The sequence below is a fragment of the Halonotius sp. GCM10025705 genome (genome assembly GCF_042662885.1).
Taxonomy (GTDB): domain Archaea; phylum Halobacteriota; class Halobacteria; order Halobacteriales; family Haloferacaceae; genus Halonotius; species Halonotius aquaticus.
This window is the reverse complement of record NZ_JBHSZD010000001.1, coordinates 1282078-1504143: the sequence shown is the minus strand read 5'-3', so window position 1 is coordinate 1504143 and position 222066 is coordinate 1282078. Positions and strand designations below refer to the sequence as shown.

Here is a 222066-nt window from a genome sequence, read left to right as displayed (position 1 = left end):
CCGACCGCGCCGGCAGCCTTCCAGCCGGGGTGGCCGAGTCGTTCGAAGGCCCCGATCGGGTTGCGGTTCGATCGCCGTCCGATGACGAACTCGACGAGCAACACCGGGACGCCGACCCCGACGACCAACAGCAGGTAGACGACGAGAAACGCCGCCCCACCCGACTCACCGGTCAAGAACGGGAATCGCCAGATGTTGCCCAGCCCGACCGCGCTGCCGGCGGCCGCGAGGATGAAGCCGATGCGTGTCGCCCAGGTTGCGCGTTCGTCCATTAGGCGCCTGTTTTGCGAACAGGCAAATAAGGCCGTTTGTTGCCGCCGACAATCGGTTGCGGAACCCTTTTTGCGCCCGTCGGTGTCGGAGATAGCAATGACTGGTGGTCGCCGATGACGATGGACGACCGCATCGATGAGCTGCGGGAGAAGCGTGCGGAGGCCCGCCAAGGCGGCGGTGAAGACCGCATCGCCAAACAGCACGACAAGGGCAAAAAGACCGCCCGCGAGCGGATCGATTATTTCCTTGATGACGGCAGCTTCCATGAGTTCGACCAGTTCCGCACCCACCGAAACCACACCTTCGGGATGGAGGAACAACAGCTCCTCACTGACGGCGTCGTCACCGGCTACGGCGAGGTCAACGGCCGCACCGTCTTCGTTTTCGCGCACGATTTCACCGTCTTCGGTGGCTCACTCGGCGAGGTCTTTGCCGAGAAGATCTGTAAGGTGATGGATAAGGCGATGGAGGTCGGCGCGCCCGTCGTCGGGCTCAACGACTCGGCCGGCGCGAGAATCCAGGAGGGCGTCGGCTCACTCGGCGGCTTCGGCGAGATCTTCCAGCGCAACGTTGACGCCAGCGGCGTCATCCCCCAGATATCAGGCATCTTCGGGCCGTGTGCCGGTGGCGCGGTCTACTCGCCGGCGATTACGGACTTCGTTTTCATGGTCAAAGAAACGAGCCACATGTTCATCACCGGTCCGATGTCGTCGAGACGGTCACCGGCGAGGAGGTCAGCTTCGAGGAACTTGGCGGCGCGGTCACTCATGCCTCGACCTCCGGGTCGGCGCACTTCGCCGAGGCAAGTGAGGAGGAAGCCCTCGACAACATCGCGCGTCTGTTGTCGTACCTGCCGCAGAACAACGTCGAAGATCCACCCCGGATCGATCCGTGGGACGATCCCGACCGCGACACCACGGCGGCCGGCGAGATCGTCCCCGACGCGCCGAAGAAACCCTACGATTCGACCGCGGTCATCGACGAGATCGTCGACGAGGGCTCGTTTTTCGAGGTTCACGAGGACTTTGCGAAGAACCTCGTCGTCGGCTTCGCCCGCCTCGATGGCCGCTCGGTCGGTGTCGTCGCCAACCAACCGCGGGTCAACGCTGGCACCCTCGATATCGAAGCCAGCGAGAAGGGCGCACGATTTGTTCGGTTCTGTGATGCGTTCAACATCCCGATCGTCACCTTCGAGGACGTCCCCGGCTTCATGCCCGGCACCGACCAAGAGCACGGTGGGATCATCCGCCACGGTGCGAAGTTGCTGTATGCCTACGCCGAGGCAACCGTCCCGCTGTTGACCGTCATCACGCGGAAGGCCTACGGCGGTGCCTACTGTGTCATGGCCTCGAAACATATCGGCGGCGACGTGAACTACGCCTGGCCGACCGCCGAGATCGCCGTCATGGGGCCGAAAGGCGCGGTCAACATCCTCTATCGGGAGGAACTCGCCGACGCCGACGATACCGAGGCCCGCCGTCAAGAGCTGATCGACGAATACCGCGAGGAGTTCGCGAATCCCTACACCGCCGCCGACCGCGGCTTCATCGACGACGTGATCGAGCCCGCTGAAACCCGCCAGCGACTGGTCGACGATCTGGAAATGCTGCTCTCGAAACGCGAGGAGAAACCGTCGAAGAAACACGGGAACATTCCGATCTGATGTCGCCGGAAATCGCAATCGACGCCGACGCACTCGACGGGCTTGCCGCCGCCAGCGACGAGGAAGCCGCCGCCATCGTTGCCGCGATCAGTGCCCACATCCAAACCCAGGAAGCCGCCGCGGCCGCTGCCGCCGCAGCCGACGCCGATGGTGAAGACGCAAGCCAGCGGTCATGGCAGTTTGCCGGCCGGCTGTCCGGGCTGGGGGTCACCGCCAACCGCCCCCGTCGTCGACGCCGTCGGACGGCTGGACAGCCGCGGATCGCGCCGATCGATTCTGACGCCGATGCTGTTCAGTTAGCCACTACGTCGCTTCTATCAGCTCCGAGACCGTTACCCCGAGCTATATTACGATAGCCTACGTTCGTCCAGCAATGACAGCGAACCAGCCTGACATCGATGCTGAGGGGGCCTTCGAGTTCGGTGCTGACACGAACGGGGCCAGCGATGCAACCGTTAGCGGTGATGTCGACGACACGATCGCCGACGTGTACACCGCCTCCCAAGATGTCGCCGACGGCGTCGAAGAGATCTCGAACCGAGCCCACAAACAGTCGAACAACATGCGGGAGGTCTCCGCGGAGGTCTCAGATCTCAGCGCGGCCGTCCAGGAGATCGCCTCCTCAGCCGAGGAGGTCGCCTCCGCTGCCGAACAGGCCGACGACCGCGCCCAGGAGGGCGAGGCAGCGACCCAGGAGGTCGTCGAGGCGATGTCCGAGATTCAGGATGCGACCGAGGAGGCTGTCGACGAGATCCGGACGATCCGCGAGGGCGTCGAGGAGATTACCGCACTGGCCGACGTGATCGACGAGATCGCCGACCAGACGAACCTGCTTGCGCTCAACGCCTCGATCGAGGCCGCCCGGGTCGGTGAGGAGGGCGAAGGCTTTGCGGTCGTCGCCGACGAGATCAAATCCCTTGCCCAGGAGTCCCGCGAACAAGCCGAGGATATCGATGCGACCGTCCAGCGAGTCACCGAGGACGCCGCCGGCGCGGTCGACACGCTGGAATCCAGCGTCGACGAGGTCGAAACCGGGATGAGCCGCGCCAACGAGGCGAAATCCAGTCTCGATGAGATCACGGATGCTGTCGGCGAAGTGTCGGCCGGTGTCGACGAGATCGCCGCCGCGACCGACGAGCAGGCCCAAAGTGCAAGCACCGTTGCCTCGATGGTTGATGAAACCGCCAGCAACGCCGACAAGATCGACAGCGAGACCGAGACGATCAGCGACCGGATCGAAGAGCAGATCGCCATGCTCGATCGACTTCGGTAACCTCGCCGGGGTTCCGTCGACGTCGACAGATTTGTTCGACAGATTCGCTGTGTTGCGTTCGATCAGTAGTTTCACCCGCCGGTACCCTGTTTTCCACCAACTACATCGCGTCGGGATCGACCGATAGAATCAGGTAACCCTTCGGTCAATGGGGCGGTAAGAATGTTCAGGAAGGTGCTGGTTGCCAACCGCGGGGAGATCGCGGTTCGGGTGATGCGTGCCTGCGAGGAGTTGGGCGTCCGAACCGTGGCTGTCTACAGCGAGGCCGACAAACACGCCGGCCACGTTCGCTACGCCGACGAGGCCTACAATATCGGCCCGGCCCGCGCCGCTGACTCCTATCTCGACCAGGAAGCTGTGCTTGAGGCGGCCTCGAAAGCCGGCGTTGACGCGATCCACCCCGGCTATGGCTTTCTGGCTGAAAACGCCGAATTCGCCCAAAATGTCGTCGACAGCGGCTTTGTTTGGATCGGCCCGGATCCGGCGGCGATGGAAGCCCTCGGCGAGAAGACAAACGCTCGCACGCTCATGCAGGAAGCCGACGTCCCGGTCGTTCCCGGGACGACGGAGCCGGTCTCGTCGGTCGAGGAGATCACCGCTGTCGCCGACGACTACGGCTATCCCGTTGCGATCAAAGCGGAGGGCGGCGGCGGCGGTCGCGGGCTGAAGGTTGTCCACAGCGAGGATGAGGTCGAAGCCCAATTTGAAACCGCCCAACGAGAGGGCGAAGCTTACTTCGACAACAGCTCCGTCTACGTCGAGAAATATCTCGAAGCGCCCCACCATATCGAAGTCCAGATCCTCGCCGACGAACACGGCAATGTCCGCCATCTCGGCGAACGCGACTGTTCACTCCAGCGTCGCCACCAGAAGGTCATCGAGGAAGCGCCCTCCTCGATTCTCGACGACGACCTCCGCGAAGAGATCGGTGAAGCCGCCAAACGCGGCGTCGACGCCGCCGGCTACACCAACGCCGGCACCGTCGAATTCCTCGTTGAGGACGGCGAGTTCTACTTCATGGAGGTCAACACCCGGATTCAGGTCGAACACACCGTCACCGAAGCGATCACCGGCCTCGATATCGTCAAATGGCAACTCCGCGTCGCCGCCGGCCAAGCGATCGATTTCACGCAGGACGACATCACCTTCGACGGCCACGCCATGGAGTTCCGGATCAACGCCGAGAACGCCGCCGCCGAGTTTGAGCCCGCGACCGGCACCCTTGAGACGTACGATCCCGCCGGCGGCATCGGCGTCCGCATCGACGACGCGGTTCGGCAGGGCGACGCAATCGGCGGCGATTATGACTCGATGATCGCGAAGCTGATCGTCTCAGCGAGCGACCGCGAGGAGTGTCTCACCCGCTCGGAACGCGCCCTTGCCGAATTTGAGATCGAGGGCTTCCACACGATCATCCCCTTCCACCGCCTCATGTTGACCGACGAGGCCTTTTCGAACAGCGAGCATACGACAAAATACCTCGATGAGGAACTGGATCACAGCCGCATCGAGGAAGCGGTCTCCCAGTGGGGCCCACGCAATGTCGGCGACAGCGACGACACCGATGGCGACGACAGCGACGGTGACGAGGAGCCAACCGAACGCGAGTACACCGTCGAGGTCAACGGCAAACGCTTCGATGTCAACCTCGAAGCACACGACACGCCGGCGATCGACGTTGGCTCGGTCGCTGTCGACGACAGCGGGGGATGGATCGCCCGCCGCAAGCCGACAGCGACGACGAGGACGAGGCGGTGAGCGTCGAGGGCGGCGACACCGTCACCGCTGAGATGCAGGGGACAATCCTCTCAGTCGACGTGGCGGCAGGCGATGAGATCGCCGCCGGCGACGTGGTCTGTGTGCTGGAGGCAATGAAGATGGAAAACGACGTGGTGACCGAACGCGGCGGCACCGTCACCGAGATCATGGTTGACGAGGGAGACAGCGTCGATATGGGTGACGTGCTGGTCGTCGTAGAATAGCTCGCTGCTGCGGTCGGCGTTGACGAACTACTTACGCGCTGTCGGGGAGTGGTTCGACGCGGAACACGTAGTCCTCATAGACGGCATCGAGATTAACTGGACTCTCTTCTGCGGTGTGAGTTTCACACAACTCGACTCGGGCCTCGACAGCGCCGTGGCCGCCCTCTGCCTGATAGCGTTCGAGGACGACAAACGCCGCGGGCTCGGCACAGTCACGGCGGTAACACGTCGCCGGCGCGTCGCCGTCCTCGGCGTCGGGTTCGGCCTCATCGCCTCGCTTGCGGGCCTCCTCAGGTCGCGCTCGCGCTGTCGTTTGGCTTCGTCGTCGGCCTGTTTGTCCCGTCCTTGTTTGGTATCTGCCATACAGAGGGGAGGCGTGGCAGCGGCATAACGTTGTGGCTACCCGCTTTGGCTCCCGGTGGCGTCGAGCTGTCGCGTCCGTCGCTCGACGATGAGCAGTGTCGCCAACCCCAGAATAATCAGCGTGTAGGAGCCGGCAGCCATCAGGGCCGCGCCCTCGTCGGCATACTCGCCGGTACGGAAGATGATCGCCTTCCGCACCATGGCGATGACACCGGTGTAGATCACCAGCCGGACGATCCGTCGGGTTTCGCTCTCTTGGGTGTAGGCGACGACTGTCTGGTAGACCTCAACGATGATGAACAGCAGCAACGCGGTATCGATGAAGCCGACGACGACGAGTGGATCGGTGATGCTGCCGTCCAGCGCGCTGTTGAATATCTGGAGGCCCAGATCGAAAACGCCGATCGCAAATAGGATGACAAGCACCACCGCGGCGATCACCTCGACGTAGCGCAGGAGGTGCTCGCTGGTGCTCAACACTCGCTCGTCGAGTGACTCAGCCGGCGGGAGCGGGCCCCCGACCGGCTCTGTCTCCTCGTCGTCCATACCGTCCCATGGTGGTCACGCGGCATTAGTGTCGTCCCTAACGTGGCTTGTCCAGTCCAGCGACGCGACCCTCCAGATGCGACGACCGGTGCCGTCGGTTGCGCTGGCAACGATTTTTCACCCGAGCCGCAAATAGCTCGCCTATGGCCACAATCAAGGACAGCGTCCACGACCACATCGAGATCAGCGGCGTCGCCGAGGCCCTGCTCGATACGCCGACCGTCCAGCGGCTCCGCCACATCAGCCAACTCGGGACGGTGCAAATCGTCTACCCCTCGGCGAACCACACCCGCTTTGAACACAGCCTCGGGGTCTACCATCTCGCCGACCGCGCGCTCGCCGAACTCGGCATCGAGGGTCGAGAGGCCGAACGCATCCGGGCGGCCGCCTTGCTGCACGATGTTGGCCACGGCCCGTTCAGTCACAATATCGAGGAGCTCACCTACCGCAAGACCGGCAAATACCATGACGATGTCGACGAACTCCTCGCGTCGGGCGATGTCGGCGAGATCCTCCGTGAGCATGATCTCGATCCCACCCACATCGCCGGGCTCGTCGCTGGCGACGGCCAGTTTGGCCAACTCGTCTCCGGCGAACTCGATGTCGACCGGATGGACTACCTCGTCCGTGATGCCCACCACACCGGTGTCCCGTACGGCACCATCGACGCCGAGCGACTCCTTCGGGAGGTCACATTCGTTGACAATGAGCTGGTGCTTGCGGAGGGCAACGTCCAGACCGCCGAGAGCCTGCTGCTCGCCCGCGCGCTGATGAACCCGACTGTCTACATGCATCCTGTCGCCCGCATCAGCAAGGCGATGTTGCGTCGGGCCAGCGAGCGACTGTTGGCGACAACCGATATTGACGCCCATGAGCTCCGACGGATGGATGACCACGACCTGCTGGTCGCGCTCCGTACCACGCAAGCGACCGAGGCCTTCGCCGAGCGATACGACGAGCGCCGGCTGTTCAAACGCGCTATCTGGACGGAACTCCAACACGTCCCTGACGATCTGCTCGATCTCGACCACGACGAGCTCCGCGAGTTGGAGGCCACGATCGCCGACCGGGCCGACGTGGCCGAAACGAACGTGATCATCGAGATTCCCGACGAGCCCTCGATGCGGGAGTCCTCGACGCGCGTCGTCGTCAACGGCGAGATCCGGAACCTCGGCGCACAGTCGCCGCTGGTGAACGCGCTCCGAACCGCCCAGCGCGGCCAGTGGCGACTCGGCGTTTACACGACGCCGTCGGCCGCCGAGCGTGTCGGCCGGCTCGCTGCTGCGGAACTTGGCCTCGATATCCCCGGCGGGCTCGTGACTGAATCCCGGCAGGGACTCCACGCAACGCTGGATGAGTTCGAGTAACGGGGCCGACGGCGACGCCGCTGGTAACAATCATACCGGCTCCAGCCCCTACAGTCGGGTGTGACTACATGGGTTGAGACGCCGACCGACGGTCGGGGTCGCGGACCGATCGGGATCGCTCGTGCGTGGGCTGCGGTGCTCCGCAGCCCCCGGCAGTTTTTCACGAACGGTGTCGCCCCCGGTGATCAGGCCCCCGGCCTTGCCTTCGCGGTCGTCATTGCTGTCGTCTATGTGGCCGGGCTGTTAGCCGTCCAACCCGAACTCATCCTCGGCACGTCGGTTGTACCGATTCTCGGCGGTAGCACTGGACTGACGATGTTGTTAGTTCTGCTCGTGACCGCTGTCGTCGCTGCGCCCGCCGGATTGCATCTGATCGCGGCGATCCAGACGGTGTTGTTGATGCTGACAGTCGATGATCGTGCCGGCGTCAGCGAGACGGTACAGGTGGTCGCCTACGCGACTGCACCCTGTGCGCTGGCATGGATTCCGGTGCCGGCGGTGGCGGCGGCCTGTACGCTGTATGGGGTCGGATTGTTGCTCTTTGGGCTCGCAACCGTTCACGAAACGTCGCTCATGCGGGCGATTATAGCCGGCGGGATCCCGGCTGCCCTCGTTTTCGGGGTTGGCTTCCGTGGGTTTTGGCTGTTGGCGTCACTCGTGGGATAGCTGACAGCCGCGTTTCGACAACCGTTAAAGGGAGGCCCCTGGTTCGGGAACAAATGGGTACCTGTATCATCTGTGGCACGCCCGTCGACGGCGGCCACGTTTGTGCGAGTCATCAAGAAGACGTCCTTTTCGAGTTCCGTGGCAACAACGCCGCTCAACTCGTTCCAAGCCGTTTCTATGAGGGAACGGTCGACGGCTACGCCGATTTCGGTGTCTTTGTCGATATCGCTCCCGGCGTGACCGGCCTCCTGCACCGGAGCGAACTTGATCGGCGACTCGATAGCCTTGATTGGGAGCCCGGCGACACCGTCTGTGTCAAGGTGACCAACGTCCGGGATAACGGCAACATCGACCTCGCCAAATCGATCCGCCAGTCCGAACGCGAGTTCCGCGGGAAGATCATCCTCGATGGCGACGGCGAGACGCTTCCGAGCGACGAGGACAACGATGCCGACGCTGACGCCGACGAGGAGACCCCCGACCCGGAGTCGACACCGGCTGAGTCCGCCAGTGACTCAGCCGATACCGACGACGCTGCTATCGACACCGACGACACCGCGATCGACACCGACGCCGACGAGTCAGCACCGACGGAGAACGACCCATCGCCGACCGACGCGACGGCCGATCCGACACCGGCCGAGACCGATGGCGATGCGGCAGCCGTCACTGAATCAACCGGCGACAATGTCGCATCCGAATCCGTTGCCGACACGGCTGGTGACACCACAGACGCTGCTGTCGACGCTGAAGCTGTCACCGATACTGACGCCGACACGAACGGCACGGCGGCCGTCGCTGTCGCCGAGTCTGACGACGCCGACGCCGAAACCGTGGACGCAGACGATGCTGACCCCGCCCCCGACACCGTGAACACTGACGATGCCGACGCTGACAGCGACACAACGGTCGCAGCCCTCACCGATCAGGTCGGCGAGTCGGTTCGCCTCGACGGCGAGATCGTCAGCGTCCGCCAGACCGGCGGCCCAACCATCTTCGAACTCCGCGATGAGACCGGTGTCGTCGACTGTGCGGCCTTCGTTGAGGCTGGCGTTCGCGCCTATCCCGACATTGAGGTCGGCGATGTCGTCCGTCTCGACGGCGAGGTGGAACAACGGCGTGGCGAACTCCAGGTTGAAACCGAAGCACTCGTCGCGTTAGAGGGGTCGGCCCGCGATGCTGTAACCGATCGGCTGGCCGACGCGCTGACCGATCGCGCCCGACCCGATGAGCTCGATCCGATCGGCGATCACAACACTGTCGCCGAGATGGCCGAGTCGCTGCTGGATGTCGCCGAGGCGATCCGGCGAGCGATCTTGGAATCGCGGCCGGTTGTCATCCGCCACCCCGCGACCGCCGCAGGCTACGTTGCCGGGGCGGCCATCGAGCGCGCTGTGTTGCCCCTCGTTCGGGAGGAACACGCCCGCTCGGACGCCGAGTACCACTACATCGTCCGCCGGCCGCTGGAGAACGCGGTCTACGACATGGACGATGCGACCAACGACGCCACCCAGATGCTGCAGGATCGGGATCGACACGACGAGAAGCTACCCCTGTTCTGCTTCGTCGGCGCGGGCTCGACGGCTGACTCCGTCGACGGGCTTGGGCTGCTCGGTGTCTACGGTGCCGAACGGATCGTCCTCGATGCTATCGCCGCCGACCCCGAGATCAGCGACGTGGCCGAGCAGGTTGTCACCGGCGACGCCGCCGACCTCTCGATCGGCGCGTTGACGGCGACGCTTGCGGCCGCGCTTAACCCCGAGGTGCGCGAGGAGATGCAGCACCTCCCTGCGGTCAGCTACTGGGAGAACACGCCCGTAGCGTACACCGAGGCCGCCGAACAGGCCGGCTACGATGCCGAACAGGTGCGACACCTTCGGGAAGCCATCGCGCTTGAGGCCTACTACCAGTCCTACCAGGACAAACGTGAGTTGATTACGGATCTCCTGTTCGACGATGCCGGCGGGCTTGCGGGCCACATCGCCGAGCAGTTCCGACAGAAACTCGACGATGAGCTGGCAACCGCTCAAGCCAACCTCGACCGCCGAGAGCACGATGATGTTGGTGTTGCGGTACTCGATACCGACCAGTTCACCCACCGCTTTGATTTCCCACCGACGACGCTGCTGCTTGATGAGCTGCATTACGTCGAACGCGACGAGGGTGCGTTCCTCACCATCGGCGTTGGGATGGATGAACTGTATCTTCGGAGCAGCCAGTCTCTCGATGTTCGTGCGATCGCCGAGGCGGCGGCCGAGGCCGCGCCTGAAGCCGACGTGACCGCTCGCGGCATCCGCGAGGGGCGCATCGAGTTCCTTTCGGGCCGACGCGAGGCTGCCCGTGAGGCCGTTATCGACGCGGCTGTCGACCGCTTCGAGTAACTGTCACGTCTCGGTGTTTTCGACACCGGGTTCAACAGCGGTGTGTCACAGTGTCGCAAACGTATCGTGCCGCTGGTAAGTACATGAAACGTTTTATACCGTCATATCCATAGTTGTAGATAAGGTACCGGTGTCGTATCGGCTGCGGTGATCGCACCCCTCAACCACCATGTTCAGCACCAACGAGCGCGGTCAGGTCGGGATAGGAACCCTTATCGTTTTCATAGCCATGGTGCTCGTTGCCGCGATCGCCTCCGGTGTGCTGATTACGACCGCTGGACAACTGCAGTCTCAAGCCTCCCAGACCGGCGAGGAAACGACCTCACAGGTCAGTGATGTACTCCGGATTACGGACATAATTGGATCCGTCAACTCAACCGGTAATAATACCGAGATTGAAACACTCAAGGTGAAAATTCGGTTAGCTTCTGGCGCTGACTCCGTCGAAATGAATGAAAGTTCCTATACGATTGCAACCATGGGTGACAGAAATTCTGCTACGGTCGTCTCTGGGAACGAAACTACGACCGGACTCAGTTACAATCAATCACAAGGGTTGGACGATGGTGAGACTACACTAACTGAACAAAATCAAGTTATCATAGCTGTGTTTAAATTACATAAAATCAGCGACATTGATACTCTCGCCGCTGACGACCGTGTTTCGATCAGTATCGAAGCCCCCGCCGGCGGTCGAACTGTCACCGAAAAGCAGGCACCTGGACAGCTTGAAGACGGCAGCTCCTACGTCCTCAGGTAACTGGCTCGCGGTGGTATTGGTCGTTGCTGCTGTCAGCTTCGCGTAGACTACGATTTCTACCGGTTCACTTCTTGATTTCGATGGTGAGGTACAGTCTCACACCAGCGGTATCTTTTTGAGCTCTGACTATAATATATTATCATGAATGTTTCTCAGACCACACAGCAGGTTCGGGGAACCGTCGTGACCGAGTTAAACCGGCACAGCGCGATGACACTCCGGTCTGAGGACGATCGCACGTATCAGATCGTCGACTGCGCGTCACCAGGGCTTGCCGACGAGCTCGCCGCACTAACGGTCGGCGACACTGTTTCGGTCACCCTCACCGAGGCCGCCTGCCGTGGCAACGGATGGCGGGTAACCGCCGTTGACACCGACTGTGCGGTCGTTGACGCATCGCTTGTCGCCTGAGCTCGTCGACGCAGCTGACGTCCACCCCACCCCTGGCGACGCATACCGGAACGACACCCCTTTTTCCCGTCGTCGTGAGAGGTCGGTATGAACGCCAAGCGGGAGCTCTCTAGTATTGATCTCGCCGCCCTCGTCACCGAGATGGGCCGCTACGAGGGCGCGAAGGTCGACAAGGCGTATCTCTACGGCGACGATCTGCTCCGGCTCAAATGCCGGGATTTCGACCGCGGTCGCGTCGAGTTGCTGCTTGAGGTCGGCGAGGTCAAACGCGCGCACATGGCCGCCCCCGAGCACGTTGCTGACGCCCCCGGCCGGCCGCCCAACTTCGCGAAGATGCTGCGCAACCGTCTCGGCGGCGCGGATTTCGCCGGCGTCTCCCAGTATGAGTTCGATCGGATCCTCGTCTTCGAGTTTGAACGCCCCGACGCCAATACGACCCTTGTGGTCGAGCTGTTCGCCGAAGGTAACATCGCCGCCCTCGATGAAACCGGCGAGGTCATCCAGAGCCTCCAGACCGTCCGGCTGAAATCTCGCACGATCGCTCCCGGCAGCCAGTATGAGTACCCTGACTCCCGGATCGATCCGCTTTCGATCGGCTACGATACCTTTGTCCGAGAGATGGAGGACTCCACCAGCGACGTGGTGCGCACCATCGCTACCCAACTCAATCTCGGCGGCCTCTACGCTGAGGAGGTCTGCACGCGGGCTGGCGTCCCGAAAGAGACCACAATCGACGAGGCCGACGAAGATGACTACCGAGCCCTCTACGACGCCCTCAACGAGTTGGCTACCCGCGTCGATACCGGCGATTTCGAGCCGCGAATCTACCTCGATGACGACCGCGTTGTCGACGTGACACCGTTCCCGTTGGCCGAACGCGAAGCTGAGGGGCTTGACGAAGCCCACTACGACGATTTCACCACCGCCGTCGACGACTACTTTCACCGGTTTGATCGCTCCGACGACGACACCGATAGCTCCGAGCCACACGACGGCAAGCCGGATTTCGAGGCCGAGATCGCCAAACAACAGCGCATCATCGACCAACAGGAGGGTGCTATCGAGGGCTTCGAGCAGCAGGCCGCCGCCGAACGCGCCAAAGCCGAAGCCCTCTACGAGCAGTACGACCGCGTTGATGAGATCCTCACAACGATCCAGGATGCCCGCGAGGATGGCGTCCCGTGGGACGAGATCGATACCACCCTCCAAGAGGCCGCCGACTCCGGCCTGCCGGCTGCTGAGGCCGTCGTTGAGGTCGATGGCTCCGAAGGAACGGTCACGGTCGATCTTGGTGAGACACAGACGACCTTAGACGCGACTGTTGGCGTCGAAAAGAACGCCGACCACCTGTATCAGGAAGCCAAACGCATCGAGGACAAAAAGGAGGGCGCGAAAGCCGCGATCGAAAACACCCGCGAGGAACTTGCGGCGATTAAAGCGCGCCGCGATGCGTGGGAGGCCGACGATGCTGACAGCGACGATGACGATAGCGAGGGTGACGACAGTGATGCCGACGCCGATGAGTTCGCCGAGACCGACTGGCTCACGCGGTCGTCGATCCCAATTAAACGCGATGAGGGCTGGTACGAACGGTTCCGCTGGTTCCATACGACCGACGACTTCCTCGTTATCGGCGGCCGCAATGCCGATCAAAACGAGGCTCTCGTGAAGAAATATATGAGCAGCGGCGACCGCTTCTTCCACGCCCAAGCTCACGGCGGCCCGGTGACGATCCTGAAGGCAACCGGCCCGAGCGAACCCGCCAAAGCGGTCGATTTCCCCGAGACAACCCTCCGACAGGCCGCACAGTTCGCTGTGTCGCACTCGTCGGTCTGGAAGGCTGGTCAACACGCCGGCGACGTGTACATGGTCGAGCCTGACCAAGTGTCCAAAACGCCGGAGAGCGGCGAATATATCGAAAAGGGAAGCTTCGTGATCCGGGGCGACCGCACCTACTTCACCGATCTCGCTGTCGACCTCGCTGTTGGGATTCAGTGTGAGCCACAAACGCGTGTCGTCGGCGGGCCGACCGCCGCTGTCGCCGACAACGCCGCGACACACCTCGAACTGCAACCCGGCAAATACGCCCAAAACGACATGGCGAAACGCTGTTATCGCTCGCTCAAGGGTCGCTTCGCCGACGAAAGCTTCGTCCGCTCGGTTGCCAGCCCGGATCTGATTCAGGAACACCTGCCCGCCGGCGGCAGCGAAATCGTCGACTGATCGCTCTCGATGGAGTTGTCGTCGCCGCGACGCGCAGGTATAACTGCCCGGAGCGTCTGGGCTGAGGTGATGCTCAATGAGGCCCTCCGCGTCCCCTACCGCGCTGTCGACGCAACAGGGACGCTGCTTGTCGGGGCGGTGCTGACAGGACTCACCGTTGTTGCCGCCGCCGGCTGGTTCGCGTTGCTGGCGGTCGAGCCTCTGATCGGTGCCGCGGTGACGCCGCTCATCTTTCTGTTGAGTCTGGTGGTGCGGGGGTATCTGGTTCGTGTTGTCGCCGCCGGGATCAGCGAGCGTTCCGACGCGCCTTCCTTTGTCCGGTGGGGGTCGCTGCTCCGTACTGGGACACAATCAACGTTTGTCTCGGCGATCTACGCGCTCCCGGCGGCGGTGTGTGTCGGCCTTGCTGGGGGAGCGGCCGCAGCCACGATCATCGACCCACCCGGCTTCGAGGGGATGCCGCAGGTGCTTGCGGCGGTCGCAATGCTGATCGGTGGGTTTGGGCTTCTCATCTATGGGCTCGTCTATCTGTATCTTCGCCCAGCCGCACGGGCTGTCTTGGCGGCGACCGGGTCGCTGTGGGCGGCCGTCAACCCCCGCCGCGTGGTCGGCGTTTCGCTGTCGGGATCTTATCTCGCCGGCTGGCTGATCGCGATGGGATTGTTGACCGTCGGCCCGCTGTTGGTGACGCCGTTGGTCGTGGTCTCGGTGCTCGCCGGACTGTATGATATCGCGTTAGCTGCCATCGGTGGCCTGCTCACCCTGCTTGTCACGGTGGTGCTGTTGTTTTCGTTGCGGATGTCGGCAGCGTGGGCGACAGGACGGGGGCTGCCGACGCGTTGCGACCCGACACTGGCATCGGATTCGTTGCTGACGCGTTGCCGGATTCACCCACGGTCGTCGATACCGGGCTCCCGGATCGTCCGACCGAGGCGCCGCCGTCGGTACAGGTTGGGCGTGAGGTTGACGCCGGCACGGGCGGTGTCACCCAGCACACCGACGGCGGTGCTGACCAGTCGATCGAGTTCGGGATGCCGGAGTCGACGACACCGCCGACGGCCGCGGGCGACGACGATCCCGAGGATTTCGACTGGGACGTTGCTGAGCGGGAGTAGTCGCCGCGGCTCAGGAAAACTGGGCGGCGATATCGGCTTCGGTGATGATGCCGACGGTCGCGCCACCCTGGGTGACCATCACGGCTTTGTAGTGCTCCAAGAGATTCCGGATCTCGTCGACGGTGGCGTCCTCGCTGACCGTCGGGAACGATTCGCTCATGACCTCGCTGACCGGGTAGTCGCTGACGTCCTCGCCGGCTTGGATCACGTCGTGTTGGCTGATCGAGCCGACCGGGACGCCGTTCTGCAACACCGGGAGTTGGGAGTAGGCTTCGGACTCCATCGTCTCGACGGCGTCGCCGACAGCGTCGTCAGGGGCAACGCTGATAACGGTCTTGTTCATCAGATCAGCAGCGCGAACGACCTCGCCTTCGGCCTCGTCTAAGGCGTTGACGATCCGGCGAAGCGTCGAGAGCCGTGGGTCGACATCGCCGCCCTCGATGCGGGCGATCAGCGGCTGTGAGACGCCGGCGGCCTCGGCGAGTGCACTCTGGGTGAGTTCCAAGGCGGTGCGGCGTTCCTTGAGATCCTGTGGCGTCGGCAGATCCATACAGGCCTATTACCCCAAGTTATTGAAAAGCTTTCGTCGGCACCGCTGGGTGGCGACAGTTACGCCGCGGCCTCTGGGTCGTCTTCGTCCTCGTCGATCACGTCGATGACCGTCAGCGGCACGTCTCGCAGCGCGCCGCCGACCTCGCTTTTGGCGATCCGGGAGGCGTGTTCGACGCTGTCGGCGTTGAAGACATCGATCTCAAGCAGCAGGCCGACGAGTGCGGTGTCGGCGGCGATAAACGCCGAGTCGAAGGGCTCGCCGCAGGCCGGACAGCCGGTGACGCCGACCTCGACGTCGACGTACTCCTTGTCGGCCTCGTTGAGCCGCTTGCCGGCGGAGCTCACGGCGACGCCGATGGCGTCGTCGACATCCTCAACATCACGAACCAACCAAGCCGCTTCCATGGCGACGAGATAGTTGCTCATATACGTTCCTTGGGCCGGAGGGTTTCGTGTCTTGTGATTCGTTCCTGCAGGAGAGCAGGGTCTACTGGTCGGCTATATCGAGGCTCACACACTGGTTTGGATAGGCGCAAGAGCCTCGTTGGTTTCCCATAAGTTACGACAATCAGGCCGGTTTGTCACACGGTTTACGTCGGATGAGCGGCCGTTCGCCGGTCACGCGGCTCCGTTCGCGGCGACAACCCAAAACCGCACGACAGCGCCGATGTTGGCGCAGACCTCGCCTCCAAACACTTATATACCGCTACTGGCCAGGGGTGAGTACGGACATGATCGAAACGGTTTCGCGGTTCACTGCGTTCGCGCTGTATCAGCTCACGGTGCTGCTCGGGATCGTCCTGCTGCCGGTCGCGTTGGCGACCCGTCGCCTTGGCGTCCAGCCGCCGGTTGCCTCACTTCTCGACCGTCTGGAAGCCACCTACGAGTCGATCTAATTTGTTCGGCCGCAGCCGTTAGCGTTCATTCTGCCAGTAGTCGACGGCAGCGTCCTGCTCGAAATAGCCTTCGAGATCGCGTTCTTCGCGGCCACCGGGTGGGGAGCCCACGTAGACGCCGAATTTCTCCGAATCGGGATAGACAGTCACGTCCGGCTCGGTCATCGTTGAGACCGCCAGATACCGGAGCGGCTCGTCGGTGTCGTTGATGACGCGATGGCCGCCCTCGGCGTTGGCTGGGAACGTGAGATAGTCGCCCTCGCTGATGGCGGCTTTCTCACCGTCACACCGCACCGTTCCCCCGCCCGACAGCACGAAGATGGCCTCCTCGTTGGCCGTGTGATAGTGGTATGGCCACGACCGGCTGCCGGCCGGCAGTTCATAGAGGCTACAGCCGAGTTGGTCGCCGCCGGCGGCCTCGCCGAGGTGTTTGCGCTTGAAGTTGGTCTCGCCGTTTTCAGTCGTCGACCACTCCATGTCGTCGGCGTTAACGCGTCGCATAGGCTGCGTTGTGCCGGCGGTGTCATGGGCTCGCTGGGTTGCGGCGAGGGTTGCCGAATGGTTGCATTTATCCGCTCGCCGACCGAATAGGTAGTAATGCGAACTCCGACAAGCGGTTTTGCTGATGAGTTGGGTCAGCTTGATGGTGACAACAGCAACGTCTTCGGCCCGGAACTCGGCGAGTTCAGCGGTGAGGGCAACCAGCATGCGGGCGACGCTGACGACGCCGGGATGAAAACAGGGACGACGACGGTCGGTCTCAAAACTGACGAAGGCGTCGTGCTCGCCACAGACATGCGTGCGAGCCTGGGCAACATGGTCTCCAGCAAGGATGTCCAGAAGGTCGAGGAGATCCACCCGACGGGCGCGCTCACGATCGCGGGCTCGGTCTCAGCGGCCCAGAACCTGATCAGCTCGCTGCAGGCCGAGGTGCGACTCTATGAGGCCCGCCGCGGCGAGGATATGAGCATGCAGGCGCTGTCGACGCTGACCGGGAACTTCCTCCGCTCGGGGGCGTTCCTCATCGTGAGCCCGATCCTCGGCGGCGTCGACGACGAGGGTAGCCACATCTACTCCATCGACGCACTCGGCGGGACGACCGAAGAGGAGTACACGGTCACCGGCTCCGGCAGCCAGTTCGCCCTCGGTGTGCTCGAACAGCACTACGAGGACGACCTCTCCTTGGACGAGGCCGAAACGGTCGCCGCTCGCGCGATCAAGAGCGCGGTCGAGCGCGATCTGGCCTCCGGCAACGGGATCAATGTTGCCGTCGTCACCGAGGACGGCGTCGATGTCAGCAAGTACAAAGACATCGACCAGTTGCTGTAAGCGACACCCGCGATCAGGTTTCTGCTGACGAGTTTTCCACACGATCCAGTGCTATCGGTTTCGGTTGCACCTGCGCCCAACGCAACCGTGTGTTTTAGTGATCTGAGTCGTCAGCCTCTCCCAATGGCTGTCTTCGACCGATTGCGGGAGGCTGGGGCAGGCGTCTTCACGCGAGCTCCCCACCAGCGGATGTCACGTGCGCTCGCCAAGACGCTTGGCTACCGTGCGTTGATGATCGTGATCACCGTCACCGTCGCCTTCTGGTTCACCGGCGACACCCGGCAGGCCCTTAGTATCGGCCTCGTTGCCAACGTCGTGAAAACGGGGACATACTACGGCTATGAACGGCTCTGGGATCGGATCTCGTGGGGAGTTCACCACGGAAACAGTGAATGAGCGCCTGTCAGGGAACCACTGGTGAACCCCCGACAGCACGCCGGATCGCTCTGTTCACGCCGCTGGGTGTGGCAGGCTCACTGCGATTGTGTTGCCGTCTTCGTCTGTCTCAACGAACTGAACGGTACCACCTGATCGAGAGATGATCAGCTTCACGAGCCAGAGCCCGAGTCCACTTCCGTGATAGAGCGGACTTCGATTCTCCGGATGTTGTATCACATCACGTTCCATCTCGGAGATTCGCGGCCCGTTGTCGGCGACCGTTATCTGCACTTGGTCGCTGGATTGTTCGACTGTCACCGCAACGCTTGGCTCGTCGCCGTCGTTGTGAATAATCGCGTTCGTGATGAGTTCCTCCAGCGCGTAGACAAACTTATCACCTACCTGTAACCGAACTGTGCTCTCACAATCGATGCGTATCGTCGCCTCCGGATGGGTCGACTGGAGGGTTGACTGCACCTCATGCAGTATCGTCTGGAGGTCGATCTCAGATTGGGTCGGCGGCTCACGCAGTAGCTGGGTGATCTCCCGCTGTTTTTCGGTTGTTGCGAGCAGTTTATCACACATCTTTTGAATCTTCCCGGCGAGCCACGCGACATCCCCTGATCCCGTTTCCTGAATCGTATCAGCAGAGCCGCGGATGACGTTCATATCGTTGCGAAGGTTGTGCCGGAGGACGCGGTCGAATAGCGCCAACTGTTGTTGGCGTTCCTTGCGGGCGGTGATCTCTCGGCTGTTGATCAGATAGCCGCTGACACCAGGGGTTTCGGTATGGGCTCGTCCGCTGGCCTCCATCCACCGCCATGAGCCATCGGCGTGTCGCGCGCGATACTCGATCGACTCAAGGCTTGCTTGGTCGGTTGTTACCCACGACGTGAACGCTGTTTTCACCCCGTCTCTGTCGTCAGGATGGATGTATTCCCAGGCGAACTCGCCGATCGTGTCAGCCGGTGAGTGCCCCAAGATCCGTTCGATCGAGGGGCTCTGATACTGAAACCGGCCCTCGGAGTCGACGACAGAGATGATATCGTTTGTCTCCTCGATCAGTGCTTGGAAGCGGTGCTCTCGTTGTCGCTGCTCGGTGATATCACGGAGCGTCCCAACCGAGCCCACAAACTCCTCGCCGTCGTAAGGCAGCACCGCCATCTGATCCTCACACAGGATCGTGTCGCCGTCTGCCCGCTGTATCGGAACCTCGAATGTCACCGTCTCCGGCCCCTCACTGGAGAGCAGTCGCCCGAGATGTTGTTCCGCTCGCTCAATTGCCTCCGCGTCTTTCAGCAATGAGGGGGTGCTTCCGATGATCGTCTCTCGATCGTAGCCGACCAACGCAACGAACTCATCGTTGACAAACGTGAATCGTCCCTCGGCATCGAGGACATAGATCCCGTCGGTCAGTGCCTCGATGATCGTCTCGTTCTTTTCGAGTTCGGCTTTCCGTTCGACGCTGTCGGTGACATCATGGAATTTTGAGAAAATCGACTGAACAGTCCCATCCTGGTTAGTCACAGCCCGGTTGTGCCATTTGTAGATGCGCACCTCGCCGTCTTTGTGGACGTTTTTGTTCACGACGTGGACGCCGCCGTCGGCGGTGAGTAAGTTCCCAACAGCCGCGCCAACGTGTGCTTGATCCTCTGGGGCGACAATGCGCTCCCATGATTCGCCTGTGAGCTCTGCTTCGGTGTAGCCGAGCATCGCTTCGGCTCGTTTGTTGATGCGTTCAAACCGAAACGACTCGTCCCACTGGACGGCACCGAGCGGTGATTCCTCGAAAAAGTGTTTGAGCGTCTGTTCCTGTTGGGCCGCAACCCGCTGTGCCCGGTCGGCTGCAACCGCGTTTTCGATCCGGTTCAACAGCACGCTCGTCGGCGGCTGCTCGCCGCTGGTATCGACATACTCTGTGCCCCCGGCAGCGAGCAGCTCCTGGACGACTGATTCGCTTGGCTCCGACACGACACCGATCACCGGAAGCGTCGAATGCTGCGTGCGAACGCGTTCGATAAACGTTGTCGCCGCGTCCTCCGGGAGCGGCGCTCCAACGAGAACACAGTCAGGCCGGTTGTCGGTAAGCGTCGCCAGTGCTGCGTCGGCGTCTGCGGCTGTTTCGACGCGACCGGCCGCTTCACCGTCTTCGACCGATGCGATGACCGCTCGCTGCACACCCACAGCGAGCAGAGCGATCGGCGCATCGGCCGGGGTTGTCATACCTCAGTCTGGTGTTCCATCGATAAAACAATTCGTACGGCACCGCAGCGGCGTTGTGTTACCAGTCGCGAAAGTCGCCGTCGATCAGCGTCTCGGATTGCTGTTGGATATATGTTCGCTGCATCCCATGGATCGCCTCCTCGAACCCCTCGCCGTCGTTGAGTCGCTGTCGCACCTGCTTTCGCTTCCAGCCGGCGGGCGTCAGTTCGTTGTCGACGCGCCACATCAGCGGTTGGAGGTAGGCATCGACCGCCTCATCGGTGAGGCCGACCGCGCGCAGCCCCTCGGCGGCGTGATCTAAGAGATCAGTGATCGCGGCGGTGCTGTCACTCGTCTCGGTGCCATCGGCGAGGATCCATTCGATATCGGCCTCAAGCCCGTTGCGCATCGCGGCGTAGAAATTGTCGCGGGCGGCGTCCCACGGGAGGTCGCCGACCGGGTGTTCGGTGCGGGTAAGGCCCTCCATCGCGCCGGCAAAGGCGACTGTCAGAGCCATCGAGTCCCGGACGGTTGGTTGGGCGGGTAGGGGGCGGAACTCGATTCTGGCGTTGGCCGCCGATCGGGAGGGGCCGCCGAACACCGGTCGCACCCACCGCCAGAAGGTGCCGTGCTTGCGGCGGAGCGTGGCAAAGTTGTCGTGGAAGCGGTCGCTGCGGTCGACATCCATCGGGACGATCACCTCGTCGTCGACGACGCGGCGAATCGCTGCCTCAGGGTGTCGATATCCTCGGGGAAGGCCACCTTATCGGTCTCGGTGGCGGTGTTGAGCACCGACTCGAAAACGGCGATCCGATTTTCGTGCCAGCCCTCAGCGAGGACTGTCTCGGGGTCGACACCGTCCTCGTAGAGATCCGGCGGGAAGAACGGCGCGTTGACGCCGAGGGCGAGCAGCGGCCCGGCGAGCCGGAGCGCGTAGGTGAAACACCGCGGGAGATCCATCGCCTGCTGCATCTGGTAGTGGGGCTGAATGGATGTAATCAGGCTCTCGGGCATCAGCGTCTCGGCGGCGATATCGACGTGGGGGGCCTCGACGCGGAACGTGTCTGCGAGATTCCCGTTGGCCATCGCGTGGTACCGGACGGCGTCGGTCATGTTGGTGGCGATTCGGACGCCGTCGTCGTCGACGCTGTCGGTGAGATACTCCCGGGCGGTTTCGCCGGTCGGTGGGATCGTCCACAGCCCGTCGCTGACCAGCCGCAGGCCCTCGGGGGCCGTACAGTCGAGGGCGGCTGTGAGCTGGCTGCGAACCTCCGATTCGATGGCGCGGACGCCGTCAGCGTTGAACGGTTGGGGGTGGCGGTCATCTCGGCGTTGTGTAAGCCGAGTTCCTTCTCGAAGCCGATCAGCTCCAGCAGGCGGCGCGGCACGCGGGCCAGTCCGTAGGCTCCATCGTCGCCGGGATTCCAGCGGTTTTCCGAGACAGCGTAAAACTCGTATTCGAGGCCGAGAATCGACTGGTGGTTGTCGAAGGTGCCGTCGCTGAGCTCCGACAGCACGAAGTCGGCATCGGTCGCGGCGTCCGTCCGGTACGATTCGGGGTCGACGGCCAGCACGTCGCGGACGGCGGCGGCCAGCGAGGACTCTGTCATCGCACGGGTGTGTGTTTTCAAGCCTCTTGAAGGCATCTAGCTTCGTCGGCGTTGCTGCCGAGGGTTGGGGTGTGTCGTCGGCGGGGTACTGGATCACGATCAGCGGGGATGGTCGTTGGTGGTCGCGTGATCGGTGTCGATACCCGATCAGCGGCGGTCAATCGTTGAATCGTTGCACTCGCTGGCTTGTGGAAACTGCCATGTAGCAGCGGACTAGATACAATATCGCTATCGAGGCGTCGATCCGCCACCGAACTCTGGCTATTTTGGATCGGCCAGTGGTAATGTTACTTCGATCACCTTTCGCTCTGCGTTATTTTCCTTGAGTTTCAGGATTCCTTGATGTCGATTTACGATCGTTTGCACTTCCCACAACCCGATTTTGTCGCCGTGTTTCAGCTGATCAGGTTCATCGCTATTTAGCAGGGGTGCGATCTCGATATCCGGGATCGGTTCGCCGGTATCGATGATCTGAATATTTATCTGTTGATCAGCGACGTTTTCGCTTGCAGACACCGTGATCGCCAAATCCTCGTGCGCATTGTGTCTCACCGCGTTATCAATGAGTTCGTGAAAGGCCTTCTGTAACAGCGGATTCGCATCGATATACAGATTTTCGCTCGCAAGCTCCCAGTTGATGTCTGGATAGTTGGATCTGTATTTTTCCACCTCCGCTTCCAACAGCGTATGCACATTCACTCGGTCTGTGTTCTTCTCATCACCGGTGAGTGATGTGATCTTGTTCACCCAGCTGGTTAGCCGCACCAATTCGGCGATGGCCCGTCGCATCTGGTCGAAGACCTTATTCCCATTCGATCGGGTGTCGATCTGTGAGAATCCGCCGCTCACGATTTGCAGCTTATTGCGGAAATTGTGGCGAATAATCCGATTTAGGAGATAGAAGTGCCGAAGCTTCATCTTGTAATCGTCGATATTCTGGATGACCGCGATAACGTACGACTGATCCTCTACCGAGAGCTCCGACAGGCGCATCTCGATCCACAGTATTTCGCCTGATGGGCGTGTCACGCGCCATTCGAACTGCTGGGGGTGACCCGCTGCTGCCGCACGTATCTGTTTGATGAATTTGGATTTCGACAGCGAATCGGTGCTGACATCGACGATGTCGATTGTCCTGAGTTTCTCCGCTGGATAGCCATACACGTCTTCAGCATACTCGTTCGCATAGCAGATGTCCCCGGTCGTCGAATCATGAACCGTCACACCGACCTCTAAGCTACTGTAGAACTGGTCGGCTTCGTCGTCAAATTCAAATGATGATGAGGTCATCTGCGTCGCTGTTATCGTTTAAATACCGCTGGTCTGTGTAAATAATTAATGATAGCAAAGTGACTATAATCGGCCGCAGTGGCCGTGTAACGCCTGTTAGCACTCGCCGCAATTCTGCATTTCAATCTGCTCAATGCTATCTGTGGCGCACAAGCTTCCGAAACTGACGATGTACCGGCAAAGAATGAAGGCCACAGCACCAGTATGTTCCATCATGTCGAAGCAGATGAACACCGTCGTCGCCGGTGATGAGTCGGAGATTCACGACGAGCCCCATATTCGAGACCGGCGAATCACCGTGAGCCACATTCACGCGCTGGTCGAGGAGCGCGGGCTCGACGCCCAGACGGTTGCCGAGCGGTTCGACCTCACTGCCGCAGCGGTCTACCACGCCCTGGCGTACTATCACGACCATCCCGAAAAGATGCGGGCAGTCGAAGAAACCCGTCGAGAGCGGCACGACGCCGCAGCGGACGACCCGAGAATCGTTACCGGGCCCGAGGATCTGCCGGACTCGTAGGCATGCAGATATCGTTGCTGCTCGACGAGAACATCGCGGCGTCGCTGGCGACCAAACTGGGCAAAGCAGACCACGACGTAGAGCGTGTCGTCGACGTGAGCGAGTTGGGCGAAGGGGTTGACGATACTGCGATTTGTCGGTACGCCGCCGAAGAACACCGGATCATCGTCACCAGCGACGACGATTTTGTCGAGCTACCACTCGACGCACACGCCGGCGTGTTCTACGTCCCACCAGTCACTGCCGGCCTACAAATGCTACCACATCATCCAGCGCGGTATCGTTCTGTGAGGTCTATGCCTTCAAATAACTACGTCAGTCAACATAACCAATACCGTAGATTAAGTGAAAAAGAACGATTGCTTGATTCAGTCGGCAACTCTTTTGAACCAAGATTCTGTATCATCCCAAAAAGAAATAAAATCAGCATTTAATTCGCCGAAGTAGCACATGGGATTCTCTTCTAACCGCTTGTCTATCCCCCAGAGGTAATCACCAACCTCTTCAAGATCTCCTGCCCCCTGGGATCAAATTGTGTCTTGTGAAATTCTACTTTTAGATAAGAGTCAGAAGTGGAGTCATCTACAGTAATAGTAAGACAGCGATAGTTCCCATGAGTAAATTGATTCCGCAGTCCCCATGCAAACGGAAGCTTACGAATGAATGGTGAGTATTTTTCACCACCTCCGGACGAGCCATGGAGAAAGGTGAATTTATTAACATTATTTTCTACGCAAGTATCAATAGTTCGATGGAGTTCTTCAATCAGAGAATAAAGAGATGTCAGATAGTTGTGGATATCTGTGAAAATATTCACTCTTAATGCGTCTGTACCCCAGCTATCGTACTCTTCAAGATAAATATAACCATCAGTATCCATATCACACCACTCACTCAGCTGAGTGAAATTGATATTGACAATTTGTTTTGAGTACTCAAGCCGTGTTGCCTTTTGACCGTCGGGAGGGCTTTGTGCACCGTTACTATGGCCTAAGAGCCGGTCTATTGCGTTGTTGGAAAAATTAGAGTTACTGCCCATCCGACCGTTGGAAAATCAATCGTCTGAAAACATGCGGTGAGAGTCAGTAGATGATTCAGAAGACTCAGATGATTCAGTTTTGACTTGACGCTGATCGTCAGCAATATCGTGCCAAGATCGTGCTACAGACTCAACTGACTGCCCGGTTGCTTTTGCTACATCATCTGCTGTGACGATACGCTGCTTCATATCTGTATCATAGGCTGACACAGGTATAACCCTTATTATTATTATGAGAAAGTAAGCTATTATCTGACAGAAGAAAGTTTTAAAACTCCAAAGCCGCACTCCAAAAACACAAATGAAAATAGCTACCGACCGGGATGAATTCAAAGAGGTTAGCAAGGAGACAGAATGGACAGTCGGGGCAGCTAAAGATGAAATAGAGTTCACAGAAGATGAATTTGAGGAATTAAAAAGAGTCCTCCGGATCAAGAATATGGATGGAGAACGTGAGTCTCCATTGATATTGAATCCATCTGGAGATTCCATAGACGATTTCTTGATTGACTTTTCCCTGCTTCAAAAGATTTTGTATGAGCACCGGCGATATGCCATTGCTGAAGGGTTTTCAGATGCCGAGATGGATGTGCTACGTGCTATTGAATTTCATCCAGCAGACCGTGTAGGAGTTGATGAAATTATGGATCACAAACACGCAAAAGAATATTCTGAATCAACAGTATACAGATACCTTCGCAAACTTAGAGATAAAGATCTAATTGAAAAAGTGAGGTCCGGCCTTTATCGATACGATGGGCCGTAATTGTAGTAAATAAATGACAGAACCCGAAGGTTGAATAGATAGGGAAGCGGTCGAGAGTTAGTTATCGCCCTCTTCAGCGTACATTAGGTTATCGAATGGTATATACCCAATTTGATCACCTGTTGAATCTAAAAGAATAATCCCGGAATCACCTTCTTGGATTGAATCACACTTTTGTGTTTCTTGCGTTGTTCTTCCCGTGCCTGAAACGAAATGGACTATCATACAAATAGAAATTTAATACCAATCCACAAAAGAGCATTTATTTTATGATTTAGCAGTCGTCAGGTGTAATCTTCGTATGTAGCGGCAACACCGGGAGTTCGTCGAAACCCGATTTTCTTTTTTGCTGCTGCTTGTCGCGCATGCTTGCGACAGACAAGAGCAGTCTACTAAGCCGCAACAAAACAAAAATCTGCAGTCTAGCCGATCAGTCAGCCGTCGGCACCGGCTCTTCGAGGTCGATCTCGCCGCTGTCGAGTTCGGCTTCGACCTGGCGGGTCGCCTCGACCATGTTCTCCATCTTGCCGTAGGCGACATCTCGCGGGAGGAGTTTCAGTCCGCAGTCGGGGCTGATCGTGAGCCGTTCCGGCGGCACGACCTTCAGGCCCTGTTTGATGTTCTCTTTGATCTCGTCGACCGGTTCGACCTCGGCGGTGTGCACGTCGACGACGCCGAGTGCGAGATCCGGCACGAACTCCGGCTCGCTGAACACCTCGATCTGCTCGTAGTTGCCGTTGCAGAGTTCGAGGTCAACCTCGTCGACCGGGTAGTCGTTGAGTTCGGGGTAGATCCGCGAGTAGTCGCCGTAACAGACGTGCAGGCCGATGCGCACGTCCTCGTCGATCCCGCTGACGATCCGGTCGAGGGCTTTGCCGACGATGGCGTGGTCATCGGGCGTGGTCGCCAGGGCGGGCTCGTCGATCTGGATGTACTGCGCGCCGGCGTCGACGAGGCGCTCGATCTCGATGTTGACGAGGTCGGCGAGTTCGTAGACGAGTTCCTCCTCGGTGTCGTAGGCCTCGTTGAACGCCCAGTTGCCCAGCGTATAGGGCCCCGTAATCGGCACCTTGACCGGCTTGCTGGCGACATTGTTCGTGAACTCGAACTCATCGACGAGCCACGGTTCGTCGTAGGCGACCTCCGACGAGACGGAGGGTTTGTCGAAGTAGTTGTGCCCCCAGACCTTGACCGGGCCGTTGAACTCGTAGCCGTCGATCCGCTCGGCGAAGTACTCGACCATTTCATTCCTCCTGACCTCGCCGTCGACGACGGTGTCGAGCCCGCAGCGTTCGTGTTCGTGTGTGATGACGCGTGCGGCGTCGTCGTGGGCCTCCTGGAGGTTCTCCTCGTCGAATTTGGAGTCGGGGTCGTCGACGAGGTCGTCAGCGCGGTTCAGCCACTTCGGCTTGGGGTAAGAGCCGACGACGGTCGTCAGTAGGAAGCTGTCGTTGGGGTGGTCGTCGGGACGGAACTGCGCGCGGTTGTCGGCGGGGCGGCTCATGCTGTCACCTCCTCGGCATCAACATTGCCAGCCGCGGCCGCAATCGCCGCCAGCTTGGCGCGGTGTTTGTTCACCGGCAGGTAGAACGGCTCGGTGTTGGTCGACAGATACAGGCGGTCGAACTCCTGGACCGGAATCTGATCTTCGAACCACTCGACGCGCTCTTCGAGCGTGTCGGCGGATTCGACGAGGGTGTTCTGGCCGTCGGCGATGCCGAGGGCGGCGGCGTCCTTCGTGCCGAACTCGGTGATGTTCGACAGCGTCTCCTCGCGGTCGCCCGCGACGAGATCGAAGCCGAGCGCCTCCACGTCGGCGTCCATCAGGTGGGCGTAGGTCGTCTCATCGAGCGCGCCGAAGTAGGTGTGGACGACCACGTCGGCGTCGGTCTCGCTGGCGACGGTGTCGACGGCGTCGGCGAGTCGTTCGACGAGATCCTCGCTCGGCGGGTTCTCGACCAGCGAGGGCTCGTGCAGCGTGAGCGTCTTATGGGCCGGAAACGCCTCAACCTCGCCGGCGAGGAAGTCCGCGATCGCGCCGAAAAAGTCGGCGTCGTCGCCGTAGTGTTCGTCGGAGGCGAGATCGAACAGCGAGTACGGGCCCGGGAGGACGGCCTGCAGCGAGTCGGCCGGATCGTCGATAGTCTCGCTGGCAGCCTCCAGTTCGTCGGCCACATCGCCCGAGAAGTCGAGTTCGCCGCGAACCTGTGGATCACGATAGAAGTTGTTGTTGTCGTAGTAGCGGACGATCCCGTTGGGGTCGACGTTGTCGTGGGTCGTCAGCGGGTGGGCGAGCATGTCGTCCCACCGGAGCTGTCCTTCCGTAACGCGGTCGAGACCAGCGGACTCCTGATCGCTGATTACTTCGCGGCGATACTCGGCGTAGGCACTGGCGACCTCCTCGCCTTCGTCACCGGAGATCAGATCGTGCTTTTGGTGGCCTTTGAGGTCGAGAGCTCCTCTTTAGCCGGGTCAGGAAGGGGAGTAGCCCCGTCGTCGTCGCAACGCGTTCAGTCATCTATCCGAACTTGGTGATTCGGCTGCTTAATATTTACTAATACAGAATATGTTTGAAAGTAATTTTGAGGGCAAATCACTGCGTCAGTCGCAGCACCGACAACACCTCGAACGGGTAGGATTCCTGTGTGATCTCCGTGGTCTCGAAGCCAGCGTCCTCCGCGAGATCGACGACGATCTCATAGCCGGTGAGGCTGCTGACCAAGAGATAGACCGCACCGTCGGTGGTCAACACGCGACCCACGTCGTCGAGAAATGGGACGATCAGCCGGCGGCCATCAGTTCCACCGGAGAGGGCGTGTTCCATCCAGTCGTCCCACTCGTTGTCCGGCTCGGTCGGCAGATACGGCGGATTGAACAGGATCGCATCGAAACTGTCGGCCGCAAACGGAGCGAGCAGATCAGCGCGAACAGTGTCGATCCCGCGCTCGCGGGCCTGCCGACAGGCATAGGGATTCAGGTCGCTGCCGACGACGCGGGCGGTGGTCTCGTCGGCGACCTGTTCGGCGACCCAACCCGAGCCGGTACCGACCTCCAACACATGCTGTGGCGAGTCGAGATCGTCAATCGCTGCCTTCGCCAACAGCGCGGAGTCCTCAGCGGGCTGGTAGACGTGACCATCAACGCCGCGCTGCTCGGCGAGCGACGGGCGGTCGTCGCTGTCGTCTGTCTCGCCGCCGTTGTCGGCGTCACCCATTGTCGGAGTCGTCAAAACCGTGTTTGACTGCGGTCTGTGCGAGGGCGGCGAACTCCGCGGGCGCGACGTTGCCGGCTCGTCGTCCCAACAGTTCTTCGTCGGCCGCGTCGACGACCGCGTCGGCATCGTCCAGCCCGGAGATATGCGCCGTGTTGCGGATCGCGTTGCGGATCGTTTTGCGGCGTTGGGTGAAGATCGCCTTGACGAACCGGAGGAAGAACTCTTCGTCGGCGACGCTGTACTCGGGTTCGCGGGGCGTCAGCCGGACAAGCGCGCTCTGGACAGCGGGCTGAGGGTCGAAGGCGGTGTTCGGGACTGATTCGACGATCTCGCAGTCGGCGTAGTGTTGGGCACTCACCGAGAGCCGGCCGTAGTCGTCCTCGCCGACGCCGGCGACCATGCGCTCGGCGAACTCCTGTTGGAACATCAAGACCAACGGAATATCGAGCGGCAACAGTCGAAAGGCGATCTCGCTGGACGCGCTGTACGGGAGGTTCGACACGCAAGCGGTCACATCCGGCAGCGCAACCTCGAGGGCATCGTCTTCGATGACGGTCAGTCGGTCGTCGTCGGTGGCGTCGGCGAACTCCTCGCGGAGGTGGGCGGCGAACGTCGGATCGCGTTCGATGACTGTCACGCGGTCGGCGACTGCAAGCAGGCGGTCGGTGAGGACGCCCGGCCCGCCGCCGATTTCGAGAATGTGGCTGCGGTCAGCGTCGTCGGGCAGATAGCCGGGGATACGGTCGACGACGCGGTCATCGACGAGAAAGTGCTGGTCGAAATCCGGGTTGCCGCGGTCGCCGGCCCGTCGGATCAACGCGTCGGGATCGCGGCTTCCTGCGGGCGGTTCGGAACGAGTCATGCCACAGCGTTCGCCGCCGTCGGCCTAAACATCCCGTTTTGCTGTCGCTGTGGGGGACGGGGGCGGGAGTGTCGGTGGTGTCGTTGCTGCAGGGCTATCCCTACGCTTCGTCGTTGCGGACGAAGATCTTGTATTTCAGATCCTCATCGCGGAGCTCTTCCATGATCCGCTCGGCGATTACCTCCTTAGGGTTGTGGAGGCCGCCGACGCGGTCGGCGAGATCCTCGAAGCTCTCGAATGGCTGGCGTTTTCGCTTGTCGATGATCTTGTTGCGGAGTTTTTTGCCGATCCCGGGCAACAGATTCAGTTGGTGGAGCCGGAGACTGATCGGCTGGGCGTCGTTGTAGAAGTCGACGAATCGCTGTTCGTCGGCGTCGATGATCGCTTCGACAGCATATTCGAGCTCTGAGACCCCGGAGTTCGAGAGATCGTCGTACTCGATGTCGGTGACGTCCTCGATAACTGCGTCGTCGGCCGCCTCGTCGATTGGAATGCGGTCGACGATGTTGACGTCGGCATCCTCGGTAAGAGTCAACTCCAGCAGATCGAAGGTCTCAGTTTCGAGGGCGTAGGCCAGCGCCGCCTTCTGGTACTGCGGACGGGTGTCGTCGGGCCGGCCGTGGGGGAGGTAATCGACGATCACGGCCTCGCGGCTCGCAGCCTCGGGCTCGCAGCATCGTCCTCGGTGTTGGACATATCAGTCCCTATGCAAACGAGCTATTTAAAAAATCGCCTCGACCGGCCGGCCGCGATACCGTCGACGGGTGTGGGTTAGACGTATTTCGCGACAACATCAAGGATGTCGTCGAGTTCCTCACCGTCGAGGGTAAACCGTTCGTTGGCGTAGATCGCCCGCAGCTCGGTGCGATCCTCGGGCAGCAGGTCGGCGATCCGGTGGGCGATCTCCTCGGAGACCTTATCGAGTTCAAGGAGATCGTCGACGAGTTCGCGGGATTCCTCGGCCTCCAAAACCGCGTGTCGGTTGACGTGCTCGATGGCACGGGCGAGTTCATACCGCAGGTCGCGATCCTCGTCGTCGGCACGCTCGTCTTCGACCTCGTTGAGGAGTGACTTCGCCTCGGAGATGGTGATGTACTCCTCGTCGAGTTTCTCCTTGAAGATCGTCATTCCTCTTGGGCGCGCAGGTGAGCCGGGCGGGCGATGATGGTCTTCTCTTTGCCGCCGTCGGTGATCGACACGGTGTAGGCACTGCCCTGAGTGCCGGTGACCTCACCGGTGTGGCCGTTAAATCGTGGGTGGAACCGACCCTCCGGCACGCTCGGATCCAGCGTCAGGTGGACGCTTTGGCCGACATCGAACGCTTCGATCGCTCGCTGCGGTGGTGAGGTGCCGCTTTCGCGGGGTGGATTTGAGAGTTTACCACGCGTCGTGTTCAGGGGCCCGTTGGAACTTGGCATAGTAGTACCGGCGGTTGTCCGCGTCGGGGTATAAATGGTGCGTTCCGTCGCCCCCACGTGAGGTCGTCACACGGCGTCGCCACGGTGGTGTCACCCGCGGCGCTGCGACCACTACCGGCGCAAAAATTCCGAGAGTCGCTTGCGAATCCCGTCTTGCTCGCCGAGTTTGAGATAGAAGGCGTCGCCGTTGTCCTCGTAGTAGCTGTCGATCCGGCGGTCGATCTCGAAGCCGAGATGCTGATAGAAGCCCAACGCCGACTCGTTGGTCGTGCGGGCGTGACAGGTGATTGTCGTGTGCTCTTCGGCGATCTCCGCGACCAACCGCTCGCCGTACCCTTGTCCACGCGCCTCGGGGGCGACAGCCAAAAAGAGGATGTAGCCGTCGCGTCGCACCGAGCCGAAGGCGACGAGTGTGCCATCCTCGAAGTACAGCAGCGTTGTCGCCCGGCGGTAGGCATCGGTGAAAAAGCCGCGCCGCTGTTTGAGCACACCCTCTTTGCGGTGGATGCGCTCTTTGAGTTGCCACGCGCGGTCGACGTGGTCGGTCTCACCCGGCCCGTCACGCCGCCGTTCGAGATTGACACTCACTACCTGTGGTATGCACCACGAGAGTATTAATTCCACCGTCCCGGCAGCCGATGGAGGTGACTCTCAGCTTGGTGGCGCTTCCCAGATGCGGTGTGGACTGATGAGCCACCAACGCGACGACTGCTTGACGGTGTGAGGACTGCATCGATCTATCATCGACCGGTGGTATTAGGAGGTTCACGTCCGTATGGGAGCTATGCACCACCGCTTGCGTCACGTGGTCGGACTCCTGACTGCCCTCCTTGTGGCCGCCCAATTTCTCATTGGGTCGGCGGCCGCTCACATCGAGTATGTCACACCGGGTGGCGACCCACAGGATGTCGTCACCTTCCTGACCGATGCGTTGACAACGCCGTTTATCATCGCCGTCTTACTCGGCGGCTTTCTCGTCATCGTCGCCGGGCTGGCCGTCTATCTTTACGTCCGGCCGTTTCCGGCTGATATCGCCGCGTTTCGGGCGATCATGGACGACTACGAGGATCTGTTGCCGTGGCTCTTCCGGCTGAGCATGGGGATGCCGATGATCGGGGCGGGTTTCGGCGGCTACTTTTTCAGCCCGGCTGTTGAGTTGCCGTATCCGACCGCCCTCCGGCTGTTCGGGATCAGCGTCGGCTTTCTGCTGTTGTTCGGGCTGGCGACCCGCGTTGTTGCCGTCGGCACCCTCTTGATCTATCTGGCTGTGTTGCCATCGGAGCCGGGACTGCTGTTGGCCTTCGAGTATATCCCTGGCCTCTTGGCGATCGCCTTACTCGGCGGCGGCCGGCCGAGCGCTGACGCGATGATCGCCCGGATGGCCGATGACGACCGCACCGTCTACTCCGATATCGACCCCTTCTACCGGCGGGTTGCGGTGCCGTTCGCCGAGCGGATCGAGCCCTACACCGCGATGGTGCCGACGCTGCTGCGGGGTGGGATCGGTGTCGCCTTTATCTATCTCGGCATCACCCAGAAACTGCTGCGCCCCGGCCAGTCGTTGGCCGTTGTCGCCAAATATGATCTTACGGCTGTCGTCCCGGTCGCCCCCGAACTGTGGGTGATCGGGGCTGGGTTGACCGAAGCCCTCGTCGGGGTGATGTTCCTCCTTGGGGCGTTCACGCGTGGCTTTTCGCTGGTCGCCTTCGGGCTGTTCGTAACGACGCTGTTCGGGCTGCCGGATGATCCGGTCGTCGCCCACATCTCGCTGTTCGGGCTGGTGTCGGCGCTGTTGATCACCGGTAGTGGGCCGTACTCGGTTGATGCGTGGCTCAAATCGAAGTTTGGAGCGGCTGCCGAGGTGGTCGGTCGCGACGACAGTGACCAACGCGAGCCGCCGACAGCAGAGGAACCTGTCGGCGACGATTGAGGTAGGTATTATGCAAACTGCTTGAAGTTGGGTGAGCCGGAGAAGCTTGTTGTTGACGCAGCACGGCTCCGCTGATTGATTGTAAAATCGAGCCTGGGGTTAGAGGAACGCGAAGAGTGCGACCCCACCGAGGATCGACAGCACGAACAGCGCGACGATGATCCCCCAGAGGATCTTCGCACCCTTCCGGCCGCCAAGTTCCACGGCGGCAATCCCGAAGATGCCGACGAGGATAACGGTCCAGACCTCTGGGCGCTTTGCTCTCTGCCTTCGCCTCTGTCGGCCTTAATGTAGAAGTATGCCGGCACAAGGAGACCGACCGGGATGGTCAACAGTCCAACAAGGATCGCCGCAAGCCAGACGATGATCGAGTACTGATCGGTGAGGGAGTCAGTGTCCATACATCCGAACGTGTTTCTGATCGTGAAAAACCCAGTGATCGATCGTCGTTCCGATGTGAGTTCTGTTGTTTTGTGCGTTCACAACCCACATGCATCTACATTTCTGGGCCGATAGCATCGCTGTTTCCGACCCTGACACACGGGCATGGATTTAACAGTCCATCCTCGTAACTGCCAGCTATGACAACCCAGGCAGACGGTGATACCACGCTCGCAGCCTTAGGCATGCTTCCGCCCTCGTCGCAGTGTTTTTCGGGCCGCTGTTGTTCCTGATTCTCGCTGCTGACGACGACGAACTGGTTCGTGAGAACGCAGCAAACGCCCTGAACTTTCAGATCGTACTCTTCATCGCTACGGTGATTGCGGCCATCTTGGTGTTCGCATTCATCGGTATTCTGCTGCTCCCGATTCTCGGCGTGATCGATATCGTCTTTGTGCTCATCGGGACAGTCAAAGCCAGCAACGGTGAGATCTACACCTACCCGTTGACGCCCGATATCGTCTAAACCGCTACACAGCCTGTGGTCGCTCTGTCCCCGCGACGATCAGCCCGAAGGCGATCAGTGTCAACACCGCTGTCAGGAGGATCGCCACGGTGTAGCCATCGGTGGCGGCGATGGTCGCGGTGCCGAGCGGCGGCATCACCAGTGAGCCGACCCCGGCAGCAACGTTGAACACGCCGATGACCGCGGTATCCTTCTCCGGCGGGTAGACCGTGAGCAACACCGGAATGTACAGCGTCGCACAGCCACCCAGCCCGAGGCCGATGAGGCCGACGCTGCCGATCAACAGCACCGGCGACGGCGCGGCCAGCAGCGTGAGCCCGGCGGTGGCACAGCCAAGCGAAAGCAAAAACGCCCGCCGCGATCCCAGTCGGTCGCCGAGGTAGCCGCCGCCGATCCGGGAGATGATGCTCACGCCGCCGATGAGCCCGAACGCTGTCGACGCCGCGGTCTCGCTCAGCCCACGAGACGCAAAGAGGTCGACGGCGAACGCCGCCAGCAGCTGGTACCACGCGAAGGCCAACCCGATGCCAACAAAGAGATACTGGAACTGCCGGGTTCGGGCCAGCCCGCCAACCCAGCCGACCAGATCGCCGACCGTCGTCGACGCCTCCTCGACCCACGGCGGGCGGCGACACAGCAGGCCGGCGGCCAGAAAGGTGAGCGTCGTCACCGACATGATCGCCAGAAACCCCTGTCGGACGCCGAAGTCGGCGATGGCGACCTGCCAGATCGGCGGCAACACGAACAGCCCCAGCCCGTTGCCGACGAAGATCAACCCGGTCGCCGCGCCGCGTCGCCGCTCAAACCACCGAGGGACGACCGAGGCGACAACAACGAACTGCGTGCCGAGGGCTAACCCCAAGACCGCAAAGACGACGAGCAAGCCGAGATACGAATCAAGGACGTACAGCGCGGGCGCGGTCAGCCCGGTTGCTGCCGCCGCGGCCAGCAACACCGCCCGCGCGGGCCACCGCACCGACAGCACGCCGACGATCCCCGAACCGATAAAGAACGTAAACAACATGACCGAAAACACCGTCGACAGCGCGACCGGCGCGATCCCGAAGGCGTTGCTGAAGGGCTCCCGGAAAATACCATACGAGAGCGGCGTCCCGAAGGTGAAGATCATCGCCACCGCGCCGACAGTAGCGACCAGCCAGCTGTAGCGACTATCAGGGCCTGCGTCAAGCGACACACAGACGCTATCCATCGCCGAGCAAAAGGGCCCGCGGTCGCCGTCGAACGGTAGTTCTTTTGCCGAACCGGCCGACCCCTCCTATGACCAGTGTGGGACTGGTGGTCGCCCAATTCAACAGCGCGGTCACCACCGAGATGCAAGCGGCCGCCGAGGACGCCGCCGCCGAGCGTGACGCCGAGCTCAGTGAGGTACTGGAAGTGCCCGGGGCCTACGACGCGCCGCTGGCGGCCGACCGCCTCGCCCGCCGCGACGACATCGACGCAGTCGCCGTCATCGGGGCGATCGTCACCGGCGACACCGACCACGATCAGGTGATCGCCGACGCCGCCGCACAGGGACTGACCGACGTGAGCCTTGACCGGGATACGCCGGTGACCTTCGGCGTCAGCGGCCCGGGGATGAGCGGCGCGGAAGCCCGCGAGCGCGAACAGAAAGGAGCGGAAGCGGTAAACGCCGCCGTGGACATGGTCAAGGTACTACCATGAACATGGAGTTCGCAGACCGCGTTCAGCGGGTTGAACCGAGCGCGACGCTGGCGATCAGCAACCTCTCCAGTGAGCTTGAAGCTGAGGGGATCGACGTCGTCGATCTCTCGGTCGGCGAACCTGACTTCCCGACCCCCGAAAATATCGTCGAGGCCGGCAAGGAAGCGATGGACGCCGGCCACACCGGCTACACGTCCTCGAACGGGATTCTCGAACTCCGAGAAGCCCTCGCCGAGAAACTCACCGGTCAGGGCATTGACGCCGACGCCGACGAGATCATCGTCACCCCCGGCGGAAAACAGGGCCTCTATGAGGCGATCAACACCCTGATCGACGACGGCGACGAGGTCGTTTTGCTCGATCCGGCGTGGGTCTCCTACGAGGCGATGGTGAAACTCTCCGGTGGCTCGCTCAACCGCGTCGACCTCTCGCCGTACGACTTCCAGCTCGAACCCGGCCTCGACGACCTCGCCGACGCCGTCTCCGACGACACCGAGCTTGTCATCGTCAACTCGCCGTCGAATCCAACTGGAGCCGTGTACTCCGACGAAGCCCTCGAAGGCGTCCGCGATCTCGCGGTCGAACACGACTTTGCCGTGATCTCAGATGAGATCTACGAGCGGATCACCTACGGTGTCGAGCCGACCTCGCTGGGCTCTCTTGCGGGGATGGAAGACCGGACGATCACGCTCAACGGCTTCTCGAAGGCGTTCTCGATGACGGGCTGGCGGCTCGGCTACATCCACGCCCCGCAGGATCTCATCGATCAGGCCGGCAAACTTCACTCCCATTCTGTCTCCTGTGCGGTGAACTTCGTCCAACGGGCTGGCCTCGAAGCGCTCTCGGAGCGCACCGATGATTCGGTCGTCGAGATGCGTGAGGCCTTCCGCGAGCGACGCGATATGCTGGCCGACCTCTTCGCCGAGCACGGCGTCGATGTCCCTGTCGGCGACGGCGCGTTCTACATGATGATCCCCGTCGACGACGACGATCAGACGTGGTGTGAGGAGGCGATTCAGGAAGCCCACGTCGCCACCGTTCCGGGCAGTGCCTTCGGCGCGCCCGGCTACGCCCGGATTTCCTACGCTGCCAGTGAAGAGCGACTCCGCGAAGCGGTCGACCGCCTCGTCGAAGGCGGCTTCCTGTAAGCCGGGATCGTATCACGATCACCGCCAGCGGTTGTCGCTTCTTTCTGCTCGCTACGCTTCTCTTCTCGCCTCGAAAAATCAGAAAACGGGAGCCGCGTTACTCGTCGGAGACGACGCTGTAGGAGCCGATCAGGCTCTCGGTGAGGTCGATCCCTTCGACGGTTGCTTTCTCGTCGAAGACCGTGTCGGTGAGTTCGGCGTCCTCGACGTGCGCATCGGGGAAGACGAGCGTGTCCGTTAGCGTCGCGTTCTTGACGGTCGCGCCGTCCATCACGTGCGTTGAGCCGTTGAGATCGCTGTTTTCGACGGTCGCACCCTCGGCGATCTTCGGCTCGCCACCGAGCTTCCAGTCGACGGCATCGAGGTAGGCCGCGGCTTCGCCGATGTCGAACCAGACGTCATCGAAGGTGAACGCGTAGACGGATTGGCGATCCTGGAGCCACTGGAGGAACCAGCCAGGCTCGTCGGGGTTCTCGTCGTTGGCGAGGTAGGTGTCGAACTTCGGCAGCACATCAGCCGGGAAGGCGTAACACGCAATCGAGGCCAGCGTCGTGTTCGGCTCATCGGGCTTCTCCTGGAAGTTGACGACCTCGTCGCCGTCGAGTTCGACGAGCCCGTAGGATTTCGCGCGTTCGCGGTCGCCGACATCGTAGGCGGCCAGTACCGGCGACTCCTTGTCCTCGAAGAAGCCGACGAAGTCCTCGATGTCGAAGCCGACCATGTTGTCGCCGGCGATGATGAGCAGGTCGTCGTCGAGGCCTTCTCGGTCGATGAGCTGGGCGAGCGCGCCGACGACGCCGAACTTCTCGTCTTCGTCGCTGGTGTCCTCGACGGAGAGGACGGGCTTCTCGTAGCCCTGCTCGTCGACGTAGTTCTCGAAGTCCGCGGCGAACCGCTCGTTGGTGCTGATGTAGACGTCCTCGACGTCGTCGTTGTCGTCGAGTTGGGCGAGCGTCTTGTCGATCACCGTCGTGTCGCCGACCGGGAGAAGCATCTTCGGTCGGTTCCGCGTGATCGGCCACATTCGGGTTGCATAGCCACCTGCAAGAACAATTGCATCCATGGACGGACAAGCCACCGCCGATGACTTATACTCTGTTATTGGTATGGTATACCGTCACAACCGGACTTCCCGTCACAGGGACTCGGAGCTGGAATCGAGCCAGTCAGCGACCGGTTTCCGGTTGGTTGTGGCCGCGATCGACCGCAGCGTTGCGGTCGCCTCAGCATCAAACCACAGTCGGCGTCGCCACCACGGCCCTTGCCCGGAATCGTTCGACAGCTCAGTGACGATCCGGTTGGCAGTCGCCCCCGATTCGGGCGTGCTGAGCGGGGTCGCGCGATCAAACAGTCGGGAGCCCTCACCGCCGCGAACCAACACCTTCGCGTCGACCGCGGCGCGCTTGCAGTGGGCGTTGTTGGCGAACGCCGCCTTATCGGCTGGCGACAGCGACTGACAGGCGTCGCTGTCGAGGACACGAGCGACCCGAAATTCGCCGATCAGATACGCGCCCCACTCGGGGGCGACCCACTCGACGGCCGGATCGGTGTCGACCTCGGCGGGCGGGTCGTGGCGCGTCAGCGTCGCATAGAACAACAGCGAATCCCCCGGCCGCAACTCGCTGATCGGGCCGGCCTTGACGGCGTGTTCGTCGCCGTAGGTGTCGGATTCACAGCAGGGATAGCCCGCAAACTCAGGGTCGAGATGCACCGGGGTATCCCGGCTCTCACTCGGCAACTCGAACGGGAGCGGCGCAAGCTCGGCCAGCAGGTCGTCGTAGGTTGGTACCTCAGCCGCAGGGTCGACCGGTTCGCGCTCGGGGATCGGGAGGTAGACAAAGCTTCCATCGGGATAGATCGGCCCTCGCACGCCGGGAAGGTTCGTATTGGCGGCGACGTTGATGGCGAGGGCACGAGCCATGGCTACCTACTCACGCGCTGACGGCGCGTCGGGTGGTGACAACGTCCGCTGGAACTCATCAAAGATCTCGACCTCGTCGTCGATCTCGTGGTCGATCTCGCGGTCGTCCTGTCGGTTCGGGAGTCGGCCGTCATCGATTGGCTCAGCGACCGCTTCCCAGCCGGGTTTGATCTTGACGCTGTTGGCGGGGGAGCCGACGACGACATGGTGGGCTGGCACGTCGCCTTGCACCATCGCACGCGCGCCGACCACCGCGTTCTCGCCGACCCGACAGCCGGCTCGCACCATCGCATCGTAGGTGACGCGGGCGTCGTCGTCGATAATCGTGTGGTAGTTGTCAACATGTGTTTGGTCGACCAGATCGTGGTCGTGGCTGTAGATGTGGACGCCATCGGAGATGGAGACACGGTCGCCGACGGTCAGTTTCCCGCGGTCGTCGAGGTGGACATCGTCGTGGACGACGACGTTGTCACCGATCGAGATGTTGTGGCCGTAGGTGAACGTGATCCCCTTGAAGAAGCGGCAGTTGTCGCCACACTCATCGAAGAGGTGGTCTGCGAGCATCTGGCGGAACTGCAGCGCGAAGGCGACGTTGTCGGCCATCGGCGTCGCGTCGAACTGCCGCCAGAGCCACTGGAGATGTTTTGACTCCTCGAATCGGTCTTCGTCTTTCTCGGCATAGTATTCGGATTCCAGCGTGGCGTTACAGGGGTCATACCCCTGGAGCCGAACCCGGGTTGCTGGCGAGACGTCCTCGCCACGCTGCCATGCCTCGTAGGCCTCCCGATCGCCGAACAGATCGACGAGTACGTCGGTGACGACCTCGCAGGTATCTTCCGGCCCCGAGAGCCGTTCATCCACCGACTCGATAAAGCGATCAACCCCGTCGGCCGCCGCGGCCGGCAGGGAGACGTGTCGCTTGGTCATTGGCGTGCGTTGCCTACGAGTAAATAAATGGATTCGGTTGTGTGGGTGTTACCGGCTCCACCATCCGAGTCACCGAGGGAGACGGCGAATCAGTTTTGTACCTTGCGATACAATACCACACAATGCTCGTCCGTGAGTTGATGACAACTGACCTCGTAACTGCCCCGATCGAGGCCGATATGGACCGTCGCCAAGCGCATGCTTGAGGAGCGGGTCGGGAGTGTCATCATCACGAACGACGGGACGCCAACCGGGATCGTCACCGAATCCGACGCGCTACTGGTCGGTTATGCCGCCGACAAACCCTTTTCGGCGGTGTCGGCACAAGCGGCGATGAGCCACCCGCTTGCCACTATCGAGCCGACGACGACGATCAGAACTGCCACCGACCGGATGGTCGATGATGGGGTGAAGAAGCTCCCCGTCGTCTCGGAGTTGGAGCTTCAGGGGATTCTCACGATGACCGACATTGTTCGCGCCCACAGCGACCTCCTCAAGGAGGTTCGACAGATCGAACGCGGACGGGGCCTCCACGATCCTGACGATTGGCAACTCTCCGAAGAGTAGCCCCAGCAGCCAAAACAGACCGGCTAACTGTCTCGACCGATATCGATTGGATATGTACTCGCACCCCACAATTGAAACACTGCACGTCAACCGCGGAGGCGGTCGATGATATCGCTGCCATCCGTTCTTGGCATCACCGTTGTCGCCCACACGTTGCTTGCGGTCGGTGTGGTCATCCATGGCCGTCGCACCGACACTGATCCCGGCTACTGGCCGCTGGCGACGCTGTTGGTCGGCGTTATCGGTGTCGCCGGCTACCTGTGGCGCCGATAACACACCCACTGCACCCATCTCTCATCTGGCCTCTGAACCCCTCAGCTTCTGCTCGAAATCGCCAGCCAACGAGCCGACGGGCCGACGCAACACCACTTTCACTCCGCCGTCAGACACGCGGCACAGTAGTCGTAACGGTATTACCCTCGGCCCCGTCTTGATTGGGTATGGTCGAAAACGTACTCTGGCCGGCGTATTTTGACGCCGACCTGACGCGATCCGAAGGCCGGCGGGTCGCGACCGATCTCGCGGTCGACGAACCCGCTGTCGACGAGATCGCCACCGCAGTCCAGCAGATCGGCTATGATGCCGTGATCGAACGCGACAAGACGTATCCCCGAGCCGTCGAAACCCGCGGTCGCGTACTTGTCACGGGCGCAGAGGATACGAAAAACGATCTTGTCCAGGCCGTCGGTGCCTATCTCGGCGTCCTCCGGGAGTAAGATGCAGCGGATCGGCACTGTCGACAAAACCGCCCAAGGGCTCGGGATCGTCGCCCTCGATACTGAGGATACGCCCGACATCGGGCTGATGGTAATCGACGAGTCGCTGTCGACGGTCGGCCGGATCGTCGACATCTTTGGCCCGGTTGCCAGCCCGTATGCGGCGATCACACCGACCGATAGCGCGTCGCTGACGGATCTGGTTGGGACGACGCTGTACGCAGAGTAGCACCACCGACCCCGTTTTCTCAGGTCGGGCTGCAAACACAACGGCCAAACCCCCCACCGTCCAAAGGCGACCATGTTCCCCCGGGAGTATCGCGGCGTCGCCGTTGCCGTCGTGTTGTTCCTCCTCGTCCAGCTCGGCGCGCTCGCGTTGGTGGAGACGTTTTTCCAGCAGGGCTATCAGCCGGTCGAGGATCCGAGCGACCCGACCAACAGCCTGTTTTATATCGGGGCGGTGTTGGTCGCGACGGTGTTCTTTCTGGCGGCGTTCAAGTATGATCTCGACTGGGTCGTCCGCGTCGTCATCGTCGCCACCAGCGGGATGCTCTCGTGGTACGTCTTCAGCGCGATTGTCCCGCCCGGAGTCGCCGCAGTTCTCGGTGCCGGCGTCGCCGTCGGACTGTGGGTCTACCCTGAGTGGTACGTCGTCGACACCGCCGGGGTGTTGATGGGCGCGGGCGCGGCAGGCCTGTTCGGTATTACCTTTGGACTCCTGCCGGCGATCGTCCTGCTGTCGGTGCTGGCGGTCTACGATGCGATCAGCGTCTACAAGACCGAACACATGCTGGATCTTGCGGATGGCGTGATGGATCTCAGAATCCCCGTCATCCTCGTGATCCCGCTGTCGTGGTCGTACTCGCTGTTGGACGACGTTGGCGACGACGCGGGCAGCGATAGCGACGACGTTGGCGACGACGCTGGCGAGGATGATGACACCGAGGCTGACGAAGCAGACGACGCCAACGCCGATCCGAGCGTTGACATCGCCCCCGGCGACGACGAACGCGAGGCCTTTTTCATCGGCCTCGGCGACGCCGTGATCCCGGGCGTGATGGTCGCCAGCGCGGCCTTCTTCTCGTCGGCCCCACAGTACGCTGTGCCCATCATTGAACTCAACACGCCCGCGCTGTTCTCGTTGGTCGGCACACTCGCCGGACTGCTCGTGCTCATGTCGATGGTAATGAAAGGGAAACCGCATGCCGGCCTCCCGTTGCTCAACGGCGGCGCGATCGGTGGCTACCTGGTTGGCGCGCTGTGGGTCGGCATCCCGCTTGCTGAAGCGGTCGGGATCACTGGATTCCTCTAACTCGCGGTTAGCACCCCATCAGTCGTCGACGCCTTCTCGCACTTTGACCGCCATCCCGCTGTCGAAATCAGCCATCGCGTCCGCCGAGAGTTCGGCCCGCCCAACCGCCAGCAGGTCGCCGCGCTCGTGGACGACCAACACCTCGTCGCCGGGTCGGATCTCGGGGTCGACTTTGCTGACGAACTTGGCGAAAGCGTTCTTGCCATCCCGCACAAACGGCTCGGAGTCGTCGCCGACGACGACACGGCATCGCGGTCGATCGAAGGCCGCCGCCAGTCGCCGACCGCCGGCGATGCCGAGCGTGAATCGGCCGTCGACACCGTAAGAAACGAGGCGGTTGCCGTCGGCAACAAGTTGCCGCGGACGACCGCTGCTGGAGCGGCGGATCTCGATGGCCTCGCCGGGTGGGAACAGTGCCGCGCCCGCGCCGGCGCCGAACTGGTAGTCGGCAATCGTCCGGAGTTCATCGAGGCCGCGGTCGTGAGTGCTGTCGTCGGGTGTCCCGTCGCTTGGGGGTGTCGCCCCCGGCTGGCTGCCTCATCGCTCATACAGTTGGTGTCTCGTCGGGCGTACAAAAGCGGGGTTGTCTGTGGCGACGATACCGGGTGTAGCTATGAGACGAGTCGCTGCCGAACCCACGCCAACAGCGCGAACAGGACAAGCCCGATGGCGACGCCGGCGAGCGTGCTCTGGAGCAGTGTTCGGCCGAGTGCAAGGCCGATCGCCACGCCGAACGTAAACGGGAGGGCAAGCCCCTCGATCTGGGTGCTTGTGGGCATCTACAGGAGGAACTGCTCTTTGTTGTCGGCGAGATCGGTGAACTCATCTGTCGCGTCGATCAGCTCCTCAGCTGTCGAGGAGCCAAAGGCCATCACCTCAACGCGGACGCCCTCATGACGGAGGTGCGAACAGAGCCGCGAGAAGTCGCCATCGCCGGTACACAGTACGACCGTATCGACGTGGTCGGCCAGCGTGATCGCATCGAGGCTCATCCCGACATCCCAGTCGGCCTTCTTGCTGCCGTCACCGAACGTCTTGATCGCCTTGATCTTGGTCTCGAAGCCGATGTCGACGAGGGCGTCGAAGAAATCCTCCTCGTTGGGTGCGTCCGCCCGGATCACATAGGCGATCGCTCGGGTCAACTCGCGGCCGGCGACCGCCTCGGTCAACAGCCCCTCGTAGTCGATGTTCCGTGAGTAGTCGCTGTGGGCCGTATGATACAGGTTCTGGGAGTCAGCGAGCACGGCAACCCGCTGATCAGGGTGAATGTCGGTCATATCGATCCACGACCGGCCGGCGTGTTGAGCCTGTCGCACCGCTGGTCGGTCGGCTCCCCTCGGCCGCTCTCGGGCTCAGCGATTGAATTTCACGTTCGCGTCGGTGATCGACTCTCGGAGAAACGGGTGTTCAACGGTTTTCTCGATCGACCCGTCTCGTGCGTGCACCGCCAATTCCTTAAAATCAAACTGCTCTTGGGCCTGTTTGCCGTACTCGTAGGCCTGTTTGACCGCGCTTGCGGAGCCGAACACGTAGCGTTCGCCCTCGGGGACGACGAGCCATTTTTTCAACAGCTGGCTGTAGGTGACCCGCAGCGTGCTAAACAGATCGTTCCAGTAGACATCGCCGACGCTTGTCTCTGAGTCCCACCGCAGCGTACAGGGGTGGCGGTCGGCCTCCAACCGATCTGAGGCGGCCGCCATCGCCTCCATCCGCCGGCGGTGAACCGAAAAGATCGTCGCCTCCTCGGGGGTGCGCCGGAACTCACGACAGACGTAGCCCTGCTCGGTCTCAATGACCTCTAAGGGCTGTTTGCAGGGCGGCGCGTCCCCGCCGCCGAGATGCCCAACGGCGGATCGGTTGTTCGACACGGATACAGATAGCTCCGCTGGAACGCATAAATAAGTTCCCAAGAACTGACCGATCGGGCTGCAGTCTGCCGGATCGTCAAAGAAATAGTATTGAGATAATACTCTCCTCGTCTTCCCGACGGCGACTCACCAAGCTTAGAGCTGTGTGCGGACGCGGCTGATCGCCGGCAACGAGACCCCAAGCACGTCGGCGACGGCGTCGGCCGCGCTCAACAGCCAGTCGGCGCGCTCGATCCGTGAATCAAGATCACCGGGGCCGAGGCGATACCGTTCGACGAGCGTCTCGATCGTGGCGCCCTCGCTCCATTCGGCGAGGATACGGGCGGTTTTAACCGCTTCAAGCCATCGCTCGAAGTCCTCGGCGTCGCCCATCGCCGTCGTGAACTCGTCGGCGTGCTGGCGGGCGTACTCGTAGATCGCCGCCCGCTCCTCGTTGCCGAGGTAGGTATCGTGCATATCCGGCGTGTCACAGATGATCTCCAAGGCGGTGAGCGCGGTTGGCTCGGCCATTTCTCCGGCTGTCCGCAGTCCCTCAACGATCCGCACCCCGGTTTCGGGGGTGATGTACTGCGTTGAGACGGTCGCGCCGATCTCAGTTGCCGCCAGCACGCGACTGTCCGCGTTGTCGGTGCCATCAGCCGAGTTGTGGATGACCAGTCCCATCTCGATCAACTCCTCGATGACGGCGGCGACGATGCCAGCGAGGTCGTCGACCGGCGTTTGGTGGGCGTAAAACGTCGCCGCCAGTACATCCAAGATCCCGGATTCGGTCTCCGCGAAGCCGGAGGCGATAATCGACAGCACGTGGGTTCGCAGCGCGGCCTCGCTCGCAGCTTCGATTCGACGGCTTCGGGGTCGGCACCGAGATACCGCTCGGCCAACGCCTCAGGGTCGTCGGTATCGACGAGGATCGCCTCGCCGTAGGGGTCGAGATGCGGTCGACCGGCCCGCCCGCACATCTGGTGGATTTCGAGGACGGGCAGCCACTCCGTTCCCGAGCCGGTGTAGCGTTGCTGGTCGCGGACGACGACCCGGCGGGCAGGGACGTTGACACCGGCGGCCAGCGTCGGCGTCGCACAGATGGCATCCAGCGTCCGCTCCCGGAACGCCGACTCGACAAGCGCACGGTGGCCGCTTCGGAGCCCGGCGTGATGGAAGGCGACGCCATCGCGAACACAGTCGGCGAGTCGCTGGCCGGTGACGGTGCCGTCGAGGGTCTCGATCTCGTCGGCGACGGCCTCGCGGTCGGCCTGCGTGGTGTCGCTGATATCGTCAGCGTCGCCGCGCAGTCGCTCGGCGAGCGATTCGGCTTCCCGCCGGGAGCGGACAAACGCCAGCGACTGGCCGCCGTCGGCGAGGGCGTCGTCGACGAGCCGGGCGGTCGTTTCGGTATCGAGATCCGCATCTGGTGGTAGTTCCGCGGCGTCGATCCCGAGTGGATCGGACGTGTTGTCGTCATATGTGATGGCGTCGCTGTCGGCGACACCGGTACGGAGATCGACGGGTCGCCAGTCGGATTCGACGAGTTCCGCGCCGAGCCAGTCGGCGATCTCGTCGGCGTTGGCGACGGTCGCCGACAGCGCGACCAGTTGGACACCTGGTGTGAGCCGCCGGAGGTGCGCCAGCGTGACCTCAAGTGTCGGCCCGCGATCCGCCTGGCCGAGTAGGTGGACTTCGTCGACGACGACACAGCCGATGTCGTCGACCCACGACGCGCCGTTGCGAATCGCGGAGTCGACCTTCTCGCTTGTGGCGACGACGATATCGTGGTCGGCGAGCTCCGCAGCCGGCGAATCATAATCGCCGGTGGCGATGCCGACATCGACACCCGGTAACTCGCTGAACGTGGCGTGTTTTTCCGTGGCGAGGGCCCGCAGCGGGACGATATACAGCCCTGGCCCGTCGGCGGTCAGCATAGCGAGTTGGGCGATCAGGGTCTTGCCGCTGGCGGTCGGGATCGCCGCGATAACGTTTCCGCCGGCACAGATCCCGGCCTCAACCGTCTCGGCTTGGGGTGGGTACAGCTCTTCGATCCCCTGTCGCTGGAAGTGGGCGACGTGTGGCGTCGCAAGCGGCAACGCATCAACCTGCATCTATCGCTCCCTGCGGCCTACTGGGGTAAAAGGCTATGCGGGCCAACCGGCTCAGGCGCGGCTGATCTGCTCGGTGACAACGCGCACGCCGACATCGACGCCGGTTCGCTCCCGGATACGCTCCCTGAGTGCGGCTGCTGTCGGTGGATTCTCACCGTAGACACGCACTGTCACGGTGTCGGGCTGTTGGGTCAGGAGGTTTGGCTCGTAGGTGAACTCCACAGCAAGCAGGTTCTCGGTTGCATCGTCGGCGATCGTCTCAACCTCGGTTTCGAACTGGGCGTTTTCGCGGGCTGCCAGCGAACTGGTCGCCAAAAACGACGTAAGAATCAGGATCGACACCCCGAATATCAGCAGTCGCCGCCCGGTCAACCGCCGGGCTTCCTTGGCATCGTACCAGTGGGTCGGCTTGTATCGCCGCACCCAGACGGTCGCCACGCCGGCGACGTTGATCGACAACAGATTGACCGACACCAACACGCCCGCGCCGACCGCAAGCGTCGGGTCGACGTAGGCGATCCCAAGGCCGACCGCCGCCGCCGGCGGCATCAACGCGACGGCGATCATGACCCCGACCAACGCCTCGTCGGCCCCGGAAGTAAGCGACAGCGCGCCGGCGATCCCTGCGCCCAGTGCGATCGCCAACGAGAGCAGGCCGGGGTGGGCGCGTTCGGCGACCTGCTGGATGAGGAGCAATTCGAGTTCCGGCGCGAGGACGGCCCGGTAGCCGGCGGCAAACAGCGTCGCACTGACAACTGCGACCGCGAGGCCGATCGCCTGCGAGCGCATCCTCCCAGAACAGCGCGTCGTCGCTGATGACCGTGCCAACACAGGAGGCCATCGCCGGCCCGATCAGCGGCGCGATCACCATCGAGCCGACGACGACCGCCGCGCTGTCCTGCAGGAGGCCGGCGGTGGCGACAATCGCGCTGATCAGCGTCAACGCGATGTAGTTGGTGGTGCTCCGGGAGAGATTTCGCGCCTTCGTCTGGAGTTCCTCTCTGGAGATGCGTTCGTCCTCGGCGACGCCGTTTGTCTCCTCGTCGTCCTCGTCGTCGGCCTGCTGTTGTTCGAAGCGATCGGAGACGATGGTCTCGACATCGGAGACGATCATGTAGCCGTCGCGCTCGACGCCGACATCTCGAAGCTCATCGAGGATCCCCTCGACGCTGTCGACATCGGTCGGGATGTAGACGATGTCGCTGTAATCGCTCCGGGAGGTCTCACTCGTCATCGCGTAATCGATCTCCGCGTCCTCTAAGAGATCGATGACAAGCTGCCGTTTCCCCTCCGGGACGAGTGTTTGGATCAGGCGCATGGCTGATGGCTGGTTGGTGGCGACTCTCTCGATCGACTCGGTGTGAACACTACAGGCCCGTTTCGGAGCCGGGAGTAAAACAGTCGTGGGTGTTGGTGTCGACGCCACCGGCGGCCGGGCTGGCTCTACGTAGCTCGCGGCGCGGTCGTTTGGGAACGTTCTTACAACTGTAGTGCCGTCACTCGGGCATGTCACAATCCGCCTACGCTATTGGCCACCAACAGCCCGACACGGATACGGTCATTTCTGCGATCGCCCTCGCTCGCCTGAAACAGGCGCAGGGCACCGATGTCGTTGCCGCCCGCGCCGGCGAACTCAACCCTGAAACCGAATTCGTCCTTGATCGGTGGGGCGTCGACTCGCCGACGCTGCTGGAGGACGCAACCGACGAGGAACTGCTGCTCGTCGATCACAACGAATACAGCCAAACTGTCGCGGGCGCACGCGAGGCGACGATCACCCAGGTCGTCGACCACCACCGCATCGGCGACGTGACGACCGGCGATCCGATCTCCTTCCGCGCCGAACCGGTCGGCTCGACGGGGACGATCCTCACCGGCCTCTACGATGAGGCCGGCGTCGACATCGACGAAGAAACCGCGGGACTGCTGCTCAGTGGCCTGCTCAGCGACACCGTCGTGCTCCGGTCGCCGACGACGACCGATACCGACCGTGAGGTCGCCGAGCGACTGGCCGACATCGCCGGCGTCGACTACGAGGACTACGGCAAGGAACTGTTGGCCCAAAAGAGCAAACTCGGCGAGAAAAGCCCCCGCGAGATGGTGCTTGGGGACTTCAAGGAGTACGACATCGGCGACGACGTGCTGGGCATCGGTCAGATCGAGACGGTCGAACCCGAAACCGTGCTCGACCAGCGCGATGCGGTCATCGAGGCGATGGACGAGGTTGTCGCCGAGCGCGGCTACGCCGTGTTGCTCGTGCTCGTCACCGACCTGCTCGAAGAGGAGTCAACGGCGTTCATCGCTGGCGACCACACCGAGGCTGTCGGCGACGCTCTCGATGCGACATTCACCGACCGGGAGGCGTTCCTGCCGGGCGTGATGTCCCGCAAAAAACAGGTCGTCCCGCCGGTCGAAGACGCCCTGAAATAGGCCGTGTTTCGACGCGGAGACCAGAGTACTAATCGGCTGTCGTCGCTGAGTTGTGGCCAGTTGTGAGCCAGACCGCACGGCAGCCGACCACCGGGCTGATAGCAGTCTGTGGGGTGCCGACTCCCCCACACCAGCGCACAATGATCCCACTTTATCACGATTTCACTGACGCGACGGTGCTCATCTTCGGCGGCGGCAGCGTCGGCGCACGGAAGGCCAAGCGGTTCGCCGCCGAAGCCGACGTGATCGTTGTCAGCCCAACCTTCGACGATCGCTTCGCGGAGCCCGAATTTCCGCCTGTCGAGCGGGTTCGGGCCGCACCAACGTCGGCGACTGTCGCCGACTGGTTCAGCCGCGTCGACCCCGCGTTGGCTGTTGCAGCCACCGACGACAGCGAGCTCAACGCCGCTGTCGCCGAGACAGCTGCCGACCGCGACGTACTTGTCAACCGCACCGATCGCGCGGGCGAGCGGTCGGTCGGCAGCGTCGTCGTCCCCGCCACCGTCGACGATGGATCGGTCTCGGTGGCCATTTCGACCGGCGGGCAGAGCCCAGCACTCGCTCGCTATCTCCGTGAACAGATCGACAGCGAGATCGACCAGGCAGGGAAGATGGCCGAGCTGACGGGTCGGCTTCGGGCTGAGTTGAAGGAAACTGAGTCCCCCGAGACGCGGCGGGCGATGCTCCGTGCGGTCGTCCGCTCGCCGGCGGTTTGGAAGGCTTTACATACGGGAATCGCCAACGCTGAAGAAGAGGCAGCACGCGTAATGCAGGATCACCGCACAGGGGAGGATACATGATACGCAACGGCGTCATCACCGGCGTCCGCGTCGCCCACGATACGGCGACCGTCGACGAGATCGAGGCCGCCAGCGCGGACGATGTTGCCGACCGGATCGCCGACCTGCTGGCGACGCCGGGCGTCCGGGAAGCGTTCGCTATCCAGACGTGCAACCGCGCGGAGGCCTACGTCGTCACCGACCGTGCCGATCAGGGCCGCGACGCCCTCGCGGAGATCGCCGAGCCAGTTCGCTCCGGGGCGGTCGTCACGATGGCCCACGAGGCGAGCCTGCGCCATCTGATGCGACTGGCCGCCGGGCTCGAATCGCTCGTCCTCGGCGAGGATCAGATCATCGGGCAGCTGAAAGACGCCATCGAGATCGCCCGACGCGCTGAGGGGCTTGGGCCGATGTTAGAGGACGCGCTGATGAAGGCCGTCCACGTCGGCGAGCGCGCCCGCACCGAGACCGCGATCAACGAGGGCGTCGTCTCGCTTGGCTCGGCCGCCGTCACGCTCGCCGACCGCGAGATTGATCTTGACGGCGCGACCGCCCTGATTCTTGGGGCCGGCGAGATGGGGACGATCGCCGCCGAAGCGATCGCCGAAACCGCGGTTGATCGCCTGTTGATCGCCAACCGAACGATCCCGCATGCAACCCACGTCGCCGACACCGTGTCGACCGACGCAAGTGCGATCGGGCTGTCGGCAGCCGGGGCCGCCGCCGACCGAGCCGATGTGGTGATCGCCGCAACCGGGAGCCCAGATCACGTCCTCGCAGCCGAGGAGCTGGCGAGTGCCGGCGAGACACTCTGTATTGACCTCGCCCAACCGCGGGATATCGAGCCCGACGCCGACGCCGAGGCCGGGGTGACGATCCACGATATCGACGCCCTGGAGGCGATCACCGCCGAAACCCACGCTCGCCGAGAGGATGCCGCCGCTGAGGTTGAGACGATGATCGACGAGGAGTTCGACCGCTTGCTCGCGCTATTCAAACGCAAGCGCGCCGACGAGGCGATCAGTACGATGTACGAGAGTGCCGAACGCGTCAAAAACCGGGAGGTCGGCACCGCGATGGCCAAGCTCGATGCCAACGCCGAGCTGACCGAGACCCACCGCGAGGTTATCGAGTCGCTGGCGGACTCGCTGGTCAGCCAACTGCTGGCCGCGCCGACGAAGAGCCTGCGTGAGGCCGCCGCCGAGGACGATTGGACGACGATCCAGACGGCGATGCAGCTGTTCAATCCTGAGTTTGACGGCCCGGTTCCGACAGACGACGCTGTCGACGAGTTGGACGTCGACAATGCTGACACCGAGGCCGATGACAACGACGAGACGCCTGCTGGCAGCGACAGCGATACACAAGCCGGCCCGCCGAAGTCGCCTGCGGGACTCCCTGACGGTGTCGATCCCGAAGAAATCCCTCAGCACGTGCTCGAACAGCTCTCTGATAACTGAGCCTGCGGGGAAGCCAGTATGCAGGCGAACTACGTGTTTCGGGTGACAGTCCAGCTCGATCCATCAGGGGCTCATCTCGATCCTCATCGCTTTGAGACGGTCTGTCGACTCCCGGCTGCGACGCCGGGAACTGATGGCTGGCTGTTTTTCCAGTACAATCTCTGGCGCGGCGATATTGCTGACGCCGAGCATATGCAATCTCTCTTGACGGAGAAACTCGGCGTGGAGGTTGTCGACGCCAGCTTCAGCGAACTTGAAACCGACGCGGCCTACCGGGCCGCACTTGAAAACGAAATCGAGACCGATCTCTCGCGGTTCAATGCCGACTCGGTCGACGCCGTCGTCCACCAACATCTCGGCAGTTCGATCCACGTCCGGGACGCCGAGGCGATCCCCGACACCTAACGAGTGGGGTCGTCGTCTGTCAACTCTTCCGTGCAGTGACCGATCATGCTATCAGAAGCCCGATGGCCTCGTTGCCATCGCCTCTATGATGAGTGTTCGGCCAGTGTCTCCACCAGCACGCGGTTGTAATCGGGGATATCCGCGACGACGCGGCCCCAGACGATGTTGCCGTCCCGAAACGCCGGTTCGTCGACCCAGTTCGCCCCGGCGTTGATGAGGTCGTCTTTGATCCCCTGCGATCCCGTTGCGTCCGAGCCTTCGACGATGCCGGCGGAAATCCCGACCAGTCCGGCGTGACAGATCAGGCCGATGATCTTGCCGGCCTCGTGGGCTTCCCGGACAAGCGCACACACCGACTCATCGCGGCGGATCTTGTCGGGTGTCCAGCCACCAGGTACCAACACCGCATCAACAGCCGTCGGGTCGATGTCCGCGGCGGCGACCTCGGTTTCGGCGGTGAGCCCGCCGCTTTTGCCTGTATACTCGACGCCGGCCTCTGTGCCGACGACATCGATCGCTGCGCCTTCCTCTTGCATGCGCATGTAGACGGCCCAAAATTCGAGGTCTTCGAAGCCCGGCCCGACCAACATGGCGATATGTGTGTCATCAAGTTTCATCTGTGACCACTGTCCCGATATAGCTCCTATCTCGGCATAACCTTTTGTCCCGATCCGATTCCTGGCTCGCCACAACACAAATATAGCTGCCCGCCGTAGCTTTCGGTCGATGGTCACCGACGAGTACGACTTCTGGCTATTCGATCTCGATGGCACGATCATCGACGCGGAGTGGGGGTATATCCGCGATATCTTCGATCGTGTTGGCCAGCGACTCGACCGTCGGTTCACCGATCGGGAAGCCGAGATCCTCTGGCATGGTCTCGGTGGCCCACGAAACGCAACGCTGCAGGAGTTCGGTGTCGACCCTGATCCGTTCTGGGCGGCCTTCCACGAGATCGAAGAGCCACAGCAGCGCGCGGAAGCGACCTACCTCCACGACGACGCCGCCACGTTGCTTCGGACGATCACTGACCGATCAACACCGGTCGGCCTCGTCACCCACTGCCAGGAGTTTTTGACGACCCCTGTGTTGCAGCATCTCGATATCGCCGACTGGTTCGACGAGGTCGTCTGCTGTACTGACGAGCTGGGCTGGAAGCCCGATCCCGACCCGGTACGGCAGGCGATGGCTGGATTGGGCGTCGACGACGACCACCACGGCGCGCTCGTCGGCGATGCGGCTGTCGACATCGGCGCGGCGTGGAACGCCGGCCTTGATGGCGTCCATGTCGAACGCCACGGCCACGACACCCGCGGGCGGTGTGTCCTCGGCGACTATCGCGTCAGAACGCTTGAGTCCTTGCTGGCCGCACCGGCGACTGATGGCGGTGTCGACAACGTGGCCGACGAGTAAGCGCCGTCAGTCAGAGCCCTGTCGGGTGGCTGTGATAGCTTGTCGTTAGCCCCCACTCCTCGGCGAGGGCCTGGAGTTGTTGGACGCCGCCGGTCTCGGTGGCGTAGTGGCCGGCCAAGATGACGTTGATGCCGGCCTCTCTCGCGCGATGGTAGACCTGCTGTTTGCCCTCGCCCGTAATCAGCGTGTCCGCGCCAACCTCGCGGGCTTCATCTAGCCAGTCCGTCCCGCTGCCGGTGACGATGGCGACCTGGTCGATATCCTCGGACCAAAATCGAGTACCTGCAGGTCGTCGGCTTCGAGTTCGGCTTCGAGCGTCGCCGTCAACTCCGCCCGTGTCAACGATGCTGGCGCGGCCCCCTGCTGGCCGACGGTGACCGGCCCCATCGAGCCGAAGGGGTCGGTCTCATCGAGATCGAGCAGGTCGGCGAGGACGGCCGCGTTCCCCAGCGTCTGGTGGCCGTCAAGCGGGAGATGCGAGACGTACAGCGCGATGTCGTTGTCGACGAGGGCGGCGATCCGGTCATACTGGCGGTCGGTGACACGCTCGATCCCGCCCCACGAGAGCCCGTGGTGGACGACGAGGACATCGCTGTCAGCGCCGGCCGCGGCGCTGATCGTCGCCTCGGCGGCATCGACAGCAAAGGCCGCATGCTCGACGGTCGCGTCGGTCGGGCCGACCTGTAGCCCGTTCGCGCTGGCGTCGACATCGCTGTAGGCATCGGTGGCAAGACGGTCGTCAAGTCGGCTGACGAACTCGGCGAGTTCCATATCGGTCTCTCGGCGTGGGCCGGCTTGTAAGCGGCGAAAGAAGAAACCCCGTTAGTCGAGGGCGACGGCGTTGACCTGGCCGACTTGGCCGGGTCGGGAGGTGACACGGGCCTGGCCCTCGCTGGTCTCGATAATTGCGCCCTTGGTGATGATGTTTCGGCGGGCGTAGTTGACGTTCGCCGGGTTTTCGACGACATCCTCGATTTCGACCTCGATCGTCTCGCCGCCGTCGGCGAGCTGGGCGACATTCGTCGAGAGGGCTCGCAGTTTGTCATCGGTGCCACGGGCGTCGATGACGCGGAATCGTGGGTCGTCGACGGTTGTCTCGGCTGGTTCGCGTCCGAGCTGGTGTCGTTTCTTCTTGCTGGCGTGCTTGAGTCGGCCGCCGGTGCGTTTCCGCGCCGAGCGTCCCTGATCTTTCATACCCATCACAACCCCCAGCAGCTACTTGAATCGCTCGGAACGCCCCCGGAGTCGCAAGCGTTAGGTTCCTCTCGCTGTCTCCCTTCGCTATGAGCCTGCAGGTCGCTGTCGCGGTGCCGTTTCGGCAGGAGGGCACCGACCGGCTGGGCGAGGGGGCCTTTGTCGTCGCGCTCTCGCTTGACCGGGAGTGGTTCTCGCCGGATCAGGCCAAACGGCTGGTCGATGTGGCGGTCGGCCGCGGCCTCTTAGAGAAGGTCGATGGTGATCTCGTGGCCACGTTCGATCTCGATGCCGTCGATATCCCGGCGGACTACACGCCCGACACCGATATTCTCCGTGAGCAGTCGACCTTCGAGCAACTCTTAGATCGCATGACCGACGCTGGGATGGCCAAACAGGAGGCTGTTGCCGCCGCCAACGAAACCCAACGCCGCCTTGGAATCACACTTGAGGCGGCGGCGGTGCTTGTCGCCACCCGCGAGGGGATCGATGTTGCTGCCGCCGCCAACGCGGTTCGGACAGAGCTGGCGACCGACGATGAGTAAGCCCCGCGGCCAGCAAACACGACCCATTTGCGTGTGGATCACGCATTCGCAGCTATGGTACAGGATCGCCTCCGCGACGGCAAACGCATCGCGCAACTACTGGCCAGCGAACTGACCGGCGACCAGTCCGCCCTCGCCACTGTTGTTGTCGCCGACGCCGACCCGGATGTCGAGGCGACCGACGAGGAGCGTTCGCCTACCGTGTCGTTCATGTCGCCGACAGTGCCGCCCTTACGACTGACGACCGCGGCCGACCGACGCTCGCCGCCGATTCCGCAAGCGATGTCGACGCCGAAACAACCGAGATTGCGACCGTCTCTGTCCAGCCAGCACGTGCCCAAGTCAAGTTCAGTGTCGCGGCTGATCGCGCTGCCGAGGCCGCGACGACGGCTGCTCTCGATGTTGGATCGACTGTCGATGTTGACGACGACACCGCACTGATCAGTATTACCGACGGCGTTGACGCAAAACGGGTGATTCCGGTCTTCGAGGCTGTCGTCACCGCAGTGTCGACGACCGCAGAGTAAGTGGCGGCTGTGCGTCACCTGCCCCCAACCGCAGTACATACAAATCGAATGGGTCGAATCGTTTGGCCAGCGGTGCGGACTACCCAGTGGTGAGCTATGACACGATACATTCGGACTGCCGACGACGGGCGAATCACCGACACACAAACCGACCAACCCGCGGGCGACGACTGGATCGAGATCTCTGAGTTGGCGTATCTCAGCGATGCCGCGCCTGATGGCCACGAGGCGATCCGGTACTACAAGCCCGAGGCCGAGGAACCGGCCGACGGCTGGGGGATCGAATCTGAGACGCTCGGCAAGCAGTTTGTTGAAGCATAGACCGCCGACGCTGTTGGCTCAAACCGTGCGTGCTGTCGCTCGGCGTGTTGAAACCGCCCGGCCGTGGATTATGGCAACACCGGCGTGTGCCGATGTGGGTTCGTCCTCCGGGCAGACAGGACGACCACCATAACAATTCGAAACCGGTTATATAAACCCTGTAGGCGACGACACGACTTGCCAGTAGTATCTGTCGTCAGCTGAACAATACTGTTGGCGTCGTCGATCGGCTGACTGGTTACGATGCTCTCAGAAGGCGGCGAGTAGTCCCGGAAGATCGGCGGCAAGCCGGTCGCGCTCGATGTAGGCATCGGCTCGCGGATCCTTCTGTGGGCCACCGTCGAACAGCACTTGAATGGTGTGGATACCGACAGCGTCGGCACCGGAGATATCCTCGTCGGGTGTATCGCCGATAAAGATCGTCTCCTGGGGGTTGTTCCAAGTGCGTCCAACAGCGCGTCGAAGGCGGCTGCATCGGGTTTCCCCGCGTCGAGTTCGCCGGTCACGAGTGTCGTATCAAACAGCGGCTCCCAGTCGAGATACTCAATCTTTGATCGTTGGGCGCGAACTGGGCCATTCGTGAGAAGGCCAACACGGTAGTCAGCCCGAAGCTCACGCAACAGGGCTTCGGCATCGGGGATCGGCACGAGGGCGTTGGTGACAGCATCACGGTAGGCGGCGGCCAACTGGTCGGGATCGGTCTCTGTGGTATCGTCGGCCAGCAACTCGGCGAAGATCGGCGCGCGGCTGTCTGTCGTGAGGTGATTGCGGTGGGCTTGAATGTACTCGCCTCGGGAGATCGGCGGCGCGTCGGCTTGCTCGACAGCCTCCGCCAGTAGCGTCTCCCGGTCGCGATCAGGCACCGCGAGCGTATAATCGAGGTCGAAGGCGACCCCGCGTATCGACATGGATGGTCGTTCTGGCTCCAAGGGTATGAGGCTAGCGACACCGGGGGCTGACCACCGTTCTTTTCACGATCCCTCACCCCGGTAGGGGTATGACACTTGATCCGATCCACGTCGACGCCATCGCCCGGCTTGCGGGATCGGTCGCCGACTCGGTCGACGACAGCGACCACGACGATGTCGCCGAAACCGTCTGGGAGTCGTGGCTCGATCCGCTTACCGACGCCCGCGGCCGCACCGTGGTCGAACCGCTCGGCGAGCAACAGCGGGCCCGTGTCGCTATCGACGATATCGCGCTGGCGGAGCGACCGTTTCCGACCGTCCACGGCATCGACTCGGGGACGATCAACCCGACCTCGTTCAAAAATGGGCTCGTGCTGGATCTCGCCCACGCCGCGATGGCGGTCGATCCGTCGGATCTTTCGATCCATCGCGCTCGGACGATTGTCGCAACTGTCCACACGAACGACCGCACCCGATCGTTGGACTCCGACTGGGTGTCCATTGACGAAGGCCACAGCCAGCGGCGCGTGATCCGCGCGCCACAGGTCAACCGATATGCGGAGGCGGTCGTCCACGCACTCTCGCTGTATCTCGCGGAGGGACACCACGCCAGAAAACACGCCAACACGGTTGAGGATCTCCTCTTACTCGATGGGCCACTGTATCCAAAAGAGATCCTGACGTGGCGAGATCGCAACCCCGAACTCGACGCGCTGACCTATGAGGCGCGTCCGAAGAACGTCCTCAAAAATTACGTTCGGCTTGTCGAACGGTTTGTTGAGGAAGGAACCCCGATTGCGGGGTTCGTCAAGAACCCCTCGGCTCGTGTGATCACCGGTGCGCTCGCCGACAAAGAGGTTGGCTTTGACGCGCCGTGGCCTGACGATACCGGCTTCTTCACGCGGTTGCTCGAACAGCAGGTTGACGACACTGGATCGGCTGTCGAAGCCGAACCCGGAGCGAACCGCCGTACAGACGAACTTACCGTCACCTCATGGTTCATCTCTCGCGGCGGGCCTGATGGCGCAATGGCGGCTGACGGCGACGCCCTTGGTGTCGAGAGAACACTTGAGCCCGAATGCTACGAGGTGACGTTCTTTGTGATCTACGACCCCCGAACCGACCTTTGTTACAAGGTCGAAGCTCCCTACGCGGTCAGTCGTGATCCGGAGACGCGCCAGCAGCTTCAAACGCAGATTCTTTCGGAGGTAGCCGCTGAACGCGGGCCGCCGACGGCCGTCGATAAAGCCGACGAACTCGCCAAAATCAGCGCTTCGGAGAAGGCAGCCCTCCGTAGGAAGTTCGAAACCATCCTCCACAGCGAACAACAGTCAACCCACGACAAACGCCGCTGGGGAGACGAATATTAGTCGACTGTTGGTTCGGCGGATTCGACCTCGACATCGACGGTGTCGCTGTCGACGCCGATGCGGACGAACTGCGTGACGACGTGTTCTTTGGCCGCCTCGACGGCCTGCTCTTTGTCTCGAAGCCGCGCGGCATCGGCGACTCGAAGGCGATCCGCACCTCCTCGCCGTCGACCTCGATCGGCGAGCCACCGCTCTCGACCGCATAAAAGGAGTCACAGACCCAGACGTAGGGCGCGTCGGCGTTTGGGGTGCCCTTGTAGCTCGGTGGCTCCTCGCCGCGCTCGAAGACCGTGCCCGTGAGATCCGTCCCGCCGCCGTGACCGCGCACGAGTAGCATACCCGATGTTACGGGCTCAACTGTAAAAAGCAGGCCGTCGGCCACTATGTTCACACCGGTCACTACATCGTCGCATCGAGATGTGCCAGCAACGCTTCGGCCGTTTCTTCAGGTCGCTCATGCAGTACCCAATGCGTCGCTGACGGAAACGTCACCAACTGCCCCTCCTCGCAGTAGTCTAGACTCTCCTCGGCCATCGTTGATTCCAGAAATTCGTCCTGCTGTCCCCACATGACGAGCGTCGGCACCGACACCTGCTGTTGTGGCGGCCGCGGTCGATACCGCCCCATCGCCCGATACCAGTTGATCATCGCGGTTACCGCCCCCGGCTGTGTCCACGCCTCGTGGTATCGCCGAAGATCCGTCGCCGAGAACGTCCCGGGGCGACTGCTCTCGGTCAGTCCGCGCTGCAGTGCCCGAAAGTCGTTGGCAGTCGCAATCGTCTCCGGCAGCACCGGGAGCTGAAACGCAAACATGTACCAGCTTTTCCGCAGTTGTGAGAGACTGCGCCGGAGTGTGTCCTCCATCACCGTCGGGTGCGGCACGTTGACCGCGGTCAGCGACGCGATCCGCGCAGGATGACTGAGCGCGAGCCACCACGCGACGGCCGCCCCCAGTCGTGGCCCGCGACCGCCGCAGTCTCACGGTCGGCATCGTCGATAAGGCCGATCACATCGGCGGCCAACTCCTCGATGTGGTAGCTGGCGACACCGTCGGGTTTGTCGCTGCGGTTGTAGCCGCGCTGGTCGGGGACGACGACGCGGTAGCCGGCATCGGCCAGCGGCTCGATCTGTCGATGCCAGCCGTCCCAAAACTCCGGAAACCCATGCAGTAAGATTACGAGTGGCCCGTCTTTGGGGCCAGCCTGTCGTGTGTGGAGCCGAATCCCGTTGGTCTCGACGACGACCGATTCGCCCGGCCGGTCGTCACCTCTGGCGGTTGCTGCGTCCGACCGTACAGAAGCGTCCATACGATACCAACGGGCTGGACTGCGTAATACCTGCTGCCGGCGTGCGTCAGTGACTCACTCCGACGATGGCGTCAACAGTTCCTCGGCGTCGAACTTCTGTTTCTCATAGAAGCCACGCCCCTTCAGCCGCGGGACGGTGTGGGTATGCAGCGTGTCGCTGTCGAGATCATACAGCAGCGGAAAGACGTTTGTTCGTCGGTTGGCGACGGTGAACTCCTCGGTGGCAAACTCGATCAACTCCGCGTCGGGTGAGGCCCGCGGGTAGACGATGTAGCCAAAGAGATTCTGGAAGGAGCCGTCGGTCGGCGGCGAGGCCGAGCCGACAAGCGTTCGGAAGGATTCGGTCGTCGTCTTGACGGTCTCAGGATCAAGCTCGAGATCCTCGTTGATCGTCACGTAGACCTTTGTTCGGCCGATCGTCGGATCTTCGTCTTCCTTGTACCACACCGGATCGAACGGGTTTGCCTCTTCGGGCGGCAGTGGGTCGTACTCGTGATCTACCACCTGCGCTTCGACGTGATCACGATACTCGTCGATGTCCATGTGACGTACTCTGTGGGTCGTTGTATATGTTATTCGGTATCCGAGTGCGGCCCACCCAGTTGCGGAGTTAGCTCACGTCTCCCTCGCGTGTTCAGGCGGCCGCCCGCATCGACCACACAGCCAACAGCCCGAGTAGTACCGCCGGTACCAGCGGGAGGATCAGAAACGTCGCAAAGAACGGCAACCCCGCGGCAGCCGGGATGGCTGGCCGGAGATAGATGAGTCCAGGTACAACTAAGAAACAGGCCACGACACCGGCGACCAACACCCAGCCGTGTCGATCGAACCCCTCGCCGTCTGGTTTTTCGTCTGCGCCTACCTGCGTCACATCGCCATCGGGCGCATCCGACTGGCGGACTGGATCGTTGGCCGTGTCGTCCCCACCGGCTTCGGAACTCACTGTCTGTCGTTTTTGCCCGGCGGGCAAAGCCCTCACGGTTCGACACCACACCGCATGCGAGCAGTTTTAACACATCCGGGGGCTACGAGAGCGTATGAGCAAACAGGAACCCAAAGCAGAGTCGGGGAAAGACCCGGAGTTGCGGAGCAGCGAAGTCACCGAGGGCGTCGATCAGGCTCCCTCACGGGCGATGTTCCGCGCGATGGGGTACGACGACGCGGATCTCTCCTCGCCGATGGTCGGCATCGCCAACCCGGCCGCCGACATCACGCCCTGTAACGTCCATCTCGATGATGTCGCCGACGCAGCCTACGAGGGTGTCGACGACGGCGACGGCATGCCGATCGAGTTCGGGACGATCACGATCTCTGATGCCGTCTCGATGGGGACTGAGGGGATGAAGGCCTCACTCATCTCCCGGGAAATGATCGCCGACAGCGTCGAACTCGTCTCCTTCGGCGAGCGCATGGACGGCCTCGTCACTATCGGCGGTTGCGACAAGAACATGCCGGGGATGATGATGGCCTCGATCCGAACCGACCTCCCGAGTGTCTTCCTCTACGGCGGGTCGATCATGCCCGGCGAGCACGACGGTCGGGAGATCACCATCCAGAACGTCTTTGAGGGCGTCGGCGCGGTCGCCCAAGGCGAGATGGAGGAAGACGAACTCGACGAGATGGAACGCCACGCCTGTCCCGGTGCGGGCTCCTGTGGCGGGATGTTTACCGCCAACACGATGGCCTCGGTTTCCGAAGCCTTGGGCCTCGCCCCGCTCGGCTCGGCCGCGGCCCCCGCCGAACACGAGAAACGCTACGAGATCGCCGAACGCGCCGGCGAGATCGCCGTCGACGCCATCGAGAACGACCGCCGTCCCTCCGACATCCTCTCGAAGAAGAGCTTCGAGAACGCCATCGCCCTGCAGGTCGCCACCGGCGGCTCGACGAACGCGGTGCTGCACATCCTGGCGATGGCCGCCGAGGCTGGCATCGACCTCGATATCACGGAGTTCGACGAGATCTCTCGGCGCACACCAAAGATCGCCAACCTCCAGCCCGGCGGCGAGCGCGTCATGAACGACCTCTTCGAGATCGGCGGCGTCCCGGTCGTCCTTCGTCGCCTACTTGAAGCCGATCTGATCCACGGCGACGCGATGACCGTCACCGGTCGCACGATCGCCGAGGAACTCGCCCATCTCGAAGAGGAAGGACGAATTCCCGACGACGACTCTATCGACGCCGACTATCTCTACACCGTCGACGACCCCTACTCCGAGGAGGGCGCGATCAAGATCCTCACCGGCAATCTCGCGCCGGACGGCGGCGTCCTCAAGGTGACCGGCGACGACAAGTTCCACCACGAGGGCCCCGCTCGCGTCTTTGAAAACGAGGAGGACGCGATGGCTTACGTCCAAGAGGGTCACATCGAATCTGGCGACGTGATCGTCATCCGCAACGAAGGGCCGAGCGGCGGCCCCGGCATGCGGGAGATGCTCGGCGTCACCGCCGCGGTCGTCGGCGCGGGCCACGAGGACGACGTGGCCCTGCTGACCGATGGTCGTTTCTCGGGTGCGACTCGCGGCCCGATGATCGGCCACGTCGCGCCCGAAGCCGCCGACGGCGGCCCCATCGCGCTGCTCGAAGAGGGTGACACCGTCACCGTCGATATCCCCGAACGGGAGCTGTCGGTCGACCGCTCTGAGGAGGAACTCGACGCCCGCCGCGAGGCGTGGGAACCACGCGATCCAGCCTACACCAGCGGCGTCCTCGGCAAGTACGCTCGCGACTTCGGCTCAGCCGCGAAGGGTGCAGTGACGAACCCCGGACTCGTCGACAACGACTGAGTCGGTCGTTGTGTTTGCTGGGTCGATCAGGCGCGGTGGGCGTGCATGAGTGCGAAGTGTGCGACGATCGCAGAGGGGCCGACAGCGATCGCCAGAAGCGCGCCCTCCCCAAGCAGGATGTACAGCAGTGGGCCCATCAACAACATCGACGCGCCAACCCCACCGATAATGAGCCGCTCGCTGCGATCGATCCGATCGGGGTGCCGCTCTCCGCAGCCATCCTTCGGAGCCGCGGTGCAACTTCCGGAGCGACCGCCGCGGGCACGGCAAGCAGATGTGGGCCTTTGTACCACTGTTTTCCGCGGTTTGCGAAGACAAACAGGCTTCGACCGAACAGCTCACCCCTCCGAATCTTCACCGTGTTGTCGAGTGAACGACGCTTCGTTCGGTTCGGTTGCTCCCGTTCGATAACGCCAGCTTCCGGATCGACTGTCGTGGTCATCCCCCAGTTGTTCTGGACGAGCAGCGATGCAAACACCACCGTCAGCTGTATCGCGTAGAGTCGTTCCTGTACACCGGTGAAAACCCACAGGACTCCGCCACCGATGGCAGCACCACATCCGACCCAGCCAAGCCGAATCGACGACCACTCCAACTGTTGACGCAGTTGATGGGTATCGGAATCGACTTCCTCAGCAGCCCAGTCCCGCGCGTGAATGATAAACGGCGTCAACACGAACAGCACCACCCCAAGGGTCAACACGACATCAACCGATATTTCGCCAACGAGAGCTGGCAGCGATCGGCCAATCAGCAGACATCCGACGCCACCGAGCCCGAGTAGTCCCCCGATCCCGACTGATCGGAGACGATTCCAGTTGCCGGCCGTCGTTTCCCACGAGATCGCGCTGTCGGCTTCGGCGTGTCGGTCGGCCGGCTGCTCATCCGCCGTGGTAATGGTGCTCTCGCCGGAGTCCGACGCGACTGAACGCATTCGCGGTATGCTATCGTGTTATCCGCCAAGTAAGTTCGGTTGGCGACCGTTGCTGCAGACGGGCCGCCGTCACGATGCAGCTACTCGTTGTCCTCACCACGTTGCAAACGAGTCGTGTTGGTGAGACAGCCGGTTGTACGTCGTCTGCATTTCGGTAATCGCCGCGGCCAGCGACGCGCCGTCTGATAGTGCGTCCGCCACCTGTGTTTTTTTCCACTGGCTCGGTGTCATCTGTTGCTCCCAGCGAGCCCGGATCGGTGCGATGCGGTCGGCGGCCTCGGTATCGCTGAGCCCCTGTTCGCGAAGCCCACGCTCGGCGAGTGTGAATACCTCACTGTAGATCACATCGTGGTCGGTCGTTTTCTCGCCGTCGGCGGTCACCCAGTGTAACTCGGCATCGAGCCCATTGTCAACCGCATCGTAGAAGCTGGTTTCTGCCGCGTCCCACTGCAACGCCGTCAGCGGGTGCTCGGCGGCAACAAGCCCGCGCAACAGGCCGACGACCAGCCAGTGCAGCGCGAGGGTGTCCTCGACGGTCGGTTGTGTTGGCAGCGGGCGGTATTCGATCCGAAGCGTTCCCTCGCTGGCCGGACTCTCGTCGGTCTGCGTGCTGGCGTCGTCGCCAACGATCCCACGCACCCACCGCCAGTAGGTGCCGTATTTGTGTTGAAACTCCCAGTAGGGGTCATCACGGGTCGCATGCTCCCATTCGTGGAGAAACGGCCCACATGTCCAGTCGTCGACAACGCGATCGATGATGTCGGTCGGTGTGTCAATATCGGCTGGACAGCCGGCCTTCTGATAGCCGGCACTGTTGACCGTTCCCTCGAAGACCGGCACCCGGAGCTCGTGTGGTGTGGCTTCGATCAGTTCCTCGGGGTCGTCGACCGCGGTGTACAGATCGGCTGGGAGAAACGGCGAGTTGGTTGCCAGCGCCACCACCGGCCCGAGCGTCCGGATGGCGGCGTTGAAATATTCTGGAAACGCTGCTGCCGCGGGGATCTGAAGATGCGGCTGGATCGAGGTCGTCAGCGACTCGACGAGGATTGTTGGAAATGACGCGTCGGTGCCGGGGACGGACAGCGGGATTGTACCGCCAGCCTGCTCGACGAGTGCGTTATCGATCGCCTGGTACCGTGGCTTTGGCTGCATATTCTCAGCAATAACCAGCCCGTCGTCTTCGCTGACCGCGCCAAGATACGCTTGACTCCCTTCGATCGGTGGGATCGTCCACATCCCATCGAGTATAATTTGATGGTCGGCGTCGCCAGCGGCCGCCTCGTCGCGAATGTCGTCGATAGCTGTCCGCAACTCGGTGGCTTGTGCGGTGAGTCCCGCAGGGTTGAATGGCTGTGGTGTGCTGTTGAGTTCGATGTTGTGCCGGCCGATCTCCCCGGTGCGACCCGAAGCCGCAAACAGCGTTTCGGGCACCGTTGTTAGCTTTCCGTCATCATCGACGGCGTAGCATTCCACCTCAAGCCCGACTGCGAACCCCTCGCCATCGAAGTCGCCATCGTGGATCGCCGCCCGGAGCGCCGCCGCCTGCTCGTCTACCCGCCGGTCGAACGTCTCGCGGGTGTCGGCAGCAAGTGCCTGTCGAACCATCGCCCGGTCGTCCATACCCGGTGGTTCGTGGCTCCCCTGTTAGGTGTTTGGTCGCCGCTCCGCGCTCGTTGTTGTCGTGCTATCGTAGACTGCTGCCAACAGCAGGATGGCGATCAGGGCGTCAAGCCCGTGTTCGAGAAAGTGGTGGCTGCCGGGTGACAACAGTCCGCGAAGGGTCAACAGCCCGGCGACCGACCGGGAGAGCAACGCCGCCAGTACTGCACTGATGAGCAGATACCGGCGGCTCCGACGGCGGTATGCGACGATCAGACTCAGCCCGAACAGCACGGTCGTCACCCCTGCGGCGGTGAGCAAGACCCACGAGAGAACCTGCTCGCCACTACCAGCATGCAACAGCGGTGGCGACGCCAGCGACGGGGTCGATGCAGGCGGCACACCCACCGGTATCCAACCCATTAGGGTCGTTTACCGTTGCTGTCTTCAAATCGGTTGTGGCTGGATGATGAAATGTTGGTGGCGATCGCTGTTCTCACTCAGTGGGAAGCTATCTGGTATACTTGTAGTCGTACCAACTACAGTGTTGTGAGGCGAACACACCCATGACAACCACGCGGGAGCAGATCAAAACCCACGTCACCGAGCATCCCGGCGTCCACTTCAACGAGATCGGCCGGGCCCTCGACATCGCAACCGGACAGACACAGTATCACCTCCGCCGGCTGATGAATGATGACGCGATCGACTCCCAGTCACTTGTGGGACGCACCCACTACTATCCTGCCGGCTACGAGCCCTGGGAGCAACGCGCCCTCGCATTGCTGCGCCGGGAGACAGCCCGCGATATTCTCCTGACACTGCTGGAAACCGGCACGCAATCCGCCCCGGCACTCACCGACGAGATCGGTATCGCCCGCAGCACGCTCTCGTGGCATCTTTCGAATCTGGCGGACGCCGATCTGATCGAAACCGAGACCGTCGACGGCGAGGTTCGTGTCACCCCGCGTCGCCCGGAGCGACTCGCCGACCTTGCTCGCACCGTCTCGCCGTCGCTGCCGAGTCGGTTTGTCGATCGGTTCGAACGCCTTGTCGACGACGCCCTGGTCGGCTGACTACTCGTGGGTAAAGAGGAACGCCCGATCGTCGTCGCTGACGGAGACACAGAGATCCATCACCTCATCCAACGATAGACTGCTCTCGGGGCCTTTTGAGGCGATGAGGTAATCGAAGGGCTCCTCACAGACGGGACAGGCAATCGCGGTGGTGTTCTGATAGGTGGCGATCATCTCGTTGTCCCGCCGCGGCGTGAGGTAGTTGACGAGTTCGGTCAGTGGTTCGTCGGACGGATCGTCTGGATCGGCGGGCTCACTGTCCATGCGAGTACTAGCCACGGCCGCGAAAATAAAGACTCCGCTCACCCAGATGAGTCGGCGGTCGCTGTCACCGCCGCACGCAGCGTCGCCACCGCGTCGGTCGCATCGTCGCCGAAGACGTAGGTGATCGGTTCGATCCCGAAGGCCCCCTCGTGGTAGAGTACCTCGGGGGTCGGCTCAGTCGACGCCAGTAGATCGGTGAGCCGTTCATATCGATCCTCGTAGCCGGCCTCAAATTCGGCTGTTGACAGTCCGGCCGCGGTGAGGGCATCCAACAGCGCGTCGCTCGTCTTGAGGTTGAGCGCGCCCCGTCGCTCGGGGGCGACGGTGCCCATCGCCAACACAGCGGTCGCAACGTGTTCCGAGGCACCGAACTCCGGGTCGGCTGGGACGTTCGCCTGCCCACCCATGGCGTGAATTCGTCCTGGCACGGCCGCCACATCCGTTGTTCCCTCAGCGTCGGGCATCGCCATGGCGATGTTGGTACCGACGTTTGGGATGTGGTCGACGACCGCCGCCGTGTTGGCAAACGTTCGCACCGCGCCCCGGACGTTTCGCAACACCTCCCGTTCGGTCTCAACGCGGGGATCCTGACCGCGCACACAGAGGTCACAGCCGAGTCCTTGGAGGGATGGCATCTCTGCTTCGTGCACCGCACAGATCGGGCCACGATCCTCGAAGGATTCGATCAGTTCGAGCAGTTCGGCGAGGGCCTCGTACTCATCGACGCTGCCGTCGGCGAAGCCGCTGGCGATATACTCGATGGTCGCCTGCATCTCGGCGTTGTCGGCGAATCGCGGGTCACCGGACTGCTCGCCGCTGAGATACTTGCTGACGGCAGCCTGTGAGAGGCCGAGTTTGTCGGCGATCGTCTGCTGGGAGCACCCCTCGGCGGCGAGTTCCCTCGCCAACATCGCGCGGGCGGTCGGCAGAAACCGCTCGACGACGATCTCGCTGGGCAGCTGCAGCGTCACGGCGGCCCCACCCGCCGATCGGCGTCATCTCTGCGTGTCATAGCTAACCATTCCGGGCAACGGCGTATGTAGCTTTGGCGATCATGACATGGCGTCGATGTCTGTTGCTGTGGTTGTGTCCGATCCGAATCTTAGTGGCGTTCACTTTGTCTGGGTGTCGAGACCGCGTATAACGTGCCTGTCACACCACGCAACACAATATTCCTGTCCGAGGGATATTACTACATGTTCCGCGACACGGACACCCCATACTGTCTACGCGGGACGTATCATAGTCATCACACCGTCTGGATCACTGGCCACCGTTCCACCGTGGCCTTTCAGGAAACTTCGATAGCGGCTGCTCTTCGTCGGTGGACTGCTGGCGATGTCAACACGGATACAGTACCGACACACAGCTCCCAGCAAATCGTCAATCCTGCTTGTCAGGCCTCATACAACCGCACACCCCACAGACTGGCATCGATTCACAAGCGGGGGTGGAGAATCAGCAGTCGAGCCACCAGTTTGCGCGATAAAACTCTGAAACCGATAGGTGGCTACTCAACCAGTATCGGGGCTACTGTCTCCCCTTCATCGGTTTCAGTAACTGCCAGCACCCTCCCGCACTCACAGCTCACCCGTTTGTGTTGTGTATCTGCGTCGAGCCACCTGCCACAGCCGCACTGTACGTGGATCGTCGTCGCCGCAGATTCGGGATCGGCTTCGGATTGTGGCTGTTCTGTTCCCATACTAGTACCCTAACCGTTCACAGGGATGAGACTATGCGCTTGTCTACCAAGCTGCTTATGTCACCTGAGCCGAGGGCGGAAACGTCGATAGCAAACGCGTCTGAATCGCGCTCACATCTTCTTGAGGCTCTTGCCTGCTGAGCAAAACAACGGTCAGATAAACGATATTGTGACTAATTGGCGTGCAAGATGGAACGCGCGTATCTTGCAGCCGATTGCTGCTGAATTCCCTGTAAAGCAGATATGCGGATTGAACGAATAATTGAACGGTATAAATCCGTAGGGGAACTATTAATTGGCTTAGTTTACGACGGTTCTGCGCTGCCAGAGATACACTCCGCCAGTGATCAGTGATCAAATTATTTTCTCTAAGACTTTCACAAGTAGTTTTATTAGAGGTTTCTCATACAATACAGATACCGTCTGACCTCTTCCGGGCAGGCGGAATCCGCCACCTTTCCGGGCAGGCGGGTTGAACAGTCAACGCACGTTGACACTGGTTTGGTATCGCCTGACCCCGTCTTACAGGCGGGAAGGCGGTTTTCGTGGAAGGCTCTTACCGAAGATAGCGAAACAGGCTTGTCGGATTTCTATTAGGATAGGTATTGCAAGATGGAGTGCGCGAATACAGTACCTCACCTCCATTTGTGAGGGGACTGTAAACGGTGTTCCCACAGTTGAAAGGTGGTCTCATAGCTATACAACGGCGGACTTATCCAATGCTGTGTCTTCCACGCATCTCATTTAGCGTGTCTTGTTGGATGTCGCTAGCTCCTGATTCAAGCTCTTCAAGCACTGATCGGGCGTTTCGGAGTTCTTCGTTAAACGCTTGCAGCTCTGAGGCTGCTTCAGTGAACACATCATTCGCTGTGCCGTATACCGTCTCAACCTCATCGGTTAGATCAACCTCATTTGATCTAAATTCGCCCGAATTATTCGCAATAGTCTCAGATATCTCTGCAAATGAAGAGAGATCTTCCTGTAGATTGTTGCTTCTTGATTCTAACTCATCGAGATTTTCTAGTGCCTTCGCAATATTGGTAGCGAGTTGATCAAGTTGGTCGCCCTGCAGAGTTTGCGCTTGGAGTTGGTTCCGAATCAGTCGTAAGCTATCCTCAAGCGTTTCTGTGACGCTTGAGATAAGAGTGCGCCAGTCTCTTACCTCGTGCAGTGATGTCTTGACCGCTTCATCGAAGGCCTGCGCTGAAGAAAACAATCCCGTTGCGATTTCCCACGCCGAGACAGGACCGATTTGTCGGTTTTTCATCGTCCTAATTAACTCATCAACCTGTTCAAGAGTAGTTTCCACCTCTTGAAGGGTTTGCTCGGTTTCTATGGCTGTCTCTAAGAAGGATTCAACTGGATCTAACCTACTTGTTTCAAGTTCTTCGAGTTGGTGAGCCCATCCAACAATTAAACCAACACGAATGGCGTCAGTCTCTGATTCGATTTCTTCCGGAGGCAATCCGGCATCTCTAATCAGTTGTAGTTCCGATTCTGTGAGCGTATTCCGAGCTGCCTCCGGCCATGGTTCGCCCTCTCTGACTTCATTACCACCTAAACAACCGCCCGCAGCGATGAGACTGACCACGCTGAATCGTCTCAAGAATCTTCGTCGGTGATGAAATCTCTGCATAGTGGTATAGAATAGATATGTTGTTAATAATATTACCTGCTGCATGGATCCTCTGTATTGGTCACTCTACGATCTATCGAGTAAGTGATGATATGTCGCGGAGTCTTTCATGACATAAGGTGTTTCACCCCTTAGTGGCGAGCCAGTTGGAGAGTAAGTTGCCGGGGACTAGGTGGGATGCACATCGCCCCTCTCAGAGCATGACGAACGAGAGGTTGCCTACTGACTAACCAAAATTTGATCGAATTCCCCACCTTTGTTTGTTAGCACACAAAATTTTGATCAGGATCAGTGCTTACTTTTTGATCCAATAATCAGAATAGCGATACTGGTACCACATACTGTCCACCCACTGAAGCCGAGCCCTGTTGTGTGATACCACGCCCATTGGACTCGTATGCCTGAGTTTCATCCACAGGAGTGGATCACGATTGTCGAAGCGTTGTCGGTATACAATCTGTAGCTTGGGACAAAGAGTGCGTAAGGTTACACGCTCGGTAGTGTTTAAGCAGGTAGAAATGAACTACTGTGTTGAGAGACGAAATTACCGATACTGGTTGACTACTCCACGAATCATAAATATAGAAGTGTGCTGTTTATAAAACTATAATTTGTCATACTAATATTTATATATGCGATAAACACCCAATAATATCAACAATATGCCACAGATATTGAGTACACCGACGAGCGGTAGGATATTTCCGAATGGTAGAAACACTCCTCCAACAATTGGAACAGCAGTTGTTATCGCCGTCAAACCAATTCCTACAAGGAGAACAGACCACGTTCGTTTTGTTGCTTCTGGATTAGTATCCGCAGACTCAGTATCTTTTGATGACTTGGATGGTGCTGTATCAGATTCAATTTCAGGGGTAGTGGCCCCCTGAGAATCCTTTTCTGTTTCTGTAGCAGTATTTGGGGCTGGTTCGTACACTGCATTTTGCACACCACACTCGGTACATATCTCAGTATACTTAGATATTATTCCGCCGCAATTCCGGCAGTATACCTCATCTGAACCCAGGGATTCATCATTTGTTTGGCTCCCTGATTCCGTTGAGTCCTCCTCACTAGTTGCAGAGGTATCAAAGGCTGATAAGGAATTATTCTCTGGTTGGAACGTAATCTCGGATTCAGTGACGATGACAGTGATTTCATCTATGTTCTCATCGTTTTCGTATTGCTTGGCAGACCTGGGCCCATCTTCGATGTTAACCGCAATTTCAAATTCGTCTTCTGGCAGATTGGTGAACTCCGTTTTATCTCCAGGCGAAATCTGATTACTTTGATCGAACAGAACAGTCCCATTCGATTGGCACCCAGTAACAATGGTTTGCGAAGATTCGGCTTCATTTTTAACCAGTAGGTGCGGCGAATCGTTTGCCTCTGTGGCCATAGTCCAATTGAAAAAACCAGACATATTAAAATATCTCCTTTACTAATTTTTGCGAATAAATAAAGATAAAATTCACTCAGTGATATTTTGCTCGGTTGGTTTTATACATGTATAAAATTATTATTGAGATGTGATTATTTGTATTCTTAGTGCGATTTATTCTATGGTACATAAATTTTGAACCAAATCAGGAAGTGAAAATTATATTTATTCTTTTCATTCCGAGAATCAAAATGTATATATTATCGAATTTCGTGGGGCCTCGTATGTCAGCAAATCAAGAAAGTGATGTTGTATACTGTTATGAGTGTGGTGACAAAATTAACCCCAAAGCAGAAATCTGTCCTGGATGTGGGGTTAGACAACCAATTGATGATGATCAAGAAGTGACTGCTACACAGAGCGAAGAGTCAATAGATTCAAACGAACCAGTTTCATGTGGAAACTGCGAGGAAGCTATAGAAGAAAGAACCGTGAGATGCCCACACTGTGGGTATAGTGCCCGCAGGAATATGCGGAAACGAGGAATATTTATCATAATTATTGGAATAGCAGCCTCAGCGACTGTCTACGGTGCAGTTGCTGGAGTTCCAATCATTCTTTGGGGGTTTAGACGTATGAAGAAGGCTACCAGAGCAAGCGCAGCATACACCAATTCAAAAGGAAAACCATTCACATTTTTCGGTCTTTGAATGTTTGTATCTTAGTCAGAAATTTAATTAAACGATGATTGAGCCTAGATTTGATAATTTCTGTGTTTGGTACGATTCGGTCTGACAACAAGACGAACGGATCCGTTAGTTTCCGTCGGAATGAGCAAAATCAGTATCCAGCTGGCGGGTGGTTCGGTCGAACACACTCGATGAAATAACGATCCCGCCAAGAGTCTCATTTTGCATCGCCGGACCAACACCGCCTTTTGGCCGACCTGCACCCACAGCAGTGGATCACGATTGTCGAAGCGTTGTCGGTCTACAATCAGTGGCTCGGTGGGATCACGACCGCAGGGCGGATATTTTCGCGGTGCAGGTGCCAATTGCTGGGCAGCATGGCTCCAAGTCGTCCATTGCCTTCGTTCGGCAGTGGTGTGACCGGAACCGTAGCGGGGATCCAGTAGGGGAGTGAGTCCGCGAAGTTGGCATAGGATGGAGATGGTTTCTGAGTGAGAATTGGGGATAAGTGGTGGCTACCTAGCTAACCAACAAATTGGCCATTATTTCCAAATCTGTTGGTTAGTATGGCACAGGCGAATTACCCTTTGCAGACTTCTTGACCAACCAAACAGTCCACTGATATTGCTATCGGGTGCCGTGCAAGATGGAACCTCTATATCTTGCACAGCCTGATCTCCCAGCTTCGAGATAGATCCCGCTGTTTCACTGTTTTCAGGAGGAGCCATCCGTCATTGTCGCCGCAGGGCTCGTTGTCGACGACAAGTCATCGGCTATTTATATCTCGGGCCCAGCTATTCGGATAACCAACGCGCTGTTCCCCGTGCGTCGGTGCGTTCGCTTCGGCTGTCGCTCCCTGCGGTGCGGACGGTTCCGCTGGTTTGACACGGCCGGGCGTCGCCCGCGCCACCGGCGGAACGGCTCTTGTTTGGACTACCTATGGAAATCGAAATTGCAACCGTTGGCGGCTACGAAGAGGTTGGACGACAGATGACGGCCGTGCGGATGGACGACGAGATCGTCGTCTTCGATATGGGCCTCAACCTCTCGCAGGTACTGATTCACGACAACGTCCAGACCGAGACGATGCACAGTCTCGATCTGATCGATATGGGCGCGATCCCTGACGACCGGATCATGAGCGAACTCGACGGCGAGGTCACGGCCATCGTCCCCACCCACGGCCACCTCGACCACATCGGCGCGATCCCGAAACTCGCCCACCGCTACGACGCGCCGGTCGTCGCCACGCCGTTTACCATCGAGCTCGTCCGCGACCAGATCGCCGACGAGGACAAGTTCGATGTCGACATCGACCTGCAGGTGATGAACTCCGGCGAGCAGATGCGGATCAGCGACCAGGTGCAGATGGAGTTCGTCAACGTTACTCACTCTACGATCGACGCCATCAACCCGGTGCTTCACACGCCGGAGGGCGCGATCGTCTACGGGCTGGACAAACGCCTCGATCACGACCCCGTGCTCGGCGACCCGATCGACATGAAACGGTTCCGCGAGATCGGCCGCGAGGGCGACGGCGTCCTCTGTTACATCGAGGACTGTACGAACGCCAACCAGAAGGGCCGCACGCCCTCGGAGTCGGTCGCCCGCAAAGAGCTCCACGACACAATGTTGAGCCTCGAAGATTACGACGGCGGGATGGTGGCGACGACGTTCGCCAGCCACATCGCCCGCGTGTCGAGTCTGCTTGAGTTCGCCCAAGAGATCGGCCGCGAGCCGATCCTGCTGGGTCGTTCGATGGAGAAATACACCGGCACCGCGACCAATCTCGATGTCGCCCTGCCGGACAACATCGAGATGTATGGCCACCGGCGCGCGATCGACCAGAGCCTCGAACGGATCATGGAGGACGGCAAGGAGAACTTCCTGCCGATCGTGACGGGCCACCAGGGCGAGCCGCGCGCGCTGCTCACCCGGATGGGCCGCGGCGAGACCAACTACGACTTCGACACCGGCGACAAGGTGATCTTCTCGGCCGGCATCATCCCCGAGCCGACAAACGAGGGCAACCGGTATCAGTCCGAGCGCCTCCTCAAAATGCAGGGCGCGCGCATCTACGACGACATCCACGTTTCGGGCCACCTGAGCCAAGAGGGTCACTACCAGATGCTTGAGGCACTCCAGCCACAGCAACTGATTCCGGCCCACCAAGATCTGAAAGGGCTGTCAGGCTACGTCAACACGGCCAACGCCTTCGGCTACGAGGTCGGCCGCGACATGCATCTCAGCCGGAACGGCAACATCATCCAGCTGACCGAGTAACGCCCGCAGTTCTCCCACCGGGCGCGCTGTTACTCTGTTGTTTCGTCACTGTCGACAGCGATAGCACCCTCATTTTCATCGTCGGCAGCGAGTTCAGCCTCGTCGACCGTGGGATCGTCAGCCTCGCTGTTGGTGTCGACGAGCGGCAGTTCGATCACGACGCTTGCGCCGTCGCCATCGACCTGCCGACTGAGCGTCCCGCCGTAGCCTTCGACCACCCAGCGGACGAGCCACAGCCCGAGGCCGCTGCCGTGTTCTAGCTGTGAGATCTCGGCGTCGCCGGTGACGATCGCCCACTCCGCGGCCGGCACCCCCGCGCCGTTGTCGCTGACGGTGATCGAGGCCGTGTCTGCGTCGGCCGCAACGGTAATCTCGACGCTCGGGGTCGCTGCCGTGGTGTGTTCGATCCCGTTTTCGATCAGTTCGCCGACGGCGGTTGCGAGGTGATCGCCCGCCTCAACCGTGATCGGTGTCGACTGCGAGAGCGTGACTGTTGCCTCGGGATTGTCGGCTTGGTAGTCCGTGATTGTCGGCTCCAAGAGCGCGCCCAACTCAACCGAGGTGCGATCGAGACTCCCATGGCCTGCAACGGCCTCGATCGTTTTTGCGGTCTCGCTGAGCTCGATCAGCGCGCTCGTGTTTGTGACGATCCGCTCGGCGAAATCACGGTGTCGCTCACCATCCAGTTCGGATGCAAGGATCTCCGCGAACCCGGAGACCACGTTGAGATCGTTTCGGAGGTTGTGTCGCAGCATACGGTGGAGCACCTGCAGCTGCAGCTCCCGTTGTTTGAGCGTCGTGATATCGGTGTACAGCTCGAAGCGACGGCGCTCATCGTTGAGTTCGTAGGGCACCTGCCGGAAGAGGAAGTATCGGATCCCATCCTCTGTCCGCAGTTTGAGCTCCCGGTCGCCATCCTGTCGTTGCCCCGGCGTGTCGGTGTCGACGATCCGGTCGGCGTCGATCGCCAGCGGCTGTGGTGTCTCGCTGTTCGGGATCGATCCGTTGATCGCTGGCTCGCCGAACAGCCGCCGGAACGCGCCGTTGACGGTTTCGACGTTTGGCTCTCGGGGGCCGATATCGATCTCGTTGATCGGATCGGTGAGATTTTCGAACAGATAGCTGAACCGCTCGCGTTCGGCGGCGGCCGCCTGCTTGGCCGACAACAGCTCCGAGCGATCGTGAATCGTGATGATGACCTCGCCCTGCCCGCCGGCTTGGGTGAGTCGAGCCGCCTCGATCGTCACCGGAAGCGATTCGCCGTCGCTCGGTGTCAGCGTCGTGTCGATGGTGATCGTTTCGTCGTCGCCGAGTTCCTGGAAGGCATCGGTCACACGCTGTTGTTCTTCGTCGGCAACGAACTCGATGGCGGGCTCACCGAGCAGCCCAGCCCGGCTGTGACCCAGGCGATCGGCCAGCGGCTCGGTCAGCAGCTTAAACCGGCCGTCGGCGTCGATAACACACAGCATTTCCCGGACGGTTTCGACGATCGACTCGTAGCGACGCAGGCTCTGTTGGCGGTCGGTACGGGCAAAGGCGGCTTCGGCGTTGGTCGTCACCAGTTGGATCAGCTGTCGGGTCTGTTGGGAACACTCTTGGGGATCTGGGACGCCGACGACGAGAACGGCGGTTTCGCCGATCGGCACCGCCGACAGCGTTGCGGCCTCGCCGGCATCGGTGCCCTCGCCGACGGGTTCACAGACGATGGCCTCGCCACTCGCAAACGTCTCCCCGACCAGCCCCTCGCCGGGGGCGATCGGCTTACGCGGGTCGGTTTCGGCCGCCAGCCGGCCGGACGTGGCTGCCGGCACCAACTGCTCGGTTTCATCGTCGTACCACCGAACCATCGCTCGCTCGAAGCCGAGAGCTTCGGTCACCGTTTCAACGACCGTTTCAGCGACCGCTCCCGGCGTTTCGGCGACCATCAGCTCTTGAGTTCTGGTTAGCAGTTCGTTGAGCGTCGCCTCCCGTTCGACCTGGTCGCTCACATCTCGGATCGTCCCGACACTGCCGCGGAACTCCTCCTCGAAGGGCAACAGCGCGATGTGATCCTGACACGGCACCTCCCGGCCGTCGGCGGTTTCGACGGTGAGGTCGATCTTGGTTTCGCCGTCGCCGTCGCCGGTTCGTTGCTCGTGGAACGCCTCGGTGACCGCCTCGCGGGCGAGTTTGATCGTCGACTCGCTTTTGAACAAGCCGATATGAGAGCCAACCAACTCCTCGCGGTCGTAACCGGTGAGGTTGGCCAGCCCGTCGTTGACGTAGGTGAACTGTTCGTCCTCGTTGAGCGCGTAGACGCCGTCAGAGACCGTATCAAGGATCTGCTCGTAGCGTTCAAGCTCGTCCCGTCGTTGTTTGCGGTCGGTGACATCCCGGAAGTACACTGACAGCCCCTCATCGTCGGGGTAGGCGGTGACCTCGAACCACGCATCCAGCGGCTCAAAGGGGGCCTCAAAGGAGACGGACTCCTGGGTGTCGACAGCGCGGGTGTATTGTTCCTCGAAGATGGTGTCTTTGGCGGCCGGGAAGGCATCCCAGACGATCTCGCCGACGACCGTCTCGGCGTCGATCCCGAGCAACGATTCCGCCCGATCGTTGACGTAGACAAACCGCCAGTCGTCATCAAGCGCGAAGAAGGCGTCGTCAACCCGGCTGAACACCGCTTGAAGCTCGTTTTGAGTCGCCCGAAGCTCTTCCTTCTGGATGTGGTGTTGGAGCTCGTAGGTGACCAACTGGGCCATAAACTCAACGAGCAGCTGGTCGTCGTCGGTGAGCGATGGGCCGTCGCTGTCGGTGCCGTGGAAACACAGCGTTCCGTACGTTGCGCCGTCGATCTGGATCGGGGTGCCGATATACTGGACGCTGCCGTAGGTCTCGGCGGCCGCGAGATCAGTCAACTCTGGGGCGTCGACGTGGACATTGTCGATCCGGTAGGTCGCCTCCCGATCCAGCGTCCGGTCGCAGTAGGTCTCCGACAGCGGGATTGCTGTCCCGGTGGGGATCGAGCCGAACAGTTCGTCGTCGCTGTCGATGATCTCGACGCGGTAGCTGTCATTGCTCACCGAGGCGACGATGCCGGCGTCCATCCCAAGATACGTTTGGCCGACATCGAGCATCGCCTCGACGCGGTTCTCGAATGTGCCGCTGGTCTCAGTTAGGGTTCGGTGGAGCGCGGCAAACGGATCGGTGTCTGCGTCTGTCACCGGTGGTGTCTCATCGTCGGGGGCGGCGGCCTCAGTCGAGTTGCTGGTCGCCGCCTCGTGGCTTACGTTTTGTTCATTGGTCGACCCTCGCTCACTGACTGCTCGAAGCCGATCCAAGAGGGCGACCGTGTCGTCTTCGGGGGCCGCATGGCGGAGATGAGCGTCGACGACGCCGCGATCACGCGCCGCCGACAGTGCCGTCGCCGACTCACAGTAAGCCACACAGGGAGCACCCGCGTCAGTGGCGACGCGCTCACAGGCGGTCGCGGCTGCCTCGGATTCCCCGTAGGGCACGACGACGCAGTCGACGCCCGCCGCGTTTGCGGCTGCTATGAGTTCTTCGGGGTCGGTGATCACGGTGAGATCGACGGTCGCTGTTGCGGCGAGACGATCGAACACGTCGGTGCGTGCGTGGCCGGCGTCAGCACCGCTTGCTGTATACCCGAGAACAGTGAGTGGCGCTTTTGTTGGCTCGGTGGCCGCGTTCTGCCCGGTCATGTCGCTTCCGTCCATCTACACGTGTCATGTTCTTAAACGTCTCTCTGAATATCACGGGTGGGAATCAGTGAGCCCGTGGTGCCCTCGCCGCAGGGGTTTTGCGAGTCTGGGTGCCACCCACGGTATGCATCCCCCACTCTGTCTCGTCGGCCCCAGCGATGCCGGCAAGACGACGCTGCTGGAATCGTTGGTCGCCGAACTCGCCGACACCGGCCGGGTCGGCACGATCAAATCAATCCACCACGACATCGAGATCGACACGCCCGGAAAGGACACCCACCGCCACCGCACCGCCGGGGCCGACACGGTCGTCGGGCTGACGCCGTCGCTGTCGTTCGAGATCACCCCTGGCGGAAAGGACGCTGCCGACAGCGAACTCGCCCTGCTGGAATCGACCATCGACGATCTCCGAGCGGCCGGCTACGAGTTCGTTCTCATCGAGGGATTCCACAATGCACCCTACCCAAAACTCGTCGTCGGCGACCGCCCGGTTGCCCCGCCGGTCGTCGCTCGCGGCCCGCCGGCTGCCTTCGATATCTCGGCGCTTGCGACCGCGATGGTCGAGGGGACGCTCGTCGACGTCGACGCCGACTCGGCGTGACCGCGGCTCCGACCGGAACGCCCAAACCACCCAACCGCCAACACGGGCGCATGTACGAGGCGGTCGCGGCCTATCCTGCGGGTGACAGCACTGTCAGCCGGCAGGCGCGGACGGCCGCCGACTACGGCTACGACGGCCTTGTCGTCCGCACCCGCGAAGCCGACTTCGACGCCGAGGCGATCAGCGATCGCTACGGGATCGAGGTCGTCCGCGGGATCGAGGTCGACGCCGCCGATCCTGAATCCGCGGCGGGCGCGGTTGGCAACTATCGCCCCGAGTGTTCCGTTCTCCTCGTTCGTGGTGGCACCGACGCACTCAACCGCTATGCTGTCGAAACTGACCGCATCGACGTACTAACGCGCCCGATGGCTGGTGACGGCGATTTTAATCATGTGCTTGCTCGCGCCGCAACAACCCACAACGTCCACGTCGAGTTCGACCTCGGGCCGGTGTTGCGCACAAGCGGCGGCCCTCGGGTGCAGGCCCTCCAGGGGCTCCGCAAGCTTCGTGAACTCGTCGAGCAGTACGACGCGCCCTTCGTTGTCAGCGTGACCGCCGACTCCCATCGGCAGCTTCGCGCCCCACGCGAGCTGCGGGCGGTCGGCGAACAGATCGGCTTTAGTCCCGACCAGCTCACCGCGGGCCTCAACGCGTGGGGTGAGATCGTCGCTCGCAACCGTGAGCGCGCCGATGAGCGCTTCATCGAACCCGGCGTTCGGCGGGGGCGATACGAGTCATGAAACACCTCCCAAAACACATCCGGCCGCGGTGGCGGTATCTCGCCGTCGAGATCGAGGCTGCTCCAGATGCCGATATCGACCGCGGAGCGTTCCAGCGCGCGCTGTGGTATGCTGCCGGCAACCTCCTCGGCGACGCCGGGAGTGCCGACGCCGACCTGACGGTGTTCGGCTTCGAGTACGCCGACGGTATCGGCGAGGCGATCGTCCGCGCTCGCCGCGAGGAGACGGCTGCCGCCCGAGCCGCCCTGGCCTGTATCGACAGTGTCGACGACGAGCCGATCGGCCTCGTCGTTCGCGGGATCTCCGGGACGGTACGTGCCTGTGAAGAAAGCTATTTACGCGACCGGAGCCCAGATTTGACAGAGGAATCCGTCGCGTTTGCGGACGACCAACGGCCGGCGATTCGCCGTGACGATGTCGCCGAACTCTCGCTGCCCGAGGGGTTCGTGGCGGCGACGGAACTCGATTTCCACTAGTATGCAGGGACAACAACAGCAGGCCTACGACCGTGGCACCACGATCTTCTCGCCGGACGGCCGGCTCTACCAAGTCGAATACGCCCGTGAAGCCGTCAAACGCGGGTCGGCATCGATCGGCGTCCGAACGCCGGAAGGTGTCGTGTTGCTCGCCGACAAACAGAGTCACTCGCCGCTCCTTGAGCCGTCCAGCGTCGAAAAGCTGCATAAGGCCGACGACCACGTCGGGATGGCCTCTGCGGGCCACGTTGCCGACGCCCGCCAACTCATCGATTTTGCCCGCCGACAAGCACAGGTCAACCGCCTCCGGTTCGGCGAGGTGATGGGCGTTGAGACGCTGACGAAGACGGTCACCGACTTCATCCAGCGGTACACGCAGGTCGGCGGAGCCCGCCCGTTCGGTGTCGCCCTCGTTGTCGGTGGGATCGAAAACGGTGAACCGCGGCTCTTCGAGACCGACCCCTCGGGAACACCGTACGAGTGGGAGGCCCTCGCTATCGGCGAGAGTCGGGATACGATTCAGGACTACTTCGAGGAGCACTACGAGCCGGATCTCTCGCTGGAGGAGGGGATCGAACTCGCGCTTCGCGCACTGGCGTCCGTTAGCGACGATGGACTCGAGGCTGCTGGCCTGGGCTTGGCGACGATCGATGTCGACACCGAACAGTACCACCAGTACCCACTCGACGAACTTGACGACGTCCTGGCTGAACACGAGCTGTTAGCCGACGACGACTAATATAGCCCGGCTCCGTTTGATCACCGTCTGTTGTTTTTCGCTGTCTGCTCCCGTGTGAGTCGCCGTCGAAGCGAATCCTGAAAGGAGTCGCCGACCACGTTGCGGTATGGACTACGAGCAGACGACCGACACCGACGAGTTCACCGAATGGGAGCGCGATGACGGCCATGCCACGATCCGCCTCCGCAAGCGCGCTGATGGCCAGTTTGCGGTGCGATACGATCAGTTGCATCAGGCCGACGCTGGGCGGGCCTACGCCTACGAAACCGTCGAGAGCCGTGAGGCCGCCGAGGCGTTGGTCGTCGAGTGGCGGAACGATTCCCCTGCCTAACTCCCGGGAGTTTTACTTGTCGCCGTTGTCGCCATCTGTATGACCAGATTTGACGCCACCGAGGCCGAGAGCCGCAAAGAGTTGTTCGCGGCGACCGTCACGGCCCACCGTGAGCGCGGCAGCGAGTTCTGTACGCTCGAACCCGATGAAACACTACCCGACAGCGACGACGACCTGGTGCCGTGGATTCAGTTTGGCGGCACCACAGTAGCCCTTGATTGCACTGACAGCGAACTTGATCGCCTGAAAGAACTCCTCGGTGAGTATCCCGATTTCCGGATCGACGACCTCGAAAGCCCCGAGGAGGCCGAGGGAACGCACGTCCGAATTACGACGCACTCCGACGAAGCCCGGCTGGCTGAGTTTTTCGATGCTGTGTTTCAGCAGGCCTTCGGCTACCCCACGGACTACCGAGCCTGGGCCGTGTCGATATAGCAGTCAGCTGCTTGCTTACCCATTGGATTCGGCGTTGTCCGGTTCCAGTGGTCGTCGGTCGGGATCGACTTCCTCGTAGGCACCGTCGGATGACTGAATCGGAAGCCCGCGTGTTTCGGCGGTCGCAGCGTGGAACGCATCAAACGGTGTCAGCCCCTCCTCGAAGTACGTCACTGCCTTCAGCACCACCTGTCGCTCCTCGTCATCACTAACAGGAACAAGATCAAGGAGGTTGGCGAACAGCCGTGCGTAGTCGAACTGATGGCGTTCCAACACGAGAAGCAATTCGAGATACGCCAACGGCGACGTAACGACTTCGTTGGACGCCAAAACTGACTCGGCGCTTTGCTGTAACCAATCATCGTCCTTTGCGAGCGCGAGCAGAAAATCGGTCTCAACGAAGACCGTCATTTAGTGGGCTCCGTTGCACCCTCAGAAACGTCCCGAGCATCGCCGACATCGTCGATGGCTTCGGCTTTTGCTGCACTGTGTGCAGCCTCACGAAGGTTAGCTCTCGACTGGCCGTCGAGGGCATCCCCGATCTCCTCGCGGATCGCAGCCAACGGGTCATCCGCAATCGGGATGAGTTCGATCCGATCCTCGTATTCGACGACGTGAAACTTCTCGCCGTACTTTTCGCGCAGTGTCGCCGGTAAATAGAGCCGACCGTTGGCGTCCGTTTCGACTGACATAGCAGTGTGTTTGAATGGAACGAACAAAGATATTTCCCATAGATGTCGAATTCATACCACAACACTGTCGCCGAACCCGACGCTGGAACTGTTTCGGAACGACCTGGCTGACGCTGCTGCTGACAGTGCTGTGGACTGGCCAGTCTGTCGAGATAAAGAGTTTTCGCCCTCGGGTGTTCAGTCGTATCAATGACGACTCACGAGTACGACGTTGCCATCGTCGGCGCGGGTACCTCCGGCTGTTATGCGGCGGCGACGATCGCCAACGCGGGCCTCGATGCGGTCATCATCGAGCGCAAAGACGCCGAGGAGGCCGGCCACATCGCCTGTGGCGACGCGCTGAAAGGTGCCGACAAGTTCCCGAGTGCGATCCCGAAATCCAAAATCGAACCCGCCTTCACGAACACGGGCGTCGATCACGGTCGCTTCGAGATCCCGAGCCACGACACGGTACTGGAGATCCCTGTCCCGGGTGAACTCGCGGTTATCGACCGCCTCAAATACGGCAAGCTCCTGATCGAAGGCGCGGAGGAAGCCGGCGCGGAGCTCCACTACGACACCGTCGTCAACGATGTGAAACAGACCGAAGACGGCCAGGTCACGGGCGTCGTCGGCAAGCGCAAGGGCGACCCCGTCGAGTACGACGCCGAGGTCATCATCGACGGCGCGGGCGCGCTCTCACTCTTGCAGGACAAAGCTGACTTTGAGGACGCAACCTTCGACACCAACGTCCGGTACTCGCAGTTCTGTTCGGCCTACCGCGAGATCGTGGAGGTCGACGAGGAAGTTGAGTGGGACGACGCCCTCGTCTTCAAACCGACCGAGCGCGCCGCCGGCTATCTCTGGTATTTCCCGCGTACCTCGACGGAGATCAACGCCGGACTGGGCTTCCAGATGAACGAGGAGCCAATGCAGATGATCGACGACCTCAAAGACGACCTCCGCGACCGCGAGGAGTTCGAAAACGCCGAGGTCACCGACAAACTCGGCGCGGCTCTCCCGACCCGCCGAACCTACGACTCGGCGGTCGCGCCGGGCTACATGGCCGTCGGCGACGCCGCCGCCCACGTCAACCCGACGACCGGCGGCGGGATCGCGGGCGCGGCCTACGCCGGCCAGTACGCCGCCGAGCAGGCGATCGAAGCCATCGACGCCGGCGACGTGAGCGAGGAGGCCCTCTGGCACTACAACGAGCGCGTGATGGAGCACTTCGGCGCGCGCTACGCCGGCCTCGACGTGTACAACATCCTCTCGACGGCGGTCGATGTCGACGATCTGATGGGCCTCCTTGCTGCGCTGCCGGGCAGGAAACTGGCCGAGGCGCTCTACGATGGCAAGACCTCAATGGGCCCGCTGCTGGCAGCCCGAACCGCGATCAACAGCTTTGGCTACTGGCGACAGATTCTCGATTTCTACAAGGTCAAACAGGTCGCCGAGCAGGTGATCGATCACTACGAGCGATACCCATCCAGCCCTGACGCGCTCGAAGCCTGGCAACGACAGCGCGACGAACTCATGGAGACGGTCTACGACGTGACGGGCGCGGAGCCGAAGTACTGAGATCGACCGGCTATTTTTGATCTACGTGTCGTTGTCGACGTGCCGAGTATCGTTCTCGCGTTGAACCGCTAACCTCCCGCTTTCTGTATCGACCTTGATCTCGTTGATCGCGCAGTTGCCCTGCTCTTGTTCCATAACCGTCGCCACGATGTCGAGGTCTTTGATCCATCCCAGTATTAGATACAGCGGCCCGCCGTGGGTGACAACGACGACGGTTTCGTTGCTGTCCATATCGTCGACGAGACTAGTCAGGGCGTCGATGATGCGGTCGCGCTGCTCGATGAGACTCTCGCCGCCCTCAGGGCGTGTCTCTGCGGCTGTGTACCCAACCTCAGTGAGGGTAAACTCAGGATAGCCGAGAAACAGTTCGCCGTAGCTGAGTCCTTGGAGAACACCAAAATCCCGCTCTCGCCAGCGACGATCCGGTGTCGGTTCACAGCCGACGGCTCGACCCAGTGGCCGCGCGGTCTCCAGTGTTCGTCGGAGGTCAGAGCTGACGAGGCGGTCGACCGCGTACTGATCGGTAACAGTTGCCGCGAGCGCGTCGGCTTGGCGGCGACCCGTCTCTGTCAGGGCGACCGGTGCCCATCCTTGCACCCGCTGTTCGCGGTTCCACATCGTCTCGCCGTGCCGAACGACAACCAGCGTCGCCATACCACGGCTCGCGGCCGACGAGTCGTAACGCTTGCTACCCACCCTGCCCTCTGGGTCGATATGAGCGATCCGGTCGAGATGACGGTCTACAGCCGCGAGAACTGTCACCTTTGTGCGTCAGCCATGGAGACGATCGACCGCGTCATCGACGATACCGATGTCGCCGTGACGGTCGAGGAGATCGATGTCGACGCCGACGCGGAGCTGGCCGACACCTACGGCGACCGCGTACCACACATTCTGATCGACGGCGAGGACGCCTTCAGCTATCGTGTCCACGCCGCCGAACTCCGAACGAAACTCCGGGCGGCCGCAGACTCTGTTGATTCATCACCAACAGAGTAGTGAATTCATAGGTCAGCTCGCTTACGACCTGCTTTATGTGGATGGTGGTGTAATCCTTGGCTGTCTGATGTTTCGTCCGATCCGGGTGATCCATGTCGATGACAGACCGGAGTACGGTGAGATCGTCACCGCCTATCTTGCGGAGCACGACGAGCCGTTTACCGTCGTCACCAAGACCACCCCGAACGCCGCCCTGGAAACTCTCGCCGAGGAGCCCTTTGACTGTCTGGTGACCGATTATGAGATGCCGGAGATGGACGGACTTGAACTGCTTTCGGTGGTACAACGCCGCTATCCCGACCTGCCGGTGATACTGCTGACCGCAAAGGGCAACGAATCGATCGCCAGCGACGCGATCGCCGCCGGCGTCACCGACTACATTCCGAAAGACGACCTCACGGAGAGCCCCGCTGTCTTGGCGAAACGCATCACCAACGCGGTCGAACGGCAAGCCTACAGCCGCCAGTTTGAGACGCTTGTTGAGACGCTACCCGGGGTTGTCTACCGCACCCGGGAGACCCCCGAGTGGGACACTGAGTTTGTCGGCGGCAACTGCGAATCCTTGATCGGCTACCCGGCTGACGCGCTCGTCGCCGGGGAGGTCACCTGGGGCTCGGACATCATCCACCCTGACGACCGGGCGGCTGTCCGCGAGGCGGTCGATTCACAACTCGAAGATGGTGACACCTTCGAGTTGACTTACCGGATTGTCACCGCTGACGGCGACGAGAAGTGGGTCAACGAGCACGGCCAGCAGGTCGCCATCGAGGACGGCGAGGGCATCTTCGAGGGGTTCATCACCGATGTGACCGCCCTCAAAGAGAATGAACGTCGGCTGGCGCAGTACAGCGACACCCTTGAAGGACTCCAGCGAACCACCCGGCGGCTGTTGGAGGCGACGACGCCGGAAGCCGCCGCGGAGATTGTCGTCGACGGCCTTGAGTCTGCCTTCGCGTTCGATACCGCCGGCGTCTGGCTGGCGACTGACGACCAGCTTGAACCGATCGCACAGACCGAACGCGGCCAGTCATTGATCGACGAGCCACCAACGTACTCGCCGGACACGGAGTCGCTGTCGTGGACGGCCTTCGAGGAGGGGGCGACCAAGCGGATCACCACGATGGCCGATTACCCCGACCGGGCGAACACGGAGACACCGATCAGCAGCGAACTGATCGTCCCGTTGGGTGAGTACGCGCTGATAAATATCGGCTCGACGGAGCCCGACGCGTTTAGCGAGGCCGACGCCGAGCGCGTCCAACTGTGGGCCGACACCGTCACCGAGGCCTTCGCCCGGATCGACCAACTCCAGCGGCTCAAAGCCCGCGAGGACGAACTCACCCGCCAACGGGATCGCCTCGACCAGTTCGCCAGCGTCGTCTCCCATGACCTCCGCAATCCGATCAACGTTGCCAGCGGGCGGCTCAAACTCGCTGCCGACGACTGCGACAGCGATCAACTCGACGTCATCGACCGCGCACTCACCCGCATGGAGGAACTCATCGACGACGCGCTACTGTTGGCGCGGCAGGGCCAGACCGTCGGTGAGACCGAACCTGTCGCCTTAGCTGACCTCGTCAGCCAGTGTTGGGGAACGGTTGCGACTGCCGACGCGACAATCGAGGCGGATTGTGACGTCACGTTTCAGGCCGATCCCAGCCGGCTGGCTGATGTCTTCGAGAATCTGTTTCGGAACGCGGTCGAACACGGCGACGAGAACGCGTCGATCACCGTCGCGACGACCGACGACGGCTTCTACATCGCCGACGATGGCTCAGGGATCCCCGAAGACAAACGCGAGCAGATCTTCGAAACCGGTTACTCGACCAACCGGGATGGCACCGGCTTCGGGCTGGCGATCGTCCGGGAGATCATCGAAGCCCACGGCTGGGAGATCAGCGTCGGCGACAGTGAGACTGGTGGTGCCCGATTCGATATTACCGGCGTCGCGTTCGAGTGAGTGCTGTCACGTCCGGTCGCCGGTCAGTTGCCCGTCCACCGGAGCAACGCCAGGGTGCCCTCAAACAGGACAACCATCGTGAGCGCGACGATGATCGGTGCCATCCCGGTCGGATCTGGGCTGAAGAGGAACGCGATCCCGAGGAACGAGCCCCAAAATATGAGCCGCTTGGCCTCAAGCCACTGTCGAGTCACGAGGTTCATCATGATCGCCAACATGATAAACAGCGGAATCTGGAAGATGATCGCCATCCACCCCATCAACACCAAGATCAGGTTGAACGTCTCTTGGAGTCCGAAGGCGATGACGGCGGCCTCGGCGGTGTAGGTCGTAAAGTACGCGAAGACGAACGGAAGGACGACAAAGTGGGCGAACAACACGCCGAGTGTTCCTAACACGAGGCTCGTCGGCACGGCCGCGAGGTAGTAGCGTCGCTCAGTCGGATACAGCCCGGGCCGCATGAAGCGGTAGGTCTGATAGACGAACATCGGGAGCCCGACGATCAGCCCGGCGAGCCCGGCGACCTTGAGCTTCGTGAGGATGAACTCCAGTGGCCCATACAGCCGCGGGCGATTTGTCACCGGCTCAGGAATGTGCACCGACCACAGATAGTTGACGAGATCGCCCGCAAACGGGTAGGCGATCGCCAAGGCGATGCCGCCGATAAGGAACACGAGCCCCAACCGCCGCATCATCTCCTCGATGTGGTCGGCCAGCGGCATCTCCTCGTCGGTGGCCGGCCCCTCGCCGGCGAGGCCCTCTTCGACGGCCGCATCGCCGGCCGTGGCTGGCGGCTGGTCGGCGGCAACCGAGTTGCCGGTGCCGCCGTCGGCGGCCGGGTTCGCTGGTGGTGTCGCCTCAGCAGTCGACGCTGCAGCCGCCTCATCGGTGTCACTTGCGTCGTCGTCGCCCTCGGCGGCAGCATCGGCAGTATCGGCAGCGTCGCCGTCAGCCGCGGGCGCCGACGGCTCACCGTCCGCTGGTGGTGACTCCTCGCGGTCGGGTGGATCGTCGCTGCCATCCGGCGACTCGGCCATACGACCAGGCAAGGCTTCCCTGTGGGTATATGCCTTTTCGGATTCGGCTGGCGGCGGCTGTCGTCGCTGACCACTGCTCGCGCCGAGAGACAACGTTGATAACGCCGACCCGACTGGGTTCCGGTATGGCAAGCGCGCTCGACGACGACACCCAACGCGCGCTCGGCGAGGCGACCGCAACCGGGCGGGCGATGTTGCGGTCGGCCCAGAAGGATCTCCAGAAAGTCTTTATCGTCTTCCTTCTCGGCTTCCTCGGCACGTTCTATGCCCTGCGGCTCTACATCTGGGATTTTCTCCGCACCGTCACCGAATCCCGCATGCGGGCAGAGGTCGGTGAGAGCTTCGAGATCATCGCCCAAACCCCGTTTGATGTGATCCTCCTGCAGGCGAAAATCGGCCTTGTTGTTGGGTTGATCGTCGCCCTACCAGCGTTTTTGTACTTCGCTCGTGACGCGCTCAAGCGACGGGGTGTTTGGCGACAACTGCCCGCGGCCCGCTGGAAGGTGGCCACGGTCGCTGGCTTTGCGGCCGCGTTGTTCATCGGCGGGGCAGCCTACGGCTACGCTGTCTTCTTCCCGGTGATGTTCAGCTTTCTGGCGGAGTTTGGCTTCGAGGCCGGCTTTGCGCCGCGGTACTCGATCGTGTTGTGGACGGAGTTTATCGTCCTGTTGACGCTGTCGTTTGGCCTCGCGGCGCAGATGCCGCTGGCGATCACCGGCCTCTCCTACGCCGAGATCGTTCGATATGAGACGTTCCGCGACAAGTGGCGACACGCCGTCGTCGGCATCTTCGTCTTCGGGGCGGTCTTCTCGCCGCCCGATCCGTTCACCCAGATCATGTGGGCGATCCCGCTGGTCATTCTCTACGGGCTGAGCCTCTATCTGGCGAAAGTGATCGTCACGACCAAACGCGGCAGCGACCAGATCGACATCCGAGCGACGCTTCGTGCCCACTGGAACGTCCTCGCAGGGTTAGCGATCGTCGGCGCGATCCTTCCGTCTGCCTTCTACACCTATGGCGGTCGCAGCGCGGTCAACGCCGTGTTATCGTATCCGCTGATCGACAGCCGCTACCGGGTTCTCCCGCCTGGCGCGGGCCTCGGCGTCGACCCCCAGATGGCGATGGCGATCTACGGGGGGATCGTCGCCGTGCTCCTCGCGGTTGGCGGCCTCGCCGCCCTGATCTACGCCGGGCTTGAGGTTGATCCCGACGGCGAGTTCGGCGATCCGACCGCGATCGATCTGACGACGCTGGATGCTGGTGGGATCAAGGCGGCCCCACCTGAGGCGTTTATCGAACTCAGCGAAGACGAGGCGATGCGGTACGCCAGCGAGGCCATCGACGAGGGCGACGAGGCCAAAGCCCAGGCGATCCTCGATCGCTTCGACGAAACCGAGGCTGCCCGCCAGGCGGCCCAGGACGACGGCGAGGGTAGCGGCGATGCGGACGGCGGCGATGGGGCGGATGACGCTGCCGCTGAACCGGGACTGGGCGACCGCGCAAGCCGCGCCGGCGATTCGTTCCTCAGCGAACTCACCGACGGCGAGCAGGATGCCGACGACATCGGCGGCTACTACACTGATATCGCCTTCGTCGCCGGCAGCTTGCGATCAAAATCCTTCCGGCTGGTAGCGACGTTTATGATCGTGCTGGTGGCGACGTTTACCTGGTTCTACATCGGCGGACTGGGGGCCGTCCGCGAGAACTTCCTGAGTCGACTCCCGCCGGAGCTTGTCGGTGAAACCGCCTTAGAGATCATCACGCTCCATCCGGTCGAAGCCCTGCTGTTTATCGTGAAGTTCTCGGTGCTGGCTGGGGCCGTTGCTGTGGTGCCGATGGTCGCCTACTATGCCTGGCCTGCCCTGCGGGAACTCGGCGCGGTGCGCGGCCGCCAATCGGTGGTCTTCCTGTGGGTTGGCTCGCTGACCGCTGGTCTGCTCGGCGGTCTCGCGCTCGGCTACGTCTACATCGCGCCGGCGATCATCTCCTATCTTGTCGCCGATGCGCGGGCCTACGACATGCTGCTTACCTACCGCATCAACGACTTCTTTTGGCTCATCTTGTTCACGACCGTCGGGATCGGGCTACTGGCTGACGTACCGATTGTGATGCTCCTGCTCAATCGAGCCGGCATCCCCTACCGGGCGATGCGAACGCGCTGGCGGGAGGTCACCGTCGGGATGCTGACTGTCGGCGCGCTGTTGACGCCGGCGGATATCGTGACGATGTTCCTTGTGACGGTGCCGCTGATGGCAGCCTATGGTGTCGGCCTGCTCGTGCTGTTTCTGGTGACCGGCGGCGGGCGACGCAACCTCGCCCCGCCGGCGGATATCGTCAGCTGCGCTGCGAGTGCTGTGGTTGACGATTAGCCGATTGAGACGAGTACCACACCACCAACGGCCAACCCGCCGGCCAGCAGCCGTAGTCTGGCGTGTGGCTCTCCGAGCAGCAGGCTTCCGAGCACGACCGCGATGACGGCCTGGGTGTTGACGATCGGCGAGACAACGCTGGCCGGCAGCGCGACGAAGGCTACCGAAACGAGGTGTTGGCCCGCCGCGAGGACGCCGCCAGCAAGGAGGAGCTTCCAGCGGTCGCCGCGAAGGCTGCCCCGCCTCGCCGGCGGAGAGCCCACGGCAGCAACGCGATCGGGACGATCACCAGCGTCAGGATCACAAACGCACGGGCGGGGACGGCCAACTCCTGCATGCTTACCCGTTTACCGACATCGACAACGCCGAAAACGGCCGCGCTGGCGAGCGCGAGCAGCGCGTCACGCCGCCGAACCACCGTTCGAAGCGGTGCCAGCAGCGACCCGCCGCGGTAGTTAGCAACATACACCGCAGTCGTGGCGACGAGGACGCCGATGACCTGTATCCCCGAGAGGTGCTGGCCGAGCAACAGCACCTCAAGCGGCAGCACAAAGACGGGGACGATCTTGCTGATCGGCGCGACATACGACACGTCGCCGATCGCTAAGGCGTGATAAAAGGCCGCCAGCGCGACCGCAATGAGACCGACCGTGCCGACGACCAACCCCGTCTCGGCTGCCGTCAGTGGCGGCAAAAGGTCGTCGACACCGCCCGTTGCGACGACGATCGGCAGATACCAACAGAGCCCGACAGCATGGACGACAGCGAGATACAGTGTTGGCGGATAGTGACTGAAATACCGCTTGACGCCGACGAGATAGCTGCCCAGCAGCACCGCCGCGGCGACGGCGGCGACGAGACTGCCCGTCATCGGGGCGGCGACCTGCGACTCCGGGTCACGTGATTACAGGTACTCGCCCAGCGCGGTCAACGAGTCGATCGTGGCGCGTGGCTCGACCGGCAGCGACACGTCGCCGTTGTGCGGTCGGCGGATAAAGATCGCGTCCAACCCCGCCCGTCGTGCGGCCATCACATCGGTCGCGCGGTCGCCAACGTAGACGCCGTCGGTGCCGCCGAGGGCTTCCCGGCCGGCCAGCAGATAGTGCGGATTTGGTTTGCGCCGATAGAAGCCACCGACGCCAGGTTCGCGGCCGCGGGCGTAGGCGAACCCATCGAGGTCGTAGTGGTCGACGACGAATTCGACGACGGCGTCGTAGTTGTTGCTGATGAGGCCGAGGGTGTAGTCGTCGGCAAACCCATCGAGCGCGTCGCTGTCGGGATACAGCGTTCGGTCGCCGGCCGCAAGCCGGTCGATCGTGTGGCTCGCGCTGTGACGCTCCCGCCGGCGATAGAAGGCGACGGGATCGATCCCGAGGCGCTCACAGCCGCGGACAAACTCGGTGTCGTACTCGTAGCCGGCCAACAGCGATCGCGTATCGTCGTCGACGCTGAGTCCGGCTTCGGCGATTGCCTCGTCGAGTGCGTCGTCGTGGACAGCCGGATCGGTGCCGTGGCCCTCCAGGATGACGCCATCCATATCGAACAACAGGAGTTGGTCGCCGTCGGTCATATCGGGTGCTGGGGTGGCGGCCGCATCTACCTGTCGGTGGGCCATCTCAGCGCACCAACCCCCGCGTGTAGGCTGACAGCCCCTCGGTGACGACGACAACGCCGAGGATGATCAGGAGGATCATCGCGGTCGACTGCCAAGCGAAGGCGTTGACCGACTGGAACAGCTGGACGCCGATCCCGCCGGCACCGACGAAGCCAAGCACTGTCGAATCCCGGATGTTGATATCCCACCGGTAGATCGCCAGACCGATCAGCGCAGGCTTGACCTGCGGTAAGATGCCGTACAAGAGGAGTTGCAGCGACGAGGCCCCGGTCGCCCGGACGGCTTCAACTTGGCCGAAGTCGATCTCCTCGATCTCCTCGCCGAGCAGCTTGCCGAGGAAGCCGACCGATCGGAAGGCGATCGCGACTGCGCCGGCCAGCGGCCCGGAGCCGAATGTCACCACAAAGATCAACGCCCAGATGATCGTGTTGACCGACCGGCTGACGGTGACGATCAGCTTTCCCAGCCAGAAGGTCGCCGCGTTCGGCGTGGTGTTTTCGGCGGCCAACAGCGCGACCGGGAGCGACAACACCAGCGCGCCGACCGTTCCGAGCGCGGCGATATGGATCGTCTCGATCAGCGGCCCGATGATCTGGGGTGTGTAGGCGACATCCGGCGGATACATCCGCGTCAGGAGGTCGGCGATCTCTCGGGGGACGGTGTTGGGATCGACAGCCCCGATATCCATAAACTGCCAGGAGGCGATCACGACGACAGCGGCGGTAAGCACCGCGAGAAACCGGCCGATCCGGCGGCGACGATCGAACCGCTGCCACCTCGGTTGTTCCGTCGACATTATTGGTACCTCCGTCTGACAACCGCGCTGACGCCCTCAGCGAACAGGACGACAACGATGATCGACAGTAGGATCGCCGAGACGTACTGGTAGTCATAGCGGTTGAACGCCGTCAACAGCACCGAGCCGATGCCGCCCGCGCCGACGATGCCGATCACCGTCGAGGTGCGGATGTTGATATCCCACCGGTACACAGACAAACCGGCAAACCGCGGGATGATCTGGGGCACAACACCGTACAGCAGCGTTTGGATCGGCGACGAGCCGGTGGCTCGCACGGCGTCGACCGCGCCCATATCGATATCCTCGATATCCTCGGCCAGTAGCTTCGAGAAGAAGCCGACCGTTTTGAACGTGATCGTGATAATGCCGGCCAGCGGGCCGAAGCCGACGGCCTTGACCGCGAGGATGGCGACGATGATCGCGTTGAACGCCCGGGAGATCGAGATGAAGCCGCGGTTGAGCGCGTACAGCGGTTTCGGCGAGATGTTCTCGGCAGCCATGAACGCGATGGGGATGCTGACGGCGATCCCGGTGACGGTAGCGACCATCGCCATCGCCACGCTTTCGAGCATCTTGGCGACGATTCGGTCGAACTCGCGGGCGGTCGCATCCGGCGGCAGGAAGTCGCCGATGAGTACCGCCGTGTTGCCGATCCCCTGCAGCACCCGGCTTGGATCGAATCCGATGCCAACCGCTGACCACGCGAAAAACGCGAGCAAGCCGGCGTAGACGGCCCACTTGACGCGCCGGGTGCGGAAGATCGTCGGCCGCTGCCACGTCCGTTCACCCGTCGCCACGTCAGACGCCTCCCGCCGCCGATCCGGTGGCCGTCAGCGGCACCTCCTGGTCATCTGTGTGGGGTTGGTTCTCGCCGTCGGCGGTCGCCTCAGGGATATCGGCTCCGCGGTAGACACGGTCGAGGGCGTCCTCATCAAGGTCGTCGGGTGTCCCCTCGAAGACGAGCTCGCCGTCGTGGAGGCCGACGATGCGGTCGGCGTGATCGAGTGCAAGGTTCACCTCATGGATGTTGATCAACACCGGAATCGATCGATCGGCGGCGATGTCGGTCAGCAACTGCATGACGGTGTTTGAGGTTTCGGGATCGAGACTGGAGGTTGGCTCATCGACCAGCAGGATCTTCGGCTCTTGGATCACCGCGCGTGCGATGCCGACCCGCTGGCGTTGGCCACCGGAGAGCTCATCGACGCGCTTGTCGGCCATCTCACCAAGGCCAACCTGCTCAAGGATCTCGTAGGCGCGCTCGATATCCGCCGGCGGGAACGACCGCCGGAACGCCTGCCACGCCGAAACGTAGCCCAATCGCCCCGACAGGACGTTTTCCATAACGGTGAGCCGCTCGATGAGATTGTACTCCTGGAAGATCATCCCGATATCCCGGCGGGCGGCCCGCAGGTCGTCGGTGTCGAGCGCCGTTAGCTCAGTGCCGTCAAGGTCGATCTCGCCGCCGCTGGGCTCGGTGAGTCGATTGACACACCGGATGAAGGTGCTTTTGCCGGCCCCGCTTGGGCCGATCATCGCGACGGTTTCGCTGCCTTCGACCGATGTGGTGACACCACGCAGCGCCTCGTCGCCGGTGTCGTAGGTCTTCTGTAGGTTGGTGACGTGGAGCATTATTCTCCCAGCGCGCTTTGAGTGTAGTTGACGTCGTTGTACCGTTGGATGACCATGATGTCCTTCCAGTGTTTGCGGTAGGTGATCGGGACGAACTGATTGTATCCCGTCCGGTCGGCATAGGCGGTTCCGGAGTAGTCAGTGTCGAGCCACGCCGCTTCGATTCCCTCGACGATGTCTGGATGGAGGTTGTAGCGGTAGGCGATGGGGCCGTTCGGGAACGGTGCAGAGGCCCATACAACCTTGAAATCGTCGTACGAGAGGCTGCTGTTCGCATCGACGGTGTCCTTGAAACAGGTCGAACAGATTGGGCCGGCATCGTAATCGCCGTTGGCGATCCCACGGGTCGTGTTGCCGTGCCCGCCCGAGAAGTTCACCTCATAATCCTCGGTAGGTGTCACATCGAAGTACTGATCGAACAGTGCCGACGGGGCTTGATGGCCGGAGTTTGAGGCCGGCTCGGAGTGGCCGATTGTCACGTCGTCGCGGCCGAAGTCCTTCACACTCTGGATGCTGTCGGCGTCGGCTCGGGTCGTCGCAAACAGCCGGTAGCCGAAGGCTCCGTCGGCGGTGAGCCCGGCCGCAAACGGGACGGCGCCGGCGAGGTTGACCGCAAACGCCGTCGTCCCCGTCGAGAAGTTGGCGATATGGGCGCGCTCCGAGCGCATCGCCTCGACGGAGGCGGCGTAGCTGTTGACCTTGTTGAACTCGACTTCCTTGCCGGTCTCTTCGCGGATGCTCTCGAAGAGGGCCGCGAAGTCATCCTCGTAGCGGCCCTGGACGTCCTCGCTTGGGCTGACAGTGAACACGAGGGTGTCGGGATCGAGGAACTCGCCCTCGTCGCTGGGGGCCTCCCGAACCGGATCTCCGTGCGGCACTTCCTCGACCTCACGGTTCCCCATGTTTTCGAGATCGGCTTCCGAACCGCGTTCATACCCCTTGTCGACCAACGGCGTCGAGAGGTAGTTGTTCTCCTCCCATTGGGGGTTTGCGGGGTCGAACGAGCTGGCGTCTGCCAGTAGCGGATCCTCGCCACCACCACTCGATCCGTCATCGGTACTTGTCGATTGGGAGCCGGTACAGCCGGCAACAGCGATCGTCAGTGCGGCGGCTGAACCTTTCAGGAACTGTCGTCGTCGATCGTTGGGTGCCATCAGGTGTGGCAAACAGCTTCTCGCCCTTGAACTATCGTAATAGTTATATGTTGGTCGATAGAGTGATTTCAACCGCTGGGTAGCGATAGCTACCGCTACAGCAACGCTATAGTGGACTAGCTATCACAATAGATCTATATACGGGACAGCGACGGGTGGGCGTGTCGTGGCACGTCTGGAAGACGACGGACAGCGGGAGCAAGCGGTGAGATGACACGCCCACTGACGCCGTTCAGCAGTGAGAGACAAAAACGTCGCTATGAGTGATATATACTGATCTATTGTGGTTCTGGCACTGACGCGCCGAGGTCGGAACGTACAAATATGTTCTTGGGATATTACCCAGCGATGACCAAGATAAGCGTGGAGGTACCAGATGAGTTGCTTGCGGATCTCGACGCCCATGTCGGTGAGGGTAAGAAGTTCGTCAACCGGAGTGAAGCCGTACGGGCCTCAATCCGAAAGACGCTGGATCAGCTTGATGAGATCGACGCCAGACAGGGGCGGATCGACGATGAGTAATGCTGCTGCGCCCGGCGGCGGCACCGACCGGCAGGCGGTCGGCCAGGTTGCCTTGCTTGGGTTGTTTGTCACCGCATTGGTGACCGCACAGCTCACCGCCGCGAAGGTGTTGGCACTCCCCTGCCGACTGAGCTCCCGGTCGTCGGGGCGTCGGTCATGCTGCCCGGCGCAGCCCTCGCCTACGCATTGACGTTTTTTGCCTCGGATTGTTACTCGGAACTCTACGGTCGCCGGGCGGCACAGATAATGGTCAACGTCGGCTTCGCGCTCAACTTTGTCGTCCTGCTATTGGTGTTTTCGACGCTTCGAGCGCCTGGCGCCGATCCCGAGTTCGCGGAGACCTTCCAGGCCGCGCTTGCCCCCAGCGTTAACATCGTCTTGGGAAGCCTGCTGGCGTATCTTGTTAGCCAAAACTGGGATGTGCTCGTCTTCCATAAGATCCGAGAATTTACCGGCCAAGGCCAACTCTGGCTACGAAATCTCGCCTCAACAGCGAGCAGTCAGGCGATCGATACGGTGATCTTCGTCGGAATCGCCTTCTATCTCGCGCCGACGCTGTTGGGGGTTGGCTCGGCGTTGCCGACAAACGTGCTTATCGGGCTCATTGCTGGCCAATACCTCCTGAAACTACTGATCGCTGTGGTAGATACGCCGGTCGTCTATCTTGTCGTTCGGCTCGTCGGCCGCGTCGACGCAAAACCGAATCCGACTGCCTTTGGCAACTGAGCAGGATCGCCGCCTACTGCTGTTCCGGCGGTCGTGTTTTCCGCTCCTGTTCAGGATGCTTGATGAAGACGGTTGTGTGATCCGGCACGTCGTCGGTGACCCACGCATTGGCCTCGATACTCACGTGATTACCGATGGTGATCGGGCCGAGGAGCTTACTTCCGGCCCCAAGCACGACGTTGTCGCCGATCGTCGGATGCCGTTTGTACCCTTTCTTGAGTGCGTGTTCGTCGTTTTCGTCCTCCTCGAAGTGCAGCGCGCCCAGCGTGACCTCCTGGTAGATGCGAGCCCAGTCGCCCACCTCGGCGGTTTCGCCGATGACGACGCCGCTGCCGTGATCGATAAAGAAGTACTCGCCGAGCTCCGCACCGGGATGGATGTCGATCCCGCTGACGCTTTTGGCGGCCTCCGAGAGCTCCCGAGCGTAGACGCCCTCGCCTTCTTCGTAGATCGCGTGTGCAACGCGGTGTACCATCGTCGCATGAAAGCCCGGGTACGATCGGATGATCTCGACGTAGCTCTTGGCGGCGGGATCGCCCTTGTAGGCGGCCTCGACGTCGCGTTTGAGGAGCTCCCGGATCGCCGGCAGCTGGTCGAGGACGTTGGTGACGACCGTTGCCAGACACTGGTTGGCATACGGCTGAATCCCCTGACAGAACCGCTGGCCTAACTGATCGAGCGTTTCGTTGACCGCGTCGGCGTCGCCAACGAGCTCCGACCCGTTCCAACAGCCCGGAAACAGCAGCCGGCGGAGCAAACCGATCTCCTCGACTGTCGCCGCCCGCTCCGGAAACGCTGACTGCTGGTGTGTCCGGAATCGGTCGTCATCGTCGGCCGCGTAGGCCTCAACCAACGACTCGTGGGCGGTACCGGTATACGTGTACTCCATTGGCTGATACTTGCGCTCTGAGAACTTTAGTACCTCGCGTTCGTGCGACAGCCGAGCACAGCGAGCCGCCCGCCGCGATGTTATCGATTGAACTTCACGCCGGATTTTGTCAGCGAGTGCCTGATAAATCGGTGTTCGACAACCTTCTCGACCTCACCGCGGCGCGAACAGACCTCAAGTTCCTTGAAATCGTACTCCTGTTGGATTCGTTTGCCGTACTTGTAGGCCTTTTTGGCGCTTGGCGCGGAGGCGAAGGCGAAGCGGTCGGTCGACGGCACGACGAGCCACGACGAAAGGAAATCGCTGTACTCGACCCGTAGGGACTCGAAGTGCTCGTTCCAGTAGATGTCGCCGACGCTGTTTGGGGTATCCCATCGCAGCGTGCAGGGATGGTGGTCGCTGGTCAGCTGTTTCGAGGCGGTTCGCATTGCCATCATCCGCCGGTCATGGCGGGAAAACACCGTTGCCTCGCTTGGATCCCGGCGGTACTCTCGGACGAGATAGCCGTCGTCGCTGGCGATAACCTCAAGCGGCTGTCTCGATGGCGGCAGATCGATCGTCCCGATCGCCTTCGGGATCGGCCCGGTTCGTTCCTCAAGCTCACCCTCGGACTCACCGCCGGGCACTGTCGGCCCCGATGGCCCGGTTGGGCCGCCGATGCCGCCGGGCTGACCCCCGCCGACCGGCGACGCGCGATCGGTTGTCACACCGGTATCGGCTGGCCGGCCGCCGTCGGCTGGCTGCACCGTTGGATCCGGGACATCGGCGATCGCGGCAGCGAGATCACGGATGGTTCTGAACCGATCCTGTTTGTCCGGCGCCATCGCCCGTTCGATCACCTGATCGAGTTCGGTCGGAAGCTCGGGACGGTGCTCGCTTGGCGGGGTCGGCCCGTCGACGACCGCCTGTGAGATCTCGATTTGGCTTCCCTCGTAGGGTGGCTCGCCGACCGCTAGCGTGTAGATGATCGCCCCGACCTGGTAGATGTCGGTCATCGAGTCAGGCTCGCCGAACTGGTCGGGGTGGAACTGCTCGGGTGCGCTGAAGGCGACCGAGACGCCGCTGTCGGTGCTGCCCTCTAAGGGTCGCGAGGAGGTGCCCCAGTCGGCGATCTTAGCGACATCCCACATGCCGGCCTCGGTCGTCCGGAACAACACGTTCTCCGGCTTGAGATCGAGATGCGAGATCCCCTCGTAGTGGGCGAGTTCGACCCCGCGGGCAATGCAGTCGATGATCCACTGCAACTCTGGGATCTCGTATGGCTCGCTTCGGCTCGCCAGCCGGTCGCCGAGCGAGCCGCCGTCCATGTACTCCATGGCGATCCACGGCAACTCCTCACCGGTGTCGATAACGCCGACAAGGTGTTCGTAGTCGGTGTAGAGCTGTTTTTCACGCTCTCGGGTATCGAGCTTTCGCCACGTCTGGGCCTCGCGAATAAACTCCTTGGCAGCCGACGCCGGCAGTGTTCGCTCCTCGTGGGTCGGCTCCTTGACCGCGACCACCCGCGGCTCAGCGTGTGTCGTCACCCTCGCCTTGTAGACGGTGGCGTGGCCGCCGCCGCCAAGCCGGTCGACGATCTGGAGGTCGTCGTACGTCAGCGACCGGCGTGGCGGACTCGCCACGGACGAGACATCCGGGCGACGCGACGGTGGCATGCCTCAACGTTAGGACTGGATTCGTATAGAGGTTAGCACTCCGACAGTGTTCAGCCCGACGCTCGGGCATAGAGCCCCTCGATCCGGTCGCTGAGGGCGGACAGTTCCGACTGCCATTCTTCATCTAACTCCTCTGTATGGTGGAGGCCGCCCGCCTTGCTGTCGAGGCGTCGCTCGATCTGTTCGACACGGGCGTGAATCTCCTCGTAGTCCGACGAGTCCAGCGGGTGTGAGGCAAGAAACGACTGGAGTTCGGCGATAACGCTCCGGCTTTCGGCAACCGAGTCCGTGCTGGCGGCTCGCAACGCGTTGGCTAGCGTTCTGGCGTGGGCGGCCGGGCTGACGCCAGCGGCCTGCTCGGCTGCTGGACTGCGTTGAGAGCCCTCACGCTCGACAGTAGCCTGCAGCGTGAGACTGATGCCGATTGTCAGCCGACAGTCGTCGGTGATCGCGGCGGCGTCACCCGCCGTCAGCGTGTGGGTTCGGAGATTGGTGCTGAGGCTGACCGGATTCGTGCTCCCGTGGTTGCGGACGCTGATCCCGCGTGAGATCGGCGAGAGTTCAACCGGGGGTCGGCCCTCCGTCTTTCGTGAGACGGTTGCATCACGGACGCCGAGGTCGACGCGCTGACCGTCGGTTTCGGCTACGATCGTCTTGCTGCCGTCGCCGAGCCGGTAGATCCCCACCCGCGAGTCGATCGGCACGCGGGTCGGGGTTGCGTCCTCGCTGGCCGGATCCGACAACAGGTATCGCTTCATCCCCCATCCCACGCGTCCAAACTCGGGTCGGTTGCCTCGATGGCGGCTGTCAGGTGGGCCTGTGAGATCGGGACGACCGAGTCGGCATCCCGGGCCTCTTTCAGGGCGTTGCGTGCGGCTGTCGAGGCGATGATCTCGAGGTCGCTGGCAACGTAGCCATCGGTCTGTGCTTTGATCTCCTCCCAATCGATCTCGTCGGTGACGACCGGTCGATCCCGGAGATGAATCCGCAGGATCGCCGCCCGCGCCGTCGCATCCGGCGGTGGCACCTCGATGCGCTCGTCGAACCGCCGCCAGGCCGCGCCGTCGAGTTCCTCCGGCAGGTTTGTTGCGCCAACGACCACCACATCCTCGCCTTTCGTTTCAGACATCTCGGTGAGGAACTGGGTGATCATCTGGCTCTCGCTCATGGTTTTGTTTGTCGATCCGCTGCGCTCGGCGGCGATGGCGTCGATCTCATCGAGAAAGAGCAGACAGGGCTGGTTGTCGCGGGCGACCGCGAACAGGTCGGCCATGTTGTCGGCGGCCTCCCCGACCAGCGAGCTGGTGATATCTGAGGCTTGGGCGATGACAACGTTGTACCCCAACTCGCCGGCCAGTGCCTCCGTGATGTATGTCTTGCCGGTGCCCGGCGGGCCGTGTAGGAGGACGCCGTTGACGACGCCGAGATCGTACTCCTCGTACAACTCAGGCCGTTGCAGCGGGTCGATGACCTGATCTTTCAGCGTCTCCTTGAGGTCGGTCATCCCACCAACGTCGCTGAAATCCATCTCCGGTGGGGGTTCGAGAAACGTTTCGGGATCGGTGCCGGTGTCGTCGACATCGCCCCGTTGGTCGGCTGTGGTGCCGTCGCCGGTGGCTGTCGTCGTGGCCGCCGAACCACCGGTGCTGCCACCACCCTCGTCGACAAGCGGCTTGTCGCTTTCGAGCCGTTCGGCCGCGGTTGCAAGATTGGCCGCCAACTCCTTGCGCTCGGTGGCCAGCCGTGGGTTGGTTTCGAGGTCAGCGAGATCCTCAAGCACGCCGACACACTGCCGGTAGTAGCGGGCGGCCGCTGACGGCTGGCCCTCCTCGCGGGCGGCCTCGGCGTGGCTCCGGTAGCGCTCGTACTCGGATTCGAGGTGGCTCTTCTGGGCACTCCGCTTCAGCGACATGGGTTAGAGGCTTGGCTCGCTGTCCTCGATGTCGACATCGAAGTCATCCGGCTCGACCTCGACGGTGTCGTCGATATCGACCTGTTCGTGGTTGATGTCGCCGGCGGCCATCTCTTCCATGAGCTCTATCTCCTCGTCGGCCCCGGTTTCGAGATCCTGGTCGAGGATCTCAACATCGAGGGCCTCCTGTACCTGCTTCATATCCTCGATCTCAAGCCCGAATTCGGCCATCTGATCCATCACTTCTCGTTGGAGTTCTTGGGCGTTGAGTTCGTCATCGAAGAGGTGATCGAGTTCGTAGGACTCGCCGTCGCCGTTGTGCATCGCCAACACCTCACGCATCCCCTCGATGGAGATGACGGTGCCGAGCTTGATGCTGTTAGTTTTGTGTTTTTTCTTTTTGACCTCGTATTTTTTCTTCTCGAATTTGGCCTTTTGGGCGTACTGCTGGCGGCGGAACTCATCGGCCTCCGCGCCCTTTTGGAGCAGCTTTTGATACCGCTCGGCGTGTTTGTCCATCTCGGATTCGATCTGTCTGAGGCTCTGTTCGAGTTTCGTCTTATCCTTCCGGAGCTCAGTCCGACTGTAGACGCTTTCATCGAGTAGCGTCGCCGTGTCGGCGGTGCCGAACCGCTCTTGTACCCACGATCGAATGTCCATTATCTTCCTCTATGGATTCGAGGTATAATGCCTTTTGCCCATGGGTAAGGGGTTAGCGGTCGCGCATGCTGCTATATCGGGATCTCAGTCGTCGTGATAGCGCGATGGCCAGCTCATGGCACACCTGGACTAAACTCGTCTGGCGTCCGCAACTGAAGGGGCCGCTCCAACAGTGAACCTATTAGTGAGGAAAACATACATTTATGAGACTATCAGGCGTCTCATGATCTTCCCCTCGACTCCCCTGTTGGTTCAGGGACGGCCGTCGTCGCCGCCATCGACAGCGGCGCGTGGGAGATCGTCGGCGACACCGCCGGCGGGGACGCCCCAAGCTACCCTCCATTCGCGGCTGCCGGTCGTCCGGCCGGCCGCTCCTACCGCTTTCGTATGACCGACTGTCAAGACTGGCTCACCGAGCTCACTCACGCCGCCGATCGCATCCTCAACGAGGATCTCGCCGCCCTCCAGCGGATGCCGGAGCTTGCCAGACTCGACCGGTATGAATCGATCACACGCGACGAGGAGGCTCTCCGCTGGGAGTTCACCAAGGAGTGCAACGGGTTTCTGACCAGCAGCGAGGAGGATCGACTGCGCGGCGAACTCCGCCTCGCGCGGTTGCTGTTGGCGGCGAGCTTCTACGCCGAGGGCGAGGTGCCGGAATCGATCGCTGATGACTTCATCGAGCCGGAGCTCCAGGCTGTCGTCGACTTCGATCGCTTCAAACGGTTCGATACGCTGGATGAATCGCAACTCGAAGCGCGTATCCAGCGATTAGACGGGGAGGTGACCGAGTTGCTGGAGACGTACGCCGACTCGACGGTCGCCAACATCGACGCCCTGCTGGAAAACCCGGATGTCCAACAGGATGTGATTGACCGCCTGCTCGACCGGTATGAGGAACGTCGCGAGCGTGTTCGCCAGGCGATCTTCCTCTATGCTGAGACCCACGGCCTCGACACCCTTGGCGGTGACCTCGCACTCGACGACGTCGAGCAACCCGCGGAACCCGGCGGTCGCTCGACCGATGCCACCGGCGGGGCAGGCGCTGCTGCCCTCGCTGCCGACGCCAGTGATCAATCAGCCGATAGCACCGGTAAATCGCCGACTGACACCCGGCCTGCGGCTACGGCCGCCGACAGCGACACCGTCACCGCCGCGACCGCCCGGCTTTTCGAGTTGGATTATCTCGGCCGCTTCGAGACCTCGATGCAGGAGGCAGACCTGATCCACTTGCCTGATGGGTCGTTTTCGGTTCCTGATGACTACTGGGCGGGTCGTTGTAGCCGCCGAAACGAACGTGATCGCATGGCTGACCTCCTCGATACGAACGGTGGCGACGTGGCGGCCCATCCGGTCAACCCGACGGCGCGCTATGCGATCACCGACTCGAAGTACTTCGGCCTCACCAGCGAGACGCGGATGGTCATCGAGGCGACGGTCTACTCCCACCTCACCCAGCACGCCAGCGAAGGCGTCGATGCAACCCCGGCCGGCGTCGATGACCTCGTCGCCATCGTCGGTGAGACGGTCGATGAGGCGGCCGACCGCGCAGCCCCGTCGCTGCTTGGGATCGCCTCGCCAACCGGCTGGACAGATCGTGTTATTAGCCACGTGCAGGACGATGATCTCAGCCGAACACATTACGGCCCGCACGTGAGCGTCTGCCTGATCGATCTCCAGCGCGGCGACCTCATCTACGATTCGACCGATTCTGTCGTCAGCGAAAACGCCGACCTCTTTGAGCGCGCGGTGCAGGCAGACGCTGTCGCCGACTGCGTTGACACTCTCCGGGCCCAGTACTTGGAGGGACTTGGCCGAGAAACGCTTCTGCTTACTGCTGCCACCGAGGAAACGGGGTATGACCGCCACGTCGTCAGACAGGCCTTCTCCCGCTTGGAAGCCGACGACGAGGGCGAAGTGTTCTCGATCGACGAGGACGGCGTTGCCTTCGAGTTCCGGTAGCGGTCAGCGTAACCTCCGTCGAACGACTACGCTTCGCTGTCAGTGTCGTCGTTGTTTTCGGTGTCGTTGTTGCTGTCCGTGCTGTCGTCATCGACTCCATCAGCTGGGTCGCTGTCGTCGATCCCGTTGTTGTCGCTGTCAGCGTCCGCGCCACGCTCGTCGCTGTTGTCGCCGAGTGCCGGTAGCTCGATCCGCACGGTTGTTCCGGCGTCGGTCTCGAAGGCAAGGTCGCCGTTGAGCGCGTCGACACCCCATTTGAGCTGCCACAGTCCCAGCCCCCGACCGTGCTGGAGGTCGGTTTCGGTGCCGGCCGCAAGCGAGTCGAGTTCTGCCGCCGGGATCCCCGGGCCGTCGTCGCTGATGACGACACGACACCCCGCCGGCGTCGATGTGACCGACACCTGAACCGTCGAATCGGCGTACTTGACCGCGTTTTCCAGCGGACTCACCAGCGTCGTTCGGAGCGTTTCGGCGTCTGTTCGGAGCTCCGCGGTGGCTGGCAGCGTAGTTTCGATGGTGGTCTCATTCTCTTCCGTGTCTACACTCTCAAGCAACTCGTTGATGACGGCGACCACATCAACGGTGGTCGGATTGGGATCGCGTGCCACCAACTGATCGATTCGTCGGGCGCGACTTCCGAGGGTCGCCAGCCGATCGGCTGCGGTCAACACCGCCTCGGCGTGGTCGCCCTCGGTGTGGTCGGCCAGCCGCTCGGCGTGGCCCTTGATCACATCAAGCCGGTTCCGGAAGTTATGCCGGAGCAGTCGGTTAAACACCGTCAGCCGTTGCTCACGACGCTGTCGCTCGGTGATGTCGCGAGCGTTGATCAACACTGCCGGTTCGCCGTCGTGGATGATCTTTGAGCCGGTGGCTTCGATGCGGCGTCGCTGGCCGGTCTTCGTTTCGATATCGTGGACGTACTGATCGGCCGGGTTTGCATCGGTAAGCACGCGCTGGGCCTGCTCGTGGGCCCCAGCGAGATCCTCCTCGACAACGAGATTGGCATACGACATGCCAACCAACTCTTCGCGGCTGTAGCCGGTGATGTCGGCCAATCGATCGTTGACGAAGACGAGTGATTCGCCGTGGACGACCGCGATCCCGTCTTTGCTCTGTTCGACCAGCGTGGAGTACCGCTGGCGTTCGGTCTCCAGTTCGTTGATAAACCGCCGGAGATCGCCGCGCATGTCGGCCATCGCTGTCCCGATCCGGCCGGGGATCGCCGCCTCGAAGGCGTCGTCGTCGAACGCCTGCCGAGAGAGGGCGTCGGCTTGGCTGGCGATCGTCTCGATGTAGGCTTTCGTGTTGCGGAATGCTGTCCGGAGGTCGCCGATCTCATCCTCGCGGCCCTCGTCTTCGATCTCGACAGCCAACTCCCCGTCGGCGATGGCGTCGGCCTGCCTCGCCAGCCGCTGGATCGAGCGGATCGGGCCGCGTTGGATCACCACGCCGATCAGCAGAAATCCAAGCAGGGTGATGCCGACGAGCGTCGTCAGATCGCCACGGATCGACTCGCTGACCGCAAGCGCGTTCTGCCGTGGGGCTTCCTTGACAACGACCCAATCGACAGCCTCGCCGGGGACACTGTGGTAGCCTTTAACGCTGTTTTCGGTTAGTACAGAGCCGTTTAATTCGGCACCGGGGTCGGTATCGAGGATGCGGTTCCCGATCGTCGTATTCGCGCGGTCGCCCTCGTAGGGGGTGATAACGTTCGTCTCGTTTTCGTCAAACAGGACAAAGGCGGTAAAGCCACCCAGCACCTGCGTTTTGGTTCCATCGATGACGCTGGTAAACGATTCGGCCTGTATGTCGGTTCGGTACTCGCCGACAAGGACGTGGTCGCCGTCGGGTGTTGGCGATGCAACAGCGACGAGTGCCGCATCATCTTCGTTGGTGTACACCCACGAAAGGATCACGTCATCAGTGCTGTCGAAATTGAAGCCGACCGTCGGCTTCCAGTTGACATCGGTCACAGACAGCGATCGGCCGACATAGGTCGGCTCCGTGCTGGCAAGGATCTGTTCGTCGGTGCCTTCCGAAAACGTCGCTGGACTGCGTTCGACCACCGACAGCGTTGCCACCTCCGCCGACAACGCCTCGCGTTCACGCGCCAGGACGGCCGCCGTCTCCTCGGGTGCCGCCGGGTCGAGTCCCCGGTGACTTGAGAGGGCTCGAATCGTCTGTTGGTTGCCCTCGATCCACTGGGCGAGGGCGTTGGCCTCTAGTTCCGCGTTCGTCTCCATCGAGTACAGTTGCTCGTCTCTGACGTTGTCGGTCACGTCGATGACGGTCGTTGCACTGAACGCGGTAATCAGTAGGCCGATGAGTAGCGCGCCGCCAAGCAGTTTCAGCGCGTACCGCGAGCGGATTGACTCGGGGAGCAACGATTCGATAGCCATGCGGGGTTACGCGCCGGGTGGGGTGGATCTCCCCTCGGCGTCCATACGTCGTGTATCCGAACCCCACATCTTAACGCTTGGTCATGCCGACTCACTCGGCACTACGCACTCATCGGTCTCAACTCGCTCACGACAGCAATGCGCCGTCCGGGAATTGAACCGGAGCCAGACGGTCACCCTCGCCGTGCTCGGGTGTTGCGACTGGCAGGGTTCAATTCCGTGCCGATTTCGTCGTTCGCTTCGCTCACAACAGCATGCGCCGTCCGGGAATTGAACCCGGGCAGAGCCTTGGGAAGGCTCTGTCCTACCACTGGACCAACGGCGCGCTCGATCCATCGCTACTGTGCGACGACGCATAAATCTCTTCTTTCACCGCTTCTGTGATCGCCTTCGAGCGGCGTGTAGAATAACGCAATCTCGGCGGTCGCTGCGTTGCCTTTGGCAGAAATTCTCCTGGAATCGATTGCCAGCAGCACACGTGTCCACAAACTGGGGGTAGTACAAGCCTATTTGACGATGCCGACCAATACGTCTGATATGTCTACCACTCCCGCCCCTGTTTTGTCCGAGAGCGCGCCGCTCGACCTCCGGTTTTCGGCATCCGAACTCGACACCGTCAGCGAGACGCTCACCTCGTTTATCGAGGATACCGTCGACGACGCCAACGCCGAGGGTGCGACCCTCGGCCTCTCAGGTGGGATCGACTCGACGACGACCGCCTACCTCGCGGTCGAAGCACTCGGAACTGATGGCCTCCATGGACTCGTCATGCCCAGCGAGGTCAACGACCCAGACAACATGAGCGACGCCGAGCGCGTCGCCGAGGAGTTGGGTATCGAATACGATGTCATCGAGATCCAACCGATCGCCGAGCAGGTCTTTGAGGCTGTGCCGACCGCGACCGAGGATCGGATGGCGATGGGCAACGTCTACGTTCGCACGCGAGCCGTACTCAACTATTTTGTCGCCAACGCCAACGATCGGGTTGTCCTCGGCACCGGCAACCGCGCGGAGGCGATGACCGGCTACTTCACGAAGTACGGCGACCAGGCCGTCGACTGTAATCCGATCGGCGGGCTCTACAAACAACAGGTGCGACAGCTTGCTGACTCCCTGGGTGTCCCCGCTGATCTCGTCGCGCAGACGCCAACCGCCGGTATGTGGGACGGCCAGACCGATGAGGAGGAACTCGGGCTCGATTACGATACCGTGGACGCAATTCTCGCACTCCACATCGATGGCCCGCTGTCGACGGCGGCGACGCTCCGCGCACTCGACGGCGTCGATCACGACCAGATCCGGCGTGTCAAATCGCTCGTCGAAGGCAGCAAACACAAGCGTTCCATGCCGCCGGCCCCCGATCCGCTTGGGGAGTAATCACGCTGTTGGCGCCCCATGACGACTGCTCACGCACCGAACGTCCCAACGTGCTGGTAGATAGCGACGACGAAAGCGGTAAACCATCCCCTTGCTAATCGGCGGGCAATGAAGGAGTACAAGATGCGCCGCGGGGAGCATCTCGATGATCGCATCCCCGACCTCAAGGCAACGATCGAATCGTACTTCGGCACCGTCGCCGGCACCGAAGAGCACAATGGCCACGAACTGTACGTCGTCGAGGAGCCAGACAACGCCGTCTTCGAGCGTATTCTCGCGGGGGCCGCCGAATACAGCAGCAAGAAGGACAAGATCGCTGTCCACTTCGAGGAGCGACCGGCCGAGGAGGTCATTGCCGCCGGTGAGGCCGACGCCGCTGAGGAGGCCGTCTCGCTGAAAAACGAGTTCCTGCTTGAGGCGACGGGCCGTGACGCGAAATCCCGGCGTGAGTCGCTGAAACGAGAGGTCGAAGACGACGCCCCTGACTACTGATCGCGCTTTGATGTGCCGCGGCAGCGACCGACCCGCACAGAGTAAAAACACCCTAATTAAGTGCGGTCGCTCCCCGAGGTCAGGTGATGGCCGTCTACGTGGGTGTCGACCTCGGGGCGACGAATATCCGGGCTGTTGTCGCCGACGGCTCGGCGACTATCCTTGGGAGTGCCATGGCCGAAACGCCGCGCGGGCCAACAGGCATCGCGGTCACCGAGGCGATTCTGGAGTTGATCCGGGAGGCCTGCGGGCAAGCCGGCGTCACACCCGGCACCGCGACCGCCTGCGGGATCGGCTCGATCGGGCCGCTGGATCTCGCCGCGGGCGTCGTCGAAAACCCGGCAAACCTCCCGGATCGGATCGACCGTATTCCGCTCACCGGTCCGATATCAAAGCTGTTGGCGACCGACGACGTGTATCTTCACAATGACACGATCGCGGGTGTCATCGGCGAGCGATTCCACAGCGAGCGCAACCCCGACGATATGGTGTATCTCACCATCTCCTCGGGGATCGGTGCGGGCGTCTGTGTCGACGGCACTGTCATCGCCGGCTGGGACGGCAACGCCGGCGAGGTCGGCCACATGACACTCGACCCGCAGGGATTCATGACCTGTGGCTGTGGCCACGACGGCCACTGGGAAGCCTACTGCTCAGGCAACAACATCCCTCGCTATGCCGAGCGCCTCCACGCTGAGGATCCGATCGAGACCGCCCTCCCGCTGGATGACCCTGATTTTTCCGCGGCTGAGCTCTTTGATCACGCTGGCGAGGACGAGTTTGCCGATCACGTTATCGACCAACTCGGGCACTGGAACGCGATGGGCGTCGCCAATATCATCCACGCCTATGCCCCGCTCGTGATCAACGTCGGCGGCGCGGTCGCGCTCAACAACCCCGAGTTGGTGTTAGATCCCATCCGCGACCGCCTCGATGAGATGGTGATGACGAATATTCCCGAAGTTAATCTCACCGATCTCGGCGACGATGTCGTCGTCAAGGGCGCGGTCGCCAGCGCGCTCACCGGCGGGACAGGCGACCGCTCGAAGCTCTGAGCCGGAGTCGTTCACGATTATTCGCCGGTGTTGGAACTGCTGGAACCGCAACTTACCCATACATTGAGCCCATAGACGGAGCTATGTCCGACGAGAGCCTCAAATCCCGCGTTGAAACCTGGATGGTCAAACAGATGCCGATCATCCAGATGCATGGGGGACAAGCATGGTTCGAGAGGCCGACCCCGAGACCGGCCAGGTCGTCGTCGAACTCGGCGGCACCTGCTCTGGCTGTGGCATCTCGAATGTCACCGCCCAAAACATCAAGCGCGATATGTATATGGAGTTCGAGGAAATCGAGGATGTGCAGGTCAAAGTCCCCTCCACCGGCGACACCGGTGCCGACACGGTCGAAGGCGGCCGCGGCGGCGACGTGCAGTACTCCAACGAGTCGGCCGGCCACTTCTGAGTCCTCTGCGGGTCGCCAGCAACACCTCCAGATAGCTACGACAGCGATGTTTCCAACGCGGTCGCAACGGCTCTCGCTTTCTCAGCCAGTTCCTCGCTAATCTCCCCCGCGTCGACAGCCCCGTCGAGTTCGTCGTCGTCGACGCGCTCGACGGTGCCATCGGGGTATTTCAACACGTCGACATGGAGGTCGATGTAGCGAACGCCGTCCGGAAAACATTCCAGCGGCGTACAGACGTTGACATAGGTGCCGATGAGGTCGTCGTCGCGGTCGCGGTAGACGGTCGGATACCACCACCGGCCCTCCTGGAACGTTGTCGTCGCGGTGTCGCCGTCGGATCGCGGCACGTCCAGCCCATCGTAGCGGCCGCCACCGGAGAGTTCGCGGACGAGCGTGATCGAGTCGGCGTCCCGTTCGGTCACAGTGCCAGAGCCGAGGCTGAACAGCCGGCCGTCGGGCTTGCCGTGGTTGATGTCGATCTCGTCGCCGACGGCTGGCCCGAAGTTGTCGGCGACGACTCCAAAGGGAAATTCGGCGTCAGTGTCGCCGAGGTCGGCCGTCGAACAGAGCGATTCGACGAAGTCGACCGCCGCGCTCGCGCCGTCGCTGCCGGCTTTGATCCGGTGGTGGCCGGCCATCGTGTCGGTCACCTCGCGGCGAATGCCATCGAGGGCGAACCGTGACTCACGGCCGAACCAACACCACGTGCCGGCTCGCTGGCTGAACACTTCCTGCGGTGTAGCATTTCCATCTGCACCTCCAGCATCGCCACCAGTGTCGTCAGCCAGCTTCCTCGGCGACAGTCTCCGCCTGTGTGGTCGCCGTCTCCAGTGCCGCCCGTAGCTCGTCCATCGACGCCTCGGTCGCGGCGTGCTGCCACTGAATCCGCCAGCCCTCGGGCGCGTCGATCTCCAGCAACTCGGCCATCCCGAGGAGTTCGCGGGCGGCAGCGTCGTCATGGCTGTCGACGGTCGGTGAGCCGTCCTCAGGAAGCAGGGTCACGAGATCAGTCGAGACCCGAATCCCGCCGCCAAGTTGGCGGCGACTGTCTCCCCACGGCGGTGTCGACTCACGAACCTGCACCCGAACCATATCGCCGGTGTCGATGTGGTTTTCGACCGCCGCAAAGGGGAGATAGCCCTCGGTCGAACCAAGGTCGACGATTGCCCCGCGGCCCGTGGTGTCGGTGACCTGCCCATCGACGACCGCGCCAACCGGGGTTGGATCGCGCCACCAGCAGGTGTCGATCCCGATGTCGGCGAGGCGGCTCGTTAGCGGCTCAACCGCCGCGGGCGCGCCGGCAACGCCGACGCCCTGTCGGTCGGCTGTTGTCTCGATGGCGACATCGTGACCGCCGCTCTCGAAGTCGGCGTCGAACCGGCGTTCGATCGGTGCTGAGGCGTCGACGACCGTCCAGCCGGCATCGAGCGCCAGCTTCGTCAGTGCGGTCGTGTAGATCCCGCGAATCCGGACGCGTCGGTCGTCTCCGGTCGACTCACTCATCGCTGCCTCCGGACGTGTGCATACTGGGTTGTAGGTCGTGACGGCGTTTGAAATGTTGTTGGTTCCTGCCCGGTTCTCGCGGGGCGACACCACGGCCAAGTTATTATGTCCCGGCGTGGCGAACACCGAGGTATGTATGACACGATCCTTGTTCCGACCGATGGCAGCGAGCCCGCGGGCGCGGCTGTCGATCACGCCGTCGACCTCGCCGCCAACTCCGGGGCGACGCTACACGCGCTCTCGGTCGTCGACAGCTCGGCGTACGCCTCACTCGATGTGAGCTCCGAGCAGGTACTCGACAGCCTGGAAACCCGCGCTGGAGAGGCCACTGAGACCATCGCCGAGACCGCTGCCGATGCCGGTGTTGAGGCCGTCACCGAGGTCTCGGTCGGCTCGCCACACGAGCAGATCACCGACTACGCCGAGGCTGTCGATGCGGATCTCATCGTCATGGGCACCCACGGTCGAACCGGCCTCGATCGCTTCCTGCTTGGCAGTGTCACCGAACGTGTTGTCCGCGCCGCGCCCTGTCCGGTGTTGACCGTGCGAGCCGCGGAGTCCTGAGGATGCGGCTGTTCCCCGCTAGCCGATCGGTGATCAGTGATGCGTGACTGGCTCTCCCACCGCGCGGCGGCAACCCCCGATGAGCTCGCGCTGATCGACGCCGACAGCGACACCCGGTGGTCATACAGCGGCCTTGACGCCGCTGTCGACGAAACCGCCGGCCGACTGGCCAACCTCGGGGTCGACGCCGGCGACCAGGTCGGTACCCTGCTGCCGCGCACCTTTCTTGGCGTCTGTCTCCTCCATGCGGCTCAGCGACTTGGCGTCACACTCGTTCCGCTGAACCACCGGTTGACAGCCGAGGAGCTTGCCGCCCAAATCGACCAACTGGAGCTCACGCTCGTCGTCTGTGATATCGACACCGAACCGGTTGCCGTTGAGGCGGTTGAGGAGGTGCCGATCGCCTCGGTCGATGAGCCACAGTGGGCGGCCGTCAAATCGTTCAAGGATGTCGAGCCCGCGGCGATCGAGCCCGTCGAGTGGGAACGCGAGGAGCCACAGCTAATCGTTTTTACCTCCGGTTCGACCGGTCGACCAAAGCCGGTCGTGTTAACCATGGGGAATCTGCTTTCGAGTGCGATCGCCTCGGCGTTCCGGCTCGGCGTCGACCCGGCCGATCGCTGGCTGCTGACGCTGTCGCTGTATCACGTCGGCGGGATCGCCCCGATCTTCCGGTCGACGCTGTACGGGACGGCCGTCGTGGTTCGCTCCGACTTCGATCCCGGGCAGGCGGCCGACGATCTCGATCGCTACGACGTGACGGTGGTGTCGTTGGTTCCGACAATGCTCAAGCAAATGTTGGATCGCCGTGGGACGCTCTCGGATTCCCTGCGGGTCGTCCTCCTTGGCGGCGCGCCGGCCGATGACGCGCTGTTGCAGCGGTGTGAGAACTACTCGGTGCCGGTGCATCCGACCTACGGGATGACCGAAACCGCCTCCCAGGTAGCGACCGCTCGGCCAACCGACGCCTTCGACCGACCGGGGACTGTTGGCCGCCCGCTGTTGTGGACGGAGGTGACGGTACTCGGTGACGACGACGAACCGGTTGCGCCCGGCGAGTCGGGCGAACTCGTTGTTAGCGGGCCGACAGTGACCCCCGGCTACTACGGCGAGGATGGCGAGGCATTCTGCCCGTATGGGCTCCGCACCGGCGATATCGGCTACCGAACCGAGGACGGCTCACTGTTCATCGTCAACCGGATCGACGACCGGATCACCAGCGGCGGCGAAACGATCGATCCCGGTGCGATCGTCGCTGTGCTCACCGACCACGCTGCGATCGAGGCGGCGGCGGTCGTCGGGGTTCCCGACGAGCAGTGGGGTGAACGCGTGACTGCATTTGTCGTATCCACTGACGACGACCTGTCCGCCGAGGCCGTCGACAGCCACTGCCGGGAGCACCTTGCGGGATTCAAATGCCCGAAAACGATCGTCTTTGCCGACGAACTTCCCCGAACCGCCTCGGGATCGGTCGACCGACCGGCTGTTCGTGAGGCCGTGACTGCAGCCATCGAAAATGAGTCTGTCGCGGCCGAAGCCGACCCCGGTGACGACGGCGCGGATGAGACGGAACCCGCGATCGAGTCAGTAGATGCGGCCGCTGTCGACGATGATGCCGATGGCGAGCCAGGGGTCGCCGGCCGCCGACCGCCGTCGCCGATGTCGCCAGCCGAGAAGCCGACCACGACACCAACTGACACCGAGCCGATCCCCGATGCCGAATCCGATGTCGCGGACGACGTTTCGGCCGCTGTCGACGACGATGCTGTCGTTGATGCCGACGACGACGACGCCGCACCCGATGTCGACGACGATGCTACTGACAACAGCGACGGCGAGTAACCGCCAGCAGAAACCGAAACCCACACCCGCGGTCACCGACTGCGGTGGGACATGCAGGGTTCACAGGAGGTCGTCGTGCTCCGGTATGGCCACCGCCCCGGCCGCGACGACCGGATGACGACACACGTCGGGTTGACTGCCCGCGCCCTCGGTGCGGATCGCGTGATCTTCCCCGACAACGCCACCCAGGGAGCCGAAACCGTCGCCGACATCACCGACCGCTTCGGTGGCCCCTTTGAGATCGAGCAAACCGACAGCCAGGCGGCGGTCGTCCGCAATTGGGATGGCCCGATTGTTCATCTCACGATGTACGGGCTGCCGATCCAGGATGTCGAGGGTGAGATCCGAGCGGCTGTCGACACCGACCCGTTGCTCGTCGTTGTCGGCGGCGAGAAAGTCCCCTTCGATCTCTATGAACACGCCGACTGGAACGTTGGGGTGACCAATCAGCCCCACTCAGAGGTCGCCGGGCTGGCGGTGTTTTTGGATCGGTTCTTCGAGGGCCGAGAGTTAGACGCCGAGTGGGCCGATGCCGAGCGCACGGTGATCCCGAAAGCGACGGGCAAAACGGTCGTTTCTGACGACGACGTGGCTCCTGACGCGACCGACACCGACGGCGACTCGTAGCCGCGATCCCGGCGGGCTTCGATAGTCGGAGCTTTTAACCGAGTTCACCGCCGATTATTCCTCAATGGCTTTTGAGGAGTTACTGAACGATCCAGTCATCCAAAAATACCTCCACGAGCTGGTCGGCCCGGAAGGGATGCCGGTCGCCGCCGCGCCGCCGGAGGGTGAGGTGACCGACGAGGAGCTCGCCGAGGAACTCGATCTCGAACTCAACGACGTGCGCCGCGCGCTGTTTATTCTCTACGAGAACGACCTTGCCTCCTACCGCCGCGTCCGCGATGAGGACTCCGGTTGGCTCACCTATCTGTGGACTTTCCACTACGACAACATCCCCGAAAACCTCGAAGAGGAGATGGAACGCCTCCTGACCGCAATCGAGGAACGCGAGGAGTACGAGCGCACCCACGAGTTCTACCTCTGTGAGGTCTGTTCGATCCGCTTTGAGTTCGGTGAGGCGATGGATCAGGGGTTCCAGTGTCCGGAGTGTGCCTCCCCGCTTGAATCGATGGACAACGACGCGCTTGTCGAGGCGATGGAGGAACGCGGCGCGGCCCTCCGTGAGGAACTGAACGTCGAGATCCACGCGGACGCCGACTAAATGGTCGTCTTAGCTACCAAATGCTACGTCGAGGGCGACGCCCGCCAGCGAGCCCTGAAGAGCCTCGGCTCACTGCTCGACAACACTGTCGGCGACCTGCATGTCGATTACGAGATCGGCGTCCGCAGCGACGAGTTCGTCACGGTGACGGTCACCGGCGACGACGCGACCGCCGCCCGCAACGCCTTGCGGGCGGAGTGGGTGAGATCACCGACCACTTCGAGGTCGGCGAAACCTACACCGGCACGCTCGAATCCTGGGACGACGATGGGATCACCCTCGACGCCGGCGAGCAAATCCGGATCCCGGCCAGCGAACTTGGCCTCGGTCAGGGAACTCCCACTCAGATCCGCGAGCGGTTCGGTCTGGTTCAACATCTCCCAATGGAATTCGTCTACGGCGATCCCTCGCGGCTCGCCGACGATGAACGCGACCGCCTCTACGAGTGGCCGCGCGGCCCCGGTCGCGTCAACGTCAACAGCGCGACCCGCGGTGAGGTACGGGCAACCGTCAACCGCGCCGGCCACGCGCAAGATATCGTCACTGTCGAACGCCTCGGCTTACTCGAACAGTCAATCATCTGCGGTGAGGGCACCGATCCGCCAGGGCTGCTGGCGGCGATCGGTGACTACCTCCCGGCGGAACTTCGGGCTGTGATCGGCGACGACTAACATGAATCGACGCCTCGGCCTCGCCGTCCTCGTGGTGCTCATTCTCACGCTCACGGCCGGCTGTCTCGATTACGTTACCGATGGCGGGGAGATCAGCGACGATGTCCTCGACGCCGAACCGGCTGACGCCTACGACTGGGAGACCGATCGCAACGCCAGCCTGACACTCGATACCGGCTCGGAACTCCAAGCCGTCTACAACGTCTCGGCCGGCCAGCGACTCCGGCTGTATCAACCGACCAGCATCGGCCAAGAGGGGCCTCTCGATATCTCGGCCGTCCGGTTCCGCTATGCGAACGGCACCGTCATCTCCGGCACCGAACTTCGGGCTCGCGGTGAGATCGACCAGACGCCGGATGAGGTGTACGTGACCACCCCCGCCGACGGCCGCCTCGCGTTTACCGCGGGAGCGACGCCTCGCCGGCTGACGCTGCCCGTCTACATCGAGGGCTCCTACGAGGTTGTGCTCCCGGAGGGCAGCCGGATGGACTTCTTCCTCTTTAGCAACACCGTCCCCGCGGGGGCGACGACCGAACGGGTTGACAACCGCGTCCACGTAACCTGGGAGAACGTTGAGTCGAGTTCGATCCTCGTGCAGTACTACCAGAACAACGATCTCACTATCTTCGGCGCTATCATCGGGATCCTCTCGGCGATCGCCGTCGGTGGGCTCTACTACTACCGCCGGCAGATCGACCGGTTACACGAGACACGCGTCGAGATGGGGCTTGACGACGAGGACGAGCAATGAACGTCGCCATCGTCACGGTCGGCGATGAACTGCTGGCCGGCGAGACCGTCGATACGAACAGCACGTGGCTGGCCTCGGAGTTGACTGATCGCGGCTGTACTGTCACCCGAATCACGACCGTTCCCGATCAGATCGAGGTGATCGCCGCCGTCGTCAACGAGTACCGGGCCGCCGCCGACGCGGTCATCGTCACCGGCGGGCTGGGGCCGACTCACGACGATCGCACGATGGAAGCGGTCGCCGCGGCGGTTGGCCGCGATCTTGAACACCATCCCGAAGCGGCAGCGTGGCTCACCAGCGAGGGCGGCTACAGTGCCGACGAACTCGATGCAGGCACCACCGATCTGCCGGCTGGCGCGCGAATGTTACCCAACGAAGCCGGTGTCGCCCCCGGTGCGGTCATCGAGTCGATCTACGTGCTCCCAGGGGTGCCCACAGAGATGAAAGCGATGTTTGGGCATATCGCCGCGGAGTTCAGCGGCGAGCCGATCTACACTGAGGTGGTCGTCGTCGACGAACCCGAAAGCGCGCTGCTCGACCGGCTTGAGACGGTACAACAGCGGTTCGCTGTCGATGTCGGCAGCTATCCGGGTGAGCACGTTCGCGTCAAGTTCCGCGGCGGCGACCCCGAGGCTGTCACGGCGGCGGCTGACTGGTTTGGCCAGCAGGTGACCGTCGCCGACAGCGACACCAGCGAGGAACCGTAGCCCGGGCGGCTACGACCGGAAAAGATGCGCCAGCCAGCCGAGGGTCAAGGCGATACTCGCAACCAACACGACGGCGGCCGTCTCGAAGATCGGCAGCGGCGCGGTCTCCAGTGGGGTCATTACTCGCCGGTAGCGTGCCGACCGGCTTAATTCTTTGAGTCTTCGCGTCGGTGCAGGCCACTTTTTACCGCGCCCGCCGTCCGGTTGGTATGCGCCTTGGGTTCCTCGTTAATCCGATCGCCGGTATGGGCGGGCGGGTCGGCCTGAAAGGAACCGACGGGAAGGTCGCTGATGCTGTCGCCCGCGGTGCTGAACCCCGCTCGCCGGCGCGTGCCCGTCGGGCACTGACGCGGCTGGCTGATCGCAACGTCGATATTGATCTCGTTACCGCCGGCAAGCCGATGGGGGCAGCCGAAGCGCGGGCCGCTGGATTTGAGCCAACGATTGTGTGCGAACCGGCTGTCGGTGACAGTGAGACGGCGACCAATGGCGACAACGACGACGTGCCCACCACAACCGCCAGCGACACCGCCAGCAGCGTCGCCGCCTTCGTCGATCACGGGGTTGATCTCGTGGTCTTCGTCGGCGGCGACGGGACGGCGGTTGACGTCGCCGAGGGGCTGGCCGACACCGAAATTCCGATGCTCGGTGTACCCGCCGGCGTCAAGGTCTACTCCTCGGTGTTTGCGGTCTCTCCCGAGGCGGCCGCCGATATCGTCGCCGAATTCGATCGGACTGAACAGCGGGAGGTCATGGATATCGACGAGGATGACTACCGGGCCGGCGAGGTCAGCCCCGAAATCCGAGCGATCGCGACAGTGCCGGTCGCCGATGGCCTCCAGTCGGCCAAACAGCGCGGTGGCGGAACGGTTGCGGCCCTTGCCGAAGGGATCGCCAGCAGCGTTGACCCCGAGACAACCTACGTGCTTGGCCCCGGGTCGACGCTTGGGGCGATCAAAACGGCCCTCGGCTTCGAGGGCTCACCGCTTGGGGTTGATGTCTGGCGAGACGGACAGGTGATCGCAGCCGACGCGAGTGAAGCCGAGATCCTGGAGTCCCTCGGCGAAACCAATACCATCATCGTCTCGCCGATCGGCGGACAGGGGTTCGTTTTCGGGCGCGGGAATCCCCAACTCTCACCGGCGGTCATCCGACAGGCGAGTGTTGCGATCGTCGCCTCGCGGGCAAAACTCGATGATTTGCGGGTGTTGCGTGTCGACACCGACGATCCGGAACTTGACGCTGAACTTCGCGGCTGGCGGGAGGTTCGCGTCGGCCGATTCGAAACACGCATGCTTCGAATCGTCAGCGTGGTACACAACCACATATTAATATGTGCTGTGGTCAGCATATCAGTTCAACATTTGTTGTTCAATACACTGTGTATGCATACAATTAAGATGTCGCCACCCTGAGGAAGGGTATGGAAACACGGAAGGTACAGCGGTTAGGGCCCTCAACGCTAGCGATGACGCTGCCGGCGGAGTGGACGAAGGAACATTACGTCGAGAAAGGCGATGAGGTCTCGATCCGGATGGGTGGGAAGGGAACCCTCACCGTGCTCCCGGAGTCCGCCAGCACCGGCGAAAGCGAGGCGGTGATCCACGCCGACAATCTCGATGCCGGCTCCGTCGAACGAGCGATCGTCGCCCAGTACGTGCTGGGCCGGCGGGTGATCCACGTGCAGATGGAATCTGACGCCCTCGATTCCGAACACATCAACGCGGTCTATCAGGCCGAAACGCAGCTGATGGGGCTGGGCGTCATCGAGGAGACCCCGAACGCATTGCGATCCGGTGTTCGGCTGACCCCGAGGATTTCACCCTGGATAACCTCTTGGAGCGACTCGAAAACACCGGCAGCACCATGCGCGGGGAGGCTGTCAAGGCGTTGGCCCACGGCAACCGCGATCTCGCCGAGCGCGCGCTCAACCGCGAGCGACAGGCCAACAAGATCTTCGTCCTCCTGCTCCGACTCATCTTCACCGCCTACCAGAACCCGAACCTCTGTCGGGCGGTCGGTCTTGATTCGAGCTTCCCGCTGATCGGTTACCGATCGGTGGCGAAAAATCTCGAACTCACCGCCGACAACGCCGAGGATATCGCCGAGATCGTCGCCTCAGCCGACGAGCTGCCGGATGTCGACAGCTCGACGATCCGCCGGATCCGGGAGTTCACCGACCAGATCGATGAGTTGACCGCGATGGCTGTCCGCTCGGTCGTCGAACGCGACTACGATCTGACGATCCGGTGTCGACACCTCTTCGGTGAGATATCTGATCGCGAACAGGAGATCCTCAACGATCTCGAAGAGATGCCAAACGAGGAACTGCTCCAGATCCGAGAGGTACTCGTCAGTCTCCAGCATACCGCCGAGTACGCGATGCGAAACGCCGAGATCGCCGCGAACCTCGCGCTCAACGAGGAGTCAGAACACGTCGATATCACCTGAGGCGGTCACCGACGCCGCTGTTGGCCTGTTCCGGCGTTCGAATGAACTAAGCCATCCGGCAGGGAACACGCTCGTATGGCTACTCACGGAACGACGACCGACAAAGGACTCGGCGTTGCGATCGCCTGCGGGACGGTTGCGGTGCTTGGTGCCGGACTCATGTTTGCTGGCGGCACCCAACTCACGAAGGCCTGGGGCTTTGCGGCGGCTGTCATCGCCGCCGGGCTCTCGGTGGCCGCACTCCAACTGTACGACGCCTGAGCCCCCGCCCGATTCGAGCGAGCCGACGTAATCATTAAGCCGGTCAGTCCCCAGCTATCGTAGATGACACAGTATACCGAGGAGGAACAACGGATCGTCGCCTATCTCCGTGACAGCGTCGCCCGCGGTGAGCGATATTTCCGGGCGAAGACCATCGCCGAGGCGATCGGCCTCTCCTCGAAGCAGGTTGGTGTCCGCCTGCCGCAGCTCGCCGAGAAATCCGACGATGTTGATATCGAAAAATGGAGTCGTGCCCGCTCGACGACGTGGCGTGTCACCCCTGAGTAACGATCGACCGCCGCTTCCGCGCCCTTTTTACCCCGCCATCCCACTACTCTATAATGACTGTCCGTGTCTCACGGACCTTCGAGTTCGACGTTCCCGGCGAGCAGATCTGGGCGTTTATCGCCGATCCCGAGCAACGCGCCGGCGCGATCAGCGTCGTCGACACCTTCACCATCCACGACGACAGCCGCGCGACGTGGCAGGTTCGACTGCCGATCCCCTTGCTCAACTCGACGGTCACCGTCGAAACAGAGGAGTTGATCCGCGAGCCGCCGACCAGAGTGAAATTTGAAGGTCGTTCACGTGCACTCCGGGTGACCGGCGAACACACGATCACCGACACCGAGGACGGCTGTCAACTCCACAATGAGTTTGTCGTCGACGGCCAACTCCCCGGCGTCGAGCGATTCTTCAAGCGCAACCTCGATGCCGAACTCGACAATCTTGAGGCCGCTCTCCGGGCGGATATCGACTGACGATGCAGGTCGCTGCAATCCAACTCGACATCGAACCCGAGGCCGTCGAGGCAAATCTTGACCGCGCCCATGAGGCGGTCGCCGATGCCGCAGCAGCGGGTGCAGATCTCGCTGTCCTGCCTGAACAGTTCTACGTCGGCTTCTTTGCTTTCGACGCCTATCCGACCCACGCCGCCGGGCTTGACGACCCACTGTTCGACCGCCTTGCCGATGTGGCCGCCGACAACGATATTGGGCTTGTTGCGGGTAGCGTCGTCGAATCGCTTGCCGATAGCGCGGCCGCCGGCTACGACGTGCCGGCGACGGAGGGGTACGCCAACACGTCAGTCTTCTTTGACCGCGACGGCACGCGGCGCGGCATCTACCGAAAACACCATCTCTTCGGCTACGAATCCGCGGAATCCGAGCTGTTGGTGCCCGGTGACTCGCTGTCAGTCGTCGACTTCGAGGGGTTGACGATCGGCACAACGACCTGCTATGACCTCCGGTTTCCGTCGCTGTACCGCCGGCTGCTTGACCGCGGTGTCGACTGTCTGGTCGTCCCGAGTGCGTGGCCCTATCCGCGGATCGAACACTGGGAAACGTTGGGTCGGGCCCGTGCGATCGAAAACCTCAGCTACGTGATCGCGGTCAACGGCTCGGGCTCGTTCCCCGCGGCGGATGCAACGCTCTGTGGCCGCTCGACGATCTACGATCCGTGGGGGACGGCCCGGGCCGCCGCTGGCGACGAGCCGACGACGCTCACCGCGACCGTCGAGCCCGCGGTCGTCGACCGAGTTCGATCCGCTTTCCCGGCGCTCGATGACCGCCGGTAGGGACTCACGTCGTGCATCTGGGGGCCTGGCTGTACGCCGAGACGACGCGGACGGTGGGTTTATACGCCGCACTGACATACGTTTCTCTGCCGACGTATTGACGCTTTTCTCGTCACTGTCGGCACACACAACTCGCCGCCACGCCCGTCGGCCGCCACGCGGCACGATCCACTCCGGGGATCGGGGGCGTCCTCGATCGGATCATCCGCCGCGCTCCTCGCCTTGTTGCAGTCAGTGAGTTTCCAACGAGACACGTGTCGACTCTTCTATGGCGCTATGGAGCTATACAGTTGCCAACAACACGCCGCCATACCCCAAGAGTATCACACAATATCAGCGAAAATTGATTTTTATGTAGCAAATATCAGGCTATTGCCGGGCACCGTGCAGTATATATACATTCCAGCCCGTTAATTAAGGTAATGTTAATATCGGAGGTGACAGCCAACGGCGGTTGAGGCGGGACGCTGGGCTGTGAGCCAACAGTGTGCTCCGCCCGGCGTATCGTGGTTGGTCACTCCCACACTGCCAGTGGCTGTCGCTGTGACGGTCACTCTCCACCGGGTGATGGATGTGCAACCACGGTGCCCAACGTACTGACGACCACCACACTCCACCCGCCTTCCACATCCGGGCGGCCACTCGTTTTCAGCGACCTACGTATTGTCGACAGCGGCGCCTCTCGGGTATGTGGAGACTGTCGCACGCTCGTCACACGGGATGCTTTTAGGCTACAGCACAAAATGGGAGGTATGAAATCAACACGAAAGGGGCTCCGCAACGACGATCTCTATAAGGACAACTACGAGCGGATCGCCTGCAGCGAGTGCGAAGAGACGCTCCAACGAGAGAACGATCCCGACGAAGTGTTCGATATTCGAACCTGTCCAAACTGCGGGAAACAGTGGAAGGAACTACCCTGATCGGTTAGCGGAACCGGAACGTTTCGAGGTTTTTCGGGGCGAACGTCCGGATGTCGAACTCGTGGTAGAGGGCCGATGAGAGGTCTTGAACGGAGCGTTCATCGCCGTGCACACAAAGGATCTTTTCTGGCCGTGGGTTCATCGTGCGGACGAAATCCATCAACCCCTTGCGGTCGGCGTGTCCGGAGAACCCATCAACGGTTTCGACGCCCATGTTCAGGGTGAGGGTGTCGCCGCGGCCGCCGTTGTAGTCGTTGTTGACTGGAATCTCATCCCAGCCGTTCTGGATGCGATTGCCAAGCGTTCCCTGTGCCTGATAGCCAACGAAGACGAGTCGAGAGCTCGGATCGGTGCCGAGATGCCGGAGCCACGACATGATCGGTGCACCGGTGATCATCCCCGATGTTGAGAGGATGATCGACTGCTCGTCGTCGGCGACCTCTTGGCGTTCGTCCTCGCCGGCGTCGATGTGGTTGAATTGATCGGCGAGGAACGGGTTTTTGTCCTCATGGAAGATTCGATCCTGCAGGTCATCTCGCAGATATTCCGGATAGGTTGTGTGGATCGCTGTTGCCTCCCAGATCATCCCATCGAGGTGGATCGGCATCTCCGGGATCTTGCCGGTGCGCATCGCCTCTTCTAAGACAAGCATGATCTCTTGGGAGCGACCGACGGCGAAGGCCGGAATCAACACCTTCCCGCCGTCGTCGTAGGTCTCGTTGATGACCTCCAAGAGCTTCTCCTCGGAATCCGCTTGATCGGTCTGGTAGTCGTTGCGACCGCCGTAGGTCGATTCCAGCACGAGCGTTTCGACCCGTGGGAAGTCGTTGACCGCGCCGTTGAACAACCGCGTGTCGGTGTAGTGGATATCGCCGGAGAAGGCGACGTTGTAGAGCCCATCGCCGATATGGAAGTGGGTGACCGCCGAGCCGAGAATGTGGCCTGCGTTGTGGAAGGTGACCTTGATGTCGGGGGCGATGTCGGTCACGTCACCGTATTCGAGCGGAATCGCGTGTTTGATCGCCTCTCTGACCTGTTCGGACTCATACGGCGGCGTGCGACCCTCTTTCGAGGCGACATCGAGATAATCGAGTTGGAGCAGCCCCATCAGATCCCGTGTCGGCTCTGTACAGTAGATCGGGCCGTCGTAGCCGTATTTGAACAGCAGCGGAATGAGCGCGGAGTGATCGAGGTGGGCGTGGGTGAGCACGACGGCATCAATCGAGTTCGGCCCGGAGCCGAGGGCTTCCGGTACTTGGAGGTATGGGACTTCGCCCTCCGCGCCCGGTTTGTCGCCACAGTCGATCAAGACCCGCGTCTCCGCGGTTTGGAGGAGAAATGCCGCTCGGCCGACCTCTCGACAGCACCCCAGCGTTGAGATCCTCACCCACTGGTCGCGGCCGATCTCCTCGCGGTGGATTTGTCGGCCGACGCGTTCGAGCACGTCGCGCCGCTCATCGCGTTCCTGCTTGAGGAAGTTCCGGACGTTCGAGACGGTCGAGGATTCGATCGGCGGCGTGCGGACGACTTCGGGTGTCCACCCGACTTCTCGGGTGATCTCCCGGAGCGTTGAGCCGTGGCGGCCGATCACCATGCCGGGTTTTTGTGCTTCGATGACGACTTCGCCGGTGTCCTCGTGGAAATCGAGATCGGTGACGCCAGCGTCATCGGGGATGACTGACCGAATTTTCGCGTCGGCACTGGCCGGATCCGAGAGTGCTTCCGGGTCGGGACGGACGGTGATCCGCTTTCGGAGCTTGCTGGCGAGGTTGCGGACGAGATCGCCGTCCTCCGCGAACTCCTTGGGGTGTGGCGTGTAGATCACCAGCTCCGGGCCCTCGTATTTCACATCCGAGACGGTAATGTCGGGTGGAACTTCTTCGTCGATCTCCGCTTTCAGGTCGTCGAGTTGCTTATCTACTGAGCTCATACGTCAAAGAAACCTGCGCTGATCGCCGCCTCGCCGGGTGTTCGCTCGCCGGACTGCACCCCTGGGTAGTCGGGACGCCGTGGGGTACTGCCGGTCGAACTGGAACATACTGAATACGGTCTGACAACTCCGCATGCGGGAACAGGCAGCGAAAACCCGCTTAACCCAACCTACGAAACTCTCGTTATAAAACCCCTTCGCAACGGCCTGTTGGACGCCCGCTCGTTTCGGCCGAAATCACCCACACATCCAAGCCGATTCGTTGCCTCCGCCCGTGTATGCACATTACGCCGGATCGGGTGGCCGCCGAACATGACTGGGTTCGCCGGCGCGCCGATGTCGTCGTGCCGATTCTCAACGAGACTCGGGGTCGCCTCGGAGAGCTTTTCGAGACCGAGGTCGACACCGTGCGCGAACCCACCTACCAACAGGAGGTCGATCGTGTGTTCGCCGACGGCGAGGTCGCGGTTAATCTCGCTGGCTACGTCGCGCTGCTCCGGGAACTCGATGTCGACGGTGACTATCCGGGCTTCGTTGTCGATGAGGTGCTGGGTCGCCAGCTTGCGGCGACGATCGCCGGCGGGCAACCGCTGTCGGTGCTCGCGCAGGCAACCTTCCACGTCGTGGATGTCCACACCAACGGCGACGCCGACGAGGTGGCCGGCGCCGACGACCTTGATGCCGCGTTGGCCGCCGGGTTTCAGACGCGACTGCCGGGGTGGGACTGGCGAGCAGCCGAGAGTCCGTTCAGTGTTGATTCCTGGTCAGTCAGCATCGGCATCAACCGCTTCGGCGCGCGGGATCGTCACGTCGCTGAGGTCAGCTTCGATCTGCTCGCGTTGGTTGGCGAAGTTCCCAGGCAGAATCAGCTCCTCGCCTAACTCGTCGAGGGGTTCGTCGCTGGTGTACCCCGGCCCGCTGGTGGCGAGTTCGAAGAGCACCCCATTTGGCTCACGGAAGTACACCGATCGGAACCAGTGGCGGTCGATCTGTTGGGTCGGGCGAACGCCGTGGGTGGAGACTGCTTTCCGCATCGCCGTTTGATCCGCGTCGCTTGGCGTCTGGAAGGCGACGTGGTGGACGGTGCCGTGGCCCTGCCGTGCGCCCTCAATCGTTGGTAACACGTCGACGTACTGGCCGACGGTACCGGCTGCCTCGAAGCGCGTGCGCTCATCGCCCGGCGTATCGCCCGGTGAGTCCTCAGTGCCGGTTTCTTCGAGGCCCATCGTTCGCAGCACTTCCTCAGTTTGATGCGGGTCAGCCAACCACAGCGTCACCGAGTGGAAGCCGCGGATCGCGGCCGTCTCGGGAACAAATTCGGTCCACGGGACTGTGGGGTCGTCCGCTGGGATCTCGACGGCGACGAGTTCGACCGGGAGACCGTCTGGATCGTAAAACGGCAGGACGGTCTCGCCGAACCGCTCGATGCGATCCTCGTAGTCGACACCGTAGTCGTCGAACCGCTCTTCCCAGAACTCAAGGCTGCCCTCAGGAACCCGGAACGCGGTGCGGGAGACCTGTCCGGAGCCAACCTTGCCCTGGCGGAGGTTCTCCCACGGGAAGAACGTCATACTGGTGCCGGGGGTGCCCTCGCTGTCGGCGAAAAAGAAATGATAGGTGCTGGGGTCATCTTGGTTGATTGACCGCTTGACGAGGCGGAGGCCGAGCGTTTCGACCCAGAAATCCATGTTCTGTTGGGGGTCGCCAGCGATGCAGGTGACGTGGTGAATACCCGGTGTTGGTGGTGCGTCTGTCATTGCACTCAGTACGTGCTGGAGGTACTTGACTTCGCGCTGACACGGGGGTTACCGGTTAGGCAGTTGTGCCGGCCGAACGCTTATTCACGATTCTTCCGTAACGGTAGTATGGGAACTGACCACGAAATCCGACTCATTGAGGCAGATGACGGATGGTGGTCTGCTATCGACGAGAAAGCAGGTGTAGCGAGCCAAGGGCCAACTCGACAGACTGCTCTCGAAAATCTTGACAAGGCAACAAAACTGACTGTGGAGGCTCGGAACACCGAGACAGCCGCGCCAGAACCGGATGCACCGTGGTTTCAGGCCTGATTCGATGTTTTGGCACAAGAATCTACAGCCGTGAATTCCTACTGCCGGCTATGAACTTCACCGTTATCCGCGGCGATATCGCCACCCAGTCAGCCGACGCGCTGGTGAACGCGGCGGGAACGAGCCTCAAGATGGGCAGCGGCGTCGCCGGCGCACTCCGTCGCGGTGCGGGCGGCGACATCAACGCCGAAGCAATGTCGAACGGGCCGGTCGATCTCGGCGAGGTCGCCGTTACCGACGCCTACGACCTTGATGCCGAGTACGTGATTCACGCGGCGGCGATGCCGCACTACGGCGACGGGCAGGCGACGACGGAGAGTATTCGGGATGCGACGCGGAACTCCTTGGAGAAGGCTGACGAATTGGGGTGTGAGTCGGTTGTGTTTCCGATTCTTGGTACTGGCGTTGCTGGCTTCGACTTTGAGCGCGGCGCGGAACTGATCTGTTCGGTGATCGCTGACTATGAGTCGTCGTCTCTGACCGACGTGCGTGTGATCGCCTATTCGGATTCGGAGTACGAGATGTTGCAGTCGGTTGCTGCTGAGATTCGGGACTAGTCGAATCGGTCGATATCGTTTACGACTTCGATAATCCGTAGAAAGCCCTCAACGCTCTCGACTCCCGCGGCTCGTTGCGCTCCTCGCTCACTGCGTTCGCTGCGGTGCTTACGTCGCCGGGGTTCGTCGAGAGCGTTTCGCCCTTTCAGTCCGCCAGGAAATCGGTTGCTAAGTATGTCGTATGAGTGTGGTTGCCGAGTGATTCGACTCAGCGGTTGAAAAGAACGAAAATTGCAGTATCGCCGTGAGGCGAGGACTGTAGTTAGTTGCGAACGACGTTCGTCGCGCGCGGGCCTTTCGGGGACTGTTCGATATCGAAGTCGATCTCTTCGCCTTCAGTGAGATCCTCGCCGCCGACATCCTCCATGTGGAAGAAAACGTCGTCGTCAGCATCGTCCGTGTCGATAAATCCGTAGCCGCCAGTGTCGTTGAAGAAATCAACTTTGCCGTGTGCCATTGCAATCAAACGTACAGGCCACCGAGGGATAACCCTTCCGAGAGTCGTGGTACCACGACCGTCGGCAGCGGTTTTTGCTTATGTTTCCTCGCTTGCGGTCTCTCGAAGCGTCGTGAGCCGCTGTTTGTACTCCTGGTGGCTCACCTCGCCGTCGGCGTATCGTCGGCGCAGTCGCGCTGTTGAGCTCGACTGCTCGGTATCCGATGCGGCCGCGTCGTGGGTGTCCTGTCGGTCGAGTGCAGCCGCGCTTTCGACGACGGTTTCGGTGTCGACCGCGCCAACCGAATCGTCCGCTGATCGCAGCCGTTCGAGCTGGCCGGTGAGCGTCTCGCGGTCGATCTCGCCGCGGGCGTACTGGATCGCCAGCCGACTAACCCGCGGGTGGCTGTCGCCGTCGGCGTCGATATCGAAGAGCTGGTCGAGTCGCCGTTCGTACTCTGCAAGGTCGATGTCACCGTCGAGATAGCGGTCTTCGAGTATCTCCAAGGGGTCGGCTGTCGCCTCCGAGTCAGTCGGGGTCGACGCCGACTGGCTGCGTCGCTGGATCGTATAGAGGAGCACGGCGAACCCGACTATCGGGGGGACAAACAGCGGCAGCCAGAGCCATGGGCTGGCAACCATCCCACCGCCCATGCCGCCGCCCATCATGCCACCACCCATCATGCCGCCACTGAGCCCGGACAGTGCTGTGAGCATGGTGAAAAACACCAGCACCGCCAAAACAAGGAGGCCACCGATCACCGGCGTGGTCGTCGCCAGCCAGGCCTCGCGTGCTGGCGTGGGCGTATCGCCGTCCGAATCAGTGCGGCGATCTGTGGAACTCATATCGCTGACTACGTCCCCTGATGCAACAAGGTTGTCGCTGCGATGCTGGCAGGCGCTCGCGGGTGATCCGAAACACACTGCGTTTATTTGTCCCGGTTGCGGAGTGCCGGCAATGAGTAGCGAGCAAGATCTCGGAATTACTGAGAGCAAACAGCACAACACGGGCGAATGGTACGCCGAGGTCGTCAAAAAGGCCGGCCTCGCTAACTACGGCCCCGACGGGATGAGCGGGTTCATCGTTACGCGCCCGCGTGGCTACGCCCTCTGGGAGGCGATCCAGCAGGAGCTCGATAGCAAATTCAAGGCTACGGGCGTCCAGAACGCCTACTTCCCGATGTTCATCCCCGAGAGCTATCTCGAACGCGAAAAGGACATCGTGGAGGGCTTTGACCCCGAAGTCGCGTGGGTCACCCACGGCGGCCACGACGAGCTCGAAGAGCGACTGGCTGTCCGCCCGACCAGCGAGTCGATCATCGCGCCCTACATGGCCCAATGGGTTCGCAGCCACCGCGACCTTCCGCTACGGGTCAATCAGTGGTGTTCGGTCGTCCGGTGGGAAGCAACGGAGACGAAACCGTTCTTCCGCACGAAGGAGTTCCTCTGGCAGGAGGGCCACACGGCCCACGAGACTCACGACGAGGCGTGGGACGAAACGATGACGCGCCTCGATCAGTACGCCGAGCTCTACGAGGATCTGCTTGCGATTCCCGTGCTCAAGGGACAAAAACCGGGTCACGACAAGTTCCCGGGTGCGCACAAAACCACGACTGTCGAAGCCCTGATGCCGGATGGCAAATCAGTGCAGGCCGGTACGAGCCACCACCTCGGCACCTCCTTCGCTGAGGCGTTCGACATCACCTTCTCCGATGAGGACGAGGAAACCCAACCCGCCCATACGACCTCGTGGGGGCTCTCGTGGCGCGCACTCGGCGCGCTCATCATGACTCATTCCGACGATCAGGGGCTTGTGCTCCCGCCGACAATCGCCCCCGAGCAGGTCGTCGTCGTCCCGATCTGGCAGGAGGATACGAAAGATGACGTACTCGACTACGCCGATGGAGTCGCCGACGATCTCGCCGACAGCGGCGTCCGCGTCGAACTTGACGACCGCGACGAGCGGAATCCCGGATTCAAGTTCAACGAGTGGGAGCTGAAAGGCGTCCCCGTCCGGATTGAGATCGGCCCCCACGAGGTCGAGGACGACGAGGTGACGATCATCCACCGCCCCGACGGCGAGTCGATCACGGCTGACCGCGATGATATCGGCGAAACGATCCAAGAACAGTTTGACGAGGTCTACGCCAAACTCTACGCGGCTGCCGAAGAAAATCTCGATGACAGCGTCCGCGACGCTGACTCACGAGAGGAGATCCTGGGGACGCTTGGCCAACACGGTGGCTACGTCAAAGCCCCGTGGTGTGGCGACGAAGAGTGTGAAGACCCGATCAAGGAACCACTGGCCGCCGAGATCGTGATGTGTCCCTTCGATGACGAAGAGACCGTCGGCGACGACGAGACGTGTGCGATCTGTGGCGACGACGCCACTCAAACCGCCTACTTCGCCAAGAACTACTGACTGTTCGGGAGCGATTGTTCTCGTTTTTGCGCTGTTTTGGAATTGACGATCGATGAGCTTTCCATCCGTCTGTGGTGACTCTCACAGAGTGAATCCCACATGATTGTTAGGACTAATTACGTGTGATCGTTTCAACCTGCTAACTATCAATTCTTAATACCTCCTAATATGGGACTTAGGAACCCTTATTTTCGCATCAGCAGGCATTTATTTGGGCGATTGCTCGGTTCGTGTATGGCCAAGTATCACAGCGAGTCGCATGCGCAAGCGGACGATGCGCATGGTGACCCTGTCGGGCTCGCCGACCCGACCGATACCAAATCCAACTGCGGCGTTGGCGCGGTCGTCGATCTCGACGGCGGCGCCTCACACGATGTCGTCGCCGACGGCATCGAACTACTCTGCAACCTCGAACACCGCGGCACGACCGGCGCCGAAGAGGGCACCGGCGATGGGGCCGGCATCATGATCCAACGCCCCGATACGTTCTTCGAGGCGGTTGTCGGCAACCTCCCTGAGACCTACGCTGTCGGCTCGGTGTTCATGCCACAGGACGACGCGGTTCAAGACCAACTCGTCGAGCTTTTTGAATCCACGCTCGCCGACTACGACCTTGATGTCTTCCACTGGCGGGATGTCCCGACGGACAACAGCGATCTCGGCCAGACCGCACTCGACTCCGAGCCCGATGTGTGGCAGGTCTTCGTCACGCCGTCGGAGTCGATGGCTGACGATGCCTTCGATCGCGCGCTGTTCCTTGTCCGCCGCGAGCTTGAAGCGGCCGCCGAGGATGTCGCCGGCGCGGGCCGGTTCTACGTCTGCTCGCTGCACCGTAAAACGCTGGTCTACAAGGGGTTGCTGAAGGGCGAACAGCTCGCCGGCTACTACCCGGATCTCGAAGATGAGCGACTGCAGACGACGCTGACGCTCGTCCACGCGCGGTTTTCGACCAACACACTCGGCGCGTGGCATCTCGCCCACCCCTACCGGCGGATCATCCACAACGGTGAGATCAACACGATCCGCGGCAACATCAACTGGATGCGCGCCCGCGAAAACCAGCTGGCCCACGAGGATTTCGGCGACGACATGGAGACGCTCAAGCCCGTCACCGAGGCCGGCCAGTCCGATACCGCCAGCGTCGACAACGCCATCGAGCTGTTGATGCACTCCGACCGCGACCTGCCGCACATCCTCCGCATGCTGATCCCGGAGGCCCACGAGAACGACGACTCGATGGATCCTGATCGACAGGACTTCTATGATTACCACGCTGCCTCGTCGAGCCGTGGGATGGCCCCGCGCTCGTCGCAGCCACCGACGGCGACAAGATCGCCGCCGTCCTCGACCGCAACGGGCTGCGGCCCTGCCGGTACGATATCACCGAGGACAACACCCTGATCGCCGCCAGTGAGGTCGGCGCGATCGAGACCGATCCCAACGAGATCCGCGAACGCGGCCGGCTCCAACCGGGGCAGATCTTCGTTGCCGACCCCGAGAAGGGCGAAGTCACGCCCGACGCCGAGGTCTTCGACGAACTCACCGACGACAAGTACGGTGAGTGGGTTGACGAGCACCAACAGGAGCTTGACCACATCGCCGGCGACAGCCTCGAACCCCACGGCGATGTCGACTCCCTGCGGGCTCACCAAGCGGCCTTCGGCTATACGGAAGATCAACTGACGCACCTCCTAGAGCCGATGGCCAACCAGGGGATGGATCCGGTCGGCTCGATGGGCGATGACACGCCGCTGTCAGTGCTTGGGGAGTTCAACCGCCCGCTGTTCACGTATTTCAAACAGCTGTTCGCGCAGGTGTCGAATCCGCCGATCGACTACATCCGTGAGGAGCTGGTGACGAGTCTCCAGTCCCGGCTCGGCAAACAGCGAAACCTGATGACTGAATCGCCGGAACACGCCCACCAGCTTGTCCTTGAATCGCCGGTGCTCTCCGACGAGCAGACAGCGAGTATCAAGGATCTCGACCGCGACGAGGACGGCTTCGAGACCACGACGCTGGATATGACCTACGATCCGGAGACTGATCTCGAAGCCGCCATCGAACGCCTGCGAGATGACGCCCGCGCGGCCATCGACGACGGCGCGGACATTATCGTGTTGTCGGATCGCGGCACCAACGAGGAGCGGATTCCGATCCCGAGCCTGCTGGCAACGGGTGGCGTCCACCACGATCTCGTCCGCCACGGGCTCCGCACCGATGTCGGGCTCGTCGTCGAATCCGGCGACCCACGCGAGGTGCACCACCTTGCCACGCTGGTCGGCTACGGGGCAGGGGCGGTCAACCCGTATCTCGCCTACCAGACCATTTCGGATCTGTGTGCCGGCCCCGACGGTGCCGACGAGGAGGAGGCCATCGAGGGCTACATCCACGCCCTCGAACACGGGCTGCTGAAGATCATGGCGAAGATGGGGATCTCGACGGTCGAATCCTACCAAGGTGCCCAGATCTTCGAGGCCGTCGGCCTCAGCTCCGATCTCATCGCCGAATACTTCGAGGGCACCGAGATTCGGACGGAAGGCATCGGTCTCGACGTGATCGAAGACGACGTGCGGACGCGACACGCCGTCGGCTTCGGGAGCGACCCCGAACTCGAAACCCAAGGCGAGTACGAACACCGCTCCTCGGGGATCTACCACCAGTGGAACCCCGAGACGGTCGGCACGCTCCAGCAGGCCGTCCGCAGCGGCGACTACGACCGCTATCTGGAGTTCGCCGAACTGATCAACGATCAAAACGAGAACCTCCAGACGCTCCGGGGCTGCTCGAATTCGACGCCGACCGCGAGCCAGTCGACATCGAGGAGGTACAGCCGATCCACGAGATCGTCGAGAACTTCTCGACGGCCGCGATGAGCCTGGGCAGCCTCTCGCCGGAAGCTCACGAAACCAACTCCATCGCCATGAATCGCCTCGGCGGCAAATCGAATACTGGTGAGGGCGGCGAACCGCCGGAACGGTTCGACACCGAAAAGGAGTGTAACGTCAAGCAGGTCGCCTCCGGCCGGTTTGGCGTCACGTCTCACTATCTGACCTCCGCCGAGGAGATCCAGATCAAGATGGCACAGGGCTCGAAACCCGGCGAAGGTGGCCACCTGCCTGGGAAGAAGGTCAACGAGATGATCGCCCACGTTCGGTACGCAACACCAGGTGTCGGCCTCATCTCGCCGCCGCCGCTGCACGACATCTACTCCATCGAGGATCTCAAACAGTTGATCCACGATCTCAAGGCAGCCAACCCGGACGCCGACATCAACGTCAAACTCGTCTCCGAGGCGGGAATTGGCACCATCGCGGCGGGCGTCGCAAAGGCCAACGCTGACGTGGTGCACGTCTCCGGCGACTCGGGTGGTACCGGTGCCTCCCCCAAGACGTCGATCAAAAACGCCGGCCTGCCGTGGGAGCTCGGCGTCGCCGAGGCCAATCAGATGCTGTGTGCCACGGGGCTGCGCGATCGGATCAAGATCACCGCCGACGGCGGGATGAAAACCGGCCGCGACGTGGCGATCGCCGCCCTGCTCGGCGCGGAAGAGTACACTTTCGGCACCGCCTCGCTCGTCACCGCGGGCTGTGTGATGGCTCGGCAGTGCCACGCTAACACCTGCCCGGTGGGCGTGGCAACGCAGGATGAAAACCTCCGCGAGCGGTTCCCCGGCGAGCCACAGCACGTCATCAACTACATGACGTTCATGGCCCAGGAGCTTCGGGAGATCATGGCCGAGCTCGGCTTTACCTCCCTCGATGAGATGATCGGCCGACCGGAACTGCTCAGCCAGCGCGAAACCGACCACGAGAAGGCCAAACATCTCGATCTCTCGACGGTGATCGCGCCGACGGCGGGCGATCAGCGACACAAGACCCGCGAACAGCAACACACCGACATCGCCGAGCAACTTGACTGGGAGCTGATTGACGAGGCCGAACCCGCGCTTGAATCCGGCCAGCCAGTCACCCTCGACAAGGAGATCTCCAACGTCGACCGCGCGGTCGGCGCGACACTCTCCCATGAGATTTCGACGGAGTACGGCGGTGCGGGGCTGGCCGACGATACGATCACCATCGACTTCGATGGGATCGCCGGCCAGAGCTTCGGGGCGTTCCTCGCCGATGGCGTGACGATGCAGCTCACCGGTGCGGCCAACGACTACCTCGGCAAGGGGCTCTCGGGCGGCAAACTCGTCGTCCAGACCCCACCAACAGCAGCCTACGAGGCAGACGAGAACATCCTTATCGGCAACGTCGCACTCTACGGCGCGACTCAGGGTGAGGCCTACATCAACGGCGTCGCCGGCGAGCGGTTTGGCGTGCGCAACTCCGGTGTGAAAGCCGTCGTCGAGGGTGTCGGCGACCACGGCTGTGAGTATATGACCGGCGGCGTTGTTGCCGTCTTGGGTGAGACGGGCCGGAACTTCGCGGCTGGGATGTCCGGCGGCGTCGCCTACGTCTACGACCCCGACGGCGAGTTCGAATCAAAGCTTAACACAGAGATGGTCACGTTCTCCGAGGAGCTGACACAGAAAGACGAGCGCATGTTGACCCGGCTGGTCGAAAACCACGTCGAGTACACCAACAGCGCGCGTGCCGCTGAGCTACTCGATGACTGGGCCGCTGAACTCAGCAATTTCGCCCGGGTCTTCCCGGATGCCTACCGCAACTCCATCGAGAACAAGGGTGCCGACGACGTGCGCGAGGAGATGCCGGAGACGCCGGCCGCCGCAGCCGAGGCCGGGCCTGACACCGGGGCTGTCTCCAGCGACGACTAAGCTGTTTCCTCGGATACTGTTTTGACAGCTTTCGGGAGTGAGAGATCGTCAAGCTCCCACAAATGACTGTTGCAGTCGCAGTCTGACGCGCCGAAGGCAGCCTCCGGTTCACACCCGGCGTCAGCGAATGCGGTCGCCAGCGCGCACTCGATGTCCTCATTTGGATACGTTTCGACGCCCGCAAGCCGGGTTGCTGTCGCACCGAGCAGATAATCGATATGCCAGTGGCGGGTGTCGTGGTCGCCGCTGGCAACTCGGCGGTGGCGGTCGACACGTGAGAGTCCACCGGGGCCAAACGCGCTGCCGACGTAGGCATACCCTCCGGCTGTAAATTCGCGGTCGCCGAGCGCGCCGACCTCGATCGTGGTCGGTTCTTCAACCGCGATGATCAGCACGTAGCTCCCGGGCTCGGCCATCAGTCATCCCCGGTCGCCGGCGGCTGTGGTGCCGCGCCTGTTGCATCGCCATCGGTGGCTCGCTGTTGCAGCAGTCGAATCCGCTCCGGGATCGGCGGATGGCTGTAGTGGAACGTCGCATACCACGGATGCGGGAAGGGGTTGGCGAGATTCTCGCCGGCAGCCGCCCCAGCGCGTCGATCATCGGCTGGGGGCCCATCACCTCGGCGGCGTAGGCGTCGGCCTCGCGTTCGTGTTTCAGTGACAGCGCGTTTGATAGCGGCGCGGTAACCTGCAGCAGCGGGCTGACAATGAGAGCGGCCAGCAACAGGCCGGCGTACGTTGCCGACGCGGGAATCCCGAAGGCAGCATACAGCGGCTTGAAATCGACCAGCCAGCCGAGGGCGGCGACAACCACGGCCATCTGGATCGCCCCGGCGGCGAACTGCTTCCAGATGTGGGCTTCCTTCCAGTGGGCCAACTCGTGGGCGAGGACGCTCTGTAGTTCGGCCCGTTCCATCTTTTCGACAAGGGTATCGAACAGCACGACCCGCTTTGTTCGGCCAAAGCCGATGAAGTAGGCGTTGAGTTGGGTTGATCGCCGGCTGGCGTCCATGGTGTAGATATCACTGGTCTCGAAGCCGGCACGTTCGAAGACAGCTTCGACGGACTCGCGCAACTCGCCGTCCGCGACCGGCTCGAAATCGTTGAACAGCGGCGCGATCACCCGCGGATAGAGGATCTGCATCACCAACGAGACGACAACGAACAAGCCCCACGCCGCCGCGGGCCACAGCGTTGGAAATCGATCGATAGCGGCCAGCACCGCGCCGCTGAGGATCGTCACGAACCCGACAGACAAGCCGAGTTGCACCAGGGTATCGCGGACGAAGAGCGTCGGCGTTTGGTTGTTGAACCCAAAGATTTCTTCGACCCCAAACGTCGAAACGAGACTAAATGGGAGCGACGCCAGCTGGGCGGCGACAGCCAGGCCGACAAAGAAGGCGACGCCCTGCAGGACGACCGAGAGGCCGGTCGCCGCCAACAGGTCGACAGCCCACGAGAGGCCGCCACCATAGATGACGACCACCACCGCGGCGAGGCCGATCCAAGACTCCAGTTCGCCGATCGCTGTGGTGAGTCGGTGGTAGCTCCGGAGTTCGTCGCTGTCGTCGATGCCGAGGGTCGATTCCAGCCAGTCGCGGTGCTGGCCTACCAACTGGTCGGCATACTGGACGTTTCGGATCGAGAGGAACGAGAAGACCGCCCGCGTTGTGACCAACAGCACGAACACGCCAAGGGCAATCGCTGACAGTTGCATTATCGGTGTCAACGCGATCGATCGGCTAAACGGTGACGCGCTGCGGTCGGGCTGTCGTCGTCTCCGTGGCGGTCGACGATTGCTCGACGGTGTGTGTCAGTCCTCGCTTACGCCAGGTGGCTTGTCCTCGGGGCGGTCGGCGTCCATCTCGGCGACCTCACTTTCCAGCCAGTCGCGGAACCACTTCACGCGCTTGAGTCGCTTGTGGCCGATGCTTTCGGCGGTATCGGATTCGACGCGATCAAGATGGTCTTTCCCGCGTTCGAGCACGCGGTCGACCATCCGGGCGGCATCCATGTGGGTGCGTGACTCATACCCCATCCGCAACAGCATCAGCGCGGTGCCGTTGGCCCCGACCTTATCGAGCACATCGGCTTCCATCAGACAGCGGGATTCCAGCGACACCTCCGAGAGCGGCCCCTGAAAAGAGTGGTCGGCGACGGACTGACAGACGGCGTCGATAAACGACGGCGGGTACTCCCCGCGGCTTTCGAGGAACTCACGGGCGACGTGGGCGCCTTCCTCGGCGTGTCGATCCTGTGGGGCGTCGAGTTTTGCGACATCGTGAAACAGCGCGGCGACAACGACGATATCGACATCGGCACCCTCTTTTTCTGCGATCGTTTCGGCGAGGTCGGCAACGTTGAGGATGTGATTAAATCGGTACTCCGCGCTGTGCCATGGATACCACCGCATGCGTCCGCCGTCGTCTTCGGTTTCGACGCTGGCAGCCAGATAGTCGTAGACAAACTGCTCCATCTCCGCGCGGGCGTCGTCGCTGACCGCTGACTCCTTGATCTCAACACCCATGGAGCCACCTCCGATCGCAACGTCGTAACTGATTCATTGTGGAGAGACAGGGTCGTTTGACTCTTAGGCGTTACGACACCCTGCCCGCAGGTGGACGGATTTCGGCGTTTCGCGCAATGACGCCGTCGATCAGTCGCTCCGGGCGGCTCTCAGATCTGAGAATCAAAGCAGTGAACTTACGGGATGGGGGTGTCTGCGGCCTGTATGGAACGAAGACAGTATCTCGCGGCCGCGGCGGCCGGCGGTGCCATCGGTGTTGGCGGGGTCGGTGGCTACGTCATGTTGAGTGATGATGTGGGGTTCGGCCCACCCGGAGTGCCAACAGCGCCGTATCCGCCCTATCCGACCGCCGACGGCGATGGTTCGATCGAGCCGATTTCGCTTTCTGGCTCGGGACAGGCGACCACCGACACCTTTGCGTTACAACGCGATGGCCCGACGATCATCGACACCGATGCCGGTGATGCGGCCTCCGACGAGCGGTTTCTGGTCACGCTGGTCTCAGCGACCGATGGCACCGAATACCGAGTGATCGAGGTGCTCGGCCCGTTTACCGGGCGGAATCTGATCAACCCGCCCCCTGGCGAGTACCGACTGGCTGTTAAACAGGCAAGTGCCGACTGGACGGCAACTGTCTACGACGTGCCGGCCTACGACACCGACAGCGGGGTTGCCCTCGAAATGGAACCGCCGGTTGTGTTCAGCGACGGCCTTGATGCGGTACTCGGGCCGATCAATTTCGGCACACAGCAACCGATCGAGTTCAGCCTCTCTGTTGACGCGGATGTCGATTACAACCTCTCGCTTATCGACAGCAACGGTGAGCGAGTCGAACTTTTGATCCAGAGCATTGTCGGCCAAACCGACCCACAGGTTCGAGATGTCGGTGGGATCGGCTATCTCGCCGTCGACACCAACACCACATGGACGCTCCGCGCTGAACCCGTCGACGACACGGGATCGTAGCGCGCCAGTTAGGCCGTGGCGATGGCGATGAGATTTGAGGCCGTCAAAATCGCCCCAAGCAGTGCGACAAACGCCGGCGGGCCGTAGTAGCCAAGCCAGTCTGTCCGCTTTCGGCCGTACAGATTGATCGTGATTGCGATCAGGAAAACGAGTATCTTCAGGCCGAAGAGCCCTCGAATCCCGAACTCGGCCAACAGTACGGCGACCAGCGGATTGCCCTCACCGAGCCCATCGACCAGATACACCGCGATGATTGTCGAGACGGAGTCGCCGACCCCGTAGGTTGCCACCGCGATCACCCACAGCACCCAGAGGCCGAGGCGGTGTGTCATCGGCCGCGTGTCGTCGGCTGTGTCCTCGGCGGCGTCGGTATCAGCGGCTGAAAGCGGGCGAGCCGCCAGCCGCTTACACCGCGCCGACACCAACGCGGTCGGGATCCCGGTCTCCGTTCGGGGAACGTGGGCAACGTCCTCGGCAGTCTCTAATCGCTCGATAAACGCCGTGTCGCCGCCCGTGGTGATCACGACCAGCGGTTTGGCCGGATACAGGTCGCGTATCTGCTCGTAGACCGTCGCTGATGCTACTTCCGGGGCTGAACAATCAGCCAGTAGACAGTCGACCGCGTGTATTTCGAGCGGATTGGCGTCGCGGCCGACGACGCGCAACTCGGCGTCAGGGAGTCCACGCTCCAGTTCGGATTTGATGGGTGTTGTACTGGGCTCCCAGAGGCCGATGGTGAGCGCGCGCGTCGGCTGCTCACCTGTGTCCGGTGGCGACCCAGGAGGCTTCTCACCGTCGGGCATTTAGATCACCGCGGCTCCCTGTCGGGAAGCGGGTGAGTCGTCAGTGTCGACGCCGCAGTCCACGGTGTCTGTAGCTACTGCCAAGACAAAGATAGTAGTGGTGATCCCAGCCCCGTTTACCCGTTTCAGGAAGCAACTCACTGTACGAGCAGTGTGGCTCAATTCCCGTTGCCGTTATTGCCGTTGTTGCCGTTACCGGAAGTTCCACCACTCGATGGTCGCGGATCGTTCCCGTTGATCGTTCCGGTACCGTCGACGATGCCGTCGGCGAAGACGCCTCCTTCGACTGTTCCGTTGACAGTTACATCCCCGCTTGCATCGACCTTCCCTTTCACCACCGCGTTGTTGCTGACATCGACATCGCCTTCTGGATCGGTAATGACGTTCCCGAAGACAGTTGCCTTGTTTTTGAGGTTGACATCGCCGCCAGCGGTCACATTACCGCCGATATTCGAGTTTAGAATCTCTTTGACGGCACCGCCAGCGTGTACTGCGCCACAGACGGTCGTTTGCTTGATCGTCACCTCGCCGTTGTCCCCGGCTTCGACCGCGCCACCGATCGTCGATTGGGTCTCGATTGTAATATCGCCGCCGGCGACGAGACCACCGCCGAACGTCGCCTTCTTGATGCTCATATTACCACCAGCATTGGCTCCGTTGCCGATGATACTGTTTGTCTCGACGGTGAGATTGCCGCCAGCGTCAAGCCCGTTGCCAACGGTTGCCTTCTTGACCGTCATATTGCCACCTGCGGTGACTGAACCGCTGATCTCGCTGTTGTTGCTGAGTGTGACATCACCGTCGGCGGTGACGTTGCCGTCGACGCGGCTGTTTTTGATCTCGATATCGCCACTGACGGTGATATCGCCCGAGATGTCCTCGTTGGTGATGTCGCCGGTGACGCTGTCACCGTCGGGTGCGGAGTCATCCACATCGACGGTGATATTGAGGGACACTGGGCAACCCTCCGGAAGCCCGTCAGCGAGGTCGGCAACGACATCGACTGTTCGTGTCGTCTCAATCTGTTCGGTATCGGTGCTGACGGTAATCGTCAGCGTCACTTCCTGGGTGGTACTCTCGTCTGCTGAGACCGTTCCGCTGACAGTTCGCTTTTCCGTTGGCTGTAACGTGACACCAGACAGCGACTCAACAGCGAGCAGGTCACTATCGGTCGATACCGAGAGGTTCGTCAGCTCCGAGTCGGCAAATCGGTTCTGCAACTCCAGGATGTCAACCGTTGCTGGCGAACTGCTGATCTCGATCGGACTAAACACCTCAATGCCGAGCAAGGCGTTGTCATCGTTGACAGAGAGATCGAATGGGCGTTGGCCCTGCACCTGATCAAACGCACCTGTAGAGCTGATACCCAGTAGTCCGCCGCCGCCGATCAGGGCTAACGCTGCTCGCCGGCTGAGTCCACCGCCGCCACGTCGTGGTGCCATTAGCTCCCCACCCCCGTTGCGGTGAACTGGAGTGTGTCGAGTCGTTCGAGGTCGTCGTCACCGTTGGTCGTATCGACGACGATCACGACCTCGATCACGTGGCCGTCAGCCAGGGTGACACCACCGGCAGAAAGCAGGTTCTGTCCGCGGGCGACTGTTGCTCCGCTGCTGTCGACAACGCGGTAGGGGAATCGTAGCTGATCGGTCTCAAGTACCGCCCCGTCGGCGAACAGTGTCGCTGTGACGCTGACCGAGCCGGTTGGGTTGCCGCTCTCGGCTGGGCCGACGTTGGCGATAATGAACGCAGCCTCGCCGTTCGGATAGCCGTTGTTGAGGCGGCCGACCGTCGAGGTCGCGTTGCGGTTGACGTTCTCGGCGGTGACACCGCGGAAGAAGCCATCGCTCGTCCCGCGAACCGCACTGGATGCGACGATCGTTCCGTTCCAGGTGGCCGAGCCGTCGCCGTTGACCGCGTTGCCGGGATTGTCCGGATCCGTGACGACCTGTATGCGGGTGGTACCGGTTTCGCCTCCACCATCGCCCCCATCGTCGGTGCCACCATCACCGCCGTCTGTGTCGTCCTGCGGCTCCTCGTCAGCCCCATCTTCGGTACCGTCGTCGGTCTGCTCCCCACCATCGTTCGTCCCATCGTCGGTGGCGTCGTTATCGGTGGTGTCGTCGGTGCCATCATCACCGCCGTCGGCACCGTCACCGTCGTTGCCGTCTCCAACATCGACCTGTTGTGGTGACTCAAAGCTCACCGCTTGATCTGTCCCGGCGACCTGAATCCAGTTATCGCCGAGGTTGCCCTGTGAGCCCGTGGTAAACGCACCGCTGGCGACAAAGCCGCTGGCCCCGAAGACCAGCGTGCCAAGTCCGATGAGCGTCCGTCGGCGGTTGATACGTGGCATGACTGTGTGGCTCCTGTTTTTTCGGTGGTTGTTCGGGGTGATACTACGGTGGCTGTACGCTTGAGCCTACTGGACAGACACGGCCCGGATCGTGATCTGGTAGGGCTCGTTGGTCGGCGGTTCGACGTAGCCACCATCTTCGGTCGTGTCGATCCGAAGATCAACTGATACCGACTCACCTTGGCTCAGATTGACACTGTCGACAGCTAGATCTGTCGGTTCAGAATCATTCCGTTCCTCAGCGAGCGTGAATCTGACGCCATTGATCTCTTCAGGGAGGAGGATACTCACGCTCACTGTTTGATTGGAACCATTGTTCGTTATCCGAAACGCATCCCAGAACTCGGTGACTGCGTCTTCGTTGATCGCAGCGTCACCCTCAGTGCCTTCCTCATTGAGTTCGAAGTAGATGACATTGTTGCCACCGGCTCCGCCGCTTTCCATCCCGGCGATCGTGTCATTGGTCGCTTCAAGCCCGAGGAGTGCCCCGGCATCACCGGAAACGTTGACCTCGAAGGAGCGGTTTGCTTCAACGGAGTCGAACGCGCCGCTCCCGCCGATGACGCCTGCGCCCGCGGCGATCGTTCCCAGCCCGATGATCGTGTTCCGTCGTGTGAGTTGCATAGTATGTTAGTTTCCGTGTGCGTTCGCTGTGGTGTGTCTCTGTGTGAAGTCCCGATCACTGTGATCCAGTTAAAAACTGGGTGCCCGGCTTAGTTGCTTTGGCTGACCGAGATTGCGAGGACAGCGTCAGTTGGGAAGGAACTTGCATCGTTCTCTGTGAGGTCGATTTCGATATCGACATCGACCTGTGTCCCGCCGGAGACGCCAGTCCCGTTGTTTACTGTGGTGGTGACCCAGCTGATACTGTCGCCGTTTCCGTCTACCAGTGAGACAGTCACATCGTAGGGGCCGTTGCTTCCCTGGGGGTGATCGTTAGCGCGTCATCGTAGGACGTGGTCGAATTCGGATTGAGTCCATCAAAGCTGAGCGACACGGCATCGCCGCCGGTATCGGTGAGGCTGTCGTGTTTGTCCAGCCTGTCAACAACGATCTGGACGTTTGCGTCCGCGTCGCTCGTTGATTCGATGGAGATCTCACGATCCGCATCGACTGATGTGAACGCGCCTGTGCCGCCGATTACGCCCGCGCCTGCCGCGACCGTGCCGAGTCCGATGAGTGCGTTGCGTCGTGTTAGTCTCATGATGTACTTCATAGTAGGCGCCCTATGGGCTTTGTATTACGCTGCCTGATTGGCCGGCTGGCCGTGCCTGAACATCGACTGGCACCGCCTGAACCGGGTGTAGGCAGTGCCTGAAGTCGACGCAGTCATGCGATCCACAAAAATAGCCTATTCACGCCATGTGTCAGCAATCACCGCGAGATATTCGTTGTCACTGAGGTCGTCGCTGAGGAACTGCCGGGCCCACGCGGCCTCGATCCGGAACCGGCCTTGGTCGAGGCCGCGATCCTCGACTCGCACCCGCAGGTCGCGGTCGACAGCTGGCTCGCTGTTGAGTAATGTCGCAAACGCACTGGCGGCAATTTGGATGTCGCTGTCGGTGTCGCCGGTCGTCTGTACCGTTAGTTGGATCGCCTCATCGGTCGTTGTCGTCGACTGGACGGTCAGGCCGCGCTCATCGAGATTATCGACCAACTGCTGGGTCGTCGCCGAGAGTTCATTGTCGCTGTCGTCATCGGTGTCGGAGTCGTCGGTTCCGTCATCGCCGCCGAAGCCGGTTCCCGGCTCGCCGGTGAGACAGCCGGCCATCCCAACGGTTACCCCCACTGTCGTCGCACCGAACTGCCGCCGGGTAGGTGTCATACCGCCCGTAACGCCACGCGATAGCCTAAGCACTCCGGTTGGTGTGGCTTTTTTGACAGCTGGTCACATCTGTGATCGAGTCCCAACGCTCACAGACTCGCAGCGGCCTCCAGCGTGATCGTGATCGCGCGTTCAACGTTGTTTCGCGCTTTCGGTGGGAGCTCCTCGTCGCCATCGGCTCCTTTCTGGGTGCCTTCGACGAGGTTGCCGTCGACCGTACAGATCGCCCCAGCCCGCATCCCCTTCCGGCGGGCCAGCGAGAAGACGGCGGCGGCCTCCATCTCGATTGCCAGCAGATTCGCCGCTTCCCAATCGTCGACATATTCCTCGTTTTCGGCGTAGAAAGCATCGTCGGAGACGATCGGCCCAACGTGGACGTCCTCGTCGTTTGCTTCGGCGGTGTCAACGAGCGCGCTAAGGACATCATAGTCCGGTGCGGCGGGATACATGGCCGACTCGTAGCGTTTCGTCGTCCCTTCCTCCTTGGCAGCCGCGGTGGCAACGACCATATCACCGATCTCGATGCCGGACTGGAGTGCGCCGGTCGTCCCACAGCGGATGACGGTTTCGACGCCGACCGCGTTAAGCTCCTCGATGGCGATGGCGGCGGAGGGACAGCCGATCCCTGTCGAGCAGATCGTCAGTGGTGTGCCCTTATACTCGGCGTTGACGAGCGTGTACTCGCGGTTTTCCGCAACCGACTCGACGTTTGTACACTGCTCGGCGATGCGATCGACGCGGCCCGGATCGCCGGGGATGAGTGCGATGTCGTGGCAGTCGCCCGGTTCGACCAAGAGATGCGGCTGGGTCGCCATACCGGCGGTTGCCCACCAGGGGGCAAAGCTTTGTTGTGTAGCCTCCCAACCAGCGTGTATGTACAGTGCGCGCGAACAGGTCGAAAACCAGCCGTGGCTCGACCGCATCGAGTCGGCGGCCGACGAGCTCGATATCGGGCAAGCGGGCCGCACCACCGCCGGTGACCTCTTTTTATCGCATGTGCCCGACGACGACCGATCGAAGCCGGCGGTCGCCGCCGCCAGCCTGTACGCCGGCGCGCTCATCGCCGGTGAGGAACGCTCTCAGCAGGCTGTCGCCGACGCGATGGATGTCTCCCGGCTCAGCGTCCATTCACGGTGGAAATCGCTGCTGGAGTCCGCTGGGTTTCAGGCTCCGACGTGGTAGCGAGGGTTTTACTCGGACTGTCGACCGCTCGCTGTCGGCGTCAGATTGCCGTGGCGATCGATCTCGCCGTTCAAGATCCGCGTCGAGGAAATCCGGTCACCGTCTTCGGCCATGACGTGGTCGACAACCTCAATCTGGAGCGGGTCAAGCCCATCCTCAACGCGCAGTTCGTTGATGCGCTCGGCTCCGTCGACGGTTTCCGGTGAAACAACGAGGGCATCGAACCGTGGTTCAGTGGCGATCCCGGTCGGCTCATGGAGGGTGCGGATCTCGAACTCGCGGTCGTGGGCGGCTGCCAGCGGTTCGAGTTCGTCGGCAAGTGCGGCCTTTCGCGTCTCGTAGTCGCGGATCGGTCGATCGACGGCTCTGGTCTTCGGCGCAAGCGAATCCGCGGTCAGCCCGACGGTCACATCCCCCAGCGAGAACGCCCGCTCGAACAACGCGTGATGGCCGTCATGGACGGGATCAAACGTCCCGCCCAATGCCACGTTCATACCTTCGCCTGCGGGCGGATCGACTTAAACGTCCTCTCTCTCGGCGTCGCCACCGTCGTCGCTGCTGTCAGTGTCGGCGTCGACTGCGGCGTCATCGTCGTCGGTGGCAGCATCGCTTTCAGCGTTGTCTGGGCTGTCGATCGTGATTGTCACCGGGCCGTCGTCGGTTTTGGCGTCCGAGTCGTCGGATTCCAGCGTGAACACCGTATTGAGCTCCTGTTGTACCTCGCCGACGACGCCGCGAACGAGGCTGCTTGGGGCGATCGCCTCGTACTCGTAGGGGTTGTTGCCCGCGCCGTTGCTGTCGCGTTTTTGGCGTTTGAGGGCGTCCTCATCGTGGAGATCGGCCAGTGCCTCTCGAACGGTACTCGGGTACAGGCCCGTCCCCTCGGCGATCTCGTCGCTCGTGCTGTGGGGGTGTTGGCGGAGATAGACATAGATCCGCGCGCGAGTCTCGGTATCTAACAGCCACGCCAACAGATCAACGATCCCCTCGTCGAACTCCGAGACCGCCCGGTCGGCCTCGGCTTCGAGCCGTTCCTTCGTTTTTCGGAGTTCGGCTCGCGGCCCCTCCTCGCCGGCTGCTGGCTCTGCTGTGTCGTCGCCGGCGGTTTCGGTTGTCTCCGCGTCGTCGTTGGTGTCGTCGCCGATAGCAGTCTCGTCACTCATAGCTACTATTGTGTTGGGACTGAGCCAACAAAAGGGTTCGTGTCGTCGTCAAAACGACAAAATCTTACAGACGGAGATCGGCACACAGCGCGTCCATGCCTTCCGTCTCCATCAGTCGTCGCTGCCGCTGGCTGCCGCTTTCGCGGTCGAAGACGGCTCGAAGCCCGTCGACACCGAGCCGATCGCATTCCTGTTCGACCACATCGGCGAGACCGATGGTATCCGCACCGTCACGGGTGATGAAACTCGCCTCGTGGCCGTGGCGGATCGCTCGCCATTTGTTTTCATCGAGGAGTTCTCGGCGCAACGTCGGGGTGGTCTCGTTGTCCTCGTATCGTGCCGTGAGATCCTCGACGAGCGCGTGGATGTATTCGACGAACGCGAGGACGACATCGGGATCTGACTGAGCGTCGGGGGTGCGGATCTCGACGGTGCCGTGGCCGGTGTGCGGGCGGACATCGAACCAGAGTTCCCCGCGGTCGTTGATCGATCCCTGCTCGACCATCCGCCGCTCGTACTGGTCGTACGCCTCGAAATCCTCGAAATAGCCCGGAATCCCGGTGTTTGGGAGATTCTCGAAGATCTTCGCCCGTGCTGACGCCAGCCCGGTGTCAAACCCGTTCCAGTACGGTGAGTTCGCCGACAGCGCGAGCAGCGGCGGGAGATACCAGCGGAGCTCGTTTGCGATCCACACGGCCGTGTCGGCATCGTCAACCCCGATATGAATATGGAGGCCGGAAGTCGTATTGCGATGTTGGGGGTACTGAATCCGCTCCAGTTGGGCCTGATACCTGGGTTTAGTCGCGTGTTCCTGCTCGCGCCATTTCGCGGCCGGATGCAACCCGGCGGCGGCGATCCGAAAGCCGTGGGTCTCGGCGTGCTCCGTCAGCGCCTCACGGATCGTCGTCAACGCCGCCTCCGCCTCACTCGGTGATTCGATAATCGGCGTTTGGGTCTCGATCGTGAACTGAAACAGCTCGTGGTCGAGTCGGCCCTGAAGCGCTGCTGGCGGCTCAGAATCGTAGATCAGCTCTTGGATGCCCGACACCGGGCGACCGGCCTCGTTGACAATGAAAAACTCCTCCTCAATACCGATCGTCCCCGACTGGCTGAATACGTCCGCCGAGCCTGTCTCCATCAGCCTGCCGTATGCAACCGACTCCTAAATACCTCCTGAAGCCGGCGACCCGCTGCCGATTGTTGGTCTCCTTACTGGTCGACCCGCCGCTCGGAGCCGAGCCGTCCCCGCAGCCGATTGGCCGCGGTTTCGACGCCTACGATCAGCACGAGAATAGCGACGATGACGGCCATCACGCGGGTGTAGTTGCGCGCCCGGAACGCCATGATCAGCGGGAACCCGAGCCCGCCCGCGCCGACGATGCCGAGCACCGAACTCTTCCGAGCGTTAATTTCCAGATAGAAGAGCGTCCAGGCGATGTAGGCGGTCGTCACCTGCGGGAGTCGAGCGGCGGCTGTCGTCGCCACCGCGCCCGCGCCGGTCGACTGGACGGCCTCAACGGGTCGCTCGTCGATCTCTTCCATCTCGTCGGCGAACAGCCGTCCCAGATCGCCGATCGTTCCGACGGCGATCGCCAACGCGCCAGCGACTGGGCCGAGCCCAGCGAGGATGACGAACAACAGCGCGTAGACCATACTCGGGACGGCGCGGATGCCCCCGAGCAGCAAGCGAACCGGCGTGTGGATCCGCCGCGGCGTCACGGTGTTTGCCGCAAGCGTTCCGAAAACGAGCGCGACCGGGAGGCCGAGTGCGGTGCCGACGGCGGCGATAGCGATCGTTTCGGCCGCGGCCGGCACCAACATCCCTGCATCGCCCTGCAGTTGCGCCCACAGTGCCCGCGGTGCGAGCATTTCCTCGATCAGCACCGACCATAGATTCATTCGGTGGGCGTAGAGATAGCCGAGATCAAAGCCAAGCCACCGGGCGACGGCGATGACGGCGACGGCGACCCCGACGGTGACGCCGATTCGCGTACCGAACTTTCGTCGCCACCGCTGCTGGTGTCGATCGAACTCGTCGGCAACGCTCAGTGCTGAGTTTCCACTCCCGTTGTCGCTCTCGGCCTGATCACTCATCGGCGTACACCTCCTCGATATCGTCGCTGTCGACCTGCGCAGCCGGCCGATCAAGCACCAACCGCCCATCTGCCATCCCGAGATAGTGATCGGCGACGGCACTCGCCAATCCCGGCTGGTGGAGGCTCACCAGTCCAATCAGGTCGTGCTCGCGGACGGCACGGGCCAACACCGCCAGCACCGACCGCCCGGTTTCGGGATCGAGCGACGCGACGGGCTCGTCGGCCAGGAGTACGTCGGGCTGTTGTTGGAGCGCGCGGGCAATCCCGACCCGCTGCTGTTGGCCGCCGGAAAGCGCCTCGACCGGTCGGTCGGCATACCCCGCCAGTCCCACGTCGTGAAGCCGTTCGATGGCGGCGCGTTTCTCGTCCGGCGAGTGCCAGCCGATCAGTTCGCGCCACGCTGGCTCGCGGCCGAGCGCGCCGTCGAGGACGTTTCCGACCGCTGATTTGCCGTCGACGAGTGCGCCCGACTGAAAGACCAGGGCGGCGTCGGTCGCCGCAAGCGGCGCGTCGTCAACGGTGATTCTGCCCTCGTCGGGTTGCTCCAACCCATCGAGACACCGCAGTAGGGTCGTCTTGCCTGCGCCAGAGCGGCCGATGAGCACAGTGAGTTCCCCCGTGTAAGCCGCGTCGAGAGCCCGTCCACTGCGGTTTCGGCTCCGTAATGTCGGGTGAGGCCCTCGATTTCGAGCATGGTGTGGTAGTTGATCGCCGATCCTGTGGAGCGCGGTTACGTGTCGCTCTCGTTGGTTGTGGTTGATTCGTTGGTGCTGGTCGACGCGTTTGTGGTCGACTCGTTGGTTTCGCTGGTGCTGTTCGTTGCGCTGTCGTCTTCGGACTCACTCTCGGGGTCGAGCGTATCGATCTCGACGCCCATCTCCTCGGCGACGCCGCGAACAGGGTCGTAGGTGCCCTCCTCGATCTCACCGAATCGGTCGATCCGGTGGTCTTCGAGTGCTGATTCGGGCGTGTTGAGCAGTCGTTCGATCAGTGCCTGCTGGATCGCATCCGGGGTGTCGGGTTTGGCGACGAGCGGATCGAACGGGATGGGGTCGCTTTCGGCGACTTTGACGATGCTGTCGTCGTCTCCCGGATGCTGGAAATCACCGTAGGCCGCCGCGTCGACGTGGCCGTTCTGGAGTGCTGCCAGCGAGGCGTCGTGGCCACCGGCCCACTGGATGTCGAAATCTTCCGGTGCCGAGTTCACGGTGCCGGCGTCGAGACCGGCCTGTGCGAGCATATACCGGGGGAAGAGCCCGCCGCTGCTCGATAGTGGGTCGACCATCGCAATCGTCGAGCCTTCGATGTCTTCGAGGGCGTCGATATCCGAATCCGCGTGGGTTGCGATGTAGGAATGGTAGCTATCCGCGCCGTGTGACCAGTTGATCACAAGCGGGTTGACGCCGTCCTCGCGGGCCAAAACCGAGATAATCGGCGAGAGATTCGCCATCTCGGTGTGGCCGTTGACGACGCTCTCGACGGTCGCGCTGTAGCTCGTCGTCTGGACGCCCTCGACGGTGTCGACGCCGTCGAAGCCGTCAGCGAGCCACTCGAAGACCGGTGCGTACTGTTCGTTGAGTTGTTCGGCGTCTTGGAACGGCGGCAGGCCGAACTCGATGGTGCCATCGCCAGCCCACTCGCCGACCGTCTCAGGGGTGTCGCTTTCGCTCTGGCCGGTACAGCCGGCAACTGCCACTGCACTTGTGCTCCCAACCGCCTGCAGGAACGTCCGTCTGTCCATACCTGGCGTACTGATTACTCAGGGATAACACTCTCGAATCACTCCGATTGTCGGCTATCGCTTGCGTGCGACGACGCCGAGATGGTCGTCGTGAGAGGGTTCGAGCCGCTGGCGGTCGATAATCTCGTAGGCCTCGGTCAACTCCTCGCAAACCGAATCAAAGACGCTCTCTGGGTCGGCGGTCACGTCCTCGCTGCGGGCCTTGATCGCCAACAGGAGCTGTCCGTCGTCGGCGAGAAACCGAGCGTTGTCGACGGCGACGCTCGCCTGCCCGCGGGTGGCGACATCCTGGACGAGCAAGTCGAGATCGCTCTCGACGACGTGGCTGTAGGTTCCTGGCTTGCGGGCGTCTTTGAGCAGCGGAAAGAGATTGTTGCGGGCCTCAGCCACGTCAAGGAGGTCGCCCATCGGTCGCGGCGCGAACTCGACGGCGTATGTCGGCCCCGCGAAGTCGGCGACGTGGCTGACGGTCGTCCCGCTGGCCGCGCCGAGATACAGCACCCCCTCACCGCCGGTGAGATCGACTTCCATCCCGCTTTCGAGCATCGCGCCGAGTTTCGAGCGGCCGGCATCCCAACACCGCCACTCGCCGTCAGTCGGCTCGCCGTACACTGGTTCGCCGCGCGTCGCCAGCCGAGTTCGGCCGTCGAACTCACGTCGCTGAATGCCGTCGGGGAGGTCGGTCATTGGTCGCCCTCCTCGTCGCCATCGGTATCGCTGCCGCCGCCGTCGCCATCGCCTGCTCGCGCGCGGATCGTCGTCATCCGGTCGTCGAGTTCGTCGTGTATTTCCGGCCGGAAGTCGCCGCTGTAGTGGTCGATTCGAGCCGCGATGGTGAGCTTGCCGGCAAGTGCGCGAGCGGCCGAGCCGCGATCCTCGGGGCGGGTGCCGTTGACCGCGGGGTGGGTGTAGATGATCCCATGTTTCGGCGAAGGGCCACGGCCGGCAAGGTGGGCGAACAGTGCGTCCTCCGCGCCGAGGACTTGCACGGTGCCGCTGGGTTTCTTTGCCAGCGAGTCGAGGCCGCCGGCCAGTGAGATGAGCCGCGCTGCCAACACGGGGCCGGCCATCTCCGCGAGGTTGGGGGCGACATCAGGGGCGAGTCGCTCGATGAAGTCGCGGAGTTCCTCGGCCTCGGTTGCGAGATCGTCAATTCGCTCGGCCAGCGAGACGACGCGTTCCTCGACCGGATCGGTCGGCTCGCGGCTGGCGACATCGCGGGCCCCGTCGATACCGCTGTCGACATCGTCGAACTGTGTGGCCGCCCACTCGTGGCATCGCTCGGCGAGTTCGTTGGCCGTCCGGGTGGCGTCGTCCATCGCGCGAACGGCGTGGAGGAGTTGCTGGTCGTCGGCTTGCTGGCGCTCGGCGACGGCCTCGCGGGCTGCCTCGATGGTGGCGTCCCGCAGTGTGACGTAGTAGTCGTCGGTGTCGTCGGCGAACCCGGCGTCGACGGCGGCGGTCGGCCAGTCGGCGGGCGCGTCGGCCGCGCCGGTTCTGATCGCCGCTTGGAGGTCGGCGGCGGTCGCCTGGTCGGCGAACCACCCCGAATCGGTGGACTGATCGCTCATATATGATGTCTCTTGGCTGGGGGCCTATATCCATCCCCTTTCGGCTGTGTCGTCGCTGCTGCTGTCGAGCCGGATGAGAGTCCTTTTTCCGGCCGCTCTCGAAGAGTCACCATGCCCCGAGTCCCGTTTCACTATATCGATCTGCGAACGTTCTGTTATGCGACTGAGGACGAAAAGCGGGTCGAGGAGGCCCTGCGGCACTTTCTGCCCGAGGAGTTCGAGATCGACCGCGTCGAGAACACGGGCCACCACGGCGACCGGATCGTCGTCCTCTCGGCACGGGTCGAAACCGCCGACGGGATGCGGGTTGTTCTCGACCGACTGGCCGCCCTCGATTCCATCGACCGCGTGCTGGAGGAGCTCGACGAACGCGTCGACGACAACTGTTCGTTCTTCCTCCGAATCGACAAACAGGCCGCGTTCAACGGCCTCGTTCGGTTGGGCGAGGGGATCACGCTGCGGGCGAAAGTCGAGGCCTACCCGGCCAAACACGAGAAAGCGGTAGCCAACGCTCGCGAAGCAATCGAGCTGGCTGGCGGCGACGCTGATGAGTAAGCACGGCTCGGACTGTTTGCTCGCTCGATAGCGTCGCGTTGCAGCTGTTGGTGATCTGCCCAACACAGTTTTACTGTTGGGCTCCGTCCCAACAACTACGGATGGGTGATGATCTCACGTATCGATACACCCACGTTGAGGCCGGGCTCGTCGAGAACGTCGTGATCCGGCGCACGAGCGACACCGACACCTACCCGTCCGGCTGGAAGTACACGCTCCACCCAGGAACGCTGGGCGACCTGACACTCATCCGCTATGACAACGCCCACGAAGACACGAAAGGGCACGAACGCCACACCGGCACCGACGAGACAAGCGTCGAGTTCCCTGGAATGGAAGCGCTCATCGTAGAGTTCTGGGCCAGTGCGGACGAGTACTGGGAGCCAACCGACGGCACGCCGCCACGACCCTACTAACCATCACCCTCACCATGACCTCGCTACACATCACAGTCGGCGACCGCGAACAGATTCGAGGCGATACGCTCCAGTTCATCCAGCAGGCCGACGCTGGCGAACTCAGCGCGGATGACGAGCGGGCCGTCCTCCAGTTCGGCAGCTACAGCGATCTCGTCGATAGCCTCACGCCGCTCCGACTCGAACTGATCCAAGCGATAGCGTCGGAATCTCCCGAGAGTATGCGCGAGGCAGCACGGCTCGTCGATCGTGATGTTTCCGATGTCCATGCCGATCTCAAGCAGTTAGAAGTGCTGGGAATTCTCGATCTCGATGAAGGAGGTTCCGGTGGAGCAATACGGCCGTCAGTCCCGTTCGATGCTATCGAAATGCACATCGAGTATCCCTTACTGGCCGACGGTGACGCTGACAGCACGCCAGCCAGCGCGGACTGATTGGTGGTGAGTCGTCGTTCGCTGTTCCGATCGACTATTCCTCGCGCCACTTGATCGAACAGCCGCGGGAGGGTCGATCCGGGTGGTCGACCTCTTCGCCAGCGAGGATCGATTCGATCGCCTCCTCGACGTAGAATTCCGTCGGCTCCGAGTCGGGATCGAGCGCGTCGTCAAGGCGGCCGTGGTAGGCGAGTTGCCAGTCGTCGCCGTCGCGCCGGAAGAGGAACGGATCGGGCGTACAGACCGCGCCGTACTCGCGGGCGACGTTCTGGGTTTCGTCGTAGAGGTAGGCGTCGTAGTCGATGGTGCCGTCGGCGACGAGTTCGACCATGTTCTCGTAGGAGTCGTCCGGATACTCCGCGTTCGCGTTGGGGTTGATGCCGACGATTGCAGCATCGTCGAATTCGTCGCTGAGTTCGTTGAGGTGGTCGAACTTGGCTTGGGCGTACGGACAGTGATTGCAGGTAAAGACGACCAGCAGGGCGTCGTTGTCGGCGAACTTGTCGGGGCTGTAGTCGTCGCCGTCGGTGCCACGAAGCTCAAAATCGGGGGCGGTGTCGCCGCGGGCGAGTTCCGAGTCGGACTCTTTGAGTACCATACCAACCCTTGCGGAGCGACGAGCAAATCCATTACGGCTATGCGGCCTACCACAAAATATGTCCGAAAGTTATATTTAAAGTAGAAAGTATTATTATAGAGAATCCGTTATCGGCAACTACGATGAGTGCAACTGTCGCTGCGAGTACACAGGAATCGTCTGATCGCTGGGAGCCCGTCCGCGAGCTGCCGCCGAGCGCGAAGCTCGTCGCCAAGGAATTAGATCGTCACGAGCAACTCACTCAAACCCAACTGGCCGACGCAACGCTGTTGTCGACTCGAACGGTGCGACAGGCCGTCAGCCGGCTTGAGGATGTTGGGGCCGTCGAGTCCCGTGTCTCCTTCCGCGATGCCAGAAAACAGCTCTACACGCTGACCCTCTAACCGCCGACTCAGTCGTGGGCGTAGTAGACAACTGAGTCGTCGACAGCGTGGTCGTCGACCCGAACGAAACCGATCCGCTCGAACTGGATGATCTCAGCAACGTCGGTCTCAGCAAAGCCTGGTTCGGCATCGCCCGTCACATCGCCATCGGGTGTTCGCATCGTCACCGACACGGTGCCGTCGGCCGGCACCCAGTGGATCACGTCGACGCCCTCCTCACGTACTGCATCGATGTCGTCACCGGTGGCGACGAACGCGCCGTCGTCGTACCGCACGCAGCCGTAGCCTTTCAGCCAGATTCGCTCGCCGTTTTTCGGCAGGTCGTCCGGCTCGACGAGTACCGCGTCGTCGACCGGGATCTCTCGTCGACCGCGATCCTCGTGGTTCGGATGCAGCGGTGGGCTGCCGGCAGCGGGTTTCTCGTCGCCGACGACAGGGACGCGCTCGCCGTCGCGGACGAGGAAATAGCGGTTGGCATCGTCGTCAACGAGATCACGGTTGTTGGCGTAGATCGACGACATGGCGAGATCGACATCCGAGGTCGACATCCCGAGGCCGATCATCGACTCGACGACCGCCTCGCCGCGAATCCCGCGACGGCGGATCGATTGGAGGGTAGGTGCGCGTGGATCGTCCCAGCCGTCGAGGTCGCCGGCGTCGATGAGCTGTTTGATTGTTGAGGTCGAAATGTCGATATCGTAGGCGTCGATCTGGACGTGCCCCCAGTGGAGGACTTCGGGATACTCCCAGTCGAAGTAGTCGTAGACGAACTGCTGTCGCTTGGCGGAGTCCTGCAGGTCGATGCCGCGAATGATGTGGGTGATGCCGGTCAGGTGGTCGTCGATGCCAGACTGGAAATCGAGCATCGGCCAGCAGCGGTAGTCGGCGGCTTCCTCGCGTGGATGCGGCGTGTCGATCATGCGGAAGGCGACCCAGTCGCGCAGCGCGGGGTTCTTGTGTTCGATGTCGGTTTTGACCCGCAGCACCATCTCGCCCGCGCTGTACTCGCCGTCAACCATGGCTTCGAACTCCTCACGGACGGTTTCGGGATCCTTGTCGCGGTTCGGCGAGGGCGTCCCCTCGCGTTTGAGCTCCGAAAATTCCTCGGCCGGCAGATCGCAGGTGTAGGCCCCGCCCATCTCGATCAGTTCGCGGGCGTACTCGTAGTAGGTCTCGACGCGGTCGGAGGCCCGCAGCACCTCGTCGGGCTCAAACCCGAGATAAGAAATATCGTCGAGAATCGCGTCATAGGCCGAGCGATCCGGTCGCTTCGTCTCGGGATCGGTGTCGTCGAAGCGGACGACGAACTCGCCGTCGTAGCGGTCGCAGTAGGTACCGATGACCGCGGGCATGCGGGCGTGGCCGAGATGCCACGGGCCGTTGGGGTTCGGCGCGGCGCGCAAGCGAACGGTCTCGTAGTCGTCAACGTTCGGGAGGTCGGGCAGCGTGTGGTCGTCGCCTTCGTCCTCGGCGTCGAGTTCGGCGACGAGGTCGGCATCGAGTTCGGCAAGTCGCTCGCGACGGGCCTCGCGGTCGAGATTCCCAACTTTGCCGACGACCTGCCCGACGACGCCCGGAATCTCGTCGCCGTGCGGGCGGAACTCGGGGTTGTCGCCCATCAGGGGGCCCATGATCGCGCCCACGTCGGGATCGCTGTCGTGTTTGAGCGCGTTGAACAGGGCGTGCTTCTCGGCTTCCGCCTGCACGCGCTCGCGGAGTTCGTCGTCCATTGGGTGTGCATTCGGGCGACTGCTCAAAAACGGCGTGGATCGAACGCCGGGTCGCAACGATCCGCGAATAGCTACTATCCATCCAATACAGCTAATACACAAATCGACAAAGAAATACATATGCCAATCGACATCGAGACGTTCGAATCAGCACCCGACGACCGGCTCCAACACGACGGCGAGACCAACGCCGACCGCGTTATGGAATTCCTCGCTTCCTCTCCCGACAAAGCGTTCACACAGAGTGAAATCCGCGAGGCGACTGGCGTCAAAGCCGGGAGTATCAGCGTCGTGCTCTCGCGGCTCGAAGACCGCGGGCTCGTTCGGCATCGAGGCACCTACTGGGCACTGGGTGAGGCCGACGACGTGGCGGCCTACACCAGTTTCACCGAGAGTACTCGAACCGCCAACGACCGCTTTGGAGCCGAGGAGATGGACGAATGGGTAGCACGCCGTTGAGGAGGAGCCTGAATGAGCTACCAGCGTGGCGATGGCGTCTGGGGCCCAGACCCGTTCAAGTCAGTCGAAAACCCTCGACCATGGCTCATCCTGAACAACGACCGCCACCCGTTCAGCGACGAGGAGTACATGACAGTCACATTGACCACGACAGCACACGATGCGGGGATTCCGATCGACGACGCCGACTGGATCGAGGGTGGAATGCCACGCCAAAGCTACGCCTCGCCGTGGACGGTTGCCTCGCCGAAACACGCCGCACTCGTCCGCCGACAGGGCCGCCTCACTGACTCGTTCGTTCAGCGCGTTGTTGCTGCGGTCGAGACCTACCTCGAACCCCGACTGCGGACTGATGTGAGATGTCTTGGGAGCCGAGAGAAGACACGTCGTCGTAGTGACGCATCCTGCATCCGGAACGCTTGAAACCCTCACGAGCAAACCATCGGTGTGAGTCGCCGACGCCTCTTCGGCTCGCTGTGTGGGCTCGTCTTCTTTCTCAATCTCGCCAGAATCGTCTTTGCGCCGCTGTTGGACGTGTTTATCGCCGAGTTCGGGATCGGCGAGGCGACCGCCGGTCTCATCGTGACACTTGCGTGGGTCGGCAGCGCGTCGCTCCGGCTGCCGGCGGGCTGGCTGCTCACCAAAGTCCCACGGCACTACCTGGTCATCATCTCGGGGACGATCCTTTCGCTGTCGGCCGCTGCGGCCGGCGCGGCGGTGACCGTCCGCCAACTGATGGTTGGGGCGTTTTTCATGGGCACCGCCTCCGGCGTCTACTTCGTGTCGGCGAACCCGCTGTTGAGCGAGTTGTTCCCGGATCGCGTTGGCCGCGTGATGGGGATTCACGGCGCTGCTACCCAGATTGCTGCTGTTGCGGCCGCCCCGTTGGTCGCCGTTTCGCTGTGGGTCGACTGGCGGTTCGCACTGTGGGCTATTGCTGTTGGTACCGCCGTCGTGACCATCGTTACGGTGATCGTTGCCCGGCAGACAGCGATGCCCGCGGCGGGCGAAGACGACCGATCGCTGCTGGCTGGCGCGCGCTCGGAGTGGCGGATCATCCTCGCTGCCCTCGGTTTGGCCGGCGTCGCCGTCTTCGTTTGGCAGGGCGTGTTCAACTTCTATGAGCTGTACATGCAGTCCCGGGGGCTCTCGCCGAATGAGGCCTCGACGATGCTGACGATCGTGTTTGCCGCGGGCGTCCCCGCCTTCTTCATCGCCGGCGAGTTGGCCGACGACCTTCCCTCGGTACCGCTGTTGCTCGGCATCGTCGCCTCCTTTGCCGGCTGCCTGCTGTTGGTCGTTGCCTTCGATGGGCTCGTCGCCTTAGCGATCAGCTCCGCGCTGATCGGCTTTGTGATCCACGCGCTGTTTCCGGCGACTGACGCCTACATTCTGACCGCGCTGCCGGATTCGGCCCGTGGGAGTGCCTATGCCGTTTTCAGTTCCGTTTGGATGCTATCCCAATCGGGCGGCTCTTCGGTTGTCGGTGAGTTGATCGAACGTGGGTTCGCCTACGGGACGGTCTTCACCGCCGCGGCACTCGTGCTTGTGGCGACGGTCATTGTGCTCGGTGGGCTCGAACGCGCTGGCCGACTACCGGCGTAGCTGTCAAGTGACTGACGCCCGTTCCCCGTGTTTTCACCAGACCCTATCCCCAGAGATATGTGTCCTGTCGTTCAACTCAGTTGCAACACTGCAATTCCACAGTGAGCAAGCGAACCCAGTATGACCGATCTTTCATCGAGCACCCCCACAGAGGAAATCCACATTCTTCATGTCGACGACGAACCCGATTTCGCTCGGCTGGTGACCGACAATCTCAGGGCTGAACGCGACCGGTTTACCGTCGAGTGGACGACCGACCCCGACGAGGTTGCGACCATCGTCGCTGACCGCACCGTCGACTGCGTCATCAGCGACTACATGATGCCGGAGATGACGGGATTGGATGTCCTTGAGGAGGTTCGCGCGGTCGATCCCGATCTCCCATTTATCCTTTTTACCGATACCGGCAGCGAATCCGTCGCCAGCGAAGCCATCTCCGCCGGTGTCTCCGATTACATCATCAAACGGCGGGTCAAAGAACAGTACACGCTGTTGGCTGAGAAGGTCGCCAACACCGTTGACCAGCGGCGCGCCGAAAGCGCCGCCGAACGCACCAAACAGCAACTCCACGAACTCACCGAGAACACCCACGACGTGCTGTTCATCTTTTCCGCCGACTGGACTGAACTGCAGTACATCAACTCCCGTTACGAGGAGATGTTCGGGCAGTCGGTGGCGACGCTGCGTGCAGAACCCACCTCGTTCCTCCAAGCAGTCCATCCCGACGATGTCGACGACCTCAAACAGGCGATGCAGCGATCCGGAGAGGGCCACACACAGGAAGTCGAGTACCGGATCCAGATTGGCGACGACACGAAATGGGTCGAATCCCACGCTGTGCCGATCTTCGAGGACGACACCGTCGTGCGGGTTGCTGGCTACACACACGACATCACCGAGCGCAAGCAGCGTGAACTCGAACTCCGCGCAAAAAACGAGCGGCTCGAACGCTTCGCCTCAATCGTCTCCCACGACCTCCGAAACCCTCTGAGCGTCGCCGACGGCTACCTTACGATGGCGCGCGAGGAGGCCGACAGCGACCATCTCGAAACCGTCGCCAGCGCGCTCGACCGGATGGAGACGCTGATCAGCGAGATCCTTGTGCTCGCACAGGAGGGCCAAGAGCTGACCGAGCTAGAGCCCGTTGTCCTCGACAACATCGTCCAATCGAGTTGGAGCAACATCGACCAAGGGGCCGCCACCCTGCGATCGGATACGAACGTCCGCATCGAGGCCGACAAGATTCGGTTGGGCCAAGTGTTTGAGAATCTGTTTCGGAACGCCATCGAACACGGGGGAGCGACGTCACGATCACCGTCGGCGTTCTCGACGACGACGCGGGCTTTTACGTCGAAAACGACGGCGAGCCGATCCCCGAGGCGAAGCGAGAACAGATCTTCGAAACCGGGTATACAACGAACAAACAGGGCACCGGCTTCGGGTTGGCGATCGTCAACCGGATCGTCGACGCCCACAGCTGGGAGATTCAGGCGACCGACGGCTCCGCTGGCGGCGCGCGCTTCGAGATCACCGGCGTCGAACTCACGGCACAGATCTAAGCCGCAAAACAGCGCTGAAAAACGACAGCTAAAAATCCGAAAAATAACCTCCCAGCGAGGTGCTTACTGGAACGCTTCGCCGACGACCGGGTCGTCAGCATCGTCGACATCGCTGCGGTTGAACTTGCGTTCGATCTCCTCGTAGTGGCGTTTCGTCTCCTCGGTGACGCTGGGTTGAACCTCGTCGAGTGCCTGCTCGAAGTGCTCCATCGTCACCCGGACGTTGCTGACGGATTCGCCAACCTCCTCGCGGGGGACGCTGCCGATGAACTCCCGGCTGGCAGCCATCGAGGCCTCTCGGCTGACGGCTTCGATATCCGCACCGACGTAGCCATCGGTTTTGCGGGCGAGTTTGTCGAGGTCGACATCGTCGGCCAGCGGTTTGGCCTCGGTGTGCACCTCGAAGATCTTCCGGCGAGCGTCTTCGTCCGGTACCGGGACGTGGACGTGGCGATCCAGACGGCCGGGCCGCAGCAGCGCGGAGTCGATCAGGTCGGGCCGGTTTGAGGTGGCGATGACGACCACGTCTTCCAGCGATTCGAGGCCGTCAAGCTCGGTCAGCAGCTGGCTGACCATGCGCTCGCCGACACCGGAGTCACCGGAGTTTTGGCCGCGTTCGCTGGCGATCGAGTCGATCTCATCGAAGAACACCACGGTCGGGGCGTTCTCGCGGGCCTTGCTGAAGACCTCTCGAATCCCTTTCTCGCTTTCGCCGACGAACTTGTTGAGGAGTTCGGGGCCTTTGATCGAGATGAAGTTCGATTCGGCCTCGTTGGCAACGGCCTTCGCCAGCAGCGTCTTGCCAGTCCCTGGTGGGCCGTAGAGCATGACGCCTTTCGCGGCGGCCATGTCGAGTTCCTCGAAGACCTCAGGGTACTCAAGGGGCCACTGGATCGTCTCGCGAAGCCGTTCTTTGGTATCCTCTAAGCCACCAACGTCCTCCCAGGTGACATCGGGCACTTCGACAAAGACCTCACGGAGTGCGCTCGGCTCGATGCCTTTGAGCGCGGCCTTGAGGTCGGATTCCAACACCTCGATGGATTCCAGCACCTCGGCGTCGATCTCGTCGCTTTCAAGATCGAGTCGCGGGCGGATCCGTCGGAGCGCCGACATCGCAGCTTCCTTGGCCAGCGATTCGAGATCCGCGCCGACGAAGCCGTGTGTGTTCTCGGCGTAGACATCGAGGTCGATGTCCTCACCCAGCGGCATGTTCCGGGTGTGGACTTGGAGGATCTCCTTGCGACCCTCCCGGTCTGGGACGCCGATCTCAATCTCGCGATCGAAGCGGCCACCGCGGCGGAGCGCGGGATCGATGGCGTCGACGCGGTTGGTCGCGCCGATGACGACAACCTCGCCGCGCTCTTCGAGCCCATCCATCAGCGAGAGGAGTTGGGCGACCACACGGCGCTCAACGTCGCCGCCGGCCTCCTCGCGTTTGGCGGCGATGGAGTCGAGTTCGTCCATGAAGATGATCGCAGGGGCCTCCTCGGAGGCCTCCTCGAAGATATCACGGAGTTGCTCCTCGCTTTCGCCGTAGTATTTCGACATGATCTCGGGGCCGGAGACCGTGTGGAAGGAGGCGTCAATCTCGTTGGCGACGGCCTTCGCGATGAGGGTCTTCCCGGTGCCCGGCGGCCCGTGGAGCAGAACGCCCTTCGGCGGGTCGATGCCGAGGCGTTTGAACAGCTCCGGGTGTCGCATCGGCAGCTCGATCATCTCTCGAACCTGTTCGAGCTCCTCGTCGAGGCCGCCGATGTCCTCGTAGGCGACATTCGGTGCCTCGGACGATCCCTCGGCGGCCTCCGGCGGCGCGTCAGCGATCTGCTCGGCGGGCTGTTCGGAGATCTGCACCTGCGTCGAATCGGTGATAACGACCGTCCCGGAGGGCGTCGTCGAGGCGATCTTCAGCGGGACGGCCTGTGATTGCCCGCCCATGAAGCCAAAGCCAAGCGGAAGCCGGATGCTCTGGCCCTGGGTGACCGGCTGGCCGCCGAGTTCGCGGCGGATCAGTGAATCGATGTTGCCGCGGATTCCGAGCCGCTGGGGGAGGGCGACGGTGATTGTTTCGGCGGGCTGGAGATCGGCCTTTTCAACCTCGACTTTGTCGTCGATGCCGACGCCGGCCGCACTGCGGAGGCGGCCGTCGATCCGGACGACACCGGTGCCGTCATCTTCCGGGTAGCCGGGCCAGACGCGGGCGATGGCGGTGCCATCGTCGCTGTCGAGACGGATGAAGTCGCCACCGGAGAGGTCGAGCTCATCGGCAGCAACGCGGTCGATCGCGGCCAGTCGGCGGCCGGCGTCCTTCTGTTTGATCGGTTTGACTGTGAGTTTCATTGGTGCACCTGCACGGTGAGTACACCGTTGTTCACTGTTACTGCTGCATCGGGGCCGGGGAGGTCGAGTTCGGTCTCGGTGACCTGCCCGTCGGCGTCGATCACGAGGATCAGGGTGTCGCCGACGGTGTCGTACTGCACGCTGTCGTCTTCGACAGGGAGGTCGGCGGCGAGTACCCACTCGTCCTCGTAGTCGTACTCTCGGAGCAACCGGTCGTCACGGTTTGCTAACTGGGTATTATTCATCACTCTATTACATGAATAGATGCGCTTCTATATAAACCTTTGCCTGCAAAACCGCAAGACGGCAGTATGCGACGGGATAGCGATGGTGTTGCGGTTCACACCCTCGCTGCCTTCGGATTTCGGCGGCAATCGTGGGCCCAAAGCGGGCGGCTCAGCCGAGGTCATCGAGGCCGTCTTCGATATGGCTGTGTTCGTCGGCCGGGAACGAGCCGGCTTCGACAGCGGCTTTGTAGTCCTCGATGGCGTCTGCCATTGCCGCCCGCACGTCACCAAACTGCTCGGCAAACGGTGGGGCGTTCTCGCTGAGGCCCAACACATCGCTGATCACCAGCACCTGGCCGTCGCAGTCGCCGCCGGCACCGATTCCGATCGTTGGGATATCGAGGGCGTCGGTCACTTGGGCGGCAACGTTGGCCGGAACGTGTTCGACGACGAGTGCGAACGCGCCGGCGTCCTCGTGTGCGCGGGCAAGCGAGAGAATCTCCTCGGCGGCGGCCTCGGTCGTCCCCTGTCGGGTGTAGCCACCGAGTTGGTTGACGTGTTGGGGGTCAAGCCGAGGTGCGCCATCACCGGAATCCCAAGCTGGGTGAGCCGTTCGGTCATCTCGACAGTGTGGGGGCCGCTTTCGAGTTTGACCGCGTCGGCACCGGCTTCTTTCAGCATGCGACCGGCGTTGCGGACGGTTTCAGCCTCGTCGACACCAACTGAGAGGAAGGGCATATCAGCGACGACAAGCGCGTCATCGCTCCCGCGGGCGACGGCGGCGGTGTGGCGTTCGACATCATCGACGGTGACCGGCAGCGTCGAGTCATACCCCAACGCCTCGGTGCCCATGCTGTCGCCGACCAGCAGGATGTCGATCCCGCAGTCGTCGATGACGCTGGCAGTGTGGGCATCGTAGGCCGTCAGCATCGTAATTGGCTCAGCTTGTTGGCGGAGCTCCCGCGTCGTGGTCATACCCCTGTTTGGATCGCCAGCCGTTAAATCGGCTGTGTCCGACGGTGGTGCCGCGTGGAACCGTCACATCTTAGCGCGCCGAGTCGAACGCCCCAGTGTGGCAGATCCCGTCGCAACGACCACCCCCGACGGCGTCGATTTCGGCTGGGTGATGCAGGTCACCTTCGTCGTGACGATCCTCGTCGGCGCGCCGCTGGTCGCGCTGCTGTCGACGACCGTCGAGCTTTCGACATGGGGAGCCCGCGCCAACTTTGCGATCCGGGTTGGTGCGCCGATCTGGCTGACGACGAACGTGACGGCCTACCTGTACGCGAAATACAAACGCGAGGATACAGATGATGACGAACAGCCCGACAGCGCGGAATCGACGGCGACTGACGACGAGTAATCTCAGACGTATTCGAAGGCGACGCCAGCCCGCTCGGCGGTCTCCTTATCGCGTGGCGAATCGCCGACGAACAGCGCGTTTGCGGGTTCGACACCAAGATCCTCCAGCGTCGCCAACAGCGGTGCCGGATCGGGTTTGTGTGTCGCCACCGAGTCGCGACCGATGACCGCCGCTACGTCGGCAGCGAGCCCGTGGGTTTCAAGCGCGATCCGGCAGGCGGCCTCACAGTTCAGCGAGCAGATACCGACCGGGACGGTTTGCTCGGCGAGTTCGTCGGCGAGTCCACAGCGACGGGAGCGGCGGGCTCCTCGCGTTCGTGGCGGCTGATCGCCGCTTCAACATCCGCCGTGATACCGTGGTCGTCGGCGTCTTCCAGCAGCGACCACAGACCCGCACCGGCGGCGTCGATGCCGGCGTCGGCGTAGACCTGAATCACATCGTCGGCGACAGCCTCCCAGTTGACAGCGAGCGTCAGTAGCGTGCCGTCAAGGTCGTAGACGATGCCGGCGTACTGCTTGTCGCTCACGAATCGTCCTCCCAGAGCGGATAGAGTTGGTCGGTTGGCGCCGTCGTGATTCGCTCGCCGTCCAGCACCAACGCGCCGTCGTTGTCGTCGCCGCTGGATTCTCTGACCTCGCCGATGACTGCCGCGTCAATGTCGGCTCTATCGAGCGCGTCGAGCGCGGTATCGACGGCTTCGGACGGCACCGTCGCCAACAGCGCCCCGGAGCCGAAGATCCGCAGCGGATCGACGCCAATCGCCTCACAGATCGCGGCTGTCTCAGGCCGAATCGGAATCGACTCACGCTCAACGACGAGATCGACACCGGAAGCCGCTGCCAACTCGACACACCCGGTGACAACGCCGCCCTCCGTGGGATCGTGCATCGCCGTCGCCGCCGAGCGCAGCCGTTCGGCCTCCGGATGAACAGAAATCTCCTCGAAGAAGTCGGCCGCGCGGTCGAGGGTCGCCTGCTCGATACCGGCCTCGCGTGCCTCGTCGGCAAAATCGGTCGCTAAGATGCCGGTTCCCTCGATGGCAGCGCCTTTTGTGAGGAGCAGTGTGTCGCCCGGCTGGGCACCGCCGGTCGGGATATAGTGGTCGGTGCGGCCGAACGCTGTCAGACTCAACAAGGGTCGGTCTAAGGCGGGCACGTACTCGGTGTGGCCGCCGACGATGGTGACACCGAGGTCGTCGGCTGCGGCGTCTAACTGGTCGGTCAGTGTTGCCAGTGTCTCGTCGTTCTCCTCGGGGAGAAAAATCACGTTCGTCAGGAACTCCGGGGTAGCACCCGAGGCGGCTACATCGTTGCAGGCAACGTAGACGCCGAGCGTCCCGGCGCGGTCGGCCGCCAGCGAGATCGGATCGCTGCTCACGACCAGCGTTTCGCCGTCGCCGAGATCGATGGCGGCGGCGTCCTCACCGTAGGCCGCGCCGGTCAGCAGATCCGCACTCGACGCGCCTGTGCGGTCGAGGACGCGGCCGAGCGTGTCGGGATCGAGTTTGCCGATCATCGTGCGGTGGGTCAGGCGGCCTCAACGCAGGGCTACTCATCGACGAGGTCGATATCGAATTTCTCTTCGAGTGCCCGAACAACAGAGCCGCCGACGCCGGCTCGGGTCGCCCGGTCGTCCTCGATGGCTTCGAGATCAGCTTCCTCGACGTCGAGTTCGTCGGCGAGGTCGGAAATCGAGCGGTCGGCGTCCTTTCTGGCGTCGCTGACGCGGTCACCGTAGTCGGACACGAGATACGGGAGCCGGTCGCCCTCGTAGTTGGTGCCCTCCTTTTCCCAGTGAGTTGAGTCGCCCTTGGCGGCGTCGTAGACCTCGGCTTGTCGCTGGGCGGCGCGTTTCTTGCGGTCTTTTGGGCCGTCGCTGCCCCCACCGCTGGAGCCGCTGGAGCTATCGCCGGAACTCCCGCCCTCGTCGCTCGTCGTCTTCCGGTTGTCGTCGTGGGGGGCACAGTCCGGACAGACCAACAGCACCGCGCCTTCGACGTTGGCTTTGCTGAGCTGACTGCTGGCGGTGCCACACAGCTCACAGCTGTCGCCGTCACCACCGCCGCTGCTGTCGCCGGTCGAATATTTCGCCATGTCTCCCGGTTAGGCCGTCGATGGTTTAACTCTTCACGCGAGGGCCGCGGGCTGCTGTGTCGAGTGCTGTCGATCCGGGAGCCCCGGAGCCGGTGCTCATCGATCAAGGTTGTCGGTAGAATGTGCGTGGGTGCTGTCGTAGAGACAACACCACATCGTGGCGGCTGAACCGCCTGCGATGCGTGGGAAGAGATTTGAACTCGGACCTCTACAGGACAGCGCCCTCAACGCTGCGCCGTTGGCCTAGCTTGGCTACCCACGCTCGCGGGTGTTTTGTACGCTTTCGCGCACTCGGTTGTTCACCGGGGTTGAATAAAAGCCCTTTCTTTTCGGGGTCGCCGCTGCCGGATCGACCCCGGTGCCGACGCTCGATTTGTCCGTGGCGGCGACAGACAAACAAACGGTTTTGATTGTCGCTCTCAAAACGAAGATATGCAACTGCAGGCCCGCGACAATGTGCCGTTGCTGACCGTCGTGTTGTCCGCCCTCGCCCTCGGGGCGGTGTTTGCCGCTGTCGGTGGCGTGATCCCGACCAGCCTCATCCCCCGGATCGACGGGCTGATCGCGGTGATCCCGGAGCTCAATGCCATTATCAGCCTCACCGCCATCGGGACGATCATCGCCGGCTGGCGAGCGATCCGCCGCAAGGATGTCTCCAGCCATCGAAACTATATGCTGGCCTCGACGGTGTTGTTTGCCGGGTTTCTTGTGTTCTATCTCTATCGCATCACACTTGCGGGGACGACAGATTTTGGCGGCCCAGTCGCGATCGAGCAGTTCGTCTACCTGCCGATCCTCGCGGTGCATATCTTGTTGGCTATCATCTGTGTGCCGTTGGTGATCTACACCCTGTTGCTTGCGGTCACTCGCCCGATTGAGGATATCTACACCAGCCGGCACCGAAGTGTCGGCCAGCTCGCGGCCGTCCTCTGGCTGATCTCGTTTAGCCTCGGGATCGTCGTCTACGCGATGCTGTACGTGGTGTACTAACATACCGAGCCGGCGTCAGTCGTCGGCCGCGAACGCTTCTTGGCCGCCGATGATCGGGCGATTGACCTCCCGGTCGGTCGTTTCGCCCTCGATGTCGTAGGGGTATTCGCCGGTCACACAGCCCAAACAGAGATCGAGCTGTTGACTGTCGAGACTCTCGGCGATGGCGTCGATCGATAGATAGGCCAGACTGTCGGCGTTGATCTCCTCGCGGATCTCCTCGACGGATTTGTCCGCAGCGATCAACTCCTCGCGGGTCGCCATGTTGATGCCCATATAGCACGGTGCGACGATCGGCGGGGAGCCAACGCGCATATGGACTTCCTCCGCGCCAGCGTCTTTCAGCAGATCGACCAGTTGGTTTGAGGTTGTTCCCCGGACAATCGAGTCGTCGATGATGGTGACGGTTTTGCCCTCGATCGTTGATTTGATCGGGTTGAGCTTTAGGCGGACGGCGCGTTCGCGTTCGTCCTGGGTCGGCATGATGAACGTTCGGCCGACGTAGCGATTTTTCATCAGGCCCTCGGCGAATCGGACACCGGCGTCGTCTTCGGCGCGGGGCTCGCCGTCGGCGGTCGTTTCGCTGGCGGCGTCGGCGTAGCCGGAGGCAAACGCCCGCCCGGAGTCCGGTACCGGGAGGACAACATCGCTTTCGATGCCGCTTTCCTCCCAGAGTTTGCGGCCGAGATTGCGCCGCACCTCATACACGAGATTGTCGTCGATGACTGAGTCGGGCCGGGCAAAATAGACGTGTTCGAAAAAGCAGTGGGCCGTGGTGTCGCGGTCGACGAGTTGATAGGAGTCATAGCCCGTCCCATCGGTGTCGAGGACGATGAGTTCACCCGGTTCGACATCTCGGATCAACTCCCCGCCGAGGGTGTCGATGACAGTCGATTCGGAGGCCAGCACGTAGCCATCATCGAGGCGGCCGATACACAGTGGGCGGTTGCCCTGTGGGTCGCGGACGCCGATGACGGATTCGTCGTGCATGATCGTCAGCGAATAGGAGCCATGCAGTCGCTCCATCGTGTGTTTGACCGCTTGGATGAGATCTTCATCAAGGAGATTGCGGGCGATGTCATGGGCGATGACTTCGGTGTCGCCGTCGGAGGTGAATGCGTGGCCGAGATTGGCGAGTTCGTCGCGGATCTCGTCGGCGTTGACGAGGTTGCCGTTGTGCGAGAGCCCCAGCGAGCCGGATTTGAACGAGACCGAAAACGGCTGGGCACAGCAGGTACCGATCGAGCCCTCGGTCGGGTAGCGGACGTGGCCGATGCCGGTCGCGCCGTTCAGGGAGTTGAGATCACCCTCGTCGAAGGCGTCGCCGACGAGGCCCATATCGACGTGGCTGTACTGCTGGAAGCCATCGTGGGTGACGATGCCGGCGGACTCCTGGCCGCGGTGTTGGAGTGCGTACAGCGAGTAATAGAGTGGTCGTGCGACGGGTCGATCTTCCAGTGCGATCCCGACGACCCCGCATTTCTCGGTTGGGCCCTCGGTGGCATGGTGGGTCGACTCCCGGCCGTGTTCCATACCAGCCATACCGTGCTCAGCCGCTAAAAAGCCCCGTGTTTGTGCTGTCTCGGCGTTGTATAGATTCAAATATATCCACGATCGTGGATATGTGTTGGACGGCGGGCTGACGCGTTTTTCTCTGGTAGCCATCTCGGTACGGTCTCACTCGGGCGGAATCGTGTTCAAACCACTAACGACTGGCCGTCAACGCCCTGCCTGTGTCAGGCGGTCACCTGCGGATGATTTAAGATACCGGTGGCTGTGTGGTGTGGTCAACAGAGACAGTCCGCGAAAATCAGCCGCTTAGTTGTCGCCGGACTTCGACTGCCATTCGTAGTCGCGCCGTTTCGCCGATTTGCCGAAGCCACACGAGGAGCAGACCTTCTTTTTGCTGTGGTAGGACTTCTCGCCGCAGCGGCGGCATTTGACGTGTGTCGTGGTGTTCTTCTTGCCTTGTGTTGGGGTTCCTGCACCGGTCATAGATTGATCGAAACGACGTTGTCGCCGCGTATAATGGTTGTGTCTTCGACTTCCTCGACGGCGATCTCGTCGACGCCGCCCTCGTCGATCGGCTCGTCGTCGACCCCGGTCGATGGGTCAAGCACGACGTTCATATGTTGGTCGTAGCCCGCCAGCGTGCCGGTGAATGCCGTTCCGTCTTTCAGCCTGACGGTCACGGCCTCCTCCAGTGACGCTTCAAGCACATCGAGGGGTCGTCCACTCATACACCAACAGGGTTGTGTTTCGGTCTTAAACGTACCGGAACCGCTATTGCGTCGGTGGTTTGTCGCCTGCGAGCCGGCTGTCGGCGGCTTGGGCGTCTCACTGCTGGCGACACCGGCGGCTGGTGAGCGACGAGGCTTTGCCGCCGCCGGGCCAACACCCGGTATGGAGGCGTCTGTCATCGGTGACCTGCTGCCGCGAGATCGCCGTCGGGAGCAGCCCGCCATCGTCGTTCCGGCCACCGACCGCGCGATGAGCTATCACGATTTCTTTACCAACGCCTACAAATCCGGCAACGTCCTGCGGTTTCTCGGGGTTCGAGAGGCGGCGACGGTCGCCGTCGATATTACGCCGGCCCCCGAGCCACTCCTGGCGTTTCTCGGGGCGGCCCAACTCGGCGCGGTGACGACGTTCGAGCCGACCAGCGAGGCGCGGGTGACGCTGGTGCCGGTCGCCGAGGAGGCCGCCTACGACCTCCCGCCGGGCGCGAAGCTCGCGGTCTACGGCGGTCCGCCGGAGTCGCCGGCGACGACTCACTGGGAGCAGGAGGTCTGGAGCGAAAACCCCGGTTTCCCGGAGACACCCGTCGATCCTGACTCGCCGGTGGTGCGCGCCGACGGCGAGCCCTACAGCCACCGCGACCTGCTCGCCGCAGGCGACGACGTTGTCGACGCCCTCGCCCTCGATGGCGATTCGCGGCTGGCGATTCGGACGCCGCTTGCGGCCCCTGCCACGCTCGTTGGCCTCGTGGCCGCGCTCGCTGCTGAGGCGACCGCAGTGCTCGTTGGCGATTCGGAGCGACCGGTCGATGCCGACGCCGCACTCGTCGCTGCGGATGTAACTGCGCCCGAACCGGTGTTGGTTTCGGTCGACGCCGTCTCGTTGTGATCGCCGGTTGCGGCCGATTGGCCTCTGTGACCGCACGGTGACTGTGGCAGTAGTCTCACTCCTCAGGCCGATCGTCGGCCGAATCGGCGCGGCGCGTCACGTCGACGTGGTAGTGTTCGAGAATATCCCGCCCGAGCAGGAGCGGGAAATCCATGTGGCTCCGGTCTTCGACGCTGGCGGTGACGGTGTGTTGGGTGCCGCCGACGCCGACGACGATGTCGACGACCGGGCGTGATTTGCCCTGTTTGAGACTACCCGATCGGACGGTGATAATATCCTTGATCGGCCCGGAGCCGATGTCTGTTGCGAGGTGGGAGTCGATGCTCGTCCGGGTCGCGCCGGTGTCGGATTTCGCCATCACCAGCCGCGAGCCGCGGGTTCCGCTGACGACGACCTCCTCGATGTAGCCGATGACAGCGGGCTCGTTCGGCTCCAGGGATGGTTGTCTCGGCATGCAGGCCGGTTTTGAGTCGTCAAGCGTCTCGGCGAGTTCTGCAACGCGGTCGGGATCGACGCTGCCGCCGCCGCGCTCGACGGCGAGGGCGGCGATGTACGGGGCCGGACTCCGACCGGTCGCCTTGAACAGGCCGCGGAAGCCGGCTGTCGGATTGATTTCGAGAACCTGCCACTCGCCGTCGGTTTCGATGAGGTCGACACCGGCGTAATCGAGGTCGATCACATCCGCCGCGCGCCGGGCGGTCTCGACGGCGGCCGCCGGCAGGTCGTCGGTTGCGTCTTCGACTTTGCCGCCGAAGGAGACGTTCGTCCGCCACTCGCCGTCCGGGGCGTAGCGGTACATCGAGCCGATGTGTTCGCCGTCGACGACGTAGACGCGTGTGTCGCGGGGGCGGCCATCGCGCTCGATGAACTGCTGGAGGAACGCCTGGCGGTCGCCCACGCGGGGATTCACTGGCTCGGCGAGATCGACGACCCACGCGCCGCCGCCGTGGGTACCGATAGCGGTCTTGTACACGCCCTGTTCGCCGAACCGCTCGCGGCCGGTGTTGAGCCGCTCACTCGACAGTGCGAGGAGGGCATCTGGCACCGGGATGTCGGCGTCGGCGAGGGCCGCCGCAGTAGCGAACTTATGCATCGCGGTCGTCACCGGGGCCGGACGGTTTAACATCGGATACAGATTTTCGAAGAGGCGCGCGAGCCCAATCTCGTCGGCCGGATGCGTGCTCGTCGATAACAGCAGTCGATTCGCGATGACATCGATGTCTGGTTCGACTGTGAGCTCGCCGTCGGTGATTGAGACAGCGATGTTCTCACGGCGGAGCCACTCGGCATCGTAGCCCAGTGCCTCGATGGCATTCAGAATCGCCTTGGTTTCCTTGCTACTGTGGAGGCCGGACACCGACGGTGAGGTCGGCGTGGGAGTCGGCTGGCATATCTGGCTCTTCGGTGTCGACACATTAGTCACTATGGGCAGTCGGTGTGCATTCACCGCCGGTAGATGTAAACCCGTTCGTCGCCCAGATCGTCCAATGTCGGACGCTGAGCCGTTCACGTTCAACGGCGGACGGGTTGAACCGGGGAAACCCAGCGGTTCCGGTATACGATCTCCGAAACCTACCTTGGCGATCCCGTGCGCATGCCAGTCATGATCATCAACGGCGTTGCGTCGGGGCCGACGGTGTTTCTCTCGGCGGCCGGCCACGGCGACGAACTCAACGGCGTTGAGGTGGTTCGAGAGGTCTCCGATGAGTGGGATCACAACGATCTCTGTGGCACGCTGGTCTGTTTGCCGGTGTTGAACGTCCCGGGATTTATCGCCCAACAGCGGTATCTTCCGATCTACGACCGCGACCTGAACCGATCGTTTCCCGGCGATCCCGATAGCACGAGCGCCAAACGCATGGCCGACAGCATCTTTCGGAACTTCATCGAACCCTGCGATATCGGGATCGACTTCCACACCTCAACCCGAGGGCGGACGAACATGCTCCACGTTCGCGCCGAGATGGGCAACGACACCACCGCTCGCGTCGCCAACGCGTTCGCGTCGAACGTCATCATCGACAGCGAGGGGCCGTCGGGGACGCTGCGCCGTGAGGCGACCGACGCCGGTGTCCCGACGGTGACCGTCGAGATGGGCGAAGCCCACCGGTTTCAACGCGAGTTCATCGACCGCGCGCTGGCGGGGACGAAAAGCGTCCTCGCGGAGTTTGGCGCGAAGCCGACCGCAGCGGTCGACTGGCCCGGCTGGCGAACCGTCATCCAAGGATCGGAAGAAAAAACGTGGATTCGGGCCGACGCCGGCGGGATGGTCGAAATGCACGCCGACCGCGGCGATGTGGTGCAGGAGGGCAATCGGATCGCCACGATCGCCAGTCCGTTTAAGACCGATACCAGTATCGTCGAGGCCCCGTTTACCGGGCTGCTCGTCGGGGTCTTGGAGAATCCGGTGGTGTATCCCGGCAATCCGCTCTGTCATCTCGTCGAGGTGAGCGAGCGGCGACGCCGGGTGATCGAATCCCACCGCGGGTGAGGGCTGCCGGTCGGCGGTGTCCGGCCCCACCGCTGTCGCTTGATAGGAGCGTTTTTATTGTTTGATCGGTTGACTCAATCTGTCGGACGGCACAGTCCGTGTGACATGCGCGCGGGTAGCCAAGCTAGGCCAACGGCGCAGCGCTTAGGACGCTGTCTCGTAGGAGTCCGCCGGTTCGAATCCGGTCCCGCGCATACCGTCTCGAACGAACGTGAGAGACGTGTCTGCGGGACGAGGATTCGAATCAGGGAACGGAGCGACGCGGAGTGACCGTGGTTCGAATCCGGTTCTGCGCATCTTTTCAACACCTCAAAAATATCAACCAAATGTGACTCAATCCAAATCAGAATTTTCGGTTGGGATCGAGTTTTGCATAAGCAAGAAGCCCCAAAATCGAAATCATGGTAACAGCCATAGCGTTAGTGATTCCGGGGATTGATGTTGGAATTGAACTGGTGAATTGATTCCAGAACATCACCAGCAGGATTGCAAACAGAATCGCAACCGCAGCTCCTACTCTGTCTACCATGTTTGATTACCTCCGTTGTATTGTTCTATCTGTTGGACGGTGCCACATTGATGCTGTGATTGTTGTCGGAGCATCACTAATCTAAAGCGACGGTAATTACTTGTATCAGCCACCTGTCGTAACTGTTGACAACCGTTGAAATGAAATTTAACCACGGTAACGCTTGTTTAAACGGCTGTTAATCTAACTATGAGTGAGCTACCAGACTGGATTGAACAAAAAGTACAGTTAAATCCAGATCACGATCTACAAGAAAGAACTGTCGCAGAAGTATTTATAAATGAAGACGAAAGGCCATATCTGACAAGAAAACAGGTGGAAGCACGTTTAGATGGTGATTATTCGAGAGCTACAGTATTGAGCCGGCTTAACGGCTTAGTCAGCGTTGATGTTCTGGACGTGGATGAATTGGAAAATGGAGGAATCTACTGGATTAAGAACGATATTTCACAATGGCCAATTCCTACAGATGTTAGCGTAGAAGGAAGGCCCGATGAAATGACGGTCTCCGAATTTTTTAATCAGAGGCCAGTATCATACGGACAATGGGGAGTAGCGGTGATTTTATCCGCCACTCTTTCAATCTGGATCGGTGGAATACTGGGTACACAAAACGTGGAGTTTGCAGGTATCACAGGTCAATTAGTAATAAACGTGAGCCTTTTTGCTATCTTTATAGGATGGGGGATAATTGGATATGCTGTTCTTGTATCGTTAAAAGATCCCCCAGAAGGCATATAACCGGCTGATTACTCGTATTCTCGGACAAGCAATACACAAACCCAGCATGATTCTTTTTACACAGGCGATATGACGAATGATGTAAAAACCAATGCTCGCAAAAGAATGTAGTATACAATTCGCCAGACCTGAGAAAGAATTCTCACACCGCACTACTCTTCCTCCCCAACACTCGGATGCTGCTGCGGTTCCTCAGGATGCGGCGCGGCGAACCATTCCTGCATCGCCGCCACTGACTCGGCCTCCCGCGATTCGCGTTCGGCGGCGTCGATCTCCTCACAGCCCGGCGGGAGTTCACGCCCACGGTCGGTAAAGTAGCCCTCGGGCGTCACCCAGTCGTGATAGAAATCGACATCTGAATCCTCGATCAGCGTCACGCCGACGGTCGCGCCGTGGCCGGCGACGATGATCGCCTGATGCGGCTGGGCGGCCAGCCGCCCCGCGGCGTAGAGGCCCGCCACGCCCGTCCGGCCGCGGTCGTCAGTGTCGACGAACGCCTTCCCGTGATCCAGAATCTCAACGCCGTCGATGCCGGCGAGGAAATCGACCGTGTTCTTCGTCGCGGCGACGACGGTGCTCGCGGCGAGCGTGCGGCCCTCGGCGGTTTCGGCGATGAAGCCGCCGTCGGATTCCCGGAGGTCGACGACGCGGCCCTCCCGGCGATCACACCCAGCGCGGTCGGCCTGCTCGCCCATGAGTTCCAGCAAGCGGTGGCTGTTGACGCCGGCCGGAAAGCCGGGGTAGTTCTCCAGATGGGCGTTCCGCCGGAGGATCGGATCGCCGTCGTTGAGAAGTAGCGTATCCAGGTCGGCGCGGGCGGTGAACAGCCCGGCTGACAGGCCTGCGGGGCCGCCACCGATGATCAACACATCGCAGTCGAGTTCGGGTGTCATGATGGCCGTACGTTACGGGAGTGTTGTGTTATACTCCTCGCTCATAGCACGCCGCTACGCCCGAACGATCAACCACACCGCCAATCCCAGCGCAATCGCCTCAAAGCCAGCCAACATCACGAACAGCGTCGTCTGCGACCCGTAGGTGAGCGCGGCCCCCGCCAGCGACGCCCCGAGCGCGCCGATCCCGAAAATGGCGAGATACGTAAAGCCGAACGACAGTCCCCGATAGGCCGGCGGCGAATACTTCGCAATCGTCGCCTGGCTCAGCGGCTGGAGCCCGAACAGCGCAAACCCCAACGCGGTGCTGATCGCCAGCAACGTCGGCAACGACCCCGAGGCGGGAACGAAGAGTAGCGCGATGACGACGAGCAGTGTCAACATTACCGCCAGCCCGCGCTCGGGCTCGATGGCGTCGGTCAGCCGTCCGCCGACGTACTGCCCGGCGACGCCGACCGCCAGCAGGCCGGCATACAGATATTGGGAGAGATCGAACTCGCTGGCCGCCGGGCTGTCGGCAACCGGGCCGATGGCAGCCGCCGGATCGACCGCCAGCAACGGATCAAGCACGTCGCTCAACACCTCCGGCAGGAACGTTACCATCCCCCGATAATACAGCCCGTTGAACAACACGAGCACGAAGACGGTCAGAAAGCCCGCGGTGAACAACTCCCGGGAGGCGGTCACAAACGCTGCCAACGAGTCGACATCGGGCGCGGTGGCGGTGTCGCTCGCGTCGTCTCTGACCTTCTCGCCAGCGCGTTCGTCGCCAGCGCGCTTGCCGCTATCATCGTCGCCTGCCGTTGTGTCGCCGTCGACGGCGGCGGTTTCGTCGAACTCGACGGTTAGGCCGACGGCTCCGGCGATGAACGCCGGGATGGCCAACAGCACAACCGCAAGCCGCCACTCGACGACGACCAACAGCAGCGCGGTGAGAAACGGCCCGCCGGCGATGCCGACGTTGGCGGCCATCCCGTGGTAGGCGAACGCCGCCCCGCGCTCGTCGGCTCCCTTGCTAATCAGCGTCAATCCCGCTGGATGGTAGACGCTGGCAGCGAGGCCCCACACGGCCAGCGCGACCGCGATGCCGGCGACGCCGGGCAGCAGCCCCAGCAGGACGAACGCCGAGCCCATCCCGAACAGGCAGGCGACGATGAGCCGCCGGGAGCCAAACAGATCGACCAACACACCGCCGGGCAGCGCGCCGACGCCGAACAGCCCGTAGCCGACGGCGACGACAGTCCCCAGCGTCGCCGACGTAACTGAAAACTCCACGAGCCAGACGGTCAGCAAAATCGGCACCGCTAACTCGTAGGTGTGTACCATCGCGTGGCCGGCCATCGCAAAGCCGGTGATCGCCCGATCGTTGGCGTTCATCGGTCACCTCCGATGGCAAACCGCTGAGTGGTCACGACACTTCCTGGTTGGCGGCGGTCGTTGAATGCGCTTTTCATTCGCCTCTGGGCTTCGCTCCGGGCCCGCGTGTGTCAGCCGTGCGTCTGACACTTCCAGTACAGCTTTAAGAATCCAGCCAACATATATACGCCAATGGGCTCCTTTGATGACGTTCTTGCGGACATCATGGCAGATATCGACAGTGTGTTCCTCTTTTCGCCCAACGGGGCGTTCTACGAGCGGTTTGCGGACACCGACAACGTCGTTGTCGTCGCCGGCGAAAACACCGTCGAGGCCGAGACTTTCGTCGAACTCCCGATCGAGTTCACCAACATCAAAGATCGGATCCGATTCGGTATTGAGGGCGCGATGGACAACGATCTCGTCGAGGAAGGTAACACGATCGCCTGCTTCGGCTCGATCTTCGCCGACGACGCCGATTCGGCTGTCCGGGTGCGGGTCAGCGAAGACCTGCGCTCGGGACTCTACGACCTCTTTACGAACTCACGGGCCGACCCCAACGTCATCCGCGACGTGTTCGATGTTGCCCTCGAACTCGGCCGGAAAGGCCAGAAGGGCAGCCCGGTCGGCGCGCTCTTCGTCGTCGGCGACGCGGGCAAGGTGATGAACAAATCCCGCCCGCTGAGCTACAACCCCTTTGAGAAATCTCACGTCCACGTCGGCGACCCCATCGTCAACGTGATGCTCAAGGAGTTTTCCCGACTCGACGGCGCGTTCGTCATCTCCGATTCCGGCAAGATCGTCTCCGCCTACCGCTATCTCGAACCGAGCGCGGAGGGCATCGACATCCCGAAAGGCCTCGGCGCGCGCCACATGGCCGGCGGTGCGATCACCCGCGACACCAACGCGACGGCGATCGTGCTGTCGGAATCCGATGGGCTGGTCAGAGCGTTCAAAGGCGGCGAACTCATACTCGAACTCGATCCAGAGGAGCACTGATCGAGGTGTCGGTACTCCAAGTTGCGCTTCCCGACTGGCTCGCGGTCATCTCCACACGCTTGTGGGTTGCCGCCGGGATCGTCCTGCTGGGCATCGTCCTTGGATATCTGACGATGCTCATGGGTCGGCGACTGCTCCATCGCCTCGGCATCGACGACGCTGTCGAGGGCACAGCCGTCGAGCGCGCGGCCGGCGAATACGGCACCTCGACAGTCGGCCTCATCACCAAGTTGGCGGGCTACTTCGTGATCGTCCTCTCGGTGTTTATCGCCGGCACCTTTACCAATATTCAGTTCGCTGACCTCTTTTTGCGGGCGGCGGCGGTTTTCCTCCCGCAGCTTGCGACCGCGCTGCTCATCCTCGTCGTCGGGATCATCATCGGCGATAAGATCGAGGTGTTGGTCTCCGAACGGCTTCGGGGGATCAAACTCCCCGAGATCGGCGTCATTCCGGCGACCGCCCGCTACAGCGTTTTGTTCGTCGCGACCCTGATCGCCCTCGGGCAGATCGGCGTCGCCACGAATGCGTTGATCGTCCTGTTGGGTGCCTATGCGTTAGCCCTCATCGTCTTCACCGCGATTGCGACCCAAGAACTGCTGGCCTCCGGTGCGGTCGGCGTCTATCTCCTCCTCACGGAACCCTACAGCATCGGCGACGAGGTTGCTGTCGCCGGCCAACAGGGGATTGTCCAAGAGATCGACCTCTTTGTCACCCGCATCGACACGGACGGCGAGGAACATATCGTCCCGAATCGAACGGTGCTTCGAGACGGGATCGTTCGGATCCAGTAATCCCGTCGCTCGCTGTGTCAGCGGTGTCGCTATCATCGTCGGTTTCCCTATTCGTGTCAGCACGCCACCACGGTGACTAGTCGCTGTCCTCGCCGAGCAGCTGTTTGGAGGCTTCCTCGGCGTCGCGTTTCCCGATCGCGGAGTTCGCCAGCAGTCGGCCACCGATCTCGGCGGGGCTGATGACGCGGTCGGCCCCGGCGTGGCGGAGTTTGGCGACGTTTTCTCGCTGCATCGCGGCCGCGAGGACGGTCAGGTCGTCGCTGAGCTGTTTGGCGGTGAGGATCGCCAAGGCGTCTTGGGCGTCGTTTTCGGTGGCGGCGATCGCCGCCCGGGCGTCGCTGATTCTGACCTGCTGTAGCGGGGCCTCATCGCTCGGTTCGGCGGTCAACACGGCGATATCGCGCTCTGCGAGCCGCCGGGCCGCGGCTTCGTCTGTCGTGACGACGGCAAACTGGGTCTCGTCGCCGAGATTTTCGATAATCGGTTCGGTCAGATCCCCATAGCCGAGGAGGATCACGTGATCGTCGAGGAGGTTGAACTGGCTGTCTGTCATGCGTCCGAGTGCTTTCGAAAGTTGGGCTTCGATCGCGGGCGTCAACAGGACACCGAGGGCGACCGCGAAGGCGGCGACGTTGATCAGCAGCACCGAGATCGAAAACAGCTTGCCGAGCTCGGAGGCAGCGGTCACGTCGCCGTAGCCGACGGTACTGGCGGTGACAATCGTATAGTAGAACGCGTCGGTCAGCGTCGTCACCCCGCTGAACTCATCGCGGAGCGCGTAGGAACCAAACGTCCCATAGGAGATCGCCGTGACGAGGGCCACACCGGCGGCCAACTGCGTTGGCGACGGCGAAAACGAGCGATCGAACCGCGAGCGATTGAGGAGTAATGCCGGCACAGAGATGAGTGATAGTCCGACCAACGGCAGCGAAAACGTCGATACCTGCAATAGCCCTTGGATCGCCGTGATCGGGAGCAACACGACCGTCGCATACCAGCCGATCCGAAAGCGGCTTTTCAGGGCATACGCGCTGCCGAGCATCGTAAACCCGGTCAGCGTCCCGGTGAAGCCGACCGTTCGTCGCACCGCTGTCGGCACGACCGCGGCGAGTTCGCTGTCGACGCCGCCGGTCGTGATATGCACGAGGCCAACGATGATCGACAGGATGGCGACGGCGAACGTCAGCAGGATCGACGCTCTGACGCTCACCCACTCCCGTGTCCACGTCATCGGAGTGGCCTCTGGTGGCTGACTACTAATACACCCCGGATCGTCACTGCCCCCGAAGACAGGGGTCGTCGCCTGCGCCGAAACCCGCTGAAGAGAACGATTTAACCGAATCCGCCTGCATACCACGCCAATGACCGCGCTTCCGTTTGATATCCTCCTGGGCGTCTATCTCGGCGTGCTAACCGGGATCATCCCCGCGTTAGTCTCCGGGGTGCTCGGCTTCCTGTTTAAATACGTCACCGATGTGTCGATCCCCGGACTCGGTGTCGTCGTCCTCGCCTTGGCGATCGCCGGCATCAACGGCGGGCTGCTCGCACTCAACGATCCGACGATCCGCTCCTCGGAGAACGCCGCCTCGATCCTCACCGCCATCGTGGTCGTGTTGATGCTCGCACTGTACGCCCACGCCCAGGGCGACAAACTCGGCGCGTCAGCCCCGAAACGGCTCACGATCAAATCGCTCCGCGACCGAACGCTGAACACGGACGTGATCGAACTCGTCGGCGGGCGGAATCAGGTGCGACTCACCGTGTTGGGCGAGGTCAGCGACATCGAGGGCTACCCACCGCTGCCTGCGGCGCTTCGCCAGGAGATCGGCGACGGCGAGTGGACGTTTCCGGCCGACCTGCCGATCGCCGAGCTCGAAAGCCGGTTTGCCGATCGCCTGCAGTCGGAGTTCGATCTCGCCGACGTGACTGTCTCCTTGGACGAAGCCGCCCGCGCCCGCGTTGCTGCCGCGCCGCCGATGGGCAGCACCTCACGGCGCGTCCCCGCTGGCAAGCGGGCCGTCTCGCTTTCGGCGTTGGTGCCGTCCGGCATCGCTCGCGGCGAGTCGGTACGGATCGTCACCTCTGAGACGACGGTGACCGGAACGGTGATCGCCGCCCGATCGGGAGCACCGATGACGACTGATTCCTCGCCACCGCCAGCCGACGACACGCTCGCGACTGATGGTGGCGAGGAGCCGCCGGTACCGCTGCCCGCGGCCGCGACGACGACCGGCGGCGAGGGCCGCATTACCGTCGCTGTCTCCCGGTCAGACGCGACGACGTTGTTGTCGGCGACCGATCCACAGGTCGTCGTCCGTTCGCGGGGGACGCGCCGGGAGTTCGAGTTGGTGTCGCTGCTGCGTCGCTCCGGCATCCAGTTCAAGAAAGTGACTGTCGCCGGCGGCGGCCCACTTGATGGGCATACCATCGGCGAGGTGGGTGTCCGGGACAGCTACAATGTGTTGGTTCTCGCGGCCAACCACGAGAAATGGCAGGTTGCCCCCGAGGCGACCAGCCGTTGTCGGCGGGAGATACACTGTATGTCATCGGGACGAGCGAGTCGCTGACGCGGTTTGCGGAGGCCGCAACATGACCGCCACCGATTCGCTGGTCGATGCGTTCACGACCGGCCCGCCATCGCCAGTTACCTTCGAGTCACCCACCGCGGCCCTGATCAATCTCATCATCTACGCGCTGCTGTCGTTGCTCGCCGCTGGTGGCCTTGCGGTCGCCTACCGCTGGTATTTCAAACAGACCGTCCCGGAGGGGTTGTCGCCTTTGTCGGCGTCTCGGTCGTCGCTTTGTACATCAACACGACCTCGTTGGGTGTCGCCGTCAGCGACATCTCCGTTGACCTCTTTGAGCCTGGCGTCGTCTTCTTCAATGTCGTCGCGCTCAGCATCGCAGCGGTGGCCGCGCCGGTCGGCCGCCGACTCGGCGATGCGGTCAGTAGCAATCTGTTCTCGCTGGCCGGACTCCGAGAGTTCGAAGGTGAGGTCGGGACGGTCGTCCGCTCGGCCGGCCGGGTGACCACGATCACCCTCCCGGATGAGATCGACGACATGGAGAGCTACGATCCCGTCACGGATGAGACCAAAGCCGAACTCGCCGGCAAGACGCTGCTGTTCCCGCGGCGGCTCACCGTCGAGGAACTCCGGAGTCGGTTGATAGAGCGACTGAAGGAGGATTACGCGGTCGGCTACGTTGATATCGATCTCACAGCCGAGGGCACCGTCGAGTATCTTGCCGTCGGCTCCCGGGCGGCGGGCATCGGCGCGACGATCGCGCCCGGCAGCGTCGCCGTGGCGATCCGTGCCGACCCGCCGAACAACGCTTCGCCGGGCGATACCGTACAGGTCTGGACGACCGGCGAGACGCCGGAACGACTAACAACCGGCGAACTCCGCGGCGTCGCCGGCGACACGGTGACCCTGGTTGTCGATGACGGCGACGAGACGCTGTTGTCACCGACCGCCGGCTATCGGCTGGTGACGATGCCCGCCGAACCGCAGGCCGACCGCGAGTTTGCGACCCTGCTGCGCGGTGTCGACGAGACGATGGGAACGGTTACCATCGAGGCCGACAGCGAACTTGTTGGGTTGACGCCGCGCGCGTTGACAGCGACGGTCGTGGCGATCCGCCCCGACGGCGGGAAGCTAACAGCCCTCCCGGATCGGGATCGTGGCTTTGCGGTTGCGGAAACGATCTATGTCCTTGGCCGCCCGGACGTACTGCGAGGGCTGGAAGACCGAGCGAAAGCGGTCGCCGCTGCGGAGTCAGCAACCGAAACAGACGACGCAGCGACATCGTAGCACGCTGATCAGGACTCAGCGTCACCCGCATCGTCATCGGTGTGGGTAGTCTCGCCGTGATCAATCGGCTCCGCCGGCACGCCGGCGACGGTCGCGCCGGCCGGGACATCACGTGTCACCAGCGAGTTGGCCGCGACCTGCGCGCCGTCGCCGATCTCGACGCCCGGCAGCACTGTCGCGCCCGCGCCGATCATCGCCTCCTCGCCGACTACGACCTCACCAAGCCGATATTCGTCCTGTAAAAACTCGTGACAGAGCAGCGTCGCGTCGTAGCCGATGATCGCGTGGTCGCCAACGGATATGCGCTCCGGCCAGAACACATCTGGGGTCGCCTCAAGCCCCCACGAAACGCCGGTGCCAACGCTCGCGCCCAACCGCCGCAGCAGCCAGTTTTTCAGCCGCAGGCTCGGTGAGATGCGGATCAGCCAGACGACGAGGTAGTTGCGGACAACCCGCCACGGCGATCGGATCGACGCCCACCCCCACAGCGAGTTGTGCGGGCCGGCGGTCGGCCGTCGCTGGAGGCGATCATGGCGGCGCACATCGTCGCTATCGTCGGTGTCGGCTGGCGGCACGGCTTGCCCTTCGGGCGGTGGCTACAAAAACATCGAGTGTGCCCTGCGATTACTCGCTGCGCAACTCGCTCATGTGGTCAATCCGCTGTTGGACGAGGTTGGCCTTGCCGATGTCGTGGCGGATGTGGAATCCCTCGCCGGCGGCCGCCAGCGCGTCCTCGGCGATTTCCTCGGCGGCGGCGATGGAGTCAGCGCGGCCGACGACCGCAAAGGAACGGGAGGTCGTCGTGTATAGCCCGTCCTCGCGGGCGTCGACGCTGGCGTAGAAGAGTAGTCCGTCGCCGACCGTCTCCTCGTTGACCTCGATCTTTGCGCCGGCGTCAGGATCAGTTGGGTAGCCGTCAGGAACCGCGTACTTACAGACCGTCGCTTCCCCCGAGAAGTCGAGTTCTGGGAGGTCGTCGCCGTCGCGGGCGGCGGTCAGCACGTCGAGGAACGGCGTGTCGAGGATCGGCAGCGTGTTCATCGCCTCGGGGTCGCCGAAGCGGGCGTTGAACTCGACGACCTTCGGCCCCTCCGTGGTCAACATGAACTGGCCGTACAGCACGCCCTTGTAGTCGGGCATCGCTGCGACCGTCTGCTCCATGATGTCGACGGCGGCCTCATAGTCGCCGTCCTGCATGAAGGGAAGCTCGAAGCCGGTGTCGCTGTAACTGCCCATGCCGCCGGTGTTCGGTCCTCATCGCCCTCGTAGGCGCGTTTGTGATCCTGCACGGCGGGCGCTGTTCGCAGCTCGCCGTCAGCGACGAAGGCTTGGATCGTGAACTCCTCGCCGATCAACCGCTCTTCGAGGACGACGCCCTCGTAGTCGGACTCCTGCAGATAGGCTTTGGCCTCCTCGCTGGTCACCTGATCGCCGATAACTTTCACGCCCTTGCCGCCGGTCAGGCCGACCGGTTTGACGGCCAGATCGCCGTCGTAGTCGTCGATGAACTCGCAGGCGGCGTCCATGTCGTCGAACGTCTCGAAGACCGGACAGCCCGGGATGTCGTTGTCCTGCATGAACCGCCGCTGGAACGCTTTGTCGGTTTCAATTCTGGCTTCCGCAGCCTGTGGGCCAAAGGTGTAGATCCCCGCCGCGTCGAGTTCGTCGGCGACACCGGCCTGCAAGCCGGCTTCCGGGCCGACGATGGCGAGTGTCGCGTCGATCTCTTCGGCGTACTCGCGGATCGCCTCGGCGTCGGTGCCGTCGATCTGTTCGAATCCATCGGCGAGTTCGGTGATGCCAGGGTTGCGGTTGCCGGCAACAGCGTACAACGAACAGTCAGGAGCCAACGCGCGGGCGATCGCGTGTTCGCGGCCGCCACCGCCGACTAACAGCACGGTTTCACTCATATCCGAGAAAGACCGCGGGCCGCGTGTAAGTGTTACTTTGTCCGCTCAGCAGGCAACAGCACCGGCGAGTTCCGCCGGCTTACTGCTCGAAGGGGTTGTCGAGGACGACTGTCTCGTCGCGCCCGGGGCCGATGCCGACCGCGTAGATCGGCGTCGACATCTCGTCGCTGATGTAGTCGAGGTACTCGCGGGCATTCGCGGGCATCGCCTCATACCCCTCCTCGGCGACAGCGGTCCAATCAACCTCGTCCCACGGCTCGAAGGATTTGAGCACGGGCTCGCAGTCGCCCCACCGTTCGGTCGTCGCCGGCATCGTCAGCAGTTCCTCGCCATCGAGCTCGTAGGCGTGGCCGACGTTGATCTCATCAAGTCCGGCCAGCACGTCGATGTGGTTGACCGCGATGCCGGTGAAGCCGTTGGCGCGGGATGCGTGTCGCAACATCGGCATATCGAGCCAGCCGATCCGTCGTGGTCGGCCCGTCACGGTGCCGAACTCGCCGCCTTTCTCGCGGATGAAGTCCGCCAGTTCCTCCTCGCTGTCGGTGCCATCGAGTTCCGTCGGCAGCGGGCCGGTGCCGACTCGGGAGAGGTAGGCCTTCACGATGCCGACGACCTCGCCTTGGCCGATGACTGTCGGGGCGACACCGGAGCCGACGGCTGCGCCGCCGGCGGTCGGATTTGAGGAGGTGACGTAGGGGTAGATCCCGTGGTCGATGTCGATGGAGGTGCCCTGGGCACCCTCGAAGAGCAGTTCGTCGTCGCCGGTGTGTTTGTCGCTGAGGAACTCGCCGGCGTTGACGGTCATCGATTCCGATTTGAGCCGCTCGCCGTACTCCCGATAGGTTGCAAAGAGATGGTCGATATCGAAGGCGTCGGCATGCTCGGAGTTCTCGACGTCGAGCCCGTAGATCTCCTCGGCGAGCGCGCGTTTCTGGGGCACCGCGTATTCGAGGCGGTCGCGCAGCACGTCGGGATCGAGGAGGTCGCCGACGCGGATCCCGCGGCGACCCGCCTTATCCTCGTAGGTTGGGCCGATGCCGCGACCGGTGGTGCCGGCTGCGAGATCATCGTCGCTTTTGGCCTCTTCCTCGATGCCGTCGAGGACGCGGTGATACGGGAGGATAACGTGCGCCCGGCGGGCGAGTCGCACATCCGGTTCAAGTCCTTGGTCGCGGAGGGTATCAAGTTCGTCAAACAGCGTCTCGGGATTGATGACACAGCCGTTGCCCAACACACCGACCTTCCCGCGGATCGCCCCGCTGGGAACCAAGGAGAGTTTGTACTCCGTCCCATCTTGGACAACAGTGTGGCCGGCGTTGTCGCCGCCCTGATACCGGACGACGACATCGGCGTCGCCTCCCCAGATGTCGACGAGCGCGCCCTTGCCCTCATCGCCCAGCTGGGAGCCGACGATAGTTACGGTCATAACGACTGTGGGTTTCCAACCACCGGGTAAACAGATTACGGTACAGCGCCTCGCGCGGCCAGACCATGATGCAACCACCGGTCGAAGCCCCGCGGCTGTGGTCTCGACCGATTGCTGTCAGCGTACCGACCCGAAGTGTTAACTACTCGCACAACCAGCCATCAGCACGAGCCTTTTTCCCAGCCGACAGCAACACTTAAATCACGCCAAGACAAGTTAGCACATGTCATGATTGACCGACTCGAAAAAGAAGTCGACATGCTTGAACGGCACCTCCAAGTGCTCCGGATGGTCATCGAAAACGAGCCCATCGGCATCGTCAAGATGTCCAACGAAACCGGCTACCCCCACCACAAGGTTCGGTACTCCCTGCGCGTCCTCGAAGAGGAAAACCTCATCGAGCCATCCAGCCAGGGCGCGATTCAGACCGACCACACCGAGGAGTTCGTCGACGACCTCGACAACAAGATCGACTCCATCGTCGACAAGCTGCGGACGATGCGCATCGACGACACCGCCGAGATCGAAAACTAACGCGCTTCGATTGGTTGTTACGCGCTGTCTTGTTCCGTTCTGTTTTGTGCCGTCTGTGAGCCACTGCCGCGTCAACTACAGTTCAGGTTTCTGGAGTTCGAACCCGCCTTTGATTCGGTCGACAAGACAGAGGTGGAAACCCTGTTTGCGGGAGATGTTGACGAAGCTTTTGCCGCCGCTGCGGCTGAACAGGCCGCTGCCGGTCGCGTCGTCGGCCATCTCGTAGGCGTCTTCGGTGAAGTAGCTGCTCGTCACCGCGAAGCTGGCGGCGAAGCTGTCGTTGCGCTCGCGGAGGGCGTTGCCATCGCGGATCAGCCCTTCGACCAACTCCGCGCCGACCGGTTCTTTTGAGCTATCAAAGTTGGCGACACACAGCGGTTTGCCGCGCTTATCCCGAACGACACAGTCAAACTCGCGTTCGATCGGCTCGTCGTCTTCGTCGGTGCCAAGCTCAATCGTCCCGTGCAGCTCGACCCGATCGATCTCCGGGATCGTATCAGCGACCGCGCTGAGCGCGGTTGTTCCCCCTGTCGCCCGCAGTTCGAACAGCAGATCGGTCACCAACCACTCCGCGAAGGCGACCTCGATCCGCTCGGCGAGGAACGTCTCGAAGGGGGTGCCATCGACTTCCAGCCCCTCGGTATTGAACGTCGTGTGGGTGTCAAGTCGGATATTCGCCGCCACATCCTCCTTCGATGCCTCGCCGTCGTGGGCATCGGCAAGCGTCGCTTCACCCTTCGAATCATAGCGGACAAACAGGTTGGTTCCCGCAAGCGCGCTGGCGGTATCCATCGTGTGGCTCGGTGCCGTCGTGGATGTGTCACCGGCCGCGTCGGTTCCGCCGGCTGACTCAGCAGCCTCGAGTTGCGCTTCGAGCTCTTCGATCCGCTCTTTGGCGGCCGCCAGATCAGCTTCGAGTTCGTCGATTCGCTCCTCGGCGACAGCGAGTTCTTCGCGGGCGTCGTCGCGTTCGGCGGCCAACTGCCTGTGTTTTTCTTCGGCCTTCTCCATTACCTCCTCGGCTTTCTGGAGTCGCTGTTGGAGCTGCTTGCGTGAGACGCGGTCGTCCGACCGGGTGACTGTCTGTTGGCCACCGCCGCCGCCGCTCCGCCTGGCACTGTCGGCGCGGCCTCCACTCCCGTTGTCGGCTGTGTCGTCGTCGCTGGGATCAAGCGACGGGATCGTTGTCGTGTTCCGCCAGGCAGCTTCCTCTTCGAAGGGTTCGGGATCTGTCGTGGTGGTACCTGCTGATCCGGTATCAGCTGGTGTGGTGGTGTCGGCTGTCGATCTGGTATCAGTAGTCGATCCGGTGTCGGCTGTCGACGTGGGTTCGGTCGATGTCCCGCTGTCAACCGTCGATCCACTACCGTCGACGCCTGAGTGATCCGTGTCGTGGGTGTCGTCGCTGGCCGCTGTCGCGCCGGTCGGATCGATGCCTTCGGGTGGTTCGGACGCTTCCGTGGTGGCTGTCTCCTCGTCGTCGGTGTCAGCCGCGACGGTCGGTTCCGTCCCATCCTCGCTGGTATCGGCCGCGGTCGTCGTCTCCGCGCCAGCATCGTCTGCCGCGGTGTCGTCGCTTGCTGGACTGTCGTCAGCCGACCCTGCTTGTGGGATGTCGATCGCTTCCCGACGACGATCACTCGTCGTGGATTCGGTATCGGCGTCGTCCTCGTCGGTCGTCGGTGGTGACGTGTCGGTCGCGGGTGCGGAGCCGTCGCTGGTGGCTCCGACATCAGTCTGTTCGTCGTCGGTTGTCGCTGCCGGGGTGTCACGCTCTGGCAGGTCGATCACGTCGATGTCGGCGGCGTACACATCGTAGATCCCGACCTCGTCGTTGGCGCGGTCGAAGGCTTCCTCGTCGGTGAGGAGGCGGCGACTGTTGCCGACGAAGGCGACGCTCATCGAGCGGCCACCGTAGTAGACAATGTAGTAATCTCCCGACAGGACGTTCTCGGAGAGCTCAATATAGCCGGTGAAGTTGCCACCTGAGAGGGTTGAATCGGCCTCGGCGATCGCCGTCTCGTTGGTGTAATACTCCGCCTGCTTCTCGTTGTCCTGTGTCTGCATCGTATACAGCAACGGAAGCGCAGGCGTTGGCGCCTCGTAGGCGGTCTGGGCTGCCCCGTCAAAGGCCCCGAGTGAGCCATCGCGGATCCCGACCAGCCGGCCGTTAAGCATGAACCCCCAGGCGTCACCGGCGTTGACCGCCCCGGAGAACTCCGCGTCGGCGAGGGCATGGAGGCCCGCATACCCCGCGTCGACCGGAACGGTCTCCCAGTCGGTCACTGCGGTAACTATGTCGCTATCCATTTGGTATACCGACGCCCGAGACGCATAAAATACTTTCCAGAGCGTCGGACGTTGGATTCAGCGTTTTCCGTGTGGAAAATATCCTCCTTCGAGTGTGACCGTGCGTCAAAATCGATCGTTGACGTAGGCCTTGATCCGCTCGACGCGGTCGCGGTCGTAGGTGCACATGCTCCGCCAGACGTTCGGGCCAGTCTCGATGGCAACAAGCGCGACGGGGTTGCAGGCGTCGGCTGCGGCGATGTCGCCGTCGCTGGCATCGCCTGTTTCCGACTCCGGGGTAAATAACACAACCCACGACCGGCGGTACTCATGCGTTTCGCCGGCATGATCAATCACAGCAAGATCGTCGACGATACCGGGATCGTCCCGAACCCCATACACATGGGTTTCGACATCACTGTCGCCGAGCCACTCATACATTTTGCGCGTCCCGTACTCGTCGTCAAGCCGGGAGAGCCGCTGAAACGTACTGTGGAACTCGCCGTTGCCACAGGCCAGCGCGCGATCCTCGATAAATCGTGAGATGACAACCAACAGTAGCTTCTCCTTGTTGGATTCCGGAAACCCCCGAACCGTGAACTCGATATCATCGAGCCCGGTCAACACGTCCGGAAATGAGCCAGTTGAGGAGCGACCGGTGCTGGTTCGGTAACGGTCGGCGTTGACAAGCAGAAATGTCTCACTGAGATCCGCAAACGATGAGACCGCCGTCACTCGTCCGTCCTCGATCAGACAAACCAGGTCGGTGTCGCCTTCAGGGATGTTCCGTTCTTGGATCTGTATGGATTGGTTCTCAAAGGCGCGATCTAAGAGGTTTACGAGCGGCTGGGGCTCGGTTCGGTTTATCAGGAGCAGCGTCTTCTCCCGTCTGCCGGTGGTTTCGTCGATAAATCCCGACAGCGAGTCCGGCAGCTCGTCGTTCATACCAGCTGTAGGGACTGTAGACGGAAAAATCGGTGCGGATTCCCGCCCACTGTTACATCGGCTCTTTCGGCGCGCGATCGATCGCGTTAAACGCGGCTTCGAAGTCGTCTAACTGCTCGATGAGATCGCTTTGGTCGGCTCGGAGTTCCTCAATACGTTGGGTGAGGTCTTGATACTCTGCCGACTCTTCGAGCTCCTCGGTGGACTTCTCGGCTTCGAGGACGCCCACCTTTGAAGTCGCTCGGAACAGTTCTTGGACGGTTTCGCCGTACTCGCGGGCGGTCAGCTGGTGTTCGACGGCCTCCAACAGCGTCTCCTTGCCGATCGGCTTACAGAGATAATCGTCGAAGTCCATATCGACGATGTCGACATCGGGATCGATCGCGGTGACCATCACGACGCGAGCGTCCGAATCGGCCTCGCGGACACGTTGGAGCACCTCGTCGCCGGTGAGCCCTGGCATCCGGCGGTCTAAGAGGATTACGTCGACATCGCCGTCGAATGCGTCAAGTGCCTCCTGTCCGCCGTAGGCGGTGCGGACAGTGTAGTGTTCTTCAAGCCGGAAGGCGTAGAGATCGGCGACATCGCGTTCATCGTCGACAACGAGCACCGTCGCGTCATCTGTAGAGATATCAACCATGAATATTGGGTGCCTTAGTCACTCATAGTATGGGGTGCTACGACCTTTATACTTCCGCTGCGGCGTGGTGATTGGTGTCATACAGCCAACACGGCGTAGACGAGCAAAAATCCAAAATAGAGCACCACGAGTCCGCCCAGGGCGATGATTCGAAACCGGGTGAGTGCCGCTTCCTCCTGCTGGTACGCCTCACGAAACGCCTGCTGGTCGGCATCATCCAAGGTGTCGTAGTGGTTGAGCCCGAGATGAAGTTGATACTGGTCGTCGGCCGGGAGTTCAAACCCGCAGTGCGGACACTGTCGTGGGTTCTCGCCGTCGGGGACGTGTGTCTCCGGCCGTAGCTCAGCGGTGGCCTGTGCGTGACTGGTGTCGTTGCTATTTTGCGCCTCGCCGTCGTCGCCAGCCCGCCCGGTCGCCATCACACACCACCTCCGCCGAGGAACGGCGGTGTGACCGTCGGCGTTGTCACGATCCAGAGGCTGATGATCGTGTAGGCGATCATCACCAGCGTGATCCCGTATTGGCTTTTGATCGCCTCCAGTCGCCCGGGCAGGAGTTCGTAGGCCGCGGCGTGGGCGATCCACACCGCGATGAAGTGCCCAACCAACACGAAGGCGAGTTCAAGTCCCGAGATCCAGCCCGGCAGGGTCGTCAGCACCGGCGGCTGCTGGGGTGGCGACAGCGGGCTCGCGGCGACAACGGCGAGTGACGGGGCCACTCCGAGGATGAAGCCGAGATTGTGGGCGATGTGGTAGCCGGCGGCGATCGCCACCAGCGACGGCGCGAACCGCTCGGCCAACGCCGCCTGGGTGATGTAGGTACGGCCAAACCGCCGGGCGAGACTGATCGCCCACCAGAACGCAGCGACAAACAGCCCGAAGCCGGCGAGATATGCGCCCAGATAGCCGGCCAGCGGCGGCACACCGATCTCGACGACCGCGGTGATAAGGCGGGCCCAGAGCCCGGTGCCAACGAAGCCATCGAAGGTCGTCACATAGAGCACCGCGACGACGAAGACGGTCTCCGCGCGGCCCGACACAGCACCGCGATCGGTGAGCGCGCCCCCGGGCAGCCGGAGTGAGAGCCCGTCGTCGGTCCGTTTGAGTGGTGCGAACTGACCAAACAACGCAAACACCCGTGAGATCGGATCGACGCGGCCGAACCACGTGTCGGTGCCGTAGACGACGCTGCCGGCAGCACTGACAGCCGTGTAGGCTCCAATCGTCGTCGCCAACAGCCGTGGATCGTCGGCCAGCGGACTGACCACCTCGATCCAGATGAGCGCGAGTAACCCGGCGACACTTGGCCACGCGCTGAGCCGAGCAGGATACGGCCGATCCAGTGATGGCAGCAGCGATGCCACCGTGCGGAAGGGGTTCAGCGTCGGCCACGTGTTGCCGATGAGATACGTCGAGGCGACGTAGCCACCCCACCAGCCGACCCAGACGACGAGGATCGCCAGATTGCGATACCCCGTCTCTGGGCCGAGATAGCCGATCCCAACGGTTGCCGCCAGCACCGCGAGCCCGACGAGTTGGCCGCCGAGTCTGAGCAGCCGACCCGGCGCGGGGAGTGTGAATCCCCAGTTGTGGATCGACCGCATGAACGCTCGATCGGTGACAAACGACGCCAGCAGAAACGACGCGCCGACCGTGCCGCCGCCGGTCGTCAGGAAGAGCCAGGTTGGCACCTCCACAGAGCTTGTCGACCCCCGGAGCGCAGCCGCATGGGCGATCGCCGGCTCCGAGAGGAGTGCCACCAGTGGGGCCGCAACCGCGGCCATAAGTACCACCCGTAGGGCCATTCGTTGCCAGCGACCGCCAGCGTCCGTGGTTGGTCGTCCAGCACCGCGTTCAGTCATTATCGTGGGTTGCGCCAGCCGACAGGAGTAGCTTGCGGATCTTCGGAATCAACGCCTTGGTGGCGACGCCAGCCGATCTCGTGTCACCCACGCGGTTAAGAGGATTTTTAATCACACACTTGCAACGGGGTAGTATGAGCACCGAAACGGAGGACGGACACGACGACCACCACCTCCCGGCGGTCGAAGACTGGCCGCGCGGCTTCGGCGAGGCGAGCTGGTGGCCGTTTGTGACCGCACTCGGGGCGGCCGGCATCTACATCGGCGTGGCACTCTGGATCATCGGGGATGCGATCAGCCCGCTTCTCGGGCCGGCGGCGGTCGCCGGCAGCGTTGGGCTGTTCTTAGTCGGCATTTACGGCTGGCTGTATCACGCTTTCATCACCAAATTCTGGAGCCGCGATACAACTGAACACGGCCATGCCTCCTTGCGATGGGGGATGATCGCGTTCCTCGGCTCCGAGTTGGCTACGTTCGGGGCGATCTTCAGCTACTACTTCTACTTCCGTGCTGGCGCGGAGTGGACGTTGCCGTCGACAACACCGGATCTGATCAGTTCGCTGATCCTCGCTAACACGGCGATCCTGATCGCCTCCTCGTTTACGCTCCACTGGGCCCACGTCGCCCTGCGCGACGGTGACCGAACGAATTTCCTGCGTGGGATGGGACTGACGATCCTGTTTGCGGTTGTCTTCCTCGGCGGGCAAGCGCTGGAATACTTCGAGTTTATCGGCGAATACGGCTTCACGTGGACACAGGGAGTCTACTCCTCGGCGTTCTTCGGGCTGACCGGGCTCCACGGCCTCCACGTTGGGCTGGGAGCAGCCATCCTCGGGATCGTCTTCGTGCGCGCGCTGTACGGCCAGTATTCCGCTGAACGACACCTCTCGGTGTCGACGGCGTCGATGTACTGGCACTTTGTCGACGCCGTCTGGATCTTCCTCGTCGTCGTCCTCTACGTCGGCGCGGGCCAAGCGTAGCGACTCGCTCGGGACTGTTTTTGACGCTGTTGCTCCGTCTCGACTGTATCACACCAGCAGCTGTCGGCACCGACAGCTTACGGCATCCGGATTAGGTGATCGATGTTGTGCGCCAGATAGGTTAGCTCCCCGCGATCGATCTGGGCGTGTCGCTGCCGCGCCCACGCCCGGATCGCGTCGTCGCTGACGGTGTCGATGGCGGCTTCGGGCGTCTCCGTCAGCAACGCGGTTTCGATCGTATCGACGATATGGCGGAGAAACATCGCTTCATCGGCGGGATAGCCATCATTGCTCGGTGTCACAACCCAGTCGGAGCCGCCGGCTGCGAGATGGGCGGCACCGGCGGCCGGCAATTCGGTAAACAGCCGGCGGCCGGTCTGACTGCCGCCCGGCCGGTCGGGGGCATCCATCGCAGCGTGAAAGCCATCCAGCAGGGTCGCCGTCATCCCCGGATCGTCAACCGGTCGCACGTCGGTGACGCCGTCGAAGGTGATCGGGAAGTAGCCAAGGCCGCCGCCAGAAATCAGCGGAAGTAGCTGTTGGGCAACCTGCGCAAACGGCACGATATCGAGAAAGGCCATCCCGATCAGCAGATCGAACTGTGGATCGGCCGCCGTCGGATCATGGCGGTTGGCCGCGAACTCGAAGGCATCAGCGGCGTGCAACTCGACGGTCACCGTTTCGTCGTCGTTGGTGCGTGAGAACTGGTGGCTGGCAGTTTGCTCAAAGTCGCCGTCGGTCAGACGGTCGCTTGCCGCCGCGATGTTTGTATCATCGATGTCGACGCCGACATACTCGACCTGCGAGGGAAGTGCGTCCCAGGCGCGGAGTCGCTCCAGCATCGTGCCGATCCCGAAGCCGACTTCGAGGATTCGAATCGGCTCTCCATCACGGGCCGTCGCTCGGCTGTCGAGTTCGGCAACAAGGCGATCGACGGTCGGTCGGTGGAGCGCGCGGTCGTCGACCGATTCCTTGGCGTCGAGATACCGCACAAAATCGTCGAACGAGCGGGGCACGTCGTGTGGTTAGTCGGCGTCAGCGGGGGTTGGGTCATCATCCGCGCTGGCGGCGGTTGGCTCGTCGTCAGCGTCGACGGTGTCGTCCGCGTCGGCGTCGTCTGTCAGCGGCGGCAGCGGCTCCTTAGCCATCTGTGTGCCCCACATCCCGGGGTATTTCTCGACGGTTACATCGCCCATGACCTTCGTCTGGCAGGCCAAGCGGAGGTCGTAGTTCGGGTGGTGTGGCGGCACCAACAGGCGCCCTTTCTCGCGGATGCCCTTGTCGCTGACCTCGCCGTCGACCTTGACCGCACAGGTGCCGCAGTTACCGAACCCGTGGCAGTTGAGTACCTTCGATTTGCCATTGTGTGGGGTCAGATCTGCATCCAACAGCACATCTCTGAGCGTCGCGCCTTCTCGGCATTCGATTTCCTCACCGCGGAAGTGAACCGTCGGCATGGTCGACTCAACGGGGTGGCTCCTCAAAGGCTTACCGACAGCCTGTCGCTGTCTTTCGGTCTCAACGAAGCTAAATATCGCCGTGACAACACGGAGGTATGCCATCAACGCGACGCGCGTATCTCACGACTGTTGGGACGGCCGCCGCTGTCGGCCTCGCCGGCTGTGCCGGTGACACCGGGCCGGGAACGACGAGCCACAGCTGTGAGCTCACCGAGCGCGAGCCCGTCGCAGACCTCTCTCAACCTGTCGCGGGCCCGAGCGACGCCACCGTCACGGTGGATGTGTTCGAGGATTTTGCCTGTCCGCACTGTGCGGACTTCGCCACCGGCGGACTTAGCCAACTCAAAACCGACTATCTTGCGGGCGAGACCGTTCGGTTCCGCCATTTCGATTTCCCAATCCCTGTCTCCGATTGGTCGAACCGCGTTGCCAACGCCGCTCGGAGCGTTCAACAGACACAGGACGATGCGGCGTTTTTCGAGTTTAGCCTTGCGGCCTACGAGAACCAGGCCGACTACTCCTGGCAGCTCATCGGTGACCTCGCTGACGAAGTCGGTGCCGATCCCTGTCGCGTGCTAAGTGATGCCAGCAACGCTACCTACGAGCAGGTGCTGAGCGCAAACCGACAAACTGGGATCGACAGGGGCGTTGAATCAACACCTGGCATCTTTGTCAACGACACGCTGATCGAGCCGCCCGAAAGCGGTGGCTGGTACGAGCCGGTCAGCAGCGTGATCGACGACGCCCTGTAGCTTACCCCGCGTCCCCGCCTTGTGGCGTCGGAAATGCTCGCCGCGACCGCGGCGGAATGAGAAAGTTGCCGCGGTTTTCGACGAAGATATAGCGGAAGATCCCGTTTCTGACCCGCGGATCGATCTCCGGGTTGTCGGCAACGATGTCCGTCCCGTTCATCGCTTCCTGTACCGCCTCGAACTCGCTGATTTCCTGTTGGTAAGAGGGAAAATGCAGACTGGCGTTATCGTTGTCGGTCGATTCAACGTGGCGACGTAGCGTGCGGACGTTGCCCTCGCTGTCGCGGTTGCCGCGGGCGGCCTTTTCTGCGTGCCCAACGAGCCCGAATTCGTCGGCGGTCTCGTCGATTGCCTCAAACAGCTCCGTGGTGATCCCGCTGTCGTCGCCGAGATTTTCGCCGACGCCCTCGACAGCCCCCGACTCAGCGAGCTGCGGGCTAAACAGCTTCGCGACCATCTCCTCGTGGCTGTTTTCGTCGTACCACTTGTCGAGTTGCTGGCGGATCCGGGCGACGTGTTTCGTTGTGCCGCCGGCGAAGGGGCCGTCCTCGATGGCCACCGATGCCTCGCTGGCTTGGTTGGCCGCAAAGCCGGCCTTGAAGCCCATAAACAGCGGTGCAGCCTCAGGAACGGGGCCATCTTCGGGAATCCCGCCGACGCCCTGGTTGGCGGCGGGCAGTCCCGGCCCAATGAATCCGGTTCGGCGGTCGTCGATCCGGAACACCTCGCCCAGTCGACCCGTCACCTCAACACCGTTGAGCGTTTCTGGGGTGTCGTCGCCGTCCGGGAATAGCGTTTCCTCGATCGCCAGCAAGGCGTCGCTACGATCCGACGCCAGTTGCAGGAGGGCGTCCTGTTCGTCCAGCGTCGGCGTATCGACCGGAGTGAGCCGACGCGGCGGGGGAAGATCGACAGACTCCGGCAGCGAGGACTCGAACCGATCGAAGTACGACGGCGAGTAGCCGAGATCAAAGACGACGCCGCGGTTGCTCCGTTCGTAGGCGCGTTCGATCGTTCGCAGGGCGGCGGTTAGCCGTTCGCGGTCGGCGTCAGTGGGGGTTCCATCGTTGCCGGCCTCGCCGTCGTAGGTGAGATACAAAAACAGGTGGTGTTCTGGAAGGACGACGTTGCCAGCCTCGTCGCGGTCGAGGCTGTCGTTCCACGCAAATTGGCGATCCGGGAGAGTCTCTGGATCGTCGACGCCGTGTGGGATCGGCTCGTCATCGACGGCCTCCAGACAGGCCGACAGCGCGGCCGCGCCCCCGGTCGCTAGTGCCGCCTTCAGTACGTCCCGACGGGACGCAGACGTGTCGGGCAGTGTCATATCCGCTGTAGTCGACTGCGTCAGATATGGGTTCTGGTAGTCGTTCCCATGGGTTTCGTCGCCTACACCAGAACTCGTTTGGTCGCTGAGCAGCTAACCGGATTATGAAGCGACGACAGTTTCTCGCCGGTACAACGGCCGGGCTGGCAGTTGGTGCTGCCGGCTGTGTTGATTCGTTTACCTCTCTCGATGGCGTGAGCTATGGGCGGGAACCCGAGCTGGCCGCTGACCGCCCGGCGGCGATCTACTATCCAACCCACACCGAGGAGATGGCCATGGGCGGGATGGCACAGACCGACGATGGGCTGGCGGTCTCGCTGGCCTACACCTTCCCCCACCGGTTCTGGCGGGTGTTCAAACGCGAGGGGCGCTACGAGGCCGAGCAGTTCAGCGTCGACGGCGACGATGCGGTTCATATCATGGCGAATATCTGGGACGCCGAGACCGGTGTCGTGTTGCCGGTCTCAAGCGTCGACATCGCGGCCCGCGGCGGCAACAACGTCGACGAACGTGAGACGGTGTACCCGATGCTCTCCCAGCGCATGGGCTTTCATTACGGCGATAACTACCATCTCGATGGCGACGACACCTACACGGTCAACGTCACTGTTGGCGCGACGACCGCCACCCGGTTCGGTGGCTTCGAGGGTCGATTCGGCGAGCCCCAGACGGTCACCATCGACCTCGATTACAGCGAGGCCGCCCGCAACGAACTCGCCTACGAAACTTACGAGGATCGACAGGGCGACCCAGGTGCGCTGTCGCCAATGCGCATGGAAATGAACGGGATGTCGATGCCGACCGGTAGCGTCCGCGACCTTGGCGGCACCCAACTGGGAACGGGACGTGCCGACGACATCCGCTATGCGGCTGCCGTCCTGACCGACGACCGCTTCGGCGACGCGCCGTATCTCGCGGTCACCGCGGCGACGCGGTACAACGAGTTGGTCATCCCGAGTATGGGGCTGTCCGGGACGCTCACCGACTCGAGTGGCGAGACAGTTGTTGAGAGCACCTCCCTGGAACCGTCACTGGATCCGGAACTCGGCTTCCACTACGGCGCGGTTGTCCCCGGCGCGACCGGCGAAGAGACCGCCACAATCGATGTGACGACGCCGCCACAGGTCGCCCGCCACGAGGGCTATGAGACCGCCTTCTTCGAGACACCGACCGTCGAGTTGGACTAAGCGGGGCTCGGTAGTGTCGCTGCCAGCAACGCACTGATCACAGCGTCAGTGAACCGGTTGCTCGCGGAGCCGATCCGCGAATTTTTCGCGTACCTTGTCAAGTTTTGGCGGAATATGCATCGAGCAGTAAGCCTGTGAGGGATTCTTTTCGTAGTAGTCCTGATGGTGTTCTTCGGCCCGATAGAATGTGTCGAGCGGTTCGACCTCGGTGACGATCTCGTCATCGTAGGCCCCGCTGGCGTCGAGTTCGGCGAGAAACGCCTCGGCGGCGTCCTGCTGGTCGTCGTCGTGAGTAAAGATCGCCGAGCGGTACTGCGTTCCGACATCTGGCCCCTGTCGGTTGAGTTGGGTCGGATCGTGCACGGTGAAGAAGACTTCCAGCAGGTCGCCGTAGCTGATCACGTCGGGATCGTACTCGACTTGGACAACCTCGGCGTGACCGGTCGTCCCCGAACAGACTTCCTTGTAGCTGGGATCAGGCGTGTCGCCGCCGGCGTAGCCGGAGACGGCCGACTCGACGCCTGCGAGTTCCTTGAACGGGGCTTCGATACACCAGAAACAGCCGCCGCCGAATGTCGCTGCTGCGCTTGCCATAGGGGTCATTGGGGCGGGAGCAACAAGAAGCCACGGCCAGCGCAGCCCACACCGACAGCTAGCCGCCACCAGCCCAGCCGCCGTGGTGGCTGAGCGTCCCGAGGTTTACCCGCGAGTCGGTGCTGGAGCCACGGACGCCAGCCCCAAGCGCGTAGATAGTCCCGTCGTCGCTGGTGACATACACCGTCTCGTTGACGACGACCGGCGCGGTGTCGACCCAGTCCTCGGCATCGAACATCCAGTCGCGCTGTCCGGTTGTCGTACTGATCGCGTAGACGTAGCCGTCGTTGCTGCCAACATAGACGGTGCCGCTGGCGACCGTCGGCGACGACCACACCCGGCTGTCCGTCTCGAACGACCACTGCCGGTCGCCAGCGGCGGCATCGATCGCATACAGCGCGCCATCGTCGCTGCCGACGAAGACGCTCCCCTCGGCGACCGTCGGCGAGGAGTTGATCGCGTCGCCGGTGGCAAACTCCCACCGCTTGTCGCCCCATTTGGCGTCCAGCGCGTAGAGGGTGCCGTCGCCGCTCCCGATGAAGACGGTGCCGCCGGCGACCGTCGGCGAGGAGCGCACCGGGCCGCCGGTCTCGAAGGCCCAGCGTTGGTCGCCGGAGGCCGCGCTCAACGCGTACACGTGGCCGTCGTCGCTGCCGATGTAGACGGTGCTGTTGGTCACTGTTGGGGAGGCGTAGATCGGGCCATCGGTGCCGACCGCCCACCGCTCTTTGCCCATCCCGGCGTGTAGCGAGTAGACGTAGCCGTCGCCCCCACCGACGAAAACCGCGTTGCCGGCGATCGTCGGCGACGACTCGATGAACCGTGCGGTTCGAAATGCCCACTGTTGGGTGCCGGTGTCGGCGTCAATCGCGTAGACATGGCCGTCGTCGCTGCCGACGACGACCTGTCCATCGACGACGGTTGGGGCGGATTCGACGAAGTCGTCGGTTTCGAAAACCCACTGCTCTTCGCCTGTCTTCGCGTTGACAGCGTAGATACTGTCGCCGTCGCCGCCGGCGACGACCGTGCCGCCGACGACCGTCGGCGCGGAGCCGCCGAGGCCGCCGGTGCTGTATGACCATTTGACCTTGCCGGCGGCCTCTTCGAGGCGGATCTGGTAGCTGTCGTCTTCCTCGTCGTCTTCGGTGATCGAATCCGGGAGGCCGGCGTCAACCTCGAAATCCCAGTATTCGCCCTTGGCCTCCAACCGGTCTTCGTCGTCGCTCACACCTACCGCTGTATACCCCCACCTGCAAAAAGGAGTCGGCCGCACGCCACACGCGTTTCGGGCTTTATTCAGCCAGCAAACAGGTCAACGCGAGGTTAGCCGGACACCTGATCAACCACGGTTTCGCCGTCGACAACGAGATTGTAAGCTTCCTCGTCGTCATTCCATAAGACGAGGGCGTTCTCGAAGGCCAGTACCGCGCCGTAGTCGGCGCTCGCCAACGCCCGATTCAGCCCAGACTCCTTTGTCACCACGGCGTAGTGATCGGTCGTCTGGCTGCCGTCGCCGATCTTGAACACCGCGTTGTCGCCGTCGCTGAGGTCATGGCTCAGTTTGACCGCCAGCAGGTCGATCCGCTCGGTGACATGGTCGTCCATCGCGGCCATCTTCGCGTGTCGATCCCGACTCGCACGGAACGGGTAGCGTCGCTCGTCGTCTCGGCGCAGCAGGCTGTAGGCGAACTGGACATCGACGTTGCGGAATGCGTCCGGATCGTCCTCGTCGGCCTCGGCGGCCGCCTCGGCGAGTCGATCCTGAAACGCCGGCACGGCGATCTCCGGGCGCACGTCGAACGACCAGCCGCGGTCGTCGGGCTCGGCCCCGTCCCAGAGCCGCAGTGTGGGCGCGTAGACGGTTGCGTCGGTGTCGCCGCCGGCGATCGCTCGCTCGATCTCCCGGAGTTCGATTGCGGTGTTGCGGTCGGCGGGTTCGAGCAGTAGCACTGTCCCGTCGTCAGCCAGGTGTGACAGCGAGTCCTCGACGACGGCGACCGGATCGTCGAGTTCGTTGCAGACGTTGCCGAAGATGAGCAGATCAAACGGATCGTCGTTTGTGTCGCCCGCATCGTAGTCGAACGTCTCGATCGTCGACCGGTGGATCGTCGACCGGAAGTTGCGGCTGGTCTCGCTGAGCACACGATCCAACACGTCAGCCGCCGCGCTTGGCTCGACGGCGTGGTAGTCGACGAGGCCGGCTGTCGGCTCGCGGTCGTCCGCGTCGCCGAAGACAAAATCGTGGAGCCCGAGTGCCGGCCCACCGACGCCGGCGCCCACATCGAGGACGCGCAGCGACGCCGGCAGCAACCCTCGCTCGGTGAGCGTCGCCAGCACGTAGCCGATGGTCGCATAGTAGGCCGGCAGGTGATAGATCGCATACCCTGCGGCGGTCGCCGTGTCGTATTCGATGTCGTCGCCGGTGAGATAGTCGGCTTTTAGCGTTCGGATCGTCGACCGAAGCGTCGTTCCGGACTCCCCGAGATGCCAGTTGGCTCCGTACTGCTTGACGAGGAAATCCTCGACAGCACGACTATACGCCGCAGGCAACGCCGCTGGCGACCACTCTCGGTGGGGGATCGCCTCCGACTCAAGCGGGACGAAGGTTCCATCCGCACGCTCGATGAGGCCAAGATCGAACGCCTCCTCCCGCAACGTTTGGGCGACAACGGCGGGGTGTGGCTGGCCGTCGATGTATTCGGCGATCTCGTCGGGATCGATCGGCCGCACCTGCTGGAGATACTTCGCGTTCGAGCGGACAGCCTCTCGGTCGATCACTCGTCGGTCACCCGGCTGTCGGCGTCGACGTTGCGCTTGGCTTCCGCATAGAGGTCAGCAAAGGCCTCGCTGTCCGCGTCGGCGATCCGCTGGGCGGCTGCCGCGATGTCGTCGGCCCCATCAAACGCCGCTTGGATCTCGCTGTACACCTCGGGGCTCCCCTCGGTGACCGTCGTCGCCAGCGATTCGAGCCGTTCGGACACCGGCGTAGCGAACTCCTCGCGGATGTCGCCGGCAACGAGCGCGTAGGCCAGCACGGCCGTGTGGGCGCCGGCCTGAATCGTCTCCATCGCGCTGTCGTGGTCGGCGGCTGTTGTCTCGAAGACGGTGTTGCCGGCCTCGACCATGGCTTCACGGATCGTCGCCAGCGTCGGGCCGGCGGTCGCGGTGACAACCGCGATGTTGCCGGGGACTCGCGGCGGTGCAAATAGGGGATGAAAACTGGCCTGCTCGCAGTCGGGGGCATGGTCGGCCATCGCCGCCAGCGGTCGATCCATGACTCCTGAGATATCGAAGACGGCCGTCTCGGCCAGCGGCGCGTAGGTGGCGATCGCCTCGTCGACGACCGACATCGGCACCGCAACCCCGACGGCATCAAAGGATTCCGCGGTGTCGCTTGGCACCGCTCGCGCCGCTCGGGGTCGGCTGCCGCCTCGGCGACGGCGGGGTCAGCATCGGTAAACGCAACGTCGGCGTCGACGGTGTCGGCCAGCCACCGCCCCATCTCGCCTGCGCCGACGATGAGTAGCTTCATACCCGCCTTTCCGGGTGATGTCTCAAAAGGGGTTCGATGGGGGCGACGCGCCTGCTGTCGTCGACCACTCGGTGCCGACTGGGTGGGTGTCGGTAGCCGCATCGCCTCCGTGCTCTCGTCAGCTGGCTGGCCTAAACTATATTAGGTATATAGTCGTATTTATCCGAATTCTTTTACGATCCGTCCTCTAATTTGCTGACAGACAAGACGAAGCTGACTAATAGCTGTTCAGAAATGAATAATCAACTACTACATTCCGGGCAGAATGAATCGCACGGTGCTGCCGGGGTAGCGGCTGCCGATCAGGCAGCACTCGAAGCGTTCGTCCGCGACGCCGAAAACGGGGCCTACGACGATGGCGACGCCGAGCATCTCGCAGCAGCAGTTGAGACTATCCAGACGCTGTTGGAGACATCGGCACCCGCTGAGCCGACGACCGAGCCGACACCGGCAGCAACAAAATGGGCCGACGCAGCCGATTACAGTGGCTCACCTGATGCGGACGCCTCGACAGCCGTCGCGTCTCATCCGATCGACCGCACCGAGCTTCCCGATCCCGTCGAGGCGACGGCCGCGCGAGCGGCGTACGATGCGGTCGTGGAGTTTCTCGTCGCCGCTGGGCCGGCTACCGACAGTGAGATCGCTGGCAGTGTCATGCCAGACCATCCACTCGGCTACGCGCCACCTTCGGCGACAGACCACGAGGCAGCGACGTGGTGGCACGAGGTGATCAAACCCACACTCGATGCTGATCCAACTGTCCGCTACAGTTCACGCTACGGGTACGAACTCGGTGGCTGACGGGCGTGACGACGGGCGTGGTTACTCGATCGCGTCGAAGCGCACCGCCTCATCCGGGATCGTCTCCTCGGTGTGATCCTGAATCGTCTCGAAGGTGAGCGTGATCGACTCCGCTGGCACGGCCTCGCTAAACCTGATCGTAAACAGCGAGGCGGGGTCGGTGAGCGAGCCGGCCTCGCCGGTCATATCGACCGCTCGGGCTCGGACAAACGCCGATCCTGTGCCGCCGTCGACGACCTCGAAGTAGCGTTCCAACAGGCCGGGCTCGACAGCCTCGATGACCGCCTCGCCGGCGGCGTCGCAGGCGACCCGGGCGGTGTACTTCCGCACGCCGGCCGGCGCGTCGGTGACGACGACGCTAACGGCGGTTGTAGGGTGCTCGTTGCTCATGCAGGATGATGGCCCGCGGGCGGCCTGTGGGTTTCGGTTCGCCACATCGTCTCAGTCGACGACGAATGTCCGTGGGTAGTCGGTTAGATTCTCGTAGCCGTCCTCGGTGACGACGATGATGTCCTCGATGCGAACGCCACCCACGTCAGGATCGTAGAGCCCGGGTTCGACCGTGATGACCTGACCGGCGTTGAGTTCGCCACCCTCGGTACTGAGTCGTGGCTGTTCGTGAACCGCCAACCCGACGCCGTGGCCGGTCGTATGGATGAAGCCGGTCTCGGTCGACGGATCGGTTCGGAAGGTTGGGAGCCCCGCGTCCTCGTAAACCTCGCAGGCGGCGGCATGGATGTCTGCGCCGCTCGCGCCGGCTTCGACCGCACCGAGGGCCGCATCGAGGGCGCGCTCGGTGAGGTCGTACCACTCGCTGATTGTTTCGCCGGGCTCGCCGATACAGAACGTCCGAGTCATATCCGCGTGGTAGCCCGTCGTCTTATCCTGCGGGAAGATATCGATGATGATCGCCTCGCCGGCCCGCAGCGGGCCGCTGCCGCGGTCGTGTGGGTCGGCGGCTTGGGTGCCGCCGGCGACGATCGTCGAATCGAGCCCGTAGCCTTCCTCCAGCAGCGTCGCCTCGATCTCGTGTTTGACGCGCTCGCTGGTGAGAGGTTCGCCCTCGTGGATAAGTCGCCCATCGCTGTCGACGCTCGCGGCCGCGAGCAGCGACTCCGCGGCTGCCATCGCCGCCTCGTTGGCAGCTTGGGCTGCGCGGATGTGATCGATCTCGTCGGGTTGTTTCACCGCTCGGATATCCATCAACACATCGTCGGTGTCGACGCTGACGGTGTGGCCCTGCTCGCGGAGCCCGTCGGCGGTTGACAGCGGGAACCGATCGGGCACGAAGACGCTGTCGACGCCGCAGTCGGACAGAAACGCGCTGTTGACCCGGTGGCTGGCTTCGGTTGGGCCATACTCCGCCACAAGCTGGCGGCGGTCGTAGTCGGCCGGGCGTTTCACCGTCTCGGCGCGGCTCTCGGTGACCGCGCGGCCGTACTCCAGTCCGGAGACGAGCACGGCGAGGCCGTCGGGCGTATAGCAGGTCAGAAACGGATCCGGGGCGTCGAACCCCGAGAGGTATCGCTGGTTCGGGTCGGTGCTGTCGGCATCGATGAGATAGCCGTCGATGTCGTGGCTGGCGAGGTGGTCGTCGAGGGCGGTGAGATCCGGCTCCATACTGGTGTGTAACGGCCCCGATACGTAGTGGTCTCGTTTTGTGCGATGGATGCGGCGTGTTCGGACAAGCAGTTGCATGAGGTGGAGAAGTGTCGAAAGCCCTCGACACGCTCGACTCCCGGGACTCGCTGCGCTCCTCGTCGTTCGCGTTGCTCACTCCTGAGGTGCTTGCGTCGTCCGGGTTCGCCGAGCGCGTCTCGCCCTTTCAGTCCGCCAGGCCGGCAGTTGGTTGGCCGGTAGACCCCTCTGATCATTTGCTCGCATTAGAGCACCACGGGTCGCCGCATAACAAACGCTAAGCCGCCGGCTCCAAACCCTCGGATATGCGCTTAGAGGAGTTTTGGGGCATCGGGCCGAAGACGGCCGCGCTGCTCCGTGAGTCGATCGGCGAACCCGACGCCATCGCCGCAATCGAGAACGCCGATATCCGGACGCTCGCCGCGGCTGGCGTCCCGCGCGGCCGAGCAGTCAGGATCCTCCGGCGGGCCAGCGGCACCGACGGGATCGAGGTACTCGGCACCGGCGACACCCGCGATGTCTACGACGAGTTGCTCTCGGTCGCCAGCGAGTACGCCCTCACGAACCATGCCGCCGACCGAATCCGCGTGATGACGCCGCTGTCAACGCGGGAGGCGATGGCCGACAGGCTTGATCGCGTGTTGGCCGCGAAAGCCGCCTGGATCGACCTCGGCGACGACGACCGCGAGCGGGTGATCGACGCCTTTGACGCCTACGACGACGACGGCGGCACCGACAGCGCGGCCGTTGAGGCCGCCCTCGAACTCGATGCTGTCGGGCTCGCGGGCGAACCGTTCGACGCGCTGGCCGGGATCGACAGCGACGCCCTCGAAGCAGCGAAAGGCGCGCTCGGAGCCGTCGAAGAGACTGACGACGGCGTAGTCGTTGCCGAGGAGCCGACGACGAACTCGACGCGCTTCGAGCCGAGCGCGACGCGGCGACCGATCTCAACAACGCGGCTTTCGATATCATCGAGACAGTGCGGAGCGACGGCATCCGCGATATGGACGCCCTCCAAGCGGGCGTCATCGAGCACATCGCGAGCGAGACCGGGATCGAACCGCCGCGGGTGCGGTCGGCCGCAGCCGACGACGCCGTCGACGCCGCCGACTTCGTTAGCCAGACACTGCGCGCGCTGGTCGACGACCTCGAAACGGCGGTCGCCGAGCGCGAAGAAACGGTCGCCGCCGAGCTACAGGATCGCATCGGCGCGGCCGATGCCGACGTGACCGCCGCCGTCACGGCGATCGGCGACATCGCCGTTGAGCTCTCGTTGGGCCGGTTTGCGGCCGCCTTCGACCTCCAGCGACCCGAACTTGTCGACGACGGTCTGGCGGTGCGAAACGCGCGCAATCTCTTTCTCGACGGCGATATCCAGCCCATCACCTACGCGGTTGGGAATCACGGCCTCACCGACACCGCCCGGTCGCTGTCGCCGCCGACCGGTGATCGCGTGGCGGTGCTGACAGGGGCGAACTCCGGCGGGAAAACGACCCTACTGGAGACGCTGAGTCAGATCGCGCTCTTAGCGGCGATGGGGCTGCCAGTCCCGGCCGACGAGGCCGAGGTTGGACAGTTCGAGACGATCGTCTTCCATCGCCGCCATGCCTCGTTCAACGCCGGCGTCCTCGAATCGACGCTGAAATCCATCGTTCCGCCGCTGACGGGCGATGGCCGGACGCTCATGTTGGTCGATGAGTTCGAGGCGATCACCGAACCCGGCCGGGCCGCCGACCTGCTCAACGGGCTGGTGTCGCTGACCGTCGACCAAGCGGCTCTCGGTGTCTACGTGACCCATCTCGCCGACGATCTGAGCCCCCTGCCCGAGACCGCCCGGATCGACGGCATCTTCGCGGAGGGCTTGATCCCGAGCTTGAACTGCAGGTCGACTACCAGCCACGGTTTGGGACGGTCGGCAAATCGACCCCGGAGTTCATCGTCTCACGGCTCGTCGCCAACGCGACCGACCGCGCCGAGCGCGCTGGTTTCGAGTCGCTGGCAGCAGCAGTCGGCGAGGAAGCAGTCCAGCGAACGCTGTCGGATGTTGAGTGGCAGTAAAGCGTCACCGCGGACAGCAGCCAGAAACTGTTTTTGATCTTCTCGAAGAAGCCCTCGGAGACATCGACCTCCTCGCCGCCGGCCTCCGCGAAGGCTTCGAGGGCTTCCTTCTGGTCGTCGTTGAGCGATTCAGGGGTGACGACTTGGACGGTCACATAGAGGTGGCCGTTGCGCCGGCTGCGGAGCTTCGGCATGCCGAGGCCCTTCAGGCGGAACCGCTCGCCGCTTTGGGTGCCCTCGGGGATGTCGAGTTTCTTTGGGCCGTCAAGTGTTGGCACCTCGATGGTGTCGCCGAAGACCGCCTGCGGGAATGAGATCGGCTGATTGTAGTGGAGGTCGTCGCCGTCGCGTTCGAACTCCTCGTGCTCCTGTACCTCGACGTCGATGAGAAGATCGCCGGCCGGGCCGCCGTTCTCGCCGGGTGCACCCTCGCCGTCCATCCGGAGGGTTTGGCCGGTTTTGATGCCGGCTGGCACCTCGACAGTGAGCGTCACCTCGGTTTCGACGATGCCGTCGCCGCCGCAGGTGCCACAGGTCTGGTCGGCGACCTCGCCCTCGCCGCCACAGCGCCGACAGGTCGATCGCTGCTGGACGCGGCCAAACGGCGTCTGCTGGACTTGCCGCACCTCGCCGGCCCCATTACACTCCGGACAGGTCGAAACCTCCGCTTCCGGCGGATGGCCCTCACCGCCGCAGGTGTCACACTCCTCGGGGCGGGTGACGGTGAACTCCTTGTCGACGCCCTCGTAGGCCTCTTCAAGGGTGATCTCCATCGACGTGCGGAGATTTCGACCCTGCCGGGGGCGGTTGCCACCGCCGCCACCACCGCCGCCGCGGCCGCCGCCGAAGAACTGCTCGAAGATGTCCTCGAAACCGCCACCGCCAGCACCGCCACCGCCGAAGCCACCCATGCCGCCCATCCCGCCGGCTCCGCCGCGGCCGTCGTCGAAGCCGCCGCGCTTTTCGGCCTCTTCGAACCGCTCGTGGCCCATCTGGTCGTAGGCCTGGCGTTTCTCCTCGTCGGTCAAGACCTCCTTGGCCGTCTTGATCTTCTTGAATTTTTCCTCGGCGTCGGGCTCGTCGCTTACGTCCGGATGGTATTTCGAGGCTTTCTCCCGATAGGCCTGCTTGATCTCGTCTTCTGAGGCGTCACGTGAGACGCCCAGCACATCATAGAAGTCCTCGCTCATCAGTTATCCTTCGCTAGTTAGCGCGAGTACTTGAAAAACGCGGCTTCCGGACTCAGGCTCTCGACGCCCGCAGCACCGGCTACTGTCGTGTTTCGACTGTCTCCGGCGGTCTGCGTGCGTTCGATGTCGACGACGAATGGCGTTCATCATCGACGACGAATCATCCACCCCCGCTGTCGCCGAAAGCGTTTATAAGGGGGCCTTTTATCCCTTGGGCCCCTCCATACTGATAGCAATGAGCGCGCCGGCTGACTCTATCGAGATCCAGAACGTTGTCGCATCGACGGGGATCGGGCAGGAACTCGACCTCGAAGCACTCGCTACCGACCTGCCGGGAGCGGATTTCAACCCCGACAACTTCCCCGGGTTGGTCTACCGCACCCAAGAGCCGAAGGCCGCCGCGTTGATCTTCCGCTCCGGCAAGATCGTCTGTACCGGCGCGAAAAGCATCGATGATGTCCATGAGGCCCTTGACATCATCTTCGGCAAGCTTCGAGATCTGGGAATTCCGGTCGAGGATTCGCCCGAGGTGACTGTCCAAAATATCGTTTCTAGTGCCGATTTGGGCCACAGTCTCAACCTCAACGCGCTTGCGATCGGGCTCGGCCTCGAAGACGTCGAGTACGAACCCGAGCAGTTCCCTGGACTCGTCTACCGGATGGACGATCCCGAGGTCGTGATCCTGTTGTTCGGCAGCGGCAAGGTCGTCATCACCGGCGGCAAAACGGTCGACGACGCGAGTGCGGCTGTCGAGCGGATCGTCGACCGTATCGACGATCTCGGCCTGTTGGGCTGATCGGCTCAGTGGAACTGTGAGATTCACCACGAAATCGCATGAAAACTTATGTTCCTCCCTGTGATACGTTCACGTAGTGGCATCCAGACAGCCCAGTCCGGGTGTCGAGGAGACGCCCGGCGGTAGGTCGCTTCCCGAACCGACGGCGTACGCCGATGCGGTCGGCCGCGCCGAACCGAGTGCCGACACGCCAAGCCGGCACCGTTCTCCCGAGGATCCCCCACCGCGAACGCCCGCGGTGTATGCCCACACAGACCACTTCCGGCAGCGACTGCACCAGCAGGGCCGGTATGTGTCTGTCCCGATCGTCGCCGAGGCGATCAAACAGGGGCAACTCCGCTGGAACACGACCGACGGCTGGCGGTTCGCGCTCGTGAAACATGGCATCCGGTATGTGATCGTTGTCAGCGACACCGAAACCCAGTCGCCGGTCGTCGTCACCGGCTGGACGGCGATCGACGACTGGGAAACCGCGCATACGGACTCCAGATGGAACGAGACCGACCTCCAGACGATCCGACTGCGGGCGGATCTCAGCAGTCACCGTGACGAACAGATCCCTGACCGGATTCGGCCCCGCGATGTCGACCGCGCCTTCGAGATCGGCGGCCACCGCGTCGTCACCGAGGCCGGCGCGGGCTCGGTCGAATGTGTCGAGTGCGATGGTCGGTTCCGCTCGAAGGACGAACTGAATCGACGACACTGCCGGCGGTAGGGCGTCGCCGATTCTTCGGCCGTCCGCCGTCGGTCACAACGGGTTTGTGGCTCGACAGCTTTGGTTCCCCAATGACGGATTCTGACCGCGATATCGACGATAGTAACTCTTCTCCTGAGGGTGATTCTTCGACTGCTGCTGTCGATGTCGACGCTGCTGCCGACGCTGCCGACGACGGTGGCCTCCCGGATGACGCCGACGCGACCGACCTCCCGACGGCGTCACTCTCGCTTGATGACTTCTACGAAGTTGTCGACGCCGAGGAACGACCGGTGCTCACGGCCAGCCAAGTCGCTCGCCGCCTCGACTGTAGTCGCGAGGAAGCGAAAGCGGGACTCGATGCGCTCGAAACCGCCGGCAAGCTCGATCGTGCCGATGTCGAACACGACCCTGTCGTCTGGTACCCCTCAACCGTCGGCGACCTGGCGGGACGGGAGCGCGTTGTCCTCTTTCCGACTCGGCGAGAGATCGTTGTCGATGAGCCGACCCAGTACACTCGCGCGCAACTCGCGCAGTTCGCCCATCTCGTCGATTCGACCGGCACCGAGCCCGGCACCCGCGGCTATCTCTATCGCATCCGGCAGGAGGATATCTGGGCCGCGCCGTTCGACGACCTCGATGAGTTGCTTGCCGCGATGCACTCGGTGTTGCCCCGTGAATCGCCGCATCTTGACGAGTGGGTGACCGCCCAATGGGAGCGCGCCAGCCAGTTCATCCTCCGAACCCACGACGACGGCTACACCGTCCTTGAGGCCGCCAACGAGAACCTGCTGGGTAACGTCGCCGAGCAGAAACTCCCCGAGGACGCCCTGCGCGCGCCGATTTCCGAGACCGAGGCGTGGGTCAACAGCGACGAGGTCGCTACGGTGAAGCGAACGCTCTACGAGGCGGGCTATCCAGTTGCCGACGACCGCGATCTCGACACCGGCGACGCCCTCGATGCTGAGTTGACGGCGACACTCCGAGAGTACCAGCAGGCGTGGGTCGACACGTTCCTCGATCAGCAGGCCGGCGTTTTTGTCGGCCCGCCCGGCAGCGGCAAAACCATCGCTGCCATCGCCGCCCTCGTCGCGGTCGGCGGCGAGACGCTGATCCTCGTGCCGAGCCGCGAACTCGCTGCTCAGTGGCGCGAGGAGTTGACGACGCACTCGACGCTGACCGACGCCGACATCGGCGAGTACCACGGCGGCACGAAGGAGATCCGCCCGGTTACCATCGCCACCTATCAGACCGCCGGGATGGATCGCCACCGCCAGCTGTTCGACTCCCGTGGTTGGGGCCTCATCATTTACGACGAAGTCCAACACATTCCGAGTCCGATCTTCCGCCGGAGCACGCAACTGCAGGCCGCTCACAGATTAGGCCTCTCAGCCACGCCAGTCCGGGAAGACGACAAGGAAAAAGAGATCTTCACCCTCATTGGCCCGCCGATCGGCACCGACTGGGCCGCGCTCTTCGAGGCCGGCTTCGTCGCCGAACCCGAAGTCCAAATCCGCTACGTTCCGTGGCGCGACGACGACGCCAAAAACGCCTATTCGAGTGCTGACACGCAGGATCGCCACCGAATCGCGGCCCAAAACCCAGCGAAGATCGACGAGATCAGGGCCCTCCGTGGACGGCATCCCGACGCCAAGACGCTGATCTTCGTCGACTATCTCGACCAAGGCGAGGAGATCGCCGACGCACTCGACGTGCCCTTTATCAGCGGCGAAACCGCCCATCACGAACGCCAGCGGCAGTTCGCCGCGTTCCGCGACGGCGAGCAGCGGACGCTCGTCGTCTCCAGAATCGCCGACGAGGGGATCGACCTGCCGAACGCCGAACTCGCGGTCGTCGCCTCCGGGCTCGGCGGCTCCCGGCGGCAGGGCACCCAACGGGCCGGTCGGACGATGCGCCCCGTCGGCAACGCGGTGCTGTACGTGTTGGCGACCCGCGGCAGCCGCGAGGAGGATTTCGCTCAGCGACAGATGCGACATCTGGCCGGCAAGGGTGTCCGGATCAGCGAAACGACGATCAGCGAGTAGCGACTTGACGGCGACTGCAAGTTACGCGATCACGTCGGCGATAGCGTCCATCACGCGGTCGACTTTCTCGCCATCCGCGTTGTAGCCCATGTGTCCCACTCGCAGAATATCGTTAGCGAGGTCGCCGAGGCTCGTCGCCAACACGATGTCGTGGTCGTCCTCGACGCGTTGCTGGATTCGTTTCGCTTCGCCGGGCATGTGGAACGCCGTCACCGTCGGCGACGCCCGCTCCTCGTCGGGATACAGCGACAGGCCGAGTTCGCGGCCGCGTTGGCGACATCGCTCGCCGGCGCGCTCGTGGCGGTCATAGACGTTCTCGATTCCTTCCTCACGCAGCCGCGAAACCGCCTTCGCGAGCGCGGCGACGTTGGCGTCGAGATGCGTGTACGGGAAACCCTCGGAGACATCGCGCCACGGGAGCAGGTTCGTGTATAGCGACGTCGGTTCGCGCTCTTCCATTGCCGCCCATGCACGATCGCTGACGGCCGCCGTCGTGAGGCCGGGCGGCGCGCTGAAACACTTCTGGGAGGCACCGAGACAGACATCGATCCGGTCGGTCGGCACCGGCGTCCCGCCGAGCGAAGAGACGGCGTCGACAACGCTCAGCACGTCGTACTCCTCCAGTAGATCCAACACCGGTGAGAGGTCGTTGAGCGTCCCCGTCGGCGTCTCACAGTGAACCAGCGTCGCCAGTGTGAACGGCTCGTTGGCTTCCTCGGCCGCAGCGAGTGCGTCCTTGATCGCGTCGAGGTCGTAGCCCTCCTGGTAGGGGGCGGAAACGAGTTCCGCCTCGCCGTCGTAGTCGGTGACAAAATCCGCAAACCCGTCGCCGTAGATTCCGTTCGAGAGACAGAGCACGCGGTCGCCCGGCGCGACCAGCGAGGCGATGGCGGCCTCCAGTCCAAGAATTCCCTCGCCGCCGGGGACGATCACGTCGTGGTCGGTGTCGTAGACGGCTGCGAGGTCATCACAGAGACGGTGGTAGCGGTCGGCGAACTCTGGTTGGACGGCTGAGTTCGGTTGCGGTTGGGCCATCGCTTCCCGGACTTCGGACGGGACGGCGGTCGGCCCCGGCGTGAACAACATAGCCCTTCGTCAACGGGCGACCCAGTAGTGGGTTGCGATCCCGGGTGTTATTCGATCTTGTCTGGCTCGTCCCATTTCTCATCGCTGTCGACGGGCTCGATGGCGTGGCTGATCTCGGCCTCCGAGTAGTCGATCTCGTCGAGTACCATACTCAGGCGTTGCCAGCGCGCGCTTTGCTCGTCTTCGCCGTCGGGGCCGACCCGCGCGCCGCGAGTTTTGAAAAAGCGCGTCCCGCGGTCACGCTTGGCTCCTTCGCCGGTGTGGCCGTCGAAGATCGCGTCGAACTCGCCGTCGGGTTCGAGGTCGCCAGCCGGGAAATCGAACCGTGGTTCCTCGCCTGCCTCGCGGGCCGCGGCGCGCTCGTCGGCGACTTTCCGAAAGTATTCGTCGGCGTTGGCGGCCTCCCGTGTCGAGGTCGCTCGCGCGGCGGCCAAGGCGGCGTGGATCGCACAGAGGCGTTGCCGCCAGTCGTCGGTTTCCCAGCGGTCGGTCGCCAACTCCTCGTATCGCTGGATCGTGAGGGCGACCGACTCGCCGGCCCGGAGGTCTTCGACGACGTAGAGGTTGAGGCGATCCCAGAGGTTCCAGCCGTAGCCCGACCGCTGGAGTTCCCACGCGGCCCACGTGGCGACCTCCTCGTCGGAGCGGCGGACGGCCTTCTGGAGCAGGCTGGAGACGGTATAGCGGCTATAGCCGCCGTCGGTTTCGTCGGCCTGCTTTGGCTCACCGAAGTCGTTTTCGGTGGCAGCGTCGGGGTCACGCTTGGTGTCGAGGTCGCCGTCGCTGCCGAAGGTGGCCTGTCGGGGCTCGTCGTCGCTCATATCGACCCTGAGAGGGGCAGCGGCTAAAACACGGTGAAACCAGCAGCCCGTCCGGAGGAGTCCGGCCTACGTGGCTTCCGTATTTACCTCCAGATCCAACTCGGCCAGCAGCCGCGCGGTAATCACCTGCTCGACGATCTCCAGTAAGTTGTCGTCGTTGCTCGTGAAATCCGCGAAGAGGCCCAGCGGGATCTCGCCGCCGGCAACGTCGTGGTGGCCGCCCGCACTGCCGACATCGGCGAACGTCTCCCGCAGGATGTCACCGACGTGTACCCGCGGATCGGGTGAGCGCGCCGAGAGGTGGATCGACTCCTCGATGAGGCCGAAGACGATCACCGTCTCGACGCCTTCCAGCGTGGCGAGGTAGTCCGCAGCCTGCGGGACGGCGTCGCGCTCGCTCGTTCGGCCGACGTGGGAGATGAGCACCGCCGAGGTCGTCGTCCGGTTGCTGATCGCCGTCGCAATCGCATCCAGCGTCGCCCCCGAGACCGACGGCGTCGATAACGTCTGCAACAGATCGAGATCCGCGTGATCGTGGAGGAAGCCGGCGGCGTCGTACTCGGCGGCGGTCGGCCCACGGAGGAAGTTTAGCGTCTCCCGCCGGATGGCGAACAACAGCGCGGTCGCCAGCATGGGATCGACCTCCATCTCAAGGGTCTCGACGTATTCGGCGAGGATCGTCGCCGCCGCGCCAAGCTCCTCGCGGTGGTCGACGAAGCGGGCGTCGATGGCGTCCGCCGGGTGGTGGTCGATCACGATGTCGATGGCCGTCTCCGGGAGGACGTTATTGTTCGCGCCCGGCGTCGAATGATCGACAAAGGCGACGAGGGAGTCCGCGGAGCGTTCCTGCAGCGCGGCGGCGTCGAACGGTTTGAGATCGATTTCGAGCAGATTGACGAACGCGCGGTTCTCTTGGTGGGAGATGTCGCCGCTGTAGAGGATGTGTCGCTCGTCGATGCCGGCGTCGGCGGCGATCCGGCCCAACGCGAGCGCGCTGGCGAGACAGTCCGGATCGGGGTTGTTGTGGCAGACGATGTTGAGTTCGCTGCCCTCGGAGAGGATCTGGTGGAGATCGTGGACGGTACTCATTAGTTGGTCTTTCGGTGCCACTTACTTAGGCGTATATCGCTGTTCGTGCGGAGTTTAGCCCTGCTCCGATTCGATTGGCGTCCCGTCAGGATGCTTCTGTCCCTCGGAATCGTGAACAACGACGCCATCGACATCGGCAGGCACGTAGTTCTCCCGCACGCTGATCGCTTCTTCAAGCTCCCGCACGGCGCGTTCCTTGAGTGCGGCGGCCAACTCTTCAGCTTCGCTCCGCGAAATATCGCGGCCGAGCCCTTCGCACTCGTGAGCGCGCACCATCCCCTCGCCGTCAACCGCTTCGCCCATCGGCTGGCTCGTCCCGCCGAGGGCGACGCTGAACGGGTAGGTTTTGCAGATCAGCGGGCGGTCGTCGTGGACGCCGCAGTGGCCGGTGCCGTCGTCGCTCTCCTCGTAGAACGTACAGTCGCCACAAGCGTCGGTCTGGAGGGCCCACTCGAAGGTCTCGCCGCCTTCCGCGCCGTCCTCGCCCTCAAGCCCGTACGGCATCGGCCGCGCCACATCGCGCCAGTCGTAGTCGCCAGCGGCTTGCAGATCGCGGATTTCGTCGGGAAACACGGTCGCCGTGTGCGGTTCGCGGTCGGTCGAATCGGATTCGTTCTGTTCCGCGTCGCCATCGCTGTCGGGATCGTAGCCCTTGCAGCACGCGCCACAGCGCGTACACTCAAAGCCAATCGATTCGATTGCGTCGGCAAGGTCGTCGACCGCAAGCGAGCGCGCACGGTCGAGTTCCGATTCCAAACTCTCCATCAGTCTGAGGGCTGACTCGCCCCGCCGTCGGTCGTGACGAACGCCGAGAGGTCGATCTCGCCGCCGACGGCGTCGGGCGTCTCGTACGGGCGGTTGACGACGAGATCGCCGGCGCGCTGCTTGCCGATACCCGGCAGGGCTTCGAGTTCGGTCATGCTCGCACTGTTGATATCCAGCGGATACGGCACCGCCGTCACCGAGCGATAGCCGTGGTCAACGATGACGGCGTCAACCGTCTGGCCGAGCGGTCGCTCCTCGGGGAAGCCGACGAGTAGCGGGTACGTCCCGAGTTGGCGGCCGAACGTGCGGCCGTCCTCGTGGTATTCGAGATGCACGTCCGGCAGGACGGTGCCGGCGGGCGCAACGCGCTCTAACATCGGCTGGTCGATGGTCTCCCGAACTTCCTGTTTGTAGGATTTGAACAGCTCCTTGTGCTCTTCGGCGATGGCCGCGCCCGTCTCGGACATGTCGGTGCCCTCGAAGGCCATCACCTGCCGGATGTTGATACGGCGGAGCATCAGGCCCGCGTCGTAGACGCGCTGGAGGAACGCCCGGTTGTGGTCGTACGTGGCGCGGCGTTCCTCCTGGAGGCCGTGCAGGAGATTGATCCCGGGCAGCAGTTTCGGCAGCCGGTTCGCCGCGCTGTCGCCGTGGGTCGGCGCGTCGCTGCGGTCGTCGCCGGGTCGCCAGCCGGCCTCCTCGTTGACGATTTTGACCGCCTGAAAACACTCCTCGGCGGTGACGTTGAGATTGTTGGCCTCCTGGACGACGGGGTCGGCGGATTCCAGGCCGAAGGCGGCGGTGTCGCCGGGGGTGTTGTGTTCGGCGATGATCCGAATGCCCTCGCGGCTCTTTTCGGGCCACTCGACAATCGTGATCGGGTTCATGTTGTCGAGATGCAGGGTTTCGAGATCGGGGGCAACCTCCCGAATCCCGCTGTAGAGCCGCCGGAGTGCGTCGGGGTTGGGGGCCTCGCCGTCGCCGCCGAAGGCAAGGATGTCTGCCTGCCGGCCGAGCCGGAAGTGTTTGACGCCGTAGTCCGATAAGGTGTCGACCTCGTCGACAACGGCGTCGGCCGTGCGGAAGGCAGGATTCCCATAGAGGGGTTCGGTACAGAACGAACACCGGTAGGCACAGCCGCGAGAGGTTTCCATCTCGCAGATCAGGTAGTCCGGGTGGTTGGGGTGTTGTTCGACGATGAACGCGCCGTCGGGGGCCCACCGGCTGAGTTCGTCGTTGTCGCGCATCCGGTTGTTGAACCCTTCTAACCCGGAGTCGACGAGATCGTACGCGGCCGCCTCAACGTCGCCTTTGGCAACAAAGTCAAAGTCGAGATCTTTCCGCTCGGTCTCGGTTGCGCCGGCGTTCTCGTCGCCGACGCCAAACTTGACCGGGCCGCCCATGAGCGAGGTGCCCTCGGCGACCCATGCGAGTTCTTTCACCTCTTCGGGTTCGGCGGGCGTCCCACCAACGTAGCTGCCCGGAACGGTCATCCCGCCGACGTAGATCATGAGGTCGGCGTCGGCGACCGCGTTCCATTTTTGCTTATCCTCGCGGAGTTCGTCAATCGTGTGGTAGGTGATCTGCGATTGGGGGACGCCAGCGTCGACGAGCGCGCCGGCGGTAAAGCGCGGATACGTCGAGATGTAGGGTGGCACGCCGAAATGTGCCGGCTCGTCGACGTAGCCGTCGACGATGGTAACCGCGAGCTCCGAGGGCCGAGTCATACCCCGCTGTTCAGCGTCAAGCGGCTAAAGCCGTGTGATCCGGCCTGCAGGTGTGCCGCTTCCACCAGCGTGCCACGTCATTTAACTTCATGGCAGCCCTCCCTTCTGGTATGCCCGAAACCGTCGAAGTCGAATGCGACAACGGGGACTGCGAACTCGATATGTTCGAAGTCCACTACACCTACGACGTGCCTGACGACCACGGCGTCGATGATCTCAGCTGTCCGTACTGCGCCGACAGCGCGAGCCTCTCGGAGATCGTCCTATGACTCGGCTGGAAACCTACGGCCGGGAGGCCCTCAACACGGTGCTCGAACGGATCGGCCGCGGCGTCAGCCAGGTGCAGTCCCGCAAGCCGCTCTCGTATGATCTCTTGGAGAGCGACACCGCATATCTCGTCGTCTTCGACGCGCCGGGTGCGACCGCGGAGGATGTCCAAGTGCAGTTTGTCGACGGCGAACTGGAGGTGCGGATCGACCGCTTCCGGGCGTTCCACAAGGGCTTCGAGATGCGCTTCCCGGGTCGCGGACTGACGCTTTCGGGAACGGCGACGCTGCCCGATGCCGCCAGCGTCACCGGCAGTGAGACGACCCCGGATGCGACACTGACCCAGGATGGAACCCTCCATGTGACGATCCCGAAAGCTGCCTCAGCGCACACGGTTGCCGTCGAAGACGATGACACCACCCACGACGAGCAGGCCGGCGATACAGATCACGACGATACCTCCGATAACCACACAGACGACGCCTAACAGCGTCCTGCGCATGAGCGCCCCCCGTATCGGCTGTTTCTCTCGTTCCATTGAGGCAGCGTCCCGATATGCGCCGCATGGTTGAGCCGCCGTGGGCAGTGTTGTCCTAAATCAATCATTCCGCTACGGAGGTCTACATATGCATACGAAATGTCCAGTAGTTGCTGATTTTTAGTTACGTACAATCTCTGGATCTGCCAATACGTTTTTACACTTCAATCAGTAATACGCAATTGAACTGAACTGTCACCGCAAGCGATCCGTTCCACCCCAGCCATGAAAGACCTCACCGCGTTTCAGCGAGACCTCTTGTACGTCATTGCGAGCCTCGACGACCCATACGGACTCGGGATCAAGGAGGAACTTGAATCGTACTACGACGACGATGTCAACACCGGACGTGTCTACCAGAATCTCGGGAAACTGGTCGACAGCGGCTACGTCGAAAAGGCCGCCATCGACAAGCGAACCAACTCCTACACGCTCACCGCAAGCGCCACTACCGCGATAGATGATCGCCAGGCGTGGGAGAGCAAACAGGTGCGGCGGATCGACGCCGGCGACCCAACCCCGTCGCCGGAGGCCGAAACCCACTCGTAGCTACACCGGAAGATCGGCGTCAGCGTCGACGACCCGGTCGGCCTCCGGGGGATCTCCCAGTCGGTCGTGAGTTCCAGCAGTTGCGCCAGCATGCGGCCGGTCGCCCCCAAACGGTGTAGCCCGCCACGTGGAAGAAATGAATCCGGATCGGCCCGTAGTGTGGGTGATCGCGGTGTTCTGACTCGTAGTTCGTGCGGTCGATGAGTTCGGCGACCGGCAGCCGGACGATCTCGGCGACCTCGTACTCGTCGGGGGTGTACTCGCGATCGGGTATCCGGCCAACGAAGGGGCGGACGATGTATCGGGTGATCGTTTCGATGTCGTCGATCCGCCCGACTACCTCGGCTTCATCGGGTCGAAGGCCGATCTCCTCGTCGGCCTCTCGGAGGGCGGTAGCTTGGAGATCCGCGTCCGACGGCTCGCGGCCGCCGCCTGGAAAACTCATCTGGCCGGGGTGGTCGCCAAGCTGCTCGGAGCGTTTGGTGAAGAGGATCGCCGGCTCGCCGTCTTGGTCGATGATCGGTGCGAGCACCGCAGCCTCCTTTGCGGGGTCGGCGATCGCCGACGGCGTATACTGGGCCACCCCCGTCAGATCCATATCTGTGCTTGGGTGGCAGTCCTCTTAGTCCTGCGGGAGCAGCGGTGTCAGCGACGCCCTGACAGCGTCGGTCTCGACGGTGGCCCACGCTTCGAGGTCGTAGCTCACATCAAGCAGTGCCGCGGCGCGGTCGGCGTCATCGGCGGCAACGGCCTCGTCGGCTTCGGCTTCAAGCCGGGTTTGCACCTGTTCGGCCAGTCGGTCGCGATCGACAGATCGTGTCTCGTAGTCGAGAATATGGGGTAGATCCTCAGCGTTCGGTGGCAACGTCGGAAATGCTGCCGGGCCGACCGTGAGCAACGACTCGCTGTCAGCGTCGCTCGCGTCGCTTGCAGCGGGCTCGTACTCGACGAGCACGTACTCGGTGATCGCGGTCTCGATGGCGTCGGTGACGGCTGCGTCGTCAACGGCTGCCCCCTGTTTGAATGCTAACTCGGTGAGGGCTTGGGAGAGTTCCTCCCGCGTCAATGCGCCAAAGAGGTCGACGACGCCGGCGAGTTCGTCACCTGTCGCGGTCATACCACGCTGGTGTCGCTGCTGTCATTTGAGTCTACCTCACTCAGTGGTCGCCGCTTCCCCACCGGTCGCCGCCGCCAAATCGGCGGCGGCAGCCTCGGCGACCGCCTCGGGGCTGATCGGCGCGTTGTTCCAGGCTGGCAGGCGGCTATCCGCACCCGGTTCCCGCAGGGCGTCGGCGTAGGTGTCGATCTGCTCGCGCTCGTCGTCGCGGTCGTAGGCCAGATCGTTGTAGGCGGCGTCGACGCCATACTGTCGACGCAGCGTTTCGGCAGCCGCCCGGTAGCGGTCTGGCAGCGTCGCATAATCGATGTCGACACCGTGCTCGGTGACGACCCGGAACAGGGCCTCGCCGACGGCCGCGCTCATCTCCGAGAGCCCGGTCGGGCCGCCGACCGCGCGGTGGTCGTGCTCGTAGGCGCCGAGGTCGACCTGCGCGCTGCCATCAACGCCAGCGTGGGCGAACGCCTCTCCGAGCGTGCCAACCTCAAGGCCCCACGATCGCTGAACGCGCATATTGGCGATGAGATCGCCCGTCGCGGCAAACTCGCCGGCCAGCGCGTACCGGAACGCATCGAGATACTGCAAGATCTCGGCGTCGGCGGCCCCGTCGGCTAACGCCCGGACGAGCGGCGCGTAAAACAGCCGGAAGAGCCGACCGTAGAGCTGGCCGTTTTCGACGCGGGCGTAGTACCCTTTCGAGAACTGATGGCCGTGTTCCAACGGGAACAACAGCCGCGGGACGTAGGAGCGGTCGTAGGTCTTGGTGTCGGCATCATGGCAGACGACGTAGTCGGCATCGAGCACCTGTCCGAGCGCGAGCCACACGTCTCGGCCCTTGCCCGCTGAGCCGTTGAGCCCGTTGTCAGCCAGCAGGTCGGCGAGCGTCGGGCCGTTACACCACAGCACCTCCAGTGGGAGGTCGAAGTCGGCGAGCCAGTCCCGAAACGGGCCGACCTTCTCGGCGGGGGCGCGCAGCGGGACGACCACGCGTTTGGGCGCGACGGCTTCCAGTTCGGACAGGACACCCTCGGCGGCGAGGCCGGCGTACTCCCGTTCGGTCATCGGGACGACGACCGCGGCGCGATCGGTCGGTGCGGCCGGCGTGGTCTCTCGGAGATGGTGGAGCGTTGTAATCCGTTCTTGGACGTACTCCATTTACGATCTGTTGTGGCTGTGCGGACATAGACCCCGCGGTCGGTGACGCGTCGGCAGCGCGCTCTCACCGCAATGTCAGCCTACCATCGAACCTCGAAGCCAGCGATCCCCTCGGGTGCTTCCATCGTAACATCGACGCTGTCGACCTCGGCGGCACGGCTGCCGGTTTCACACCACTCACACATCGCCTCGACGCGATCTTCGTCGCCTTCGAAGACGGCTTCGACGCGACCGTCATCGAGGTTTTTGACCCAGCCGTCGACGCCGCGTTCGCGGGCGGCATCGCGGGTGCTGGCGCGGTAGTAGACGCCTTGGACGCGACCACTGACGAACACATGGGCACGAACACGGTCGGAGTCGGACATACCGCCCGTTTTTGCTGCGACGCTGATAAACGCTCAGTTCGTGGTCGAACTGACTGACGACGCCTCCTGGTCAGGGGTCGACACGATCGAGCCACTGGATCGGCTCGGCCAACTCGGTGTCAGTCGGGAGATTTTCTGGTTGCTCCCAGACAACGCTGGCGGCTTCCAACCCGCGGGCATCGGCAACGGTCTCGAAAAAGCGCGCGCCGCGTTCGTACTGATCGCGTTTGAGGCCCAGCCCGAGCAGTCGGCTCATCAGGCGTTTCAGCGGCCCGCCGGAGCCACGCCGAGCGTCGAGTTTGGCCCGCAGATCGGCGTACTCCTCGTCGAAGGCGCGATCCATCAGCAACTCGGCGTAGCCTTCGACGGCGGTCATCGCGGTGGTTAACTCCTCGAAGGTTGCCTGATCGAGGTCGCCCGCCGAGATGGCTGTGACGCTGTCCTGCATCCGCGTTTCGAGGTACTCCGGCAGCCACGGCGCGACGCCGAACTCCGCGGCGTGGGCGACCTCGTGAAAGGCGATCCACCGACGGAAGCGCGGATACGCCACATTGAGGTCGTCGGCGACCCGGCGGATGTTCGGGCGGACGAAGTACAGCGCGTGGCCGCCGTCGGCGAGCAACAGCGGGTCGTACTGCCCGAGAACGTTTCGGCCCAGAAAGCCGAGCGTGACCGCCATCGTCCCGGTGTTGATCGTCCGTGAGACACCCGGCAGTACCGTCGTCGACGGCTCCAAGGGGTCGACAACCCGCCGGAAGGTTTCGATGTTGGCGTCGATCCAGTGGTGGCGGTGCTGGATTTCGATCGTTTCCGGGAGGTCGAAGTCGACGCCGCCGGCCGCACGCAGGCGGTCGCGGGCGTCCCGCACGTCGGCTCGAAAACCAGCCTGCTCCTCGGCCGAGAGCGTGAGATCGCCGGCCGGCGTCGAAGCCTTGGCCGCCTCGGCGACACTTCCCCAGTCGATGATGCCGCCGCCGTCGGCGTCGGCGACCGCTTGGGCGCTGCGAAAGAGATTCATACGCTCGCTGGGGTGGCGGCGAGTAAAGTCCTTGTGCGTCCACCAACCGCCGCGTGGGTGCCCTAACCGTGACGTTGATACGCCTGCTGCCGCTTCAAAATAGCATGCAGGAGTCCCAACGAGCGTTTCTTGAATCGCTGTTGACGACGGCCAGCCCCTCGGGGTTCGAAACCGACGGCCAACGCGTCTGGGTTGATTACGTCGAGGAGTTCGCTGACGAGGTCACGACCGACGACTACGGGAACGCGGTCGCCGTCCACGAGGGGTCGGGCGACGGCCCCGAGATCGCCTTCAGCGGCCATGCCGACGAGATCGGCTTCATCGTCCGCGACATCGACGACAACGGGTTCATCCGGATGAGTCGAATCGGGGGCTCCGATCGGACGGTCTCACAGGGCCAGCACGTCACGATCCACACCAGCGAGGGCCCAGTACAGGGCGTTGTCGGCCAGACAGCGATCCACCTCCGGGAGGCCGGGGTGAGGAGTACCCCGACATCGCCGAGCAGTTTATCGATATCGGCGCGACCGACGGCGACGAGGCCGCCGAACTGGTCGAGGTTGGCGATCCGATCACGTTCTCTAGTGAGCTGTATGAACTCCAGGGCAGTCGACTCACCGCCCGTGGGATGGACAACCGGATCGGCACGTGGAGCGCGGCCGAAGGCCTGCGCCGGGCGGTCGAGGCCGATGTCGACGCAACGGTGTATGCGGTCAGCACCGTCCAAGAGGAGGTCGGCATCAAGGGGCCCAGATGGTCGGCTTTGATCTCGATCCTGACGCCGCCATCGCTGTCGACGTAACGCATGCCACCGACAACCCAGATGTACCGGGCGACAAGCAGGGCCCCGTCGAGTTGGGCGAGGGGCCGGTCGTCTCCCGGGGCAGCGCGAACCATCCGCGCGTCGTCGACCTCGCCCGCACGGCCGCCGAAGCCGACGATATCGAGATCCAGCTGCAGGCCACCGGCACCCGCACCGGCACCGACGCCGACGGCTTCTACACGAGTCGCGGCGGCATCCCTTCGCTCAACATCGGGCTGCCGAACCGCTATATGCACACGCCGGTTGAGGTGATCGACACCGAAGATCTCGATGCGGTTGCCGACCTCCTCGGGTCGATCGCGGCGCGGGCCGGCGAGATCGACTCCTTTGCGGTCGATATCTAAGGCCGGTCAGTCGGCGACAAACTCGATCAATACGCCGCCCGTCGATGAGGGGTGGAGAAACGCGACCTCATGACCCCACGCGCCGGGGCGTGGTTCCTCGTCGATGCGATCGATACCCTGCTCGGCGGCCCGCGTCAGGGCGGCCTCGATATCGGCCGTGCTGAGTGCGAGGTGGTGGATCCCAGAGCCGTGGCTGTCGAGATAGCGGGCGATCGGCCCGTCCTCGCGTGGTTCTAAGAGTTCAAAATACCCTGAGCCGAGGTCGAGAAAGCTGACCGCCATCCCGTCGAATCGCTCCTCGTGGACGATCGACGCGTCGAACAACGCGGCGTAGCGATCGGCGAGGGTGTCGGCATCGTCGGTGGCGATCCCGGCGTGATGAAAGTCCATGCCGAGCGTTGCGGCGAGAGCTGCATAAAGTCGGGCGGTCGATGGCGGTGCCAGCGGGGCCGTCGATTCAGCAGATTACGCGCTGATCAGCGCGCGATCGAAGGCGATCCGGACGGTCGTCCCGCCGCTTTCGGGTGTTTCGATCGTTAACTCGGCGCCGTATCGATCCGTGATCCACCGCACCAACCAGAGGCCGAGTCCGCTGCCGTGGTGGAGTGGCGTGATATCCCGGTTGCCGGTAACGACTTCCCGTTCGGTCGCCGGAATCCCCGGCCCGTTGTCGGCGATGATCAACTCGGCGGTGGCATCGTCGACAACGCGGGCGGTTACTGTCACGTTCGGTTTGGCGGCCGTGTTGTGTCGAATCGCGTTGTCAACGAGGCTTTCGACGAGTACTCGGAGGCTGGCGTCGGCGGCAACGAGCAGGGCTGTCGGGCAGTCGGTCGTAATCGCGGCGGCTGGGAATTCCTCGTTGCAGGCCGTGACGACCCGATCGATGATGGCCGTAATATCGGTTGGCTCCAGCGTTGGTGACTCTCCGAGCACCCGCTGGACGGTTTTGGCCTCCTCGCTGAGTCGGGCCAGCCCGCTTGCGGTGTCGCTGATTGCGTCGGCGGCTGCCTGTATCTCCTCGGTGTCGGCAGCTCGCTGATCTTCTCTGCTTGCCCGGCGATCACGTTCACGTCGTTGCGGAGGTTGTGCCTGAGGACACGCTGGAGGACATCGAGGTGGCGTTCCCGGCGGAGTTCCGCGGTCACGTCGGTGTAGATCGCAAACCCGTGGCCCTCTCGGATCGGGACGCTCCGATAGACAAACTGTCGGCGACCGTTGGCGGTCACCCGTTCGACGACCGCGGCGTTTGACTCACCGGCGGCGGTCTGCTGATCGAACTGTTTGGCCTCCTCACGGCGATCGGTCGGGACGATAAGATCGTTGAGCGAGACGCCGCTCAGTGACTCGGTGCCGTGGCCGAAGGTGTCGGCGAACGTCCCGTTGGCCTGGACGATAACCGGGTCGCCGTCGACCAACTTGAACTCGACAACAGCCTCGTTGAGTTCGTTGAATAGTCGCTCGAATCGATTCGTGCCGTCGGTGCGTGGATAGGCGGTCACTGTGTCCCTCCTCTCATTGTCATCATCTCGGCAACCATGTCAGCTGGTTCAGTTCATCAGCGTATTGCGATTCATACCTAATAAAACGCGACTAATGATTCAGAAACCGATACGAATGTCTTGGTTTTCGGAAAAATAGTATTCGTTACTGCACAGAAATCCGTATGCAGCGATCGTCGTTGATATTTGTAGAGTTAGTGGCTCACACAGAGTGCCAACCGGTGCTGAAATCGATCGGTGCCATCAGACGCCGGGTTGGTACTCGCCGAACTCCTCGCGGAACACGTCACAGATCTCTTGGACGGTCGCGTAGGCTTTCACCGCCTTGATCACCGGCGGCAACACGTTGTCGTCGCCGGCTGCCGCCGCGGCCACCGCATCGAGTGCCTCGTCGACAGCGTCGTCGTCGCGCTCGGCCTTCACCTCCTCTAGCTGCTCGATCTGTCGTTGTTCGTCTTCCTCGTCGACGGATTCGAGATCCATCTCGGGGTCGTCGTCGACCTCGAACTCGTTGACGCCGACGATGATCCGCTCGCCCGCCTCGATCTCCTGTTGGCGCTCGAAGGCGACATCCTGGATCTCTTGTTGGATGTAGCCCGCATCCACCGCGCGCAACATCCCGCCGCGGTCGTCGATGTCGTCGATGATATCGCGGGCCTCGGCTTCGACCTCATCGGTCAGCGATTCGACGTAGTAGCTGCCGGCCAGCGGGTCGATCGTGTCGGCGACGCCGGATTCGTGGGCGAGGATCTGTTGGGTACGGAGCGCGGTTCGCACCGACTGCTCGGTCGGCAGCGAGAGCGCTTCGTCCTTGCCGTTGGTGTGCAGGCTTTGGGTACCGCCGAGCACCGCCGCGAGCGCTTGGTAGCCGACGCGAACGACGTTGTTTTCGATCTGTTGGGCCGTCAGCGTCGAGCCGCCGGTCTGGGTGTGGAACTTCAGCTGTTTGGATTTTGGATTCTCAGCCCCAAATCGCTCGTCCATAATCCGCGCCCAGAGCCGGCGGGCCGCCCGGAACTTGGCGACCTCCTCGAAGATGTTGTTGTGAGCATTGAAAAAGAAGGAGAGCTGCGGCGCGAACTCATCGACATCTTGGCCGGCGTCGATGGCGGCCTCGACGTACTCGATCCCGTTGGCGAGCGTAAAGGCGATTTCTTGGGCCGCAGTCGACCCCGCCTCCCGAATGTGATAGCCTGAAATCGAGATCGTGTTGAAGTTCGGCACCGCCTCGGCCGCGAACCCGAAGGTGTCTGTAATCAACCGCATCGAGGGCTCTGGCGGGTAGATGAAGAGGTTGCGAGCGATATACTCCTTCATGATGTCGTTTTGGATCGTCCCGCGCAACTCCGCGCGGTCGACGCCCTGCTTGTCGCCGACGGCGATATACATCGCCAGCAACACCACGGCGGGGGCGTTGATCGTCATGCTCGTCGAGACCTCGTCGAGCGGAATCCCATCAAAAACGGTCTCGAAATCCGCGAGCGTGTCGATGGCGACGCCGGCCTTGCCGACCTCGCCGGCGGCCATCCCCGCGTCGGAGTCGTAGCCCATCTGCGTCGGGAGATCGAACGCCATTGAGAGCCCCGAGGAGCCTTGGTCGATCAGGTAGTTGAACCGCTCGTTGGTTTCGCTGGCGGTACCCATGCCGGCGTACTGCCGCATCGTCCACAGCCGCCCGCGGTGCATCGTGGAGTAGACGCCGCGCGTGTATGGTTCCTCACCCGGAAAGCCGATATCGTCCTCGTAGTCGAGGTCAGCAATGTCATCGGGTGTATAGAGCCGCTTGAC

The 222066-nt window shown here is 62.4% G+C and carries 216 protein-coding genes, 3 tRNA genes and 31 pseudogenes (2 of these 250 cut by a window edge); 112 read left to right on the top strand and 138 right to left on the bottom strand.

Going from position 1 to position 222066, the window contains the following annotated elements:
- A protein-coding gene (locus ACFQJB_RS08455) for a sodium-dependent transporter (RefSeq protein ID WP_379726145.1) crosses the window boundary here: on the bottom strand, positions 1-272 show its 5' end (the start). 1057 nt of this gene lie to the left of the window's left edge; the window shows 272 of its 1329 coding nt (coding positions 1-272); the start codon lies at positions 270-272; its stop codon lies off the left edge, out of view.
- A gap of 120 nt (positions 273-392) precedes the next feature.
- Here ACFQJB_RS08455 and ACFQJB_RS08450 point away from each other — a divergent pair.
- The 4 genes and pseudogenes from ACFQJB_RS08450 (at position 393) to ACFQJB_RS08435 (ending at position 5191) form a co-directional block, all read left to right on the top strand.
- A pseudogene (locus ACFQJB_RS08450) lies at positions 393-1936 on the top strand (acyl-CoA carboxylase subunit beta).
- The gene (locus ACFQJB_RS08445; RefSeq protein WP_379726142.1) at positions 1936-2292 is read left to right on the top strand and encodes a hypothetical protein; all 357 of its coding nucleotides are present in this window, start codon (positions 1936-1938) and stop codon (positions 2290-2292) included. Before ACFQJB_RS08450 ends, ACFQJB_RS08445 begins: the two are co-directional and overlap by 1 nt.
- A 17-nt stretch (positions 2293-2309) precedes the next feature.
- A complete protein-coding gene (locus ACFQJB_RS08440) occupies positions 2310-3209 on the top strand; it encodes a methyl-accepting chemotaxis protein (protein ID WP_120102097.1) in 900 nt (299 codons plus the stop codon).
- A 162-nt stretch (positions 3210-3371) separates the two neighbouring features.
- A pseudogene (locus ACFQJB_RS08435) lies at positions 3372-5191 on the top strand (acetyl-CoA carboxylase biotin carboxylase subunit).
- A gap of 31 nt (positions 5192-5222) precedes the next feature.
- Here the strand turns inward: ACFQJB_RS08435 and ACFQJB_RS08430 are convergent.
- Together ACFQJB_RS08430 and ACFQJB_RS08425 are read right to left on the bottom strand one after the other, a co-directional pair.
- Positions 5223-5554, bottom strand: a pseudogene (locus ACFQJB_RS08430) (hypothetical protein).
- A 36-nt stretch (positions 5555-5590) separates the two neighbouring features.
- Positions 5591-6100 carry a phosphate-starvation-inducible PsiE family protein gene (locus tag ACFQJB_RS08425; RefSeq protein WP_120102104.1) on the bottom strand — a complete coding sequence of 170 codons (510 nt, stop codon included), beginning with the start codon at positions 6098-6100 and terminating at the stop codon, positions 5591-5593.
- Positions 6101-6243: 143 nt separating this feature from the next.
- Here ACFQJB_RS08425 and ACFQJB_RS08420 point away from each other — a divergent pair, with 143 nt between their 5' ends.
- The 8 genes and pseudogenes from ACFQJB_RS08420 to ACFQJB_RS08385 all read left to right on the top strand — a co-directional run bounded on the left by ACFQJB_RS08420 (position 6244) and on the right by ACFQJB_RS08385 (position 15023).
- Positions 6244-7467 (top strand): HD domain-containing protein, encoded by a 1224-nt coding sequence (locus tag ACFQJB_RS08420; RefSeq protein ID WP_379726138.1) that lies wholly within the window; start codon positions 6244-6246, stop codon positions 7465-7467.
- 60 nt (positions 7468-7527) lie between these two features.
- The gene (locus ACFQJB_RS08415; protein ID WP_379726135.1) at positions 7528-8133 is read left to right on the top strand and encodes a YIP1 family protein; all 606 of its coding nucleotides are present in this window, start codon (positions 7528-7530) and stop codon (positions 8131-8133) included.
- 53 nt (positions 8134-8186) lie between these two features.
- Positions 8187-10514 (top strand): OB-fold nucleic acid binding domain-containing protein, encoded by a 2328-nt coding sequence (locus ACFQJB_RS08410; protein WP_379726131.1) that lies wholly within the window; start codon positions 8187-8189, stop codon positions 10512-10514.
- Between the two features lie 169 nt (positions 10515-10683).
- A complete protein-coding gene (locus ACFQJB_RS08405; protein ID WP_379726128.1) occupies positions 10684-11274 on the top strand; it encodes an archaellin/type IV pilin N-terminal domain-containing protein in 591 nt (196 codons plus the stop codon).
- Between the two features lie 141 nt (positions 11275-11415).
- Positions 11416-11685, top strand: a complete 270-nt coding sequence (locus ACFQJB_RS08400) for a hypothetical protein (protein WP_120102116.1) — start codon at positions 11416-11418, stop codon at positions 11683-11685.
- An 87-nt stretch (positions 11686-11772) separates the two neighbouring features.
- Positions 11773-13908, top strand: coding sequence for a ribosome rescue protein RqcH (gene rqcH, locus ACFQJB_RS08395; RefSeq protein WP_379726125.1), 2136 nt, complete (start codon positions 11773-11775; stop codon positions 13906-13908).
- Positions 13909-13917: 9 nt separating this feature from the next.
- Positions 13918-14547 (top strand): annotated as a pseudogene (locus ACFQJB_RS08390) (DUF4013 domain-containing protein); the annotation flags it as partial.
- Between the two features lie 170 nt (positions 14548-14717).
- On the top strand, positions 14718-15023 hold the full coding sequence (locus ACFQJB_RS08385) for a hypothetical protein (protein ID WP_379728061.1): 306 nt from the start codon (positions 14718-14720) through the stop codon (positions 15021-15023).
- Positions 15024-15033: 10 nt separating this feature from the next.
- Here ACFQJB_RS08385 and ACFQJB_RS08380 read toward each other — a convergent pair whose 3' ends face one another.
- Together ACFQJB_RS08380 and ACFQJB_RS08375 are read right to left on the bottom strand one after the other, a co-directional pair.
- Positions 15034-15573 carry a CBS domain-containing protein gene (locus ACFQJB_RS08380; protein ID WP_379726122.1) on the bottom strand — a complete coding sequence of 180 codons (540 nt, stop codon included), beginning with the start codon at positions 15571-15573 and terminating at the stop codon, positions 15034-15036.
- Positions 15574-15632: 59 nt separating this feature from the next.
- Positions 15633-16001, bottom strand: a complete 369-nt coding sequence (locus tag ACFQJB_RS08375) for a DUF555 domain-containing protein (protein ID WP_379726118.1) — start codon at positions 15999-16001, stop codon at positions 15633-15635.
- A gap of 293 nt (positions 16002-16294) precedes the next feature.
- Between ACFQJB_RS08375 and ACFQJB_RS08370 the strand changes: the two genes are divergently transcribed.
- A complete protein-coding gene (locus ACFQJB_RS08370) occupies positions 16295-16471 on the top strand; it encodes a hypothetical protein (RefSeq protein WP_379726115.1) in 177 nt (58 codons plus the stop codon).
- A gap of 18 nt (positions 16472-16489) precedes the next feature.
- On the opposite strand, the gene ACFQJB_RS08365 is transcribed toward ACFQJB_RS08370, so the two are convergent.
- Positions 16490-16972, bottom strand: coding sequence for a cupin domain-containing protein (locus tag ACFQJB_RS08365; protein WP_379726112.1), 483 nt, complete (start codon positions 16970-16972; stop codon positions 16490-16492).
- Between the two features lie 96 nt (positions 16973-17068).
- Here ACFQJB_RS08365 and psmB point away from each other — a divergent pair, with 96 nt between their 5' ends.
- Both psmB and ACFQJB_RS08355 read left to right on the top strand, forming a co-directional pair.
- Entirely contained in the window at positions 17069-17800 is a 732-nt protein-coding gene (psmB, locus tag ACFQJB_RS08360) for an archaeal proteasome endopeptidase complex subunit beta (protein ID WP_379726109.1), read from the top strand.
- A gap of 123 nt (positions 17801-17923) precedes the next feature.
- Positions 17924-18196 carry a DUF2061 domain-containing protein gene (locus ACFQJB_RS08355; RefSeq protein WP_379726106.1) on the top strand — a complete coding sequence of 91 codons (273 nt, stop codon included), beginning with the start codon at positions 17924-17926 and terminating at the stop codon, positions 18194-18196.
- Positions 18197-18250: 54 nt separating this feature from the next.
- Here ACFQJB_RS08355 and ACFQJB_RS08350 read toward each other — a convergent pair whose 3' ends face one another.
- From ACFQJB_RS08350 to ACFQJB_RS08340, 3 genes and pseudogenes are all read right to left on the bottom strand, one after another.
- Positions 18251-20401, bottom strand: a complete 2151-nt coding sequence (locus ACFQJB_RS08350; RefSeq protein WP_379726103.1) for a PAS domain S-box protein — start codon at positions 20399-20401, stop codon at positions 18251-18253.
- Positions 20402-20459: 58 nt separating this feature from the next.
- Positions 20460-21990: pseudogene (locus ACFQJB_RS08345) on the bottom strand (hypothetical protein).
- A gap of 261 nt (positions 21991-22251) precedes the next feature.
- Positions 22252-23280, bottom strand: coding sequence for a PAS domain-containing sensor histidine kinase (locus ACFQJB_RS08340; protein ID WP_379726101.1), 1029 nt, complete (start codon positions 23278-23280; stop codon positions 22252-22254).
- 214 nt (positions 23281-23494) lie between these two features.
- On the opposite strand from ACFQJB_RS08340, the gene ACFQJB_RS08335 reads away from it, so the two are divergent.
- A complete protein-coding gene (locus ACFQJB_RS08335; RefSeq protein ID WP_379726098.1) occupies positions 23495-23800 on the top strand; it encodes a DUF433 domain-containing protein in 306 nt (101 codons plus the stop codon).
- A gap of 14 nt (positions 23801-23814) precedes the next feature.
- The gene (locus tag ACFQJB_RS08330; RefSeq protein WP_379726095.1) at positions 23815-24234 is read left to right on the top strand and encodes a DUF5615 family PIN-like protein; all 420 of its coding nucleotides are present in this window, start codon (positions 23815-23817) and stop codon (positions 24232-24234) included.
- A 41-nt stretch (positions 24235-24275) separates the two neighbouring features.
- On the opposite strand, the gene ACFQJB_RS08325 is transcribed toward ACFQJB_RS08330, so the two are convergent.
- Positions 24276-24839 (bottom strand): hypothetical protein, encoded by a 564-nt coding sequence (locus ACFQJB_RS08325; RefSeq protein WP_379726092.1) that lies wholly within the window; start codon positions 24837-24839, stop codon positions 24276-24278.
- 15 nt (positions 24840-24854) lie between these two features.
- Positions 24855-25028 (bottom strand): hypothetical protein, encoded by a 174-nt coding sequence (locus ACFQJB_RS08320; protein WP_379726089.1) that lies wholly within the window; start codon positions 25026-25028, stop codon positions 24855-24857.
- Between the two features lie 112 nt (positions 25029-25140).
- On the opposite strand from ACFQJB_RS08320, the gene ACFQJB_RS08315 reads away from it, so the two are divergent.
- Positions 25141-25605 carry a hypothetical protein gene (locus ACFQJB_RS08315; RefSeq protein ID WP_379726086.1) on the top strand — a complete coding sequence of 155 codons (465 nt, stop codon included), beginning with the start codon at positions 25141-25143 and terminating at the stop codon, positions 25603-25605.
- 430 nt (positions 25606-26035) lie between these two features.
- Here the strand turns inward: ACFQJB_RS08315 and ACFQJB_RS08310 are convergent, their stop codons facing one another.
- The 8 genes and pseudogenes from ACFQJB_RS08310 to ACFQJB_RS08275 all read right to left on the bottom strand — a co-directional run bounded on the left by ACFQJB_RS08310 (position 26036) and on the right by ACFQJB_RS08275 (position 31687).
- Positions 26036-27109 (bottom strand): methionine synthase, encoded by a 1074-nt coding sequence (locus ACFQJB_RS08310; RefSeq protein ID WP_379726083.1) that lies wholly within the window; start codon positions 27107-27109, stop codon positions 26036-26038.
- A pseudogene (locus ACFQJB_RS08305) lies at positions 27106-28123 on the bottom strand (5-methyltetrahydropteroyltriglutamate--homocysteine methyltransferase). The gene ACFQJB_RS08310 and the pseudogene ACFQJB_RS08305 overlap by 4 nt, the downstream one beginning before the upstream one ends.
- A gap of 75 nt (positions 28124-28198) precedes the next feature.
- The gene (locus tag ACFQJB_RS08300) at positions 28199-28819 is read right to left on the bottom strand and encodes a HemK2/MTQ2 family protein methyltransferase (protein ID WP_379726080.1); all 621 of its coding nucleotides are present in this window, start codon (positions 28817-28819) and stop codon (positions 28199-28201) included.
- The gene (locus ACFQJB_RS08295; RefSeq protein ID WP_379726077.1) at positions 28812-29681 is read right to left on the bottom strand and encodes a 16S ribosomal RNA methyltransferase A; all 870 of its coding nucleotides are present in this window, start codon (positions 29679-29681) and stop codon (positions 28812-28814) included. Before ACFQJB_RS08295 ends, ACFQJB_RS08300 begins: the two co-directional genes overlap by 8 nt.
- A 100-nt stretch (positions 29682-29781) precedes the next feature.
- Positions 29782-30324: a DUF655 domain-containing protein gene (locus ACFQJB_RS08290; RefSeq protein ID WP_379726074.1), complete on the bottom strand. Its 543-nt coding sequence runs from the start codon at positions 30322-30324 to the stop codon at positions 29782-29784.
- A 128-nt stretch (positions 30325-30452) separates the two neighbouring features.
- Complete coding sequence (locus tag ACFQJB_RS08285; protein ID WP_120102155.1) at positions 30453-30809, bottom strand: RNA polymerase Rpb4 family protein; 357 nt, start codon at positions 30807-30809, stop codon at positions 30453-30455.
- On the bottom strand, positions 30806-31099 hold the full coding sequence (locus ACFQJB_RS08280) for a 50S ribosomal protein L21e (protein WP_379726071.1): 294 nt from the start codon (positions 31097-31099) through the stop codon (positions 30806-30808). The genes ACFQJB_RS08285 and ACFQJB_RS08280 overlap by 4 nt, the downstream gene beginning before the upstream one ends.
- Positions 31100-31210: 111 nt before the next feature.
- A complete protein-coding gene (locus ACFQJB_RS08275) occupies positions 31211-31687 on the bottom strand; it encodes a GNAT family N-acetyltransferase (RefSeq protein WP_120102157.1) in 477 nt (158 codons plus the stop codon).
- A 196-nt stretch (positions 31688-31883) separates the two neighbouring features.
- On the opposite strand from ACFQJB_RS08275, the gene ACFQJB_RS08270 reads away from it, so the two are divergent.
- Positions 31884-33029 carry a DoxX family protein gene (locus ACFQJB_RS08270; protein ID WP_379728000.1) on the top strand — a complete coding sequence of 382 codons (1146 nt, stop codon included), beginning with the start codon at positions 31884-31886 and terminating at the stop codon, positions 33027-33029.
- Positions 33030-33610: 581 nt separating this feature from the next.
- Positions 33611-33936: pseudogene (locus ACFQJB_RS08265) on the top strand (DUF4870 domain-containing protein).
- Positions 33937-33940: 4 nt separating this feature from the next.
- Here the strand turns inward: ACFQJB_RS08265 and ACFQJB_RS08260 are convergent.
- Entirely contained in the window at positions 33941-35065 is a 1125-nt protein-coding gene (locus ACFQJB_RS08260) for an MFS transporter (RefSeq protein WP_379727998.1), read from the bottom strand.
- A gap of 149 nt (positions 35066-35214) precedes the next feature.
- On the opposite strand from ACFQJB_RS08260, the gene ribH reads away from it, so the two are divergent.
- Positions 35215-35619, top strand: coding sequence for a 6,7-dimethyl-8-ribityllumazine synthase (ribH, locus tag ACFQJB_RS08255; RefSeq protein WP_379726068.1), 405 nt, complete (start codon positions 35215-35217; stop codon positions 35617-35619).
- Positions 35616-36767 carry a pyridoxal phosphate-dependent aminotransferase gene (locus ACFQJB_RS08250; protein ID WP_379726066.1) on the top strand — a complete coding sequence of 384 codons (1152 nt, stop codon included), beginning with the start codon at positions 35616-35618 and terminating at the stop codon, positions 36765-36767. The genes ribH and ACFQJB_RS08250 overlap by 4 nt, the downstream gene beginning before the upstream one ends.
- Positions 36768-36864: 97 nt before the next feature.
- Here the strand turns inward: ACFQJB_RS08250 and ACFQJB_RS08245 are convergent, their stop codons facing one another.
- From ACFQJB_RS08245 to ACFQJB_RS08235, 3 genes are all read right to left on the bottom strand, one after another.
- Positions 36865-37830, bottom strand: a complete 966-nt coding sequence (locus ACFQJB_RS08245) for a nucleotidyltransferase family protein (protein WP_379726063.1) — start codon at positions 37828-37830, stop codon at positions 36865-36867.
- Between the two features lie 72 nt (positions 37831-37902).
- Positions 37903-38688, bottom strand: coding sequence for a hypothetical protein (locus ACFQJB_RS08240; RefSeq protein WP_379726060.1), 786 nt, complete (start codon positions 38686-38688; stop codon positions 37903-37905).
- Positions 38689-38694: 6 nt separating this feature from the next.
- Positions 38695-39615, bottom strand: a complete 921-nt coding sequence (locus ACFQJB_RS08235; protein WP_379726057.1) for an acyltransferase — start codon at positions 39613-39615, stop codon at positions 38695-38697.
- Positions 39616-39813: 198 nt separating this feature from the next.
- Here ACFQJB_RS08235 and ACFQJB_RS08230 point away from each other — a divergent pair, with 198 nt between their 5' ends.
- From ACFQJB_RS08230 to ACFQJB_RS08210, 5 genes are all read left to right on the top strand, one after another.
- Positions 39814-40182 carry a CBS domain-containing protein gene (locus tag ACFQJB_RS08230; RefSeq protein WP_379726054.1) on the top strand — a complete coding sequence of 123 codons (369 nt, stop codon included), beginning with the start codon at positions 39814-39816 and terminating at the stop codon, positions 40180-40182.
- 105 nt (positions 40183-40287) lie between these two features.
- The gene (locus ACFQJB_RS08225) at positions 40288-40455 is read left to right on the top strand and encodes a hypothetical protein (RefSeq protein WP_379726052.1); all 168 of its coding nucleotides are present in this window, start codon (positions 40288-40290) and stop codon (positions 40453-40455) included.
- 167 nt (positions 40456-40622) lie between these two features.
- On the top strand, positions 40623-40898 hold the full coding sequence (gene srp19 / locus ACFQJB_RS08220; RefSeq protein ID WP_379726049.1) for a signal recognition particle subunit SRP19: 276 nt from the start codon (positions 40623-40625) through the stop codon (positions 40896-40898).
- Between the two features lies 1 nt (position 40899).
- Entirely contained in the window at positions 40900-41127 is a 228-nt protein-coding gene (locus tag ACFQJB_RS08215) for an H/ACA ribonucleoprotein complex subunit GAR1 (RefSeq protein WP_120102190.1), read from the top strand.
- Positions 41128-41199: 72 nt separating this feature from the next.
- Entirely contained in the window at positions 41200-42210 is a 1011-nt protein-coding gene (locus ACFQJB_RS08210) for a presenilin family intramembrane aspartyl protease PSH (protein WP_379726046.1), read from the top strand.
- An 18-nt stretch (positions 42211-42228) separates the two neighbouring features.
- On the opposite strand, the gene ACFQJB_RS08205 is transcribed toward ACFQJB_RS08210, so the two are convergent.
- The 6 genes and pseudogenes from ACFQJB_RS08205 to ACFQJB_RS08180 all read right to left on the bottom strand — a co-directional run bounded on the left by ACFQJB_RS08205 (position 42229) and on the right by ACFQJB_RS08180 (position 46960).
- A complete protein-coding gene (locus ACFQJB_RS08205; RefSeq protein ID WP_379727996.1) occupies positions 42229-42663 on the bottom strand; it encodes a PUA domain-containing protein in 435 nt (144 codons plus the stop codon).
- A gap of 158 nt (positions 42664-42821) precedes the next feature.
- The gene (locus ACFQJB_RS08200; RefSeq protein ID WP_165853255.1) at positions 42822-42989 is read right to left on the bottom strand and encodes a hypothetical protein; all 168 of its coding nucleotides are present in this window, start codon (positions 42987-42989) and stop codon (positions 42822-42824) included.
- Complete coding sequence (locus ACFQJB_RS08195; RefSeq protein WP_120102196.1) at positions 42990-43487, bottom strand: NYN domain-containing protein; 498 nt, start codon at positions 43485-43487, stop codon at positions 42990-42992.
- 75 nt (positions 43488-43562) lie between these two features.
- Complete coding sequence (locus tag ACFQJB_RS08190) at positions 43563-44078, bottom strand: hypothetical protein (RefSeq protein WP_379726043.1); 516 nt, start codon at positions 44076-44078, stop codon at positions 43563-43565.
- A 135-nt stretch (positions 44079-44213) separates the two neighbouring features.
- A pseudogene (locus ACFQJB_RS08185) lies at positions 44214-46171 on the bottom strand (DEAD/DEAH box helicase).
- A 51-nt stretch (positions 46172-46222) separates the two neighbouring features.
- Positions 46223-46960 carry a DUF389 domain-containing protein gene (locus tag ACFQJB_RS08180; RefSeq protein WP_379726040.1) on the bottom strand — a complete coding sequence of 246 codons (738 nt, stop codon included), beginning with the start codon at positions 46958-46960 and terminating at the stop codon, positions 46223-46225.
- 26 nt (positions 46961-46986) lie between these two features.
- On the opposite strand from ACFQJB_RS08180, the gene ACFQJB_RS08175 reads away from it, so the two are divergent.
- The 6 genes from ACFQJB_RS08175 to lwrS all read left to right on the top strand — a co-directional run bounded on the left by ACFQJB_RS08175 (position 46987) and on the right by lwrS (position 51245).
- A complete protein-coding gene (locus ACFQJB_RS08175; RefSeq protein WP_379726038.1) occupies positions 46987-47124 on the top strand; it encodes a hypothetical protein in 138 nt (45 codons plus the stop codon).
- Between the two features lie 113 nt (positions 47125-47237).
- Positions 47238-47432 (top strand): hypothetical protein, encoded by a 195-nt coding sequence (locus tag ACFQJB_RS08170; protein WP_379726035.1) that lies wholly within the window; start codon positions 47238-47240, stop codon positions 47430-47432.
- Positions 47433-47677: 245 nt separating this feature from the next.
- Positions 47678-48601: a manganese-dependent inorganic pyrophosphatase gene (locus ACFQJB_RS08165; protein ID WP_379726032.1), complete on the top strand. Its 924-nt coding sequence runs from the start codon at positions 47678-47680 to the stop codon at positions 48599-48601.
- A gap of 140 nt (positions 48602-48741) precedes the next feature.
- Complete coding sequence (locus ACFQJB_RS08160; RefSeq protein ID WP_379727994.1) at positions 48742-49401, top strand: precorrin-2 dehydrogenase/sirohydrochlorin ferrochelatase family protein; 660 nt, start codon at positions 48742-48744, stop codon at positions 49399-49401.
- On the top strand, positions 49398-50840 hold the full coding sequence (gene hemA, locus ACFQJB_RS08155) for a glutamyl-tRNA reductase (RefSeq protein WP_379726029.1): 1443 nt from the start codon (positions 49398-49400) through the stop codon (positions 50838-50840). The genes ACFQJB_RS08160 and hemA overlap by 4 nt, the downstream gene beginning before the upstream one ends.
- 18 nt (positions 50841-50858) lie before the next feature.
- Entirely contained in the window at positions 50859-51245 is a 387-nt protein-coding gene (lwrS, locus tag ACFQJB_RS08150) for an LWR-salt protein (protein WP_379726026.1), read from the top strand.
- Between the two features lie 83 nt (positions 51246-51328).
- Here the strand turns inward: lwrS and ACFQJB_RS08145 are convergent, their stop codons facing one another.
- Positions 51329-51862 (bottom strand): type 1 glutamine amidotransferase domain-containing protein, encoded by a 534-nt coding sequence (locus ACFQJB_RS08145; protein ID WP_379726023.1) that lies wholly within the window; start codon positions 51860-51862, stop codon positions 51329-51331.
- A gap of 109 nt (positions 51863-51971) precedes the next feature.
- Here ACFQJB_RS08145 and ACFQJB_RS08140 point away from each other — a divergent pair, with 109 nt between their 5' ends.
- Positions 51972-52658: an HAD family hydrolase gene (locus tag ACFQJB_RS08140; protein WP_379726020.1), complete on the top strand. Its 687-nt coding sequence runs from the start codon at positions 51972-51974 to the stop codon at positions 52656-52658.
- A gap of 10 nt (positions 52659-52668) precedes the next feature.
- Here the strand turns inward: ACFQJB_RS08140 and ACFQJB_RS08135 are convergent.
- Positions 52669-53429: pseudogene (locus tag ACFQJB_RS08135) on the bottom strand (Nif3-like dinuclear metal center hexameric protein).
- 51 nt (positions 53430-53480) lie between these two features.
- Positions 53481-53852, bottom strand: coding sequence for a 30S ribosomal protein S8e (locus ACFQJB_RS08130; protein ID WP_379726018.1), 372 nt, complete (start codon positions 53850-53852; stop codon positions 53481-53483).
- Positions 53853-53941: 89 nt separating this feature from the next.
- Between ACFQJB_RS08130 and ACFQJB_RS08125 the strand changes: the two genes are divergently transcribed.
- The 3 genes from ACFQJB_RS08125 to ACFQJB_RS08115 all read left to right on the top strand — a co-directional run bounded on the left by ACFQJB_RS08125 (position 53942) and on the right by ACFQJB_RS08115 (position 55245).
- Positions 53942-54397: a DUF2240 family protein gene (locus ACFQJB_RS08125; RefSeq protein WP_379726015.1), complete on the top strand. Its 456-nt coding sequence runs from the start codon at positions 53942-53944 to the stop codon at positions 54395-54397.
- 54 nt (positions 54398-54451) lie between these two features.
- Positions 54452-54838 carry a hypothetical protein gene (locus ACFQJB_RS08120; RefSeq protein ID WP_379726012.1) on the top strand — a complete coding sequence of 129 codons (387 nt, stop codon included), beginning with the start codon at positions 54452-54454 and terminating at the stop codon, positions 54836-54838.
- A 182-nt stretch (positions 54839-55020) separates the two neighbouring features.
- Entirely contained in the window at positions 55021-55245 is a 225-nt protein-coding gene (locus ACFQJB_RS08115; RefSeq protein WP_379726009.1) for a hypothetical protein, read from the top strand.
- A gap of 249 nt (positions 55246-55494) precedes the next feature.
- On the opposite strand, the pseudogene ACFQJB_RS08110 reads toward ACFQJB_RS08115, so the two are convergent.
- A pseudogene (locus ACFQJB_RS08110) lies at positions 55495-56153 on the bottom strand (HAD family hydrolase).
- Between the two features lie 89 nt (positions 56154-56242).
- On the opposite strand from ACFQJB_RS08110, the gene ACFQJB_RS08105 reads away from it, so the two are divergent.
- The gene (locus tag ACFQJB_RS08105; RefSeq protein WP_379726006.1) at positions 56243-57523 is read left to right on the top strand and encodes a DNA double-strand break repair nuclease NurA; all 1281 of its coding nucleotides are present in this window, start codon (positions 56243-56245) and stop codon (positions 57521-57523) included.
- Here the strand turns inward: ACFQJB_RS08105 and ACFQJB_RS08100 are convergent.
- The 4 genes and pseudogenes from ACFQJB_RS08100 to ACFQJB_RS08085 form a co-directional block, all read right to left on the bottom strand.
- Positions 57520-57860: pseudogene (locus ACFQJB_RS08100) on the bottom strand (hypothetical protein). The gene ACFQJB_RS08105 and the pseudogene ACFQJB_RS08100 sit on opposite strands and share 4 nt — an antisense overlap.
- Before the next feature lie 62 nt (positions 57861-57922).
- Positions 57923-58830 (bottom strand): annotated as a pseudogene (locus ACFQJB_RS08095) (alpha/beta fold hydrolase).
- A 54-nt stretch (positions 58831-58884) separates the two neighbouring features.
- Positions 58885-59373, bottom strand: coding sequence for a hypothetical protein (locus ACFQJB_RS08090; RefSeq protein ID WP_379726004.1), 489 nt, complete (start codon positions 59371-59373; stop codon positions 58885-58887).
- A 91-nt stretch (positions 59374-59464) separates the two neighbouring features.
- Positions 59465-59773, bottom strand: a complete 309-nt coding sequence (locus ACFQJB_RS08085; RefSeq protein WP_379726001.1) for a hypothetical protein — start codon at positions 59771-59773, stop codon at positions 59465-59467.
- Between the two features lie 94 nt (positions 59774-59867).
- On the opposite strand from ACFQJB_RS08085, the gene ilvD reads away from it, so the two are divergent.
- Positions 59868-61613, top strand: a complete 1746-nt coding sequence (gene ilvD, locus ACFQJB_RS08080; protein ID WP_379725998.1) for a dihydroxy-acid dehydratase — start codon at positions 59868-59870, stop codon at positions 61611-61613.
- A gap of 136 nt (positions 61614-61749) precedes the next feature.
- Here the strand turns inward: ilvD and ACFQJB_RS08075 are convergent, their stop codons facing one another.
- The 3 genes from ACFQJB_RS08075 to ACFQJB_RS08065 all read right to left on the bottom strand — a co-directional run bounded on the left by ACFQJB_RS08075 (position 61750) and on the right by ACFQJB_RS08065 (position 64569).
- Positions 61750-62547: a hypothetical protein gene (locus tag ACFQJB_RS08075; RefSeq protein ID WP_379725995.1), complete on the bottom strand. Its 798-nt coding sequence runs from the start codon at positions 62545-62547 to the stop codon at positions 61750-61752.
- A gap of 93 nt (positions 62548-62640) precedes the next feature.
- The gene (locus tag ACFQJB_RS08070) at positions 62641-64167 is read right to left on the bottom strand and encodes a hypothetical protein (protein ID WP_379725992.1); all 1527 of its coding nucleotides are present in this window, start codon (positions 64165-64167) and stop codon (positions 62641-62643) included.
- A gap of 24 nt (positions 64168-64191) precedes the next feature.
- A complete protein-coding gene (locus tag ACFQJB_RS08065; protein ID WP_379725989.1) occupies positions 64192-64569 on the bottom strand; it encodes a DUF7471 family protein in 378 nt (125 codons plus the stop codon).
- A 143-nt stretch (positions 64570-64712) separates the two neighbouring features.
- On the opposite strand from ACFQJB_RS08065, the gene ACFQJB_RS08060 reads away from it, so the two are divergent.
- Positions 64713-65222 (top strand): winged helix-turn-helix transcriptional regulator, encoded by a 510-nt coding sequence (locus ACFQJB_RS08060; protein ID WP_379725986.1) that lies wholly within the window; start codon positions 64713-64715, stop codon positions 65220-65222.
- On the opposite strand, the gene ACFQJB_RS08055 is transcribed toward ACFQJB_RS08060, so the two are convergent.
- The 5 genes from ACFQJB_RS08055 to ACFQJB_RS08035 all read right to left on the bottom strand — a co-directional run bounded on the left by ACFQJB_RS08055 (position 65223) and on the right by ACFQJB_RS08035 (position 70223).
- Positions 65223-65486 (bottom strand): DUF7385 family protein, encoded by a 264-nt coding sequence (locus tag ACFQJB_RS08055; protein WP_120102261.1) that lies wholly within the window; start codon positions 65484-65486, stop codon positions 65223-65225.
- A gap of 38 nt (positions 65487-65524) precedes the next feature.
- The gene (locus ACFQJB_RS08050; RefSeq protein ID WP_379725983.1) at positions 65525-66457 is read right to left on the bottom strand and encodes a thiamine-phosphate synthase family protein; all 933 of its coding nucleotides are present in this window, start codon (positions 66455-66457) and stop codon (positions 65525-65527) included.
- Positions 66458-66996: 539 nt separating this feature from the next.
- Positions 66997-67188, bottom strand: a complete 192-nt coding sequence (locus tag ACFQJB_RS08045) for a DUF1922 domain-containing protein (protein ID WP_120102266.1) — start codon at positions 67186-67188, stop codon at positions 66997-66999.
- A 712-nt stretch (positions 67189-67900) separates the two neighbouring features.
- Positions 67901-68779, bottom strand: coding sequence for a hypothetical protein (locus tag ACFQJB_RS08040; RefSeq protein ID WP_379725980.1), 879 nt, complete (start codon positions 68777-68779; stop codon positions 67901-67903).
- A 664-nt stretch (positions 68780-69443) separates the two neighbouring features.
- The gene (locus ACFQJB_RS08035) at positions 69444-70223 is read right to left on the bottom strand and encodes a hypothetical protein (protein ID WP_379725977.1); all 780 of its coding nucleotides are present in this window, start codon (positions 70221-70223) and stop codon (positions 69444-69446) included.
- Between the two features lie 266 nt (positions 70224-70489).
- On the opposite strand from ACFQJB_RS08035, the gene ACFQJB_RS08030 reads away from it, so the two are divergent.
- Both ACFQJB_RS08030 and ACFQJB_RS08025 read left to right on the top strand, forming a co-directional pair.
- The gene (locus tag ACFQJB_RS08030) at positions 70490-70915 is read left to right on the top strand and encodes a DUF5362 family protein (RefSeq protein ID WP_379725974.1); all 426 of its coding nucleotides are present in this window, start codon (positions 70490-70492) and stop codon (positions 70913-70915) included.
- Positions 70916-71833: 918 nt separating this feature from the next.
- Positions 71834-73177 carry an RNase J family beta-CASP ribonuclease gene (locus ACFQJB_RS08025; protein ID WP_379725971.1) on the top strand — a complete coding sequence of 448 codons (1344 nt, stop codon included), beginning with the start codon at positions 71834-71836 and terminating at the stop codon, positions 73175-73177.
- A 29-nt stretch (positions 73178-73206) separates the two neighbouring features.
- Here the strand turns inward: ACFQJB_RS08025 and ACFQJB_RS08020 are convergent, their stop codons facing one another.
- On the bottom strand, positions 73207-76893 hold the full coding sequence (locus ACFQJB_RS08020) for a PAS domain S-box protein (RefSeq protein WP_379725968.1): 3687 nt from the start codon (positions 76891-76893) through the stop codon (positions 73207-73209).
- 109 nt (positions 76894-77002) lie between these two features.
- Between ACFQJB_RS08020 and mobB the strand changes: the two genes are divergently transcribed.
- The 6 genes from mobB (at position 77003) to ACFQJB_RS07990 (ending at position 80200) form a co-directional block, all read left to right on the top strand.
- Positions 77003-77479 carry a molybdopterin-guanine dinucleotide biosynthesis protein B gene (gene mobB, locus ACFQJB_RS08015; RefSeq protein WP_379725965.1) on the top strand — a complete coding sequence of 159 codons (477 nt, stop codon included), beginning with the start codon at positions 77003-77005 and terminating at the stop codon, positions 77477-77479.
- A gap of 50 nt (positions 77480-77529) precedes the next feature.
- Complete coding sequence (locus ACFQJB_RS08010) at positions 77530-78219, top strand: RNase P subunit p30 family protein (protein ID WP_379725962.1); 690 nt, start codon at positions 77530-77532, stop codon at positions 78217-78219.
- Entirely contained in the window at positions 78216-78695 is a 480-nt protein-coding gene (locus tag ACFQJB_RS08005; RefSeq protein ID WP_379725959.1) for an Rpp14/Pop5 family protein, read from the top strand. The genes ACFQJB_RS08010 and ACFQJB_RS08005 overlap by 4 nt, the downstream gene beginning before the upstream one ends.
- Before the next feature lies 1 nt (position 78696).
- Complete coding sequence (gene psmA, locus ACFQJB_RS08000) at positions 78697-79434, top strand: archaeal proteasome endopeptidase complex subunit alpha (protein WP_379725956.1); 738 nt, start codon at positions 78697-78699, stop codon at positions 79432-79434.
- A 106-nt stretch (positions 79435-79540) separates the two neighbouring features.
- Positions 79541-79765, top strand: a complete 225-nt coding sequence (locus tag ACFQJB_RS07995) for a DUF7543 family protein (RefSeq protein WP_379725953.1) — start codon at positions 79541-79543, stop codon at positions 79763-79765.
- A gap of 39 nt (positions 79766-79804) precedes the next feature.
- A complete protein-coding gene (locus ACFQJB_RS07990; RefSeq protein ID WP_379725950.1) occupies positions 79805-80200 on the top strand; it encodes a hypothetical protein in 396 nt (131 codons plus the stop codon).
- A 15-nt stretch (positions 80201-80215) separates the two neighbouring features.
- On the opposite strand, the gene ACFQJB_RS07985 is transcribed toward ACFQJB_RS07990, so the two are convergent.
- Together ACFQJB_RS07985 and ACFQJB_RS07980 are read right to left on the bottom strand one after the other, a co-directional pair.
- Positions 80216-80611: a PIN domain-containing protein gene (locus ACFQJB_RS07985; protein WP_379725947.1), complete on the bottom strand. Its 396-nt coding sequence runs from the start codon at positions 80609-80611 to the stop codon at positions 80216-80218.
- Entirely contained in the window at positions 80608-80892 is a 285-nt protein-coding gene (locus ACFQJB_RS07980) for an AbrB/MazE/SpoVT family DNA-binding domain-containing protein (RefSeq protein ID WP_379725944.1), read from the bottom strand. The genes ACFQJB_RS07985 and ACFQJB_RS07980 overlap by 4 nt, the downstream gene beginning before the upstream one ends.
- A gap of 189 nt (positions 80893-81081) precedes the next feature.
- On the opposite strand from ACFQJB_RS07980, the gene ACFQJB_RS07975 reads away from it, so the two are divergent.
- Positions 81082-82452, top strand: coding sequence for a geranylgeranyl reductase family protein (locus tag ACFQJB_RS07975; protein WP_379725941.1), 1371 nt, complete (start codon positions 81082-81084; stop codon positions 82450-82452).
- Positions 82453-82473: 21 nt separating this feature from the next.
- On the opposite strand, the gene ACFQJB_RS07970 is transcribed toward ACFQJB_RS07975, so the two are convergent.
- A complete protein-coding gene (locus ACFQJB_RS07970) occupies positions 82474-83106 on the bottom strand; it encodes a histidine phosphatase family protein (RefSeq protein WP_379725938.1) in 633 nt (210 codons plus the stop codon).
- 60 nt (positions 83107-83166) lie between these two features.
- Between ACFQJB_RS07970 and ACFQJB_RS07965 the strand changes: the two genes are divergently transcribed.
- Positions 83167-83451, top strand: a complete 285-nt coding sequence (locus ACFQJB_RS07965; protein ID WP_379725935.1) for a glutaredoxin family protein — start codon at positions 83167-83169, stop codon at positions 83449-83451.
- Between the two features lie 67 nt (positions 83452-83518).
- Positions 83519-85411 (top strand): response regulator, encoded by a 1893-nt coding sequence (locus ACFQJB_RS07960; RefSeq protein ID WP_379725932.1) that lies wholly within the window; start codon positions 83519-83521, stop codon positions 85409-85411.
- Positions 85412-85434: 23 nt separating this feature from the next.
- Here ACFQJB_RS07960 and tatC (ACFQJB_RS07955) read toward each other — a convergent pair whose 3' ends face one another.
- A complete protein-coding gene (tatC, locus tag ACFQJB_RS07955) occupies positions 85435-86460 on the bottom strand; it encodes a twin-arginine translocase subunit TatC (RefSeq protein ID WP_379725929.1) in 1026 nt (341 codons plus the stop codon).
- Between the two features lie 113 nt (positions 86461-86573).
- Between tatC (ACFQJB_RS07955) and tatC (ACFQJB_RS07950) the strand changes: the two genes are divergently transcribed.
- Positions 86574-88817, top strand: coding sequence for a twin-arginine translocase subunit TatC (tatC, locus tag ACFQJB_RS07950; RefSeq protein WP_379725926.1), 2244 nt, complete (start codon positions 86574-86576; stop codon positions 88815-88817).
- Here the strand turns inward: tatC (ACFQJB_RS07950) and ACFQJB_RS07945 are convergent.
- Genes ACFQJB_RS07945 through ACFQJB_RS07915 form a run of 7 tightly spaced genes read right to left on the bottom strand, consistent with a single transcriptional unit; the run spans position 88814 to position 94017 of the window.
- Entirely contained in the window at positions 88814-89080 is a 267-nt protein-coding gene (locus tag ACFQJB_RS07945; protein ID WP_379725923.1) for an EamA family transporter, read from the bottom strand. The genes tatC (ACFQJB_RS07950) and ACFQJB_RS07945 overlap by 4 nt on opposite strands.
- Complete coding sequence (locus ACFQJB_RS07940; protein WP_379725920.1) at positions 88978-89688, bottom strand: EamA family transporter; 711 nt, start codon at positions 89686-89688, stop codon at positions 88978-88980. The genes ACFQJB_RS07945 and ACFQJB_RS07940 overlap by 103 nt, the downstream gene beginning before the upstream one ends.
- Positions 89689-89721: 33 nt before the next feature.
- Positions 89722-90387 carry an HAD family hydrolase gene (locus ACFQJB_RS07935; protein WP_379725917.1) on the bottom strand — a complete coding sequence of 222 codons (666 nt, stop codon included), beginning with the start codon at positions 90385-90387 and terminating at the stop codon, positions 89722-89724.
- A 46-nt stretch (positions 90388-90433) separates the two neighbouring features.
- A complete protein-coding gene (gene phnE, locus ACFQJB_RS07930) occupies positions 90434-91228 on the bottom strand; it encodes a phosphonate ABC transporter, permease protein PhnE (protein WP_379725914.1) in 795 nt (264 codons plus the stop codon).
- Entirely contained in the window at positions 91228-92028 is an 801-nt protein-coding gene (phnE, locus tag ACFQJB_RS07925) for a phosphonate ABC transporter, permease protein PhnE (protein ID WP_379725911.1), read from the bottom strand. Before phnE (ACFQJB_RS07925) ends, phnE (ACFQJB_RS07930) begins: the two co-directional genes overlap by 1 nt.
- A 1-nt stretch (position 92029) precedes the next feature.
- Complete coding sequence (gene phnC / locus ACFQJB_RS07920) at positions 92030-92863, bottom strand: phosphonate ABC transporter ATP-binding protein (RefSeq protein WP_379725908.1); 834 nt, start codon at positions 92861-92863, stop codon at positions 92030-92032.
- Positions 92863-94017: a substrate-binding domain-containing protein gene (locus ACFQJB_RS07915; RefSeq protein ID WP_379725905.1), complete on the bottom strand. Its 1155-nt coding sequence runs from the start codon at positions 94015-94017 to the stop codon at positions 92863-92865. Before ACFQJB_RS07915 ends, phnC begins: the two co-directional genes overlap by 1 nt.
- Positions 94018-94365: 348 nt before the next feature.
- Between ACFQJB_RS07915 and ACFQJB_RS07910 the strand changes: the two genes are divergently transcribed.
- The gene (locus tag ACFQJB_RS07910; protein WP_120102325.1) at positions 94366-94539 is read left to right on the top strand and encodes a ribbon-helix-helix domain-containing protein; all 174 of its coding nucleotides are present in this window, start codon (positions 94366-94368) and stop codon (positions 94537-94539) included.
- Positions 94532-95265 (top strand): annotated as a pseudogene (locus ACFQJB_RS07905) (queuosine precursor transporter). Before ACFQJB_RS07910 ends, ACFQJB_RS07905 begins: the two are co-directional and overlap by 8 nt.
- Positions 95266-95278: 13 nt before the next feature.
- Here ACFQJB_RS07905 and epsC read toward each other — a convergent pair.
- From epsC to ACFQJB_RS07875, 6 genes are all read right to left on the bottom strand, one after another.
- Positions 95279-96154 carry a serine O-acetyltransferase EpsC gene (gene epsC / locus ACFQJB_RS07900; RefSeq protein WP_379725902.1) on the bottom strand — a complete coding sequence of 292 codons (876 nt, stop codon included), beginning with the start codon at positions 96152-96154 and terminating at the stop codon, positions 95279-95281.
- Between the two features lie 80 nt (positions 96155-96234).
- The gene (locus tag ACFQJB_RS07895) at positions 96235-97809 is read right to left on the bottom strand and encodes a serine/threonine-protein kinase (protein WP_379725899.1); all 1575 of its coding nucleotides are present in this window, start codon (positions 97807-97809) and stop codon (positions 96235-96237) included.
- A gap of 50 nt (positions 97810-97859) precedes the next feature.
- Positions 97860-98567 carry a hypothetical protein gene (locus tag ACFQJB_RS07890; RefSeq protein WP_379725896.1) on the bottom strand — a complete coding sequence of 236 codons (708 nt, stop codon included), beginning with the start codon at positions 98565-98567 and terminating at the stop codon, positions 97860-97862.
- Positions 98564-99721 carry an ATP-binding protein gene (locus ACFQJB_RS07885; protein WP_379725893.1) on the bottom strand — a complete coding sequence of 386 codons (1158 nt, stop codon included), beginning with the start codon at positions 99719-99721 and terminating at the stop codon, positions 98564-98566. Before ACFQJB_RS07885 ends, ACFQJB_RS07890 begins: the two co-directional genes overlap by 4 nt.
- 3 nt (positions 99722-99724) lie before the next feature.
- Positions 99725-100381: a hypothetical protein gene (locus ACFQJB_RS07880; RefSeq protein ID WP_379725891.1), complete on the bottom strand. Its 657-nt coding sequence runs from the start codon at positions 100379-100381 to the stop codon at positions 99725-99727.
- Between the two features lie 252 nt (positions 100382-100633).
- On the bottom strand, positions 100634-100783 hold the full coding sequence (locus ACFQJB_RS07875; RefSeq protein WP_379725888.1) for a hypothetical protein: 150 nt from the start codon (positions 100781-100783) through the stop codon (positions 100634-100636).
- Here ACFQJB_RS07875 and ACFQJB_RS07870 point away from each other — a divergent pair.
- The gene (locus ACFQJB_RS07870) at positions 100769-102343 is read left to right on the top strand and encodes a hypothetical protein (protein WP_379725885.1); all 1575 of its coding nucleotides are present in this window, start codon (positions 100769-100771) and stop codon (positions 102341-102343) included. The two genes, ACFQJB_RS07875 and ACFQJB_RS07870, sit on opposite strands and share 15 nt — an antisense overlap.
- Positions 102344-102369: 26 nt before the next feature.
- On the opposite strand, the gene ACFQJB_RS07865 is transcribed toward ACFQJB_RS07870, so the two are convergent.
- The gene (locus ACFQJB_RS07865) at positions 102370-104742 is read right to left on the bottom strand and encodes a sensor histidine kinase (protein WP_379725882.1); all 2373 of its coding nucleotides are present in this window, start codon (positions 104740-104742) and stop codon (positions 102370-102372) included.
- 255 nt (positions 104743-104997) lie between these two features.
- A tRNA-Gly gene (locus ACFQJB_RS07860) sits at positions 104998-105067 on the bottom strand.
- Between the two features lie 212 nt (positions 105068-105279).
- Here ACFQJB_RS07860 and ACFQJB_RS07855 point away from each other — a divergent pair.
- From ACFQJB_RS07855 to ACFQJB_RS07840, 4 genes and pseudogenes are all read left to right on the top strand, one after another.
- Positions 105280-106119 (top strand): NAD+ synthase, encoded by an 840-nt coding sequence (locus ACFQJB_RS07855; RefSeq protein WP_379725880.1) that lies wholly within the window; start codon positions 105280-105282, stop codon positions 106117-106119.
- Between the two features lie 108 nt (positions 106120-106227).
- Positions 106228-106611: a DUF5611 family protein gene (locus ACFQJB_RS07850; RefSeq protein WP_120102348.1), complete on the top strand. Its 384-nt coding sequence runs from the start codon at positions 106228-106230 to the stop codon at positions 106609-106611.
- An 86-nt stretch (positions 106612-106697) separates the two neighbouring features.
- Positions 106698-107666 (top strand): ROK family protein, encoded by a 969-nt coding sequence (locus ACFQJB_RS07845; protein ID WP_379725877.1) that lies wholly within the window; start codon positions 106698-106700, stop codon positions 107664-107666.
- Between the two features lie 83 nt (positions 107667-107749).
- Positions 107750-108075 (top strand): annotated as a pseudogene (locus ACFQJB_RS07840) (NifU family protein).
- A gap of 35 nt (positions 108076-108110) precedes the next feature.
- On the opposite strand, the pseudogene ACFQJB_RS07835 reads toward ACFQJB_RS07840, so the two are convergent.
- Positions 108111-109578 (bottom strand): annotated as a pseudogene (locus tag ACFQJB_RS07835) (DUF402 domain-containing protein).
- A 132-nt stretch (positions 109579-109710) separates the two neighbouring features.
- On the opposite strand from ACFQJB_RS07835, the gene ACFQJB_RS07830 reads away from it, so the two are divergent.
- The 14 genes and pseudogenes from ACFQJB_RS07830 (at position 109711) to ACFQJB_RS07765 (ending at position 120549) form a co-directional block, all read left to right on the top strand.
- The gene (locus ACFQJB_RS07830; protein ID WP_379725874.1) at positions 109711-110142 is read left to right on the top strand and encodes a universal stress protein; all 432 of its coding nucleotides are present in this window, start codon (positions 109711-109713) and stop codon (positions 110140-110142) included.
- A gap of 39 nt (positions 110143-110181) precedes the next feature.
- Complete coding sequence (gene menE, locus ACFQJB_RS07825; RefSeq protein ID WP_379725871.1) at positions 110182-111984, top strand: o-succinylbenzoate--CoA ligase; 1803 nt, start codon at positions 110182-110184, stop codon at positions 111982-111984.
- A 51-nt stretch (positions 111985-112035) separates the two neighbouring features.
- Positions 112036-112611 (top strand): tRNA (cytidine(56)-2'-O)-methyltransferase, encoded by a 576-nt coding sequence (locus tag ACFQJB_RS07820; protein ID WP_379725868.1) that lies wholly within the window; start codon positions 112036-112038, stop codon positions 112609-112611.
- A 64-nt stretch (positions 112612-112675) separates the two neighbouring features.
- Complete coding sequence (locus ACFQJB_RS07815; RefSeq protein WP_379725865.1) at positions 112676-113209, top strand: transcription factor; 534 nt, start codon at positions 112676-112678, stop codon at positions 113207-113209.
- A pseudogene (locus ACFQJB_RS07810) lies at positions 113210-113880 on the top strand (DUF2110 family protein).
- A gap of 1 nt (position 113881) precedes the next feature.
- Positions 113882-114631 carry a DUF5803 family protein gene (locus tag ACFQJB_RS07805; protein WP_379725862.1) on the top strand — a complete coding sequence of 250 codons (750 nt, stop codon included), beginning with the start codon at positions 113882-113884 and terminating at the stop codon, positions 114629-114631.
- Positions 114628-115338, top strand: a complete 711-nt coding sequence (locus ACFQJB_RS07800; protein WP_379725859.1) for a competence/damage-inducible protein A — start codon at positions 114628-114630, stop codon at positions 115336-115338. The genes ACFQJB_RS07805 and ACFQJB_RS07800 overlap by 4 nt, the downstream gene beginning before the upstream one ends.
- Before the next feature lie 209 nt (positions 115339-115547).
- Positions 115548-116753, top strand: coding sequence for an ATP-NAD kinase family protein (locus ACFQJB_RS07795; protein ID WP_379725856.1), 1206 nt, complete (start codon positions 115548-115550; stop codon positions 116751-116753).
- A gap of 8 nt (positions 116754-116761) precedes the next feature.
- A pseudogene (locus ACFQJB_RS07790) lies at positions 116762-117789 on the top strand (PhoU domain-containing protein).
- A 75-nt stretch (positions 117790-117864) separates the two neighbouring features.
- Positions 117865-118050, top strand: a complete 186-nt coding sequence (locus tag ACFQJB_RS07785) for a DUF7525 family protein (protein WP_120102380.1) — start codon at positions 117865-117867, stop codon at positions 118048-118050.
- Positions 118051-118113: 63 nt separating this feature from the next.
- Complete coding sequence (locus ACFQJB_RS07780) at positions 118114-118338, top strand: DUF7123 family protein (RefSeq protein ID WP_120083382.1); 225 nt, start codon at positions 118114-118116, stop codon at positions 118336-118338.
- 53 nt (positions 118339-118391) lie between these two features.
- Positions 118392-118811: an SRPBCC family protein gene (locus ACFQJB_RS07775; protein WP_379725851.1), complete on the top strand. Its 420-nt coding sequence runs from the start codon at positions 118392-118394 to the stop codon at positions 118809-118811.
- A gap of 2 nt (positions 118812-118813) precedes the next feature.
- Positions 118814-119626 carry a nitrilase-related carbon-nitrogen hydrolase gene (locus ACFQJB_RS07770; protein WP_379725848.1) on the top strand — a complete coding sequence of 271 codons (813 nt, stop codon included), beginning with the start codon at positions 118814-118816 and terminating at the stop codon, positions 119624-119626.
- A gap of 752 nt (positions 119627-120378) precedes the next feature.
- Positions 120379-120549 (top strand): HVO_0758 family zinc finger protein, encoded by a 171-nt coding sequence (locus ACFQJB_RS07765; protein ID WP_165853257.1) that lies wholly within the window; start codon positions 120379-120381, stop codon positions 120547-120549.
- A gap of 4 nt (positions 120550-120553) precedes the next feature.
- Here ACFQJB_RS07765 and ACFQJB_RS07760 read toward each other — a convergent pair whose 3' ends face one another.
- Positions 120554-122479 (bottom strand): beta-CASP ribonuclease aCPSF1, encoded by a 1926-nt coding sequence (locus ACFQJB_RS07760; protein WP_379725844.1) that lies wholly within the window; start codon positions 122477-122479, stop codon positions 120554-120556.
- 278 nt (positions 122480-122757) lie between these two features.
- On the opposite strand from ACFQJB_RS07760, the pseudogene ACFQJB_RS07755 reads away from it, so the two are divergent.
- Positions 122758-123240 (top strand): annotated as a pseudogene (locus ACFQJB_RS07755) (hypothetical protein); the annotation flags it as partial.
- Between the two features lie 3 nt (positions 123241-123243).
- Here ACFQJB_RS07755 and ACFQJB_RS07750 read toward each other — a convergent pair.
- Positions 123244-124236: a VOC family protein gene (locus ACFQJB_RS07750; protein ID WP_379725841.1), complete on the bottom strand. Its 993-nt coding sequence runs from the start codon at positions 124234-124236 to the stop codon at positions 123244-123246.
- A 108-nt stretch (positions 124237-124344) separates the two neighbouring features.
- Between ACFQJB_RS07750 and ACFQJB_RS07745 the strand changes: the two genes are divergently transcribed.
- Both ACFQJB_RS07745 and ACFQJB_RS07740 read left to right on the top strand, forming a co-directional pair.
- Entirely contained in the window at positions 124345-124548 is a 204-nt protein-coding gene (locus ACFQJB_RS07745) for a type II toxin-antitoxin system HicB family antitoxin (RefSeq protein ID WP_379725838.1), read from the top strand.
- A gap of 50 nt (positions 124549-124598) precedes the next feature.
- Positions 124599-125105 carry a macro domain-containing protein gene (locus tag ACFQJB_RS07740; protein WP_379725835.1) on the top strand — a complete coding sequence of 169 codons (507 nt, stop codon included), beginning with the start codon at positions 124599-124601 and terminating at the stop codon, positions 125103-125105.
- A 262-nt stretch (positions 125106-125367) separates the two neighbouring features.
- Here ACFQJB_RS07740 and ACFQJB_RS07735 read toward each other — a convergent pair whose 3' ends face one another.
- A complete protein-coding gene (locus ACFQJB_RS07735; protein ID WP_021038510.1) occupies positions 125368-125562 on the bottom strand; it encodes a cold-shock protein in 195 nt (64 codons plus the stop codon).
- A gap of 78 nt (positions 125563-125640) precedes the next feature.
- Positions 125641-126387, bottom strand: coding sequence for an SHOCT domain-containing protein (locus ACFQJB_RS07730; protein WP_379725832.1), 747 nt, complete (start codon positions 126385-126387; stop codon positions 125641-125643).
- Positions 126388-126499: 112 nt separating this feature from the next.
- On the opposite strand from ACFQJB_RS07730, the gene proS reads away from it, so the two are divergent.
- Together proS and gltB are read left to right on the top strand one after the other, a co-directional pair.
- Positions 126500-127963: a proline--tRNA ligase gene (proS, locus tag ACFQJB_RS07725; RefSeq protein WP_379725829.1), complete on the top strand. Its 1464-nt coding sequence runs from the start codon at positions 126500-126502 to the stop codon at positions 127961-127963.
- Positions 127964-128197: 234 nt separating this feature from the next.
- Positions 128198-132743 (top strand): annotated as a pseudogene (gene gltB, locus ACFQJB_RS07720) (glutamate synthase large subunit).
- Here gltB and ACFQJB_RS07715 read toward each other — a convergent pair.
- The 3 genes from ACFQJB_RS07715 to ACFQJB_RS07705 form a co-directional block, all read right to left on the bottom strand.
- Complete coding sequence (locus ACFQJB_RS07715; protein WP_379725826.1) at positions 132740-133159, bottom strand: GIY-YIG nuclease family protein; 420 nt, start codon at positions 133157-133159, stop codon at positions 132740-132742. The pseudogene gltB and the gene ACFQJB_RS07715 overlap by 4 nt on opposite strands.
- Positions 133119-134459, bottom strand: a complete 1341-nt coding sequence (locus ACFQJB_RS07710; protein WP_379725823.1) for a M48 family metallopeptidase — start codon at positions 134457-134459, stop codon at positions 133119-133121. The genes ACFQJB_RS07715 and ACFQJB_RS07710 overlap by 41 nt, the downstream gene beginning before the upstream one ends.
- 96 nt (positions 134460-134555) lie before the next feature.
- Positions 134556-135269, bottom strand: a complete 714-nt coding sequence (locus ACFQJB_RS07705; RefSeq protein ID WP_120102408.1) for an HD domain-containing protein — start codon at positions 135267-135269, stop codon at positions 134556-134558.
- Positions 135270-135473: 204 nt separating this feature from the next.
- On the opposite strand from ACFQJB_RS07705, the gene ACFQJB_RS07700 reads away from it, so the two are divergent.
- On the top strand, positions 135474-136235 hold the full coding sequence (locus tag ACFQJB_RS07700) for a hypothetical protein (protein ID WP_379725819.1): 762 nt from the start codon (positions 135474-135476) through the stop codon (positions 136233-136235).
- Between the two features lie 8 nt (positions 136236-136243).
- Here ACFQJB_RS07700 and ACFQJB_RS07695 read toward each other — a convergent pair whose 3' ends face one another.
- The 8 genes from ACFQJB_RS07695 to ACFQJB_RS07660 form a co-directional block, all read right to left on the bottom strand.
- On the bottom strand, positions 136244-137038 hold the full coding sequence (locus ACFQJB_RS07695; RefSeq protein WP_379725816.1) for a hypothetical protein: 795 nt from the start codon (positions 137036-137038) through the stop codon (positions 136244-136246).
- 158 nt (positions 137039-137196) lie between these two features.
- A complete protein-coding gene (locus tag ACFQJB_RS07690; RefSeq protein ID WP_379725813.1) occupies positions 137197-138480 on the bottom strand; it encodes a hypothetical protein in 1284 nt (427 codons plus the stop codon).
- The gene (locus ACFQJB_RS07685) at positions 138480-139391 is read right to left on the bottom strand and encodes a hypothetical protein (RefSeq protein WP_379725810.1); all 912 of its coding nucleotides are present in this window, start codon (positions 139389-139391) and stop codon (positions 138480-138482) included. The genes ACFQJB_RS07690 and ACFQJB_RS07685 overlap by 1 nt, the downstream gene beginning before the upstream one ends.
- Positions 139392-139457: 66 nt before the next feature.
- Positions 139458-140015 (bottom strand): hypothetical protein, encoded by a 558-nt coding sequence (locus ACFQJB_RS07680; protein ID WP_379725807.1) that lies wholly within the window; start codon positions 140013-140015, stop codon positions 139458-139460.
- Positions 140016-140104: 89 nt separating this feature from the next.
- The gene (locus tag ACFQJB_RS07675) at positions 140105-140293 is read right to left on the bottom strand and encodes a hypothetical protein (protein ID WP_379725804.1); all 189 of its coding nucleotides are present in this window, start codon (positions 140291-140293) and stop codon (positions 140105-140107) included.
- Positions 140290-140595 carry a hypothetical protein gene (locus ACFQJB_RS07670; protein WP_379725802.1) on the bottom strand — a complete coding sequence of 102 codons (306 nt, stop codon included), beginning with the start codon at positions 140593-140595 and terminating at the stop codon, positions 140290-140292. The genes ACFQJB_RS07675 and ACFQJB_RS07670 overlap by 4 nt, the downstream gene beginning before the upstream one ends.
- Before the next feature lie 147 nt (positions 140596-140742).
- Positions 140743-141216 carry a hypothetical protein gene (locus ACFQJB_RS07665; protein ID WP_379725799.1) on the bottom strand — a complete coding sequence of 158 codons (474 nt, stop codon included), beginning with the start codon at positions 141214-141216 and terminating at the stop codon, positions 140743-140745.
- Between the two features lie 89 nt (positions 141217-141305).
- The gene (locus tag ACFQJB_RS07660) at positions 141306-142031 is read right to left on the bottom strand and encodes a nucleoside phosphorylase (RefSeq protein WP_379725796.1); all 726 of its coding nucleotides are present in this window, start codon (positions 142029-142031) and stop codon (positions 141306-141308) included.
- Between the two features lie 58 nt (positions 142032-142089).
- Between ACFQJB_RS07660 and ACFQJB_RS07655 the strand changes: the two genes are divergently transcribed.
- Positions 142090-142398, top strand: a complete 309-nt coding sequence (locus ACFQJB_RS07655) for a transcription initiation factor IIB family protein (RefSeq protein ID WP_379725793.1) — start codon at positions 142090-142092, stop codon at positions 142396-142398.
- 8 nt (positions 142399-142406) lie between these two features.
- On the opposite strand, the gene ACFQJB_RS07650 is transcribed toward ACFQJB_RS07655, so the two are convergent.
- From ACFQJB_RS07650 to ACFQJB_RS07615, 8 genes are all read right to left on the bottom strand, one after another.
- On the bottom strand, positions 142407-142892 hold the full coding sequence (locus ACFQJB_RS07650) for a phosphopantetheine adenylyltransferase (protein WP_379725790.1): 486 nt from the start codon (positions 142890-142892) through the stop codon (positions 142407-142409).
- Between the two features lie 24 nt (positions 142893-142916).
- On the bottom strand, positions 142917-143561 hold the full coding sequence (locus ACFQJB_RS07645) for a helix-turn-helix domain-containing protein (protein WP_379725787.1): 645 nt from the start codon (positions 143559-143561) through the stop codon (positions 142917-142919).
- A 64-nt stretch (positions 143562-143625) separates the two neighbouring features.
- A complete protein-coding gene (locus tag ACFQJB_RS07640) occupies positions 143626-144699 on the bottom strand; it encodes a glutamate--cysteine ligase (RefSeq protein ID WP_379725784.1) in 1074 nt (357 codons plus the stop codon).
- A gap of 71 nt (positions 144700-144770) precedes the next feature.
- Positions 144771-145655, bottom strand: coding sequence for a phosphonate ABC transporter, permease protein PhnE (gene phnE, locus ACFQJB_RS07635; protein WP_379725782.1), 885 nt, complete (start codon positions 145653-145655; stop codon positions 144771-144773).
- Positions 145648-146262 (bottom strand): phosphonate ABC transporter ATP-binding protein, encoded by a 615-nt coding sequence (locus tag ACFQJB_RS07630; RefSeq protein WP_379725779.1) that lies wholly within the window; start codon positions 146260-146262, stop codon positions 145648-145650. The genes phnE (ACFQJB_RS07635) and ACFQJB_RS07630 overlap by 8 nt, the downstream gene beginning before the upstream one ends.
- Before the next feature lie 125 nt (positions 146263-146387).
- A complete protein-coding gene (locus ACFQJB_RS07625) occupies positions 146388-147398 on the bottom strand; it encodes a phosphate/phosphite/phosphonate ABC transporter substrate-binding protein (RefSeq protein ID WP_379725777.1) in 1011 nt (336 codons plus the stop codon).
- Positions 147399-147452: 54 nt separating this feature from the next.
- The gene (locus tag ACFQJB_RS07620) at positions 147453-148085 is read right to left on the bottom strand and encodes a fibrillarin-like rRNA/tRNA 2'-O-methyltransferase (protein WP_379725774.1); all 633 of its coding nucleotides are present in this window, start codon (positions 148083-148085) and stop codon (positions 147453-147455) included.
- Positions 148082-148969, bottom strand: coding sequence for an NOP5/NOP56 family protein (locus tag ACFQJB_RS07615; protein WP_379725771.1), 888 nt, complete (start codon positions 148967-148969; stop codon positions 148082-148084). Before ACFQJB_RS07615 ends, ACFQJB_RS07620 begins: the two co-directional genes overlap by 4 nt.
- 111 nt (positions 148970-149080) lie before the next feature.
- Here ACFQJB_RS07615 and ACFQJB_RS07610 point away from each other — a divergent pair, with 111 nt between their 5' ends.
- From ACFQJB_RS07610 to ACFQJB_RS07600, 3 genes are all read left to right on the top strand, one after another.
- Positions 149081-149524, top strand: a complete 444-nt coding sequence (locus ACFQJB_RS07610; RefSeq protein WP_379725768.1) for an RNA-binding protein — start codon at positions 149081-149083, stop codon at positions 149522-149524.
- Between the two features lie 101 nt (positions 149525-149625).
- Entirely contained in the window at positions 149626-149940 is a 315-nt protein-coding gene (locus tag ACFQJB_RS07605; RefSeq protein WP_379725765.1) for a toxin-antitoxin system TumE family protein, read from the top strand.
- A gap of 14 nt (positions 149941-149954) precedes the next feature.
- Complete coding sequence (locus ACFQJB_RS07600) at positions 149955-150374, top strand: transcriptional regulator (protein WP_379725762.1); 420 nt, start codon at positions 149955-149957, stop codon at positions 150372-150374.
- Between the two features lie 34 nt (positions 150375-150408).
- Here ACFQJB_RS07600 and ACFQJB_RS07595 read toward each other — a convergent pair whose 3' ends face one another.
- Positions 150409-150972, bottom strand: coding sequence for a thioredoxin family protein (locus ACFQJB_RS07595; RefSeq protein ID WP_379725759.1), 564 nt, complete (start codon positions 150970-150972; stop codon positions 150409-150411).
- 122 nt (positions 150973-151094) lie between these two features.
- On the opposite strand from ACFQJB_RS07595, the gene ACFQJB_RS07590 reads away from it, so the two are divergent.
- A complete protein-coding gene (locus ACFQJB_RS07590) occupies positions 151095-151355 on the top strand; it encodes a MarR family transcriptional regulator (protein WP_120083428.1) in 261 nt (86 codons plus the stop codon).
- An 8-nt stretch (positions 151356-151363) separates the two neighbouring features.
- On the opposite strand, the gene ACFQJB_RS07585 is transcribed toward ACFQJB_RS07590, so the two are convergent.
- Positions 151364-153085, bottom strand: a complete 1722-nt coding sequence (locus tag ACFQJB_RS07585) for a glutamate--tRNA ligase (RefSeq protein WP_379725756.1) — start codon at positions 153083-153085, stop codon at positions 151364-151366.
- Between the two features lie 120 nt (positions 153086-153205).
- Here ACFQJB_RS07585 and ACFQJB_RS07580 point away from each other — a divergent pair, with 120 nt between their 5' ends.
- From ACFQJB_RS07580 to ACFQJB_RS07560, 5 genes and pseudogenes are all read left to right on the top strand, one after another.
- A complete protein-coding gene (locus tag ACFQJB_RS07580; protein WP_379725753.1) occupies positions 153206-153544 on the top strand; it encodes a MarR family transcriptional regulator in 339 nt (112 codons plus the stop codon).
- Positions 153545-153556: 12 nt separating this feature from the next.
- Positions 153557-153883, top strand: a pseudogene (locus ACFQJB_RS07575) (type II toxin-antitoxin system PemK/MazF family toxin); the annotation flags it as partial.
- Positions 153884-153991: 108 nt separating this feature from the next.
- On the top strand, positions 153992-155149 hold the full coding sequence (locus tag ACFQJB_RS07570; RefSeq protein ID WP_379725750.1) for an MFS transporter: 1158 nt from the start codon (positions 153992-153994) through the stop codon (positions 155147-155149).
- A 120-nt stretch (positions 155150-155269) separates the two neighbouring features.
- Positions 155270-156208 (top strand): annotated as a pseudogene (locus ACFQJB_RS07565) (response regulator); the annotation flags it as partial.
- A 251-nt stretch (positions 156209-156459) separates the two neighbouring features.
- The gene (locus tag ACFQJB_RS07560) at positions 156460-156708 is read left to right on the top strand and encodes an ATP-binding protein (RefSeq protein WP_379727992.1); all 249 of its coding nucleotides are present in this window, start codon (positions 156460-156462) and stop codon (positions 156706-156708) included.
- 63 nt (positions 156709-156771) lie between these two features.
- On the opposite strand, the gene ACFQJB_RS07555 is transcribed toward ACFQJB_RS07560, so the two are convergent.
- The 3 genes and pseudogenes from ACFQJB_RS07555 to panB form a co-directional block, all read right to left on the bottom strand.
- Positions 156772-159045 carry a CDC48 family AAA ATPase gene (locus ACFQJB_RS07555; protein WP_379725747.1) on the bottom strand — a complete coding sequence of 758 codons (2274 nt, stop codon included), beginning with the start codon at positions 159043-159045 and terminating at the stop codon, positions 156772-156774.
- A complete protein-coding gene (locus ACFQJB_RS07550; protein ID WP_379725744.1) occupies positions 159042-159290 on the bottom strand; it encodes a DUF7127 family protein in 249 nt (82 codons plus the stop codon). Before ACFQJB_RS07550 ends, ACFQJB_RS07555 begins: the two co-directional genes overlap by 4 nt.
- Positions 159291-159441: 151 nt before the next feature.
- Positions 159442-160247 (bottom strand): annotated as a pseudogene (gene panB / locus ACFQJB_RS07545) (3-methyl-2-oxobutanoate hydroxymethyltransferase).
- Positions 160248-160344: 97 nt separating this feature from the next.
- Between panB and ACFQJB_RS07540 the strand changes: the two are divergent.
- Positions 160345-160635, top strand: a complete 291-nt coding sequence (locus ACFQJB_RS07540) for a DUF5822 domain-containing protein (RefSeq protein ID WP_379725741.1) — start codon at positions 160345-160347, stop codon at positions 160633-160635.
- A gap of 2 nt (positions 160636-160637) precedes the next feature.
- Here the strand turns inward: ACFQJB_RS07540 and ACFQJB_RS07535 are convergent.
- The 4 genes and pseudogenes from ACFQJB_RS07535 to ACFQJB_RS07520 all read right to left on the bottom strand — a co-directional run bounded on the left by ACFQJB_RS07535 (position 160638) and on the right by ACFQJB_RS07520 (position 162990).
- A pseudogene (locus ACFQJB_RS07535) lies at positions 160638-161161 on the bottom strand (HAD family hydrolase).
- Positions 161158-162150 (bottom strand): AIR synthase family protein, encoded by a 993-nt coding sequence (locus tag ACFQJB_RS07530; RefSeq protein ID WP_379725738.1) that lies wholly within the window; start codon positions 162148-162150, stop codon positions 161158-161160. Before ACFQJB_RS07530 ends, ACFQJB_RS07535 begins: the two are co-directional and overlap by 4 nt.
- A 32-nt stretch (positions 162151-162182) precedes the next feature.
- The gene (locus tag ACFQJB_RS07525) at positions 162183-162728 is read right to left on the bottom strand and encodes a helix-turn-helix domain-containing protein (RefSeq protein WP_379725735.1); all 546 of its coding nucleotides are present in this window, start codon (positions 162726-162728) and stop codon (positions 162183-162185) included.
- 179 nt (positions 162729-162907) lie between these two features.
- A tRNA-Leu gene (locus ACFQJB_RS07520) sits at positions 162908-162990 on the bottom strand.
- Between the two features lie 170 nt (positions 162991-163160).
- Here ACFQJB_RS07520 and ACFQJB_RS07515 point away from each other — a divergent pair.
- The gene (locus ACFQJB_RS07515; RefSeq protein ID WP_379725732.1) at positions 163161-163718 is read left to right on the top strand and encodes a DUF420 domain-containing protein; all 558 of its coding nucleotides are present in this window, start codon (positions 163161-163163) and stop codon (positions 163716-163718) included.
- Between the two features lie 15 nt (positions 163719-163733).
- Here ACFQJB_RS07515 and purF read toward each other — a convergent pair whose 3' ends face one another.
- The 3 genes from purF to ACFQJB_RS07500 all read right to left on the bottom strand — a co-directional run bounded on the left by purF (position 163734) and on the right by ACFQJB_RS07500 (position 165958).
- The gene (purF, locus tag ACFQJB_RS07510) at positions 163734-165251 is read right to left on the bottom strand and encodes an amidophosphoribosyltransferase (RefSeq protein WP_379725729.1); all 1518 of its coding nucleotides are present in this window, start codon (positions 165249-165251) and stop codon (positions 163734-163736) included.
- A gap of 285 nt (positions 165252-165536) precedes the next feature.
- Complete coding sequence (locus ACFQJB_RS07505; RefSeq protein WP_120102450.1) at positions 165537-165713, bottom strand: 50S ribosomal protein L37e; 177 nt, start codon at positions 165711-165713, stop codon at positions 165537-165539.
- A complete protein-coding gene (locus ACFQJB_RS07500) occupies positions 165710-165958 on the bottom strand; it encodes an LSM domain-containing protein (RefSeq protein ID WP_120083446.1) in 249 nt (82 codons plus the stop codon). Before ACFQJB_RS07500 ends, ACFQJB_RS07505 begins: the two co-directional genes overlap by 4 nt.
- A 46-nt stretch (positions 165959-166004) precedes the next feature.
- On the opposite strand from ACFQJB_RS07500, the gene ACFQJB_RS07495 reads away from it, so the two are divergent.
- Positions 166005-166844 (top strand): acetyl-CoA synthetase, encoded by an 840-nt coding sequence (locus tag ACFQJB_RS07495; RefSeq protein ID WP_379725725.1) that lies wholly within the window; start codon positions 166005-166007, stop codon positions 166842-166844.
- Between the two features lie 55 nt (positions 166845-166899).
- Here the strand turns inward: ACFQJB_RS07495 and ACFQJB_RS07490 are convergent, their stop codons facing one another.
- Positions 166900-168201, bottom strand: a complete 1302-nt coding sequence (locus ACFQJB_RS07490) for a RimK/LysX family protein (protein ID WP_379725722.1) — start codon at positions 168199-168201, stop codon at positions 166900-166902.
- Between the two features lie 130 nt (positions 168202-168331).
- On the opposite strand from ACFQJB_RS07490, the pseudogene ACFQJB_RS07485 reads away from it, so the two are divergent.
- A pseudogene (locus ACFQJB_RS07485) lies at positions 168332-169335 on the top strand (succinylglutamate desuccinylase/aspartoacylase family protein).
- Between the two features lie 109 nt (positions 169336-169444).
- Positions 169445-169529 (top strand) — tRNA-Leu (locus ACFQJB_RS07480).
- Positions 169530-169678: 149 nt separating this feature from the next.
- Here the strand turns inward: ACFQJB_RS07480 and ACFQJB_RS07475 are convergent.
- Positions 169679-169864, bottom strand: a complete 186-nt coding sequence (locus ACFQJB_RS07475; protein ID WP_379725719.1) for a hypothetical protein — start codon at positions 169862-169864, stop codon at positions 169679-169681.
- Between the two features lie 189 nt (positions 169865-170053).
- Here ACFQJB_RS07475 and ACFQJB_RS07470 point away from each other — a divergent pair, with 189 nt between their 5' ends.
- On the top strand, positions 170054-170605 hold the full coding sequence (locus ACFQJB_RS07470; protein ID WP_379725716.1) for a hypothetical protein: 552 nt from the start codon (positions 170054-170056) through the stop codon (positions 170603-170605).
- 152 nt (positions 170606-170757) lie between these two features.
- Here ACFQJB_RS07470 and ACFQJB_RS07465 read toward each other — a convergent pair whose 3' ends face one another.
- Positions 170758-171498 (bottom strand): NAD(P)/FAD-dependent oxidoreductase, encoded by a 741-nt coding sequence (locus ACFQJB_RS07465; RefSeq protein WP_379725713.1) that lies wholly within the window; start codon positions 171496-171498, stop codon positions 170758-170760.
- A gap of 54 nt (positions 171499-171552) precedes the next feature.
- Positions 171553-172875: an MFS transporter gene (locus tag ACFQJB_RS07460; RefSeq protein ID WP_379725710.1), complete on the bottom strand. Its 1323-nt coding sequence runs from the start codon at positions 172873-172875 to the stop codon at positions 171553-171555.
- Positions 172876-173046: 171 nt separating this feature from the next.
- Between ACFQJB_RS07460 and dacZ the strand changes: the two genes are divergently transcribed.
- Together dacZ and ACFQJB_RS07450 are read left to right on the top strand one after the other, a co-directional pair.
- A complete protein-coding gene (gene dacZ / locus ACFQJB_RS07455; RefSeq protein ID WP_120102818.1) occupies positions 173047-173853 on the top strand; it encodes a diadenylate cyclase DacZ in 807 nt (268 codons plus the stop codon).
- Between the two features lie 5 nt (positions 173854-173858).
- Positions 173859-174644, top strand: a complete 786-nt coding sequence (locus ACFQJB_RS07450) for a mechanosensitive ion channel domain-containing protein (RefSeq protein WP_379725706.1) — start codon at positions 173859-173861, stop codon at positions 174642-174644.
- A gap of 76 nt (positions 174645-174720) precedes the next feature.
- On the opposite strand, the gene ACFQJB_RS07445 is transcribed toward ACFQJB_RS07450, so the two are convergent.
- The gene (locus ACFQJB_RS07445) at positions 174721-175875 is read right to left on the bottom strand and encodes an NAD-binding protein (protein ID WP_379725703.1); all 1155 of its coding nucleotides are present in this window, start codon (positions 175873-175875) and stop codon (positions 174721-174723) included.
- A 130-nt stretch (positions 175876-176005) separates the two neighbouring features.
- Here ACFQJB_RS07445 and ACFQJB_RS07440 point away from each other — a divergent pair.
- Together ACFQJB_RS07440 and ACFQJB_RS07435 are read left to right on the top strand one after the other, a co-directional pair.
- A pseudogene (locus ACFQJB_RS07440) lies at positions 176006-177237 on the top strand (potassium channel family protein).
- 208 nt (positions 177238-177445) lie between these two features.
- On the top strand, positions 177446-178456 hold the full coding sequence (locus ACFQJB_RS07435; protein ID WP_379725699.1) for a potassium transporter TrkA: 1011 nt from the start codon (positions 177446-177448) through the stop codon (positions 178454-178456).
- An 8-nt stretch (positions 178457-178464) separates the two neighbouring features.
- Here ACFQJB_RS07435 and ACFQJB_RS07430 read toward each other — a convergent pair whose 3' ends face one another.
- The 3 genes and pseudogenes from ACFQJB_RS07430 to ACFQJB_RS07420 form a co-directional block, all read right to left on the bottom strand.
- A complete protein-coding gene (locus tag ACFQJB_RS07430) occupies positions 178465-179031 on the bottom strand; it encodes an acyltransferase (RefSeq protein ID WP_379725696.1) in 567 nt (188 codons plus the stop codon).
- 49 nt (positions 179032-179080) lie between these two features.
- Positions 179081-180366 (bottom strand): annotated as a pseudogene (gene purD / locus ACFQJB_RS07425) (phosphoribosylamine--glycine ligase).
- 79 nt (positions 180367-180445) lie between these two features.
- Positions 180446-181792: an adenylosuccinate synthase gene (locus ACFQJB_RS07420; RefSeq protein WP_379725693.1), complete on the bottom strand. Its 1347-nt coding sequence runs from the start codon at positions 181790-181792 to the stop codon at positions 180446-180448.
- A 228-nt stretch (positions 181793-182020) separates the two neighbouring features.
- Between ACFQJB_RS07420 and ACFQJB_RS07415 the strand changes: the two genes are divergently transcribed.
- Entirely contained in the window at positions 182021-182326 is a 306-nt protein-coding gene (locus tag ACFQJB_RS07415; protein ID WP_120083464.1) for a hypothetical protein, read from the top strand.
- 75 nt (positions 182327-182401) lie between these two features.
- Here the strand turns inward: ACFQJB_RS07415 and ACFQJB_RS07410 are convergent, their stop codons facing one another.
- From ACFQJB_RS07410 to ACFQJB_RS07390, 5 genes are all read right to left on the bottom strand, one after another.
- Positions 182402-184636, bottom strand: coding sequence for a DUF7527 domain-containing protein (locus tag ACFQJB_RS07410; protein WP_379725690.1), 2235 nt, complete (start codon positions 184634-184636; stop codon positions 182402-182404).
- A 105-nt stretch (positions 184637-184741) separates the two neighbouring features.
- The gene (locus tag ACFQJB_RS07405) at positions 184742-185560 is read right to left on the bottom strand and encodes a histidine kinase (protein ID WP_379725688.1); all 819 of its coding nucleotides are present in this window, start codon (positions 185558-185560) and stop codon (positions 184742-184744) included.
- A gap of 52 nt (positions 185561-185612) precedes the next feature.
- Entirely contained in the window at positions 185613-186200 is a 588-nt protein-coding gene (locus tag ACFQJB_RS07400; protein WP_379725685.1) for a HalX domain-containing protein, read from the bottom strand.
- Between the two features lie 77 nt (positions 186201-186277).
- On the bottom strand, positions 186278-186619 hold the full coding sequence (locus ACFQJB_RS07395) for a C2H2-type zinc finger protein (RefSeq protein WP_379725682.1): 342 nt from the start codon (positions 186617-186619) through the stop codon (positions 186278-186280).
- Entirely contained in the window at positions 186619-187983 is a 1365-nt protein-coding gene (locus ACFQJB_RS07390; RefSeq protein ID WP_379727990.1) for a hypothetical protein, read from the bottom strand. The genes ACFQJB_RS07395 and ACFQJB_RS07390 overlap by 1 nt, the downstream gene beginning before the upstream one ends.
- A 212-nt stretch (positions 187984-188195) precedes the next feature.
- Between ACFQJB_RS07390 and ACFQJB_RS07385 the strand changes: the two genes are divergently transcribed.
- Positions 188196-189041: a cytochrome c oxidase subunit 3 gene (locus ACFQJB_RS07385; RefSeq protein WP_120102806.1), complete on the top strand. Its 846-nt coding sequence runs from the start codon at positions 188196-188198 to the stop codon at positions 189039-189041.
- A gap of 77 nt (positions 189042-189118) precedes the next feature.
- Here ACFQJB_RS07385 and ACFQJB_RS07380 read toward each other — a convergent pair whose 3' ends face one another.
- On the bottom strand, positions 189119-190057 hold the full coding sequence (locus ACFQJB_RS07380) for a class I SAM-dependent methyltransferase (protein ID WP_379725679.1): 939 nt from the start codon (positions 190055-190057) through the stop codon (positions 189119-189121).
- Between the two features lie 9 nt (positions 190058-190066).
- The gene (locus ACFQJB_RS07375; RefSeq protein ID WP_379725676.1) at positions 190067-190498 is read right to left on the bottom strand and encodes a 2Fe-2S iron-sulfur cluster-binding protein; all 432 of its coding nucleotides are present in this window, start codon (positions 190496-190498) and stop codon (positions 190067-190069) included.
- 98 nt (positions 190499-190596) lie between these two features.
- Here ACFQJB_RS07375 and ACFQJB_RS07370 point away from each other — a divergent pair, with 98 nt between their 5' ends.
- On the top strand, positions 190597-191253 hold the full coding sequence (locus ACFQJB_RS07370) for a DsbA family protein (protein WP_379725673.1): 657 nt from the start codon (positions 190597-190599) through the stop codon (positions 191251-191253).
- Position 191254: 1 nt separating this feature from the next.
- On the opposite strand, the gene ACFQJB_RS07365 is transcribed toward ACFQJB_RS07370, so the two are convergent.
- On the bottom strand, positions 191255-192571 hold the full coding sequence (locus ACFQJB_RS07365; protein ID WP_417448579.1) for a twin-arginine translocation signal domain-containing protein: 1317 nt from the start codon (positions 192569-192571) through the stop codon (positions 191255-191257).
- Positions 192572-192681: 110 nt separating this feature from the next.
- On the opposite strand from ACFQJB_RS07365, the gene ACFQJB_RS07360 reads away from it, so the two are divergent.
- Complete coding sequence (locus tag ACFQJB_RS07360; RefSeq protein WP_379725667.1) at positions 192682-193764, top strand: iron transporter; 1083 nt, start codon at positions 192682-192684, stop codon at positions 193762-193764.
- 45 nt (positions 193765-193809) lie between these two features.
- Here the strand turns inward: ACFQJB_RS07360 and msrA are convergent, their stop codons facing one another.
- From msrA to ACFQJB_RS07340, 4 genes and pseudogenes are all read right to left on the bottom strand, one after another.
- Entirely contained in the window at positions 193810-194358 is a 549-nt protein-coding gene (gene msrA / locus ACFQJB_RS07355; RefSeq protein ID WP_379725664.1) for a peptide-methionine (S)-S-oxide reductase MsrA, read from the bottom strand.
- A gap of 58 nt (positions 194359-194416) precedes the next feature.
- Complete coding sequence (locus tag ACFQJB_RS07350) at positions 194417-195586, bottom strand: PQQ-binding-like beta-propeller repeat protein (RefSeq protein WP_379725661.1); 1170 nt, start codon at positions 195584-195586, stop codon at positions 194417-194419.
- 95 nt (positions 195587-195681) lie between these two features.
- The gene (locus tag ACFQJB_RS07345; RefSeq protein WP_379725658.1) at positions 195682-197136 is read right to left on the bottom strand and encodes a small ribosomal subunit Rsm22 family protein; all 1455 of its coding nucleotides are present in this window, start codon (positions 197134-197136) and stop codon (positions 195682-195684) included.
- Positions 197133-197890 (bottom strand): annotated as a pseudogene (locus ACFQJB_RS07340) (prephenate dehydrogenase). Before ACFQJB_RS07340 ends, ACFQJB_RS07345 begins: the two are co-directional and overlap by 4 nt.
- A gap of 234 nt (positions 197891-198124) precedes the next feature.
- On the opposite strand from ACFQJB_RS07340, the gene ACFQJB_RS07335 reads away from it, so the two are divergent.
- Positions 198125-198691 (top strand): hypothetical protein, encoded by a 567-nt coding sequence (locus ACFQJB_RS07335; protein WP_379725655.1) that lies wholly within the window; start codon positions 198125-198127, stop codon positions 198689-198691.
- 21 nt (positions 198692-198712) lie between these two features.
- On the opposite strand, the gene ACFQJB_RS07330 is transcribed toward ACFQJB_RS07335, so the two are convergent.
- Together ACFQJB_RS07330 and ACFQJB_RS07325 are read right to left on the bottom strand one after the other, a co-directional pair.
- The gene (locus ACFQJB_RS07330) at positions 198713-199081 is read right to left on the bottom strand and encodes a hypothetical protein (RefSeq protein WP_379725653.1); all 369 of its coding nucleotides are present in this window, start codon (positions 199079-199081) and stop codon (positions 198713-198715) included.
- Positions 199082-199132: 51 nt separating this feature from the next.
- Entirely contained in the window at positions 199133-200311 is a 1179-nt protein-coding gene (locus ACFQJB_RS07325) for a M24 family metallopeptidase (RefSeq protein WP_379725651.1), read from the bottom strand.
- A gap of 323 nt (positions 200312-200634) precedes the next feature.
- On the opposite strand from ACFQJB_RS07325, the pseudogene ACFQJB_RS07320 reads away from it, so the two are divergent.
- Positions 200635-202387, top strand: a pseudogene (locus tag ACFQJB_RS07320) (DNA mismatch repair protein).
- A gap of 23 nt (positions 202388-202410) precedes the next feature.
- Here the strand turns inward: ACFQJB_RS07320 and dnaJ are convergent.
- A pseudogene (gene dnaJ / locus ACFQJB_RS07315) lies at positions 202411-203577 on the bottom strand (molecular chaperone DnaJ); the annotation flags it as partial.
- A gap of 235 nt (positions 203578-203812) precedes the next feature.
- Between dnaJ and ACFQJB_RS07310 the strand changes: the two are divergent.
- The 3 genes from ACFQJB_RS07310 to ACFQJB_RS07300 all read left to right on the top strand — a co-directional run bounded on the left by ACFQJB_RS07310 (position 203813) and on the right by ACFQJB_RS07300 (position 207112).
- Complete coding sequence (locus ACFQJB_RS07310) at positions 203813-204373, top strand: TATA-box-binding protein (protein ID WP_379727988.1); 561 nt, start codon at positions 203813-203815, stop codon at positions 204371-204373.
- Between the two features lie 76 nt (positions 204374-204449).
- The gene (locus ACFQJB_RS07305) at positions 204450-205088 is read left to right on the top strand and encodes a hypothetical protein (protein WP_379725648.1); all 639 of its coding nucleotides are present in this window, start codon (positions 204450-204452) and stop codon (positions 205086-205088) included.
- 71 nt (positions 205089-205159) lie between these two features.
- A complete protein-coding gene (locus ACFQJB_RS07300) occupies positions 205160-207112 on the top strand; it encodes a DEAD/DEAH box helicase (protein ID WP_379725645.1) in 1953 nt (650 codons plus the stop codon).
- Between the two features lie 21 nt (positions 207113-207133).
- Here ACFQJB_RS07300 and ACFQJB_RS07295 read toward each other — a convergent pair whose 3' ends face one another.
- The 5 genes from ACFQJB_RS07295 to ACFQJB_RS07275 form a co-directional block, all read right to left on the bottom strand.
- Positions 207134-208198: a pyridoxal-phosphate-dependent aminotransferase family protein gene (locus ACFQJB_RS07295; RefSeq protein ID WP_379725642.1), complete on the bottom strand. Its 1065-nt coding sequence runs from the start codon at positions 208196-208198 to the stop codon at positions 207134-207136.
- Positions 208199-208245: 47 nt separating this feature from the next.
- Complete coding sequence (locus ACFQJB_RS07290; RefSeq protein ID WP_379725639.1) at positions 208246-209019, bottom strand: hypothetical protein; 774 nt, start codon at positions 209017-209019, stop codon at positions 208246-208248.
- Positions 209020-209085: 66 nt separating this feature from the next.
- On the bottom strand, positions 209086-210108 hold the full coding sequence (locus ACFQJB_RS07285) for a DHH family phosphoesterase (RefSeq protein WP_379725636.1): 1023 nt from the start codon (positions 210106-210108) through the stop codon (positions 209086-209088).
- A 54-nt stretch (positions 210109-210162) separates the two neighbouring features.
- Complete coding sequence (locus ACFQJB_RS07280; protein WP_379725633.1) at positions 210163-210873, bottom strand: YkgJ family cysteine cluster protein; 711 nt, start codon at positions 210871-210873, stop codon at positions 210163-210165.
- Positions 210873-212600, bottom strand: a complete 1728-nt coding sequence (locus ACFQJB_RS07275; protein WP_379725630.1) for a radical SAM protein — start codon at positions 212598-212600, stop codon at positions 210873-210875. Before ACFQJB_RS07275 ends, ACFQJB_RS07280 begins: the two co-directional genes overlap by 1 nt.
- 110 nt (positions 212601-212710) lie before the next feature.
- Here ACFQJB_RS07275 and ACFQJB_RS07270 point away from each other — a divergent pair, with 110 nt between their 5' ends.
- From ACFQJB_RS07270 to ACFQJB_RS07260, 3 genes are all read left to right on the top strand, one after another.
- On the top strand, positions 212711-212869 hold the full coding sequence (locus tag ACFQJB_RS07270) for a DUF7559 family protein (protein WP_165853245.1): 159 nt from the start codon (positions 212711-212713) through the stop codon (positions 212867-212869).
- A complete protein-coding gene (locus ACFQJB_RS07265) occupies positions 212866-213354 on the top strand; it encodes an Hsp20/alpha crystallin family protein (protein WP_379725626.1) in 489 nt (162 codons plus the stop codon). The genes ACFQJB_RS07270 and ACFQJB_RS07265 overlap by 4 nt, the downstream gene beginning before the upstream one ends.
- A 276-nt stretch (positions 213355-213630) precedes the next feature.
- Positions 213631-213954 (top strand): PadR family transcriptional regulator, encoded by a 324-nt coding sequence (locus ACFQJB_RS07260; RefSeq protein ID WP_379725623.1) that lies wholly within the window; start codon positions 213631-213633, stop codon positions 213952-213954.
- Here ACFQJB_RS07260 and ACFQJB_RS07255 read toward each other — a convergent pair.
- From ACFQJB_RS07255 to ACFQJB_RS07235, 5 genes and pseudogenes are all read right to left on the bottom strand, one after another.
- Positions 213955-214552 (bottom strand): annotated as a pseudogene (locus tag ACFQJB_RS07255) (NUDIX hydrolase).
- Between the two features lie 24 nt (positions 214553-214576).
- Entirely contained in the window at positions 214577-215071 is a 495-nt protein-coding gene (locus ACFQJB_RS07250; RefSeq protein ID WP_379725620.1) for a DUF7109 family protein, read from the bottom strand.
- Between the two features lie 36 nt (positions 215072-215107).
- Entirely contained in the window at positions 215108-216226 is a 1119-nt protein-coding gene (locus tag ACFQJB_RS07245; protein WP_379725617.1) for a glycosyl transferase family 2, read from the bottom strand.
- Between the two features lie 80 nt (positions 216227-216306).
- Positions 216307-216591, bottom strand: coding sequence for an acylphosphatase (locus tag ACFQJB_RS07240; protein WP_379725614.1), 285 nt, complete (start codon positions 216589-216591; stop codon positions 216307-216309).
- A gap of 70 nt (positions 216592-216661) precedes the next feature.
- Entirely contained in the window at positions 216662-217609 is a 948-nt protein-coding gene (locus ACFQJB_RS07235; RefSeq protein ID WP_379725611.1) for a zinc-dependent metalloprotease, read from the bottom strand.
- A gap of 104 nt (positions 217610-217713) precedes the next feature.
- Here ACFQJB_RS07235 and ACFQJB_RS07230 point away from each other — a divergent pair.
- Positions 217714-218776: pseudogene (locus ACFQJB_RS07230) on the top strand (M42 family peptidase).
- Positions 218777-218782: 6 nt separating this feature from the next.
- On the opposite strand, the gene mce reads toward ACFQJB_RS07230, so the two are convergent.
- The 4 genes from mce to ACFQJB_RS07210 form a co-directional block, all read right to left on the bottom strand.
- A complete protein-coding gene (gene mce / locus ACFQJB_RS07225) occupies positions 218783-219166 on the bottom strand; it encodes a methylmalonyl-CoA epimerase (RefSeq protein WP_120101845.1) in 384 nt (127 codons plus the stop codon).
- Between the two features lie 75 nt (positions 219167-219241).
- Positions 219242-219532, bottom strand: a complete 291-nt coding sequence (locus ACFQJB_RS07220) for an ATP-binding protein (RefSeq protein WP_379727986.1) — start codon at positions 219530-219532, stop codon at positions 219242-219244.
- Positions 219499-220278: a PAS domain-containing protein gene (locus tag ACFQJB_RS07215; protein WP_379725608.1), complete on the bottom strand. Its 780-nt coding sequence runs from the start codon at positions 220276-220278 to the stop codon at positions 219499-219501. Before ACFQJB_RS07215 ends, ACFQJB_RS07220 begins: the two co-directional genes overlap by 34 nt.
- A 243-nt stretch (positions 220279-220521) precedes the next feature.
- Positions 220522-222066: the 3' portion of an acyl-CoA mutase large subunit family protein gene (locus tag ACFQJB_RS07210; RefSeq protein WP_379725605.1), read on the bottom strand. It continues 132 nt past the right edge of the window; 1545 of the gene's 1677 nt are visible here — the last part of the coding sequence; the start codon falls outside the window, past its right edge; it ends in the stop codon at positions 220522-220524.

Bases quoted from the DNA above. Each gene is read 5' to 3' on its own strand.
- ACFQJB_RS08445 (WP_379726142.1), top strand. From the start codon at position 1,936: ATGTCGCCGGAAATCGCAATCGACGCCGACGCACTCGACGGGCTTGCC.
- ACFQJB_RS08440 (WP_120102097.1), top strand. From the start codon at position 2,310: ATGACAGCGAACCAGCCTGACATCGATGCTGAGGGGGCCTTCGAGTTC.
- ACFQJB_RS08425 (WP_120102104.1), bottom strand. From the start codon at position 6,100: ATGGACGACGAGGAGACAGAGCCGGTCGGGGGCCCGCTCCCGCCGGCT.
- ACFQJB_RS08420 (WP_379726138.1), top strand. From the start codon at position 6,244: ATGGCCACAATCAAGGACAGCGTCCACGACCACATCGAGATCAGCGGC.
- ACFQJB_RS08410 (WP_379726131.1), top strand. From the start codon at position 8,187: ATGGGTACCTGTATCATCTGTGGCACGCCCGTCGACGGCGGCCACGTT.
- ACFQJB_RS08405 (WP_379726128.1), top strand. From the start codon at position 10,684: ATGTTCAGCACCAACGAGCGCGGTCAGGTCGGGATAGGAACCCTTATC.
- ACFQJB_RS08400 (WP_120102116.1), top strand. From the start codon at position 11,416: ATGAATGTTTCTCAGACCACACAGCAGGTTCGGGGAACCGTCGTGACC.
- rqcH (WP_379726125.1), top strand. From the start codon at position 11,773: ATGAACGCCAAGCGGGAGCTCTCTAGTATTGATCTCGCCGCCCTCGTC.
- ACFQJB_RS08380 (WP_379726122.1), bottom strand. From the start codon at position 15,573: ATGGATCTGCCGACGCCACAGGATCTCAAGGAACGCCGCACCGCCTTG.
- ACFQJB_RS08375 (WP_379726118.1), bottom strand. From the start codon at position 16,001: ATGAGCAACTATCTCGTCGCCATGGAAGCGGCTTGGTTGGTTCGTGAT.
- ACFQJB_RS08365 (WP_379726112.1), bottom strand. From the start codon at position 16,972: ATGCGACGCGTTAACGCCGACGACATGGAGTGGTCGACGACTGAAAAC.
- psmB (WP_379726109.1), top strand. From the start codon at position 17,069: ATGCGAACTCCGACAAGCGGTTTTGCTGATGAGTTGGGTCAGCTTGAT.
- ACFQJB_RS08355 (WP_379726106.1), top strand. From the start codon at position 17,924: ATGGCTGTCTTCGACCGATTGCGGGAGGCTGGGGCAGGCGTCTTCACG.
- ACFQJB_RS08350 (WP_379726103.1), bottom strand. From the start codon at position 20,401: ATGACAACCCCGGCCGATGCGCCGATCGCTCTGCTCGCTGTGGGTGTG.
- ACFQJB_RS08340 (WP_379726101.1), bottom strand. From the start codon at position 23,280: ATGACCTCATCATCATTTGAATTTGACGACGAAGCCGACCAGTTCTAC.
- ACFQJB_RS08335 (WP_379726098.1), top strand. From the start codon at position 23,495: ATGTCGAAGCAGATGAACACCGTCGTCGCCGGTGATGAGTCGGAGATT.
- ACFQJB_RS08325 (WP_379726092.1), bottom strand. From the start codon at position 24,839: ATGGGCAGTAACTCTAATTTTTCCAACAACGCAATAGACCGGCTCTTA.
- ACFQJB_RS08320 (WP_379726089.1), bottom strand. From the start codon at position 25,028: ATGAAGCAGCGTATCGTCACAGCAGATGATGTAGCAAAAGCAACCGGG.
- ACFQJB_RS08315 (WP_379726086.1), top strand. From the start codon at position 25,141: ATGAAAATAGCTACCGACCGGGATGAATTCAAAGAGGTTAGCAAGGAG.
- ACFQJB_RS08310 (WP_379726083.1), bottom strand. From the start codon at position 27,109: ATGAGCCGCCCCGCCGACAACCGCGCGCAGTTCCGTCCCGACGACCAC.
- ACFQJB_RS08300 (WP_379726080.1), bottom strand. From the start codon at position 28,819: ATGGGTGACGCCGACAACGGCGGCGAGACAGACGACAGCGACGACCGC.
- ACFQJB_RS08295 (WP_379726077.1), bottom strand. From the start codon at position 29,681: ATGACTCGTTCCGAACCGCCCGCAGGAAGCCGCGATCCCGACGCGTTG.
- ACFQJB_RS08285 (WP_120102155.1), bottom strand. From the start codon at position 30,809: ATGACGATCTTCAAGGAGAAACTCGACGAGGAGTACATCACCATCTCC.
- ACFQJB_RS08280 (WP_379726071.1), bottom strand. From the start codon at position 31,099: ATGCCAAGTTCCAACGGGCCCCTGAACACGACGCGTGGTAAACTCTCA.
- ACFQJB_RS08270 (WP_379728000.1), top strand. From the start codon at position 31,884: ATGCACCACCGCTTGCGTCACGTGGTCGGACTCCTGACTGCCCTCCTT.
- ACFQJB_RS08260 (WP_379727998.1), bottom strand. From the start codon at position 35,065: ATGATCTTCACCTTCGGGACGCCGCTCTCGTATGGTATTTTCCGGGAG.
- ribH (WP_379726068.1), top strand. From the start codon at position 35,215: ATGACCAGTGTGGGACTGGTGGTCGCCCAATTCAACAGCGCGGTCACC.
- ACFQJB_RS08250 (WP_379726066.1), top strand. From the start codon at position 35,616: ATGAACATGGAGTTCGCAGACCGCGTTCAGCGGGTTGAACCGAGCGCG.
- ACFQJB_RS08245 (WP_379726063.1), bottom strand. From the start codon at position 37,830: ATGGATGCAATTGTTCTTGCAGGTGGCTATGCAACCCGAATGTGGCCG.
- ACFQJB_RS08240 (WP_379726060.1), bottom strand. From the start codon at position 38,688: ATGGCTCGTGCCCTCGCCATCAACGTCGCCGCCAATACGAACCTTCCC.
- ACFQJB_RS08235 (WP_379726057.1), bottom strand. From the start codon at position 39,615: ATGACCAAGCGACACGTCTCCCTGCCGGCCGCGGCGGCCGACGGGGTT.
- ACFQJB_RS08230 (WP_379726054.1), top strand. From the start codon at position 39,814: ATGCTTGAGGAGCGGGTCGGGAGTGTCATCATCACGAACGACGGGACG.
- ACFQJB_RS08225 (WP_379726052.1), top strand. From the start codon at position 40,288: ATGATATCGCTGCCATCCGTTCTTGGCATCACCGTTGTCGCCCACACG.
- srp19 (WP_379726049.1), top strand. From the start codon at position 40,623: ATGGTCGAAAACGTACTCTGGCCGGCGTATTTTGACGCCGACCTGACG.
- ACFQJB_RS08215 (WP_120102190.1), top strand. From the start codon at position 40,900: ATGCAGCGGATCGGCACTGTCGACAAAACCGCCCAAGGGCTCGGGATC.
- ACFQJB_RS08210 (WP_379726046.1), top strand. From the start codon at position 41,200: ATGTTCCCCCGGGAGTATCGCGGCGTCGCCGTTGCCGTCGTGTTGTTC.
- ACFQJB_RS08200 (WP_165853255.1), bottom strand. From the start codon at position 42,989: ATGCCCACAAGCACCCAGATCGAGGGGCTTGCCCTCCCGTTTACGTTC.
- ACFQJB_RS08195 (WP_120102196.1), bottom strand. From the start codon at position 43,487: ATGACCGACATTCACCCTGATCAGCGGGTTGCCGTGCTCGCTGACTCC.
- ACFQJB_RS08180 (WP_379726040.1), bottom strand. From the start codon at position 46,960: ATGCGCTCGCAGGCGATCGGCCTCGCGGTCGCAGTTGTCAGTGCGACG.
- ACFQJB_RS08175 (WP_379726038.1), top strand. From the start codon at position 46,987: ATGACCGTGCCAACACAGGAGGCCATCGCCGGCCCGATCAGCGGCGCG.
- ACFQJB_RS08165 (WP_379726032.1), top strand. From the start codon at position 47,678: ATGTCACAATCCGCCTACGCTATTGGCCACCAACAGCCCGACACGGAT.
- ACFQJB_RS08160 (WP_379727994.1), top strand. From the start codon at position 48,742: ATGATCCCACTTTATCACGATTTCACTGACGCGACGGTGCTCATCTTC.
- hemA (WP_379726029.1), top strand. From the start codon at position 49,398: ATGATACGCAACGGCGTCATCACCGGCGTCCGCGTCGCCCACGATACG.
- lwrS (WP_379726026.1), top strand. From the start codon at position 50,859: ATGCAGGCGAACTACGTGTTTCGGGTGACAGTCCAGCTCGATCCATCA.
- ACFQJB_RS08145 (WP_379726023.1), bottom strand. From the start codon at position 51,862: ATGAAACTTGATGACACACATATCGCCATGTTGGTCGGGCCGGGCTTC.
- ACFQJB_RS08140 (WP_379726020.1), top strand. From the start codon at position 51,972: ATGGTCACCGACGAGTACGACTTCTGGCTATTCGATCTCGATGGCACG.
- ACFQJB_RS08130 (WP_379726018.1), bottom strand. From the start codon at position 53,852: ATGAAAGATCAGGGACGCTCGGCGCGGAAACGCACCGGCGGCCGACTC.
- ACFQJB_RS08125 (WP_379726015.1), top strand. From the start codon at position 53,942: ATGAGCCTGCAGGTCGCTGTCGCGGTGCCGTTTCGGCAGGAGGGCACC.
- ACFQJB_RS08120 (WP_379726012.1), top strand. From the start codon at position 54,452: ATGGTACAGGATCGCCTCCGCGACGGCAAACGCATCGCGCAACTACTG.
- ACFQJB_RS08115 (WP_379726009.1), top strand. From the start codon at position 55,021: ATGACACGATACATTCGGACTGCCGACGACGGGCGAATCACCGACACA.
- ACFQJB_RS08105 (WP_379726006.1), top strand. From the start codon at position 56,243: ATGACACTTGATCCGATCCACGTCGACGCCATCGCCCGGCTTGCGGGA.
- ACFQJB_RS08090 (WP_379726004.1), bottom strand. From the start codon at position 59,373: ATGGACATCGACGAGTATCGTGATCACGTCGAAGCGCAGGTGGTAGAT.
- ilvD (WP_379725998.1), top strand. From the start codon at position 59,868: ATGAGCAAACAGGAACCCAAAGCAGAGTCGGGGAAAGACCCGGAGTTG.
- ACFQJB_RS08075 (WP_379725995.1), bottom strand. From the start codon at position 62,547: ATGCGTTCAGTCGCGTCGGACTCCGGCGAGAGCACCATTACCACGGCG.
- ACFQJB_RS08070 (WP_379725992.1), bottom strand. From the start codon at position 64,167: ATGGACGACCGGGCGATGGTTCGACAGGCACTTGCTGCCGACACCCGC.
- ACFQJB_RS08065 (WP_379725989.1), bottom strand. From the start codon at position 64,569: ATGGGTTGGATACCGGTGGGTGTGCCGCCTGCATCGACCCCGTCGCTG.
- ACFQJB_RS08060 (WP_379725986.1), top strand. From the start codon at position 64,713: ATGACAACCACGCGGGAGCAGATCAAAACCCACGTCACCGAGCATCCC.
- ACFQJB_RS08055 (WP_120102261.1), bottom strand. From the start codon at position 65,486: ATGGACAGTGAGCCCGCCGATCCAGACGATCCGTCCGACGAACCACTG.
- ACFQJB_RS08045 (WP_120102266.1), bottom strand. From the start codon at position 67,188: ATGGGAACAGAACAGCCACAATCCGAAGCCGATCCCGAATCTGCGGCG.
- ACFQJB_RS08035 (WP_379725977.1), bottom strand. From the start codon at position 70,223: ATGGCCACAGAGGCAAACGATTCGCCGCACCTACTGGTTAAAAATGAA.
- ACFQJB_RS08030 (WP_379725974.1), top strand. From the start codon at position 70,490: ATGTCAGCAAATCAAGAAAGTGATGTTGTATACTGTTATGAGTGTGGT.
- ACFQJB_RS08025 (WP_379725971.1), top strand. From the start codon at position 71,834: ATGGAAATCGAAATTGCAACCGTTGGCGGCTACGAAGAGGTTGGACGA.
- ACFQJB_RS08020 (WP_379725968.1), bottom strand. From the start codon at position 76,893: ATGGACGGAAGCGACATGACCGGGCAGAACGCGGCCACCGAGCCAACA.
- mobB (WP_379725965.1), top strand. From the start codon at position 77,003: ATGCATCCCCCACTCTGTCTCGTCGGCCCCAGCGATGCCGGCAAGACG.
- ACFQJB_RS08010 (WP_379725962.1), top strand. From the start codon at position 77,530: ATGTACGAGGCGGTCGCGGCCTATCCTGCGGGTGACAGCACTGTCAGC.
- ACFQJB_RS08005 (WP_379725959.1), top strand. From the start codon at position 78,216: ATGAAACACCTCCCAAAACACATCCGGCCGCGGTGGCGGTATCTCGCC.
- psmA (WP_379725956.1), top strand. From the start codon at position 78,697: ATGCAGGGACAACAACAGCAGGCCTACGACCGTGGCACCACGATCTTC.
- ACFQJB_RS07995 (WP_379725953.1), top strand. From the start codon at position 79,541: ATGGACTACGAGCAGACGACCGACACCGACGAGTTCACCGAATGGGAG.
- ACFQJB_RS07990 (WP_379725950.1), top strand. From the start codon at position 79,805: ATGACCAGATTTGACGCCACCGAGGCCGAGAGCCGCAAAGAGTTGTTC.
- ACFQJB_RS07985 (WP_379725947.1), bottom strand. From the start codon at position 80,611: ATGACGGTCTTCGTTGAGACCGATTTTCTGCTCGCGCTCGCAAAGGAC.
- ACFQJB_RS07980 (WP_379725944.1), bottom strand. From the start codon at position 80,892: ATGTCAGTCGAAACGGACGCCAACGGTCGGCTCTATTTACCGGCGACA.
- ACFQJB_RS07975 (WP_379725941.1), top strand. From the start codon at position 81,082: ATGACGACTCACGAGTACGACGTTGCCATCGTCGGCGCGGGTACCTCC.
- ACFQJB_RS07970 (WP_379725938.1), bottom strand. From the start codon at position 83,106: ATGGCGACGCTGGTTGTCGTTCGGCACGGCGAGACGATGTGGAACCGC.
- ACFQJB_RS07965 (WP_379725935.1), top strand. From the start codon at position 83,167: ATGAGCGATCCGGTCGAGATGACGGTCTACAGCCGCGAGAACTGTCAC.
- ACFQJB_RS07960 (WP_379725932.1), top strand. From the start codon at position 83,519: ATGTTTCGTCCGATCCGGGTGATCCATGTCGATGACAGACCGGAGTAC.
- tatC (WP_379725926.1), top strand. From the start codon at position 86,574: ATGGCAAGCGCGCTCGACGACGACACCCAACGCGCGCTCGGCGAGGCG.
- ACFQJB_RS07940 (WP_379725920.1), bottom strand. From the start codon at position 89,688: ATGACGGGCAGTCTCGTCGCCGCCGTCGCCGCGGCGGTGCTGCTGGGC.
- ACFQJB_RS07935 (WP_379725917.1), bottom strand. From the start codon at position 90,387: ATGACCGACGGCGACCAACTCCTGTTGTTCGATATGGATGGCGTCATC.
- phnE (WP_379725914.1), bottom strand. From the start codon at position 91,228: ATGTCGACGGAACAACCGAGGTGGCAGCGGTTCGATCGTCGCCGCCGG.
- phnC (WP_379725908.1), bottom strand. From the start codon at position 92,863: ATGCTCCACGTCACCAACCTACAGAAGACCTACGACACCGGCGACGAG.
- ACFQJB_RS07915 (WP_379725905.1), bottom strand. From the start codon at position 94,017: ATGGCACCCAACGATCGACGACGACAGTTCCTGAAAGGTTCAGCCGCC.
- ACFQJB_RS07910 (WP_120102325.1), top strand. From the start codon at position 94,366: ATGACCAAGATAAGCGTGGAGGTACCAGATGAGTTGCTTGCGGATCTC.
- epsC (WP_379725902.1), bottom strand. From the start codon at position 96,154: ATGGAGTACACGTATACCGGTACCGCCCACGAGTCGTTGGTTGAGGCC.
- ACFQJB_RS07895 (WP_379725899.1), bottom strand. From the start codon at position 97,809: ATGCCACCGTCGCGTCGCCCGGATGTCTCGTCCGTGGCGAGTCCGCCA.
- ACFQJB_RS07890 (WP_379725896.1), bottom strand. From the start codon at position 98,567: ATGAAGCGATACCTGTTGTCGGATCCGGCCAGCGAGGACGCAACCCCG.
- ACFQJB_RS07885 (WP_379725893.1), bottom strand. From the start codon at position 99,721: ATGTCGCTGAAGCGGAGTGCCCAGAAGAGCCACCTCGAATCCGAGTAC.
- ACFQJB_RS07880 (WP_379725891.1), bottom strand. From the start codon at position 100,381: ATGGACATTCGATCGTGGGTACAAGAGCGGTTCGGCACCGCCGACACG.
- ACFQJB_RS07870 (WP_379725885.1), top strand. From the start codon at position 100,769: ATGACCGACTGTCAAGACTGGCTCACCGAGCTCACTCACGCCGCCGAT.
- ACFQJB_RS07865 (WP_379725882.1), bottom strand. From the start codon at position 104,742: ATGGCTATCGAATCGTTGCTCCCCGAGTCAATCCGCTCGCGGTACGCG.
- ACFQJB_RS07855 (WP_379725880.1), top strand. From the start codon at position 105,280: ATGTCTACCACTCCCGCCCCTGTTTTGTCCGAGAGCGCGCCGCTCGAC.
- ACFQJB_RS07850 (WP_120102348.1), top strand. From the start codon at position 106,228: ATGAAGGAGTACAAGATGCGCCGCGGGGAGCATCTCGATGATCGCATC.
- ACFQJB_RS07845 (WP_379725877.1), top strand. From the start codon at position 106,698: ATGGCCGTCTACGTGGGTGTCGACCTCGGGGCGACGAATATCCGGGCT.
- ACFQJB_RS07830 (WP_379725874.1), top strand. From the start codon at position 109,711: ATGTATGACACGATCCTTGTTCCGACCGATGGCAGCGAGCCCGCGGGC.
- menE (WP_379725871.1), top strand. From the start codon at position 110,182: ATGCGTGACTGGCTCTCCCACCGCGCGGCGGCAACCCCCGATGAGCTC.
- ACFQJB_RS07820 (WP_379725868.1), top strand. From the start codon at position 112,036: ATGCAGGGTTCACAGGAGGTCGTCGTGCTCCGGTATGGCCACCGCCCC.
- ACFQJB_RS07815 (WP_379725865.1), top strand. From the start codon at position 112,676: ATGGCTTTTGAGGAGTTACTGAACGATCCAGTCATCCAAAAATACCTC.
- ACFQJB_RS07805 (WP_379725862.1), top strand. From the start codon at position 113,882: ATGAATCGACGCCTCGGCCTCGCCGTCCTCGTGGTGCTCATTCTCACG.
- ACFQJB_RS07800 (WP_379725859.1), top strand. From the start codon at position 114,628: ATGAACGTCGCCATCGTCACGGTCGGCGATGAACTGCTGGCCGGCGAG.
- ACFQJB_RS07795 (WP_379725856.1), top strand. From the start codon at position 115,548: ATGCGCCTTGGGTTCCTCGTTAATCCGATCGCCGGTATGGGCGGGCGG.
- ACFQJB_RS07785 (WP_120102380.1), top strand. From the start codon at position 117,865: ATGGCTACTCACGGAACGACGACCGACAAAGGACTCGGCGTTGCGATC.
- ACFQJB_RS07780 (WP_120083382.1), top strand. From the start codon at position 118,114: ATGACACAGTATACCGAGGAGGAACAACGGATCGTCGCCTATCTCCGT.
- ACFQJB_RS07775 (WP_379725851.1), top strand. From the start codon at position 118,392: ATGACTGTCCGTGTCTCACGGACCTTCGAGTTCGACGTTCCCGGCGAG.
- ACFQJB_RS07770 (WP_379725848.1), top strand. From the start codon at position 118,814: ATGCAGGTCGCTGCAATCCAACTCGACATCGAACCCGAGGCCGTCGAG.
- ACFQJB_RS07765 (WP_165853257.1), top strand. From the start codon at position 120,379: ATGAAATCAACACGAAAGGGGCTCCGCAACGACGATCTCTATAAGGAC.
- ACFQJB_RS07760 (WP_379725844.1), bottom strand. From the start codon at position 122,479: ATGAGCTCAGTAGATAAGCAACTCGACGACCTGAAAGCGGAGATCGAC.
- ACFQJB_RS07750 (WP_379725841.1), bottom strand. From the start codon at position 124,236: ATGACAGACGCACCACCAACACCGGGTATTCACCACGTCACCTGCATC.
- ACFQJB_RS07745 (WP_379725838.1), top strand. From the start codon at position 124,345: ATGGGAACTGACCACGAAATCCGACTCATTGAGGCAGATGACGGATGG.
- ACFQJB_RS07740 (WP_379725835.1), top strand. From the start codon at position 124,599: ATGAACTTCACCGTTATCCGCGGCGATATCGCCACCCAGTCAGCCGAC.
- ACFQJB_RS07735 (WP_021038510.1), bottom strand. From the start codon at position 125,562: ATGGCACACGGCAAAGTTGATTTCTTCAACGACACTGGCGGCTACGGA.
- ACFQJB_RS07730 (WP_379725832.1), bottom strand. From the start codon at position 126,387: ATGAGTTCCACAGATCGCCGCACTGATTCGGACGGCGATACGCCCACG.
- proS (WP_379725829.1), top strand. From the start codon at position 126,500: ATGAGTAGCGAGCAAGATCTCGGAATTACTGAGAGCAAACAGCACAAC.
- ACFQJB_RS07715 (WP_379725826.1), bottom strand. From the start codon at position 133,159: ATGGCCGAGCCCGGGAGCTACGTGCTGATCATCGCGGTTGAAGAACCG.
- ACFQJB_RS07710 (WP_379725823.1), bottom strand. From the start codon at position 134,459: ATGCAACTGTCAGCGATTGCCCTTGGCGTGTTCGTGCTGTTGGTCACA.
- ACFQJB_RS07705 (WP_120102408.1), bottom strand. From the start codon at position 135,269: ATGGGTGTTGAGATCAAGGAGTCAGCGGTCAGCGACGACGCCCGCGCG.
- ACFQJB_RS07700 (WP_379725819.1), top strand. From the start codon at position 135,474: ATGGAACGAAGACAGTATCTCGCGGCCGCGGCGGCCGGCGGTGCCATC.
- ACFQJB_RS07695 (WP_379725816.1), bottom strand. From the start codon at position 137,038: ATGCCCGACGGTGAGAAGCCTCCTGGGTCGCCACCGGACACAGGTGAG.
- ACFQJB_RS07690 (WP_379725813.1), bottom strand. From the start codon at position 138,480: ATGGCACCACGACGTGGCGGCGGTGGACTCAGCCGGCGAGCAGCGTTA.
- ACFQJB_RS07685 (WP_379725810.1), bottom strand. From the start codon at position 139,391: ATGCCACGTATCAACCGCCGACGGACGCTCATCGGACTTGGCACGCTG.
- ACFQJB_RS07680 (WP_379725807.1), bottom strand. From the start codon at position 140,015: ATGCAACTCACACGACGGAACACGATCATCGGGCTGGGAACGATCGCC.
- ACFQJB_RS07670 (WP_379725802.1), bottom strand. From the start codon at position 140,595: ATGAGACTAACACGACGCAACGCACTCATCGGACTCGGCACGGTCGCG.
- ACFQJB_RS07665 (WP_379725799.1), bottom strand. From the start codon at position 141,216: ATGACACCTACCCGGCGGCAGTTCGGTGCGACGACAGTGGGGGTAACC.
- ACFQJB_RS07660 (WP_379725796.1), bottom strand. From the start codon at position 142,031: ATGGCGACCCAGCCGCATCTCTTGGTCGAACCGGGCGACTGCCACGAC.
- ACFQJB_RS07655 (WP_379725793.1), top strand. From the start codon at position 142,090: ATGTACAGTGCGCGCGAACAGGTCGAAAACCAGCCGTGGCTCGACCGC.
- ACFQJB_RS07650 (WP_379725790.1), bottom strand. From the start codon at position 142,892: ATGAACGTGGCATTGGGCGGGACGTTTGATCCCGTCCATGACGGCCAT.
- ACFQJB_RS07645 (WP_379725787.1), bottom strand. From the start codon at position 143,561: ATGAGTGACGAGACTGCTATCGGCGACGACACCAACGACGACGCGGAG.
- ACFQJB_RS07640 (WP_379725784.1), bottom strand. From the start codon at position 144,699: ATGGAGACAGGCTCGGCGGACGTATTCAGCCAGTCGGGGACGATCGGT.
- phnE (WP_379725782.1), bottom strand. From the start codon at position 145,655: ATGAGTGATCAGGCCGAGAGCGACAACGGGAGTGGAAACTCAGCACTG.
- ACFQJB_RS07625 (WP_379725777.1), bottom strand. From the start codon at position 147,398: ATGGACAGACGGACGTTCCTGCAGGCGGTTGGGAGCACAAGTGCAGTG.
- ACFQJB_RS07620 (WP_379725774.1), bottom strand. From the start codon at position 148,085: ATGACCGACCTCCCCGACGGCATTCAGCGACGTGAGTTCGACGGCCGA.
- ACFQJB_RS07615 (WP_379725771.1), bottom strand. From the start codon at position 148,969: ATGAGCGATCAGTCCACCGATTCGGGGTGGTTCGCCGACCAGGCGACC.
- ACFQJB_RS07610 (WP_379725768.1), top strand. From the start codon at position 149,081: ATGCCCCGAGTCCCGTTTCACTATATCGATCTGCGAACGTTCTGTTAT.
- ACFQJB_RS07605 (WP_379725765.1), top strand. From the start codon at position 149,626: ATGGGTGATGATCTCACGTATCGATACACCCACGTTGAGGCCGGGCTC.
- ACFQJB_RS07600 (WP_379725762.1), top strand. From the start codon at position 149,955: ATGACCTCGCTACACATCACAGTCGGCGACCGCGAACAGATTCGAGGC.
- ACFQJB_RS07595 (WP_379725759.1), bottom strand. From the start codon at position 150,972: ATGGTACTCAAAGAGTCCGACTCGGAACTCGCCCGCGGCGACACCGCC.
- ACFQJB_RS07590 (WP_120083428.1), top strand. From the start codon at position 151,095: ATGAGTGCAACTGTCGCTGCGAGTACACAGGAATCGTCTGATCGCTGG.
- ACFQJB_RS07585 (WP_379725756.1), bottom strand. From the start codon at position 153,085: ATGGACGACGAACTCCGCGAGCGCGTGCAGGCGGAAGCCGAGAAGCAC.
- ACFQJB_RS07580 (WP_379725753.1), top strand. From the start codon at position 153,206: ATGCCAATCGACATCGAGACGTTCGAATCAGCACCCGACGACCGGCTC.
- ACFQJB_RS07555 (WP_379725747.1), bottom strand. From the start codon at position 159,045: ATGAAACTCACAGTCAAACCGATCAAACAGAAGGACGCCGGCCGCCGA.
- ACFQJB_RS07550 (WP_379725744.1), bottom strand. From the start codon at position 159,290: ATGAATAATACCCAGTTAGCAAACCGTGACGACCGGTTGCTCCGAGAG.
- ACFQJB_RS07530 (WP_379725738.1), bottom strand. From the start codon at position 162,150: ATGATCGGCAAACTCGATCCCGACACGCTCGGCCGCGTCCTCGACCGC.
- ACFQJB_RS07525 (WP_379725735.1), bottom strand. From the start codon at position 162,728: ATGGCGAAATATTCGACCGGCGACAGCAGCGGCGGTGGTGACGGCGAC.
- ACFQJB_RS07515 (WP_379725732.1), top strand. From the start codon at position 163,161: ATGCAACTGCAGGCCCGCGACAATGTGCCGTTGCTGACCGTCGTGTTG.
- purF (WP_379725729.1), bottom strand. From the start codon at position 165,251: ATGGAACACGGCCGGGAGTCGACCCACCATGCCACCGAGGGCCCAACC.
- ACFQJB_RS07505 (WP_120102450.1), bottom strand. From the start codon at position 165,713: ATGACCGGTGCAGGAACCCCAACACAAGGCAAGAAGAACACCACGACA.
- ACFQJB_RS07500 (WP_120083446.1), bottom strand. From the start codon at position 165,958: ATGAGTGGACGACCCCTCGATGTGCTTGAAGCGTCACTGGAGGAGGCC.
- ACFQJB_RS07475 (WP_379725719.1), bottom strand. From the start codon at position 169,864: ATGGTAGACAGAGTAGGAGCTGCGGTTGCGATTCTGTTTGCAATCCTG.
- ACFQJB_RS07470 (WP_379725716.1), top strand. From the start codon at position 170,054: ATGAGTGAGCTACCAGACTGGATTGAACAAAAAGTACAGTTAAATCCA.
- ACFQJB_RS07465 (WP_379725713.1), bottom strand. From the start codon at position 171,498: ATGACACCCGAACTCGACTGCGATGTGTTGATCATCGGTGGCGGCCCC.
- ACFQJB_RS07460 (WP_379725710.1), bottom strand. From the start codon at position 172,875: ATGAACGCCAACGATCGGGCGATCACCGGCTTTGCGATGGCCGGCCAC.
- dacZ (WP_120102818.1), top strand. From the start codon at position 173,047: ATGGGCTCCTTTGATGACGTTCTTGCGGACATCATGGCAGATATCGAC.
- ACFQJB_RS07445 (WP_379725703.1), bottom strand. From the start codon at position 175,875: ATGACGTGGACACGGGAGTGGGTGAGCGTCAGAGCGTCGATCCTGCTG.
- ACFQJB_RS07420 (WP_379725693.1), bottom strand. From the start codon at position 181,792: ATGACCGTAACTATCGTCGGCTCCCAGCTGGGCGATGAGGGCAAGGGC.
- ACFQJB_RS07415 (WP_120083464.1), top strand. From the start codon at position 182,021: ATGATTGACCGACTCGAAAAAGAAGTCGACATGCTTGAACGGCACCTC.
- ACFQJB_RS07410 (WP_379725690.1), bottom strand. From the start codon at position 184,636: ATGGATAGCGACATAGTTACCGCAGTGACCGACTGGGAGACCGTTCCG.
- ACFQJB_RS07405 (WP_379725688.1), bottom strand. From the start codon at position 185,560: ATGAACGACGAGCTGCCGGACTCGCTGTCGGGATTTATCGACGAAACC.
- ACFQJB_RS07400 (WP_379725685.1), bottom strand. From the start codon at position 186,200: ATGGTTGATATCTCTACAGATGACGCGACGGTGCTCGTTGTCGACGAT.
- ACFQJB_RS07395 (WP_379725682.1), bottom strand. From the start codon at position 186,619: ATGGCGACCGGGCGGGCTGGCGACGACGGCGAGGCGCAAAATAGCAAC.
- ACFQJB_RS07390 (WP_379727990.1), bottom strand. From the start codon at position 187,983: ATGGCCGCGGTTGCGGCCCCACTGGTGGCACTCCTCTCGGAGCCGGCG.
- ACFQJB_RS07385 (WP_120102806.1), top strand. From the start codon at position 188,196: ATGAGCACCGAAACGGAGGACGGACACGACGACCACCACCTCCCGGCG.
- ACFQJB_RS07375 (WP_379725676.1), bottom strand. From the start codon at position 190,498: ATGCCGACGGTTCACTTCCGCGGTGAGGAAATCGAATGCCGAGAAGGC.
- ACFQJB_RS07370 (WP_379725673.1), top strand. From the start codon at position 190,597: ATGCCATCAACGCGACGCGCGTATCTCACGACTGTTGGGACGGCCGCC.
- ACFQJB_RS07360 (WP_379725667.1), top strand. From the start codon at position 192,682: ATGAAGCGACGACAGTTTCTCGCCGGTACAACGGCCGGGCTGGCAGTT.
- msrA (WP_379725664.1), bottom strand. From the start codon at position 194,358: ATGGCAAGCGCAGCAGCGACATTCGGCGGCGGCTGTTTCTGGTGTATC.
- ACFQJB_RS07335 (WP_379725655.1), top strand. From the start codon at position 198,125: ATGAATAATCAACTACTACATTCCGGGCAGAATGAATCGCACGGTGCT.
- ACFQJB_RS07330 (WP_379725653.1), bottom strand. From the start codon at position 199,081: ATGAGCAACGAGCACCCTACAACCGCCGTTAGCGTCGTCGTCACCGAC.
- ACFQJB_RS07325 (WP_379725651.1), bottom strand. From the start codon at position 200,311: ATGGAGCCGGATCTCACCGCCCTCGACGACCACCTCGCCAGCCACGAC.
- ACFQJB_RS07310 (WP_379727988.1), top strand. From the start codon at position 203,813: ATGAGCGCGCCGGCTGACTCTATCGAGATCCAGAACGTTGTCGCATCG.
- ACFQJB_RS07300 (WP_379725645.1), top strand. From the start codon at position 205,160: ATGACGGATTCTGACCGCGATATCGACGATAGTAACTCTTCTCCTGAG.
- ACFQJB_RS07295 (WP_379725642.1), bottom strand. From the start codon at position 208,198: ATGTTGTTCACGCCGGGGCCGACCGCCGTCCCGTCCGAAGTCCGGGAA.
- ACFQJB_RS07290 (WP_379725639.1), bottom strand. From the start codon at position 209,019: ATGAGCGACGACGAGCCCCGACAGGCCACCTTCGGCAGCGACGGCGAC.
- ACFQJB_RS07285 (WP_379725636.1), bottom strand. From the start codon at position 210,108: ATGAGTACCGTCCACGATCTCCACCAGATCCTCTCCGAGGGCAGCGAA.
- ACFQJB_RS07280 (WP_379725633.1), bottom strand. From the start codon at position 210,873: ATGGAGAGTTTGGAATCGGAACTCGACCGTGCGCGCTCGCTTGCGGTC.
- ACFQJB_RS07275 (WP_379725630.1), bottom strand. From the start codon at position 212,600: ATGACTCGGCCCTCGGAGCTCGCGGTTACCATCGTCGACGGCTACGTC.
- ACFQJB_RS07270 (WP_165853245.1), top strand. From the start codon at position 212,711: ATGCCCGAAACCGTCGAAGTCGAATGCGACAACGGGGACTGCGAACTC.
- ACFQJB_RS07265 (WP_379725626.1), top strand. From the start codon at position 212,866: ATGACTCGGCTGGAAACCTACGGCCGGGAGGCCCTCAACACGGTGCTC.
- ACFQJB_RS07260 (WP_379725623.1), top strand. From the start codon at position 213,631: ATGAAAGACCTCACCGCGTTTCAGCGAGACCTCTTGTACGTCATTGCG.
- ACFQJB_RS07250 (WP_379725620.1), bottom strand. From the start codon at position 215,071: ATGACCGCGACAGGTGACGAACTCGCCGGCGTCGTCGACCTCTTTGGC.
- ACFQJB_RS07245 (WP_379725617.1), bottom strand. From the start codon at position 216,226: ATGGAGTACGTCCAAGAACGGATTACAACGCTCCACCATCTCCGAGAG.
- ACFQJB_RS07240 (WP_379725614.1), bottom strand. From the start codon at position 216,591: ATGTCCGACTCCGACCGTGTTCGTGCCCATGTGTTCGTCAGTGGTCGC.
- ACFQJB_RS07235 (WP_379725611.1), bottom strand. From the start codon at position 217,609: ATGAATCTCTTTCGCAGCGCCCAAGCGGTCGCCGACGCCGACGGCGGC.
- mce (WP_120101845.1), bottom strand. From the start codon at position 219,166: ATGGACTTTCATCACGCCGGGATCGCCACCGACGATGCCGACACCCTC.